At 72.1% G+C, this 230,686-nt stretch carries 162 protein-coding genes and 5 pseudogenes (1 of these 167 only partly in view); 89 read left to right on the forward strand and 78 right to left on the reverse strand.

Annotation, left to right across the window (positions count from 1 at the left end):
* Positions 1–48 precede the first annotated feature (48 nt).
* The 4 genes from DCW30_RS35220 to DCW30_RS35235 all read right to left on the reverse strand — a co-directional run bounded on the left by DCW30_RS35220 (position 49) and on the right by DCW30_RS35235 (position 4,445).
* A complete protein-coding gene (locus DCW30_RS35220; protein ID WP_237283488.1) occupies positions 49–564 on the reverse strand; it encodes an SMI1/KNR4 family protein in 516 nt (171 codons plus the stop codon).
* Positions 565–759: 195 nt separating this feature from the next.
* Complete coding sequence (locus DCW30_RS35225) at positions 760–1,185, reverse strand: VOC family protein (protein WP_076688037.1); 426 nt, start codon at positions 1,183–1,185, stop codon at positions 760–762.
* Positions 1,186–1,558: 373 nt separating this feature from the next.
* Positions 1,559–1,720 (reverse strand): hypothetical protein, encoded by a 162-nt coding sequence (locus DCW30_RS38150; RefSeq protein WP_309032423.1) that lies wholly within the window; start codon positions 1,718–1,720, stop codon positions 1,559–1,561.
* Between the two features lie 109 nt (positions 1,721–1,829).
* Positions 1,830–4,445, reverse strand: coding sequence for a SpoIIE family protein phosphatase (locus DCW30_RS35235; RefSeq protein WP_076688040.1), 2,616 nt, complete (start codon positions 4,443–4,445; stop codon positions 1,830–1,832).
* 441 nt (positions 4,446–4,886) lie between these two features.
* On the opposite strand from DCW30_RS35235, the gene DCW30_RS36955 reads away from it, so the two are divergent.
* Together DCW30_RS36955 and DCW30_RS35240 are read left to right on the forward strand one after the other, a co-directional pair.
* Entirely contained in the window at positions 4,887–5,060 is a 174-nt protein-coding gene (locus DCW30_RS36955; RefSeq protein ID WP_162933609.1) for a hypothetical protein, read from the forward strand.
* Positions 5,061–5,464: 404 nt separating this feature from the next.
* Positions 5,465–6,016, forward strand: a complete 552-nt coding sequence (locus DCW30_RS35240) for an EF-hand domain-containing protein (protein ID WP_076688042.1) — start codon at positions 5,465–5,467, stop codon at positions 6,014–6,016.
* An 8-nt stretch (positions 6,017–6,024) separates the two neighbouring features.
* Here the strand turns inward: DCW30_RS35240 and DCW30_RS35245 are convergent, their stop codons facing one another.
* Positions 6,025–6,936 carry a MerR family transcriptional regulator gene (locus tag DCW30_RS35245; RefSeq protein ID WP_076688045.1) on the reverse strand — a complete coding sequence of 304 codons (912 nt, stop codon included), beginning with the start codon at positions 6,934–6,936 and terminating at the stop codon, positions 6,025–6,027.
* Positions 6,937–7,318: 382 nt separating this feature from the next.
* Entirely contained in the window at positions 7,319–7,915 is a 597-nt protein-coding gene (locus tag DCW30_RS35250; protein WP_076689787.1) for a hypothetical protein, read from the reverse strand.
* A gap of 559 nt (positions 7,916–8,474) precedes the next feature.
* On the opposite strand from DCW30_RS35250, the gene DCW30_RS35255 reads away from it, so the two are divergent.
* Positions 8,475–9,146, forward strand: a complete 672-nt coding sequence (locus DCW30_RS35255) for a maleylpyruvate isomerase family mycothiol-dependent enzyme (RefSeq protein ID WP_076688048.1) — start codon at positions 8,475–8,477, stop codon at positions 9,144–9,146.
* Between the two features lie 227 nt (positions 9,147–9,373).
* Here DCW30_RS35255 and DCW30_RS35260 read toward each other — a convergent pair whose 3' ends face one another.
* On the reverse strand, positions 9,374–9,985 hold the full coding sequence (locus DCW30_RS35260; RefSeq protein ID WP_076688050.1) for a YdcF family protein: 612 nt from the start codon (positions 9,983–9,985) through the stop codon (positions 9,374–9,376).
* A gap of 282 nt (positions 9,986–10,267) precedes the next feature.
* Positions 10,268–11,758: an alpha/beta hydrolase family protein gene (locus DCW30_RS35265; RefSeq protein ID WP_076688053.1), complete on the reverse strand. Its 1,491-nt coding sequence runs from the start codon at positions 11,756–11,758 to the stop codon at positions 10,268–10,270.
* A gap of 357 nt (positions 11,759–12,115) precedes the next feature.
* On the opposite strand from DCW30_RS35265, the gene DCW30_RS35270 reads away from it, so the two are divergent.
* The 3 genes from DCW30_RS35270 to DCW30_RS35285 all read left to right on the forward strand — a co-directional run bounded on the left by DCW30_RS35270 (position 12,116) and on the right by DCW30_RS35285 (position 15,555).
* The gene (locus DCW30_RS35270; protein WP_079250275.1) at positions 12,116–13,384 is read left to right on the forward strand and encodes a sensor histidine kinase; all 1,269 of its coding nucleotides are present in this window, start codon (positions 12,116–12,118) and stop codon (positions 13,382–13,384) included.
* Positions 13,381–14,043, forward strand: a complete 663-nt coding sequence (locus tag DCW30_RS35275) for a response regulator transcription factor (RefSeq protein WP_076688055.1) — start codon at positions 13,381–13,383, stop codon at positions 14,041–14,043. Before DCW30_RS35270 ends, DCW30_RS35275 begins: the two co-directional genes overlap by 4 nt.
* A gap of 633 nt (positions 14,044–14,676) precedes the next feature.
* A complete protein-coding gene (locus tag DCW30_RS35285; protein ID WP_076688058.1) occupies positions 14,677–15,555 on the forward strand; it encodes a TIGR03620 family F420-dependent LLM class oxidoreductase in 879 nt (292 codons plus the stop codon).
* Between the two features lie 331 nt (positions 15,556–15,886).
* Here the strand turns inward: DCW30_RS35285 and DCW30_RS35290 are convergent, their stop codons facing one another.
* The 3 genes from DCW30_RS35290 to DCW30_RS35300 form a co-directional block, all read right to left on the reverse strand.
* The gene (locus DCW30_RS35290) at positions 15,887–16,678 is read right to left on the reverse strand and encodes an aminoglycoside adenylyltransferase family protein (protein WP_076688061.1); all 792 of its coding nucleotides are present in this window, start codon (positions 16,676–16,678) and stop codon (positions 15,887–15,889) included.
* A 77-nt stretch (positions 16,679–16,755) separates the two neighbouring features.
* The gene (locus DCW30_RS35295; protein WP_076688063.1) at positions 16,756–17,883 is read right to left on the reverse strand and encodes a fatty acid desaturase family protein; all 1,128 of its coding nucleotides are present in this window, start codon (positions 17,881–17,883) and stop codon (positions 16,756–16,758) included.
* Between the two features lie 7 nt (positions 17,884–17,890).
* Positions 17,891–18,946: a ferredoxin reductase gene (locus DCW30_RS35300; protein ID WP_076688065.1), complete on the reverse strand. Its 1,056-nt coding sequence runs from the start codon at positions 18,944–18,946 to the stop codon at positions 17,891–17,893.
* Between the two features lie 87 nt (positions 18,947–19,033).
* Between DCW30_RS35300 and DCW30_RS35305 the strand changes: the two genes are divergently transcribed.
* On the forward strand, positions 19,034–20,173 hold the full coding sequence (locus DCW30_RS35305) for a PucR-like N-terminal domain-containing protein (protein WP_076688067.1): 1,140 nt from the start codon (positions 19,034–19,036) through the stop codon (positions 20,171–20,173).
* Positions 20,174–20,337: 164 nt separating this feature from the next.
* On the opposite strand, the gene DCW30_RS35310 is transcribed toward DCW30_RS35305, so the two are convergent.
* Positions 20,338–20,868 carry a VOC family protein gene (locus DCW30_RS35310; protein ID WP_076689790.1) on the reverse strand — a complete coding sequence of 177 codons (531 nt, stop codon included), beginning with the start codon at positions 20,866–20,868 and terminating at the stop codon, positions 20,338–20,340.
* Positions 20,869–21,500: 632 nt separating this feature from the next.
* Here DCW30_RS35310 and DCW30_RS35315 point away from each other — a divergent pair.
* The 4 genes from DCW30_RS35315 to DCW30_RS35330 all read left to right on the forward strand — a co-directional run bounded on the left by DCW30_RS35315 (position 21,501) and on the right by DCW30_RS35330 (position 26,145).
* On the forward strand, positions 21,501–21,959 hold the full coding sequence (locus DCW30_RS35315; protein ID WP_076688070.1) for a hypothetical protein: 459 nt from the start codon (positions 21,501–21,503) through the stop codon (positions 21,957–21,959).
* A gap of 609 nt (positions 21,960–22,568) precedes the next feature.
* Entirely contained in the window at positions 22,569–23,165 is a 597-nt protein-coding gene (locus DCW30_RS35320; RefSeq protein ID WP_076688073.1) for a hypothetical protein, read from the forward strand.
* Positions 23,166–23,652: 487 nt separating this feature from the next.
* Positions 23,653–24,459 carry a GntR family transcriptional regulator gene (locus tag DCW30_RS35325; protein ID WP_076688075.1) on the forward strand — a complete coding sequence of 269 codons (807 nt, stop codon included), beginning with the start codon at positions 23,653–23,655 and terminating at the stop codon, positions 24,457–24,459.
* Positions 24,460–24,729: 270 nt separating this feature from the next.
* Complete coding sequence (locus DCW30_RS35330) at positions 24,730–26,145, forward strand: MFS transporter (protein WP_079250276.1); 1,416 nt, start codon at positions 24,730–24,732, stop codon at positions 26,143–26,145.
* Between the two features lie 28 nt (positions 26,146–26,173).
* Here the strand turns inward: DCW30_RS35330 and DCW30_RS35335 are convergent, their stop codons facing one another.
* The 4 genes from DCW30_RS35335 to DCW30_RS35350 all read right to left on the reverse strand — a co-directional run bounded on the left by DCW30_RS35335 (position 26,174) and on the right by DCW30_RS35350 (position 30,811).
* On the reverse strand, positions 26,174–27,493 hold the full coding sequence (locus tag DCW30_RS35335; RefSeq protein ID WP_076688078.1) for an amidohydrolase family protein: 1,320 nt from the start codon (positions 27,491–27,493) through the stop codon (positions 26,174–26,176).
* 597 nt (positions 27,494–28,090) lie between these two features.
* Positions 28,091–29,110, reverse strand: a complete 1,020-nt coding sequence (locus DCW30_RS35340; RefSeq protein WP_076688081.1) for an NAD(P)/FAD-dependent oxidoreductase — start codon at positions 29,108–29,110, stop codon at positions 28,091–28,093.
* A complete protein-coding gene (locus DCW30_RS35345) occupies positions 29,107–29,646 on the reverse strand; it encodes an isoprenylcysteine carboxyl methyltransferase family protein (RefSeq protein WP_076689796.1) in 540 nt (179 codons plus the stop codon). Before DCW30_RS35345 ends, DCW30_RS35340 begins: the two co-directional genes overlap by 4 nt.
* Before the next feature lie 106 nt (positions 29,647–29,752).
* Positions 29,753–30,811, reverse strand: a complete 1,059-nt coding sequence (locus tag DCW30_RS35350) for a type III polyketide synthase (protein ID WP_076688083.1) — start codon at positions 30,809–30,811, stop codon at positions 29,753–29,755.
* Positions 30,812–30,959: 148 nt separating this feature from the next.
* Here DCW30_RS35350 and DCW30_RS35355 point away from each other — a divergent pair, with 148 nt between their 5' ends.
* Positions 30,960–31,874 carry a UbiA family prenyltransferase gene (locus DCW30_RS35355; RefSeq protein ID WP_076688086.1) on the forward strand — a complete coding sequence of 305 codons (915 nt, stop codon included), beginning with the start codon at positions 30,960–30,962 and terminating at the stop codon, positions 31,872–31,874.
* A 90-nt stretch (positions 31,875–31,964) separates the two neighbouring features.
* On the opposite strand, the gene xdhC is transcribed toward DCW30_RS35355, so the two are convergent.
* Genes xdhC through DCW30_RS35370 form a run of 3 tightly spaced genes read right to left on the reverse strand, consistent with a single transcriptional unit; the run spans position 31,965 to position 36,701 of the window.
* The gene (xdhC, locus tag DCW30_RS35360) at positions 31,965–32,774 is read right to left on the reverse strand and encodes a xanthine dehydrogenase accessory protein XdhC (RefSeq protein WP_076688087.1); all 810 of its coding nucleotides are present in this window, start codon (positions 32,772–32,774) and stop codon (positions 31,965–31,967) included.
* Between the two features lies 1 nt (position 32,775).
* Complete coding sequence (xdhB, locus tag DCW30_RS35365) at positions 32,776–35,232, reverse strand: xanthine dehydrogenase molybdopterin binding subunit (protein ID WP_076688088.1); 2,457 nt, start codon at positions 35,230–35,232, stop codon at positions 32,776–32,778.
* Complete coding sequence (locus DCW30_RS35370) at positions 35,229–36,701, reverse strand: xanthine dehydrogenase small subunit (RefSeq protein ID WP_076688089.1); 1,473 nt, start codon at positions 36,699–36,701, stop codon at positions 35,229–35,231. The genes xdhB and DCW30_RS35370 overlap by 4 nt, the downstream gene beginning before the upstream one ends.
* Before the next feature lie 1,135 nt (positions 36,702–37,836).
* On the opposite strand from DCW30_RS35370, the gene DCW30_RS35375 reads away from it, so the two are divergent.
* A complete protein-coding gene (locus tag DCW30_RS35375; protein ID WP_076688090.1) occupies positions 37,837–38,745 on the forward strand; it encodes a zinc-binding dehydrogenase in 909 nt (302 codons plus the stop codon).
* Positions 38,746–38,823: 78 nt separating this feature from the next.
* Positions 38,824–39,741, forward strand: coding sequence for an AraC family transcriptional regulator (locus DCW30_RS35380; RefSeq protein WP_076688091.1), 918 nt, complete (start codon positions 38,824–38,826; stop codon positions 39,739–39,741).
* Between the two features lie 274 nt (positions 39,742–40,015).
* Here the strand turns inward: DCW30_RS35380 and DCW30_RS35385 are convergent, their stop codons facing one another.
* Positions 40,016–40,618, reverse strand: coding sequence for a CGNR zinc finger domain-containing protein (locus tag DCW30_RS35385; RefSeq protein WP_373569092.1), 603 nt, complete (start codon positions 40,616–40,618; stop codon positions 40,016–40,018).
* Positions 40,619–40,701: 83 nt separating this feature from the next.
* Here DCW30_RS35385 and DCW30_RS35390 point away from each other — a divergent pair, with 83 nt between their 5' ends.
* From DCW30_RS35390 to DCW30_RS35400, 3 genes are all read left to right on the forward strand, one after another.
* A complete protein-coding gene (locus DCW30_RS35390; RefSeq protein ID WP_079250277.1) occupies positions 40,702–41,496 on the forward strand; it encodes an MBL fold metallo-hydrolase in 795 nt (264 codons plus the stop codon).
* A gap of 148 nt (positions 41,497–41,644) precedes the next feature.
* Positions 41,645–42,730, forward strand: coding sequence for an LLM class flavin-dependent oxidoreductase (locus DCW30_RS35395; protein WP_076688093.1), 1,086 nt, complete (start codon positions 41,645–41,647; stop codon positions 42,728–42,730).
* Positions 42,731–43,020: 290 nt separating this feature from the next.
* Positions 43,021–44,283: an MFS transporter gene (locus DCW30_RS35400; RefSeq protein WP_076688094.1), complete on the forward strand. Its 1,263-nt coding sequence runs from the start codon at positions 43,021–43,023 to the stop codon at positions 44,281–44,283.
* Between the two features lie 75 nt (positions 44,284–44,358).
* Here the strand turns inward: DCW30_RS35400 and DCW30_RS35405 are convergent.
* A pseudogene (locus tag DCW30_RS35405) lies at positions 44,359–44,766 on the reverse strand (response regulator transcription factor); the annotation flags it as partial.
* Between the two features lie 24 nt (positions 44,767–44,790).
* Positions 44,791–47,652 carry a hypothetical protein gene (locus tag DCW30_RS35410; protein WP_123985643.1) on the reverse strand — a complete coding sequence of 954 codons (2,862 nt, stop codon included), beginning with the start codon at positions 47,650–47,652 and terminating at the stop codon, positions 44,791–44,793.
* 226 nt (positions 47,653–47,878) lie between these two features.
* Here DCW30_RS35410 and DCW30_RS35415 point away from each other — a divergent pair, with 226 nt between their 5' ends.
* Positions 47,879–48,283 carry a hypothetical protein gene (locus DCW30_RS35415; RefSeq protein ID WP_076688096.1) on the forward strand — a complete coding sequence of 135 codons (405 nt, stop codon included), beginning with the start codon at positions 47,879–47,881 and terminating at the stop codon, positions 48,281–48,283.
* 49 nt (positions 48,284–48,332) lie between these two features.
* Complete coding sequence (locus DCW30_RS35420) at positions 48,333–48,926, forward strand: GOLPH3/VPS74 family protein (RefSeq protein ID WP_076689801.1); 594 nt, start codon at positions 48,333–48,335, stop codon at positions 48,924–48,926.
* A gap of 160 nt (positions 48,927–49,086) precedes the next feature.
* On the opposite strand, the gene DCW30_RS35430 is transcribed toward DCW30_RS35420, so the two are convergent.
* Positions 49,087–49,977, reverse strand: a complete 891-nt coding sequence (locus DCW30_RS35430; protein WP_076688097.1) for an LLM class F420-dependent oxidoreductase — start codon at positions 49,975–49,977, stop codon at positions 49,087–49,089.
* A gap of 208 nt (positions 49,978–50,185) precedes the next feature.
* Between DCW30_RS35430 and DCW30_RS37815 the strand changes: the two are divergent.
* Positions 50,186–50,443, forward strand: a pseudogene (locus DCW30_RS37815) (cation transporter); the annotation flags it as partial.
* Between the two features lie 643 nt (positions 50,444–51,086).
* Here DCW30_RS37815 and DCW30_RS37825 read toward each other — a convergent pair.
* Positions 51,087–51,560, reverse strand: coding sequence for a hypothetical protein (locus DCW30_RS37825; protein ID WP_237283489.1), 474 nt, complete (start codon positions 51,558–51,560; stop codon positions 51,087–51,089).
* A gap of 208 nt (positions 51,561–51,768) precedes the next feature.
* Between DCW30_RS37825 and DCW30_RS35445 the strand changes: the two genes are divergently transcribed.
* Both DCW30_RS35445 and DCW30_RS35450 read left to right on the forward strand, forming a co-directional pair.
* A complete protein-coding gene (locus DCW30_RS35445; protein ID WP_076688099.1) occupies positions 51,769–52,575 on the forward strand; it encodes a MerR family transcriptional regulator in 807 nt (268 codons plus the stop codon).
* Positions 52,572–53,561: a BtrH N-terminal domain-containing protein gene (locus DCW30_RS35450; protein ID WP_076688100.1), complete on the forward strand. Its 990-nt coding sequence runs from the start codon at positions 52,572–52,574 to the stop codon at positions 53,559–53,561. The genes DCW30_RS35445 and DCW30_RS35450 overlap by 4 nt, the downstream gene beginning before the upstream one ends.
* 242 nt (positions 53,562–53,803) lie before the next feature.
* Here DCW30_RS35450 and DCW30_RS35455 read toward each other — a convergent pair whose 3' ends face one another.
* A complete protein-coding gene (locus DCW30_RS35455; protein ID WP_076688101.1) occupies positions 53,804–54,961 on the reverse strand; it encodes an FAD-dependent monooxygenase in 1,158 nt (385 codons plus the stop codon).
* A gap of 71 nt (positions 54,962–55,032) precedes the next feature.
* Between DCW30_RS35455 and DCW30_RS35460 the strand changes: the two genes are divergently transcribed.
* Positions 55,033–55,605 carry a TetR/AcrR family transcriptional regulator gene (locus DCW30_RS35460; protein WP_076688102.1) on the forward strand — a complete coding sequence of 191 codons (573 nt, stop codon included), beginning with the start codon at positions 55,033–55,035 and terminating at the stop codon, positions 55,603–55,605.
* Positions 55,606–55,772: 167 nt separating this feature from the next.
* On the opposite strand, the gene DCW30_RS35465 is transcribed toward DCW30_RS35460, so the two are convergent.
* Both DCW30_RS35465 and DCW30_RS35470 read right to left on the reverse strand, forming a co-directional pair.
* Complete coding sequence (locus DCW30_RS35465) at positions 55,773–56,330, reverse strand: C45 family peptidase (RefSeq protein WP_076688103.1); 558 nt, start codon at positions 56,328–56,330, stop codon at positions 55,773–55,775.
* Positions 56,279–57,601 (reverse strand): APC family permease, encoded by a 1,323-nt coding sequence (locus DCW30_RS35470; protein WP_198501510.1) that lies wholly within the window; start codon positions 57,599–57,601, stop codon positions 56,279–56,281. Before DCW30_RS35470 ends, DCW30_RS35465 begins: the two co-directional genes overlap by 52 nt.
* Positions 57,602–57,697: 96 nt before the next feature.
* On the opposite strand from DCW30_RS35470, the gene DCW30_RS35475 reads away from it, so the two are divergent.
* Positions 57,698–58,681 (forward strand): helix-turn-helix domain-containing protein, encoded by a 984-nt coding sequence (locus tag DCW30_RS35475; RefSeq protein WP_076688104.1) that lies wholly within the window; start codon positions 57,698–57,700, stop codon positions 58,679–58,681.
* A 159-nt stretch (positions 58,682–58,840) separates the two neighbouring features.
* On the opposite strand, the gene DCW30_RS35480 is transcribed toward DCW30_RS35475, so the two are convergent.
* Positions 58,841–59,473 carry a TetR/AcrR family transcriptional regulator gene (locus DCW30_RS35480; protein WP_076688105.1) on the reverse strand — a complete coding sequence of 211 codons (633 nt, stop codon included), beginning with the start codon at positions 59,471–59,473 and terminating at the stop codon, positions 58,841–58,843.
* Positions 59,474–59,620: 147 nt separating this feature from the next.
* Between DCW30_RS35480 and DCW30_RS35485 the strand changes: the two genes are divergently transcribed.
* Positions 59,621–60,355: an SDR family NAD(P)-dependent oxidoreductase gene (locus tag DCW30_RS35485; RefSeq protein WP_076688106.1), complete on the forward strand. Its 735-nt coding sequence runs from the start codon at positions 59,621–59,623 to the stop codon at positions 60,353–60,355.
* 849 nt (positions 60,356–61,204) lie between these two features.
* Here DCW30_RS35485 and DCW30_RS35490 read toward each other — a convergent pair.
* From DCW30_RS35490 to DCW30_RS35505, 4 genes are all read right to left on the reverse strand, one after another.
* Positions 61,205–61,756, reverse strand: coding sequence for a hypothetical protein (locus DCW30_RS35490; protein WP_076688108.1), 552 nt, complete (start codon positions 61,754–61,756; stop codon positions 61,205–61,207).
* Between the two features lie 231 nt (positions 61,757–61,987).
* Positions 61,988–63,376 (reverse strand): amidohydrolase family protein, encoded by a 1,389-nt coding sequence (locus DCW30_RS35495; protein WP_076688109.1) that lies wholly within the window; start codon positions 63,374–63,376, stop codon positions 61,988–61,990.
* Between the two features lie 103 nt (positions 63,377–63,479).
* On the reverse strand, positions 63,480–64,523 hold the full coding sequence (locus tag DCW30_RS35500) for a DMT family transporter (RefSeq protein ID WP_079250447.1): 1,044 nt from the start codon (positions 64,521–64,523) through the stop codon (positions 63,480–63,482).
* 187 nt (positions 64,524–64,710) lie between these two features.
* Positions 64,711–65,625: an NAD-dependent epimerase/dehydratase family protein gene (locus tag DCW30_RS35505; protein WP_237283490.1), complete on the reverse strand. Its 915-nt coding sequence runs from the start codon at positions 65,623–65,625 to the stop codon at positions 64,711–64,713.
* A 147-nt stretch (positions 65,626–65,772) separates the two neighbouring features.
* Between DCW30_RS35505 and DCW30_RS35510 the strand changes: the two genes are divergently transcribed.
* From DCW30_RS35510 to DCW30_RS35515, 3 genes are all read left to right on the forward strand, one after another.
* Entirely contained in the window at positions 65,773–66,672 is a 900-nt protein-coding gene (locus DCW30_RS35510; RefSeq protein WP_076688111.1) for a LysR family transcriptional regulator, read from the forward strand.
* Positions 66,656–66,829 carry a DUF6221 family protein gene (locus DCW30_RS36960; protein WP_162933523.1) on the forward strand — a complete coding sequence of 58 codons (174 nt, stop codon included), beginning with the start codon at positions 66,656–66,658 and terminating at the stop codon, positions 66,827–66,829. Before DCW30_RS35510 ends, DCW30_RS36960 begins: the two co-directional genes overlap by 17 nt.
* Positions 66,830–66,995: 166 nt before the next feature.
* Complete coding sequence (locus DCW30_RS35515) at positions 66,996–67,391, forward strand: GNAT family N-acetyltransferase (RefSeq protein ID WP_076688112.1); 396 nt, start codon at positions 66,996–66,998, stop codon at positions 67,389–67,391.
* Positions 67,392–68,010: 619 nt separating this feature from the next.
* On the opposite strand, the gene DCW30_RS35520 is transcribed toward DCW30_RS35515, so the two are convergent.
* Entirely contained in the window at positions 68,011–68,217 is a 207-nt protein-coding gene (locus tag DCW30_RS35520) for a hypothetical protein (protein WP_076688113.1), read from the reverse strand.
* A 211-nt stretch (positions 68,218–68,428) separates the two neighbouring features.
* Here DCW30_RS35520 and DCW30_RS35525 point away from each other — a divergent pair, with 211 nt between their 5' ends.
* From DCW30_RS35525 to DCW30_RS35535, 3 genes are all read left to right on the forward strand, one after another.
* Positions 68,429–70,009: a coiled-coil domain-containing protein gene (locus tag DCW30_RS35525; protein ID WP_123985644.1), complete on the forward strand. Its 1,581-nt coding sequence runs from the start codon at positions 68,429–68,431 to the stop codon at positions 70,007–70,009.
* Between the two features lie 468 nt (positions 70,010–70,477).
* Positions 70,478–71,164: an HNH endonuclease family protein gene (locus DCW30_RS35530; protein WP_076688115.1), complete on the forward strand. Its 687-nt coding sequence runs from the start codon at positions 70,478–70,480 to the stop codon at positions 71,162–71,164.
* Between the two features lie 95 nt (positions 71,165–71,259).
* Entirely contained in the window at positions 71,260–71,853 is a 594-nt protein-coding gene (locus DCW30_RS35535; RefSeq protein ID WP_076688116.1) for an isochorismatase family protein, read from the forward strand.
* Positions 71,854–72,022: 169 nt separating this feature from the next.
* Here DCW30_RS35535 and DCW30_RS35540 read toward each other — a convergent pair whose 3' ends face one another.
* The 6 genes from DCW30_RS35540 to DCW30_RS35565 all read right to left on the reverse strand — a co-directional run bounded on the left by DCW30_RS35540 (position 72,023) and on the right by DCW30_RS35565 (position 77,619).
* Positions 72,023–72,661, reverse strand: coding sequence for a hypothetical protein (locus tag DCW30_RS35540; RefSeq protein WP_237283491.1), 639 nt, complete (start codon positions 72,659–72,661; stop codon positions 72,023–72,025).
* 136 nt (positions 72,662–72,797) lie between these two features.
* Positions 72,798–74,321 (reverse strand): sensor histidine kinase, encoded by a 1,524-nt coding sequence (locus DCW30_RS35545; protein WP_076688117.1) that lies wholly within the window; start codon positions 74,319–74,321, stop codon positions 72,798–72,800.
* Positions 74,318–75,019 carry a response regulator transcription factor gene (locus tag DCW30_RS35550; protein ID WP_076688118.1) on the reverse strand — a complete coding sequence of 234 codons (702 nt, stop codon included), beginning with the start codon at positions 75,017–75,019 and terminating at the stop codon, positions 74,318–74,320. Before DCW30_RS35550 ends, DCW30_RS35545 begins: the two co-directional genes overlap by 4 nt.
* 51 nt (positions 75,020–75,070) lie before the next feature.
* Positions 75,071–75,952 (reverse strand): ABC transporter permease, encoded by an 882-nt coding sequence (locus tag DCW30_RS35555; RefSeq protein ID WP_237283492.1) that lies wholly within the window; start codon positions 75,950–75,952, stop codon positions 75,071–75,073.
* Entirely contained in the window at positions 75,952–76,863 is a 912-nt protein-coding gene (locus tag DCW30_RS35560; RefSeq protein ID WP_076688119.1) for an ATP-binding cassette domain-containing protein, read from the reverse strand. The genes DCW30_RS35555 and DCW30_RS35560 overlap by 1 nt, the downstream gene beginning before the upstream one ends.
* Before the next feature lie 321 nt (positions 76,864–77,184).
* Positions 77,185–77,619, reverse strand: a complete 435-nt coding sequence (locus tag DCW30_RS35565) for an Rrf2 family transcriptional regulator (RefSeq protein WP_076688120.1) — start codon at positions 77,617–77,619, stop codon at positions 77,185–77,187.
* Positions 77,620–77,747: 128 nt separating this feature from the next.
* On the opposite strand from DCW30_RS35565, the gene DCW30_RS35570 reads away from it, so the two are divergent.
* A complete protein-coding gene (locus DCW30_RS35570) occupies positions 77,748–78,497 on the forward strand; it encodes an SDR family NAD(P)-dependent oxidoreductase (protein WP_076688121.1) in 750 nt (249 codons plus the stop codon).
* 203 nt (positions 78,498–78,700) lie between these two features.
* Here the strand turns inward: DCW30_RS35570 and DCW30_RS35575 are convergent, their stop codons facing one another.
* Positions 78,701–79,918 (reverse strand): MFS transporter, encoded by a 1,218-nt coding sequence (locus DCW30_RS35575; RefSeq protein ID WP_076688122.1) that lies wholly within the window; start codon positions 79,916–79,918, stop codon positions 78,701–78,703.
* A complete protein-coding gene (locus DCW30_RS35580) occupies positions 79,915–80,280 on the reverse strand; it encodes an ArsR/SmtB family transcription factor (RefSeq protein WP_076688123.1) in 366 nt (121 codons plus the stop codon). Before DCW30_RS35580 ends, DCW30_RS35575 begins: the two co-directional genes overlap by 4 nt.
* 253 nt (positions 80,281–80,533) lie before the next feature.
* On the opposite strand from DCW30_RS35580, the gene DCW30_RS35585 reads away from it, so the two are divergent.
* Positions 80,534–81,610 carry a YwqG family protein gene (locus tag DCW30_RS35585; protein WP_076688124.1) on the forward strand — a complete coding sequence of 359 codons (1,077 nt, stop codon included), beginning with the start codon at positions 80,534–80,536 and terminating at the stop codon, positions 81,608–81,610.
* Between the two features lie 181 nt (positions 81,611–81,791).
* Here the strand turns inward: DCW30_RS35585 and DCW30_RS35590 are convergent.
* From DCW30_RS35590 to DCW30_RS35610, 5 genes and pseudogenes are all read right to left on the reverse strand, one after another.
* Positions 81,792–82,414: pseudogene (locus DCW30_RS35590) on the reverse strand (AAA family ATPase).
* A gap of 160 nt (positions 82,415–82,574) precedes the next feature.
* Entirely contained in the window at positions 82,575–83,234 is a 660-nt protein-coding gene (locus DCW30_RS35595) for a PhzF family phenazine biosynthesis protein (protein ID WP_079250449.1), read from the reverse strand.
* Positions 83,235–83,298: 64 nt separating this feature from the next.
* Positions 83,299–83,554: pseudogene (locus tag DCW30_RS35600) on the reverse strand (2-oxo acid dehydrogenase subunit E2); the annotation flags it as partial.
* 376 nt (positions 83,555–83,930) lie between these two features.
* The gene (locus DCW30_RS35605) at positions 83,931–84,419 is read right to left on the reverse strand and encodes a hypothetical protein (RefSeq protein ID WP_076688125.1); all 489 of its coding nucleotides are present in this window, start codon (positions 84,417–84,419) and stop codon (positions 83,931–83,933) included.
* Between the two features lie 145 nt (positions 84,420–84,564).
* Positions 84,565–85,548, reverse strand: a complete 984-nt coding sequence (locus tag DCW30_RS35610) for an ArsR/SmtB family transcription factor (protein ID WP_076688126.1) — start codon at positions 85,546–85,548, stop codon at positions 84,565–84,567.
* Positions 85,549–85,780: 232 nt separating this feature from the next.
* Here DCW30_RS35610 and DCW30_RS35615 point away from each other — a divergent pair, with 232 nt between their 5' ends.
* Positions 85,781–86,545 (forward strand): MerR family transcriptional regulator, encoded by a 765-nt coding sequence (locus DCW30_RS35615; protein ID WP_076688127.1) that lies wholly within the window; start codon positions 85,781–85,783, stop codon positions 86,543–86,545.
* Here the strand turns inward: DCW30_RS35615 and DCW30_RS35620 are convergent.
* Positions 86,497–86,898, reverse strand: a complete 402-nt coding sequence (locus DCW30_RS35620; protein ID WP_076688128.1) for a hypothetical protein — start codon at positions 86,896–86,898, stop codon at positions 86,497–86,499. The two genes, DCW30_RS35615 and DCW30_RS35620, sit on opposite strands and share 49 nt — an antisense overlap.
* 578 nt (positions 86,899–87,476) lie before the next feature.
* Here DCW30_RS35620 and DCW30_RS35625 point away from each other — a divergent pair.
* A complete protein-coding gene (locus DCW30_RS35625; protein WP_076688129.1) occupies positions 87,477–87,947 on the forward strand; it encodes a lamin tail domain-containing protein in 471 nt (156 codons plus the stop codon).
* Between the two features lie 194 nt (positions 87,948–88,141).
* Here the strand turns inward: DCW30_RS35625 and DCW30_RS35630 are convergent, their stop codons facing one another.
* Together DCW30_RS35630 and DCW30_RS35635 are read right to left on the reverse strand one after the other, a co-directional pair.
* Positions 88,142–88,408: a hypothetical protein gene (locus DCW30_RS35630; protein WP_062770136.1), complete on the reverse strand. Its 267-nt coding sequence runs from the start codon at positions 88,406–88,408 to the stop codon at positions 88,142–88,144.
* A gap of 436 nt (positions 88,409–88,844) precedes the next feature.
* Positions 88,845–89,357 (reverse strand): DUF6194 family protein, encoded by a 513-nt coding sequence (locus tag DCW30_RS35635; RefSeq protein ID WP_076689817.1) that lies wholly within the window; start codon positions 89,355–89,357, stop codon positions 88,845–88,847.
* A 46-nt stretch (positions 89,358–89,403) separates the two neighbouring features.
* Here DCW30_RS35635 and DCW30_RS35640 point away from each other — a divergent pair, with 46 nt between their 5' ends.
* Positions 89,404–90,156: a MerR family transcriptional regulator gene (locus DCW30_RS35640; protein ID WP_076688130.1), complete on the forward strand. Its 753-nt coding sequence runs from the start codon at positions 89,404–89,406 to the stop codon at positions 90,154–90,156.
* 266 nt (positions 90,157–90,422) lie between these two features.
* Here the strand turns inward: DCW30_RS35640 and DCW30_RS35645 are convergent, their stop codons facing one another.
* Entirely contained in the window at positions 90,423–91,064 is a 642-nt protein-coding gene (locus DCW30_RS35645; RefSeq protein ID WP_076688131.1) for a TetR/AcrR family transcriptional regulator, read from the reverse strand.
* Positions 91,065–91,936: 872 nt separating this feature from the next.
* Here DCW30_RS35645 and DCW30_RS35650 point away from each other — a divergent pair.
* From DCW30_RS35650 to DCW30_RS35665, 4 genes are all read left to right on the forward strand, one after another.
* Positions 91,937–92,683, forward strand: coding sequence for a hypothetical protein (locus DCW30_RS35650; protein WP_076688132.1), 747 nt, complete (start codon positions 91,937–91,939; stop codon positions 92,681–92,683).
* Positions 92,684–92,819: 136 nt separating this feature from the next.
* The gene (locus tag DCW30_RS35655; RefSeq protein WP_076688133.1) at positions 92,820–93,662 is read left to right on the forward strand and encodes a helix-turn-helix domain-containing protein; all 843 of its coding nucleotides are present in this window, start codon (positions 92,820–92,822) and stop codon (positions 93,660–93,662) included.
* A gap of 82 nt (positions 93,663–93,744) precedes the next feature.
* On the forward strand, positions 93,745–94,215 hold the full coding sequence (locus tag DCW30_RS35660; RefSeq protein WP_076688134.1) for a cupin domain-containing protein: 471 nt from the start codon (positions 93,745–93,747) through the stop codon (positions 94,213–94,215).
* A complete protein-coding gene (locus tag DCW30_RS35665; RefSeq protein ID WP_076688135.1) occupies positions 94,212–94,931 on the forward strand; it encodes an SGNH/GDSL hydrolase family protein in 720 nt (239 codons plus the stop codon). The genes DCW30_RS35660 and DCW30_RS35665 overlap by 4 nt, the downstream gene beginning before the upstream one ends.
* Positions 94,932–95,087: 156 nt before the next feature.
* On the opposite strand, the gene DCW30_RS35670 is transcribed toward DCW30_RS35665, so the two are convergent.
* Positions 95,088–96,452 carry a flavin monoamine oxidase family protein gene (locus DCW30_RS35670; RefSeq protein WP_076688136.1) on the reverse strand — a complete coding sequence of 455 codons (1,365 nt, stop codon included), beginning with the start codon at positions 96,450–96,452 and terminating at the stop codon, positions 95,088–95,090.
* A 61-nt stretch (positions 96,453–96,513) separates the two neighbouring features.
* Here DCW30_RS35670 and DCW30_RS35675 point away from each other — a divergent pair, with 61 nt between their 5' ends.
* From DCW30_RS35675 to DCW30_RS35695, 5 genes are all read left to right on the forward strand, one after another.
* Positions 96,514–97,125 (forward strand): TetR/AcrR family transcriptional regulator, encoded by a 612-nt coding sequence (locus DCW30_RS35675; protein ID WP_076688137.1) that lies wholly within the window; start codon positions 96,514–96,516, stop codon positions 97,123–97,125.
* Positions 97,126–97,721: 596 nt separating this feature from the next.
* Positions 97,722–98,000: a hypothetical protein gene (locus DCW30_RS35680; RefSeq protein WP_062770107.1), complete on the forward strand. Its 279-nt coding sequence runs from the start codon at positions 97,722–97,724 to the stop codon at positions 97,998–98,000.
* A complete protein-coding gene (locus DCW30_RS35685; protein WP_076688138.1) occupies positions 97,990–99,045 on the forward strand; it encodes a polyprenyl synthetase family protein in 1,056 nt (351 codons plus the stop codon). Before DCW30_RS35680 ends, DCW30_RS35685 begins: the two co-directional genes overlap by 11 nt.
* 91 nt (positions 99,046–99,136) lie before the next feature.
* On the forward strand, positions 99,137–100,300 hold the full coding sequence (locus tag DCW30_RS35690; protein WP_076688139.1) for an oxygenase MpaB family protein: 1,164 nt from the start codon (positions 99,137–99,139) through the stop codon (positions 100,298–100,300).
* Positions 100,301–100,487: 187 nt separating this feature from the next.
* Positions 100,488–101,492 (forward strand): RICIN domain-containing protein, encoded by a 1,005-nt coding sequence (locus tag DCW30_RS35695; RefSeq protein ID WP_079250279.1) that lies wholly within the window; start codon positions 100,488–100,490, stop codon positions 101,490–101,492.
* 148 nt (positions 101,493–101,640) lie between these two features.
* Here DCW30_RS35695 and DCW30_RS35700 read toward each other — a convergent pair whose 3' ends face one another.
* Both DCW30_RS35700 and DCW30_RS35705 read right to left on the reverse strand, forming a co-directional pair.
* Complete coding sequence (locus tag DCW30_RS35700) at positions 101,641–102,675, reverse strand: LacI family DNA-binding transcriptional regulator (RefSeq protein WP_062770093.1); 1,035 nt, start codon at positions 102,673–102,675, stop codon at positions 101,641–101,643.
* A gap of 89 nt (positions 102,676–102,764) precedes the next feature.
* Entirely contained in the window at positions 102,765–104,159 is a 1,395-nt protein-coding gene (locus tag DCW30_RS35705; RefSeq protein WP_079250280.1) for a glycoside hydrolase family 10 protein, read from the reverse strand.
* 396 nt (positions 104,160–104,555) lie between these two features.
* On the opposite strand from DCW30_RS35705, the gene DCW30_RS35710 reads away from it, so the two are divergent.
* From DCW30_RS35710 to DCW30_RS35770, 14 genes are all read left to right on the forward strand, one after another.
* Positions 104,556–106,184: an aminotransferase class V-fold PLP-dependent enzyme gene (locus DCW30_RS35710; protein WP_237283493.1), complete on the forward strand. Its 1,629-nt coding sequence runs from the start codon at positions 104,556–104,558 to the stop codon at positions 106,182–106,184.
* A gap of 64 nt (positions 106,185–106,248) precedes the next feature.
* Positions 106,249–107,616: a CoA transferase gene (locus tag DCW30_RS35715; RefSeq protein ID WP_079250281.1), complete on the forward strand. Its 1,368-nt coding sequence runs from the start codon at positions 106,249–106,251 to the stop codon at positions 107,614–107,616.
* Positions 107,617–108,114: 498 nt separating this feature from the next.
* On the forward strand, positions 108,115–109,428 hold the full coding sequence (locus tag DCW30_RS35720; RefSeq protein WP_237283494.1) for an MFS transporter: 1,314 nt from the start codon (positions 108,115–108,117) through the stop codon (positions 109,426–109,428).
* Between the two features lie 59 nt (positions 109,429–109,487).
* Complete coding sequence (locus DCW30_RS35725) at positions 109,488–111,227, forward strand: alpha/beta hydrolase family protein (protein WP_076689828.1); 1,740 nt, start codon at positions 109,488–109,490, stop codon at positions 111,225–111,227.
* Between the two features lie 19 nt (positions 111,228–111,246).
* Positions 111,247–111,375, forward strand: coding sequence for a hypothetical protein (locus DCW30_RS38010; protein ID WP_257788625.1), 129 nt, complete (start codon positions 111,247–111,249; stop codon positions 111,373–111,375).
* A gap of 67 nt (positions 111,376–111,442) precedes the next feature.
* Complete coding sequence (locus tag DCW30_RS35730; protein WP_076688142.1) at positions 111,443–113,350, forward strand: RiPP maturation radical SAM C-methyltransferase; 1,908 nt, start codon at positions 111,443–111,445, stop codon at positions 113,348–113,350.
* A gap of 28 nt (positions 113,351–113,378) precedes the next feature.
* A complete protein-coding gene (locus DCW30_RS35735) occupies positions 113,379–114,032 on the forward strand; it encodes a DUF5825 family protein (protein ID WP_062770081.1) in 654 nt (217 codons plus the stop codon).
* 303 nt (positions 114,033–114,335) lie between these two features.
* Complete coding sequence (locus DCW30_RS35740; RefSeq protein WP_076688143.1) at positions 114,336–116,012, forward strand: FAD-binding oxidoreductase; 1,677 nt, start codon at positions 114,336–114,338, stop codon at positions 116,010–116,012.
* A 972-nt stretch (positions 116,013–116,984) separates the two neighbouring features.
* Entirely contained in the window at positions 116,985–118,193 is a 1,209-nt protein-coding gene (locus tag DCW30_RS35745) for a cytochrome P450 (protein ID WP_076688144.1), read from the forward strand.
* A gap of 101 nt (positions 118,194–118,294) precedes the next feature.
* A complete protein-coding gene (locus DCW30_RS35750) occupies positions 118,295–119,647 on the forward strand; it encodes a serine hydrolase domain-containing protein (RefSeq protein ID WP_076688145.1) in 1,353 nt (450 codons plus the stop codon).
* 579 nt (positions 119,648–120,226) lie between these two features.
* Positions 120,227–138,922: a non-ribosomal peptide synthetase gene (locus DCW30_RS35755; RefSeq protein WP_076688146.1), complete on the forward strand. Its 18,696-nt coding sequence runs from the start codon at positions 120,227–120,229 to the stop codon at positions 138,920–138,922.
* Between the two features lie 13 nt (positions 138,923–138,935).
* A complete protein-coding gene (locus tag DCW30_RS35760; RefSeq protein WP_119271306.1) occupies positions 138,936–158,933 on the forward strand; it encodes a non-ribosomal peptide synthase/polyketide synthase in 19,998 nt (6,665 codons plus the stop codon).
* Positions 158,934–159,073: 140 nt separating this feature from the next.
* On the forward strand, positions 159,074–159,277 hold the full coding sequence (locus DCW30_RS35765; protein ID WP_062770062.1) for an MbtH family protein: 204 nt from the start codon (positions 159,074–159,076) through the stop codon (positions 159,275–159,277).
* Between the two features lie 132 nt (positions 159,278–159,409).
* On the forward strand, positions 159,410–159,973 hold the full coding sequence (locus DCW30_RS35770) for a GNAT family N-acetyltransferase (RefSeq protein WP_076688148.1): 564 nt from the start codon (positions 159,410–159,412) through the stop codon (positions 159,971–159,973).
* A 174-nt stretch (positions 159,974–160,147) separates the two neighbouring features.
* Here the strand turns inward: DCW30_RS35770 and DCW30_RS35775 are convergent, their stop codons facing one another.
* The 13 genes from DCW30_RS35775 to DCW30_RS36965 form a co-directional block, all read right to left on the reverse strand.
* Positions 160,148–161,254, reverse strand: coding sequence for a serine hydrolase domain-containing protein (locus tag DCW30_RS35775; RefSeq protein WP_232627078.1), 1,107 nt, complete (start codon positions 161,252–161,254; stop codon positions 160,148–160,150).
* A gap of 546 nt (positions 161,255–161,800) precedes the next feature.
* Complete coding sequence (locus DCW30_RS35780) at positions 161,801–162,754, reverse strand: YihY/virulence factor BrkB family protein (RefSeq protein WP_076688149.1); 954 nt, start codon at positions 162,752–162,754, stop codon at positions 161,801–161,803.
* A gap of 143 nt (positions 162,755–162,897) precedes the next feature.
* Complete coding sequence (locus DCW30_RS35785; protein ID WP_076688150.1) at positions 162,898–163,671, reverse strand: calcium-binding protein; 774 nt, start codon at positions 163,669–163,671, stop codon at positions 162,898–162,900.
* 267 nt (positions 163,672–163,938) lie between these two features.
* Positions 163,939–164,454, reverse strand: coding sequence for a lytic polysaccharide monooxygenase auxiliary activity family 9 protein (locus DCW30_RS35790; RefSeq protein WP_062770044.1), 516 nt, complete (start codon positions 164,452–164,454; stop codon positions 163,939–163,941).
* A 209-nt stretch (positions 164,455–164,663) separates the two neighbouring features.
* Complete coding sequence (locus tag DCW30_RS35795) at positions 164,664–165,677, reverse strand: TolB-like translocation protein (RefSeq protein ID WP_076688151.1); 1,014 nt, start codon at positions 165,675–165,677, stop codon at positions 164,664–164,666.
* Entirely contained in the window at positions 165,674–166,972 is a 1,299-nt protein-coding gene (locus DCW30_RS35800; RefSeq protein WP_076688152.1) for an MFS transporter, read from the reverse strand. Before DCW30_RS35800 ends, DCW30_RS35795 begins: the two co-directional genes overlap by 4 nt.
* 20 nt (positions 166,973–166,992) lie before the next feature.
* The gene (locus DCW30_RS35805; protein WP_076688153.1) at positions 166,993–167,958 is read right to left on the reverse strand and encodes a metallophosphoesterase family protein; all 966 of its coding nucleotides are present in this window, start codon (positions 167,956–167,958) and stop codon (positions 166,993–166,995) included.
* Between the two features lie 185 nt (positions 167,959–168,143).
* A complete protein-coding gene (locus DCW30_RS35810) occupies positions 168,144–169,430 on the reverse strand; it encodes a sensor histidine kinase (protein WP_076688154.1) in 1,287 nt (428 codons plus the stop codon).
* Between the two features lie 55 nt (positions 169,431–169,485).
* Complete coding sequence (gene cseB / locus DCW30_RS35815; RefSeq protein WP_062770029.1) at positions 169,486–170,172, reverse strand: two-component system response regulator CseB; 687 nt, start codon at positions 170,170–170,172, stop codon at positions 169,486–169,488.
* Positions 170,173–170,209: 37 nt separating this feature from the next.
* On the reverse strand, positions 170,210–171,169 hold the full coding sequence (locus DCW30_RS35820) for an endonuclease/exonuclease/phosphatase family protein (RefSeq protein ID WP_076689835.1): 960 nt from the start codon (positions 171,167–171,169) through the stop codon (positions 170,210–170,212).
* A gap of 149 nt (positions 171,170–171,318) precedes the next feature.
* Positions 171,319–172,272 (reverse strand): D-alanyl-D-alanine carboxypeptidase family protein, encoded by a 954-nt coding sequence (locus DCW30_RS35825; RefSeq protein ID WP_076689838.1) that lies wholly within the window; start codon positions 172,270–172,272, stop codon positions 171,319–171,321.
* A 494-nt stretch (positions 172,273–172,766) separates the two neighbouring features.
* Positions 172,767–173,480: an AAA family ATPase gene (locus DCW30_RS35830; protein ID WP_076688155.1), complete on the reverse strand. Its 714-nt coding sequence runs from the start codon at positions 173,478–173,480 to the stop codon at positions 172,767–172,769.
* A 294-nt stretch (positions 173,481–173,774) separates the two neighbouring features.
* Entirely contained in the window at positions 173,775–174,158 is a 384-nt protein-coding gene (locus tag DCW30_RS36965; protein WP_062770023.1) for a peptidase inhibitor family I36 protein, read from the reverse strand.
* A 317-nt stretch (positions 174,159–174,475) separates the two neighbouring features.
* On the opposite strand from DCW30_RS36965, the pseudogene DCW30_RS36970 reads away from it, so the two are divergent.
* A pseudogene (locus tag DCW30_RS36970) lies at positions 174,476–174,895 on the forward strand (glycoside hydrolase domain-containing protein); the annotation flags it as partial.
* Here DCW30_RS36970 and DCW30_RS35840 read toward each other — a convergent pair.
* A complete protein-coding gene (locus DCW30_RS35840; protein WP_129299920.1) occupies positions 174,815–175,903 on the reverse strand; it encodes a GlxA family transcriptional regulator in 1,089 nt (362 codons plus the stop codon). The pseudogene DCW30_RS36970 and the gene DCW30_RS35840 sit on opposite strands and share 81 nt — an antisense overlap.
* A gap of 175 nt (positions 175,904–176,078) precedes the next feature.
* Positions 176,079–177,527 carry an argininosuccinate synthase gene (gene argG / locus DCW30_RS35845; RefSeq protein WP_076682785.1) on the reverse strand — a complete coding sequence of 483 codons (1,449 nt, stop codon included), beginning with the start codon at positions 177,525–177,527 and terminating at the stop codon, positions 176,079–176,081.
* 175 nt (positions 177,528–177,702) lie between these two features.
* On the opposite strand from argG, the gene pstS reads away from it, so the two are divergent.
* Both pstS and DCW30_RS35855 read left to right on the forward strand, forming a co-directional pair.
* A complete protein-coding gene (gene pstS / locus DCW30_RS35850; protein WP_237283312.1) occupies positions 177,703–178,851 on the forward strand; it encodes a phosphate ABC transporter substrate-binding protein PstS in 1,149 nt (382 codons plus the stop codon).
* Positions 178,852–179,104: 253 nt separating this feature from the next.
* Positions 179,105–180,583, forward strand: coding sequence for a PepSY-associated TM helix domain-containing protein (locus DCW30_RS35855; protein WP_076682784.1), 1,479 nt, complete (start codon positions 179,105–179,107; stop codon positions 180,581–180,583).
* A 74-nt stretch (positions 180,584–180,657) separates the two neighbouring features.
* Here the strand turns inward: DCW30_RS35855 and DCW30_RS35860 are convergent, their stop codons facing one another.
* Positions 180,658–181,107 carry a VOC family protein gene (locus tag DCW30_RS35860; protein ID WP_062772810.1) on the reverse strand — a complete coding sequence of 150 codons (450 nt, stop codon included), beginning with the start codon at positions 181,105–181,107 and terminating at the stop codon, positions 180,658–180,660.
* 368 nt (positions 181,108–181,475) lie between these two features.
* Between DCW30_RS35860 and DCW30_RS35865 the strand changes: the two genes are divergently transcribed.
* From DCW30_RS35865 to DCW30_RS35900, 8 genes are all read left to right on the forward strand, one after another.
* A complete protein-coding gene (locus tag DCW30_RS35865) occupies positions 181,476–181,820 on the forward strand; it encodes a four-helix bundle copper-binding protein (protein WP_076682783.1) in 345 nt (114 codons plus the stop codon).
* 134 nt (positions 181,821–181,954) lie between these two features.
* Positions 181,955–183,142 (forward strand): acyl-CoA dehydrogenase family protein, encoded by a 1,188-nt coding sequence (locus tag DCW30_RS35870; protein WP_076682782.1) that lies wholly within the window; start codon positions 181,955–181,957, stop codon positions 183,140–183,142.
* Between the two features lie 72 nt (positions 183,143–183,214).
* Positions 183,215–184,174, forward strand: a complete 960-nt coding sequence (locus tag DCW30_RS35875; RefSeq protein ID WP_232627015.1) for an oxygenase MpaB family protein — start codon at positions 183,215–183,217, stop codon at positions 184,172–184,174.
* A complete protein-coding gene (locus DCW30_RS35880; protein ID WP_076682781.1) occupies positions 184,156–186,417 on the forward strand; it encodes a serine/threonine-protein kinase in 2,262 nt (753 codons plus the stop codon). Before DCW30_RS35875 ends, DCW30_RS35880 begins: the two co-directional genes overlap by 19 nt.
* A 75-nt stretch (positions 186,418–186,492) precedes the next feature.
* Positions 186,493–188,046: a phytoene desaturase family protein gene (locus DCW30_RS35885; protein WP_076682780.1), complete on the forward strand. Its 1,554-nt coding sequence runs from the start codon at positions 186,493–186,495 to the stop codon at positions 188,044–188,046.
* A gap of 68 nt (positions 188,047–188,114) precedes the next feature.
* Positions 188,115–189,116: a MerR family transcriptional regulator gene (locus tag DCW30_RS35890; RefSeq protein WP_076682779.1), complete on the forward strand. Its 1,002-nt coding sequence runs from the start codon at positions 188,115–188,117 to the stop codon at positions 189,114–189,116.
* 65 nt (positions 189,117–189,181) lie between these two features.
* A complete protein-coding gene (locus DCW30_RS35895; RefSeq protein ID WP_076682777.1) occupies positions 189,182–190,294 on the forward strand; it encodes an NAD(P)H-dependent flavin oxidoreductase in 1,113 nt (370 codons plus the stop codon).
* On the forward strand, positions 190,291–191,856 hold the full coding sequence (locus tag DCW30_RS35900) for an acyl-CoA synthetase (protein WP_076682775.1): 1,566 nt from the start codon (positions 190,291–190,293) through the stop codon (positions 191,854–191,856). The genes DCW30_RS35895 and DCW30_RS35900 overlap by 4 nt, the downstream gene beginning before the upstream one ends.
* 41 nt (positions 191,857–191,897) lie before the next feature.
* On the opposite strand, the gene DCW30_RS35905 is transcribed toward DCW30_RS35900, so the two are convergent.
* The gene (locus DCW30_RS35905; protein WP_076682773.1) at positions 191,898–194,342 is read right to left on the reverse strand and encodes a penicillin acylase family protein; all 2,445 of its coding nucleotides are present in this window, start codon (positions 194,340–194,342) and stop codon (positions 191,898–191,900) included.
* A 106-nt stretch (positions 194,343–194,448) separates the two neighbouring features.
* Between DCW30_RS35905 and DCW30_RS35910 the strand changes: the two genes are divergently transcribed.
* From DCW30_RS35910 to DCW30_RS35945, 8 genes are all read left to right on the forward strand, one after another.
* Positions 194,449–195,972, forward strand: coding sequence for an acyl-CoA synthetase (locus DCW30_RS35910; protein ID WP_076682771.1), 1,524 nt, complete (start codon positions 194,449–194,451; stop codon positions 195,970–195,972).
* A gap of 446 nt (positions 195,973–196,418) precedes the next feature.
* On the forward strand, positions 196,419–197,618 hold the full coding sequence (locus DCW30_RS35915; protein ID WP_079249878.1) for an ATP-binding protein: 1,200 nt from the start codon (positions 196,419–196,421) through the stop codon (positions 197,616–197,618).
* Complete coding sequence (locus DCW30_RS35920; RefSeq protein WP_062772777.1) at positions 197,615–198,013, forward strand: roadblock/LC7 domain-containing protein; 399 nt, start codon at positions 197,615–197,617, stop codon at positions 198,011–198,013. Before DCW30_RS35915 ends, DCW30_RS35920 begins: the two co-directional genes overlap by 4 nt.
* The gene (locus tag DCW30_RS35925; protein ID WP_062772773.1) at positions 198,010–198,399 is read left to right on the forward strand and encodes a DUF742 domain-containing protein; all 390 of its coding nucleotides are present in this window, start codon (positions 198,010–198,012) and stop codon (positions 198,397–198,399) included. The genes DCW30_RS35920 and DCW30_RS35925 overlap by 4 nt, the downstream gene beginning before the upstream one ends.
* The gene (locus tag DCW30_RS35930; RefSeq protein ID WP_062772770.1) at positions 198,374–198,979 is read left to right on the forward strand and encodes a GTP-binding protein; all 606 of its coding nucleotides are present in this window, start codon (positions 198,374–198,376) and stop codon (positions 198,977–198,979) included. Before DCW30_RS35925 ends, DCW30_RS35930 begins: the two co-directional genes overlap by 26 nt.
* A complete protein-coding gene (locus DCW30_RS35935; protein WP_076682769.1) occupies positions 198,976–200,325 on the forward strand; it encodes a cytochrome P450 in 1,350 nt (449 codons plus the stop codon). Before DCW30_RS35930 ends, DCW30_RS35935 begins: the two co-directional genes overlap by 4 nt.
* A gap of 351 nt (positions 200,326–200,676) precedes the next feature.
* A complete protein-coding gene (locus tag DCW30_RS35940) occupies positions 200,677–201,933 on the forward strand; it encodes a tryptophan dimethylallyltransferase family protein (RefSeq protein ID WP_076682767.1) in 1,257 nt (418 codons plus the stop codon).
* A complete protein-coding gene (locus DCW30_RS35945; protein ID WP_062772761.1) occupies positions 201,906–203,279 on the forward strand; it encodes a tryptophanase in 1,374 nt (457 codons plus the stop codon). Before DCW30_RS35940 ends, DCW30_RS35945 begins: the two co-directional genes overlap by 28 nt.
* Positions 203,280–203,359: 80 nt before the next feature.
* On the opposite strand, the gene paaK is transcribed toward DCW30_RS35945, so the two are convergent.
* Complete coding sequence (paaK, locus tag DCW30_RS35950) at positions 203,360–204,658, reverse strand: phenylacetate--CoA ligase PaaK (RefSeq protein WP_076682765.1); 1,299 nt, start codon at positions 204,656–204,658, stop codon at positions 203,360–203,362.
* Between the two features lie 186 nt (positions 204,659–204,844).
* Here paaK and DCW30_RS35955 point away from each other — a divergent pair, with 186 nt between their 5' ends.
* On the forward strand, positions 204,845–205,690 hold the full coding sequence (locus DCW30_RS35955; RefSeq protein WP_076688503.1) for an alpha/beta fold hydrolase: 846 nt from the start codon (positions 204,845–204,847) through the stop codon (positions 205,688–205,690).
* Positions 205,691–205,746: 56 nt separating this feature from the next.
* Positions 205,747–206,349 (forward strand): chorismate mutase, encoded by a 603-nt coding sequence (locus DCW30_RS35960; protein ID WP_076682763.1) that lies wholly within the window; start codon positions 205,747–205,749, stop codon positions 206,347–206,349.
* Here DCW30_RS35960 and DCW30_RS35965 read toward each other — a convergent pair.
* Entirely contained in the window at positions 206,332–207,969 is a 1,638-nt protein-coding gene (locus DCW30_RS35965) for an acyl-CoA synthetase (RefSeq protein ID WP_076682761.1), read from the reverse strand. The two genes, DCW30_RS35960 and DCW30_RS35965, sit on opposite strands and share 18 nt — an antisense overlap.
* Positions 207,970–208,180: 211 nt before the next feature.
* Here DCW30_RS35965 and DCW30_RS35970 point away from each other — a divergent pair, with 211 nt between their 5' ends.
* The 5 genes from DCW30_RS35970 to DCW30_RS35990 all read left to right on the forward strand — a co-directional run bounded on the left by DCW30_RS35970 (position 208,181) and on the right by DCW30_RS35990 (position 212,687).
* Positions 208,181–208,981: a crotonase/enoyl-CoA hydratase family protein gene (locus tag DCW30_RS35970; protein WP_076682759.1), complete on the forward strand. Its 801-nt coding sequence runs from the start codon at positions 208,181–208,183 to the stop codon at positions 208,979–208,981.
* 126 nt (positions 208,982–209,107) lie between these two features.
* Complete coding sequence (locus DCW30_RS35975) at positions 209,108–210,070, forward strand: Zn-ribbon domain-containing OB-fold protein (protein WP_076682757.1); 963 nt, start codon at positions 209,108–209,110, stop codon at positions 210,068–210,070.
* Positions 210,071–211,150 carry a thiolase domain-containing protein gene (locus DCW30_RS35980; protein WP_076682755.1) on the forward strand — a complete coding sequence of 360 codons (1,080 nt, stop codon included), beginning with the start codon at positions 210,071–210,073 and terminating at the stop codon, positions 211,148–211,150. It abuts the gene before it with no gap.
* An 8-nt stretch (positions 211,151–211,158) separates the two neighbouring features.
* Entirely contained in the window at positions 211,159–212,325 is a 1,167-nt protein-coding gene (locus DCW30_RS35985) for a thiolase domain-containing protein (RefSeq protein WP_076688501.1), read from the forward strand.
* A gap of 119 nt (positions 212,326–212,444) precedes the next feature.
* A complete protein-coding gene (locus tag DCW30_RS35990; protein WP_076682753.1) occupies positions 212,445–212,687 on the forward strand; it encodes a DUF397 domain-containing protein in 243 nt (80 codons plus the stop codon).
* A gap of 10 nt (positions 212,688–212,697) precedes the next feature.
* Here DCW30_RS35990 and DCW30_RS35995 read toward each other — a convergent pair whose 3' ends face one another.
* Positions 212,698–213,462, reverse strand: a complete 765-nt coding sequence (locus tag DCW30_RS35995) for a leucine-rich repeat domain-containing protein (RefSeq protein WP_079249877.1) — start codon at positions 213,460–213,462, stop codon at positions 212,698–212,700.
* A 219-nt stretch (positions 213,463–213,681) separates the two neighbouring features.
* Here DCW30_RS35995 and DCW30_RS36000 point away from each other — a divergent pair, with 219 nt between their 5' ends.
* Positions 213,682–214,182 (forward strand): hypothetical protein, encoded by a 501-nt coding sequence (locus tag DCW30_RS36000; protein ID WP_062772731.1) that lies wholly within the window; start codon positions 213,682–213,684, stop codon positions 214,180–214,182.
* A gap of 159 nt (positions 214,183–214,341) precedes the next feature.
* Positions 214,342–216,675: a glycoside hydrolase family 95 protein gene (locus tag DCW30_RS36005; protein WP_076682751.1), complete on the forward strand. Its 2,334-nt coding sequence runs from the start codon at positions 214,342–214,344 to the stop codon at positions 216,673–216,675.
* A gap of 100 nt (positions 216,676–216,775) precedes the next feature.
* Here the strand turns inward: DCW30_RS36005 and DCW30_RS36010 are convergent, their stop codons facing one another.
* The 3 genes from DCW30_RS36010 to DCW30_RS36020 form a co-directional block, all read right to left on the reverse strand.
* A complete protein-coding gene (locus DCW30_RS36010; RefSeq protein WP_076682750.1) occupies positions 216,776–218,767 on the reverse strand; it encodes an N-acetylmuramoyl-L-alanine amidase in 1,992 nt (663 codons plus the stop codon).
* A 300-nt stretch (positions 218,768–219,067) separates the two neighbouring features.
* The gene (locus DCW30_RS36015; protein ID WP_076682748.1) at positions 219,068–219,901 is read right to left on the reverse strand and encodes an alpha/beta hydrolase; all 834 of its coding nucleotides are present in this window, start codon (positions 219,899–219,901) and stop codon (positions 219,068–219,070) included.
* Positions 219,902–220,169: 268 nt separating this feature from the next.
* The gene (locus DCW30_RS36020; protein WP_076682746.1) at positions 220,170–221,357 is read right to left on the reverse strand and encodes an aminoglycoside phosphotransferase family protein; all 1,188 of its coding nucleotides are present in this window, start codon (positions 221,355–221,357) and stop codon (positions 220,170–220,172) included.
* Positions 221,358–221,593: 236 nt separating this feature from the next.
* Between DCW30_RS36020 and DCW30_RS36025 the strand changes: the two genes are divergently transcribed.
* Positions 221,594–223,087, forward strand: coding sequence for a DNA-binding protein NsdB (locus DCW30_RS36025; protein WP_076682744.1), 1,494 nt, complete (start codon positions 221,594–221,596; stop codon positions 223,085–223,087).
* A gap of 83 nt (positions 223,088–223,170) precedes the next feature.
* On the opposite strand, the gene DCW30_RS36030 is transcribed toward DCW30_RS36025, so the two are convergent.
* Both DCW30_RS36030 and DCW30_RS36035 read right to left on the reverse strand, forming a co-directional pair.
* Positions 223,171–224,580 carry a PP2C family protein-serine/threonine phosphatase gene (locus tag DCW30_RS36030; RefSeq protein ID WP_076682742.1) on the reverse strand — a complete coding sequence of 470 codons (1,410 nt, stop codon included), beginning with the start codon at positions 224,578–224,580 and terminating at the stop codon, positions 223,171–223,173.
* A gap of 386 nt (positions 224,581–224,966) precedes the next feature.
* Entirely contained in the window at positions 224,967–226,346 is a 1,380-nt protein-coding gene (locus tag DCW30_RS36035; RefSeq protein ID WP_232627017.1) for an MFS transporter, read from the reverse strand.
* A gap of 842 nt (positions 226,347–227,188) precedes the next feature.
* Here DCW30_RS36035 and DCW30_RS36040 point away from each other — a divergent pair.
* Positions 227,189–230,686 carry the 5' portion of a type I polyketide synthase gene (locus tag DCW30_RS36040; RefSeq protein WP_076682740.1) on the forward strand. Its footprint extends 2,538 nt past the window's final position, so only the first 3,498 of its 6,036 coding nucleotides appear in the window; its start codon is at positions 227,189–227,191; its stop codon lies beyond the right edge, outside the window.

Genomic DNA, 230,686 nt, shown 5'->3' on the forward strand with positions numbered 1-230,686 from the left:
GGATCTGCGGGACGTGCGGGGTGAGGGCGAACACTCACCCCGCACGCCTCACCCGGCCAACGGCTCCCACGCTGCTCGTTCGGCCGCATCCTGCGGCATCCCCCACACCAGGAACCCGTGCATCAGACCGACCCCCGCCTCTGCGGCGAGCAACGGAACTTCGAGGACGTCAGCCACCTCCTCCATGAAGTCCGTCAGCGACTCGAACTGCACGCTGCGCTCCGCATACTCACACCAGTACCTGATCCGGCCGGTCTCCGCGTCCACGCACAGCCTGGCCACAGCATCCGCACCGATCGAAGCAAAGGGGATCCACGAGGGACGCCACACCGTGATCTCCTCTGTGCCGCCCGTCCGACGCTGTGCCTCTTCGTCGCCCTGCCGCAGACGCATCTTCGACTCATACGTGCGGCGCACGACATCGAACGGCATCAGCACACACTCCCCCGGCATGAATCCAGGCATCGGATCCGGTCCCACACCCGCCCGTCGGCTCCACAACGCCCTCAGCCCGACGGGCAGCCGCACACCCAAAGACTCCTGCAGCCTCTCGATCTCCGCCAAGCCAGGACTCGCTACGCTGCCAGGCGTCGTCTATCTGCCGCGACTCGATGCTCTGCTGACGTGCCGTATGACCATCCATCCGAAACGCTACCCCCCAACTACTCACGTGCTCAGCCGTCTGCCCCTCACATCCGAGAGGTATGAAGGAACCGCCCGACAAGCAAGGGACCCCCCGGAGGATGGCCTGCCCCTCCGTCAGCCAATGTTCGGGGATGGTGACGGTGCGGTGCGAGGGCGATGGGCTCGCACATCCACAGGGCGTCCATCGGGATCACGGGCTGTTATCGTCCACTGCGTCGGCAGTGTCTCGATCTGTCCGACCGGCCACCCGGAAGCCAAGATCCGCTCGCGAACCTCACGCAGTTGCGCGTACGTTCCCACGCGGAGCCCCCATCCTGCTCGGCCCAGGGGGTCGAGGTCAGCGGCAGGGGCGGCAGCGGCTTCGACGATCATCAGGTGGTCGTTCCCACCGACATCGATGACGGCAATCCGTGGGTCAGAAGCGGTTGCCGCGCGCTCGAACGCGAGTGGCGCTCCGAGCACTTCCGTGTAGAAGGCGACGAGCCGGTCGAGGTCGGCCGTGGACAGAGTCAGATGGTTGATTCCGAGGAGATCGGGCATGGTGCGGCAACTGTATGCGGTCGCTGGACGGTGCCGGGGGTGGATTGCCCATCTGGTCGCAGCAACTGGCGAAGCACAGCAGGTTGATGGACGAGAGAGTCGGTGAGCTGGCGGGCACCGGCCGGGCCGGGTTGGGTACCGCCGCCAACCCGAGGCGGGCCTGCGCTGGGCGGCTGACGGTCGCCGCATGGGTCAGCTCTCGGCGCCGGCCTGGCTTTCGAAGTGGCGAAAGGCCACCTCCTGGCGCCACTGTGCCGACGCCTTCGGGCTGCTGTCCAGCAGGCGCTGGCGCGATGCGGCGGGTTTCGTGAGGCCCGGCTGTGCGGTGTCGCAGGTGTCGGTGAGGCGGTAGCCCTGCCGGGTGGGGGCCGTGTCAGAGGCTCTTGCCGGGGAGGAATGCGTACTCCAGGGAGGCACGGGCGAGGTTTTTCAGCTCGGGGTAGGACAGGTCGTAGGCTTCAGCGGCGTACTGATGCTCACGGCTGATGTCGGTGCGGCTGATACCAGGGCCATCGGTGGCCAGGACGACAGGCACCCGAAGCGGCGGCAGGCCACGACGAGGGCACCCGGCTCTGTTCAGAGGGCGCCGACTGGCAATGCAGGCATCCGCTCGCGCAGAACGGGCGGTCCGGCGTCGTCCGCCGTCATGTGCCCGGCGCGGTGGGACGCAGGGCGAGGAGGGCGATGTCGTCGGTGCTGCCGGCGCCGAGGCCGAGGATCAGTTCGTCACAGAAGACGTCGAGGGGGGCCCGGGCGAGGGCAGCGGTGTGCCGACGCAGGCGGGTCATGGCATCGCTGAGGGACTCTCCTGGGCGTTCGATCAGGCCGTCGGTGAACATGAGCAGGGTGGAATGGGCCGGCAGCGAGTCACGGGCTGTGGGTCTGGGAAAAGTGCTGTCCATGCCGATGAGGAGGCCGGAGGCGGTGTCCAGGTAATGGGTGTCGCCGTTGGGACAGGTCAGCAGCAGGGGGAGGTGTCCGGCGGAGGAGTGGTGCACTTCCCATGGGCCGCTGCGGGGGCCTTTCACGACGGCGTAGGCGCAGGTCGCGGTGGAATGCGGGTAAAGGGTGAGCGTCGCGAGGTCGAGGCGGCGCAGTACCTCCGAGGGCCGGTCCTGGCAGTCGACGGCGATGCCGCGAAGCATGTTGCGTAGTTGACTCATCGTCACGGCGGCGTTCAGATCGTGCCCGGACACGTCTCCGATGACCAGTGCCGTGTCGCCGTCGGGCAGGGTGAAGGCGTCGAACCAGTCGCCGCCGACCTGGGCGGTGGTACTGGACGGGGCGTAGCGGGCGGTGATCTCCATGGACGGGATGGACGGGAGACGGGGCAGCAGGGAGCGCTGAAGACGCTCTGCCGCGGTGCGGGTGTGCTGGTGCAGACGGGCGTTGTCGACACTCAGCGAGATGCCCTTCACGAGGTCGGCGACGAGGAGTGCGTCCTGTTCGGTGAAGGGGTCGTCGTGGCGGGTGCGTACGACGATCAGGGCACCCAGCACCTCGTGACGGGCTCGCAGCGGGGCCATGATCGTGCTGCCGGCGTTCAGTTGCTCGAACAGTTCCAGCTGCCGGGCGTCCAGAGCGCTCTCCGCCTGGTCCGGGGAGGGGATATCGGTGATCAGCAGAGGGCCCGCGCCGTGCAGGACCCGGGCCAGCGGTCCTCGCGCGTTCTCGGACAGGGGAGGCAGCCTGCCCAGGTCCACCCCCACGTTCAGGGCCCGAGGCTCGCGGTGGACGACGCAGACCCGTTCGGCATCCCCGTACTCGTCGAGCAGGTCGACCACGCACCAGTCGGCCATCTGCTGGGTGAGGACGTGGCACACCCGGCGCAGGCCCTCGCGCAAGTCGAGTGTGCTCGACAGCGCGCTGGTGGTGTCGGCCAGCAGACTCGACCGCTCCCGGTCCCGTCTCTCCTTCCCTCCGCCGGCCCGCGGCGCCGCTGCCGCGCCGGTCTGCAGCCGCACCGAGGGCCCGGGATCGGGACGTGATACCGGCCGATCCTCCCCGGGGGCCACCGCTCTGGGCATGAACTGGCCGATCCGCACCGTGCGGCCATCCACCGCCTCCTGACTTTGCACGTGCAGACGCACAGGGACCAGGCTGCCGTCGCGGTGCAAGGCCGGCAGAGGGATGGACCGGCCCATGATCCGGGACCGGCCGGTCAGCCGGAGCGCGGTGAACCCGGCCCGATGGCGCTCTCGCAGATGTTCGGGGATCAGCACGGTCAACGGTCGGCCGATCAGCTCGTCGGTCTGCCACCCCAGCAGGTCGGCCAGCGCGGTGTTGGTCGCGATGATCCGGCCGTCGTCGTCGGCCGCGACGGTCGGGATGCTGCTGTCCTCCACGTCACCGGCATCCCACGGCGTCAGTTCGGCGGAGGAAGCGTTCGGCGCGCCGGGCAGCAGCGTCCACGCGGTGGGCGGACCTCCGGAGAGTTGAGTGGCCAGTTGGTCGAGCACCCACTGGTAGTGGCTCCGCACGTGCGGCGGGGCCGGAAGGGTGAGCAGGGACCCCAGCTGCGCCGCCGCGTCGCCGTGCTCGAGCACGTGCCGCAACGTGTCCACGGCCGGCGCGGCTTCCAGGGGAAAGGCGATGTCCAGGGTCACCGTGGCGCCGCCGGTGACCGTCTCCTCGAGGGCGGATGTCATGCACGCGTTAATCACGTTGGTCACATCGTTGGCGACCATCACCTCGGAGTTCGACACCCCGGCACACTCCTCGACGGAAGTGGTCAGGATCAGCTCGCGCAACATCTCATCACCATGCTGCTGCGCCGCGCGGAACACGATGTCGTGCATGTCGATCAGTGTCACGGTCGCGGTTCGCCCGCACACCGGCACGGATTCCCACCCGGACGTCGGCGGCACCGGGGCCTTGGGCCACAGCTCGAACCAGGCGGTCTTGCGGCCCTCCGCGACGTGGGCCCCATGACTGGAAGCCAGCTTCTCGACCACAGCGAGGCCCCGTCCTGCACCGGCGTACGGCCTGGCCTCCCGCGGCACGAGCGGGCGCTCCGGCCGGCCGTCGCCGACTCGCACGCGCACTTTTCCCTCGTGTGACCAGACCCGCACCTCCACCTCGGTACGCGCGTGCAGCACCGCGTTGGTCACCAGCTCGCTGGCCAGCAGCTCGGCGGTGTCCACCACCTCTGGCGCAACACCACGCAACGCCGACCGCACGAACCGCCGGGCCAGCGGCACACTGCGTGCCTCCGGAGGAAAGCACTGAAAGGGAACTGCAGGTGGACTGTAGCTATCCATATCACCATCAATCCCTCTGAAACCGGAAAACTAACTCGCCGATGCGGCGTGAACCACCGATGCGGGGGTGTCTCCATCGGCCTCCACCGGTTGCGGAGCCTCCCGCGTCCCGGGCCGGGCAGGGGCACCCAGGCGCACCTCGGTTCGTCTCGCCGCCGCTCGGAGGGGGCAGCGGACGGGGCGCGGTGCCGGGGGATGATTCCCACGGGAGCCCGACGACGCGTTGCAGCGTGCGGAGCGCGCGCTGAAGGCTGCTGCCGACGACGGAACGGAACCCGACCTCCTCGACTCCGGCACCGCCTGCATCGGTTCGGGCCTGGACACGTCCTTCTCGGGGAACGGCGACAAGCCTTACCGGCTGGACATCACCTGCGACACGGACAGCGTCGAGGAGCTCACCCTGACCCTGTCCCGGGGGGGGAAGAGGAGCAGTCCTATGGTGTGGGCTGCGGGGACCGCGACGCGGACCAGTTCAACCTCCCGGCGGACAAGCCCTTCACAGCCCGCGTCGACCCCGACAGGCACGGCACTGGACTCATCGCATGGCACCTCAACGCGGTCGACCCGGGCGACGTGGAGGGGTGCGACGACGACATCGACGCGTGCGACGACTGAGACGTCCCGCTTCCACCGTACGAGGTGACCCATGCCTCGCACGGACTTCGAGACCAGGTCGGCGCCGGCTCAACTACTCCCCATTCGACAGGGGGCGTCAGACCAGCCCATGGACGACGAGCCGGCTCTGTTCTCGGTCGAAGGCGCCGACCAGGACGTTGGCCTCCGCCGATCCCCACTGGAGAGCCCCCTCTGGTCGATGTGCACGGTCAGAACGTCGTGGCTGCCGATCACCGCAAGCCACAGACGCACGGCCGACGCACCCGTAGCGCGATGCCCGGTGGCTGGGAAGTGATCACTGAATCGGGTGGTCACCCGCTGTCTCCGCACGTCTGCGGGGCACCGTGTCCCACGCTGGAGCGGACAGGGAAGGCAGACGAGGCAGACCACGAAAGGGGCCGACCATGACCGCTGCGGCACAGGACGTCATCACACTCAAGCTCGAGCGCACCTTCGACCAGATGGACGCCAACAAGGATGGCTGTCTCGACTGGTCGGACTACCAGAAGCTCGCCGACCGCTACATCCAGGGGTACGGGCTCTCCAAGGACGACCGAAGGGCCAGGGCGCTCCAGACCTTCTGCCAGATCTACTGGCTGGAGCTGCTTCGCCACGCAGGCGTGGACGGGGACAGGCTCACCAGAGACCAGTACGTCGTGGCCAACCGCCTCGCGGTCCTGGACAGCAGCCGCCTCAACGTGACCGAGATGGGTGGCCACGCGATCTTCGACATCATCGATGCCGACGGCGACAATGAGATCAGCAGGGATGAGTTCGCCCGCCTGATGCGGGACGTCTGGAAGGTCAACTCGCCGGGTGCGATGGACCTCTTCAGCAGGCTGGACATGGACGGGGACGGTGCGATCTCCCGCCACGAGTTCATCCGCGCGGTGCGTGAGCACTTCCTCTCCGTTGACCCGGACGCACCGGGCAGCATCTTCTCCGGGCACGTCTAGGCCGTGGGCTAGGTAGCGGGTGGCTCTTGGGCGGACAGCTCTTCGGCCAGTTCCATACAGCGCAGGCGGGCCGGGGAGAAGTCGTAGGGCATCTTGCCGATGGCTTCGAATACGCTCATGGAGTCAGCCTCCCGCCTGCGCGGGCTGAGGTCTGCCTCGCCCTCGCCGTCCTCGGTGGCAGCAGGGTGCAAAGCGTCCCAGGCGTCGAAGAGGGCGTCGTCGTCCTTCCCGAGCCTGGACTCCTCGATGACGGCCTGCAGGGCGCTTTCGAAGGCATGCCGCTCGCCGGCCACTTCAGCCACCCGCGGATCATCGACGGCGACGCTGTCATCGAGCGCCTCCTCGGCGTCATCGAGACGGTCGGATTCCTCCCGCAGAGTGGGATGTGTGGCCAGGACGACGAAGCGGGTGGCCTGGACGGCCGCGCCGAGGGGCCCGAGGATCCGCTCGGTGACCAACAGGCTGTCCCAGTCTGCTTGCCGCAAGAGCCCCTCGGGCAGGCTCTTGAGACGGTTGGTGACGAAGTCGGAGAGCAGGCCCATCCGGCTGCCTTCGGTGCGCATCCGCTGCACAGCGGTCCGCTGCCGCCGCAATTCCGCCTCCTGCTCGGCGAGGGATTCCTCCAACCGCTCCAGGATGCCCTCGATACCGTCTCCGCTGACCGCACTGGGCGCAGCCGTCCCGGTGGCAAAGGCGTCACGGATGTCATCCAGGGCGATTCCGGCGTCGGCCATCTTGCGAATCCAGAGCAGTCGGATCATGTCCTCGTACCCGTAGCGGCGGCGGCCGTCGCCGCCGCGCTCAGGCTCGGGGAGCAGGGCGATCTCGTGGTAGTGGCGAATCGCGCGCGGTGTGGTGCCGGCGAAGGCCGCCGCGTCACCGATCTTGACCTGGCGAGGCGGCATGAAGAACGCATGCATGAGTCGGGGGCCTTTCCTCAAGGGGTCGAGATGTAAGTCCACGGGACCACATGCCGCTACGGCAGGTGCAACTCCATACCCACCGCCCCGCGCCAATGCCAGGGAATGCGCGTTTCCTCCGTAATGTCCGCAGGCTCGTCCTGGCCTGCCGGGAACCCGCACGACGGCGGTCGGAAGGGGCGTAGTCACTTCGGAGGGGGCACAGTCACTGATGAATCACCCCGCGACGTGAGCCGTCGCCTCGAACTGCACCGCACCGCACGTTTGTCGAACCGGGCCGCCACGCCCCTGTGCTGCTTGAGGCGGCTGTCGAAGTACTGCAGTGAGTGCTCCACCAAGTGCGGAGGTATGCGCACCAGCAAGATCCCGCGATCAGCCGGCGTCATCCGGCGGGCGCGGCGGTGGCCGGGCGGTGAACCTCCCGGATGACTGCGGTGCCGGCCACGGATCGGTCCTCGTGCATGGAGATCAGCTGGCCGGGACGGACGTGCTTCCACTGCGAGGGGGTGAGGGGCAGGAGGCGAACCGTCGCTCGCTCGCCCGGCTCCAGAGAAGGCATGTCCTCAACCCAGATCCGGGCGACGTTGAGTGCGCGTTCACCGGCGGGTGAAAGGTGTCCGATGTCCCACATGGGCCGCATAACACCGTGACCAGCGATTGGCGTCGCACGTCGCGCCTCGCCGACGGGACGCAGCGTCAGGTCCGCCCGGACCATGCCGTTGCGGATCTCGGAGCACCGCCATTGGCACCAGGCCGAGCTTCGCTCAAGGCGGAGCTGTTCAGCCGCGTCGGCGATCTTTTCCCAGAAGGTGAGCGGAAGCGGATGACCAGCCCCGAGCTCCTCCAGCAGGCCCAAGGCGGTCTCCCACTCGTCGTGGACGAGGTAGTCCCAGATGTCTCCTACCGTGATGTCGTTCTCGGTTCCGGTCTCTTCCGGAACCAGCAGACCAGCCGATTCGAGCAGCCCAGCGACGTCCATGCGCTCATTGTCGGCCAGGCCGCCGTCGGGCTGCGTCGTCCTGGTCCCGCTCAACGGCAGCAAGTCGGTTCTTGACCCGGTCCGGGGCGGTAACCGCAGCCGTGTCGTCGGCCGGTCCCAGACGGACCACCACGTCCTGGATCTGCTTGCCATGCTCGCCGGACCGCCTGTGCTGCGACGACCACGGGCCGACGAGGACGGCCTCGCACATCACCGGCTGCCGGCGCACACAGCGCCGCGTCCTCAGCTCGGGCAGCTCATCACCACCTCCGGTCAGACACACGTTTGCCCCGCCCTGCCGGCGTGAGGCTTCGCCTGCCGCGGCTTCAGGCAGCAACCCCCCTTTCCACTGCCTTCGTCTCGTTCAGCGCACCTTGACCGGAGCGCATCGTCAGACGGATGTCGCCTGGACGGCAAGAGGATGGCCGAGTGAGCGGCGTAGTTTGAGGGGACTTTTCGGCACTGCGGAGTCGCATAGGTTCGTTGTGCCGGTGCAGCCGATGAGTTTGCGGGGTGTCAGGAGTCTGATCGGGGACACTTGATCTCTGGAGGCTGCCCTATGGCTAAATCACACGATTCGGATTCTCGGAAGGTTCTGGAACAGGCCATCCACGTCGAGCGGTTGGCGCTCGCTCAAGACCTCGCCGAGCTCAGCGAGGCCCAGTGGGCGGAAGCATCACTGTGTGAGCGCTGGACCGTGGAGGACGTCGTAGCCCATCTGACGGCAGGTGCCAGCACGAGAATGTGGCGCTGGTTGCTGAGCATGCTGGCCGCGAGGTTCAACCCCGATCTGCACAACGACCGGCGACTCGCAGAGCACCGTGGGGCTACATCTGAAGAGACCCTGCGGCGATTTCGCGAAGTCGTCGCCGGACCCGCCGGGCCGACAGGGCACACTGCGGCATGGCTGGGGGAAATAGTCGTCCACAGCGAGGACATCCGCCGGCCATTGGGTCTTGTGCGGACACCGCCAGTGGCCACGACGACCGCCGTGGCCCGGTTCTTCGCCGGCCGTGATTTCACCGTCGCTAGTAAGACTGCGATCGAGGGCTTGCGGATCGAGGCCACAGACGGACCGTTCGCCACGGGCGCGGGGGACCTGCTCCGAGGGCCGACCCTTTCACTGGTGATGGGGATGGCAGGCCGCGCAGCCGCCTGCGAGGATCTTGAGGGGGACGGTGCGGCAATCCTGCGCGCCCGACTGCGCTCAAATTCAAGAACTTCCCAATAGCGCTCGCCAGAGCAGCTGCGAGGTTGGGGACGCGGTTCATAGGCACTGTGTGTCCTGCGTCCATCGATCGTCTTCCCGGCGTCCAAGCCGTGGGCGTCCTTGGAGACGGTCCCGGCTCCCTTGGCGGACTGGATGTCGACGAGCGGTGTGACCGGCCAGGGGCATCGTCCCTGGCCGGTGGCGTCGGCTCAGAACCACCGGGCGTGAGGCCAATCAACAACGGCTGTCTACAGCGCTGTCCAGAGCGAGACCTTCCGCTCACCGGCTTTGACGCCGCGGAGTGTCCACAGTCCGTACAGAGCCAACAACGGTTTGACAGCCATCCACTCGCCAGGGCGGTAGTCATCCGCGCGTACCAGCCTCTCAGCAAGGTCGGGACGCTGCCGCCGCAAGTACGCACGGGCCTTGAGAGCATGGGCCGGTTGAGAGGCGATCTTGATGCGATCCACGTCTTCAAGCAGTGGGATCACGTGCATGATGTTCTCCCATGTCGTCGTGCTCTGGTCTTCGAGGAGCACCGTGCCGTTGAACGCAAGCACCGACTTCGCATAGTCAGCCATGAGTCGGGCCTCCGTGACGCCGCTGCTGGTCGCACCGCCGCTGAAGATCACACAGGTTTTCTGCGCACCGTCAGAGGTGATGGAACGGATGCCCGCACGGACTCGCCATCGGTTGATCAGATTCGCCGTCGATTGCGGATTCCGGTACCCCAGCACCACCACGGCCGTAGAGGAGCCGCCGCTACTGCTGACGAGCGCTCGAGACCAGCGCCAGTTCACCCACTCGCCCCAGGCCAGGGCCGCAGCCCCAGCGATCGCCAGTCCCGTCCTTCGCCGCATGCGGTGACTCTAGGACACCCCAGAGCAACTCGGGATCGGGCCGCCGAGGAACCGGCCGCGCTACAGGGGACGCATTCTGTTCGGAGTTCTCAGCGCGCGGAGGAGAATAGAGCGGGGAGCGTGAGGATCTCGTCGCGGCCGTCGCTTGCGACGAGTCGGAGGGTGCCTGACCACCGGTCGACTCCCTCCCAGCCGAGCTGCCCGCAGCAGTCCACCAGACCAACGTCGGTACTGGGGGTGCCATCGAGGGACGGGGGGCCGGTGGCGCTGTGGCAACAGTGATCAGCGGCTATGGCCCGAGCGGTAGACGCTGAGGTCGCCGTAGGCCGACAGGGCACCGGCCAGGTCACCGGGTTCGTGCCGCAGCGTGGTGTCCAGGAAGGCGCGAGTGGTCGCGGCGACGGCGCGTGGGCTCTCGGTGCGGCCGAGGGACCCGACCATCGAGGGCACAGGTGGCAGATAGAGGGGGGCGTCCATGAAGGTGAGGTGTGCGGCGCCGGGGATGGTGAGCCGGTAGCTCGTCGCGGTGCTGAGCTTGAGGACCTTGGTAAGACGAGGTATGTAGCGCGGGTCGGTTTCCGGGCTGATGGCTTGGGTGAGCGCGAGCACCGGCTGGTGGAAGGAGCGCGGTTCGGGGTCGCGGGGGTAGCCGTCCAGATTGATGACGGAGGTGAACCGGCGGTCCTGTCGGGCCGCTTGCAGTGCGGCGCCGCCACCCAGGGAGTGGCCGGTCACCGCGGCACGGCCGGTGTCCAGGCGTCCGGTCAGCGGGCCCGCGATCCGACCTCGGTCCAGACGGCCCAGCTGGGTGAGGACGAAGCTGAGGTCCGCGGCCCGGATCCCCGTTGTCTCGACGGCCCGTTCGTCGTCCTCGTCGTCATTCCCGGTGGGAAGCATCTTGGTGTGGATCGTTCGGCCGTGGGCGGGGACGACGGCGGCGGAGTCGTAGGGGTGGTCGAGGGCAGCGACCACATAGCCGTGGCTGGCCAATTCCTCGGCCCAAGCGGTGTTCTGGGTACGCACACCCCCCAGCCCTGGGGAGAACAGGACGACCGGGAAGCGTCCGCCCCCGTCGGCCACCGGGGCGTTGAAGACCGAACGCGTGCGGGCACTCGGGACGCCGTCGACCAGGAAGCCGGGCAGGCCGACGTGGCGCGCGAGAGCACCCGCCACGATGTGCGCCTCGTGTTTTGTGCGCCCGAGGTACTGGGCCCGCTGCGCGCCTGCGGGGCTCTTCCGCGCGGGATACCAGAGCTGAACCACGACCGTGCGCCGGTCGTGCGGGGCGGCGGTGGCGGTCTCGGGACGGTGCGGATCGGTCCACTGCACCACGCGGGTGCCGACCGCGAAGTCGCCTGACGGCTCGGGGAACACCGGCACGGGAAAGGCCCAGGCGGCCACCGGCCCCGCGGCTATCAGGCCGACGCAGGCCACCGACCCCGGCAACGCCACCCACCAGCGAGCCCGCCACGCCGGCCGACCGGAACGGCGTCGCAGCACAGGAGAGACGGCGAACGGCAACGCGAAGGCGGCGCCGGCCAGTATCGGCAGCACTTGCCAGCGGATCCCCGCCACACTCAGCACGATCGTGCAGAGCACGCAGACCGCTCCCGCCGCGGCCGCGACGCGTGGGCGGGCGGCCGGGGGAAGCCACCGCGCCGTCACCAGCGTGAGGGCACCCAGCAACGCAAGGATCTCCAGTGGGGACATGTGCAGTCCCGGGATGGTCTCGTTCACCCGGTCATCCTCGCTGCGAGTGCCCGGCTGCCGCATCGAACCCGGGTATCCATCGCGTGCAACCACCGTCGCAATCAGACACACCCCCTGTGCGACCGCAGTGGCATCCAAGCGCATCGCCTGTGCAACCCGGGTCGCAATCCGGAACGCCGGGACGGCGGCCGCTTTGCTACCACGGGATGTAGTGGGACTCCTACTGAGGTCGCATCGCGGCACGGTGCCATCAGACGGTGGTCTCATGTGCTCCGATGCAACTGCGGTCTACCGTGACAGGGCCACGGTACGTGCCGGGCGGCACGGTCCTGCGCTTTTCGTACACGACCCGGCTCCAGCTGACTGTGCGCGGTGGTGGCCCCGGGCCGGGGCCCTGACGCTGAACGACAGGAACGTGTGATGACGGATGCAGCCGCAGGGCCCCACCGTGCCCACCCGGTGCGCTACCAGGGCTTCGTATGGCTGATGCGGTACACCCACCCAGCCTTCATGCGTGTGGCGCGCCTGGTGAGTGCTGCCTGGCAGTGGGGCTCCCGGCTGCCGCCCTTGGTGTGTGACTCGCTGTTGCCGACACTGCTCCTCGTCAACGTCACGACCACACGCCCGCTCCACGAACTGCCCGTGGCCACCACCCTCACCGCCGCCCTTGTGCTGCCCCTGCTATGGCGGCGTAGGGCCCCGCTCATGGTGTTCGGCATGGTGACTGCCGCGGCCTTCGTCCAATGGCTGATGGACGTCCAACTGCTGGCGGACATCGCCTTGCTGATAGCGCTCTACACAGTGGCCGCGAGTTCTGGTCGGCGCGGCACACTTGCCGCCGGGGCCATCGTGGAGGCCGGAGTTCTGTTGGCCTGTTTGCGCTGGGCGGTGGAAGAAGCATTTCCGACCACCTTCGTCGCGGCCACCGCGATGGTGATCGCCTCCGCGGCCCTGGGTGTGAACGTACGGACCAAGGGCGTCTGCCTGGAGGCTCTGGAGGAACGGGCCGCGCGCCTGGAGCGGGAGCGGGACCAGCAGGCGCGGCTGGCCGTCGCCGAAGAGAGAACACGCATCACCCGGGAGATGCACGACATCGTCACACACAACCTATCCGTCATGGTCGCGCTCACCGACGCCGCCGTCTACGCGCAGCACCGGTCGCCCGACAAGGCGACCACCGCGATGCTCCAGATCTCCGAAACAGGCCGGCAGGCTCTGACCGACATGCGGCGTTCCCTGGGCATCCTGCGGACCGACGAACCGGACGCGGAGCGCCACCCGCTGCCCGGGATCGCCCAACTGGCAGCCCTCACCGAGCAGATGTGCGCCGCCGGACTGCCCACCCGACTCGAGGTCCACGGCGAGCACACCCACATCCCCGCCACCGCACAGCTGACCGTTTACCGCCTGGTGCAGGAAGCCTTGACCAACGCCCTCAAGCACACCCCCTCCGGGACGCATGCGCAGGTCCACGTGAGGTGTTCGACCGAGGCCGTGACGGTGCACGTCATCGACAACGGCCCCGGTACGACCCTCCCCGGCACCACGCCGTCCGGCCACGGCATTCCCGGCATGCGCGAGCGAGCGGTCGCCTACGGGGGAGAGTTGCGGGCCGGACCGCTCCCGGGCGGCGGCTGGGAAATCCATACCCGTCTCGACCTCGACAACGGGGGAGAGGTGACCACATGACGATCCGCATCCTGATCGCTGACGACGAAGCGCTGCTCCGGATGGCCTTCGGCACGGTCCTGGAGGCCCAGCCCGACATGGCACCCGTCGGCGAAGCGGCGGACGGCATGGAGGCCGTACGCCTCGCCCGGGAGTTGCGCCCCGACGTCGTCCTCATGGATGTCCGGATGCCCGGGACCGACGGGATCGAGGCGACCCGGCAGGTCATCCGGTTCTCCCCGCAGAGCAAGGTGCTGATCCTCACCACCTTCGACCTGGATGAATACGCCTTCGCCGGACTCAACGCCGGAGCCTCGGGCTTCCTGTTGAAGAACACCAGACCCGAGGAATTGCTCACCGCGATACGCAGCGTGGCCGTGGGCGACGCGGTGGTCTCCCCGCGGATCACCCGCCGCCTGCTGGACAACGTCTGTCCGAACCTCCCCGACGGTCGCAGCGCCGCCCGCGACGAGCGGCTGGGCCGACTCAGCGCCCGCGAGCGCGAGGTACTCGTCCAGGTGGGCTGCGGCCTGTCCAACGCCGAGATCGCGGCCGCCCTGCACCTCGCGGAGGCGACCGTGAAGTCCCACCTCGGGCGAATCCTGCAGAAACTCGAACTCCGCGACCGTATACAAGCCGTGGTCTTCGCCTACGAGAGCCGCCTCATCCACCCGGCATGACCGACCCGGACGTCCGGACCCAACGGTGGTGTCCTCAGCCAGAAGACGGCCGTCGAACTCGGCCCGGCCGACACGCTCTCGACCGCTCGTGCCGCCCGGCAGCCACACCGTCACCCTCGGGAAAGGTACTTGGCTGGGATTGCCGGAATTGAAGAATGTCGGACATGCAGATGCGACAGGCACGGCCTGATGACGCGTCAGCGGGTGGCGGTCTCCACGTGCGCTCCTGGCAGGCGGCCTTTGCCGGTCTTGTTCCCCTGCATTACCTCGACGCAATGGACCCAAGTCGCGAAGATCGGGCACAGGGACTGGAAATCAGTTGATTCTGGCCACGTTGGCGGCTCTCGGGCAGGCCGACTCGGCTCCCGGTTTTGCACGCCACGGAGCCCGGAAGCAGGGTGGTCACGCGTTCGAGTCGAACTTACGGGTCCGTCCCGATGTCGCCGTTCCCGCCTGCTGCTGCGGGCGGTGGTACTCCAGCGTCGCCTCGCGGATGCATTCGTGTGCGGTTTTCCGTCAGGGTCGGTGAACCAGACATTGGTGGTCGGCTTCCGGGCAGGGCAGAGTCTTCAGATATGCAGCTCGTGCCCGCGCCGTTACAACGGGAGTCCTACATCCAGGAGGACTTCCCTTATGCATCTCGGGACGACGGGTATCTGGAGTCTGGCGTTCACGCACGGAGACCGCACCGAAGCACGCGAGGCTGCGGCTGAACTCGAAGAGCTTGGCTACGGGACCATCTGGCTCGGCGGAAGCCCAGGCGGTAACCCTCGCGCAGACCTGGCCACGGCAGCCGAGATCCTGGCCGCGACCAGTCGGGGCACCGTCGCGACCGGGTGCGTGTCCATCTGGGACAGGGCCCCGGCCCAGCTCGCCGCCGCCTACCACGCACTGCCTCAACGGCAACGAGACCGGCTGCTGGTGGGGCTCGGTGTCAGCCACGCGGATTTCGTCGACCGTTACCACAAGCCGTACCGGGCACTGAGCTCCTACCTGGACGCATTGGACGCGGCGACTCCCGCACTGCCGCCGACCGCGCGCATCGTCGGTGCGCACGGGCCGCAGATGACTCGCCTGGCAGCGGCCAAATCCATGGGCGCACACCCCTATCTGGTCGCTCCGGCTCATACGGCCTGGGCCAGGTCAACGTTGGGTGAGGGCCCCCTGCTGGCGCTGGAGCAGACCGTCCTCCCGCACTGCGACGCCGACAGCGCCCGCGTCAAGGCCCGGACCATGCTCGCTCCCTACCTGAAGCTTGCCAACTACCGAGAGGCCTGGCTGCGCGCGGGCTTCACGGCCGAGGACCTGGCCGGTGGTGGCAGCACCAGGCTGATCGATGCGCTTTTCGCCTGGGGAAACCCGGACGAGATAGCCGCACGGCTCACCGAGCACCGGCTGGCCGGCGCTGACCACGTAGCCGTCCAGGTGGTCACTGACGACCCAGCCACCTTCACCCGCCGGGCATGGCGTGACCTCGCTCCAGCGCTCACGTTGTCCGGGGCCGGCTGCTGACCGTCGTCGCGCGGCAGAAGGGAAGGCGGGGAGGTGTGCGGCGTCGCGGACCCATGACACGACCGGTTCCTCGGCACCCGTAGCGCATTCGTCGCCCTCGCCCGACGGAGGTGGCGGGCAGGGGACCCTGCCCCGCCGAATGCTCCCGGTGCTCTGGAGAGCGGCAAAGTCGGCGTGCGCCCGGGGCTGGTCGCCGGGTATGCCGACCGCTTGTCGTGCACGGTGGGCGCCTGTAGATACTGGACGAGCTGGGGCCCTTGCGCCTGCTCGTTCTCCGCCTTCGCGGCACGGAACGAGTCGCTGTGACCAGTAGAGGAACGATTCTCGGTGTTCAGTGCCTCCGGAGCGGTTCTTGTGTCCGATGGCTCCGGGGGATCAGTCGGTCGATTTCGGCGAGCACGTGATCCACATGCGGACGGACCTGAGCCCGCAACGTCTCGCTCCAACTTTCCCGGCTGTAGTGGCAGGTGAGATAGAGCTGTCTGGCGTGCTCGAGCACGGGGCGGTGCTCGGGAGGGAGCCGGGCGAGGGCCCAGTCGGCGGCAACGTCCTTCGGTCTGATCCGTCCGGTGGCGAGCGTGGTCCAGATACGTGCGAAGGTCAGCAGGACGTTGCGGGTGTCGCCATCCAGGTCACCGAGCAAGTCGGGAACGCCCGCCACGCTTGCCCGGACCAGGTCGGAGTGCGGGACGGGGTCGAGGACCTGTGCCGGCCGCGGACCGATGAGAGGGGAGTCGCCAGCCAGCGTCATCGCGATCAGCAGGGCCAGATCGGACGACGGCTCCGGCCGGGGAACCGTCCCGGACTCGTACTCGGCGCGCAGCCACTCGCCGTACAGGAAGTCGCAGGCCGGAGGGTATCGCCATGGCCGCACCTCGGACTGGACGACCACTGTGAGCTCGACGGGGCGGGCCATGTCCCGGGAGCCGGAAAGAGCGAGCAGGCCATCAAGGAGCGCCCGTCGTTCCGGCTCGTCCATCGAACTCCGGGAGACGAGCAGTACGTCCACGTCGCTGGCTGGTCTCAGGCCTCCGAGCACGGAAGAGCCGTGAAGGTAGGCGCCCATGAGATTTTCGCCCAGAACACCACTGGTCAGTTCCACGATCTCCTGAAGCTGCTTCACCGCGCCAGTGTCTCCCGTCGTCCGGTCCGACCGCACGGCATTACGGGGAGCGGCTCACAGTGCGCCGTTACGCGGCGTCAGGCCGCGACGAGTTCCTGCTTGCGGTTCGGCACCTCGGGCGTATTGACCTTGGGCTTCCTGTTCGGCAGCGAGAGCCGGAAGACCTTGTGCCACGCGGAGGCCACCTGCTTGGGCAGCGGTCCGGTGACGTAGTCCAGCTGGTACTTCTCGAACAGCGCGCGCACCTTCACCGCGACCTCGGCGTACCGGTTGCTCGGCAGGTCCGGGAACAGGTGGTGCTCGATCTGGTGCGACAAATTGCCGGTCATGAAGTGCATCGCCTTGCTGCCGCTGATGTTCGCCGAGCCCATCATCTGGCGCAGGTACCACTGGCCGCGCGTCTCGCCCTTGATCGACCGGCGCTCGAAGACCTGTACGCCCTCGGGGAAGTGCCCGCACATGATCACCGAGTGGGACCAGACGTTGCGGACCAGGTTCGCGGTGAACGTGGCGGCGAGTGTGGGGAGGAACGACGGGCCCGACAGCAGCGGGTGGATCACGTAGTCCTTGAGCACCTGCTTGCGGATCTTGCGGCCCACGGCCTTGGCCCGCGCGCGGAACTCCGGGTTCTTGCGGCGACGCTTGTCCAGGTTCTTGCCGAGCTCCAGGTCGTACGCCGCGATGCCGTACTCGAAGAAGCACGCGTTGAGGAAGTTCCACAGCGGCTGGCCGAGGTGGAGCGGGTGCCACTTCTGGTCCTCGTCGACGCGCATGATGCCGTAACCGAGGTCGTTGTCCTTGCCGATCACGTTGGTGTACGTGTGGTGCAGCTCGTTGTGCGAGTGCTTCCACTGGTCGGCGGGCGAGACGTGATCCCATTCCCAGGTGGTGGAGTGGATCTTCGGGTCCCGCATCCAGTCCCACTGGCCGTGCAGGATGTTGTGGCCGATCTCCATGTTGTCCATGATCTTCGCCACGGACAGTCCGGCGGTGCCGAGCAGCCACGCGGGCGGAAAGCTCGAGAACAGCAGCACGCCCCTGCTGGCCAGCTCGAGCTTGCGCTGCGCCGAGATGACCTTACGGATGTAGGCGGCGTCCTTCTCGCCGCGGTCGGCGATCACCTCGTCGCGGATCGCGTCCAGCTCGCGGCCCAGCTCCTCGATCTGCTCCGCGGTGAGGTGGGCGGTGGGGTCGATGGCGGTCAAAATGCTCCTACCGTTCGATGTCACAGGGGCCCGCCGCGGCGGACACGCAGGTCTGGATGAGGACGCCCGGTTCGGCCTCGGTGATCTCGCCGGTACGCAGGTCGCGGACAGCGCCCGTCTTGAGCGGCGTGACGCAGCCGAAGCAGATGCCCATGCGGCACCCGGAGGGCATGAGCACGCCGGCCTCCTCCCCGATGTCCAGCAACGGGGTGGCGCCGTCCGCGTCGACGGTCTTGCCGGTGGCGCTGAACGTGACCTCGCCGCCGTCGCCGGCGACGACGATGCTGGGGCGGAAACGTTCGGTGTGCAGGCGCTCTCGGACGCCGTGCTCGCTCCAGTGCTCCTCGGCGGCGTCGAGCAGGCCCGCGGGCCCGCAGGCCCAGGTCTCGCGCTCGGCCCAGTCGGGTACGAGTTCGTCGAGACGGGCGATGTCGAGCATGCCGTCCGTGTCGGTGTGCACTTCGGTGAGCCGCAGCTTCTGGTCGGCGACCAGGTCGTGCAGTTCGTTGCGGAAGATCACGTCCTGCGGCTGTGGCGCGCAGTGGACCATGACGACGTCGTCGAACTCGACGTCACGCAGCATGCCCATCACGGGCGTGATGCCGCTGCCGGCCGTCAGATGGAGCACCTTGGCGGGCTTGGCCTGCGGCAGCACGAAGTCGCCGGTCGGCTGGTCGAGCTGGATCAGTGTGCCCGGCTTCGCCCGGCGGACCAGGTGGGTGCTGACCTTGCCGCCCGGGATCGCCTTCACGGTGATCGTGAAGCGGCCGTCCTGGCGGTTTGTCGGTGAGGTGATGGAGTAGGCACGCCACAGGCGCACCCCGTCGACGTCGACGCCGATCCGCACGTACTGACCGGCCGTGTGACCGCGCCAGCCCCGTCCCGGCCTGATCACGATGGTCGCGGCGTCACCCGTCTCGGGGTGCACGGCCTCGATGCGCCCACGCAGGTCGGCGCCCGCACGCAGCGGGCTGACCAGGTCGAGGTAGTCCGACGGCAGCAGCGGCGTCGTGACCATCTCCAGCAGTTTCCACGCCCTGCCGCGGAGGGCTGTACTCGTCATGACTCCAGCTTGCTGTGCCTCAAGGCGTAAAGTCCTGACCGCAGGACGTAAATCTGGTCGGCCGAATTGTTCGTGGGGAACAAAAACGTGAGCCATGCAATCCGGAGGGCCAGCGAACTGGCCCTTGATGAGACGACGGTCACCGCACTTCGGGCCGCGCTGAAGTCCACCGCCGACGAGGTCGTCCAGGCGATCATCGAGGAGGTCCCTCCTTACGCCAACGCCCTGTCGGGCAGCATGGGCGCCACCATCCGCCGAGCCGTCCATACCGCCCTGGGGCACTATCTGGACCTCGCGAGCGGGAACGCCACAGGCGGCGACGCCGGGGACGCGGCCTATGAGCTGGGCCGCGGCGAGGTGCGCGACGGGCGTTCGATGGACGCCCTGCTCAGCGCCTACCGCGTCGGCGCCCGCGTGGCCTGGCGATGCCTGGCAGCGGGTGCGGTACCCGCAGGTCTGCCCGCTGCCGAGGTGGCGAAATTCGCCGAGCTGACGTTCGCCTACATCGACGAGCTCTCCGCCGCGAGCGCCGCGGGCCACGCCGACGAACTGGCCGCCCGGGGCAGGGCCCACGAGCTCCATCTGGAACACCTGGCCCGCGACCTCCTCGCCGGCGCGAGCCCGGACGTGCTGCTGGTCTCCGCTCAACGAGCCGGGTGGCAGCCTCCGGTTTCACTGACCGCGGTCCTGCTGCCCGCCGCCCAGGCTCGGCCCGCCTACCGCACGCTCGACCCGAACACCCTCGTCCTCGACGATCTCCCGGATGCCACGGGTGTGCTGCTCGTCCCCGATGCCGACCGAACGCATCTCTTGCGGCAGCTGACCGAACGCACCGCCGTGGTCGGCCCGACCCGACCATGGGCTCGTGCGTCCGCCTCGTACGCACGAGCCGTACGCGCGCGCTCCCTCTCCTCCGACATCCGCGACACCGAGGACCACCTGCCGGAGCTGGTGCTGAGCGCCGACGCGGACGCGTTCGCGGACCTGCGTGCCCGAGCTCTCGCACCGTTGCGGACCTTGCCCGTCGCGACCGCGCGGCGGCTGGAGGAGACGTTGCGGGCGTGGCTGCTGCACCAGGGCAGGCGTGACGAGGTGGCGGCGGCGCTGTTCGTCCACCCCCAGACCGTCCGGTACCGGATGGCGCAGCTGCGGGAGCTGTTTCCGGATCTCGGATCGCCGCAGCGGGTCCTCGAACTGACGCTGGCGGTCGGGCTTCGGGGCGGCTGACATGGCCGAGGGCGCCAGGGGCCTCGGTCCACGCTGCGGGCTGCCGGCCTACACCGCGGACCCCGGCCGATGCCACGGGTGGCACGGACGTGGTCGCCCGCAGGCGACCGTTCTGGATGCTGGTGGCCGCCCTGATCCTGTCGGCGTTCGTTGCCGCGGCAGCGTCAGCGCCAGTGGTTGTTGCTGGTGTGGTCGCCGGCGAGCCAGCGGGCGAGATCGGCGTGCGCCGTCGCGCGCCGCTCGATCTCGGTCTTCTCCGCCTCGGGGTGATCGACGGTGAACTCAAGCATCAGCCCGTTCGGGTCCGTGATGTACAGGGAGAAACAGAATCCGTGATCTGTCACGAAGGTGTCCGGCTCCCTGTAGTCGGCCTCGCTGATGCGCTTCCGCATCGCCTTCTGGGTCTCTTGCCCGACCTTGAAGGCGATGTGACGAAAGGGAGTGAAATTGACGTCAGTCGCGAACTCCTTCTGGTCCGCGGGGTCGGCGAACTGGAAGAAGGCCAGCGCGCCTCCATCGGCCAGGCCGTAGAAGGTGTGGCAGTAGGCGCGCTCGGCGCCGGATATCACGGCGGTCTCAGTCCATGTGGCTGCCAGAGGCAGGCCGAGAACATCCTCGTAGAAGCGACGGGTGGCTTCCTGGTCGTCGGTCAGCCACGCGTGGTGGTGGAGGCGCAGGGGGAGGGCTTCGCTCATGTCGATCATCTCCTTTGATGAGACAGGGAATGGGGGGACATGGGGGGGGCGGTCAGCCGATTGCGGATTGCGGACTGCGGACTGCGGACTGCGGACTGCCGAATGCCCACTCCCTGACCAGGATGACCGATGCGGTTGAACATTGAACCACTTCGCGCCATTGCCTGGTACGCCCGGACCGGGCACCGGCCTTCCGTCGGTCGACCTGCGAGAACGGGTGCCGGCAGCGAGCATCGACTGAGGCCGCATCCCTTCGCTCCAGGGCCGCCCCAACCTCTGGCGGGCCACCTGAACTGGCGATACCCCAAGGGGGAAGAATTCACCGAAGGCGTGCCAATTCGTCCGCATCTGCAGGGTCGGCCTCGTGGCTACGGGAGTCGACGGCACTGCGCAACGCCTACAGGCACGGCGGTTGGGGCGAGCGAACCTCACGCCTGGCGGAGGCCTTGCCGGGGGGTCAGGCGAGGATGGTTGCGAGGGCGCTGGCCACGGTCGCGGTGAGGCGAACACATCACCACCCGGGGGCAAGCAGGTGCACGACGAACGGACCGGTCATACACCGACACCGGATTCGGCTCTGGAATTCGGCTCTGCCGGAACTGCGCAGGAGGCTGGAGTCCGGGCTGGCCAAGGTGCGGCTGAAGAAGACGGATCTGGTCGCCCGGACAGGCCTGAGCCGTACCGTCGTGCAGCAGGTATTCCAGGCCGACGGGCCGGTGCCGTCGGCACGGACGGCGACGGCGCTTGCCGGGGCGCTGAGGCTGCCGGTGGAGAATCTGCTGGATCTTCAGCGGGTCGCGGCCGGTGAGGGGAGCGTTGAGAAGCCGGGGCCGGGCTGGTCGATCGGGCAGTGGGACCCGCACGCCCTGGAGGTCCATCTCTCCAGTGCCGCCCAGGACGGTACCGGGCTGTCGGGACAGCGTCTGCTGCCCGGCGCCTTCTGTGGCGGCTGCAACTTTCTGCGCCCTCACCTTGAGAGGCTCTTCGCCCGGGAGGCTGAAGCCAACGGCGGACGCTTCACAGCAACCGCACCCCGGATCGGGCGGGTCGGTCACCCTCTTCCGGCCGGTCGGCGGCATGTTCGACGATAAGCCCCTCCCGAGCTCGGAGCGACGTCCCCCGAGCCGTTCGTCACGGTCGTCCCGGCCCGGTTCTCCGCCAACGCCTGGCAGCGCCTCGTTCCACTCGCCGGCCCCGTACGGAGGTGGAGCAGCCAACGGGGCGGCGTCCACGTCGTCCAGCCCGGGGACCGGTTCTATGGGGGCCGGTTCCCTGCCTGGCGGCTGGAGACGCTCCCGGCCGTGAACCCTCCCACCATGCCGACCGGAGCGCCCGACGCCGGCTGTGCCGAGGGCTATGCCGAGAACCCGGTGTCTGGTTCACGGTGCAGCCCTCAGAAGTCGGCCGGCACCAGGAAGAGCATGCGACGTGGCTGCGCCCGCCGTTCCTCACCGACCGAAGCCCTCTCGGCCCCGCCTGGCAGCGGCCTACAGGGCTTGGAGGGCCCTCTGCCCCGCGACCTCACCCCGGCCGAAGAGAGCACCCCACACAGCACAGCTCAGTGACCGCCGAGGCAGCCACCCGCAGGGGACTTTGCCGGACGAGCGGGCGGCGGGCCGCGGTACAAAGCTCAACTCTATGATCGTCACCGTAGAAGCAGGCAGGGCAACGTCCCGCCTGCCCGACACGAGGTGGGGACCGTGGGGCAGACCTGGGGTGCGCTGGCTGTGGCCGTCGTCGGTGTCATCGGCACTCTGGGCGCGGCCCTGCTGACACAGAGCCGGGCGGATCGGCTCAAACGCCATGAACTGGAAGCCATGGCTCGTCAGCAACGCGAAGAGCGCGCCCACGCCGAGCACGTCCGGCAGCAGGAAGCGCGCCTGGTGGCGCGACGGGAAATGATCGACCTGCGCCGTGCGTGCTACATCTCCCTCAACACCACGGCCCGGCAGTACCAGACCGCGCAGATCAACCTCATGCACGCCCTGCGGGCCCGGGACGACGCGGAGGCCTGTACGTGCGTCGAGCAGCTCGAAGAACGGCGCCTGGTCCTCCGCGACAGCTATGCCGAGGCGCAGATGATCCTGCCCCGCGCCGTGCTCGAAGACGCCCGGGCAGCGAACCAGCAGCTCAACAACACCTACGGCCTCTTGAAAAGAATGGTGGCAGGCGGGCATCCCAACGCGGGCGAACTGGATGCCCTCCATATCGAGACGGAGATGTCGTGGGCACTGCTGTCCGACTTGAGGGCCGCCATGCGCCACGATCTCGGAGTGGACGAGGCGTCCGAGGAATAGAGCTCAGCCGTCGGCAGGACGCCCCCGCCCTATGGCGCCAACGTCGTCCTCACCCAGGAACTCGCCCGCGGCTTGCTCGTAGTGCGCACCGCGCTGTGGCCGCTCCCGGACTCGGCCGTCACCGACCTGCAGCGCCACGCCTCCACCAGCCGGGCTGGGGACCCGGCTGTGGCGTGAGGGCGAACGGCTGACCGGCGTCACCTTTCCGGCCGCCCTGCAGACCTGATGTCGCCGTGAGCCAAGGCGGGGCCCCTCACCCTTCGGCGCCACCGGACCGGATGCGAGGACGACTGACCCCGCCCCGGTCGGGACCTTGTCCGCCGCGGGTGGCGTACCCGGCCGGCCGCCCCGCAGAACCCCAGGTCACCTCATCATTGCAGGTCACGCAGGGTGGCGTAACGTCGCGGCAACATAGCTCGCCTAGCGTCGGTGTCCGGCGCGGGGTGTTGCCCGCGTCGGACGTCCACGTGTCCACCGTGAGGGAGCCATGCGCGATCCGAAGCCGAGGAGCGGCGGGTCCGGCGTGTCGCTGACGCGGGCCGACCGGGCCCGTACTGTGGCCAGCGTGCTGCGCCGGCAGGTCATGCGCGGCGCCTTTCCCGGTGGAGTGCTGCCCGACGAGCGAGCCCTGATCGCCGAGTTCGACGCCTCCCGGAACACCGTCCGGGAAGCCCTGGGCCTCCTGCGCGACGAGGGGCTCGTCGAACGCCGCCGGGGCGTGGGCACGGTCGTGACCGGCCGCGCCTACGAGCATCCGCTCGGTGAACTGTCGGGGCTCGCCGAGGTGCTCCAGCGGCACGGCGTCGTCGTCAACGAAGTACGCGAGGCCCGCGTCCTGCGGCCACCGCTCACGGTCGCGCGCCGGCTGGGCCTCCCCGAAGGAGGCATGGCCGTCTACCTGGAGCGGCTGCGCCGGGTGGACGGCATCCCCCTGTCCCTGGACTGCACCTACCTCATCCCCGAGGTGGGAGAGCCTCTGCTGGCTCGAGCCGGGAAGACGCCGCGCACGCTGGAGAACCACGACGTCTTCGATCTGATCGAGACCGCGACGGGCATGCCGCTCGGCTCGGCCGAGGTGTCCGTCCACGCCACGGTCACCGATCCGGCGACCTGCGCGGTCCTGGAGATGCCCGCGGGCGGCGCGATCCTCGCCGTCGAACGCCTCACCCGCCTCGCGGACGGCCGCCCGGCCGACCTGGAGTTCCTGCACCTGCGCGGGGACCGGCTGACCCTGCACGCCACGCTCGACAGGGCGACCAGGTACACCGACCCCTCCGGCAGCTCCTCGTCGTAGCGGCTCCACGCGTCAACGCTCATGCGTAGGAGCCCGTCTGACGCAGCATCAACCCCGTACCGAGCGTGCGTCAGAACGCGACGCGATGTGGCGTGTCGCGCCGCGCGTGCCCGACTTTTCTCCCCTGTTTCCACGGAGGTCCCGTTGGAGCCCACCGAGCCCCGCGCCGTGCCCGCCGCCCGTCCCCCTCACGCAGCCCACCCACCTACCCGCCCGCCTGCCCCTCCGCATGTCCATCCCCACCGTCCGCCGGCGCTGACCACGCTGGCCATGTGCCTGTGTGTCACCTTGGTGATCGGCATGGTCTCCGCCGTCAATCTGGCCATCCCCGATCTGTCGGCCGACGCCCTGCGGCCGTCCGCCCAGGCCGTGGTGTGGGTCGTGGACGGTTACGTCGTCGTTTTCGCCTGCCTGTTGGTTCCCGCGGGCGCGCTCGCCGATCGCCGGGGCCGCAAGGGCACGCTCATGTGCGGCCTGGGGATCTTCACCCTCGGCGCGGTGATCTGCGCCGCCGCCCCGCACATCTCCGTACTGATCACCGGACGCATGATCAGCGGAGTCGGCGCGGCCGCCGTGCTGCCCACCACGCTCGCCCTGCTCGTCGAAGGCCTGCCCGACCAGGCACGGCGCAAGGCCGTCGCCGTATGGGCGTCCATGACGGGGCTCGCCGCCGTGCTGGGCAACGTGGGCGGCGGCGCCGCCATCGAGTACGGCAGTTGGCGCACGCTCTTCCTCTGCCTGCTCCCGCTCGCGCTGTGCGCCCTGCTCCTGGTGGTCGCGGTGGCACCCGTCACCGCCCGCCGCCCGAGTCCCGCCGCGCCACTCGCGGCCACTCTGCTCACCGCCGGTTTCCTGGCGCTGCTCTACGGGATCGTCTCCGGCCCGCAGTCCGGCTGGACCGCCCCGCCCGTCCTCGCCGCCTGCGCGGCCGCGGTGGCACTGCTGGCCGCCTGGGCCCGGCGTGAACTGCGGGCCAGGGAGCCGCTCCTGGACCCTCGGCTGTTCACGCTGCCCGCCGTCCGGGCGGGTGCGGTGGGCATGGCCGCGCTCTTCGCCGGGATGTTCGGTCTCTTCTACCTCAACGGCCAATACCTCCAGTACGCCAAGGGGTACGGGCCGCTCGAAGCCGGGCTGCGGCTGTTGCCGATGGCCGCGGCGCTCCTTGCCGGGCCGCGCATCGGCCTGCTGTTGGAGCGGGTGTGCGGCAGACGCGGCACCGTCCTCATCGGCATGCTGGTACTCGCCGCCGGGCTGTGCGTGGTGTCGGCCGCCGACGCCCGGACCCCGTACGTGCTCTACGCCGTGGGCGCCGGACTCACCGCCCTCGGCTGCGGCGCCGCCAGCCCCCTGCTCTCGCACGCCATGATGAGCGCGCTGCCCGCGGAGAGGGCCGGAACGGGCTCCGCCTTGCAGAGCCTCGTCAGGGAGTTGGGCAGTGCCGTCGGCATCGCCGTCACCGGCACCATCACCACCGCCGTCTTCACGGCCGACCTCCCCTCGCGGCTGTCCGGCCCCGATCGGCCGACGACGGTCGCGGAGGCCGTGTCCCGCACCTCCGATCCCCACCTGCACCGGGCGGCCGTCGACGGGTTCACCGCCGGCCTGCACACCGCTACATTGACTCTCGCCGCCGCGATCACCCTGCTCGCGTTCGCCGTCACCAGGTGGCTTCCAGCAGAGCGGTGACGTGGTGAAATGGTCACGAGAAGGGCGGTCAACGCGGCTCCACGCGTTGCAGATTCGCTCGGCGCACCACCTCGGGGCCCATCTTCGCCGCCCGTGCCACCAGCGCGCGGCCGTCCCAGTCCGGTGGCCAGCCCTCCCACAGCCGCAGCTTGCCGTCGACCACGACAGCGGTGATCTGGTCACGGCCGGCCAGGCGGACGAGTTCCCACTCCAGGTCGTAGGAGGGGGTGAGTTCAGGGACGTCGAGGTCCACGACGAGGAAGTCGGCCGCCTTCCCCGCCGCGATCTCCCCGGTCACCGCCGAGAGGCCGAGCGCGTCGGCGCTGAGCGACGTCGCGTGCTCCAGCCACATCCGCCCCGCGCCGCACGAGGAATCCCCGGAGGCTATGCCGTACGCCAGCCGCTGCGCCGTCTCCGCGGCGTCGACGAGGCGGAACCCGTCGCCGCGGGTTCCGTCCGTCCCCGTGCCGAAGCGCACATCCATCGCGGCCAGCATCGTGGCGTGTGCGACGGCGTTGCCCTTCCAGGCGCTGGCCACGGGGTTGTAGCTGATGGCCGCGCCGGAGTCGGCGAGCATCCGCATCTCGCCCGGCGTGAGCAGGGTGGCATGCGAACCCAGCGTCTGGGGGCCCAGCGCCCCGATATGCCGCAGGTACTCGACCGGGCGTCGACCGACGCTCTTCAACGACCGCTCCACCGAGGCCAGATGTTCATTGACGTGGATCTGGAAGACCGCGTCGGCCTCGCGGCACAGGTCCGCCGTCCGCTTGATGACCTCCGCCGTCGCATCCTCGGGCACGGGGATGGCCAGCGAGGGATGGACCAGCGGATGCGCGTCCCACCGGTCCAGGTGTTCCGGCCCGCCCTTCCCGTCGGAGACGACCTTGGACAGGACGCATCGGATGCCCGCTTCCTCCGTCGCCCTCGCGATCGCGGCCACGTCGACCGGCGCCCGCGTCCCTGCATCGGCGACCGTCGTGAAGCCACCGCGCAGGGCCTCGAGGGCGGCCAGCTTCGCCGACACGTAGGCGCTGTCCTTGTCGAGCGCGTGCTCCAGCGGCTCCCATATCGTCTTGAAGATCTCCGATGGCTGCCCGAACGACTGGGCCTTGCCGAAACTCTGCGTCAGGTGATGGTGCGCGTCGACGAAACCCGGCATGAGCAAGTGCCCGTCCAGCCGCACCGGTCGCAGGCCGGGGTGCGCGGCCATGAGCTCCTTCGCCGGCCCGACCGCCCGGAACTTCCTGCCGTCGACGAGCACGGCCTGCCCACGCTTCGGCCCTCCCGGCAGCATCAAAAGCTCCGGTACGAGCAGCTTCTTGGCCCCCTTGAACTGCTCCGCCCGCACCGCACCACCGGGTGAGCCGGCCCCGCCGTGCCCCTCCGGCCCGCCGGCCCCCGGCCGCCCGGCGCTGCTCCCGTCCGTGGCCGCGCCGGCGCTGCCGGCGGCCGGGGCGCCGATGAGCCCGGCGGCACCCGCCAGGCCCGTCCCGACGAGAAACGTCCTTCTGCCGGGCTGCTCCCGCTGACCTGACGTCGCCGGCCCTCGTTCTTCGCTCCGCTGCTGCTCCGCCGACCGCTGGTGCCGCTGTTCGTTCCGCCGCTCGCTCGCCAACTCACTCGCCCGCTCTCGTGCTTCCCGTACCTGCGCGGTTGCCACCCCGCGCACGCCGGACCCCGCGTGCGGGCGACAGCGGTGTGCCGTGCGTACGGCGAAGCCCGATGCCAGCCGTACGCCAGGTCGGTCGTGCGGGGTGGCCCGACCCTAGGACTCCACCGGGCGTGGAACAAGACTTCCGGCATGCGGCATCCGCGCAGCGAGAGGACGGGTGGCGCAACTGACGCCCACCGGCATCGAACCCCTGGTCAGACCGCATGTCCGGCTCGGCCGAAGTGGCGTAACCTCACCGAAACATGGCATGACCGAGGGCCTGAGACCGGGTCACTACTGCAAGGCGCGCACCGTGGCCGCGAACGCATAGGGCATCCGCGCGGCCGCGGGGACGATGAGGCGGGCCGTCCGCGGGCGGCGGCTCACGGCGAGGAGGGCCCCGGTCAGCAGCCGGTGGCGTCGGGTCAGCAGGGTCCAGGAGCGCTCGTACTCGGCGGGTCGTCCGGCGGTCAGAGCGCGCACGGCGGCGCCGGCCGTCGCGAGCCCGAGGGCGATGCCTTCGCCGGTGAGGGCGTCGAGGTAACCCGCGGCGTCGCCGACGAGCAGGACGCGGCCGGCGACCCGGCGCCGAACCCGCTGGCGCAGCGGTCCCGCTCCGCGGACGTCGGTCGCGGCCGGGCCGCCCAGCTTCGCCGCGAGGGCGGGGAAGTCGGCCAGGTGCCCGTCGAATCCCCGGCGGACGCGGCTGAGGACGGCGACGCCGACCAGGTCGTCACCGACCGGCGTCACATAGGCCTCGCCGTGCCGGGACCAGTGGACCTCGACGAAGTCCGTCCACGGCTCGACGCGGTAGTGCCTGCGCAGGCCGTAACGGCCGTACGGGCGCCCCGGCAGCTCCAGCCCCAGGCCCCGGCGCACGGGGGAGTGCAGGCCGTCCGCGGCGATCAGCCAGCGGGCCGTGATCCCGGCGGCGGTGACCGAGCCCGCGTCCTGGCGCACCTCGCCGACCTTCCCCCGCACCATGCGCACCCCGAGGCCGAGAGCGCGCCGGTGCAGCGCCGAGTGCAGCGTCGTACGGCGAATGCCCAGCCCGCCGGGTCCTGGACCGCGGAAGGGCGCTTCGGCTCGGGTGACGCCGTCCACGTAACGGATGCCACGCAGTTCGCGGCCGGTGACCTCGACGCCCAGTGCCCGCAGAGCGGCCACGCCGCCGGGCATGATCCCTTCCCCGCAAGCCTTGTCCACCGGACCGCCACGGGGCTCGACGACCACGGCTTCGAGGCCCGCGCGCGCGGCGTGGATGGCGGCGGCGAGGCCGGCCGGTCCGCCACCGGCCACCAGGACGTCGATCATGCCGGAACCGACGTGACGGGGGAGGCCTCGGCGGCCAGCGCCCGGTTCTCGCAGCGGATGCGCACGGTGAGCAGAACGGCGTTGAGGACCGTGAACGCGGTCGCGGTGACCCACGCGGTGTGCACCAGGGGCAGGGCCACGCCCTCGGCGACGACGGCCGCGTAGTTGGGGTGCCGGAGCCACCGCCAGCGGTAGGGTCCGCCCGCCACCAACGGCAGCCCGGGGACCACGATCACCCGGGTGTTCCAACGGGGACCCAGGGTATGGACGCACCACCACCGCAGCGCCTGGGACGCCGCGAGGACGGCCAGCATCGGCCAGGCCAGGGCGGGCAGCACGGGCCGGTCGGCCAGCCACACCTCGGCCGGGCAGGCGAGCAGCAGGGCGGTGTGGAGGGTCACCATCGCCGGATAGTGGCCCTGGCCGGACACGGTCGCGCCCCGGAGGGTGCTCCAGCGCGCGTTGCGGCGCGCGACGGCGAGTTCGCAGACGCGCTCGGCGGCGACGGCGGTCACCAGCAGTCCGTACCAGATCATGTGCTTCACTCCCCTCGGTCGTACTCCTGGGCCATGCTTCTCGGCCGGTCCTTCGCCGAGCCCGGCCCCGCACCCGCCACTGCACCCGACCTATCAGGCGCTCGAACTACCAGCTCAGCAGCACCAGTTCACAGGCGAACCCCGGCCCCATGGCCAGGAGCACCCCCGGCGTGCCCGGTGGCGGGCGGCGTTCGGCCAGGGTGTCGCGCAGTACGTGCAGCACCGATGACGAGGACAGGTTGCCCACGTCGGCCAGGTGACGCCAGGTCACGTCGAGTGCGCCGCCGGGCAGGTCGAGCGCCTCGGTGACGGCGTGCAGGACCTTGGGGCCGCCGGGGTGGCAGACCCAGGCGGTCACGTCCTTCGGCTTCAGGCCGTGGTCGCCGAGGAACCCCTCGACGTCGTCGGCGAGGTGTGCGCGCACCACCTCGGGGATTCGGGGGTCGAGGACGACGCGGAAGCCGGAGTCCCTGACATCCCAGCCCATGACGCGGTCCGTGTCCGGGTACAGGTGGCTGCGCGTGTCCACGACCGTCGGGCCGGCTCTCCCGCCCGAGCGGTCCGCGCCGCACGCGACGACGGCCGCCGCGCCGTCGCCGAACAACCCGGTGGCGACGAGGTTGGCCATGGAAGCGTCGTCGCGCTGGAAGGTGAGCGAGCACAGCTCGACCGACAGCAGGACCGCCACGTCGCCGGGCCTGCCCAGCAGGTAGTCGTGCATCCGCGCCAGACCGGCGGCGCCCCCGGCGCAGCCCAGGCCGAACAGGGGCAGTCGCTTGACGTCAGGGCGCAGCCCGAGCCGACCGACCAGCCGGGCGTCGACCGAGGGAGTGGCGACACCGGTCACGGAGGTGAAGATCAGCAGGTCCACATCGGCAGGGGCCAGTCCCGCCGCCCGCAGCGCGTCCCGGACGGCCGTGGCGCCCAGGGCGGGAGCGGTGTCGACGAAGACGTCGTTGGCGGTCCCGAAACCGTCGAGCTCCGCGTACCGTTCGAGCGGCAGCGTCATGTGGCGCCCGCGGACCTTCGCGCCGCGGTGCAGCCGGTCGAGCACCCGTCGGTCGGCCCCCTCCGGCAGGCAGGTGCGGGCCACTATGTCGGTGATCTCGGACTGGGTGTGACGGTGCGCTGCGAGGGCACCGCGAACGGCGGCGATCCGCGTCATATGTTTCCCGCCCGGTGGACCGGTGTACCGACTGGAGTGTGTTGCCCTGCCATCCGTTCCCCGGTCCGGTGCTCGCGCACCAGGGATCGCCCGTCCGGCCGCGTGGCCCGGGCGGTGGCTGGGCCGTGGCCCGCCTACGATCGGCCGGATGGACACTCCCGGCACTCCCGCCACTCCTGGCCTTCCCGGGACTCCACACACTGCCGAGCCGGCGACGGCCGGTGGTGCGGCCACAGGTCGGGCCGGCCGGGTGGGCGGCTTGGCCCGGTCGTGTCACCCGGGCCCCGTCGTGGCGGTCACCGCTCTGACTGCGGCGCTGGCCGTGGTCGCCGGCCAGGGCGTCGCGCGCTCTGCCCTGACCTCCGGCGCCGTCCTCGCCGGGCAGTTGTCCGTCGGCTGGTGCAACGACGCGTTCGACGCCCGCCGTGACATCGCGGCGGGCCGCCGAGGCAAACCGGTCGTCGACGGCGCGGTCGGCGTGCGTCAGGTGTGGGTGGCCGCGTACGCCTCGCTGGCTCTGTGCGTGCCGCTGTCGCTCGCCTGCGGCCTGTGGGCGGGCGGCGTTCACCTCGCCGGGGTCGCGGCGGCGTGGGCGTACGACCTGCGCCTCAAGGCGACGGCCTGGTCCTGGGCGCCGTACGCGCTGGGCTTCGCCGCGCTGCCCGCGTTCGTGGCCCTGGGCCTGCCGGGGCAGCCGTGGCCTGCCTGGTGGATCGTCACGGCCGGGGCGCTCCTCGGGGTCGGCGCCCATCTGGGGGACGTACTGCCCGACATCCGCGACGACCTGGCGACGGGCGTACGGGGCTGGCCGCACCGGCTGGGGGCCGACCACGCGCGACGGCTGCTGCCCCTGCCGCTGGTGACCGCGTCCGCCGTCCTGACCCTGGGGCCGCCGGGACCGCCCGGTGGGCGGGGAGTGGCGGTGCTCGTGGCCGCCGGGCTGATCGCGGGCGCCGGAGTGGTGCTTGGCCGCCGCCGGGAGCGGGCGGCGTTCGCGGCGGCCGTGGCGGTGGCGACCGTGGACGTGGCGCTGCTGCTGGTGAGCGGCGCCGGGATCGCCTGACCTCCCGGCGCCGGGCCACCCCGCCATCCGTGCGCTGTGCCATGCGCACGGACGCCGGGGCGTCCTGCCGACCCCTCCGTCGGGCAGGGGTCAACCCCTCTCGGACTCGAAGGTCCGCAGCAGATCGGCGGCCACGCTCACCGCGATCGTCGCGGGCTCCTTCCCGGTGATGCCGGCCAACCCGATCGGGGTCTTGATCCGGTCGATGGCCGCCTCGTCGTGACCACCCTCGGTGGCGAGGCGCTTGCGGAACCGCGCCCACTTGGCCGCCGACCCGATGAGGCCGATGGAGCCGAGATGGGGCGTGCGCAGGGCGGCGTCGCACAGCGCGGCGTCCTCGGCGTGGTCATGGGTCATGATCAGGACGTGGGTGCCGCGCGGCAGCTCCGCGAGCACCTCCTCGGGCAGCAGCGGCGTGTGATGCACGTGCACCCGCCCCACCGCGTCCGCCAGCACGCCGAGCCGCTCCTCGGTGAGGATGTCGGAGCGGGAGTCGACCAGATGGAGGTCGAGGTCCTGACGCGCCAGGACGCGCGCCAGCTCCAGCCCTACGTGGCCGACGCCGAAGACGGCCACCGCCCGTACCACCGCCAGTGGTTCGAGCAGCACCGTGACCGTGCCGCCGCAGCACTGCACGCCGTGCCGGTTGGCCACCTTGTCGTTCAGGGCGAATTCCATCAGCTCCGGCCCGGGCCCGGACGCGGCGATCATCTCCCGGGCCCGGTCGATCGCGACGGCCTCGACATTGCCGCCGCCGATCGAGCCCCACGTCCCGGTCTCTCCGACGACGAGTTTCGCGCCGGCGTCGCGCGGGGCGTGGCCGCGCACGGCCGCGACGGTCACCAGGACGCCGGGCTCCCGGCGCGCCCGCAACCGCGCGACCGCGGCGACCCACGTCATGTCAGGCACCGCTCAGCGTCTTCGCGTCGCTCCGGACCTGGCCATTGGCGGCATGGCCGTCGGCGGCAGAACCGCTGTCAGCGGCGCTGTCGGTGGCCGAGCCGTCGCGTGCCGACCCGTTGCCGGAGACACCACCCCGGCGAGCCGCCTGGATCGCCCAGTACACCGCCTCCGGCGTCGCCGGCGTTGCCAGCTCGACGCTCACCCCGCCCGGTCCGAACGCGGCGGCGGCCTGCCGCAGGGCCTCACGGACCGAGAACGCCAGCATCAGCGGAGGCTCACCCACCGCCTTGGAGCCGTACACCGCGCCCTCCTCGGTGGCGTTCTCCAGCAGCGTGACGTGGAACTCCTCGGGCATCTCCGAGAAGCTCGGCAGCTTGTAGGTGCTCGCCGCCTGGGTGAGGAGGCGACCGCGGTGCGGTCCGTCACTGGTGTCCCAGCGCAGATCCTCCAGCGTCAGCCAGCCCGCGCCCTGCACGAAGCCGCCCTCGACCTGCCCGATGTCGATCATCGGGGAGAGGCTGTCGCCGACGTCGTGCACGATGTCCACCCGCCGGATGCGGTAGGCGCCGGTGAACCCGTCGACCTCCACCTCGGCCGCGGCGGCTCCGTGGGAGAAGTACTTGAACGGTGAGCCCCTGAACGCCTTCGCGTCCCAGTGCAGGCCCTCGGTCCGGTAGTAACCGGCCGCCGACAGCTGGACCCGCTGGAAGTACGCGGTGCGCACCAGGTCGTCCCAGGCCAGCTCCCTGTCGCTGCCCAGCGAGCGCGCGACACCCTCGACGATGCGCACGTCCGAGGCGTTCGCGCCGAGCTGGGTCGCGGCCACCTGCAGCAGCCGCTCACGCAACTGCTCACAGGCGTTCTTCACCGCGCCACCGTTGAGGTCCGCTCCCGAACTCGCGGCGGTGGCGGAGGTGTTGGGCACCTTGTCGGTGCGCGTGGGGGCGAGGCGCACCTTGTGCGGGGGGATGCCCAGCGTGGTCGCGGCCACCTGGATCATCTTGGTGTGCAGTCCCTGGCCCATCTCGGTGCCGCCGTGGTTGATCAGGACCGAACCGTCCTTGTAGATCAGCACCAGCGCGCCGCCCTGGTTGAAGGCGGTGAGGTTGAACGAGATCCCGAACTTGACGCCGGTGACCGCGAGCGCCCGCTTGGTGTGCGGGTGCGCGGCGTTGAAGGCGGCGATCTCGCGCGTGCGATCGTCGATGCCGCCGTTCTCCTGGACCTTGTGCCAGACGGCGGAGATCCGTTCGTGCTGGGTGACCGGCTGGCCGTACGGCGTGGTCTGGCCGTGCCCGTAGAAGTTGCGTTCGCGCAACTCCGTCGGGTCCAGGCCGAGCAGCGGAGCGCACCGGCCCAAGATGTCCTCGATCACCAGCATGCCCTGCGGTCCGCCGAAGCCGCGGAACGCGGTGTTGGAGACCTTGTTGGTCCTGGCGATGCGACCGGCGATGCGCGCGTTGGGGATCCAGTACGTGTTGTCGATGTGGCACAGCGCACGGGCGAGGACGGGCTCGGAGAGGTCCAGGCTCCAGCCGCCGTCCGCGGTCAGAGTGGCGTCCAGGGCCCGGATGCGGCCGTCGGCGTCGAAGCCGATCCTCCAGGTGGCGTTGAATCCGTGCCGCTTTCCGGACATGGTCAGGTCCTGCGTCCGGTTGAGCCGCAGCCGAACCGGCCTGCCGGTCAGCCTGGCGCCGAGCGCGGCGATGGCCGCGAAGCCGTGCGGCTGCATCTCCTTGCCGCCGAAGCCGCCGCCCATCCGCAGACACTGCACGGTCACCTCGTGGCTATGCAGGCCGAGGACGTGCGCGACGATCTCCTGGGTCTCCGAGGGATGCTGGGTGCTGCTCTGGATGAACACCTGCTCGTTCTCGTCGACCAGGGCGAGCGCGGCGTGTGTCTCCAGATAGAAGTGTTCCTGATCGGAGAACTGGAACTCGCCGGTGAACACGTGCGCGGAGTCGGCGAAGCCCGCGTCGACGTCACCGGTCAGCATCACGGGCCGGGCCCCGTGGAAACTCTCGGCGGCGATCGCGTCTTCCAGCGTGATCACAGAGGGCAGTTCGTCGAGGTCCACCTCGACGGCCGCCGCACCGAGCCTGGCCGCCTCCAGGGTCTCGCCGAGCACCCAGGCGACCGCGTGGCCGTAGTACATGACCTCGTCGGGGAAGAGCGGCTCGTCGTGCTTCATGCCGGCGTCGTTGACGCCGGGTACGTCGGCGCCGGTCAGCACACGGACCACACCCGGCACGGCGAGCGCGGGCTCGGTGCGCAGCGCGGTGATCCTGCCGTGCGCCTTCATGACCTGGACGGGATGGGCGTGCAGGACGTCCTTGGTGCGCTGGACCAGGTCGTCGGTGTAGAGCGCGGCGCCGGTGACGTGCTGGGTCGCGCTCTCGTGCGGCATGGAGACGCCGACGACGGGCTTCTCGGGGCGATCGGACAGATGGCTCATGACGACACACCCTCGGTGGTTCGTGCGTACAGCTTCAGCAGGCTCTGGCCGAGCATCGCGGAGCGGTACCCGGCGCTGGCGCGGTGGTCGTTCATCGGTGTGCCTTGCGTCTGGAGGATTCGGGCCGCGGCCTCGACGGTCGCCGCCGCCCAGGGCTGACCCTCCAGGGCCGCCTCGACAGCGAGGGCGCGGATCGGGGTGGCGGCCACGCCGCCGAGGCCGATGCGCGCCTTGCGTACGATGCCGTCCTCGATGTCGAGCGCGAAGGCGACCGCGACGCTGGAGATGTCGTCGAAGCGACGTTTGGTGATCTTGTGGAAGGCCACGACCGGTGACAGCGGCAGCGGCACGCGCACCGCGCGGATCAACTCGTCGGGACGGCGCACGCTCTGCCGGTAGCCGGTGAAGTAGTCCGCCAGCGGAACCTCGCGCTCGCCGTCGGCGTCCGCGAGCACCACCGACGCGTCGAGGGCGAGCAGCGCGGGCGGGCTGTCCCCGATGGGAGAGCCGGTGCCCAGGTTGCCGCCGAGGGTCGCGCTGTTGCGGATGAGCCGGGACGCGAACTGCGGGAACAGCTCCGCCAGCAGCGGGACGCGGCCGTCGAGGCTGCGTTCGATCTCGGTGAGCGTCAGCGCCGCGCCGATCTCGACGTGGTCGGATTCGACGCGCAGCTCCCGCAGTTCGGGCAGCCGGTCGACGGCTATCACGCAATCCGCCCGACGAGAGCGGATGTTCACCTCGACGCCCCAGTCGGTGGAACCGGCGACCACCACCGCGTCGGGCCGTTCCCGCAGCAGCCGCAGCACTTCCGCCAGGGTGGCCGGACGCAGGAACACCTGGCCGCCCCGGGTGTACTCGGTGGCGACCGGCGCGGGCGGTGACTGCTCGCGGCGCTGGGCCAGGGGGTCCTCGTCGGTGGGCGCACCGACGGCGAACGCGGCGTCACGGATCGGGCGGTAGCCGGTGCAGCGGCACAGGTTTCCGCTCAGCGCGTGCAGGTCGAAGCCGTTGGGGCCGTGCTCGGCGTCGGCTGGTTCCGTGCCGCCGGCCGGGGCCGCGTGCGCACAGCGGTCGGGCCGGTAGTACTCGGACGCCATGCTGCAGATGAACCCCGGCGTGCAGTACCCGCATTGGGAACCGCCACGGGCCGCCATCTCCTCCTGCACCGGGTGCAGGGTGGCCGGTGTGCCGGGTTCGCCTACGGTGGCGAGTCCCTCGGAGGTGATGACCTCCTGGCCGTCGAGCGCCGCGGCGGGCAGCAGGCAGGCGTTGACGGCCACCCAGTCGGTGGGCTTGTTCACCCCGGGCCTGGCCACCAGGACGGAACAGGCGCCGCATTCACCCTCGGCGCACCCCTCCTTGGTGCCGGTGAGGCCACGTTCGCGCAGGAAGTCCAGCGCGGTGGTGTGGGGTGCGGCCGGTGCGATCGGTGTTTCCTTGCCGTTGACCGTGATCCGCGCCTCTGTCATGACAGGCCCTCGTTTCGGTGCACGGTCGTACGGCGCGCGGCCGGTCGAATCATCATGTTCGCCAATGTCGGGCAGCTTTCTGTGCTCAGGCGCGCCACCTGAAGCAGGCGGCACGAGACGGCACGCGGCAGTGGCGTGCCGGAAGAGGGTGCAACGAAGGGAAGGAAGCGAAGAGGGTGACGCGATGGAGCTGGCGCGATGGGGTGATGCGCCGGGGGAGTGTGACAGGAGAAGTGCGAAGGGGGTGGCGCAAGACCCGGCATGTGCGATGTGCCCCGCCCGACCGGCGTGAAGGCGCTGCGAACGGCGGGCACGACGTGCCGCGAACGGGCACATCGGAACGGCGTGCTCAGGCGCCGTGCGCGATCCGACCCGGAACCCAGACCGTGCGCTGGGCGAGGCGACCGAGATCAGAGTCGGTGTTCATCCGCTGGTCGCCCCTTTCTCCGGTGACAGGTCGACTCTCCGGGAACAAGTCGACGGCCACCGCAAACTAATGGCTGCGGTCACCGGGGTCAAGAGGCCGACGCGCCGGCACGCGTCACGAGGCGCGGCCGGCGCGGCGCCGCGGCGAGCGTGATGCTGTGACCGCGGCTTCAATCAGGGGTTCCGGCCGTTCCCAGCCGTAGCGGACCTTCTGCTCCCCGCCGAGGTTGATGACCACCGCCGCCCGGGCGGGCGTCGGCCCAGGCGTATCACGGCGAGGTGGCAGGTGCCGCGGCGTTCCCGTAGGACGTACGCGCTGCATGGCCGGAGGCGGTCAGCGCGCGGGGCAGGTCGTAGTCGCACTCGTGCGTGCGTTGCGCTTCACGGGGGATGACGGCGAGCACGGCCAGGGCCACGGCGCCGACCAGCGGCCCCCGCCGCCCTACGGAAGCGGAAGCACCGGTGGCTGGAGATCAGCATGTTGCCGAGCATGTCTGCCCGTCGTAGCGCCATCCACCGGGTGGGCGCAGAGCGCGACGCACCATGAGCCGCACTGACACAGATCGTCAACTGATTGATTCTCACGGGGCTGGTCGCCGTGCCGGTGCTGCGTAGGGTTTCAAGCACGCGGCGGTGCGGCACTTGCGCACTCGATCTGTTGCCGCGCCGAGTATTCGGCACATCCACGAGCGAAGGAAACACACCCCCTATGCGTGCCCTTGTGGTCGATCACGGTGAGGCCGGGCCCGTCCGGTTCGCCGATGTCGATGAGCCCGTGCCGTCCACCGGTGAGGTGCTGGTGGAGATACGGCACATCTGTCTCAACTTCGGAGAGTTGAATTACGTGCACCAGTGGCCGGCCGGGGCTGTGCACGGTCACGACGCGGCCGGCGTCGTGGTGCGCGCCGCGTCCGACGGCTCGGGACCGCCCGAAGGCACGCGCGTCGCCGTGGGAATGGCTCCCCACGCCTGGGCGGAGCGGGTGGCAGTCAGTCCCGCCTCGCTCGCCACCGTTCCCGAGGGCGTGGAGCTGGCCGACGCCGCCGCGCTGGGGATCGCCGGGGTCACCGCGTTGCGGGTGCTGCGCAAGCGTTCCCTCCTGGCGCGCGACGTGCTGATCACCGGCGCCAGCGGGGGCGTGGGGCACTTCGCCGTCCAGCTGGCCGCGCTGGCGGGCGCCCGGGTGACGGCACTCGTCGGTTCGCCGGAGCGGGCCGCCGGACTCCGTGAACTCGGCGCCGACAGGGTGCTGACCGACTTGGCCGACACCGGCGACCGGTTCGACCTCGTCCTGGACACCGTCGGCGGGCCGCTGGTGGCCCAGGCGTGGAGTTGCCTCGCCGAGGGCGGCGCCATCCACCTGGTCGGTTACTCCTCGGGGCAGGAGTCCACGTTCCCGCCAGGGACCTTGTTCGGCTTCGGTGAGCCCCGCAGCATCGCCACCTACGGCGATATGACGCCGACCGGCGGGGAGCTGACGGACCTGTTGGGCCTCATGGCCGCCGGGAGGCTCTCGGCGCCGGTCGGACTGCGAGGCGGCTGGCAGGACGTGGGCGACGCCGTCCAGGCGCTGTTCGCGCGGAAGGTACACGGAAAGGTCGTTCTCGACGTGGTCTGAGGCTGTGGACGAGGAGACATGCGTCGTCGGTCGGTCGGCCGTCGACGGCTGTGCGCGGCGGTGGACGAGAATGGACCCATGGATGTGCTGGCGGAGGTCTTGCGTGTCTCGGGTGCGCGTGGGGCGCTCGGAGTCATGCTGAAGGCCGGAGGAACCTGGGGCCTGCGGCTGGACTCCGCTCCGGGAGCGGCACTGCACGTGGTGTCCCGCGGCACTCTGTGGGTCCATGTCCCGGGCCAGGATCCTCTTCAGGCACAGGCCGGAGACGCCGTCCTGGTGTCGCCGGGCACCGCACACGGGATAGCCGGCGGCGTCGACGTGGCCATGGGCTCCTGCGACCGGGAGGAGGCGGCCCGGGCCTTCGGCGATGGCCGGGCCCTTCGGCTGGGCTCGGCGCCGGTGCAGACGGAAGCGATCGTCCTGCACTACGAGCAGGACCCGGAGGTGCGCACACCGGTGCTCACCTCCCTCGCTCGGCCGATGCACGTCACAGCCCGGGAGAACGCCCAGCTCAGAAGGACCGTCGAACTTCTCGCCGCTGAGCTCGCACAGCCGCAGATCGGCACCACCGCCGCCGTCAACAGCATCGTCGACCTTCTGCTCGTCCAGTTCGTACGCGCCTGGCTGGCCCGCCACCCGCAGGAGCAGTCCGGCTCTTGGCTGGGAGCGATGCGTGATCCGGTCGTGCGCGACGCTCTGGCGTGTGTCCACGCCCGGCCGGAACACCCCTGGACCACGGAGATCCTGGCCGCCGCGACGAGCGTCTCCCGGGCGACGCTGTCCAGGCGTTTCCGGTCCGCCCTCGGGCAGACGCCGGGCGCGTACGTGACGCAGTGGCGCATCGACCTGGCGTCCGTCCGGCTCCGCGACACCGACGAGCCGGTCGAGTCGATCTCCGCCGCGGTCGGATACGGCTCTCCGCACGCTTTCAGCCGTGCCTTCAGACGTGCCCGGGGCACGGCCCCGGGCGAGTATCGTTCCCGGCTTCGCAAGTGATCCGATCCCGCTGCTGAGCGAACATCTGTGTTGAGTAGCCGGTCGTCCAGGTGGGCAACTTTCCGCTCTTGATGTCAACAGCTGCCAGATTCGCGTTCAGCGGTCATGGAGGGCACTGCCGAGATGCCCGTTCGGCAGGCCGCCTGTTTGACGGCCGTGTCGGCCATGGGCTCGGTCCAGGCGAGGCAGCGGGGTCCGAGGCCACACTCCAGCCGCAAAGCAGGGACGTCGGGGGTGTGCGGCATGGCTGGGCCGGGCCGGTCGTCCGGCGGTGTCAGTCCGTCGTGGTGCGGCGGGCGTAGGCGCGGGCGGCGCGGGCGCGGTCGCCGCAGCGCGTGGAGCACCACTGGCGGCGTCCGTGTTTGACCAGGAAGCGGTTGCACGGTGGGGAGGCACAAGCGGTCAGGCGACCGGCGTCGGGGGAGGTGAGCAGGTCGGCGGCGTCGGCGGCGATGGCCGCGAGGGCGTGCTCGACGATCGCGGTGGTGGGGTGGGGCGTGGCGCGGTAGGGACCGGTCTTCTCGTCCCACACCAGCAGAGCTGTCGTCGGGACGCGGGTCATCGCCTCGTTGACCGCCGCGACGGCGGCAGGCAGGGCGGGCTGCCCCGCGACATGGGAGGCCAGGAGCGACCTGACCTGTTCGCGCAACGAGCGCAGTTGCGTGGCGCACACCTCCGCCAGGCCGGCGTCGGCCGGGGCGAGCTCGTGCCGCGCCAGCCACTGCTCAGCCCGCGCCGGGGTGCCCAGGAGATCGGCCGTGTGCCCGCCGGGCAGAGCGACGGCGCTGTTGGCCAGGGCCAGGGCGGGGTGCTCATCCTCACCCGGCGCCGACGGCAGGGCGGCTTCTTCCCTCACGAACTCTTCCATGCTCCTCATGGTACGGGTTGCTTTCATCCGTGAGGCATGCCTACAGTCGACTCACGGTTAACACGCACTCTATCCGTGAGGAAATTCGTCTCGTGTCTTCCCCCGCCCCGCAGAGAGCCCCCTTCCCCGTCCGCGTCTTCGGCGGCCCGACCGCCCTGTTCGAGTACGGTGGCCTGCGCTTTCTCACCGACCCCACCTTCGACGGCCCCGGTGACCACCCGGCACCGGCCGCCGTGCTGACCAAGACGGCGGCCGCCGCCGGCAGCCCGGCGGATCTCGGCCGCGTCGACGTGGTCCTGCTCTCGCACGACGAGCACGCCGACAACCTCGACACCTCCGGCCGGGCCCTGCTCGCCGACGTCCCGCTGACGCTCACCACCCCCGGCGGCGGTGAGCGTCTCGGCCGGGCGGCCACCGGCCTCGCCGACTGGCAGTCGGTCGAGCTCGAGCGCCGGGACGGCGGGCCCGGCACGGTCACCGTGACCGCCGTGCCCGCCATCCACGGCCCCGGCAAGCGCGAGGACGTCGAGCCGATCGCCGGCCAGGTCGTCGGGTTCGTCCTGACCGGCGAGGGCCTGCCCACCGTCTACGTCAGCGGTGACAACGCCTCCCTCGACGCGGTCAGGGACATCGCCGAACGCTTCGGCCCGGTCGGCACGGCCCTCCTCTTCGCCGGAGCGCCCCGCTTCGCCGAAGTCTTCGACAACGAGGTGATCGTCCTGGACAGCGCCCAGGCCGCCGAGGCGACGAAGATCCTCGACGCGGGCTGCGTCGTCCCCCTCCACTACGACAGCTGGGCCCACTTCACCGAGGGCCGCGACGAACTCGTCGCCGCCTTCACCGCCGCCGGTCTCATCGACCGCGTCGACTTCGGCGTCCGCGGCTGACCCTGTACTTCGGCGTCCGCGGCTGACTCCCTATACGTCGGACCCGTACGCCGGACACGGCCGGGCGCCGGCCGGCGCCCGGCCAGCCTCCCGCGCCACCGAGGGACCGCGCCACCGAAGGACCGCTTCACCAAAGGACCGCACCACCATGACCGACCCGATCCGTGGCGCCCGCCATGGCTCTGCCCCAGCCGCCCTGTCCGTGCTGGACTCCGCCATGACCGGCACCGGCCAGAGCGCCGCAGAGGCCCTGGCCTGCAGCATCGAACTCGCCCGGCTCGCCGACCGGCGCGGCTTCACCCGCTACTGGATGAACGAGCACCACGCCATGCCCGGCGTCTCCACGTCCAGCCCGCCCGTCCTGCTCTCCCGACTGACCGCCGAGACCAGCAGGCTGCGGCTCGGCGCGGGCGGGATCATGCTGCCCAACCACCCACCGCTGGTCGTCGCCGAACAGTTCGGCATGCTGGACGCCCTCGCCCCCGGCCGCATCGACCTGGGCCTGGGCCGCGCCCCGGGCACCGATCACGCCACGGCCGCGGCCCTGCGCCGTGGCGCCTCCGACGCCGAGGACTTCCCCCAGCAGGTCGTCGAGCTGCTGCACTTCCTCGGCGACGACTTCCCCGCCGAGCACCCCTATGCCGACCGCGTGTACGCCGTACCGGGGCCCGCCCAGGACCGGCTCAACGGCGTCGCCCCGGCCACGGGCCGCCTGCCGGTGTGGCTGCTCGGCTCCTCCGGCTACTCCGCGCAGCTCGCCGCCCGGCTCGGCCTGCCGTTCGCCTTCGCGGCACACTTTAACCCGCGTGACGTCGTGGCCGCCCTGCGTCTGTACCGCGAGCGGTTCACTCCGTCCGAGGCCCTGGCCGAGCCGTACGCGCTGGTCAGCTTCACCGTCGCGGCATCCGATGACGAGCGTGCGGCCCGCCGCCAGGCCGGCACCCTCGCGCACGCCATGCTCCGCATGTCCCAGCGCAAGTCCTACCTGCTGCCGTCTCCGGAGGAAGTGGACGCCTACCCGTACGACGCCCAGGAACGCCAGGCCGTCGACAGCTGGCTGAACCACGTCCCGCACGGCACCCCCGAGCAGGTCACCGCCCACCTGAACCAGGTCCAGCGGGACTCCGGCGCCGATGAGGTCATGATCGGCAGCGTCGGCCACTCCGCCCGGGCCCGGTTGCGCTCCACCGAGCTCATCGCGGACGCCTACGGCATGCCCGACAGCCCGCACTGACGCGAAGGCAGGGCGGCCCTCAGTCCCTCAGTGCTGATCACTGTTCATCTCCGATTCCCCCTGCTCCCGGGGGAGTTCTCGATGAGTTCCCGTGGCCCCGCTCTCACCCGCCCGGCACAACCCTCCCGTACGTCCAGCACTGCCCCGCGCCCAGGTCACCCAGGGCCGCTCCGCCCTGGCCCGGCACGTCACGACCGCCCCTGACCGCCGCCCGACGACCACCGGCCGCCCGCTGGTAGCCCCCCGCACCCCGGCCTCCGGCGTCCCGGCACAGCGAAAGCACGCACCTCATGGGCCACCTGCCCCTCACCTCCGCCCCGCCCATCGCCACCGACCCCGCCATATCCGCGGTGCAGAAGCGCACCCTGACCGTCCTGCTCGTCTCCCAGATCCTCAGTGGTGTCGGCCTCGCCGCCGGAGTCACCGTCGCCGGGTTGCTGGCCGGGCAGATGCTCCACGACACCTCGCTGTCCGGACTGCCCATCGCCCTGCTCACCGCGGGCTCCGCCGGCGCCGCCGTCGTCATCGGGCGCGTCTCCCCGTGCCTCGGCCGCCGCCCCGGACTGGCCGCCGGGTATCTCACCGGCGCCCTCGGCGGTGCCGGCGTCGTCGTCGCGGCCGCGCTCGACAGCCCCGCGCTGCTGTTCGCCTCCCTCTTCCTGTACGGCGCCGGAACCACGTCCAACCTCCAGGCCCGCTACGCCGGAGCCGACCTCGCCGCACCTCATCAACGTGCCCGTGCCACCTCCACCGTCATCGTCGCCACCACCGTCGGCGGCATCGCCGGACCACTGCTCGCCACCCCCGCCGGACACCTCGCGACCGCGCTCCACCTCCCCGGGCTGACCGGCCTGTTCCTCCTCTCCACGGCCGCGTTCGCCCTGGCCGCACTCACCCTCCTCGTATGGCTGCGACCCGACCCGCTGTTGCTCGCCCGCACCCTGACCGCGACCCCCGCTGAGAGCACGCCCGCGGCTTCCCCCTCCCGCGCCGGACCCGGACTGCTCATCGGCGTCGTGGTCCTGGTCCTCAGCCAGCTCGTCATGGTCGCCGTGATGACCATGACCCCCATCCACATGCACGCCCACGGATTCGGCACCACCGCGTCCGGCCTCGTCATCGCCCTGCACACGGGCTCCATGTATCTCCCGTCGCCCTTGGCCGGCCGTCTCGTCGACCGATTCGGCGCCACGGCGATGAGCGTGGTGACGGCTTGCACACTGCTCGCCGCGGGAGTGGCCGCCGCCCTCGCGCCCGGCCACTCCTTCCCCCTGATCACCCTCGCCCTCGTCCTGCTCGGCGTCGGCTGGAGCTTCGGCCTGGTCACCGGCACCGCGATCGTCACCAACAGCGCGCCCCTGGCCACCCGGGCCAGAGTCCAAGGACTGGTCGACGTCGCCGTCGCCCTCGCGGGCGCCGCCGGTGGCCTGGCCTCCGGCGTCGTCGTCGCCTACGCCGGTTACCCGGTCCTCGCCGTCCTGTGCGGCATCCTCGCCTCCGTGGCCGCGCCTGCCGCCGTCGTCGCGGCCCGCAAGAACTCCGCGCACGCCTGAGTGAACGTAGAAGCCGCTGTGGCGGTCGGCCGCCGCAGACCAGCAACTCCGCCGAGAACCAGGTCGGTCCCGGCGTCAGCCGCCTGCGGCCGGCCGGACGAGGCCGCTCTGGTGGGTGATCACGACCAGCTGCGCCCGGTCGCGTGCGTGGAGTTTGGTCGTCGCGCGGGAGATGTGCCTGTGCACGGTCAGGGGGCTGAGGACCAGTCGGTCGGCGATCTCGTGGTCCGACTTGCCCAGCGCGGCCAGCGCCATGACCTCGCGTTCGCGTTCGGTGAGCAGGGTGAGGCGCTCCGGCGCGGTGAGGGGCACGTGGTCGGCAGGGGTGGCCGGGAAGCGCGTGATCAGGGCACGGGTGGCCGTGGGGGAGAGCAGGGAATCGCCCGCGGCCACGGTGCGGATGCCTGCCAGCAGGACGTCGGGGCCGACGTCCTTGCCGAGGAATCCGCTCGCCCCGGACCGCAGGGCCACGGCGACGTTCTCGTAGGATGACCCCGCGGCCTCGGCTCAGCGGCGGCCACCCCCTCCGCCCGTGCCGGAACCGCTGTTCGGGGAGCTGACGCAGCCGTTGCAGGGGCCTGTGCCCTGCCGCAGATAGCGGCGCTGGTTCGCCAGGTCGATCGCGGGCGTCAGCGAAGTGGCCCCGGCGGGGATGCCGATGCCGAACCGGGCGTAGAAGGCGAGCAGGCCCGCGTCGGCACGTTCGACCGCCGCCCGGGTGCGGTCGTAGGCCACCGTCGTCAGGCGGCGGACGTCGAGACGCACGAGTCGGCCGCCGTCGGGCGGGGGTCCGCCGATCCCTTCGCCCCACCGGTGGAAGATCTTCTTCATCGGGCCGTCCTCCACCAGCCCGCCGAGGTATTCCTTGACGAGCTGCACGGCTTGGTTGTCGCCCAGGGGGAGGGCGTCGAAGGTGCGGGTGATCGCGAGGGAGGCGAGCTCGGCGAACCGGTCGGTCTGCTGTTCCCGGTCCGCGGCACGCCGTTGGCTCTCGTCGAGCTGGTCGAGCCGGCCGTCGAGGTCGTCGGCCGCCGGAGGCCGCGCGGGTTCGGGCGCCGGATCGTCGCCGGTGACCGCGGCGGCCTGGAAGCGGCCGACCTGCCGGGCGATGTCCAGCGCCGTCTGGTTCACGGGCTCGCCCGGCGAGGAAGGAGCGGCGCGGTGCACGGCGAGGACCACCGCCCTCAGACGGGAGGCGGACCGCGGATGCGCCGAGACCTGTCGGTGGATCTCCTTGTACGCGGCGGCGGCGCCTTCGGCGTACTGCCGACGCTGGACCTCAAGGGCGTATCGCTCGGCCACCGGCCGCTTCCACGTGCCCTCGGACACCGGGGCGAGGACGACGAGGAACAACAGGGCGACCATGATGCCGACGTTGACCCCTGAGAAGGACCGCCGTGCGAAATCGGCGGTGATGCCGAGCGGCAGCCGGGCTCCGCTGAACCGCGCCGGGCGAAGCCGCCGTCTGACCCGCTCGACGCGGTCCGGCCAGCGCAGTACGAGGTAACTGCCGACAGCGAGGACCGTGTAGACCGCGAGCCAGTACGACCAGTGCACCTCGGTCAGTGCTTGGACCTTCTCCACGAAGCCGCGCACGGCGGTGACTTGGGGCGGGGTGAATGACAGGACGTTGGCCAGCCACACGATGAGCACGGTCAGCACCAGACCGAGTGCCACGGACAGGGCGATGTCCGCCACCGCCCGCACCGTTGGCCGCGTCGAGTCCTGCAGCGTCCGCCAGCCGCGCCAGGAGAGCCAGACGGCGAGCGGGAAGAAGAGCCCGGCGGCCGGTGCGACGGTCAGCACGTCACCAGAGACGAGTTGCTCGACGGCGAGGACGACCAGGAACACACCGGGGAGATCGGGAAGGTGGCGCATCAGCACGCGTTCGGACGCACCGCACCGCCTCACCGCGAGCAGCACCGTCCAGCCGCCGAAGAAGAGCAGTACCACCAACGGCACCAGGCGGGAGGGGAAGGCGCGGAACAGGAGGAAGAGCAGTATCACCGGCGGAACGACCGTGCACAGCGCGAGGGTGGCCGCGGCGACGTACCGGCGATGCCGGAACCAGCGGATCACGGATTCGACGAGCAGCTCGCCCACCAGCTTCGGCACGGCCATGAGGGCTGCCGACAGACCCAGACCGAAGACTGCCCCCACCAGGCCGCCGAGGGCGCCTCTGAGGACGGCCAACAGTGCGGACACCGGGCCGTCGATGTCCTGCCGGCCTCCGAGACGCCAGGCCGCCCACACGCCTGCCCCGAAGGTGACGTACAGGGCCAGACGTTCCGGGACATCGTCCGGTGTCTCGTCATCATCACCACGGACGGCGGACGCGGACCCGGACGACGCGGACCCGGGCGACGCGGCCCCGGGCGACGCGGCCCCGGTGGAGTCCGGTGCGGTCGAATCTGGTGCGGTCGAAGCCGATGTGGTCGCGTCGGTTGCCGGCGAATCCGGTGCGGTCGCGTCGGATGTGGCCGAATCCGGTGAAATCGGAGCGCACGCGGTCCGGGAGGCGCGCGCGTGCAGCTCACGGGCGACGCCGACGAGAATCTCCAGATTGGGTATCTGGTAGCCGGGCCTGATGAAATGGGTCGGGAAGTCGCTGCCACGCGAGGTGATCAGGAGGTCGTCCTGGTCCGTGAGGGAGAACGAGTCGACGTCCTCCCAGGCGGTGAAGTCGTCCTGGCCGCGCCTTTGCCGTACGGTCAACCCCGCCTGGCTCAGCAGGATGCCGCCGAAGAGGACCTCGCCGCCACGCAGAGCCGCTTCGGTGGCCAGGCCCAGCTGCGCGTCCAGGACACCCCGCCGGATCGCGGGACCCCACTCCTCCTCCCGCGGGAGCTGGGCTCCCCTGATCACCGTACGAGTACGCGTGCCGGGGACCTTCTCCCCGCCGAGTGCGGGGCCGCAGTGCGCTGCCCCGAGTGTGGCGACGCTGCCCTCGGGATTGGACAGCTTGTAGCGGTTCGAACCGTTCGTGAAAACAGAGGCCGACCGCCAGGGATACACCGCTTCCGTGCCGTCCGCCGCAGTCGCGACAAGGCCCTTCTCGTACAGCCGGAACTCCACTCTGGTGTGCCGCCGGTACCACAGTGCCCGTACGGCGAAAGGCCCCAGCAGCGCCAGCCCGCCGAGCACTCCGGCCGCGACGTTCCCCTCCCGGGCGAAGAACGCACCGACGAGAATCGTCAGGAGGTAGGTCAGGGCCGCGAAGGGAAGCAGGGCCAGCAGAAGCAGCGCGTACGCGGAGGGCCTTCTGCGCTGCGGGCGGTAGGTGCCGCGATGACTTCCCAGCTCCGGGTGGTCCGTGCCCCCCTCCGCGCCGTCCTCCGCATCGCCCTCCGCGCCCATGAGTCCATCCATCCGGGAGACGTTCCCACACAACGACTCTTGTACGACGGCCGGTTGATGTCGCGCGGCACGGTAGCACCCCCATGGAGCGGGTGGGGCCGGTTGTGTGAGGTGCGCGAAGGGATCTCGGATCGGTTCGGTGATTCACGTGATCGAACCGAGGAACATGTGCGTTAATGTGCCCGGCAAATCTTGCTGGGTTCGACAGAACGCGCATCGCGTGACACGGGGGTAGAGAATGAAGTCGATTGACCGGTTCAGTCTGAAACTGCGTGCTTCCACCGCATCGGTGGCCGTCGGAGCCGCCCTGGCTGCTTCGCTGCTGACAGCGTCCCCCGCCGTGGCCATGTGGATCGACGACAACCCCGGACCCGCCGTCGACAGCTGCCCGCCCGGCAATGTGTGCGTCTACGACGCCTTGATTCCTGTCGGTATGACGCCCGAACACCGGTACTACTACTACGGCTCGTACAACTTCGTGAACGAGACCAACGACCACACCGTGTGGAACAACCAGACCGGCGGAGCGCGCGCCCTGCTCTGCCTCGGTTACAACGGCACGAACTGCACCGTGACGATCCCCGCCGGGCAGGCGTTCCACGGATCGCTCACGCCGTACAACTCGATCAAGCTGGTCCCCTGACCGCGCCCGGGAGCCCGCCCGTGTCCGGCCACCTGACGTGGAGCTGCTCATGACCACCGCACGAGACCTCGCGATCATCGCCCAGGAGCCGGCCGCCGACGGACCGGTGGAGCCGGGCACCCTGTCGCTCCTGCTCGCGGGCGCCGAAGTCCTCGACCTCATCGCGGCTCAGGCCGTTGTCCTGGACGGCGACCGCATCGTGCCGGGCGGCCAGTCACCCACGGGGGACCGCCTGCTGGACGAGGCGGCCTCGGCGCTCGTGGCGCAGGAGCCGTACGAGACGGTCGAGGACTGGCTGTGGCGCCGTGGCCGCGGGCTGTCCTCCGCCTACGCCGAGGAACTGGAACGAACCGGCCTCACGACCCGGCCGCGGGGCCGCCGGATTCCCCTGCGGACCGGGCGGACGGAACTGGTGGACTCGGCCGCCCGGCGGGAGGCGGGCGAGCGCTGGGCGACGGGCGAACCCACCCTCGCCGCACTGGCTGCCGCCGCCGGGCTCCGTGAGGAACCAGCCGTAGGCCTCACCGACGACGTGGTCACCGTGCTGGCCACCGTCGGGAACGCCGTGCAGGAACTGGAGGCCGTACGGCAGCGGAAAGTGATCGAGGACGCCGCTTTCGACAACATCTGGCGCGGCTACTGAGCACGGGCTGCCGACGATCGCTTCCCGGTGGTTGACGGCAGCGTGACCCGGGTGGCGACCGGGCCCGATACGGCATTTGGGCCCGATCCGGCCGGGCCCGATATGGCGTCCGGGCCCGATATGGCCGAAGGCGCCGTATCAGGCCCGGCGGAGGAAGGTCCTACAGCGCGCCGCCGAATGCCTCGGCCAGCCGACGCCATTCGGTGCGCGGCAACGTCGCACCGCCCCCTTCGGCGGTGAGCACCTGGAGCGCGACGTGGTCGGCCCCGGCGTCGAGGTACTCCTGGGTCCGGGTCTTGACTCGCTCGGTGTCGCCGAGGGCGAAGAGAGCGTCGAGGAGACGGTCGCTGCCGCCGTCGTCGAAGTCGTTCTCCTCGAATCCCAGACGCAGCAGGTTGTCGGTGTAGTTGGGCAGCTGGAGGTACATCTCCAGCATCTTCCGCGCGGTGGTACGAGCCCGGTCGAGGTCGGTGTCGGGCACGACGGTCAGTTCCGGTGCGAGCAGGGCGTCGGGTCCGAGCGCCTCGCGCGCCTCGGCGGTGTGCTCGGCGGTGACGAGGTAGGGGTGCGCGCCCAGCGCGCGATCAGCCGAGAGCCTCAGCATCTTCGGTCCGAGCGCCGCGAGGACGCGATGGCCGGAGCTCACGGGCGGCTTGGCCGCGTCCAGCGCGTCGAGGTAGGCCACCATGGAGCTGTACGGCTTCGTGTACTGCGGCACCATCGGCCCGTGGCTGACGCCCAGGCCGAGGACGAAGCGTCCGCGTGCGCTCGCCTCGACGGCCGCGATGCGCGCTGCCACGTCCTCCGCGGTGTGATCCCAGATGCTGAGGATGCCGGTGGCCACGGTGACCGTACGGGTCGCGGCGACGACGGCCGCGGCGTCGTCGGGGGAGGGGCTGCCCCCGATCCAGAGAGTGCCGTAGCCCAGCTCCTCCAGCTCGGCGACGGCTTCCGCGATCTCTTTCCTGCCCGCCTCGTCCACCCGGGACCCGTGCAGGGCACCGCTCCAGATACCGATGCGGCCGAATGCGCTGTGTGTTTCAGAGGTCATGCTGGGCTCAACCGCGATCCGCGCCGCCTATTCCCGGCTCGAACGAACCTTCACCCGTTCGCCGCATGCGGGTCTGACGGCCCGTCGGTCCTGGGCGATCCCGCGTGTGCCGCCCGGCGGAAGCGGTCCGGGGACGGACGGCCGGCCTTCCGACGGGCAGGTGAGGGAGCCCTTGAGCGGTTCGGCAAGGAGCGCCGCACCTGCTGACCGTATCGCCGCTCTCTCGTTGGCGATCATGCCGTTCCCGTCGGCCGCCCAGCGCAAGGCCGGACGCGAACTCGGCTCCGCGACCGCCGTCGCCGACTCCGAGCAGACCCTCCTCTGCACCTACCTGTCCGCCGTCCTTCTGGTCGGCCTCATCGCCAACAGCCTCCTGGGCTGGTCCCGGACCGATCCTCTCGCCGCCTTCGTCATCGCCGAATCCCGGGCGTGCAGCGCTGCCTCGGTGGTCGCCGGATGGCCGTAGCCGTCGGTGGTCGGCGCCATCGACCGCGGACCGTCCACTTTCCGCAGTGGCTTCCCCGACTCCGCGTCCCGGAACCAGACGGTGCCGGACATGTGTACGTGGACCATCTTCCGGCCCCCGGGCAGATACCGCCCCAGCACCGACGGATCGGACAGCCGCAGTGGATTCGGTACCGCGGGCCAGGTGCCGGCCGGTCGCCAGGCCTTGCCCCGTGCGAGGCCCTGCGCGCTGCCGTCCGGCGCCAGCACGGTCAGCCGCTTGCTGTCCGGCCGCCACACCAGCGCCGAGAACCCGGTGATCCGCATCGGGCCTTCTCGGCCCCGCGGCTTCGTGCCGGGCGGGCCGAGCCGCCGCAGGACCAGCTTGCTGGCCAGGCCGTCGAGGATCGCCGCGTCCTTCCCGTCCGGGGCCACCGCCACCTGCGGCGCTGCGCAACTCAGGCAGGAGCCGGGGATGTCGGCCCCGCTCTCCCAGGCGATCCGGGTGTGCTGCCGCAGGTCCCACAGGCTCAGCGAGTCCGAGGAGGCCGACAGGAGCCGGTCGCCGCCGGAGCCGACGACGGCGAGAGTGTCCGGCGACACCGGCCCGGCACCCGGCAGCGCCAGCGGCCCGGAGCCCTTCTTCACCCGCCCGTGCGTCCGGCTCACTCGCAGCGTCGAGCCGATCGCCACCGCCGTGTGCGTGCCGCCCCGGCTGACCGCGAGCGCAGGCCGTAGAACACGCCGCGCAGCCAGGCCGTGCTGGGCCGCCGCCGCTGCGGGTACCGCAGGAGTTCCGCCAGGCCCAGCGCGAAGGCGGCGCCCGGTGAGGGGCCTTCGATACGGGTGGGCGTACGGTCGGTGACCATCAGCCGCCACAGCACGCAGCGCGCCCCGCGGTCGAGGCCGGCCACCGTCCACGCCCGGCCCAGCGCGGTCGCGAACTGGCTGTCCGAGCTGCGCAGTCCGGTCATGTGCCGCGGATCGGGGTAGAGACCGGGCGGTCCGGCGGGGAACGCGCGGAGTTCCAGGACGCCGGTGGCGCCTGCCTCGCCGGGGCGCTCCGTTTCGCCGAACACCACGGCGATCTGCACCCGCCGGCTCACCTCGCAGCCCGCCATCAGCAGCGTGGCGGCCACCAGCATGCTGTCGGGCGCGGGGGCCGGCCGCCCCGGGCAGGTGCGGGACGCGTTCCCGTACGGCGTCGAGGCGCGCGGCGGCTGATTCCGGCACGGCGTTCAGGCCGCGGCCCGACGGTTGCACGGGCGCCCTGCCCCGGTCTCGACGATCCGGGCAGGGTGACGCCGTACTGGACTCTCCCACCGTGGGAGAGTCCACCATGATGGCGTGCAAGACGAACTTCTCACCATCGGGCGCTTCGCCCGCATGTGCCGCCTCAGCATCAAGCAGCTACGGCACTACGACGAAACGGGGCTGTTGGCCCCGGCCCGTGTGGACGCCGGCTCGGGCTACCGCTATTACGCACCCGAACAGGCGCGTGACGCCCTGACGATCGCGCTGCTGCGCGACATGGATCTCCCCTTGGCCGTGATCGCCCGGGCGCTGGCTGCCGGGCCTGAGAGCAGGACCCTGATCCTGCGTGCTGAGCGGGACCGGCTGGCCGAGCGGATCAGCAGGGACCGGGCCCGGCTGGAGATGCTGGAGCGGCTGGCGGAGGGCGGCCTGCCCGGCTACGAGGTGACGATGGGCCGGGAGCCGGAACGACGGCTGGCAGTGGTGCGAGCGGTCTGCGCCCCTGCGGAGATCGGCGACACGGTCGAGGAGTGCGTGGGGCGGCTGCTTCCCGGACTCGGCCAGGCGGGGGTCGTATGGGAACCGCCGCTGTGGGGGCTGTACCCGCTGGATCTGGAGGCGAGCATGGAGATCGCCGTCGGAGTGCGGACCCCGCGGGAGGAAGGCCTGCCCGGACTGGAAGCCGAGGTGCTGCCCGCCGGCCTCGTTGCCGAGACCATGCACATCGGGCCCTACGCCCAACTGCCCTTGGCCTACCACGCGCTCTTCGCCACCCTCCACGAACGCGGCCTGCGCCCGCGAGCACCCGTACGCGAGGCCTATCTCGTCGGGCCGGCAGAGGCGCCACAAGAAGAACTGATGACCCGACTGATCATCCCCGTCCAGGAGAGCACGGCATGACCATGGTGGCAGGCGTCGACGCCCGCGGCACGAAGCACTGCGAGACGACAGCCCTGGGGGTGTTGCTGCGGCACCAAGGAGTCGATCTGTCCGAGCCCATGCTCTTCGGCCTCGGCTCCGGTCTGTCCTTCATCTACTGGGACAGCAAGCACATGGGCTTCCCCTTCCTCGGGGGACGGAGCAAGCCTTTCGAGCTCACCAGAAACCTGGCCGACAGGCTTGAGCTGGAGCTCCTGGTCCAAGAGACCACATCCCCGCGCAAGGCATGGCACAACGTCTCGGCCTCCCTCGACGCCGGCCACCCCGTCGGACTGCAGCTCGACAGCCACTACCTGGACTACTTCGGTTCGAAGGTCCACTTCGGCGGCCACATCGTGGCCATGTACGGCTACGACGACCACCAGGCCCACCTGGTGGACACCGACCAGCAAGGCGGAGCGGTATCCACCAGCCTGACCAGCCTCGCCCGGGCCAGAGCCGCACGCGGCCCGATGGCCGCCAAGCACCGCTCCTTCACCCTCACCGCACCGACGGACCTGCCCTCCCCGCAGGACCAGATCATCCCCGCCATCACCGCCTGCGCCGACGCCTTCCTCCATCCGCCCATCGCCAACCTCGGCCACCGAGGCATCGAAAAGGCCGGCAGGCTCGTGCGCACATGGCTCCAGCGGGCCGACGTACCGCAGCGCGACCTGCCCCAGGCCGCGCTGCTGATGGAGAAGGGCGGCACCGGCGGCGCCCTGTTCCGCAACCGCTACCGTGATTTCCTCGGCGAATGCGCCGACCTGCTCGACAGCCGCCACCTGCGCACCGGCCACACGCTGTACACCGAGGCGGCCACCCTGTGGACGGAAGCAGCAGAACTGATCAGGCAGGCGGGCGAATCGGGCGAGACGCGGTTTCTCATGCAGGCCGGCACGGTCCTCGGCGATCTTTCACGCATGGAGCGCGCGGCCATGCAGGCGCTGAGCTGCATCGAGGCGTGAGGCGCCACGTGGCGGCGCGCATCCGTGAGCCGGACTGCCCAACGCCGCCCGGGGGTGCCAGCGCGTCGCGAGGCCGGCGAGGGCGTTCAGGCCCCGGGGAGCCTGATAGGCCGCGGGGAAGGTCGCCTCGAAGCAGTGCCCGGGAAGGCCGACCGAGGCCGATCCATGTGCGGCTGGTCGCGCCGAAGACTGTGCATCGGAAGCGGCCTGGTGGTGAGTTGGCGGGAGAGGGCCGCATCGGATCACTCCAGTTGTGGCGGAACCCAGGCGTGGTGACGGAGGACCATGTGCGTTGCGGCGCGGGAGGGTGCCAGCCGCATCGCCGTGTTCCGCAGGGCGACGGCCAGTGGGTGGGTCAGCTGCTGGCCCATCCGTCCGGCCTGGCGGGCGGCCCGCGCCACGGCCTGACTGCGCGGTCGGCGCTCGGCGTCGTAGCGAGCGAGCGCGGCCTCCACGGTGGGCTCGGCGGTCAGCGCGGCGGCCAGGGTGACCGCGTCCTCCAGGGCCTGGCAGGCACCCTGCCCCAGGTGGGGGGTCATCGCGTGTGCCGCGTCGCCGAGCAGCACGGTCCGGCCGACGGTGTACGAGGGGAGCGGTGTGCGGAGCTCGTTGACGTCGTGGTGCAGCACGGCGGCGGGCCGGGTCGCGTCGAGGAGGGCGGGGATCGGGTCGTGCCAGGTCTGGAAGCGGCTGCGCAGTTCATCCAGTGGGTCGGCGAAGCGCGTCCCGGCGGGGAGGTTGAGGACGGCGTGCCACTCGGCCCGCCCGTCGTGGAAGGCGATGTGCCCGAACTCGGCCCCGCGCCCCCAGGTCAGCTCGAAGTCGGTGGGCAGGTCGACCGCCTGCTCGGTGATGGCGCGCAGCACCGTCGAGCCGCTGTAGACCGGACCGGGGTGGTCCGGGAAGAGACGGCCGCGCACTGCGCTGCCGATGCCGTCGGCCGCCACCACCAGATCGGCGTCCAGGACCGTGTCGCCGCAGCCGACTCGAACCGTGCCGGGGCCGGACTGCTCGACCGAGTCCGCCTCGGAGCCGATCGACAGCGACTCGGCGGGCAGGGAATCGCGCAGCAGCCGGTGCAAGGCGGAGCGGGGGATGCCCATGATCGGCGTGCCCACCGCCTCTTCCAGCGCCGAGCCGTCCATCCGGGTCAGCCAACGGCCCTGTGGTGTGCGAGTGCCGCCGTTGTACTGGCCTCGCGAGGCGTCCCGTACCGCCTCGCCGACACCGAGTTCATCCAGTGCCCGCAGGCCGTTGGCGGCCAGTGAGATGCCCGCGCCCGCGTCGTCGAGCGTCCGGGCACGCTCGACGACCGTTACTTCCCATCCGATGCGGAGCAGTCCAATGGCGGCGGCCAGCCCGCCGATGCCCCCTCCGACCACCACTGCCGTGTCGCCCATGCCGAAGACCTCCCCTTCTACACCTGTAGAAAGGGACTCTATCTGAGGCTCTACAGGTGTAGAAAGGAGTCATGGTTTCGGATCGGCGCACCCTCCTCGCAGACGCGGCTCTCGACGTACTCGCCGACGAAGGGATCCGCGGCCTGACCCACCGTGCGGTCGACCGCAGAGCGGCCATGCCGCTCGGCACCACGTCGGCCTACTTCCGCACCCGAGCCGCGCTGCTCACCGGACTGGTCACCCGCCTCGTCCAACTCGACCAGGCGGAGCTGCAGACGGTGGCCGAGGAGCTTCCGCCTCTGCGCACCGCCGGGGAGCTGGTGGACGGCATGGCGCTGCTCGCCCGAAAGCGACTCACCGGTAAGGGCCGCCGCCGCTCGCTCGCTCGTTACGCCTGCGCCGCCGAGAGCGTGCGTGACCGTGAGCTGCGGGAGATCCTCGTACCCCGCGAGAACGCCGGCCGCGAAGCGGTCCGGCTGTTCCTCTCCGAGCACGGTGTGACGGACCTCGACGATCGCACTCACACCCTGCTGACCTGTGTCGACGGACTGGTCTTCGACCGGCTGGTGAGCGGGGGCGAAGTGCCGCGCGAGGCCCTCGAAGGCCTGGTCGCCGCCGCCCTGCGCCAGGACGGGGGCGCCTAGGCCGATGACGAAGAGTGGGGGCGCGCCCTGACCGGCTCCCTGACGGCGCGGCAGGTTCAGGCCCGGGGTCGGAGCGTGTTTCCGGCGATGGGCGGCCTCCGTGCCGGAGGCGTTGCACGTGTGTGACCGTCGCGGCCTGGCCACTTCCGGCCGGCGTCGTTCGCTGGTCAGTCGGCCGTGAGGATGCGCCAGTCACGGGTGCCGATGTCGGCGGGGGTGCCATCGAGGATCGAGGCGGTACGGGTCGCGGGTTCGAGGGTGATCGTCGCGAGGCTGGCCCAGCGCTGGCCCAGGGGTTGGTCCGGGTCGGGCAGGCAGGTCACCGGCGGCTCGCCGGGACCGGTCACGAGAAGTTCCGGCAGGTCGTCGACGGTCGCCGGCCGCCTCCGGGTGAGGCGGTCGAGGACGAACGCGCGGCGTGCGCCCGAGTCGGGCTGGTAGAGCCAGCTCTTCTCCCCGGCGGCCGGGACCGGCGTGAGGAAGTGGTTGGTGCGTACGAAGGTGTCGTGCTCGGACGGCGCCTCGAAGACCCCGACGGGGCTGATGTCCAGCAGGACGGCATCCGTCTCGTCGAACAGCGCGAACGATCCGGAGGAGGCGAGGGGAGCGGTGACGACGGTCGCACGTCCGGCCCGTTGGGCATGCCGCCGCGGTGTCCGCTGCGGGAGCGGAGCTATTCGGTCGTCTCCGACGCGTTCTCGCGTCCGGTCCGGACCGTCGCCCACCGGTAGATCAGCGCCACAACGGCGACGATCACCGGTACGAAGATGTAGGCGGAGGCGAAGGGGGCCACCAGGGCGGTGAGCGTGAGCGCGGTCACCGCATGGACGCGGGCCCGCCCTTTCAACAGCCGTGTGCCGGCGGCCGTGCCGATGAGGTAGGTGACCAGGACCAGGGATGACGGGATACCCACGATGTCCTCGGTGCCCCAGTCGCCGAGGTGGCCGAGGAGCAGGCCGGCCGCCCCGATACCACCCACGATCAGCACGCCGGCCACGGGCACACCGCGTGCGTTGACCCGCCCCACCGGGGCCGGGAGCCAGCCGTCACGGCCGAGCGCGTATCCGAGCCGGGAGACGGAGGCGATGAAGGCGTTGGTCGTGCCCAGGCTGATCAGTGTCGCGAGGACCGCGGCGGTGACGGTCGCGCTGAAGCCCAGCCCCGCGCCCAACACCCGGCCGACGGCGATGCGGTCGAGTTCGGGATCGCCGTAGGTGCCGGTGCTGACGACGGCGAAGGACACACCCAGGTACAGGACGACGACCACGACGACCGTGGTCACGGTGGCACGGGTCAGGTCTCGTCGGACGTCCCGGAACTCACCCGAGAGATGAGCGACGGCTTCCCAGCCGGCGAATGCGAAGAACAGGGCGACGGCCGCCTGCCCGACCCCGGTCATGCCATGGGGCGCGAAGTCGGTGAACTCGGAGGCCTCGGCATGCGGCAACGCCGTGAGCACGGCGGCGAGCAGGAGCAGGGCGACTCCGCCGGCCAGGCCGAGTTGCACCCTGCCGCTGAGCCGCAGCCCGGCCAGGTTGGCTCCGATCGCCAGCGCCAGGATGACCGCCGCCACGAGGAACGCGTACGACTGATCGACGTGCAGGGCGGTGGCGACGTAGTAGCCACCGGTCAGCGGCACGATCGTCTGACCGATGGAGCCGGCGACGAAGTACCACCACCCGGCCAGCCCGCCCGCGGTTCTGCCGAACGCCCGCGTCGCATAGGTGGCGACCCCGCCGGCGTCCGGGTACCGAGTGGCCAGGGCGGCGAACGTCATCGCCAGGGGCAGGCCGAGCAGCCCCATGAACAGCCAGGACAGCAACGACGCCGGGCCCGCCATGGAAGCCGCCTGACCAGGCAGGACCAGCACACCCGCGCCGAGCACGGCGCCGACGTACAGCGCCACCGCCTGACCGAAGCCGATGCTGCCGCGCACCGGCGGGCCGTCCGCCGGCTCTTCCTGCTTCGCGCTCCGCGTCTGCCTGGTGGGGCTCACCTGCGCTCCTTCGGTGTCGGTCGGGCCGCCCGAGGTGCCGCCCTCCGAGCATGATGAGACTTCCGAAGCACGGCAGCCAGTGGCAAACTTGCCGCCATGCGCACTGATTTTGCCGCCCATCGCGTGGCCGTCGCGGTCACCGAAGGAGCGCCCATCTTCGAGCTGGCGGTGCCGTGCGAGATCTTCGGCATCGACCGGCCCGACCTGGCCGACCCCTGGTACGAGCTGCGCATCTGCGGCACCGAGCCCTCGACCCGTGTCGCGGGCGGATTCACCGCCCACGCGACGGGCGACATGGCCGACCTCGTACGCGCCGACACCGTGGTGGTCCCGAGCTGCGCCAGCGTGCACGAGTCCCCGCCGACGGCACTGGTCGCGGCCGTCCGCGAGGCCCATGCCGCGGGCGCCCGGATCGTCGGGATCTGCTCCGGCGCCTTCGTCCTGGCGGCGGCGGGCATCCTGGACGGCCGCCACGCCACCACCCACTGGATGCACGCGCAGGAACTCACCCACCGCTACCCGAAGGTGCACATCGACCCGAAGGTGCTCTACGTCGAAGACGGCGGCGTCTACACCTCGGCAGGGACCGCCGCGGGCATCGACCTGTGCCTGGAACTCGTCCGTGCCGACCACGGAGCCGGCGTCGTCAACGCCCTGGCCCGCCGCCTCGTGACACCACCGCACCGCGAGGGCGGCCAGGCCCAGTACCTCGAACTGCCCGCGGTGGCCCGCGACGACACACGCCTGGCGCCCCTGCTGGAGTGGGCGCGCTCCCGGCTCGACCAGCCCCTCACGCTCGACGACCTCGCCCGGCGGGCCAGCCTCAGCCGCCGTACGCTGGCCCGTCGCTTCGAGGAGACCGTCGAGATGTCACCCCTGCGCTGGCTGCTGCACGAACGCATCCACCACGCGCAACGCCTGCTCGAAACCACCGCGCTGCCCATCGAGCATGTCGCGGCCAACAGCGGGCTCGGCACGGCCTCCAACCTGCGGCGGCACTTCATCCGGCAGGTCGGCGTCTCCCCGCAGAGTTACCGACGCGCCTTTCAGGGCAGACAGGCTCGCCGCCCAGGTCACTGAGCAGCACGACAGGATGAGGGCGGCCCTCCCTCGTCGTAGATGATCGGCGCCGCACACTGCCGGCCGACAGGGGCGACTGGGCCGATGCCCCCTCGGGCAGGGCGGATGCAGGACGTCCGCCCGGGTCGGGGTTGCGTCCTGGTGAGGCGTCCGCGCTCGCTACGGCGTGCCGGCGAGCCTGCTCATCACGTCCGGAATCTGCTGCGGGGCCGGCGGGGCGAAAGGAAGCGGCCCGTGCGCTGCCTCCGTTCTCACCCCGTCGAGCAGGAAGGCGACTTGGCGGCGCCACGCGTCGGGCGCCGTGTCCGCGACCGCGCGAGCGAGCAGCGCGCTGGTGCCGAAGAAGAGCAGGAGGTCCTCGCCGGTGAAGTCCGGGCGGATGGCGCCGGCCAGTCGGGCTCGCTCGATGATCCGTGTGGCGGCGTCCTGTGCCTGGCCGCAGATGGCCATCAGGCACTCGGCAGCCGGAAAGCGTCCGCTGACGACGTCGGCGACCGCGGGGTCGGTGGCCTGCAGTTCACAGACCCTCTGGACGTAGTAAGCGAATCCCTTCCCGGCGTCCTCGAAGGACAGGGCGTGCTCGGCGGCTGCGCCGAGACGGTCCGCGGCCAGGCCGGCCACCACGTCGTCGATGAGCGCCTCGCGCGTGCCGAAGAGGTTGTAGAGAGTGCCGTGACTGACACCGGCCCGGCGCGCGATCTCTTTCAGGGGCACCTTGAGGCCGCGCTCCTGGAAGAGCTCGGCGGCGGCTGCCCGTAGTTTCTCCGCGTTCCGTTGCGCGTCGGCCCGCATCAGGTCGTTCCTCCTGGCTCTGAAGTCGCGGCCTCCATGGTCGCATCCTCCGACAGATTAACTTGACCCCCGGGTCAACTCTCATGCTACCGTCCGGGAGTAAGTTGACCCAGGGGTCAAGAAACTGCCATGGCAAGGGGTAGTCCTGTGTCCAAAGTGATCGCTGTTTTCGGCGCCGGTACCGGTCTGGGTGTGTCCGTGGCCCGCCGCTTCGGGCGCGAAGGCTTCCGGGTCGCGCTCGTGGCCCGCCGCAAGGACCGGCTGGACGCCCTCGTCGAGGTGCTCACCGGAGAAGGCATCGAGGCCGTCGCGTTCACCGCCGATCTCTCCCGGCCCGCCGAGGTCCCCGCTCTCGTCGAGGCGATCCGGGACCGCTTCGGCCGCATCGACGTGGTCGAATACGGGCCGATCAGCGGCGACCAGGGCTTCACCCCGGCCGCCGAGCTGGACGCGGCCACCCTTGAGGGCTTGACCCCGCTGCTGCTGTTCACCCCGGTCGAGGTGGTCCAGGCTGTGCTGCCGGAGTGGACCGAGCGGGGTGAGGGCGCCTTCCTGCTGGCTCTGGGATATTCGGCCGCGCAGCCCATGCCCCACCTCAGCGGCCTGGGCCCGGTGATGGCCGCCACCCGCAACTACCTGTACTCCCTCAACGCCGAGCTGGCTGACAGGGGTATCTACGTCGGCGCCCTGACCATCGCGTCCCTGATCGCCCGCAGTGAGGTGTCCGCCGCGGCCCAGGCCGCCTTCGAGTCGGCGGACGGTCCGCACTTCCCGGTCACCGACCCGGACGACCTCGCGGAGGACTACTGGAACATGTACACCAGGCGCGACCGCGTCGAGCGGTTCCACCCCGAGTCGTTGACTCCGCAGGCCGCCGCGTAGCGCACGTGACCACCTCGCAGCGCCCGTGATGTCCAGGGGCGGGCGCGTGGGGGCGAAGTGTGGCCCGGCCGGGCCGCGAACGCGACGTACGCCCGAATCCCGTCTGAAACACCAGGTCACCGACGTCCTTTGCGCGAACGGGACGCCACGGCGGTTCCTGCGCGGGGTGTTTGGTCCGGCCGGTTCGGCGCTTCTGATCTCCGCCGCCCGTTGCCATCGGGAGATGGGCGACAACCAAGCCGGGCTGCCCCTGGCGGCGGAGGGGGCGGGCAGGCGCCGGGAGCTCGCCGTGGACGAGTGCAGTGCGGTCGCCCTCGCGGACGCGTTGACCGCCGCTCCGTGGGAGCTGGTTGTCGGCCACGATACGGAGGACGACAGTCCCGCGGCCGACACCGCGGCCGCCGAGGAAATCGGCTTCTTCCGGACCTGGAGGCCCCTCAGAGCGCCGAGGCCACCGAGGCGATCCTTCACTGGGCCGACCTGCTGACCTACCACGCCGCATTCCCCGCCGGGGCGGCCGTGATCTTGAGGCACTGCCCTTCGGCGTCGAGGCGACCTGGATCCTCCGAAAACGGGCCGGGCCGGCCTGGATCCGGACGCCTTCCTGCCGGCCTGCCTCAACTCCCTTACCCTCCAGGCGAAGCTGCCCCGAAGCCTGGGGCGAACTCACCGCAGCCGACGCGACCGAGCAGGCATACGCCCGCTGGGCCGCGAACTGACCGCGCCGCGGAGAGCCGGTGGCGTACACGCTGTCGGAGAGCCAGAGGCGGTCATTGCTCCATGCCGCATGCGCCATGGCGCGACCGAAGGGAATCGGGACCGATTCGTATCGGTTCATATCGACGTGCGTCAGGTTCTTACCGGTCCTGATCGGTTCCTCGCGATGTTCCGTATCTTCTTGCTGCTGCCTGATTCGGCGAGCAGGGCGAGCACAGCCGTCGCCGTCGACTTCTCGGCGAGGAGACGCTGCATCCAGTCCGTGACCTCTCCCAACTCGGCCGGTGTCGGCACGTGTCCGGCCTCGATGGACAGGTAGAACAGCCAGTCGTGGATGCGGCGGCGGATGAACTCGCGATACCTCTCCGCCTCCAGCCGGTCGATCTCCGGCAATAGTTCGGCCGACCACTGCCGAAACCCGGCAGGACCCGCCACCGTCATCGCGACCCTGTCCACGAAGGCGACCACCGCCGTCTTGGACGTGATCTCGTTGGGGTCGCGCAGGATCGCGGCCACGATCGCGCGGTCCCGGTCCCGGTCACCGCTCGCCGAGGAAGCGGTGAGCGAGACGACGCGTTGGTACGCGGACGACCGGATGTGCTCGTCCGCGACGGCATCGTCCACGTCCACGTCGACGATGCCGGCCCCCGCCAGCAACTCGGCCACATCGGAGCGCAATGTCATCGCTTCGTCCCTCGTCGAAAGGTCGACCCTCGGCGGCCCCGCGCCGCTCCCGTTCAGCGTGCTTCTCGGCGGTAAGCGCCAGATGCGGTGTCAGGGAGCACGGTGGCACGGGCGCCTGTGACGCGCGGGCGTGCACCGGAGCTGGGACGGGCGGCAGCCATGGACTCCATTCTCGCCGCAGTGTCGACCTGCCGGTGCCCGCATGCGCGTTCGCGCGTACGGCCGGTCGGCTCAGGCGGGGAGCGGCAGGCCGGCGGCGTGGAAGAGCCGGTCACGGGAGGCCGCGGCCTCGTGGAAGACGGCGTCCCCTGCCTTCAGCACACCGTTCTCCTTGAGGACGGCCCCGGCCACCACGACCAGGTCGACGTTGCCGGCGTGGCCACCCGCGACGATGGTGGCGGCGACGTCCGTGGCGGGCAGCGTGTTGGCGTGGTCGAGGCGGATCATGATCAGGTCGGCCTCCTTGCCGGGGGTCAGGCTGCCCGTACGGTCGTCGATCCCCGCGGCCCGTGCGCCCTCGACGGTCGCGAAGGACAGCAGGTCGGCGGCGTCGAAGGTCGGCAGGTCGGGGGCCCGGTCCATGGGCCCGGCCGCGCCGGCGAGGATCAGCTGCTGGTAGGCGAGCGTTGTCCGCATCACGCCGAACATGTCACCGCTCACGATCGTCTCGGTGTCCACGCTGAGGCTCGGACGGACACCGGCGGCCAGCAGCCGGTTGGTGGCCGGCTGACCGAGACCCGGCATGAAGACCTCCAGAGCGCCGGCCACGGACGCGGTGGCCCCGTGCGCGGCCAGCATCCTCAGCTCCTCGTCGGTCGACGTGCAGCAGTGGATGAACGTCATGTCGGAGGCCAGCAGCCCCGTCTCGGCGAGCTGCCGGATGGCCTGCTGCTCCGCCCCCCACTCGCCGAGGCCCACGTGCATGCTGATCCGCAGACCCAGCTCCCGGGCGAGCCGGATGTCCTGCGCGGACACGTCGGCGGTGGACAGCTCCGGCCCGCGGAGCATGGCGTTCAGCGTGACCCGCGCCGAGTCGTCGAAGAGCACCTTGTCGCGGATGCGCCGGATGTCGGCGGGATGCGTGCGGCCGCTGCCGAACTGCCACTGCTCGGCTTCCGTCGACGGCCAGCCGTGGTCGAAGACGGCTCGGATGCCCGACTCCCAGTGCGCGGCGATGGCCGCGTCCGAGTGCTCGGGGCTGTTGCTGATGTGGGACTCGTCCCGCACGGTCGTCACTCCGGCGTCGAGGGACAGCAGGTCGGCCGCCAGGTTGCCGATGTGAACGTCCTGGGGGTCGAAGTGCTGACCGAGGCCGATCTGCACTTGGCTGCGGTACTCCTGATAGGTCCAGGCCGGGCCCAGGTTCCGCAGAGCGCCCTGCCAGTTGTGCCGGTGGGTGTCGATGAAGCCGGGCAGCACGGCGCTCCCCGTGCCGTCGATGACCCGGGCCCGGTCATCGTGCAGGTTCCGGCCGACTTCGACGATCCGGCCGTCGGCGACGAGGACGTCACCCACCACGTTGCCGAGCTTGTCGTCCTGCGTCATCAGGTACGCGCCCTTGATCAGGAGGCGTTCCTTGTTCTGCGGCTGGTCGTGGTTCTGCGGCTGGTCGTGGGGCATCTGTGGTTCCTTTCGTGCCGCGAGCGGCACTGTGTCGCTTGTCTACGGGGTGAGGAGAGGGACGGTGGGTCAGGTCCGCTCGCGCTCCGGGAGCGGACGCGGATCACTGCCCGGGATCACTGCTCGGACGTGCCCGCGGGCGCCGGGAGGCGATCCAGACGGCGGCGAAGGTGAGCAACGCGCCGATGACGGTGAGGACGGAGGGGGACCGGCCGCCGGAGGGGACCAGGAAGTCCAGGGCGATCGAACTGGCGAGCTGTCCCGCGATCGAGGCCATGCTCAGCAGCAGGACACCGATCCGGCGTACGAGGAATGCCGAGGCGCCGATGAACACCATGCCGCACAGTCCGCCGAGGTAGACCCACCAGTTGGTGGGCAGGGGGTGCCCCGACGTTCCTTGGACGAGTGTCTTCACGCCCCAGGCGGCGGTGAGGAACACCGCTCCGACGCAGAAATTGAGCCAGGTCGCGGCGAGCGGCGAGCCCGAAGCGGCGGTCGAGGCCCCGTTCAGGGCCTGCTGCATGCCGAGCAAGAAGCCGGCGGCGAGCGCGGCGAGGGCGGGCAGGACGATGGTGGCGGGCGCGGAGGTGTCGGCGAGGCGGGGCAGCGCGGACACGACGGCGGCCACCAGGATGACGGCCGCTCCCGTGAGCCGGGCGGTGCCCGGGCGCTGCCTCAAACCGCCGCCGATACCCCGGGCGTCCACGATCAGACCACTGAGGGTCTGCCCGGCGATGGCCGACACGGTGAACATGGCGATGCCGGTGATCAGCGCGCCGGTGGACTGGGCAAGCGCGAACGTTCCGCCCAGTACCCCGGCCAGCAGGTACCGGCGGGGGAGCTGTCCGTCCCGGGCGGCCCCGGTCAGTCGGCGCATGGCATCACGCAGTCCGGAGGAGAAGACCGCGAGGAGGGACAGCAGGACGAATCCGCCCGAGAAACTGATCGCCGCCGCGGCGATGCCGTCGTCGAGACGATGACTCAGTTCGCCGTTGAGCCGGGCCTGGACCGGGACCACGGTTCCGGCGGCGATCGCCGCCGCGACGGCCAGGGAAACGCCGCGGGGCCCGGCCGGGCGGGAGTGCCCCCGTGACTGCGCACCGGGCCCGGCAGGACGGCGGTCCGAGTCGGGCGGTGCAGTGGGCATGGTCATGTCGTAGCCCTTCGGGAAGGCAGGTCGTAGCTGTTGAGCAGGACAGCAGGCGGTGTGGCCGAACAGGCCCGCCCGGTCCCGGCCGCCGGCGGCTGGTCGATCCCCGCCTGCGGCGAAAGGAGGGACGGCGCGGAGCCAGGAGTGGCGTGAAACGAGGGGTGGCGCGAATCTCGTTCCTCGTTCAGAAGTCCGCAACCGCATCCGTATCGGTATGCGCGCCGAAGTCCATATGCGCGATGTCGTCGAGGATCGACGGCCCCTGCGGCAACCAGCCGAGTACGCGCCGGGCAGTGTCGCCCGAGGCCTGCTGGTCGAGCAGGAGGGCCTCGCCGAGCAGGCCGAGACGGTCGAGTGTCTGCACGACGGGCTCGGGCTCGACCCGTCCGGCCAGACCGACGGCACGGCTCACCGCTTCGGTGATCTCCCGCACGGTCGGATTCACGCCGCCGGCGCCGAGGAAGTACGAACCGGGTGGGGCCTTCTCCAGCGCGAGCACGTACAGCTCGGCCAGGTCGTCCACGTGCACGGTGCTCCAGTGCTGGTCACCGGGCCCGACCATGGTGAGGGCCGGGAGGTTCCCCGCCGTTCGCGGACCGGCGGCGACGAGGTGCAGCAGGCCGCCGCCGCGCCCGTACACCACCGCGGGCGCGATGACCGAGGTCCGGACGCCCCGCGCGTCGCGTACGAGCTTGGCAAGCGGCACCCGCCAGGCGGTCAGGCGTGGAGCGTTCATGGCGGTCGACTCGGTGATCGCCGAACCGCTGCCGTGCAGCCAGAGGCCGGTGGTGTGCACGAAGGGCCGGTCCGTGCCTCCGAGTGCGCGCAGAAAGCAGCCGACGGCTGCCTCGTCGACGCTCGCGCTGGTCTCGTCACCCGGTGATGCCACGTGGATCACGCCGTCGCTCGCGGCTGCGAGCTCGTGGAGGGCGTCAACGTCGGACAGGTCGGCGATCGCCGGTTCCGTGCCCCTGGCCCGCACCACGTGGGCCTTCTCGGCGGAGCGGACCACGGCGGTCACTTGGTGGCCGCCGGAGATCAGCCGGTCGAGCACCGCGGCTCCGATGTAGCCGGTGCCGCCGGTGAGCAGTACTCGCATGACCATCCTCAATTCACTGACGTCTTCTGGGACCGGGCGATCGGCCCGTACGACAACGGTCGCTGCGACTGGCTATCGTGTCCAACGAATGTTTCCGAACGTCCAATCGGAAATGCCGATCAATGAGGCGTCGAGGGCGAGGGACCGGTGGACCAGAAAAAGCTGGAGTACTTCATCACGGTCGCCGAGGAGCTGAACTTCACGCGGGCGGCCCAGCAGCTGCACGTCACACAGTCCACGCTCTCGGCCGGCATCAAGGCCCTGGAGCAGGATCTGAGGACCGAACTACTCGTCCGCTCCACACGATCGGTCAGGCTGACGGAGGCGGGTTCGGCGTTCCTGCCCGAGGCGCGCACCGCGATCGAGGCACTCGACCGGGCCAGGGCCGCGGTGGAGCCGCTCGCCACGGGGCTGCGCGGCAGCCTCACCGTGGGCGTTCTCAGCGGGCTGACCGTCATCGACGTGCCCGCGCTGGCGGGTGACTTCCATCGGCGTCACCCGGAGGTCCGGTTGCGTACCGCGACCTCCCAGCGGGGGACCTCCGGGCTGATCGAAAGGGTGAAGGAAGGTCATCTCGACGTGGCTTTCGTGGGAGCCGACATCACGGACGCGCTCCTCCGGGTGAGGGTGATCAAGAAGTACCAGGTCCAGTTGCTGGTTCCCGCCGGTCACCGACTGGCTCTCCGGAAGAGCGTGCGGCTGAGTGACGTTGCCGGGGAGCCCTTCGTCGACATGCCCACGGGGTTCGGGCAGCGCCGGCTCGTGGACGACGCGTTCACGAGGGCGGAGCTGTCCCGGCGTGTCCTGATCGAGGTGTCGGACATCACCACGATCGCGGAGTACGTGTCGCATGGGCTGGGCGTGGCGCTGTTGCCCCCCGACTTCGCGGAGGCGGCCGGAGACGCGGTGCGTTCCGTCCCCCTGGCGGACGCACGCCTGTCCTGGACTCTCAGCGTGATCGCCTCGGCGACGAGGTCACCGACACGGGCGCAGCACGCCTTCCTCGACCTCATCCCGCACCACATCCGGCGTGACCGGGTGTTCTGAGCGGACACACGGGACCGACCCGGCCCGCGTCCCGCGCGAGGTCGAGGCCAAGCGGCGCATCCTGGCCCGTCACGCCCGCGACTCCTGGCCGCGCCACGACCTGCGTGACCTTGCTTCGCCCTCCACCAACCACCCCGACTTCCCCATAGCGGCCTGAAACGGCGCAGCATATGAGTGGACGGCGCTTGTGGTGATCGATTTGCCCATGTCCGGGCCGCCGGCCGGCCAAGGTTCGGCCACGCAGGATTCGAACCCTGCGCAAGCGAGTTGTCCTCGCTTCGTAATCTCATTGCTGGCCCTGCCCCGGACTCTACGATCGAGGAGTGACGATCGAGTACGAGTGGCGGGGTGGCTTCGACAACGCCGCCCTCAACGCGCTGCATGCTGACGGTTTCGGCCACCCGGTCGCTCGGACTGACTGGCGGGAACGACTTGAACGCCACAGCCTCGGCTGGGTCTGCGCCTGGGAGGACGGCTCGCTGATCGGCTTCGTCAACGTGGTCTGGGACGGTGGGGTCCACGCCTTCATCCTGGACACCGTGGTCGCCCAGCGCCGCAAGCGGAGCGGTGTTGGCAGCGCGCTGGTCGCAACTGCGGCTCAAGAAGCTCGTGCCGCGAAGTGCGAATGGCTCCACGTCGATTTCGAGGAGCGCCTGCGTTCGTTCTACTTCGACACCTGCGGCTTCAAGGAGACGACAGCCGGGTTGATCGCCCTGTAGCGCAGTGGAGACTTCTGCCCCGGTCTCAGAACAACCTGTGCTGTAACGGTGCCACCGCGCAAGGGCAGCCCCCGCTTGGCTCGACATGCGGCGCTTTTCCACCCCCGTTGAGGAGCCGACGGCCCGGTGTGTCCCTCGGAGCAATCCGAAGCCGGGAAGCCAGTGCCCCGGGAAGCCCATGCCCCGGGAAGCCCACGCCCCGGGAACCCCATGCCTTCGGCCGCCGCGAGGGAGTGGTCCAGTGGCTGGATCACCGGGGGAGTGACGTCAGATGGGCACGTGGCCGCTGCCCGTACCGCGGCTCCTGCCCCGTAGACCCTGATGACGCCGTTTCCGGACCGGCCACCGCGGGCGCCCCGGACGGTGCGAGCCCGTCCGGCCCCGCCAAGGCCGGGACCGTGAGGCGCTGAGAGCGGCGTGCAGCGCCTCACGCCCTCGGGGCCGACCGTGGCGGGGGCGGGGTCCGCCACCGCCGGGTCAGCTCGACGGATCTCTCCGGGTACCGCCACCTCTCGGCGGCAGCCGCAGACGAGGTGTCGGCCACCGCGCCAACACCCCCCACAGCGGCACCGCTGACCACGACAATCCCCGGCGACGCCCGCTGCACACTGGTCGCGGCTCACCCGTCGTTCCCGATCACCTGGTTGAACAGGAGCAGTGCCCCCCCCAGCGCACCTCCTCCCGCAAGAACCGCTTCGGCCAGTGTCTGCCCCGCTGCAACGGTCAGGGTGCCCACGCCGAGCGCCGTGAGCACCGCGAACAGGATCACCAGCGCGGCGCGAGGGGTCAGCAGGTGCCGGTGCTCGGGGGGAGGATTCTGGTTCACTTCGCTTCCTTCTGTCTCGCTGAGGGCCACAGCACAAAGCGCTCGTTTCCCGGACAACCGCAGCGCGGATACGCCAAGCTGACAGGGGGACGAAGCTCGCCCGGCGTGGCCGGGTTTCCTCCGATCGCCATTCACTCTGCGGATTTCCCGCAGGTTGCCTGAAGCCCCGCAAAGCGGGTTGTCAGGCCCCTGCAAGCGAAAATGGGGGTAGTTGGTGGACATACAGTCATCGCGGGAGCCTGCCGAAGACGACGAGGGTTCGCAGAAACTGAAGCCGCTGTCCGACGAGATACAAGGAGCCCATCGGGAACTCCTTCTGATCGTGCGCGACCTGTACAGGCGCAGCGGTCTGACCCTGGAAGTGATGGCTCACACGCTGCAGAAGTCGGGCAGCCACGTGTCGCACATGCTGGCCGGTCGCAGGAGGCTGCAGCGCGAGGCGATCATGCAGGTCCAGCAGTACTACGCCGCGAAGGCAGACCGGCCGGGCAGCCGGCTGGCTCCCCTGAGCCGAGAACAGACCGAGACGATCGAGGCACTGTGGCAGTCCCTCGAGGGTGAGAAGAGGCTGCTGGTCCGAGCCGGGGAGCTGCGCGAGACCAGGAAGCAGCTGCAAGAAGCGGAGGAGCAGGCCGCCAGAGCCCTGGGCCTCGCCCAGAGCAGCGACGAGAGGCTGCGGGAGAACATCGTTGAGCTCACCAGAGCCACGATCGACCTCAAGCAGCTCAGTGAAGAGGTCGAGCGAGCCTCCTCCCAGGTGCACACCTTGCAGGAGCAGCTCATCGACAAAGAGCAGTACGTCGCCGACTTGCGGGACGAACTGGCCGAGGAGCGCGGTACCTGGGCCGCGGAGGCGAGCAAGACCAGAGCGAAACTGCGGGAGCACCACGCCGCTGTGCAGCGCCTGCAGGCCGACATCACCGCACTGACCGACCAGGTCGAAACGCTGAAGATGGAGAAGGCGACCGCCGAACGCGTGCTGCGCGCCTCCGAGCTGGAGCACGAGCACCACCAGCAGCAGTGGATGGCGGCAGCCGAAGGGCTGCGTCAGCAGACGGTCCGCGAGAGGGAGACGCTGGCTCGGCAGGTCGACCAGCACAAGGAAGAACTCGCCTCCGAGCGGGACAGGCGCCTCATGGCCGAGGCCGAGATGGCCCGCCTCCAGGAACGCCTGCAGGAAACCGTGGAACGGCTGGAACACGTCGAAAGCCCTGTCGTGGCGGACAGCGGTCAAAGCACGCCCACGGGCGGAGCACCGACCGCTCCGGGCGATCCGTCACTCGAGGGCTACGAAGTGGCGGCCCCGCCGGCCGGCGTCGCCCTCGTCGATCAGCTGAAGGCAGCCCACGACACCGGGGACGCCTCATGGGTCGACCGCCTGCTGGCCGTGGGCGGGGAGTTCGCGGCGGATGAGATTCCGGCCCTGGTCGCCTACCTTCGCCAGGAAGGCATGGCCAAGGAAGCTCACACCGTGCTCGTCGGGGCCGGGCAACGCCGAAGTGCCTCCGAAGTCGCCTCCGTGGTGGACGCCTTCCGCCAGACCCGAGGGATGGCTCGCGTCGACGGGGACAGCGACGCCCGAGCGGTGATCCGGGCTTGCGCACTGCGTATGACGAGTGACCTGATCATCGTGCTCAGGCAGCTGAGCAGCGCCCGCAGTGACCTCTCGGACGCGGTGCTGTACGCAGCCGCCGAGCACCGTTTCCCCGGAACGATCCCCGATCTGATCTCAGAGCTCGAACTCGCCGGACGGCACGAGGACGCCGAAGGCGTGCGGCGCTACCGGCATTAGCGCACCAGCCCTTGCGTCCCTGGCTGCCCAGGGGCGAGGCTCCCCGGTTTCCGTGTCCCACGCTCCCTCGACCACCACGCGGTCGAGGGAGCGGTCAGGGGCGAAGGCCTCCCAGGGGGGCCAGCAGGCAGCGGCAGGCGATGGTCAAGTCGGCACAGAGTCCGTCTCCTCGGACGCGGTGATGCCATGCGTCAGGGCGTGTCGCTGGGAGCTTCGAGATGACATCCGCCGCTCGCCCTGCGGCAGGGCAAGCTGGTCAGTGCTTCGACCAGGCGGCAGCCGACCCCCGTGTCCGTTCGGCTTTCCACCGCCGGGGCAGCACCGCGAAGCCTTTCGCCCCGCGCGGCCGGAGACAGTCCTGAAACTGGTGCCTCGGCGAATCGTTCCTGCGGTGAACGTTGACACTCGTGCGGGTGAGGGACGGCTGACAGGGGCCCGTGGGGGACCGCTGGCCGGTAGAACGCGGGGGTGATCAAGAACCTGCTGCGCGGTTTCGGCGCACTCTCGCTCGCTGTCGTCCCGCTCATCGCTTCCACCCCGGCACAGGCCGCCGAGCTCCCCGAGAGCCTGCGGGCTGCTCGGGTGGCCACGCTAGCCGACGCCGTCGGCCTGGTTCCGGTCGAGGACGAGAACCGCACCGGCTACGCCCCCGCCGCCTTCAAGCACTGGAACTCCGGGGACCTGGCCGATGGCTGCAACACCCGTAACGAGGTGCTGCTCGCCGAAGCGACCACCGCCCCGGCGGTGGCCTCCGGGTGCAAGCTGAGCGGCGGCTCGTGGCTGTCGTACTACGACGGCCAGGAGGTCACCGACCCCGGCGCACTGACCATCGACCACATGGTGCCCCTGGCCGAAGCCTGGCATTCAGGCGCCTCGGCCTGGACGGCCGCCCGGCGCGAGGCATACGCCAACGACCAGGGTTCGGCGGTGTCGCTGGCCGCGGTGACCGCTCGTACCGTCCGGCAGAAGGCCGACCAGGACCCGGCCCAGTGGCTCCCGCCGGCCCCGGAGGCGCACTGCCGGTACGTGGGGGAGTGGGTGACCACCAAGCTGCGCTGGCAGCTGACCGCCGACACCACGGAGATGGACGCGCTGAAGGTGCTCGCCGAGGGCCCCTGCGAGGACAGCGTCGTCTCCTACACCCCGGCCCCGTAACCGTGCCCGTTGCGGGGCACGGGGGCCCGACAGCTCCCACGCCCCGGAACGAACGTTCACCCTGTCCGCTCCGTGTCACGTGAGAGGTGTGTGTGATGAGTCGAGGCTTGATCGTCGTGGATGTGCAGAACGACTTCTGCGAAGGAGGAAGCGTCCCCGTCGCGGGAGGCGCGAGGATCGCGGCCGCGATCGCCGGGCTGGTGGAGCAGACCGCTGGCGACGAGTACCAGTACGTCGCCGCGACGAGGGATCACCACATCGACCCCGGAAGCCACTTCTCCGACAACCCCGACTACAAGAACAGCTTCCCCGTCCACTGCGTGGCAGGGAACGAGGGCGGCGAATTCCACCCCCACTTCGCCCCCACCGCCACCGGCGGCAAGATCGACGCCGTCTTCTTCAAGGGCGCCCACAGCGCCTCCAAGAGCGGCTTCGAAGGCGCCGACGAGAACGGCACACCGCTGGCGGACTGGCTGCGCGCCCGCGGGGTGGAGGACGTCGATGTGGTCGGCATCGCCACCGACCACTGCGTGCGCGCGACGGCGCTGGACGCCGTCAAGGCCGGCTTCCGCGCCCGCGTTCTCCTGGACTACTCGGTCGGCGTCGCGCCGGACACGACCGCGGCGACCCTGGAGGACTTCCGCCAGGCAGGCGTCGCTGTATCCGGCGAGAGCCCCGCATCGCGATAGCACCCGGCCCATCGCGTTGCCGCTTCTCCGGCCCGCCCCCAGGCGGGCACATCAGCGCTACGACATTCCCCCGCCGCCCTCAGTCACCGGCTGAGGGCGGCGGTGTCCATGAACCTCTGGAGCGTGGGCGACAGCCCGGCAGCGGGGGACCGAGGGTGAGGGTGTTGCCCTAGGGAGCGGCGGTTCGGGCAGACGCCATGGTGTTGGCAGAGGCGTCCTCCACCGCCTCGGCGACACGGTCGGCCAGGTCGTCCCACGGACGCGGACTGATGACCGGGACACCCACCGCCCGCGCCCGCGCGGTGAGCCACCGGCCGTACAGCACGCTGACGCGTGCGCGATGGCGCTGCGGTCCGGCCTCCGGCTCCCGGCGCAGGTAGTTGGCCGTCACCTGCTCCTCGTCGTCCTCGTGGAGGAAGACGGCACGGACCGGACCGTCGGGCGTCGCCGGTCCGGGCAGGACGTAGTCCCCTTCCAGGATCACCGGGGTGTCGGTGTCCACATGGTTGGCCACGACCGCCTCGATCGCCGGCTCCAGCGCCCTGGCGATCGCGATCTGCCGCTCGACCACCGACTCGGGCGACTGGTGGGCGGCCTCCGGGTGAGTGCGCCAGAAGTGGACCTCCGGCAGGTGCTCGGGCAGGGTCACCGCGAGGAGGGACTCCACGATGTCGTCGACCTCCACGACGGGGACGTCGTACCGTCGTGCCAGGGCCCGCCCGACACCGGTCTTCCCCATCCCCGACGCGCCCCCGACGACGAGCACCCGCCAGTCGGGAAGCCTCTTCACCTCATCCGTACCGTCCACGCGGACAGCGTACGGCAGCCACTTCTTTCACCGGGGCCCACCCGAGCCGCAGTGGTTCCCGTTCAAGGAACGGCCGCGGTAGCCCTTCCTCAAGCCACTCGACCGTACGGCTCATCAGGCTCACTCATGGATCCGCTCAGTCGCCGAGTGGATCGGTGTGTACGGGAAGCAGGATACGGAACGTGGCGCCCTGACCGGGGGAGGTGTCGACTTCTATCCGGCCGTGATGGGCGGCGACCAGGGAGTGGGCGATGGACAGGCCCAGGCCGGCGCCGCCGGTCCGCGTCCGGCCTCGGGCCGTGTCGGCGCGGTAGAAGCGATCGAAGATACGGGCGGCCTGTTCGGCTGTCATCCCCGGGCCCTCGTCGCTCAGTTCGAGGATCGCCAACGTGCTGTGTGTGCCCACGCCGATCCGGACCGAACTGCCGGCCGGGGTGTGGGCGATGGCGTTCCCGATCAGATTGGACATGACCTGGCGTAGCCTCGCCTCGTCTCCCCGTACGGGGGCGGCTCTTGGCGGGCCGCCGCCCGGCCCGGTCAGGGTGACCGCCCGGTCGGGGGCCAAGGCTCTCAGGTCGTGCAGGGCGTCAGCCGCCAGCGTGCGCAGGTCCATCGGGGTCAGCTTCAGGGACGGCTGGGTGCGCGCGGCGGGGTCCTCGTCCAGCCGTGCCAGCAGCAGTAGGTCCTCGACGATGTGCACCAGGCGGGCTGATTCGCGCTCGATGCGGTTCATCGCGGTGTCGACGTCCGTCCGCTCGGGCATGCCTCCCATGCGGTACAGCTCGGTGAAGCCCTTGATCCCGAACAGGGGTGTGCGCAGTTCGTGGCTGGCGTCCGCGATGAAGGCGCGCATCCGGTCGTTGGTGGCCGCCCGTGCAGCGTCACCGGCTTCGATCCGGTCCAACATGCCGTTGAGGGCGGCGGCCAGGCGCCCCAGCTCCGTACGCGTAGAGGCCAGGTCGGGGACCCGCCTGGAAAGGTCACCGCCGGCGATGGCGGCCGCGGTCGTCTCGACGCGCCGCAGGGGACGCAGCCCGGCGCGGACGGCGAACCAGCCGATGACACCCAGCAGGACGAGGACCAGGGAGTCGATCACCAGCATCCGCAGTCCCAGGCTCCGGATCGTGCCGCTCACTCCCTCCAGTGAGCCGGCCACAACGATGCTTCCCGTGGCAGACGTGCCCCCGTCTCCGTCGCTGCCCTGGCGAGCCAAGGGGCGCTCCGGTCGGGCGATCACTCGCCAGTCGCTGCCGCCGCCCGACGTCTGAAAAGGTTCACCGCCGCGGGCCGCGACCGCCGCTGTGTCCACACGCGGCAGCTCGGGTGCGTCGCCCGCCGCGGGGCGCAGGATCTGCGCCACACCACCGTCGGCGTTCAGCCGGACCATATAGACGTCGCCGGTCAGCCGGCGCTCCACCGCATCGCGCACCTGCGGCACGGTGGCGTCGGGACCCTTGCCGAGATCGGGGAGCTGTGCCGCCGCCGCTGCGGCCGTGCGCAACCGCTCGTCCAGCTGCTCCACCAACTGCTGCTGGAGGAGCGTGATCAGCAGGGCGTTGCTGGCGAGCAGGGCGGCCACCACCAGCAGCAGGCAGATGATCACCAGGCGGGTCCGCAGCGACAGACGTGCGGCGCCGCGGCGCAGGGACGGCGTGGTCATTTCCTGGGCCTGCGCAGGACGTAGCCCGTGCCGCGCACGGTGTGGATCAGCTTGGTCTCTCCGGTGTCGACCTTCCGGCGGAGGTAGCTCACGTAGGAGGCCACGATGGAGTCGTCGCCGCCGAAGTCGTAGTGCCAGACCTGGTCCAGCAGTTGCTCCCGGGACAGGACCTGCCCGGCGTTCTCCATCAGCACGCGCAGCAGATTGAACTCGGTCGGAGACAGAGGGACCGGCACGCCGCCCCGGGTCACCTGGTGGCTGTCGAGGTCCAGTTCCAGATCGCCCACCGTGACGCGGTTCTCGGGGTGGTGGCCGCTGGTGCGGCGTAGCACGGCTTGGATGCGCAGGACCAGCTCCTCCAGGTTGAACGGCTTGGTGACGTAGTCGTCCCCGCCCACCCGTAGCCCGCTGATCCGGTCCTCGGCCGCGTCCCGTGCGGTGAGGAAGAGGATCGGCGTATGCCCTGTCCGCACGTCCGGGCCCGCGCGCAGGCGGCGGGCGACCTCGAAGCCGTCGATGTCGGGCAGCATCACATCCAGCACGATCAGATCCGCAGCGTGCTCGCGCACCGCTTCCAGCGCCTGTGCGCCGGTCTCGGCCGTGTCCACGTGGAAACCGGCCAGCCGCAGGCTCGCCGAGAGCAGCTCGCGCAAGGTGGGCTCGTCCTCCACGAGGAGCAGGCGTTGTCTCGTTGTCATGGCATCTGTCCCCGACCGGTGATCTACGGCATGTCCAGTGTCCCCGTCGAATCAGGCGTCGCGCCCACGGAACACGACGAACGCCACCGCGAGGAGTGCGGCCACGCACCCGGCCATGACGCCGAGCCCGGCCCAGGGGCCCAGGGCTTCCGGGTCTCGGACAGCGGTGATGATCTGTCCACCGGCGATGGGCGGCCAGAACTTGGAGACCCAGTCGCCGAGCGCGCCGGGCAGTGCGGGCGCGAATGCCTGGACGATGAGCATCACGCCGAACAGCGTCGTCACCGTGGCGGTCGTCGAACGGATCACCGCGCCCAGGGCCAATCCGAGGAGAGCGGCCAATGCCAGATAGAGGCCACCGCCGAAGATGCCGCGCAGTGCCACACCGTCCGACAGCGCCAGGTGCGGAGCGCCCGCCCCGGACAGCGAGGCCTGGCCCATGGAAAACGCGCCGAGCGTCACCACGATCCCGACCGGCAGTGCCACTCCCACCAGCGCCAGGGCCTTCGATCCCAGGACCCGGGCCCGCTGCGGCACGGAGGTGAGGGTGGGCACGATCGTGCGCGCCCCGTATTCGGAGGTCATCACCAGGCCGCCCAGCAGGCCGAACGCGATCTGCGCCACCAGATAGCCCATCAGACTGGTCGCCAGCGGATCGAACGCGGCCTGGTCGGCGGGCGACAGGTCCGCGTACTCGCCGCCTGCCGACGAACCGTTCAGCGCGGCCAGGCCCACGGCGAAGGCCAGCGCGCCCAGGATCACCGACAGCGTCGACCGCATCGTCCGGATCTTGATCCACTCGGCGTGCAGGCTGTGCCAGAAGGTTGCCCGGCCCGATCCCGCGTTCTTCGACGCGGGCCGCCTCCTGCCCGCCCGAGCCGGCAGCTTCACCAGAACCGGCGTCGGCTCGGGGCGTGTGTGAGGGTGGCGCATCAGTTCGTCCTCTTCTCGGCCTGGTACTCCACCGCGTCGCGGGTCAGGTCCATGAACGCCTTCTCCAGTGACACCTGGCGCGGCGACAACTCGTGCAGCTCCACTCCGCCCGCCGCGGCCAGGGCTCCTATCGTGGCGGCTTCCAGGCCGGTGACCACGAGCGTGTCGCTGTCCTCGGCCCGCACGTCGGCGGCGCCGGCCAGCAGCGGCCGGAGCGTCTCGGCCCGCGGCGTGCGCACCAGGACCTCGCGCTCGGAGTGCGCTTCGATGAAGTCCTTCATCGTGGTGTCCGCGATCAGCTTGCCGCGCCCGACGACGATGAGATGGTCCGCGGTCAGCTCCATCTCACTCATCAGATGACTGGACATCAACACCACACGTCCCTCAGCGGCCATCCTGCGCATGAGCGAGCGGATCCACACGATGCCCTCCGGGTCGAGACCGTTGAGGGGCTCGTCGAAGACCAGGGCCGGAGGGTCGCCCAGCAGCGCGGCGGCAATCCCCAGGCGCTGGCGCATCCCGAGGGAGAAGGCCCCGGCCCTGCGCCGCGCGACGTTCTCCAGCCCCACTTCGGCCAGCACGTGGTCCACACGGCTGCGCGGGATCCCGTTGCCGGCCGCGAGGGCCAGCAGGTGGTGGAAGGCGGTGCGGCTGGGCAGCACCGCGCCGGGATCCAACAGCGCCCCGACCGCTTTGAGCGGGGCGGGCTGGGCGCTGTACGGTCGTCCCTGGACGGTCGCGGTGCCTGAACTGGCGGCGTCCAGACCCAGAATCATCCGGAGGGTCGTCGACTTGCCCGCGCCATTGGGCCCCAGGAAGCCGGTGACCTCTCCCGCGCGGACGCCGAAGGTCAGATCGTCCACGGCGAGGACCTCACCGTAGCGCTTGGTCAGTCCACGTACTTCGATCATCGAGTCTCCCCACGCCGACGTCGGCAGAAGTGCCCGCGATGACCACGAGCACCGCACCAGCGTCACCCGCGGACATGGGAGCGCATCGGAGAACATGAACGCCGTATGGCAGCTCAAAAGCCTGTGACCTGCACCGATCGGATCGTCCGCTGCTGCGAGGCGGCGTCCTCACATGAAACTCACACGAAGGCCCGCTGCCGCGCCCGCGCCGCCACCCTCATCGGCCGCACCGGCACCGTCTACGGCCTGACCGGCTGCCGGGCTGTTCACCGGCCTGGGGAGCAATGGGGATCCTGGTGAAGTCAGGGCGCAACAGGAGGGCTAGCGAGGGGCCGCGAGTACGTCCCGGAGCACGTTCTCGAGCGTGACGCGGGCCAGCTCCTGTCGCAGGGTCTCCTCGATGCCCTCGTAGATGCCCTGCATCGCCGGCTGGATGCCGTGACCCACCACGCATCCCTGGTCCGGGGTGGTGCGGTGCATCGCGAACAGCGGGCCGGGTTCCACCGCCTCGTACACGTCGAGCAGGGTCATCGACTCCAGCTCGCGCGCCAGCGACCAGCCCGCGCCCACGCCCCGCCGAGACTGCACGAGCCCGGCCTTGCGCAGCTCGCCGAGCAGTCGTCTGATCACCACGGGGTTGGTGTTCGCGCTGGTCGCGATCTGCTCGGAGGTGGCGACCTCATGGCCCTGGCGCTGGTAGAGACCGATCCAGGCCAGCGCGTGGGCGGCGATGGTCAGCCTGCTGTTGGCACTCATGAAGCCCTCCTCCCGGCCGCGACGCCCCATGTTACGACAACGCTGTCGTAACAATGATGGTTGCAACAAGCCGTCGTAACAATTAATGTTGCGACAGCCGGTAAAGGCCAATCAACGAGGTGAGAAGAATGAGCAAGCCACTCATGGGCAAGGTCGCCCTGGTCACTGGGGGGTCGCGCGGGCTGGGAGCCGCGACCGTACGGCTACTGGCCGAGCAGGGCGCCGACGTCGCCTTCACCTACGTCAGCTCCGAGAAGCAGGCGCAGGCCGTCGTCGACGAGGTGCAAGGCAAGGGGGCCAAGGCCGTCGCCTTCCAGTCCGACCAGGCGGACACGGGCCGGGCGCCGGCGCTGATGGACGACGTGGTCGCGCACTTCGGCGGCCTGGACATCCTCGTCAACAACGCGGCGATCTCCGTGGCCGGCATGGTGGACGACCCGGATGCCGACACCGCCGCACTGGACCGGATGCACGCCACCAACTACCTCGGCGTGATCGCCGTCATCCGGGCCGCCTCCCGAGTGCTGCGCACGGGCGGCCGCATCATCACGGTGAGTTCCGGACTCGGCTCCCGGGTCGGCGCCCCCGGCCTTGCCGACTACTCGGCGACCAAGTCAGGAATCGAGAGATACACCATGGGCGCCGCACGCGACCTCGGGCCCCGGAACATCACGGCCAACGTCGTGGAGGCCGGACTGATGGAGGGCGGCATGCGACCGCCGGACCCCGAGACCCTCAAGACCCTGGTCAGCTCCCTGTCCCTGCAGCGCATGGGGCACCCCGACGAAATCGCCGCGGCCATCGCCTTCCTGGCCGGCCCGGACGCGTCGTACATCACGGGCGCTGTGCTGGACGCCCACGGCGGCTACAACGCCTGAACCCGAACGCCTGCCGCGCGCCCCGAAGGTCATCGCGCCTCCAGGGCGCGCACCGCCGACTCCCGCGAAAGGCGTACGACGCGATGGCCCTGCGCGGTGAGCCGCGACGGCGCGTGACGTGGTCGGGCCGCACGGAAGATCTTCATGCGCGCACATCGGCCGGGGCCAGGGGCGACGGGCCGGATTCCTCGTCGCCCGGGCTGTTACGGGCACGGTGAATCGGCCGGTGTGCGCTGTGGCGTCGATGTCCGTGTGGCGGGGGCGTCAGGCGCGGTGGTGGGTGCGTAGCGGGGCGTGAGCCGGGTGATCAGCACCGCGAGCGCCAGGCCCCCGGCGGCGACGAGTGCGGCCCATCCCGGCAGGGCGTCGGCTGTGACGCCTCCGGAGAGAAGGGCGCTGCCGAGGGCTGATCCGGCGGCGGAGCCGAGGTACATCGCGGCCATCTGGAAGGCGACGACGGTCATGGCCTGCTGCGTGTGGTCACGGATGAGTGCCTGTTGCAGGACCGGCACGCTGATCCAGCCGCTCGCACCCCACACCGCGGTGGCGATCACCCAGGCCGCGGGATGGTCGAAGAGCCAGACGGCAAGGAATGAGGCGAGGAGGAACGCCGGCACGACGGGCATCAGCCGTCGGGGGCCCAGTGCGTCCAGCGGTCGGCCGATCAGCCCGGACCCGAGCACGCCGCCGACGCCCCAGGCCCAGACGAGCGCGAAGCCCCAGCCGTGCAGGCCGTTCTCGTCGGCCATCGGCAGCAGGTAGGTGTAGAGGCCGAGACTGGCCAGTCCCAGGATGAAGGAGAGCGCGATGCCCCCTGCGACGCGGGGGTTTCTGAGGACGGCGCTGCCGTCGGAGCGGCGGGAAGCGGGAAGTTGCGGCAGCGTGCCGGAGCGCAGGGCGAGGGCGAGCATGCTCAGCACGCCGATGAGCACGACGAAGCCCATCGTCCCGCGCCAGCCCACCAGGTCGCCGATCAGCATGCCCAGCGGCACACCGGCGACGGTTCCGGTCGACAGGCCGAAGGGCACCAGCGCCATCGCGCGCCCGCGCTCGTGGTCGGCCACCAGGGCTCCGGCCGTCGCCGTGGCGACAGCGGTGAGCACGCCGGCCCCGGCGCCCGCCACGACGCGGGAGGCCAGGAAGACGCCCAGCGTGGGCGCCAGCGCGGTGGCGAGATTGCCGAGGTTGAACGCCCCGAGCGCGACGAGCAGTGCGGTCCGGGTCGATCGGCCGGCCAGTCGGCGGGAGAGGAATGGGCCGGCGACCGCGTAGGCGGCGGTGAACGCGGTGACACCCATGCCGATCGCCCCCGCCGTGGTGGACAGGGAGTCGGCCATGTCCGGCAGGACACCGGCCAGTACGTAGGCGTCGATCCCCAGGGAGACCGCGGCGATGACCAGCGGCCAGACCTTCCCGATCACGAGGCATCCCCCTCGTCCCCGGCCACGCCCCTGCCCTCGTCCACGCCCTCGTCCCTGTAACCGGCCAGGATCGTCCGCACCAGGCCGGGGAACCGGGCCTCGAGGTCCTGGTCGCGCAGCCGGATCATGCACTTGCGCCCCTCGGCTCGGACGAAGACGACGCCGGATTCGCGCAGCAGGCTCGTGTGGTGGGTCAGCGTCGAACGCGGCAGGTCGGGGCCGAGCTCCAGGCTGTCGACCTCCCCGCGCTCGGCGAGGATGCGCACCATCGTCAGACGCAGGGGCTCGCTGAGGGCGAACAGCACGCGCGGGAGCGCGATCTCGGCCGCCTCGGGATGGTGGTACGTGCGGGCCGCGGCCATCGCGCCACTCCAATCGTTCGGGAAATATCGCACGATCATAGTGCGGGAATTCTCGAACGATCAACTTCCGGTGGCGCGACGCCGCACCGCCGGTTCGGCGGATGCCGGCTCCGCCGTCCGATCGGCGGGCAGCGCGGACTCCGTGTCACCGGCGGACGGAGTCAACGACTGTGGCCGGCGTGACCGTTGGGCCGAGACGTGGTCGTCGCCGCGTAGACGGGCATTGTCAGTGGCTGGTGGCAGGATCACCGGCATGGATTTCGTACGTACTACTCCGCCGCGACCCGTCCAGGTGGCTGCGGTCTTTCCCGAGCTGGCCCCGTTGGCGCGCCCTGCCATCCGGCTGCATCCACGTCCGGGGTCGCCTTCGGTCAGGGACAGTTCGGTCGGCGGACCGTTGCTGTGGCCGGCAGGGGAGCCGTGGCCGCACTGCGAGGACGTGCACCTGCACATGGACACCGGATTCCGTGAGTCACTGACCGACGTGCGGCTCCAGAGACGCTTGCAGTCGCGGTGGCGCCCTGACGACCGGCCTCCCGCGCACACGCCCGAGGAGGAAGCGCTCAAGGAGCGGGATGCCGCACGGCTCGCTGAGCGGCTCGACGCCGGCCCACCCTTTCCCGCCGACTGCCCGGTCCCGCTGTTGCCAGTGGCCCAACTGTTCCTGTGTGACATACCCCTGTTGCGGCCGCCCGGGCAGGCCGATCTGCTCCAGGTTCTCTGGTGCCCGTACGAACACGAACCGGACTGCAAGCCGGCGACCGCGCTGTTCTGGCGGTCGGCCGCGGAGGTCGACGACATCCTCGCGACACCGCCGGAACCGTACGAGGCGGACTATCCGGGGTATGTGCCAGAGCCGTGCGTGCTGGCGCCGGAAGCGATCACCGAGTACCCCAACAGCCTGGATCTGAGCCCGGAGCTGCAGCGACTGCTGGAGGACTGGAACAGGTGGCAGGCGGCCGGCGCCGACGTGGACAGCTTCTACGCGCAGTATCCGCGGGAGTTCTACTCCATTCATCTGGGCAACGCACCCGGCTGGAAGGTCGGTGGCTGGCCCCCTTGGGGCCGCACCGACCCGTACCGCCGGCACTGCGCTGTGTGCGAGGCGCAGATGGTCCCGCTGCTGACGATCGCTTCCTGGGAGTGGAGCGGCGGTGAGGGCCGCAGCTGGGCGCCGCAGGAAGACCAGGCTGCCGCCCACGCCGACGCACGCGGCCCGGGCCGGTATCCCTCGCAGCCGACGAGGGTGGAGGTAGGCAGCACGGACAACATGCAGATCTATGTGTGCCCGAGGTCCCCCGAGCATCCACACACAGACCTGATCCAATGAGCTGTCGGCCTGGCGCGCACCCTGCCGTACGGGGACGGGAGCGCTGCCGAGTAAGGGCGAGGCGGTAGGAAAGGACCGCCCGCCCGGCCGTCGGCTGGACCCCCACGGTGCCTGTGGTGGGTCTTCATGGGGCAAAGCGATGATGGTGGCTGTTGACGGCCACCATCATTCAAACGAGTGGTCACCAGCCGCTGGTTGACCGTCCCGCCGCGGTCTGCGCGTCGACTGCCGCGAGCACGGTGTCAGCCAGTTCTGTGGCGGACTGTCCGCTGCCCGCGTCGATGCGATCCAGGCCCAGTCTGTCGATGGCATCGATCATGAGCGTCTGATAGCGCTCAGTGCGGGCCAGGAACTTGTCCATCAGGAGTTGTTCCTCGTCTGTGGCTGCTTCATAGCAGCCTGCCGCGTGAATGCGGGCGCGTACTACGGAGTCGTCGGTGGTGAGCCACACGGCGGCCGTGCGCGGGATGCGCATCCCCGCGACGCGGACGGGCCAGAGTGCCGAGCCCTCCAGGACCAGGCCCTTCCTGCCGTGGGCTTGGTCGCATGGGCCGTGATGAGGTCTTCGATGCGGGGCCACAGTCGCTCGTAGTGGGAGAGAACAGACGTGATCAGTTCGTCAACCGTGAGTGATCTGTAGTGTTCGACGACGTGCGTCGGCACCGCCCACTCCGGGGTTTTCCAAGGTCGCCCAGGGTGCTGGGCCAGCCCGTCGGTGCTCAGGAACTCGAACCCGAGCTTCTCCGCCACCGATCGGGCAACGGTCGACTTCCCGACGTTCGACGTCCCGCCGATCAGGATCACCCGTGGATCACGCACGCCAACGACCCTACTGATCCTTGCGGGGCGATGCGTGCAGTCGGCGGCGACAAGTGACGCAGCATGCGGCTGGACCCGGCACAGCCGGGCCACTCGCCGCCGGGTCGCGATGAAGTCCAGGCGCCCGGGGGCCCTGACCTGCAGCTCAGTGCGCGGGATTGTCTACGGTGCAGACTCGTCCGCCGATATGAGTCGTCCCGTCAGGGCCGGGGGCCGCCATGATCTGCGACCCGTTGCCCTGGGTGACCGCTACAGCCCGCCCCAGCCGGTCGGCGAGCAGGAGCGCTGCCGCTCCGGTGGCTTCGTCCTCGTCGATGCCGTCGCCACGGCCCGGGAAGCCTCGGGCTCGGATTCGGCCCGCGGCCTCGTCCTGCCAGGCCCAGGCATACACCCACTCTCCCGGTTCCGGCACCGCCAACGCGTCGACCTCCCGCGGGCCGGCGTACTGTCGCAGCGTGCGCGGCGGCACCCACTCCGCTCGCGCACTGATCCACGTCAAGCTGTCGGCACGGCGGACAGGGATGCTCCCCACAGGAAGCTCCAGCCTGTCCAGACCGAGGAGCCAGGCCACGCCGACGAGCGGGTATCCGGCGAACGGGAGCCGCACCCCGGGCGTATAGATGTCCACGATGCCCCGGTGGGCGTCGTCGACGAACACCGTTTCGCTGAGCCCCAGTCCTCGGGCCAGGGCCTGTCTGGCCTCCTCGTCGGGGAAGGCGCGGCCGTCGCGCACTACGCCCAGGACGTTGCCGTGGTTGCCGTTCGCGTCGCAGAAGACGCGGAGAAAGTGGATGTCATGGCTCACCCGGGCATTGAAGCAGCTCACCAGGCCATTGGTCCTCGCCTCCCGGCTCACGGAGCCAGGCCTCTCAGCGGTGGCCGGCCTCCGGTATCGCCTTGACGGCGGTCAGGTAAGGGGCGACGTCGGCGCTGCCCACCAGGCGGTGGTCGTAGGAGAGCGACAGGTAGATCGTGTCACGCACCGCGTTGGTCTCGCCGAGGTCGGGGTGGTTGATGACGACCGGGCGCTTGACGGTGGCGCCGATGCCGAGGATGGCGGCCTGTTCGGCGGCACGATGACCGTGTCGAACAGGAGCCGCGCGAACCGGTGTCGGAGATCGTGACCGCGCCAGGTTCAAACCCCTTTGAAGCGAGCCCTGTCACAGCCGGTAGGAGCGCGGTGAGCGCCGCGTCCGCATCGCGTGCGCCGCGCTCGTGGCTCTCGGAGACGGCGAACGACGTCGGACGCTGGCTCTCCTGGCATTGGCACACCATCGTCCTGGACGCCCTGGAACGCCTCCACGCCCAAGCCGTCACCGCACAACCCTGACGTCGTGCGGGGCTGTGTCCGGCGTTTCCCGGTGACCCGGGAAACGCCGGACACAGAGACGCAGAGACGCAGAGACACAGAGACGACACGCCCGTGACCGGTCGGCGCGCCCGCGCGCCCGCGCGCCCGCGGCGCTGAAACCGCTGGGACTCAGCGGTCTGTACCGGGCTGTCAGCAGGGCCTCACGCTGTTGATGGGGGTCCACCCCCTGGTGTACTTCGCGTACGAGTAGGGAGCATTGGTCACATCGTATGAGCCGGTGCCGTTGGCGCCCGTGTAGAACTTCCCCTTGGGGCCGCTGGGACCACGGGGCGTCTGGTTGTTCTCCCAGTAGCCTTCGCCTTCCCAGTTCGCGATGTTGTAGACGCGGCAGTTGACGAACGAGAACACCTTCCACTGATTGCGGCTGTAGTCCCACACGCTGAGGCAGAGCGCGCCCTGTGCGCAGTTGGTCGGGGTGCCGTCGTTGGTGTACCGGTAGGCGACGCCGCCCCCGACGACGCCGGGGGATACGGCGCTGGTCTCCGGGAGGGTCATGGTGCTGGAGCGCTGTGCGGGCTCGGCCTGGGCGGCCGAGGCCGGTGCGGTCGACAGTGCCAGTCCGGTGCCGGCAAGGACGACGGAGGCGAGTGCTGCTGTGAGGCGCTTCAGCTGCTTCATGCGGAATCTCCCTGGTGTGGTGGGCGGTGTGGTGCTTCGCGCAGCAGCATGCGACGGCCGCGGGGACAGGCGCGTGTGGTTTTGGCCCCAGCCAAAATGTCAGCACCCCAGGAGCGTTCGCCTGCGGAAAGCGGCGGGTGGGCTCTCAGCAACCGTCGAGGAGCCGAAGCCCCAAAGGCGTTGCCGTGTGCAGGACGCGCTTGCCATCACGCTGTGAGGCAACGAGTCCGCCGTCTCGCAGTACGGCCAACTGCTGGCTGGCGCTCGGCAGGGACAATCCCGTCGCGTCGGCGAGTTCGGAGGTGGTGGCGCAGGTGAGGGCGGCGGCCTCGGACAGGAGCGCGGCGCGGGCGGAGCCCAGCATGCGCGACAGTGACGCCGAGGGGGCGGCTGCCGATGAGGGACTCTTGTCGACCGGATAGATCAGGACCGGCCGCAGTTGGTCGTCGGCGAGGCTGATCGGGCGCTGCCAGCAGAAGTACGAGGGGACCAGCAACAGGCCTCGCCCGTTCAGGTGCAGATCACGCTCGACCGGATAGTCGACCGTCAGCACCGGTGGCTCCCACACCGCCATCGGCCGCAGGCTGTTCAGCAGGGCCCGCGTCCCGCCATCGGCCAGGACACGGGTGCGCCAGGCCACGTCGGCTGCCGTGGCCGTGCCGATACGGTTTCCCAGAGGAGCGATGAACTCCTGGTAGTACGTACGCAGCTTTCCGCCCAGCGCGTTCACCGTCGTGACGTCACCGCGTGCCAGCTCTGCCCCCGCCCACGGCTGTCCACCGCCTGCCGACAGCAGAGCCAGCTCATGACGCAGACGGCGCCGCGGTGTGGCGAGCACCCGGTCGATACCCGATTGCAGATCATTGCGACCGTCCTCGACATGCGGGGTGAGGAAGTCCGGAAAGTAGGCGGCACGCGGCACCAGGGTGCGCAGCGCCGACGCCGCCTCTCTGGCCGCCCCGCCCTGGCGGACCAGCCCGCCGACCCATAGGCGCCAGGGACCGAAGGCCATGGCGCCCTCGCGGGTCTGCAGGCGGCACAGGCTGCACACGATCTCCCACAGCGGGTCGGGGCCTCGTGCCAACCCGACGCTCTCCAGGTCTGTGCCGGTGAAATGGATGCGCAGCACGGTTACCCCCGTTGACCCCATTGGCCGCCGTTGACCAGCGATGCCCCAAGGCAGCTTTGTTGCACGCCGCATCCCGGACAAGGGCGAAGCGGGCCAACCACGGCCCCTGCATCGGGCCACCGAAAACCGTGAGACCACGGGACGGGGTTTCAGGGTTGCGCCTTCCGTTGCGGCAACTTCTACGGTCATGTGTGTGGCCGGAGAGACCGGCCCGGCGAGGGAGGCACCGACAATGGCCTGGTCGATCGCGGAGGTGGCGCGGATGTCCAAGGTGACGTCGCGGACGCTGCGGCATTACGACGAGATCGGCCTGCTGCCGCCCGCATGGATCGGAAGCAACGGGCACCGCTACTACGAGGAGGCCGATCTGTTGCGCTTGCAGCAGATCCTGCTGATGCGGGAGCTGGACCTGGGGCTGCGCGAGATCCAGGCGGTCCTGGACAGCCAGCTCGACCAGGTGGTCGCGCTCCGTGCGCACCACCAACGGCTGCTCGCGGAACGGGACCGGCTGGAGACGCTCGCCCGTACGGTCGGCCGCACCATCGCCGAACTGGAAGAAGGCAAGGGCAAGGACAATATGACGAAGATCAACAAGCCGGAGAACCTGTTCGAGGGGTTCCAGGCCCCCTCCGAGGCCGAGGCCGAGGTCCGGGAGCGGTGGCCGCAGGCATGGGAGCAGTCCCGGCAGGCCGTCGACGCGATGACCTCCGAGGACATGGAGCGCTGGCAGCGTGAGGTGACGGCGCAGATGATCCGCATGGCGGAGTTCATGGTGGCCGGCACGCCGGTGTCCGACCCTGCGGTACAGGCCGAGGTGGAGGCCAACTACCAGGGCATCTGCCGGTTCTGGACCCCGAGCGCGGCCGCGTACAAGGGAGTGGGCCAGACCTATGTCGACGACCCGCAGATGCGGGCCAACTTCGACAAGATCGCCGACGGACTCGCCGTCTACCAGCGCGATGCGATGACCGTGTACGCCGACGCCCGGCTGAGCTGACCGTCCGCCCCCAGGGGCTCCCGTGTGTGCGGCGGGTCATCAGGGGTGGCCGATGAGCTTCTCCTGGGTTTCGAGGGAGGCAGTCCACCCCGCACGGCCCGGGACGCCGACCGCCACTCGAAGGGGTCCAGCAGGTCCCGCAGCTCACCGCGCACCCGGGAGTACGACTCCCAGGCGGCGTGGTCCGTCTCGAAGCCGCCCTCACGGTCCCCGCCGGGTGCGTGGATCGGCTCGTCGGGGCCCGGCCCGTCGAGGAAGACGGTCGGCACCGAGGCCCACCCCGACCAGCGGGCCGGGGCGCGCGCCTCATCCCCGGTGGTGCCGCGGTTCTCGCGCTCCAGCGTCCGCGGCACCTTGATGGCTGCGAGGTTCGCCTCAGACCGGGCCAGCGGGCCGCGCGGCAGGTCCGCCGGATCAGGACGGAACCGCCGAGTAGCCCCGCCGCGCCTCGCATGGCGGGGTGTTCCGTTCCCGAGCCGGGTCGGACCCGCTGCCCGGGCGCGTGGCGAGCCGGCGTGAATGCCGACGTTTGTCGGTCCGCGCTGTTCGTCTTTCTGTGCGAACAGGGGCGGCGTGTGCGAGGAAGGGCGCAGAACGGTTGTTACCAAGGCGTGTGGGGCCGTTCGGGTGATGCGCTGGATGGCGTCACCGGAGGTGCGCCGGATTGGGCAAGCGCTTGCCGTTGATCGTTCAGCGGGTCGGTGTAGTGCTCACGGGGTGTCAGGTGCACGCCCGCAAGAGGTGCGTGGTGAGTGCAGGCAAGGGTCACGGAATTGTCCGTAATCGGTAACTGGTGGTCGCCGGTCCGCCACAACGGTCACGGCAGCTTCACAGTGTGGGTTCTCGGCCCGCACCGGGTCGGGGAGACGTGCCAACGTGCCCGCCGGCCGTTGTCGGCTGCCCGGGCCCAGCCTCTGAGGGGACATCACTCATGTCTGCTTCATCGACCGCCCACCGTTTCGCTGCCGTGGCCCTCGCCGCCGGCGCCGTGGTCTGTGCCGCGGCGCTGCCGGCCACCGCGGCCGACCGGGACCATCACCGGCATCCGCGGGTGGAGATCAGCGCCGTGCAGGCCGACAGCCCCGGACGTGACAACCACACCAACCGGTCGCTGAACGCCGAATGGGTGGACATCACCAACAACACCCGCCACACGGTCAACCTCAAGGGCTGGACGCTGCGGGACGGTGACGGCAACCGCTACCGCTTCCGCAACGTACGCCTGGCCGGCGGGGATACGCTCCGCGTCCACACCGGCACCGGCCGCGACACCCACGACCACCTCTACCAGGACCGCCGCGACTACATGTGGGACAACCACGCCGACAAGGCCGTCCTGCGCAACGACCGCCACCACACCGTGGACACCAAGTCCTGGAATCGCGGCGGGCACCACCGTTAACCGTCCCCCTGGAGGAGCCGGGCCCCGGCCATAGAAGGGGCTCCGGCGAGACTGACGGGGAGGAGGGGCATCACGACATCTGCCCTCCTCCCCGTGTCCGTATCTCTGTATCTTCGTATGTTCGTCGGAGGGCGGACGGGACGAAGCCCAGGGCCTCCCGGGGCAGGTATAGCCGAACAGGGGGTTGGATTCCGCTAGCTGGCGACGATGGCGCCGAGGACCATGCCGCCGATCAGTCCGACGGCGCTGACGATCAGGGCGATGGTGGAGAGCCGTTCGTGTCGAGCGAACTTGGCGATGAGGGCCAGGACCAGCCCACCGAGGCCGAACACGATCGGCAGGAAGAGAAGGCCGATCGCTCCCAGCACGATCGCGATGATGCTGAGGACGTTCTCGCTGGCACCGCTCTTGGCCGGGGGGTGGTGCTGCCCGGTCGGCTGGTTGCCGTACTGCGTGGTCATCTCTCGCTCCTTCGGATCGGTCGCTTCAGGATCTGGTCTCAAGGCAGCCGGTCTCCTACCGTCCGCATGCCCCCAACTCCCGTCTTCAGACGCACAATTGCATGCGGCCCAGCCGTTGAGCGTGGCGGCGGGTGACCAGAGGGACGGTCGTACAGCAGGTCGGTGCCATCGAGCCGGCCTTCCAGAAGCCGAACCAGGGCCCAGAGGAAGTCGTCGACGGACCGGTTGGTCCAGCCTCGTGCTGCGGGCGCGTGGGGATCGTGCCGGTGGCAAGCCGCCTCGCAGTCCGCGCACAGCAGGTGAAGGTAGGCGGCGAAGTCCTGGAGGGATTTCACCTGCTGCCCGGATGCAAGGTTTTCGGGTGCAAACACATGGCGAGGGCGCGAGCCCTGTTCGGCCGCGTCGACCAGCCGGTGAACGACACCCAGCCAGGGAACTACGGAGCCGAGCTGCGGTGGCCAACCTCGTCGTCACCAACTGCCCCGTCGGCCGCAGGCCCGTGTCGCCGCGTGTGCCTGGTCCGAGCGGCGTCGTGGGCGCTGCGCAGAAGCCGCACGAGCGTGTCCGCTGTCCTCTCGCCAGGGTTGACGACACAGATCCAGCCGATCGCCCCGTACACCGGGTGTGGCAACAGACTGTCGGCGGCTGCGTAATCACGAGGCCGGGTGAGGCTCTGCGGTTCTTCCCCCGTGAGTGCCCGGAACGTCACACGGTCGACGCGGATGTTCACGCGCCAGCGGCCCGGAGGGTCAAGGTCACAAGTGGTGTCGTCAGGGTAGTTCTTGGTGGTGATCGTTCCGTAAGGCTGGACGTTCTGAGGCATCTGGCCGTCGGGGGCGTAGTAGAAGAACGCATCTCCCCACGCCATCTCGGGGAAGTCGCCGCCCGGCTCCGGGATGACCACGAGCGCCCCGTCGAAGCCTCGCACCGCCGCGATGATCTGTTCCATACTCATGGTTAAAGCATCACCTTCAAGTGCTTATGTGGGGTTGCCGATGGATGAGACGGCGAGCCGTTCACGACGGGTGCCGCTTCGCACCGCTCAGATCGCCGAGGAGTCGGGGTACTCGGTGCAACAGGTTCGCGACCTGGAGCGGCTGGGAGTCATTCCCCCGGCCGCTCGGTCGAGCAACGGCTACCGGTCCTATACGTCGTCGCACGTGCACGCCCTGCGCGCCTACCGAGGAGTCGCAGGTGCGGTGGGGCCCGCCACGGCCCGGCAGATGCTCGCGGAACTGCGAACCCAGACGATCACGGAGGCGGCCTCGGCGATCAACGCGGTCCACGTCCGGCTGGCGCGGGAACGCGAGGAGGCCCTGCGTGCTCAACGAGCGTTGCGTGCGATCCAGGCCGAAGCGAACACACCCGACGTCGAGCAGGAGAGCGACGCGATGACCATCACGGAGCTCGCCAAGGCGCTTGATGTGCGGCCCTCGACCCTGCGGTACTGGGAGCAGGAAGGGCTTGTCGCCCCCGACCGGGTGACGTCACTGCGAGCGCGCCGATTTGATCTGCCAGCCATCAGGGCGGCACGCATCGTCGCGGCCCTGCGCAGCGCGGGCTACGGCATTCCCGCAGTGCGCGAGACCATGGGCTCCCTGCGGCAGTTCGAGGGCCTGGGAGAGACGCGACGCATCCTGCAACAGCGTCTTGACCAGATCGCCATGCGGACCGTGGCACTCCTCCGGGCGGGCGCAGACCTGGCGGTTGTCGTCACGGCCGCCGAGGAGCCGATGACCACCGAGTAGGACTCCGGAAGGTCTTGACGTCCGTGCTGGTCTCCGCACCCGTGCTTGTCCAGAGCGTGTTGGAGGCGTGGACAGGCGTGGACGTACGCGAAGCGGGGTGCATGCGGGCGGCATGGCCACGGAGGCATGGCTGTAGTCGCTCCGGGGTCGCCGCCGATCGCCTTGGCCAGTCGTCGCCCGGCGTGGCTGTCGCGTGAGGTTCGCCGAAGAGCCGACCAGGGCTTTCGCACTGCGGTGCAGGGCCGCGTACGGGCCTGGAACCGGGACTAGTCCGTGGCGATGTAGCCGAGTGCGCGGTGGGCCAGGGTGCTGAGAGTGATACGCAGTTGTTCTTCCTCGGCGTCGCTGTGGTCGCGGGTGAAGAGCAGGTAGCAGGTTCGCTCACCCATCCAGGCGATGGCATCGAGCTGGGCGCGATCCTGCTCGGGATCGCCGTGGACCAATCCGCGTGCCCGGTCGTGAGCGACCGCCTGGCATGCCAGGTCGATGCCGTGTTCCATGAGGGAGACCCACACCTGCCTGTACTGAGACCGGGTCGACAGTTCGACACCCACGCGGAAGATGTGACCGTGCCGGCGCCAGTTGTCGACCTGGACATCGATGGCACGTTGCAATCCGGTGCTGTCACTGGCTTTGGCGGAGGCCTCGATACCGGTATAGATGTATCGGGTGGCGCGCTCGATGACGGCGTGCACCAAGTCCTCTTTGGAGGCGAAGTAGAAGTAGGCGGCGGATCGGGTGATCCCTGCCTCCTTCGCGACAGCCTCCATCGTCATCTCGGCGACCGTGGACCGCCGAAGCAGCTCCTCGGTCGCATCCAACAGCGCCTGCTCCCGCAGGTCACCCTTGCTCATCTTGGTGCGGCGCCGACCCTCAGACACCGAACGCCCGTCGGCCTGCTTGCTCATGCCAGCAGAGGTTACGCCCCCGTGCCGACCGCACGAGAGGCGGTTCGGCACGAGTGTCCGTGTGCTCGACGCCAGGGGCCGCGCTGGTGAAGACGGCTTCCGTCTCAACGTGTTGCCCGGTGCTCCGGTCAGGCCGGCGAACAGAATCGACGCAGCGTTGACAATAATCTGCGGTGCGTTGATTATGGGATCGGGTGCTCACGGCCGCGGCCCCGGCCTTCGGTGCGAGTCGCAGAACGGTGGGCGGAGAAGGCGAAGGCGGGTAGGCAGCGACAATTCACGCGCGTACGGCCGAGCGGTTTGGGGAGAGCATGAAGACAACGTCGTTTCGCAGGTGCTGTGCGGTGACAGCCATGGCGGTTGCCGCGGGCCTCGGGCTGGTCGCCGCCCCCGGAACAAGTGAGGCCGCAACGGGTGACTGCACGGCCTACCTGACGAGTAAGGGATACGATGTCGGCCCGAAAAGCACTGCGATATGCACCCGGAAACAGGCTGGGGGGAGCCAACCGCAGTGCGTGAATGGGTTGGTGGCACTCAGAGTGGCCAGGAGCCACGCTGACATCGCCTGTACCAGGGCCTCCTGGTAGATCTGGTCACTCCGTTCCGCCGGACGGAAAGCGTTGCGTGGCGCTGTCCTGATAACGGAGCGTTGTTGCGCCACCAGTTCGGAAAGTGTCCGCGCGGGATTCGACCTCGGAACGTATCCGCAAAACGACCCGCAGTCTTGATGTGACAGGGGGGCCATGGAACGCGACGCACAGTTCAGCGGGCCCGACGCGAGCCCGGAGCGCATTCCGCCGCCCCCGGCGTATCCACCGTTCGTCCCTCCGCCGACAGGCATTCCGGGATGGTGGCAGCGACGGTCGGCCGGCGTGAAAACCACGATCCTGACGGTGGCCGGCGGTCTCATTCTGGCAAGCCTGACCAGCCCGCTGGCGCCCACTTTCACCGATATCGGCCAGCGGCTCAACCCTTTCCAGGACGCCGCGCACGAGCTGAAGGTCGTGGCACTCGGCCCTTACACCTACACGACCGCCGGCTGGATCCTCCCCGACAAGGAAGTGGCGGACGTCGATCCACTTCCTGGCGCCTCCACAGACGGTCACGCTTCATTGTCCCAGTGGGCCGACTGGCAAAAGCGGGTCGGCGCCGTATCAGCCGGTCAGCAGGTACTCAAGCTCAATCTCCAGGGAGGCTCGCCCAAAGCTGTCACACTCCACGGGATGGACGTGACCGCCGACTGCCAGGACCCCGTCCCGGGTACCCACGTCTTTGAGCGCGGAGCCGGAGGGCTGCCCTCGCGCCACTTCCGGGTGATTCTGGACGCTCCCGGCGGCCCTACCGTCACGCCGTACGGCAAGACCGGCGAAGAACGACCGGACCCCGAGCCGGCGGAGTTCCCCTTCTACGTCTCCGAGAGCGAACTCGAGCACTTCGTTCTCGACGTGCAGGCCCGCTCCCGTTCTTGCTCTTGGCGAGCCACACTGCGCTGGAGCGTCAACGGCCAGCAGGGAACCACGCAGATCGGCAACAGCGCCGCGTTTCGCCTCACGGCTGCCACCGCGGCGACCGGTCAGTATCCCCTGGGCGGCTCTCCGCCCCCTGCTCCGGCGGATTGAATGCGCGGCGTTCTTCAGGAGTTGTTCACCTGCGTCCGCAAGCCGTGACCGCTCCGGCGCTCAGCCGCGCAAGCCGCCGTTGAGCAGTCATTGGATGGTGATCTCCCGGGGGAGGGCGGCTCGTACACTGGCGAGAATGGAGGACCACACGGCCACCGGAGTCGAGATCGGTGCGCGGCCGGCGCCCGCCCTGCGGGAGTACGTCGACTCGTATGTCGGCTTCGACCTCCGCGGGCTCCCGACGGGGGTGCACTGCGGCCCGCCGAGCCGCGCGCTCACCGCGGTGATAAGCCTGTCAGATCCTCTGGAGGTGGCGGCGGGCGTTGACGACGGGGCACCGGTCAGCCGATTCGGCAGTGTGGCCGGCGGTCTGATGCGCCGATCCGTCGCGATTCACCACGACGGACGCCAGCAAGGCGTTCAGGTGTCGCTGACACCGCTGGGGGCCCGGGCCGTCTACGGCATGCCCGCCGCCGAGCTCGCCCACCGGCTGGTCCCACTGGACGAGCTTCTCGGAGCCCTTGCCGTCGAGCTGGTCGGCCGGCTCCGATCGGCGACGACGTGGGCGGCGCGGTTCACGGCGTTGGACGAACTGCTTCTGCGAGCCGTCGACCGTGGCGTCCGCGGCGGCCATGTGCGCCGGGTGCGCCCCGAGGTGACCGAGGCGTGGCGTCGCCTCGTCGCCGCCCGGGGGCGCGTCCCGATCGGTGCGGTCGCCGCCGAACTCGGCTGGAGCCGTCGGTATTTCACCGAGCGGTTTCAAGGGGAGGTGGGCCTGTCGCCGAAGACCGCCGCCCGGGTCCTGCGCTTCGAGCACGCGCACGAGCTGGCGGCGGCGCAGGACCCGCTCCCGTGGATCGACGTGGCGACTATCACCGGCTACGCCGACCAGGCCCATCTCGTCCGGGACTGGCGCGAGTTCACGGGCCGGTCGCCGACGGCATGGCGGCGCGGCGAAGTCCTCCTCGGAGCCGGGTAGCCGCCAACTGCCCGCCCTTCGCGTCGGCTTCTCTTCCCATTTCTTCAAGACCGCCCGACCGCCGGGGTGGACGATCGTCGGCATGAGAATCAGTGACCACGAACGCGATGCCATGGACCTGCGGACCACCCCCGTACACCTCGGGCTGGGGTCGAGAGCCAATCCCGTCGAGGGTTTCACCTGGGATCCGGAGGTGCTCCAGGCCTACAGCGCCGCGGTCGTGGCAGACGGCGCCGAGGGCCGGATGGTGATGATGTTCGACGGCGACGGACCCGGCGATCACTGGGAGAACCACCCCGCGGGCGACGAACTCGTCGTCTGCCTCAGCGGGTCCGTGACGGTCACCCGCGACATCGACGGGGTACGCGACCGCGTTCTGCTCGGGCCGGGCGAGGCCACCATCAACCCGGCCGGGGTATGGCACGCCGTCGACATGGAGGGGCCGACGTCCCTCCTGTCCATCACCGCGACCCTCGGCACCGAGCACCGCCCCCGGACCGGCCCCCGCCCGACCGAACGCGTCGGCACGCCCGGCCCGCAGGAAGCGCCGTGACGACACGTATCGCGTGCCTCGGCGACAGCCTCACCCGCGCGCAGTTCAGCGTCGACTACCTGGGTCTTCTCGGACAGCGCCACCCTGCCGGCGACGTGCGGCTCGCCCGTTTCTGCGCCAACGGCGACTTCGCCTACAACCTCTTGCAGCGCGTCGACGCAGTCGTCACGGACCCACCCGATGTGATCACCGTGTTGATCGGGACCAACGACGCCCGATCGAGCCTCGCCGGATACCCGGTCGAGCAGGCCATGAAGCGCAAACAGCTCCCCGACCGCCCGTCGACCGGCTGGTTCCAACAGTGCCTGGGAACCGTCGTCGCACGGCTGCGAGCGGAGACCGACGCGACGATCGGTCTGCTGTCGCTACCAGTACTCGGCCAACAACTCGACGGAGCAGCGGCACAGGCATCGCGGGCGTACAGCCGGATGATCGCCGAGGTCGCCGCCACCAACGGCGTGGCCTACCTTCCGCTCCACGAACGTCAGACCGAGGAACTGCGCCGAGCGGACCCGCCGCCGACCCCCTACCGGGAGGTGACGCCCGCAGCGGCCGTCGGCGTCCTCGTCCAGCACGCGGTGCTGCGCCGCAGCCTCGACACGATCTCGCGGCGGCGCGGTCTCCTGCTCACGACCGACCACATCCACCAGAACAGCCGCGGCGCCACCCTCATCGCTGAGGTCATCAACGCCGGTCTGCTGACCCAGAGGGCGTAGGGCGAGAGTTCTGGCCACGGGCGCAGGTTGCGGCTCCGTCCCGCGTGGCGACGGAGCCGTCACCGCGGCCTGGGGCCCGCCGATCCGGCCGCGGTGACGAGGTGCACCACGACGCCGGTGTGCTCGCGAGTGCCGGCCTCGCCCGCGTGCCGGGGGTCAGGAGAGCTCGGGGAGGATCTCCTCGGCGACGCGATGGCCGGATTCGGCGGCTCCGTCGATGTAGCCGGTCCAGCGCCTGGCGGTCTCGGTGCCCGCCCAGTGCAGGGGGCCGACCGGGCGGCGCAGGGCGGGGCCGAAGCGGGTGAGGGCGCCGGGTACGGCGAAGGCCCCATAGCAGCCGCGGCTGTATTCCTCCTCCGCCCAGTCGCGTTCGATGTAGGCGATGGGGTCGCGGGCCTCGGGGCCGAAGTAGCCGGCGAGGTCGTTGATGACCTGAGTGCGGCGCTCGTCGGGGTCCATGCGTGAGCCGGTGTCGGCGTGGCGTCCTTCGAGGAATCCGACGAGGACGCCGCACGAGCCGTCGTGAGGAGTGTTGTCGAGGACGGTGCCGAAGGGGCGGTGGGTGCTGTTGGCCTGCCCGCTGAGGCCGGCGTGACGCCAGAACGGTTCCTCGTAGGCGATGTTGACCTTTATGACCCGGCCCATCGGCATCCGCTGGACGAGTTGGTCGCGGTCGCCGGGCAGGCCGGGGGTGTAGCGGATGCGGGCGGTGAGCGGCGGCGGGACGGCGACGACGGCGCGCTGGGCGCGGACGGTCGGGCCGCTGCGGGTGGTGACGCGCACGCCGGAGGCCGCCGTGGGCCGCCAGTCGATGTCGGTGACCGGCGCGTCGAGGACGATCCGGTCGCCGAGTTCTTCGGCCAGTTCGAGCGCGATGCGTTGCGTTCCGCCGAGGACGCGGTCCTGCTGGGCTCCGCCGACGACGTTGATCAGCTGGTCGAGGCCGCCGGCGGCGCCGACGTAGTGGGCGGCCCAGAGCGCGGACATGTCCTCCGGTCCGTTGGAGAAGACCGCTTCGGTGATCAGCCGGAAGAAGGCCCGGCCGCCCGGGGTGCGTGCTGTCCGGTGCAGCCAGGTGCCGAAGGTCTGGCGGTCCAGTTCCTCGGCCCGGGGCGCTCGCCAGGGCTCGGCGGCGGCGACCTGGCGGGCGATGCGGTCCAGCCGGTACTGGGTCTGTCCGATGTCGGCGAGGACGAGCGGGCTGAGCTGGGGGATCCGGCCCGTGTACTGGACGCGGGTGCTGCGGAACTCGCCGATGTGCTCACCGTCGGCGTAGGTGGGGTAGGTCCGCAGTCCCAGTTCCCTGATCAGATCCCTGGCGTGACGCTGGGTCGGGCCGACCCATTGCCCGCCGACCTCGATGGGCGCGCCGCCGGGCAGTTCGGCGTTCAGGAGCCGGCCTCCGACGCGGTCCCGTGCTTCCAGGACCAGGACGTCCGCTCCACTGCGCGCGAGATCCCGGGCGGCTACGAGGCCCGCCACACCGGCTCCGACGACCGCGACGTCCACTGCCTTCTCCATCGCCGCCACCATTCATTCAGAGTGAATCTGACATACGCAGCGTATGTGATATCCATGGTGTATGGAAACGCTGCGCGAGAGATACGCGGAGAACACGCGCCGCACCTTGCTCGACACAGGGCTCTGCCTCTTCACCGAACGGGACTACGCGGACGTCTCCGCGGAAGAACTGGTGCGCACCGCCGGGCTGACGCGGGGCGCGCTGTACCACCACTTCAACGGCAAACCCGGACTCTTCGAGGCCGTCTTCGAGGAGCTGGAGCGCCAGGCCACCCGGGACATCCGGGCGGCGATCGCCCCCGTGGCCGATCTCCGCGAGCGTGCCTACCGGGCGGTCGACGCGTTCCTCGACATCTGTGCCGGACACGTCTACCGGCACATCGTGCTCCAGCAGGGGCCGATCGCGCTGGGCTGGCAGCGGTGGCGCGAACTGGACCAGCTCCACCTCGGCGGCATAGTCCTCGACATCGTGGACGCCGCACTCGACGCCGGCCGTATGCGGCCCCACCCCGCCGCTCTGGTCGCCCGCGCCTTCTACGGCGCGCTCACGGAGCTCTCCATCACGATCACGGAGGCCGACGAGCCTGAGAAGGCCCGCGCCCAGGCGGCGGAACTCGTCCGCGACCTCATCGCCGGAGTGGTGAGCGACGGCGGCCCGCCCTCGGTGAGGTAATTACTGAGGCCGTACGAGAGCCTGCGTCTCCCCTGGGGGCACGCCCCGTCTGTGGCCGGGACGGGGCTCCCTCGGTCAGAAGTCCCGCTCGCCGGGGGCTGCCCCACAGGACCATGTTCTCGTACACCACCCGTGCGTAGAGGAACTGGCGACGCCGCTCTGGTGGCAGGGGTGCCCCGAGGTCGGCATCGCCGAGGAACACGGTCTCTGCGGAGTCCGGGGACGTTCATGGCCCTGGACAGCAGTTCCACGCGGCGCTGACCAGCCGCGATCAAGGCCTCCTGCCTGCGGGTCTCCCGCCGTTCGTCTCCCTCCCTGCGCCGCCGGAGCGGCGACCACGGGCACTCCCGGAGCGGGGCGTCGCGGTGGGCGGTTGCTCGACGGCCAGGAGGCGGTTCCGCTTCGGACCGGCGGGCCGACACCGTCCTGCTCACCTGCGTGCCGCCCGGACCGGCGGTAGGCGGGCGACCCGTACGTTCGAGCGATGTGATCACTCGATGGTGATTTCCTCCGCTTCTATGCCCAGGTTGTCGCGATGCTGGGAAGAACGGCGTACGACCGGCGCCGTCCGCGGGTTCTGGCGTGGGGGTGGCGTGATGCGAGGGGCAGCAGGAGAACGTGGGGGCCTGGACGAACAGGCGGTCCTGGTGGTGACCGGGCTGGCCGATCTGGCGTTCGGCTTGGTGGGTTCGGCCGTGGGGACGATGCGGGGCCTGCTGCGCCGCGCGGATGCCGCGGAGCTGGCGACGGAGGCCCAGGACGACCTGATGGCGCGCGGGCGACTGGTCCTTGACCGGTACGCGGCCGCGCCTCCCGCCCATCTGGAGGTCCTCGCCCGGCACGCCCTCGCTCGGCGGGCCGCCGATGATGCCTGACCGGTGGGAGCAGGACGCGTTCAAGACCCGCGTCGACGAGGTGCTGCGTCTGTTCATCGCCCAGGAGGCCGAGCAGTTCACGGCGATCGACCCGGCCCTGGGGCCGGTGGCCGAGCAACTGGAGGCCGCGGTCGCGGACGGCAAACGGCTGCGGGCGGCCTTCTGCTACTGGGGCTGGCGCGCGGTGGGACAGCCGGACAGCGACGCGCTGGTGCGGGCCGCGGCCTCCATGGAGCTGGTGCACGCCGCCGCGGTCGTGCACGACGACCTCATCGACGACAGCGCGTTGCGGCACGGCCGGCCCACCACGCACATCGCGTTGCGCGGCGCCGTACGCCATCGACCGCGAGCCGCCACGGCCGCCAGGTCACTGGCGATACTGGTGGGCGATCTGCTGACGGGACTGGCCGGGCAGCTGTTCACCACCAGCGGTCTGCCCGCCGCGTATCTGTCTCGCGCCCGCCCGCTGTGGTCGGTGCTGGCCCGTGAGCTCATCGCCGGCGAGTGCCTGGAGATCCTCCGTACCGGAGCCGAGCCGGACACCACCGCGTCACTGAAGGTGATCCGGTACAAGACCGCCAAGTACACCGTCGAGCAGCCCCTGCTGATCGGCGGCGCCCTCGCCGGGGCCGGCAGGCGGTTGAGTGAGGGCTACTCCGCCTACGGGCTGCCCCTGGGCGAGGCATTCCAGCTGCGGGACGACCTGCTCGGCCTGTTCGGAGACCCGGAACGCACCGGGAAGGACAACGCCGATGACGTACGCGGCCACCGGCCCACGGCCTTGTTGGCGGAGACATGGCGTCTGGCCGGTGACGGCGACCGGGAGCGGCTGCGTGCCCTGCTGGGCCGGGGGGACCTGGACGAGGACGGCCTGCGCGCGGTACGCGAGGTGATGCGTCGGCTGAAGGCACCCCACCGCGTCGAAAGCATGATCACCGAGCGGGTCGAGGAAGCCCTCGACGCCCTTCACGAGCTGAACGTACCCGCCCACGCCGCCGCTGCCCTGGCCGCTCTGGCGCACTCGGCGGCGGTCCGCCTGTCCTGACCCTCGCGCACGAACGGCGCGATCCCGCGCCGCCGGCCAGACCCTCCCGCCCGTCGTACGCCACCACGCGTGGATGACAAGGAGCTTTGCCATGACCTACACCGAGGCCTCGATGGACACCCTGCGGCGGACCGGCGACGAACTCGCCGACGCCACCGTCGCCACGCTCTTCGAACGCGGAGAGGTGGGCAAGTTCAACACCCTGATGCGCTACGTCTCCACCGCGGGCGCCCCGCTGCCGGACGGGCTGCCCGACGTGGCGAAGGAGTATCTTCAGGCCACCAGCGTCCCGCCGGCCTGGGTGGACTGGGGGGAGATGGAGAAGGCGCGCCTCTTCTTCATCGACAACAACGTGCACATCTCCACCGCGTTGTCCTTCGCCTCCATGCCCGCCTGCTACGTCGTCCCGCACGTGGCCAAGCTCTTGTCGGCCACCCATGGGCTGAAGTACCCCTCGAAACGGATGGCCGAGACCGGCCAGTTCACCGTCTACCTGATGCAGCCCGACGCCTTCGAGGCCGGCGGCCGCTTCGTCCCCGCCGCGCAGAAGGTCCGGCTCCTGCACGCCTCCATCCGCCACCACCTCGAACGCGAGAACCAGTGGGACACCGAAGAACTCGGCACGCCGATCTGTCAGGAGGACATGATCGGCGGGCAGATGTTCTTCTCCATGCTGGTACTGGACAGCCTGCACCGCCTCGGCATCCACATGTCGACGGAAGGCGCGGAGGCCTACTACTACGCCTGGCGCGTCGTCGGCGCCATGCTCGGCGTCGACCAGGAAGCCGTTCCCAAGACGCTCGACGAGGCCCGCGAGTTCCTCGACCTGTACATGATCCGGCACATGGGGCCTTCCGACGAAGGAACGCACCTGACCCGGCAGCTCATCGACCTCTACGAGGAAGTCGTGCCCGGCACCTTCTTCGACCCGATCATCTCCGCACTCATCCGTCACCTGGTCGGCGACACCTGCGCCGACTGGCTCCAGGTGCCCAGCACCCCGTGGGACACCGTCGTCAAGGCCGTCCCGCACCTCCTCGGCGTCCTGGAGACCATCGAGGACCGCTCGCCCTTCGGCACCTGGGCCCTGGACCGCCTGGGACACCTCACCACCATCTTCGAACTTTCCTCTCTCACGCGAGGACGCGTGATGCACTACGCCATCCCCGAACACCTCAAGAAGGACTACGGCGTCTCCAACGCGGTGCCCCCCACCCGTCGTTGGACGCCGCCTGCCGCCACCGTCTCCCCCTGACCCGCGAGCGCACATCGCCGGCCTGCGGCAGATCCGCGAGGCGCGCGCCTCGTCAGCCCGGCATCAGCGCCCGCGGGCAGCATGTGGCGGCATCACGCCGGCCCGCCCCCGTGTCTGCTCGGCCGAACCTCACGGCCCGGCGGGCGCGGCAGCGGGCGGGCCCGGACCCGCCGTGAGGGAGAGTGCGATGCCGAGATTGCCCAGACCGTGTCCGCATGCGGTCGCCCCGGTCCTTGCCCTCGTCCTGGTGCTGGTCTCGGCACTGCTGGCGGTCGGTGGTCCGACGGCCCGTGCCGCGGACGCCGCCTCGGGCCGGCAGATCAACATCGCCGCCACCCACACCGGCATGTGCCTGGAGGTCGCCACGCATGACGTCGGTGAGCCGGTCAGACAGCGCCGCTGCGCCGGACGCGAGGGGGCACTGTGGCACTTGAAGGTGTCCTCGGCCGCCGGCGGGGCGGTGCACATCGTCAGTGTCCTCAGCGGCAAGTGCATGGCGGTGCGGGACTCCAGCGCCGATGACGGAGCCGCCGTCGTGCAGACCGAGTGCGACAACCGGCCCGGTACGAGTTTCCAGTTCGGGGAAGACGGCGACGCCGCGTCGATCCAGCCGATGACGGCGAACCCGCGCAAGTGTCTCGAGGTCACCTCATCCGCCACCGCCGACGGCGCCTCGCTCCGGCAATGGACCTGCGACGGACAGGCCGGCGCGCGGTTCACCCAGGGGAGCTTCCGGGGTCTCCAGGAGGGCTGGGTCAAGCTCCGTCCGGGCAGTGCGCCAGGGCTGTGCCTGACCGAGGGACGGGCGGGGCTCCTGAACGTGCCGGTCGTCGTGCAGCGTCCGTGTGCGCAGGCCACGTCCCCCCGTACCTACCTGCTGCCGCAGGGCAACGGCCTGTTCAAGATCCAGTGGCACAGCGCCCAGGCCGGTGTGCGCTGCCTCATGGTGTTCCCCGTCAGCACGGTCCCCGACCTGCTGGAGACCTCGACCGACTGCGCGACGGCCAACTCCTTCTACATCGCGGCGGTCGACACTCCCGTGGCCAACACCTACCGGGTCCATACGCTGCACACACCCGACCAGAAGTACTGCGTCGGCATCACCGGCGGCTCGACGGCCGAGGGTGCCACGGCCAGACAGGAACCCTGTGCCGAGCGCACCGACCAGGTGTTCTTCATCGACTCCGAGTGACGCGGAATCCGGCCACCGGGTCGACGATGTCCCCACGCCACCAGGCCGCCCGCCCCGCCGCGGTCGTGCCCGCACACCTGAGTTCTCCTGCTGCCGGGCGCCCACTAGCCTTGCAGCGCCGGCCCGCCGGCCCGCCGGACCGCCGCGGTCACTTCCCGGGAGGCGGCGGCGCCGTGCTCTTGCGTACGACCAGGCTCGTGGCCAGCTCAAGCCGCGTGGACACCGGTTCCCGGGCCCGCAGCCGCATCAGCATCTGTGTGGCCTCCTCCGCCATCCGGCGCAGCGGCTGGTGGACCGTGGTCAGTGCCGGGCTGGCCCAGCGGGCGATCGACACGTCGTCGTAGCCGACCACCGAAAGGTCGTGGGGGACCCGCAGGCCGTGCACCCGGGCGGCTTCCAGTACGCCGAGCGCCTGGAGGTCGCTGCCGGCGAAGATCGCGGTGGGCGGCCGGGGCAGGGACAGCATGTCGGCGGCGCGGTCGTATCCGCCCTCGACGTGGAAGTCACCGAACAGGACCAGCCCGGGGTCCACCTCCAGCCCTGCCATGCTCATCGCCGACCGGTAGCCGTCGAGCCGGGCGCGGGAGCAGAGCATGTCCTCGGGGCCGGTGATGATCCCGATGCGCCGGTGTCCGCATTCGATGAGGTGGCGGGTGGCGGCCAGTCCGCCGTTCCAGTTGGCGGAGCCGACCGAGGGGACGTCGGGGTTGGGGTCTCCCGCCGGGTCGATGATGACGAACGGGATCGAACGCGCCTGGAGTTGCTGTTTCACTTCGCCGGGAAGGGCGGAGAAGACCAGGACGACACCGAGCGGTCGGCGTTGCAGCATCGCCTCCAGCCAGTCGGGGCTGGGGGCGTGACGGGTTCCGCTCTCGGTGAGGACGACCCCGGCGCCGTGGGCCTTGGCCACGTTCTCCACGCCCCGTATCAGCTCCATCGCCCAGATGCTCTCCAGCTCATGGAACACGATCTCGATGAGCGGCGCCTCGTGGGCCGACCGTGTGGTGCGCCGGTAGGCATGGGCCTCCAGCAGGCGCTCCACCTTGACTCTCGTGGGGGGCGCCACGTCCTGCCGCCCGTTGAGGACCTTCGAGACCGTCGAAATGGAGACGCCGGCACGCTGGGCCACCTGGGCCAGGGTGACGCGGCCCGTCTCCTCGTCATCGCGCATGGCGAGGAGCATAGAACACCGGTGCGTACCGGCCGGAGGACTCTCGAGGGCGGGAGACCCGCCCGCGAAGGCCCTCGTGTCCCTCCGGCCGGACGCTCCGGTCAGGACGCGGTGCAGGCGCTGATGGCGGGTGGCGCCGTGTCGCCGTTCGTCATGACGGTGAATCCGAAGCTCGTGCTGCCACCGGCCGCCAGGCTGCCGTTGCCGCTCGGCGTCATGGTCATCACCTTCCCGGAGCTGTCCCAGCTGGGTGTGCCGTTCCAGGTGGCCGAGATCCGCTGCGCCGAGGCGACGGTCACCCGTACGTTCCAGCCGCTGATGGGGGAACTCCCCGCCGTCACGGTCACCTTGCCGTTGTAGCGGTCACCCCACGTCTCCTGTTTCGCGTACGAGACGGTGCAGGTGCCGGTGCCGTTCCCTCCGTCGCCACCGCCCAGGGCGGCCAGCGTGGACGCGTAGGCCGGCTTCTTGTTGTAGTCGCCGTCGAAGAGGAGCGGGGTCCCGCTCGCGCGCCAGGAGTACTTGTCGGTCACGCCCCAGACGGTGATGCCCGTGCAACGCGTCACCGCGAGGCACGCCTGCACCACGTTGGCGTAACTCGAGGCCTGCGCGGCCCCGGACCCCTCGATGTCCAGCTCCGTGATCTGCACGTCGACGCCGAGATCGGCGAAGCGCTGCAGATTCTGCCGGTAGTCGGCGGGAACGGGGGACTGGCTGTTGAAGTGGCTCTGGAAGCCCACGCAGTCGATGGGCACGCCGCGCTGCTTGAAGTCCTTCACCATGGCGTACACGGCGTTGGACTTCGCGTTCACGCCGTCGGTGTTGTAGTCGTTGTAACAGAGCTTGGCGGCCGGGTCGGCGGCCCGCGCGGTGCGGAACGCCTCCTCGATGAAGCCGTTGCCGAGCTTGTCCTGGAAGGGCGAACTGCGGCGTGCCCCGCTGCTCCCGTCCTGGAACGCCTCGTTGACGACGTCCCAGGAGTGGATCTTGCCCTGGTAGTGCCGCATGACCTGGGTGATGTGGTTGTTCATCGCCGTACGGAGATCGCCCGCACCCAGTGACCCCACCCAGCCGGGCAGTTGGGAGTGCCAGACCAGGGTGTGTCCACGCACCTTCATGCCGCGGCTCTGGGCGTGGCTGACGATACGGTCGGCCGTGCCGTAGGTGAACGATCCCCGGGACGCTTCCAGCGCGTCCCACTTCATCTCGTTCTCGGGGGTCACCGAGTTGAACTCGGTGTTCAGCGTGGCGGCGTAGGGCGCCTCGCCGAGGTGGTTCGCGGCGACCGCCGTGCCGAAGTAGCGGCCCTTGGCGCTCGCCGACTCGCCGAGGGTGCTCGCCGCGTGGGCGGTGCCGGACAGGGCGGCGACACCGGTGGCCGTGAGCAGCCCTGTGACGGTGAGGGCCAGGGCTCTGCGTGCGTAGGCGCGTATGGGGGTGCGGCCTTTTCCGGCACCTTCCTCGGTGGCCTTGCGGGTTGCTGCAGTCGTGATCATGACAACCTTTCGTCGGGGGCGGGCCGTGTCGGGGAAGTGGTCGAGACGGCTCCTGATGAGGGTGGATGCGGGCCGAAGAGGGCCGGTTCACCCCGAAACTTTCAGGAGGCGGTCGGCCGCTCGTGTCCCGTGCCCACCCGGAGGCGGGTTGCCAGAGCGATCCTGGATGATGCGCGCCTCCGAAACAATGGCGCGTCACGACCGAAACTTTTTCGGTGGAGCGAGGCGGCCCAGGGGTGCGCGGGTGAAGTGGCGTCCGTGCGCCGTTCCGTTGAACCACCGCAGCGGAGCGAGCGTCGTATGAATATGGACATAAACGCCGTAAGAACCGCTGCTCCCGCGCCATATCCGGCCGCTCCCACCGCTGACGTCCTTCATCGCATCCGCGAGGGTCTGGTGGGGGAGGGCGACCTCGTGCACGGCCCCTTCGGCTTACGGAGGAACACGTACGCGGACTGGACCGCTTCGGGTCGCCCGCTGGACTTCATCGAGGACCATCTGCGGGAGGCCGTTCTCCCGCGGTACGCGAACACGCACACGCAGAGTTCGGGAAACGGCCGTTCGACGAACCGGCTCAGAGAAGAGGCCCGCGCCATCATCGCGGCCGGCGTCGGTGCGGACCCCGACCACCACGTCATCTTCTGCGGCTCCGGCGCCACCGGCGCCATCGACAAACTGGTCGGCATCCTCGGGCTCCGGAACCCCGCCCACGCGGGCGCCGCCACGCTCGCCGCACCGGACCGGCCCGTCGTCTTCGTCGGCCCTTATGAACACCATTCCAACGAACTCGCGTGGCGCGAGTCCCAGGCGGACGTCGTCGTCATACGGGAGGACGCTTCCGGCGGCATCGACCTGGGGGACCTGCGTGACCGGCTGCGGGAGTACGCTCACCGGCCGCTGCGCATCGGAAGCATGTCCGCCGCCTCGAACGTCACCGGCATACTGACCGACACCGACGCCGTCTCCGCGCTCCTGCACAGCCATGGCGCCCTGTCCCTGTGGGACTACGCGACCGCCGGCCCCTATCTGCCCATCCGCGTCGGTGAGTCGGAGCCCGGACGCCGGGATCACAAGGACGCCGTCTTCCTGTCCCCGCACAAGTTCGTGGGCGGCCCTCAGACCCCCGGCGTACTCGTCGTCCGCCGCGACCTGGTGAGAAACGCCGTGCCCGTGGTCCCCGGCGGGGGCACGGTCGCCTACGTCGGGCCGGACGGGCACCGGTACGTACCCGACCCGGTCTCGCGCGAGGAGGGCGGCACCCCCGCGATCATCGAGTCCATCCGGGCGGGCCTCGTCTTCGCGCTCAAGGATTCCGTCGGCCCCGAGCTGATCCGGGCACGCGAGGAGCGGGCGTGGCGACACGTGCGCGCCCGGTGGCTGCGCCATCCCCGGATCGAAGTGCTGGGCAACACCGATGCGCCCCGGCTGCCCGTCGTCTCGTTCCTGATCCGCCACCGCGACGGCCACCTGCACCACAACTTCGTCACAGCGCTCCTGAACGACCTGTTCGGCATCCAGGCGCGGGGCGGCTGCTCCTGTGCGGGTCCCTACGGGCATCGCCTCCTGGCGATCGGCGCCGCGCGGTCCCACGCCTTCCGTGACATCGTCGCCGACGGCGGCCTCGAAGGCATGAAGCCGGGCTGGACCCGCGTCAGCTTCCCGTACTTCATGTCGGACGCGGTCCGCGACCATGTCATCGAGGCGGTGGAGATCATCGCCGATTCGGGTCACCGGCTTCTCGCCGACTACACCTTTGACGCCCGCACCGGTGTCTGGCGTCATCGCGCCGCCCCGCTGGAACCGGACGCCGACAGTCTGCGCAGCGCCATCGGGGCCGGGGCGCCACGGCCCGCGCGTCGTCGGGCGGGGGAGGACGTGCTGACGGCCCACAGGCAGGAGGGTCGCCGCATCCTCCGCACGCACCCGTCCCATGCGGGCGGCGAGACCACCGCACTGCCTCCGGAGGCCGAGGCCCTGCGCTGGTTCCCGCTGCCGCGTGACGCGGCCGACGCGGGCATCGCGTGAAGGCCGGCTCCGCCCTCGCGCCGGCCCGTGACAGCGCCGCCCGGGGGCGTCGCACAATGAGCGGATGACGTACACCGAGGACGCGGCCACCGCGTTCGCCTGGGCGGCCCTGGAGGGCCGGGGCCAACTGGTCGAGAGGGTCTCCTACCAGGGGGCGGGCGCGGTCCTGCCGTCGCGGCTGCCGGTGAGGGAACTGGCGCGGGCCTGCGTGGGAGTCTGCTCGCTGGCGGCGGCGGAACTGCTGTCGCTGCGCAACCGCGTGCCGGTGCCCGCGGTACGGGTGAACGAGGCGGCGGTGGCCACGGCGTTCGTCAGCGAGCGCCACCTGCGGATCGACGGCCGGACCCCGACATCCTTCGCCCCGCTGTCCGGGTTCTGGCGGGCGGCCGACGGCTGGGTGCGCACCCACGCCAACTACCCGCACCACCGCGCCCGGCTGCTCGACGCCCTGGGGATCACCGATACGGGCCAGGACGACGAGCTGGTCGACGTGCTCGCCGAGGAGCTGGCGTCACGTCCGGCCCAGGAGGTGCAGGAGACCGTCTACGCGGCGGGGGGCCTGGCCGTCGCCGTGGCTTCCGCACCCGCCGGGGCCGGACCCGGTCTGGTCGAGACACGGCACGTGGGCCGGGGCGGCCGCCGGCTGCTGGCGCATGCGTCCGTGCCCGTCCAAGGAGTACGTGTCCTGGACCTGACCCGCGTCATCGCGGGCCCCGTCGCCACCCGCACCCTGGCCCTGCTCGGCGCCGACGTGCTGCGCGTGGACGCCCCGCGGCTCGCCGAGGACGCGGATGCCCACGCCGACACCGGCATGGGCAAACGTTCCACGCTGCTGGATCTCGCCCACCCCGGCGACCGGCACGACTTCGAGTCTCTTCTCGGCCGGGCGGACGTCGTGGTGACCGGCTACCGCCCCGGCGCCCTGGACCGGCACGGGCTGGCCGCCGACGCGCTCCTCGCCCGGCGCCCCGGCCTGATCGTCGCCCAGTTGTGCGCCTGGGACTGGTCCGGCCCCTGGGCGGAGCGCCGTGGTTTCGACAGCTTGGTGCAAGCCGGTACCGGTATCGCCGCGATCGAGGCCATGGACGACGGCCGCCCCGGTGTCCTTCCCGCGCAGGCGCTGGACCACGGAACCGGGTACCTGCTCGCCGCCGCCGTGCTGCGTGCGCTGAGCGACCGCCAGGCCACCGGCGGCGGGCGGCATGTCCGCCTCTCCCTTGCAGGCACGGCCTCCTGGCTGCTGCACGGCATCAGCCCCGCCCCGGCACATGGTGAGAGCGACGTCTATGACGCCGGTTTTTGGCTCACCGAGACCGATTCGCCCTACGGTCGCCTCAGCTATGCCCGGCCCCCGGTGCGCTACGAGGGCGCACCCGCGAACTGGGGCCACGGACCGACCCGGTGGGGCACCGATCAGCCGCACTGGGCGTGAATGGGCCGGAGCGACCGGTTCAGCCGGGCCGTCGACCGGCTCGACAGCTCGGCAGCTCGACAGCTCGGCGACGACGAGGACAGGCGCCCTCGCCCGGCGACCGGAGGTCGGAGGTCGGAGGTCGGAGACAGTGGACTGCGGACCGACATGAACCGGCCATCCTCCCCATGGGTGGGAACCACAACTCCCGCGCCGGGGGAGGGAGGTGACGGCCCGTCGGCTCGCTGACGCCCCCCATGACTCGTCAAGAAGCAGGCCCTTACCGACGCCCCTCCCTTCGCGTCAGACACCTGAGTCCCACCAGCCCCACGGATGGCACCGGAACCCACTCTTCCCCTTGATGCCGACATCAGGCCACCCGCCTCGTGCCCGCCGCACCGCGCTTTTCGGCCAGTGGCCATGCCACCTTGTAGCCCGTTGAAAGCCCTGGCTACGATCCCGCTCGTTTCGCTTTCTGCACATCTCTGCACGGTTACTTCATCTTTGTGAGGGAAGTGCGTGGAGTCATTTACGCAGGCGGAGACGCCGGGCCACCGCGGTGCGTCACGGCGGCCCCGGCTGCGCCGGAAGGGCCGCACCGCCTCCGGTTTCCCTTCTCCAGAAGGCGTTCCCGCTCCACCGCAAGGTGTCTCCGCCCGCGATTTTCGCCTCTTCTGGTGGGCCAACGCCGCCGACGCGCTCGGCACCCAGGCGTCCGGCGCCGTCCTGCCCTTGCTGCTCCTGGCCCTTGGTCACTCCGCGCAGACCGCCGGCCTCGTGGCCGGGCTCTCCCTCGCCGCCGGGCTCCTGCTCGGGCCGCTCGCCGCCATCCCCGCCGACCGCGGCGCCCGTAAGACGATCATGATCTGGTCCGCCGCCGTCGCCGCGCTCGCCATGGGCTCGATCGCCCTGGCGCTCGCCCTCGGCCACCTCACCCTCGCCCACCTCCTCGGCGCCGTCCTCGTCGAGCGGTTCGCCACCGCCTGCCACGAGGCGGCATCGCGCGGCACGGTCGCCCTGCTCTGCCCGCCCGGCGACCAGCCCCGCGCCGTCTCGGGGCTCGCCGCCGCCGATCAGGGCGCGCTCATCCTGGGCCCCGCCCTCGGAGGCGCCGCCTACCAGCTCTCCCGGGCCCTGCCCTTCGTGGCCGACGCCGTCTCCTATGCCGTCGCCGCCCTCTGCGTACGAGCGATGCGCACCGACCTGAAGGCCCCGGCGGAGCCCTCCGGCGACGGACTGCTGCGCGAGGCCGCGGCCGGGCTCCGGCTGGTGCGGCGGGAGCCGCTGCTCCGCCTCGTGCTGGTCTGGGTCGCCGTGGTCAACGGCGTGGCCGTGGCTTTGTACTACGCCACGGTGTTCGCGCTGGGACGTTCCGGCAGCGGTGCGCTGTCGCTCGGCGTCGTCCTGGCCGTCTCCGGCGCCGCGGGGCTCGCCGGGTCGCTCGCCGCGCCCAGGGTCGCGGCACGGTTCGGCCCCGCCCGGGTGCTCATGGCCGTCACCTGGCTGCTCGTCCCGCTCACCGCGGGCATCGCGGGCGCCGGCGGGCCATGGACGCACGGTGCGCTGCTCGGGGCGGTCTGCCTCCTCGTCCCGCTGCCCGCGGTCGTCCTCCAGGCACGCGCCCTGCTCGTGACGGAACCCGCGCTGCAGGCGCGGGTCGGCGCGGTCCTCGCGACGGCCTCCGGCGCCACCGCCGCCCTCGCCCCCGTCCTGGCCGGGCTCTTCGCCGACCAGGTGGACACCGCCGCCCCCGCACTGGGCTGCGCCGCCCTGCTCACCCTGCTCGCCGTGCACACCACGCGGCGGGCCGCACTCGCGGAGGCCGCCGCGTGAGCCGCTTCCAGGTCTACCGCGCCTCGCTGCCCGAGGTGTGCGCCGCCCAGCCGCACCGGATGGTGTTCACCGCCGACGCCGACGGCCGCTGCGAGGTCTTCACCTGGGACGCCGGGACCCGCCGCGCCCGACGCGTCACCGACCGTCCTGGCGGCACCCTGCACGGCGCGATCGACGCGGACGCGCACGTGTGGTGGTTCGCCGAGGACGCCCGGGGCGTGGGCCACTGGCGCTTCCAGCCCTTCACCGGCGGATCCGACCTGCCCGGCCTCACCGGCGTCCCCGACGGCACTGCCCGCGGCCTCGCCGTCACCGGCGGCGCCACCGCAGCCGTCGGCATCGGCCTGGACGACAGCACCACCGTCCGCGTCGGTCCGCGCGGCGGCCCCGGCCGGGAGGTGACACGGGTCGACGGCGCCGTCTCCCTGACCGGACTCACCCCGGCCGGCGACCTGCTCGTCCTCTCCCGCGCCGCCGACTCGCCCCGCGCCGTCACCCTGCTCACCACCACCGGCGCCGAGGTCGCGGTCCTGCCCGGCGACGGCCCGCACGGCAGGCTGTGGGCCCTCGGTTTCACACCCGCCGGAGTGCACACCACCCTGCTCCTCGTCCGCGAGCACGAGGACCGCTACCTGCTCGCCACCTGGACCGCCGCCACCGGCGCCCTCACCCACGCCTGGTGCGCCCTCGACACCCAGTTCACCGCCCGCTGGTACCCCGACGGGCGCTCCGCGCTGATCCGCCAGGACCGCCACGGCCGCTCCCTGCTGCACCGCGCCGACTTCGCGCGCCGCACCCTGGAGCCCGTGCCCGCGCCACCCGGCACCCTCCTGGACGCGGCCCCGCATCCCGGCGGTGACCTGCACACCCTCTGGACCGACAGCAGCCACCCGCCCCGGATGACCTCCACCGTGGGCACACCGCTGCCACCGCTCGGCACCGTCGAAGGACGCGTCCCCGGCACCCTGCGCGACCTCCGCACACCGGGCCCGGACGGCCCCGTGCACACCCTGCTCAGTCTCCCCGAGAGCGGGCGGGCCCCGTACCCCGCGGTGTTCCTCGTGCACGGCGGCCCCGCCGACCACGACCGCGACGCCTACGACGGCACCGTGCACTCCCTGGTCGCCTCCGGCTTCGCCGTGGCCCGGGTCAACTACCGCGGCTCCACCGGCTACGGCCCCCGCTGGCAGCGCGCCCACCGGGACGGCGTCGGCCACACCCAGGTCGCCGACCTCGCCGCCGTACACGCCGACCTCACCGCGCGCCGCCTGATCCGCCCCGACGCGACCGGACTGTGGGGCTCGTCCTGGGGCGGTTACCTCGTCCTGCTCGCCCTCGGCACCCGGCCGGGGCTCTGGCGGGCCGGTGTCGCCGTCAAACCCGTCGCCGACTACGCCGCCGCCCACGCCGTCGCCGCCCCCGCCCTGCGCGCCCTGGACGAGCGGCTCTTCGGCGGCACCCCCGAGCAGGTGCCCGACGCCTACGCGCACAGCTCACCGATCCGGTACGCCGACCGCGTACGCGACCCGCTCCTCGTGGTCGCCGCCACCCACGACACCAAGTGCCCGGCTGCACAGGTCCGTTCCTACCTCGCGGCCCTCGACGAGGCCGGCGCACGGCACGAGTCCCTGTGGCTGGACACCGGGCACGACGGCTACGACGGCGCGGACCACGTGAACGTGCTGCGCCGCGCGGTGCTCTTCCTCGACCAGCGGCTCCGCGGCACCACCCGCACCACCCCACCCAGACGCCCCGCGCCATCCGGAGCGGGGTCAGCGCACCACACCGTCAAGCACTGAATCCGAGAGGAGAGAGCCCATGCAGAAGGACGTCATCCACAACGACCCGCTCGCGGAGGACGAGGCGAACCGGAGGCCGAGCGTCGGCGTCACGGTCACCGTCCCGTTCCGCAACGCCGAGGACGGCGACGAGACCGTCGAGGACTGATCCCCACCGGTCGGCCCCGGGGCGCCCCGGGGCCGACCGGCCCTCACCACGTCAGGAGAGAGCGCCCATGCGCGTACTGCTGGTCAACATGCCCTGGTCGCCCATCGACCTGCCGTCGCTGGCGCTGGGCATCCTCAAACGGAGCGTGGACGAACGCGTCCCCGGAGCCGACGCCGAAGTGCTGCACGCCAACCTCATGTTCACCGACTGGATCACCGAGCGCACCGAGTTCACCGGCCACGACTACGAGTACTACGCGCTCTCCTCGTACTTCATGGGCTGCGGCGACTGGGTCTTCTCCTCGGCGCTGTACGGCGACCCCGCCTGGCGCGAGGAGGAGTTCACGAGGACGATGTCCGGCAAGCTCAAGCCAGCGCGCATGGCCATGACCCTCGAACTGCACCGTGTCGTCCCCGAGTTCGTCGAGATGATCGCCCGGCACATCGTCGCGGACGCACCCGACGTCGTCGGCTTCACCTCCACCTTCCAGCAGAACGCCGCCGCGCTCGCCGCCGCCCGGCGCGTCAAGGAACTCGCCCCGCACATCGTGACCGTCATGGGCGGCGCCAACTGCGACGGCGAGCAGGGCGCCACCGTGCACCGGAACTTCCCCTTCGTCGACCACGTCGTGCGCGGCGAGGGTGAGGCCGCCTTCCCCGCGCTCCTGACCGCGCTCACCGACAAGACCCCGCTGGACGACATCCCCGGCCTGTGCCACCGCGACGCCAACGGCACCAGCGTCGCCAACCCCATGGCCACCCGGCCGCTGCCGCCCGCGGCGATCCTGCCGCCCGACTACAGCGGCTACTTCGAACGCCTGGCCGCTTCCGTGGCCCGCAACTGGGTGGAGCCCAAACTCGTGGTCGAAGGAGCGCGCGGCTGCTGGTGGGGCGAGAAGCACCACTGCACCTTCTGCGGACTCAACGGCTCGTTCATGGAGTTCCGCTCCAAGAGCCCGGACACCTTCTACGAGGAGATCATCGAACTGGCGCGCCGCCACCGGGTCCTCGACATGTACGTCGTGGACAACATCCTCGACATGCGCTACCTCACCACCGTGCTGCCCCGCATCATCGACAGCGGCTACGACCTGCGCCTGCACATCGAGATCAAGGCCAACATGAAGCGCAGCCAGCTGCGCACCCTCGCCGACGCCGGGCTGATCTACGTCCAGCCGGGCATCGAGAGCCTCAACAGCCGCGTCCTGGACCTGATGGACAAGGGGGTGAGCGGCTGCCAGAACGTGCGGATGCTGCGCGACGGCGCCGAGACCGGCCTCTCCGTCGCCTGGAACTACCTGCACGGCTTCCCCGGCGAGAGCGCCGAGGACTACGACCCGGTCATCGCCCAGATACCCGCCCTCGAACACCTCGACCCGCCGGTCGACCTCTCCGCCCGGATCGCCATCGAGCGCTTCAGCCCCTACTTCGAGCGCCCCGAGCTGGGCTTCACCGACCTGCGGCCCGAGGCCCACTACCGCTTCACCTACGATCTGCCCGAAGAGGAACTGCACGGCATGGCGTACGTCTTCGAGGCGCCCGCACGCGGTGTCGGCGAACCCACCGTCGGCGCCCTCAACGCGGCCCTCGGCGACTGGAAGAAGCACCACACCGACGCCCGTCTCACCCAGGACGACCAGGGCGACCGCATCGTCCTCGTCAGCCGCCGCCGCGCCTTCGCCTGGCGCGCGATGGAGCTGACCGACCCCTTCGAGCTGGCCGTCTTCCGCCTCCTCGACCAGCCGCACGGCGTCCGGGCCCTCCAGCGCAAGGCCGCCGCACGGGCCGCGGTCCCGATCCGCACCGAGGCGGAGGTGCAACGGCTCCTCGACACCTGGCTCGCCCTCGGCATCGTCTTCACCGACGCCGGCCAGTACGTGCACATCGCCCCGGCCGCGGTCAACGAGGACCTGCTCCGCCTGGACTTCATGCGGCACGCCCACGCGCAGGACGGTGCCGTCCCTGCACCCGCCTGAGCCCGAACAGCCCCCCAGAAGGAGCACGATGACCGCCACCATCACCGCGCCCACGCTCCTGGCCTGGCGCGACTACGACCCCGCCGCCTGCGCGCTGCCCGGCATGTCCCTGGGCGAGGTGCCCCTGACCGGTCCGGCACGCGGCCAGGCCGCACGCCTGTGGGATCTGGGCGCTCGCCGGGTGCGCCTGCCCGCCCCCGTCGACCTCACCGCTTCCGCCGACCCGGGCGCCGCCCTGTACGGCCTCTCCCTCGTACGGGATCTGACCGCGCGGGCGGTCATGGTGGAGTGGGAACTGCGTCTGGCTCCCGGCGCGGGGGAGAGCTGGCGAGCGCTCAGCCACCTCCAGCCGCCCGCCGCCCTGCAGGGCCCCGCCGACGCCGAGGAGTCGCTGCGCACCTGGCGGCGCGGCCACTACCTGTGCAAATGCCTGTGGCGCAAGGGCCCCGGCTTCATCCAGATCCGCGATCGCCGCTGGGGCGAACTGCGCCGCTTCACCGCCGACGAACCCGAGTACGAGGAGGCCATCGGGCTTCTCGACCACGGCGCACCGGCCGACACCGTCCCGCGGGCCGTCCTGGACGACTTCCGCGGCGAGCAGCTGATCCTGGAGTTGGGTCCCTACGCGTGGTGGCTCCCCTACCGGGTCAGCCGCTGGCTCCAGCAGTCGATCGCGATCTGAGCGGGGGGCTGATGCGATCGGCTCCCCGTTTCGCCGCCCGTCCTGCCCCCGCGCACGGGAGCTCAGGCGCCATGCCGGGGCGCGACGGCGCACGCGTGGCCCGGCAGGCGCACAAAAGGCAGCTCCGGGCCCGGGGTGCGTCGTCGACGCGCCCGCGCTCCCGAAGGCTGACGTCGCTGCCCGGCCACGCGGAAAGCCTTCCCGGAGCGGAGCCGTTCGTTCCCCTACGTTGTCTGCCGTACGCGTCGCGTGCGTCGGCCGCCGCCCACCGGCCGACCAGTCCGAGCAGACCCGAGAGGCGCCATGACGACACAACCGATCGAGGTCACGGCGGACGACGCGCGGTACGACGCACTGCGACGCGGCTTCAACCAGCGCTGGATCGCCGAACCCGACTACATCGTGGTCGCCACGTCCGCCGACGACGTGGTTGCGGCCCTCGACAAGTTCCTGGCCGACCCGGCGCATGTCTCGCGACGCCTCACCGTGCGCTCCGGGGGCCACTGCTACGAGAACTTCGTCTCCTCCGCCGACGTCGCCGTCACCATCGACGTCAGCCAGATGAACCGCGCCTACTTCGACCCCTCGATGAACGCCTACTGCGTCGAGGCGGGCGCGACGAACTGGCACAGCACCACCCAGCTGTACCGCAAGGCCGGCCGGGCCCTGCCGGGCGGCTCCTGTTACTCCGTGGGCAGCGGCGGCCACATCTCCGGCGGCGGATACGGCCTGCTGTCCAGGCTGTTCGGCCTGACGGTCGACTACCTGTACGCCGTCGAGGTGGTCACCGTCGCCGACGGCAAGAAGGCGAAGGTCACCCTGGCCCCCAAGGACTCCCGGGACGCGGCGCTGCGGGATCTGTGGTGGGCGCACACCGGTGGCGGCGGAGGCAACTTCGGCGTCATCACCCGCTACTGGTTCCGCGACCTGCCGAGCCCGCCCGCCCAGGTGCTGCTGCGCTCGGTCGCCTGGGAGTGGAAGGACCTGCTCAAGCGGCCCGATCTGTTCAAGTCCCTGGTGCGCCGCTACGGCCAGTTCTTCGAGCACGAGCAGGCCGGCACGGGCCCGGACTTCGTCCGCCGCGGCTACCGCGACATGTTCACCCTGCTCAAGCTCACGCACGTGTCCAACGGCAAGGTCGGCCTGATCGTCCAGATGGACGGCACGAAGAAGGACTCGCCCGACCGCCTGAAGGCCTTCCTGGACCACCTCACCGAGGGATTCGCCGCCGGTCCGGGGCCGCACGTGGCCCAGACGGTCCTGGACCGGCAGATGGGCGAGCACTCCGCGCAGCGGGAGCTGTTCATCCCCACCCTGTTGCCGTGGCTGACCGCCACCCAGAGCCTGAACGAGTCCGGCCCGAACCGCTGCGGCAAGTACAAGTCGGCGTACCACACCAAGGCGTTCACCGAGCAGCAGATCGACGCCATCCACCACCACCTCACCGACTCGGGTTACAGCAACCCCGACGCCCTGCTGCAGATCGACTCCTACGGCGGAAAGGTCAACGACGTCGGACCGGGCGCGACGGCCGTGCCGCAGCGCTCCTCGGTCATGAAGCTGCAGTACCAGACGTACTGGACGTGGAACGCCGATGCCGACCACAACGGCGTCTACGACTACCGGGACGCGGAGAAGGACGCCCGCATCGCCGAGCCCCACCTGAAGTGGATCCGCGCGATCTACGCGGGCGTCTACAAGGAGACCAAGGGAGTGCCGGCCGTCGCCGATCCCGCCTGGCCGGCTTCCCGGTCCGCGGGCACCGACGGTTGCTACGTCAACTACCCCGACGTCGATCTCGACGACACGGCACTCAACACCTCCGGCCAGCGGTCCCGCCGGCTGTACTACAAGGCCAACTACGCCCGTCTGCAGCAGACCAAGCAGCGGTGGGACCCCCACAACGTGTTCCGCCACGCCCAGTCCGTCGAGCTGCCCCGCCCACCCGAGGGAACCGCGTCGCCGCCCCCGGGTCGGTGAGTTCAGCGCCAATTGGCCGAATTCTTTTGACGGGAGAGGGGCCGGGGGCCGCCGGGGCGCGCGGAGGGGGAGCGGCGCCGGGGTGGTGGGGAGCCGACCGGAGTATGGCCGCCGTGGCCCGGTTACGCTTGCGGCGGATCTGGCCACCGGCTCCGCGGCGGGGCCCCGAGCGGTGGGCGGCTCAATCATCACCCCAGATCGAGGGGGGAATCGGGCCATCCGCCCACGGCGGCGTCGAGCGTTCTCGCGACCCGCACGGGCGGTTCTCGGTGGACCCGCGCCGCCACTGGCCGCGTTCTTTTGTGCACAGGCCGGTTTGCAGACGCGTCTCAGGGGCACACGCGGCGGTGCGACGTCCAGCGGCCGGCCTTGCTGTGCAGTTGGACGGGCGAAGCGGCCGAGACGTGACGGAAAAGCACCGATCCGACACTCTCCGTTCAAGCTTGGGGGATTGCTTGGACGTGACTCGCCGTGAAGACTGTGGCCGAGTTCCATCGAAACGAAGGTGTTTTGGGGGCGCAAGATGTCATTCGTGGCACGACACGCGCTGTGGCTGCGTACTCTCAAATCCGTTTCGAACGGCCGGGCCGGGGAGGGCCGGCCGTGCAGGAACCGGGAGGGTTCCGCGCATCCGGTGCGCGGGAGGTATCGCCGAGGGGGATGGGTTATGCCGGGTTGGCGCGCCGCGCGATGTGGTCGGCTGCGAGGGGTGGTCGGCCGTGTGACCGCCGTGGCGTCCCGCACCGCATGTACTGAGGGCCGGGAGTCCGTCCAGGTGTCCCGCTGACGCCGATCGACCGCCCCGCCACACCCAGGACCCGCCCGGGACCCGTGCGGTCCTCGTCCGAGTCCAGAAGCCAGTGACACCGCCGCGCCCGGGGCCGTCCCGCCCCGGCCGGTCCGCTCCACCGCACCCCCGTGGGCGTGACTGCAACGTGCCCGCACGCGCCAGCCGCTAGCAAGGGAGACAAGGTGACAAGCAAGCAACCGACGGGCGAGCGACCCCTCTTGGAGGAGTTACCCGGCCGCTGGCGGCGCTTACGCGAGGCCGGACCGGTGCGGTACGACGAGACCCAGCGCGTCTGGCAGGTTCTCGACCACGAGAGCGTCTCCGCCGTGCTCGCCGACCCGGCGACGTACTCCTCTGAGCTCTCCGCCCTCGCTCCCACCCAGTCCGACTTCGAGACCTTCACCCAAGGCAACTTCGTCGGCATGGACCCTCCCGCGCACCGCAAGCTGCGCACGCTGGTGAGCCAGGCGTTCACCCCGCGCGTCGTACAAGGACTCGAACCCCGCATCGAGGCCATCTGCTCCCGGCTCCTCGACGCCGTGTCCGACCGCGACCGCTTCGATCTGGTCGACGCGCTGGCCTATCCGCTGCCGATCATCGTCATCGCCGAACTCCTCGGCATACCCGCCGACGAGCACCGGCTCTTCCAGGAGTGGGCGAGCGTGCTGTTCGGCGGTGACCAGCTCGGCGAGGCCCCCGACATGGCCGACCTGGAGCGGGCGCTGGAAGCCATCGCCCCCACCGTGCGCGAGATGAACAGCTACATGCTGGAGCACATCCGCGCTCGCCGCGCCCACCCCGGTGACGACCTCACCAGCAGGCTCATCGCCGCCGACGTGGACGGCGTCCGCCTCAGCGACCAGGAGATGGTCGGCTTCGTGGCCCTGCTGCTGGTGGCCGGGCACATCACCACGACCGCGCTCCTGGGCAACGCGATCGTCACCTTCGACGGGCACCCCGAGGTGGATGCCGCGCTGCGCGCCGACCCCACGCGCGTCCCGGCCGCCGTCGAGGAGGTGCTGCGCTGGCTGCCGCCCTTCCCCGAACTGGGCCGCAGGGTCACCCGCCCCGTGGTCCTCGGCGGTCACGAGATCCCCGCGGACACGATGCTGATGGCCCACCTCGGCGCCGCCAACCGCGACCCCGCCCGCTTCACCGCCCCCGACGTCCTCGACGTGACCCGGAGCCCCAATCCCCACTTGACCTTCGGGCACGGCATCCACTTCTGCTTCGGCGCACCGCTGGCCCGGCTGGAAGCGCGGATCGCTCTTCACATGTTGCACGAACGATTCCGCAAAATGGTGATCCCCTCCTACGAGGACATCGTCTACCAGAACCCGGCCGTCATCATCGGCGTACGACATCTGCCCGTAGAGGTCGGCAGACCGTAGCCAGGGCGCAAACAGCGCCCACCGGCCGGCCCGCACCGCTCATATCCGGGCCGGATCGGCACACCCGCTCATGAGACCCACCCAACGGGAGTCCCCTTCTCATGCCGTACACCATCCCCGCCGCTCCGGTCGCCTTACGGACGCCGTCCCTGCCCCACCGTGAGCTGCAAGACCGCCTCGACGAACTGGCCCGGGCCCACCGGGTGCCCGGCGCCCAACTGGCCCTGAACACCGGCGCCGACGTCCTCGCCGTGCACACCGGCACCACCGACGTCACCACCGGCAGACTCTTCACCGAGGACACCGCTGTCCCCCTGGGATCGCTGACCAAGCCGTTCACCGCCGCGCTCGTCATGCTCCTCGCCGACGACGGCGACCTCGACCTGGACGAACCGGCCGCCGGACAGCTGGCCGAACTGGCCGGAACCCCCGAGGTGACGGTGCGCCAACTCCTCGGTCACACCAGTGGTCTGCCCACCGGGCCCGACTCCGACACCGCCGCCGCGACCACCTCCGCGCGCTACCTGGCGGCCGTCTGCACCGCCCGCGATCTGCTGTTCCGGCCGGGGACCGACTTCTCCTACTCCAACGCCGGATACGTCGCCGCCGGACGCCTGGTGGAGGCGGTCACCGGCATGCCGTGGCCCGAGGCCGTGCGGACGCTGCTGCTCGAACCCCTCGGGGTCCGGCCCGCCTTCCTCGGGGACACCGCGCCCGGGCGTCCGGTGGCCGTGGGTCACGCCGTCAACACCGCCACGGGGCAGACCGTCGCCACCCGGCAGAACCTGGCACCGCTGGAGGCGCCGGCCGGTGCGCTGCTCGCGAGCGCCCTGGACCTGGTCGCGTTCGGCAACGCGCTCACCGGCCGCTCGGACCTGCTGCCGCCCGCCGTCGCCAAGGAGATGCGCCGGGCCGAACCCGCCGCCCACCCGGGCACGCTCGCCGACGGCTGGGGCGCCGGGCTCGCCCTCTACCAGCGCGACGGCCGGGTCTGGTGCGGCCATGACGGCAACGCCCAGGGCACGTCCTGCCATCTGCGGGCCGATCCCGAGAGCGGGGTCGTGGTGGCCTTCACCGGCAACGCCGGGGGCGCCACCGCTCTCTGGCGCGACCTCGCCGACGAACTGGCCCGGCTCACCGGCATACGGGTGCCCGCCGAGACGCCCACCGCCGACCGGGGCGGTCCCGTCGACCTGCCCGGCTGCGCGGGCACCTACCGCAACGGGAGCATGGTCTACCGCGTCGCGCCCGGGCCGGACGGCATGCCGGCGCTCTCCGTCGACGGGGATCTGGCCCTTCCGCTGGTCTGCTACGCCGACTTGTCCTGCGATCTGCGCGATCCGGCCACCGGGCTTGTCGAGCCCGGTGGCCGGTTCCACCGCGACCCGGCCACCGGCGTGATCGACCGGGTCCAGATATCCGGGCGCACCGCGCGCCGCACCGACGACGGCTGAGCCGCGGCCCTCGCCGCCGTGGGGCCGGGCCACGGACACGGCTGCCGACCGGGGACCGGTCAGGGCTGCCGTGTGTGGCACCGGTTCCGGGCGGTCCGACGTGGGCGGCACGGACCGGCCGGGCACCGTGGCCGGGCCACTGCCGCGGCGGGCCCCCGGGAACCAGCCGGACCGAGGTGGTGGCGCCCCGCGCCGCCCATGGTCCGTCGGCTCCCGTGGCGACGGCCGCGGGCCCGCAGGCGGGGGCTGGGGTGGTCCGGTCGACGGGAGCCGGTGGTGGCCCGCCGCCGGGGCCGGTGCGCCGATCAGCGGTGGCCGGTCCATGGACCCGCCGACCGCCCACGGGCACCGGCCCACCGCACCACCTCGCCGCACCCGTCCGCTCCTGGCAGGGATCACCAGGCTGTCCAGACTCGCAAGGCTCGAAAGGCCCGCAACGCCCGCAACAAGGTCACCGACCCGCACCGCCGCGCACGTCCGGTGTGTCACGTCCGGTCCGGCGCACCGCCCACGGGGCGGGGCCGGGACCGCCCGCGTGGCCCGCGCCGCATCGCCCCGCTCTCCAGAAGGACTTCACCCATGACGGACCTGCACGACAAGCCCGCACCGGCGTCCTCCCTGCCGCAGGGCGGCCCCGCCGCCGACGCGCGGGAGAGCGCGGTGGCTCCGGCGTATCCGACGCTCGGCGAGCTGTTCACCGCCTGGGTGAACCGGACCCCGGACGCACCGGCCCTCACCGACGGCCGACGGACCTGGACCTACCGCCAACTGGCGGCCCGTGTCGACAGGTTGGCCGCGCACCTGGCGGCCGGGGGAGCGGGACCGGACCGGGTGGTGGCCCTGGTCCTGCCGCGCTCCATGGAGCTGATCGCGGCGGAGCTGGCCGTCGCCCGGGCGGGTGCCGCCTTCCTGCCCGTGGACCCGGCCTATCCCGCCGAGCGCCGTGCGCTGATGCTCGCCGACGCCGCGCCCGCCCTCACCCTGGACGATCCCCGCCAGGTGCGCGAACTGCTGGAGACCGAAGCGGCAGCGGGACACACGGACGTCCCCGGCGTCGACGCCGACCACGCGGCCTACGTCATCTACACCTCCGGCTCCACCGGCCGGCCCAAGGGCGTGACGGTGACCCACCGCGGCATCGGCGGCTTCACCGAGGCCGCCGCGGAGCGGTACGCGGTGGGGCCCGGCGACCGGGTGCTCCAGTTCTCCTCGCCGAGCTTCGACGCCTCCGTCCTGGAGCTGTTCATCTCCGTCCTGTCCGGCGCCACGCTCGTCGTGCCGCCGCACGGGCCGTGGCTGGGGGACGAACTCGCCGCGGTCCTGGACGAACACCGCATCACCCACGCCCTCATCCCGCCCGCCGCGCTGGCCTCGCTGCCCGACCCCGAGCGGGGCGCCGCCCGCCACCTGCGCACACTGATCGTGGGCGCGGAGGCCTGCCCGGCCGGGCTCGTGGACCGCTGGGCCCCCGGCCGCCGGATGATCAACTCCTACGGTCCGACCGAGACCACCATCGTCGCCACCTGGACGGGGCCGCTCAGCGCGGGCAGGGGTACACCGACGATCGGCGGCGCCCTGCCGCACACCCGGGTGCACGTCCTCGACGCCGCGATGCGGCCCGTGCCGCCGGGCGTCGACGGCGAACTGTTCGTCGGCGGTGACGCGGTCGCCCGCGGCTACCTGGGCCGGCCCGGCCTCACGGCGGCGCGCTTCGTCGCCGACCCCTTCGGCACGCCCGGAGCGCGTCTGTACCGCACCGGTGACCGCGTGCGGTGGACGGCCGGGGGAGAGCTGGAGTTCCTTGGCCGGCTCGACCGGCAGGTGAAGATCCGCGGCTTCCGGATCGAGCCGGGAGAGATCGAGGCGGCGCTGCGCCGGGCCTGCGACGGTGCCGTCGGCGAGGCCGTCGCCGTCGTACGCGAGGACGTGCCGGGCCACCAGCGCCTCGTCGCCTACGTCACCGCGGTCACCCCGACTCCGCCCACCGGCTCGGCCGATCCCGCCGACCCCACTCCTGCGCCCACCTCCCGGCCTCTCGACGCGGCCGCCCTGCGGGCCGCCGTCGCGGCCGTGCTGCCCGGGCACATGGTGCCGTCCGCCGTCGTGGTGCTCGACCGGATGCCGCTCACCCCGCAGCACAAGATCGACCGGCGGGCCCTGCCCGCGCCCGAGCGGTCGGCCGCGGCCGGGCACGTGCCGCCACGCTCGGCCGAGGAGCGGGCCCTCGCCGGGATCTGGGCGGACGTCCTGGGCGTGGACGCGGTCGGGGCCACCGACGACTTCTTCGACCTGGGCGGTGAGTCGATCCTCGCCGCCCGTGTGCTGGCCCGCGTCCGGGACGACCTGGGCGTCCGGCTCACCGTGCGGGACGTCTTCACCGCCCGGACGATCGCCGCCCTCGCGCCCCTGCTCGCCGCCCCGTCGGCCGCCGCGCCCCCGGAGCCGATACCCCCGGCCCCCCGCGAGGGAAGGCTGCCGCTGTCCAGCGCGCAGCGGCGGCTGTGGTACCTGGACGACCTGACCGAGGGCGGCACCGAGTACAACACCGGTGTCCCGCTGCGCCTGCGGGGCGCCCTGGACACGGACGCGCTGCGCCGCTCCCTGCTCCGGCTCGCGGCCCGGCACGACTCCCTGCGCACCACGTTCCCCACGGTCGACGGCCAGGGCGTCCAGCGTGTCGCACCGGACCCTGACGTGCCCCTGCGGGCCGCCGATCTCACCGGCGTGCCCGAGGCCCACCGCGCCGAGGCCGCCGAGGAACTGCTCACCCAGGAACTGGGCCGCCCGTTCGACCTCGCGGCCGGACCACTCACCCGGGCGCTGCTCGTCCGGCTCGCCGCCGACGACCACCTGCTGCTCCTGGCCCAGCACCACATCGTCACCGACGGCTGGTCGGTCGGCATCCTCACCCGTGAACTCGCCGCCCTGTACCACGCGGAGACCACCGGCGAACCGGACGGGCTGACTCCGCCCGCCGTGCAGTACCCGGACTTCGCGGTCTGGGAGCGCCGGCAACGGGAAGGCGACACGGACACCGCCGACCTGGCCTACTGGAAGCGGCACTTGGCGGACCTCCCGCACCTGGAGCTGCCCACGGACCGGCCGCGGCCCGCCGTGCGCACCACCGCCGGAGCGGCCCACCGGCACATGCTGCCCGCGGAGCTGACGTCCCGGCTGCGGCAACTGGCGGCGGGGCGCGGCACCACGATGTTCACCCTGTTCGCCGGCGCCTCCGCGCTCCTGTTCTCCCGCTACTCCGGGCAGCGGGACGTCGCGTTCGGCACCGTCACCAACGGACGGGGCCGCCGGGACCTGGAGGACGTGCCGGGGTTCTTCGCCAACACGGTGGTGCTCCGCGAGGAGGTGGACGAGCGGGCCACCGTGGACCGGTTCGTGGAGACGATGCGGACCACGCTGCTCGACGCCTTCGCCCACGACGGGGCGCCGTTCGACCGGGTGGTGGAGGAACTGGCCCCGCCCCGCGACCCGAGCCGCACCCCGCTGGTGCAGGTGCTCGTCGTACAGCAGTCCGCGCCTTCCGTGCCACCGCTCACCGGCGGCCTGCGCGTCACCGGGCACCCGCTGCCCCGCCCCGCGGCCCGCTTCGACCTCGTCCTGGAGTTCACGCCGGACGCGGACGGCGGCTGCGTGCTGACCGCGGAGTTCAACACGGACCTGTTCGACGCGGCGACCGTGGCCCGGATGACCGCCCACCTGCATCGGCTCCTCGACGGCATGGCGGAAGGACCGGGCCGCACACTGGCCGAACTGCCCATGCTCGCGGCCGGGGAGCAGCGCACACTGGTGGAGTCCTGGAATCCGCCCGCCCGCGCGGTGCGCGACAACGAGTACGGCACCCTGCCCGCGCTGCTGCACGCCCGGGCGGCCCGCGTCCCGGACCGGACGGCCGTCGTCTGCGGATCGGTCCGGCTCGACTACGCCGAGGTTTCCCGGCGCGCGTCCCGGCTGGCCCGGCTGCTCGTCGCGCGCGGCGCGGGACCCGAGACCCTGGTCGCGCTCTGCCTGCCGCGCTCCGCCGACCTCGTGCCCGTGCTGTGGGCGGTGCTGGCGTCGGGCGCCGGGTATCTCCCGCTCGACCCGGCCTATCCCGCCGAGCGGGTCCGTTTCATACTCGACGACGCCCGGCCCGCCCTCGTCCTCGCCACCCGGGAGACCGCCTCAGCGCTGCCCCCGGAGTGCGAACCGCTGCTCCTGGAGGACTGCGCCGCGCCGGACGCCCCCGACACCGAGCTGACCGACGCCGACCGGCTCCGGCCCCTGCTGCCCGACCATCCCGCGTACGTCATCTACACCTCGGGCTCCACGGGCCGCCCCAAGGGGGTGGTCGTCCCCCACCGCAGCGCCGCGGCGCTCGCCGAGTGGGCGGGGGAGCGGTTCGGGCCCGAAGGCCTGGCCCATGTGATCGCCTCCACCTCCCTCAACTTCGACGTCTCGGTGTTCGAACTGATCTGCCCCCTGGCGGCCGGCGGCACCGTCGAGGTGGTCGACGACCTGCCGGCGCTCGCCGACGGCGCGGGGCCGCGGAGCGCCACCCTGCTCAGCGGCGTCCCGTCCGTCGTCGCCCGGCTCGTCGCGGGCGGCACGGCGCCCCTGAGCGCCGACACCGTCGTCCTCGCGGGCGAGGCCCTGCCCGCGCAGACCGTGCAGGACCTGCGGGCCGCCATGCCCGACTGCCGGGTCGCCAACGTCTACGGCCCCACCGAGGCCACCGTGTACGCCACCGCCTGGTTCGCCGGCGAGGAGCTGCCGGAGCAGGCCCCGCCCATCGGCGACCCGGTGGCGCTCACCCGTGCCTACGTCCTGGACACCGCCCTGCGGCCACAGCCCGTCGGCGTCCCCGGTGAGCTGTACCTCGGGGGCGGCAGCCTGGCCCGCGGCTACCTGAAACGGCCCGGACTGACCGCCGCCCGGTTCGTCGCCGATCCGTTCGGCGTGCCGGGGGAGCGCATGTACCGCACCGGCGACCTGGTGCGCCGGCGTCCCGACGGCGGCCTGGAATACCTGGGCCGCACCGACCAGCAGGTCAAGGTGCGCGGCTTCCGCATCGAACTGGGCGAGGTGGAGGAGGCGCTGCGCGGGTGCGCGGGCGTGGCCGAGGCGGCGGCCGTCGCCGCTGCCGACGCCGACGGCAACCGGCGCCTGGTCGGCTACGTCGTCCCGGCCGCCGGGCGGTCCACCGACCCCGAGGCGGTGCGCCGCGACCTCGGCCGCACGCTGCCCGACTACATGGTCCCCACCACCGTCGTCGTCCTCGACGCCCTGCCGCTCAACCCCAACGGCAAGCTCGACCGGGGCCGGCTCCCCAGCCCGGGGCCCGCCGTGCGCGCGGTGCGCCATGTCGCGCCCCGCACGCCCACCGAGGGCGCCCTCGCCACGATCTGGGCCGAGGTGCTGCGCGAGGAACGCGTCGGCGTCGACGACAACTTCTTCGAACTCGGCGGCGACTCGATCCTCAGCATCCAGGTGGTGGCCCGCGCCCGGCAGGAGGGCCTGCCGATCACCTCCCGCGACCTCTACCGCCACCAGACCGTGGCCGCCCTCGCCCACTGCGCGGACGCGGCGGCCGGCCCGCGCGAAGCCCCGCCCGCACCGGAGGAGCCCGCGGGCCCGGCCCCCCTGACCCCCATCCAGCACTGGCTGTTCGAAGCCGCAGGCGACCGTGCGGGCCACTTCTCCCAGGCGCTGTCCCTGCGGATGCCCGCCGACCTGGACCCGGCGGCGCTGGAGGAGGCGCTGAACGACCTGGTCGCCCACCACGACGCCTTGCGCTCCCGCTTCACCGCCGGCGATCCCGCGGGCTGGCACATCGACGAACGGGCACCCCGCCTCCTCCTGGCCCGCCACACCGGTCCGGCGACGGACACCCCGCACTTCGGCCCGTTCGACCTCGCAGGGGGGCCGCTGCTGAGGGCCGTGTTGCACGACACCGGGACCGACGAGGCCCCCGTACTGCACCTCGCGGTGCACCACCTGGTGGTCGACGGAGTCTCCTGGCGGCTGCTGCTCGAAGACCTGGACCGCGCCTACCGGGCCCGCCGCGCGGGCGAGGACGGCACCGCGGCGCTGCCCGCGAAGTCCTCGCCGCTGCGGCAGTGGGCCCGCAGACTGCGCGGCCACGCGGCGGACGGCGGCTTCGACGACGAGCGCGCCTACTGGACCGAGGCGCTCCCCGCCGCCGAGGACGCCCTGCCCGCCGAGCTGACGGGCCGCCCCGGCGCCTACGCCGAACAGAGGGCGCTCACCGTGCGCCTCGGCGCCGAGGCCACATCGGCCCTGCTGCGCACGCTGCCCGACACCTACCGCACCCAGGCCAACGACGTCCTGCTCGGCGCGCTCGGCCGCGCGCTGTGCGGCTGGAGCGGCCGGGAGCGGGTGGTGGTCGACGTCGAGGGGCACGGCCGCGAAGAGCTCTTCGGCGAGCTGGACATCAGCCGCACGGTGGGCTGGTTCACCACCCGCTACCCCGTCGCGCTCGCCGTTCCCCGGGACGCCGACTGGGACACCGTACTGAAACAGGTGAAGGAGCAGTTGCGCGCCGTGCCCCGCAACGGCATCGGCCATGACGCGCTGCTGCGCCTCGCCGGTGACGGGGCGGCCCCGCGCACCGCGGGCGCGCGGATCAGCTTCAACTACCTGGGCCGCATGGACACGCCCGAGGACTCCGGCGGTCTCTACCGGGGCACGGTACGCCCGCTGGAACTGGACGCCGACCCGGCGACGGAGCGCCCGCACGCCCTTGAGGTCGTCGGCCGACTCGTCGGCGACGAGCTGGAGTTCACCTGGTTCCACGCCGGCCCGCAGGACCGTGAGGACACCGTCGCGGACCTCGCGGGACGCTTCACCGACGCGCTCACCGACCTGGCCCGGCACGCGACCCGGCCGGGCGCCGCGGGGCGCACCCCGTCCGACTTCCCGCTGGCCCGGCTCGACCAGACCGCCGTGGACCGGATCACCGGCGCGGACCCGGCGGCCGTGGCCGACGTCCTGCCGCTGACGCCCACCCAGGCGGGCATGCTCTTCCACGGCTTGTCGCAGGACGACCGCGGCGTCTACGTCCAGCAGCTGACGTTCGTCCTGGACGGCGTGCCCGATCCGGCGGCGCTCGCCGCGGCCTGGCAGCACGTCACCGACCGCACCGAGGTGCTGCGCGGCCGGGTCGTCTGGCAGGACGTGCCCGAACCGCTGCTGGTCGTCGAGCGCCACGCGGCCGTGCCCGTCACCCACCTGGACTGGCGCGAGCTGACGGAGGACGAGCGCCGCGCCCGCCTCGACGACCTGCTGGTCCGGGACCGCGCGGAGGGCATCGACCTCGGGCGGGCCCCGCTCCAGCGCCTCCTGCTCGCCCGTGTCTCCGCCACCGCCGTACGCGTGGTGTGGTCCTTCCACCACCTGCTGCTCGACGGCTGGAGCATGTTCCAGGTGCTCTCGGACGTCTTCGCCCGTCACGCGGGCCCCGGCGCCGCCCTCCCGCACCGTCCGCCCTACCGCGAGTACGTGTCCTGGCTGGGGCGGCGCGAACGGGAGGCGGCGGAACAGCACTGGCGGCGTCGTCTCTCCGGCCTGGGCGAGGCCACGCCGCTGCCCTACGACCGTGAGCCGCGCGAGGCGCACCGCGCCGAGTCCACGCACGCGGTCCACGGCACGCTGCCCGCGGCCGGCACGCGGAAGCTGGAAGAGCTGGCCCGCGCCTCGGGCCTCACCCTGAACACCCTGGTGCAGGGCGCCTGGGCGCTGCTGCTCGCCCGGCAGGCGGGCCGCGACGAGGTGGTGTTCGGCACCACCGTCTCCGGCCGTCCCGACGAACTGCCCGGCGCCGGGGCCATGACCGGCCTGTTCATCACCACCCTGCCCACCCGGGTCACCGTCCCCGGCCACGGCACCCTCCTCGACTGGCTGCGCGCGCTCCAGCACGACCAGAGCGAGGACCGGCGCTTCGACCACCTGCCGCTCACCCGGATGAAGACGTTCACCGGCCTGCCCGAGCGCGTCGGGCTCTTCGACAGCATCGTCGTCTTCGAGAACTATCCCGTGGACGACGACCTCGCCGCCGCCCACGGACTGCGCCTGAGCGGCCTCGAAGGCGTCGAGACCACCAACTACCCACTGAGCCTGACCGCCTACCCGGGCGAGGAACTGGCCCTCCGCCTCGGCTACGACCCCGAGCTGTTCGACGCCGGCACGGCCGGACGCATGGCCGAGTACCTCGTCGTCCTGCTCACCGCCATGACCGCGGGCCCGTCGCGCCCGCCCGCCCGGCTGCCGCTGCTCGGCCCCGAGCGGCGCGAACAGGTCCTGCACGCCTGGAACGACACCGCCACCGACCTGCCCGAGAGCACCGTCGCCGACCTCTTCGCCGCCCAGGTGCGCCGCACCCCCGACGCCGTGGCCCTGGAAGCGGGGGACGACCACCTCACCTACCGTGAACTGGACGCCCGCGCCGCCGCTCTGGCCGCACGCCTGGCCGGGGCGGGCATACGTCCGGAACACCCGGTCGGCGTCCTCATGGACCGCTCCGTCGCACTGATCGTCACCCAGCTCGCGCTGGTGCGCACCGGCGGCGTGTACGTGCCGCTGGACGGCAGGGCCCCGGCCGAGCGGCTGCGCCGGACCCTGGCCGAGGCCGGGGCGGACCTGCTGCTCACCGACGCCGCCCGGGAGACGACGGCCCGCGAGGTGCTGCCCGACGACCGCGTCCTGCGCGCCGACACCGCCTGCGAGCCCACCGGCCCCGCGCCCGACCGCGCCCTGCACCCCGACAACGTCCAGTACCTGATGTTCACCTCGGGCTCCACCGGCACGCCCAAGGGCGTCGCCGTACGCCAGCGGGACGTCGCCGCGCTCGCCCTCGACCGTGCCTTCACCGGACACGACCGGGTCCTCGTGCACTCGCCGCACGCCTTCGACGCCGCCACCTACGAGGTCTGGGTGCCGCTGCTGCGCGGCGGCACGGCCGTCCTCGCCCCGCCCGACGAACTGGACGCCGCCCAGGTCCGGCACCTCGTCACGGCACGCCGGGTGAGCTGCTTGTGGCTGACCGCGGGCCTGTTCCGCCTGCTCGCCCAGGAGGACCCCGGCTGCCTGCGCGGTGCCCGCGAGGTGTGGACGGGCGGCGAGGCCGTGCCCGGCGCGGTGGTGGGCCGCGTCCTCGACGCCTGCCCCGGCCTGACCGTCGTCGACGGTTACGGACCCACCGAGACCACCACCTTCGTCACCCGCCGCGCCTTCCGTTCCGGCGACCCGCTGCCCGCGGTGCTGCCCATCGGGCGTCCGCTCGACAACACCCGCGCGTACGTCCTGGACAGCGCCCTCCAGCCGCAGCCCCCGGGCATCCCCGGTGAGCTGTACATCGCCGGCGCCGGCCTGGCCCGGGGCTACGTGGGACGGCCGGGGGCGACCGCCGCCCGCTACCTCGCCGACCCCTACGGGCCGCCCGGTACCCGTATGTACCGCACCGGCGACATCGTGAGCTGGAGCGCCGACGGCGAACTGCGCTTCGTCGGCCGCGCGGACGACCAGATCAAGATCCGCGGCTTCCGCGTCGAACCCGCCGAGATCGAGGCCCGCCTCACCGCCCACCCGGCCGTCGCCGAGGCCGTCGTCTCCCTGTACGAGGACGGCGGACGCAAGCGGCTCGCCGCCCACCTCGTGCCGGCCGGCGTGGCCGAACCGCCCTCCGCCGCGGCGCTGCGCGCCCACCTGGCGGCCGACCTGCCCGACTACATGCTGCCCGCCGCGTTCGTCACCGTGCCCGAACTGCCCCTGACGGCCAACGGCAAGGTCGACCGGCGGCGGCTGCCCGCACCCGACTGGGCGGCGGGCGGCGAACGGGCCCACCGCGCCCCGCGCACCGAGGCCGAACGCGTCCTCGCCGGGATCTGGGCCGAACTGCTCGGCGTGACACGGGTCGGTGTGGACGACAACTTCTTCATGCTGGGCGGCGACTCCATCCTCAGCATCCAGGTGGTCTCCAGGGCCCGCGCCGCGGGGCTCGCGATCAGCCCCCGCGACCTCTTCCGCCACCCCACGGTGGGTGAACTGGCCGCCGCCACCGCCGGTGCCGCGCGCGCCGTCGCCGGCACCTCACCCGTCACCGGGGCGGCCGAACTCCTCCCCATCCAGCACTGGTTCCTCGACCCGCGGCCCGCGCACCCCGCCTTCTTCAACCAGTCCGTCGTCATCGAGACACCCGGAGCCGTCGACCAGGACGCCCTGCGCACCGCCCTCAGCGCCCTGTGGACGCACCACGACGCCCTGCGCGCCCGGTTCAGCCTCGACGGCGAAGGCGCCTGGCGGCAGGACATCGCCCCTGCCGACGGTCCGGCGCCCGAGCTGCTCCAGGTGCACGACCCGGCCGACGAGGAACGCGCCACCACCGCGGCGCACACCGGACTGTGCCTGGAGACGGGCCCACTGTTCACCGCCCGGTTGTTCACCGCCGGCGGCATCCGACCCGCCCGCCTCCTGCTCGTCGCCCACCACCTGGTGGTCGACGGTGTCTCCTGGCGGATCCTCACCGAGGACGTGGAGACCGCCTACCGGCAGGCCGCTTCCGGCGCACCCGTGCGGCTGCCCGCCCGCACCACCTCCGTACGGGAGTGGGCCGGCCGGCTCCGCGAAGACGACCGCTTCACCGCGCAACTCGGCCACTGGCAGCACACGGCCCTGGCCTGCGCCGACCAGCTGCCCGTGGACCTCGGCGGCGGCAACACCACGGCCGACGTCCGCGAGGTCACCGTCCGCCTCGACCGCGAACGCACCGACGGTCTCCTGCGCCACGTCCCCGGCGTCTACCGCACCCGTGTCGACGACGTGCTGCTCACCGCGCTCGGCCGCGTCCTCGGCGAATGGACCGGACGCGACACCGTCGCCGTCGGCCTGGAGGGGCACGGCCGCGAGGACCAGCTGTTCGAGGACGTCGACCTCTCCCGCACGGTCGGCTGGTTCACCTCGCTCTTCCCCCTCGCGCTCTCCGTCCCCGCGGGTCCCTGGGGCACCGCGCTGAAATCGGTCAAGGAGCAGCTGCGGGCCGTACCCGACCGCGGCATCGGCTACGGCGTGCTGCGCCACCTCGTACGCGACGACGAGCTCACCGGCGCGCCCGGGCCCGGCATCAGCTTCAACTACCTGGGCCGCTTCGACTGGTCGGCCGACGAAGGCGCCCTCGTCGCGGCCGTGCCCGGCGGCCTGGGCGGCGCCGAGGCCCCGGACACCGAACGGCCGCACCTCCTCGACGTCGTGGCCCGGGTCGAGGACGACCGCCTGGAGATCACCTGGTACTACAGCGCGGGAAGGCACCGCGAGGAGACCGTCACCTCGCTTGCCGATGCCATGCTGCGGGCGCTCGGCGACATCGTCGCGCACTGCGCCCTGCCGGACGCGGGCGGACGTACCCCGTCGGACTTCCCGCTGGCCCGTCTCGACCAGGCCGCCGTGGACCGCATCGTCGGGGACGGCCGGGACGTCGCGGACATCTACCCGCTGACGCCGATGCAGGCGGGCATGCTCTTCCACAGCCTGCTCGACGCCGACAGCGGCACGTACGTCAACCAGGTGCAGTTCGTGCTCTCCGGGGTCACCGATCCGCACGCGCTCGCCGAGGCGTGGCAGCACACCGCCGACGCCAACCCCGTGCTCCGCACCCACCTGGTGTGGCAGGAGGCCGCGGAGCCACTCCAGGTGGTCCGGCACCGGGCCACCGTGCCCGTCACCCACCACGACTGGACAGGATGGCCCGCCGAGCGCGGCGCACGCGAGCTGGACCGCCTGCTCGCCGAGGACCGCGAAGCCGGGGTCGACCTCGGCGACGCACCCCTGATGCGCCTGACCCTGATCCGGCTCACGGCGGACCGGGTCCGCGTGGTGTGGACCTTCCACCACGTCCTGCTCGACGGCTGGAGCGCGGCCCAGGTCTTCGAAGAGGTGTGTGAGCGGTACGCCGCCCTGACGGCGGGGCGCCGCGCGCGGCTGCCCGAGCGGCGGCCCTTCGCCGACTACCTGCGCCGGCTGGCCGAGCAGGACACCGAGGGCGCCGAGCGGTACTGGCGCGCCACCCTCGCGGGTTTCCAGGCTCCCACCGAGCTGCCCCGCGACCGGCGGCCCGCCGAGGCCCACAGGGCCTCCTCCTCCGGGTCCGTGCGGATGGCCCTCGGCACGGACGTCTCGGCCCAGCTGCGGGAGATGGCGCAACGAGCCGGACTGACCCTCAACACGGTCGTCCAGGGCGCCTGGGCCCTGCTCCTTTCCCGTTACGGCGGCGGCGGTGACGTGGTGTTCGGCACGACCGTCTCCGGGCGGCCCGCCGACATGCCCGGCGTCACCTCGATGGTCGGCCTGTTCATCAACACCCTGCCCACCCGCGTCCGCGTCGACGGACGGCGCGCGCTGGCGGGCTGGCTGCGCGAACTCCAGGACGCCCAAGTGGAGGCCCGGCGCCACGACTTCGTCTCGCTGGCGCAGGTGCAGTCGTGGAGCGACGTGCCCGGCGGCACCGGCCTGTTCGACTCCATCGTGGTGTTCGAGAACTATCCCTTCGACGAAGGGGCCATGGCCCGGCACGGTCTCGCCATGGAGCAGGAGCGGGACCTGGAACCGACGAACTACCCGCTCAGCGTGGTCGTCGCGCCCGGCGAGGCCCTGGCCGTCAACCTCGACTACGACCCGGCCGCCTTCGACGCCGCCACGGTGGAGGGGCTCGGCGCGAGCCTGCGCGCCCTGCTGACCGGGATGGCCCAGGCGCCGGAGTGCCGCCTCACCGACCTGCCCCTCCTCGCCCCGGCCGAGGGACGCGACCTGGTGGCCCGGTTCGGCGGACAGGTCGCCGAGGCACCGCACGACACCCTGCCCGCGGCGTTCCGGCGCCGGGCCGAGCGCACTCCCGGCGCCCCGGCCGTCCGCCACGCCGACACCTGCCTCAGCTACCGCGAACTCGACGCCCGCTCCAACAGGCTGGCCCGGCTGCTCATCGCCGCGGGCGCCGGACCCGAGCGCTTCGTCGCCCTGTGCCTGCCCCGCACCGCCGACCTGGTCGTCGCGCTCCTCGCGGTCCTGAAGAGCGGCGCGGCCTACCTGCCGGTCGACCCGCAGTACCCCGCCGAACGCGTCGCGTTCCTCTTCGAGGACGTACGACCGGACGCCGTGATCACGGCCGCCGAGACCGCGGGCCGCCTGCCCGAGGGGCCGTGGGCCCGCATCCTGCTCGACGAGGAGCCCGCCACCGGCCTCTCGGACGCCCCCGTCGGCGACGCCGAGCGCCACACCGCTCTGCTGCCCGCACACCCGGCCTACGTCATCCACACCTCCGGCTCGACCGGCCGCCCCAAGGGAGTGGTCGTCAGCCACGCGTCCGTGCGCGCCCTGACCGACTGGGCGGAGACCGAGTTCACCGGGCGCGGCCTCGAACACGCGGTGGCGTCCACCTCGCTCAACTTCGACGTGTCGGTGTTCGAGATCTTCGCGCCGCTCCTGGCCGGCGGCTGCGTGGAGATCGTCCGCGACCTGCTGGCCCTCGCCGAACGTCCCGCACCCTGGCGGGCCGGACTGCTCAGCGCGGTGCCCTCGGCCCTCGACCGGCTGCTCGCCGAGGACGCCGTCCACGTCACCGCGGACACCGTCGTCCTCGCGGGGGAGGGGCTGCCCGCCCGGACCGTCGGCCGGGTCCGCGCGGCCGTGGCCGGCGGCCAGGTGCGCAACATCTACGGCCCCACCGAGGCCACCGTCTACGCCACCGCGTTCACCTGCGACCCCGCCGACCCCGACCGCGACCCGCCGATCGGCCGGCCGCTCGGCGGCGCCCGCGCCTACGTCCTGGACGAGCGGATGCGCCCGGTGCCCGCGGGCGCGCCCGGCGAACTGTTCCTCGCGGGGACCGGTGTCGCCCGCGGCTATCTGCGCCGCCCCGGCCTGACCGCCGCCCGCTTCCTGCCCGACCCGTTCGGCCCGCCGGGCAGCCGCATGTACCGCACCGGCGACCTGGTCCGCTGGACGGCCGACGGCGACCTCGTCTACCTCGGCCGCGGCGACGACCAGGTGAAGGTACGGGGCTTCCGCATCGAACTCGGCGAGGTGGAAGCGGCCCTGGCCCGCCACCCCGCGGTGGCCGAGGCGGCGGCCCGCGTCGTCGAACACGAGGGGCACCGCCGCCTGATCGGGTACGTGGTGCCCCGCGCGAAAGCCCTGCCCGGCGCCGAGGACACGCGCCCCGACGCCCCGCGCAGCCACCCGGCGCCCGCCGCCCGCACGGAGCAGCACCCGGTCACCCCGCCCGACACCGGAGAACTCCGCGCTTTCCTCGCCCGGAGCCTTCCGGACCACCTGCTGCCGGCCCTCGTCGTCCCGCTGGAGCGGCTGCCGCTCGGGGCCACCGGCAAGCTCGACCGCCGGGCGCTGCCCGTGCCCGAGTGGGCGCCGACCGCGGGCGCGGCCGGCCGGCCGCCGCGCACCGAGGCCGAGCAGACCCTCGCCGCCATCTGGTGCGAGGTGCTCGGCGTCCCCGAGATCAGCGCTGACGACAACTACTTCACGGTCGGCGGCGACTCCGTGCTCGGCATCCAGATCGTCTCCGCCGCCCGCCGCGCCGGCCTCGCCCTGACGCCCCGGCACCTGTTCACCCACCAGACGCTCGCCGAACTCGCCGCCGTGGCCGAGCGGGTGACCGACACCGCCACGGCCGCCGCCGAGCAGGGCCCGGTGACCGGTGACGCCCCGCTCACCCCCGTACAGCACTGGCTCCTCGACACCCTCACGGGCGACCCCGCCCACTTCAGCCAGACGGTCGCCCACGAACTGGCCGCCGACCCGGACGAGACGCTGCTGCGCGCCGCCCTGGCCGCCGTACTGGAACACCACGACGCGCTGCGGATGCGCTTCGAACCGCTCGGCGACGGACGGTGGCGTCAGCACGGAACCCCGCCCGGCGGACAGGACGTCCACCTGGAGGTGCACGACCGGACGGCCCCCGACGAGGTGGCCGCCGCCCTGGGCGCCGGCTTCGACCTGGCCGGCGGACCGCTGCTGCGGGCCGCGCTGTGCCGTCCCGGCGATGGCGGACGGCCGGTACTGCTGCTCGCCGCCCACCATCTGGTCGTGGACGCGGTGTCGTGGCGTGTGGTCCTGGAGGACCTGGACGCCGCCTACACCGCGCTGCGGGACGGCGGACGGCCCGCTCTCGCCCCGAAGAGCACGTCGTTCCGCACGTGGGCCCGCCGGCTCGCCGAGCACACCGAAGCGGGCGGTTTCGACGGCGAACTCGCCCACTGGCGCGGCATCGACGGCACCGCCGCGCTGCCCGCCGACCACCCTGACGGCGCGAACGGCGTCGCCGACGAGGAGAGCCTGACGGCGGGGCTCGACGCCGACGAGACCCGCAGGCTGCTCCAGGACGTGCCGGACGTGTACCGCACCCGCGTCAACGACGTCCTGCTGTGCGCCCTCGGCCGGGTCCTGGCCCGCTGGACCGGACAGGACCGGGTGGCGGTGACCCTGGAAGGACACGGCCGCGAGGAACTGTTCGAGGACACCGACCTCGCCCGGACCGCCGGCTGGTTCACCGCCCTGTACCCCGTCGCCCTGGACGTGCCCAGGGAAGCGGACACCGCCACCGTGCTCAAGGCCGTCAAGGAGAACCTCCGGGCCGTGCCGCGGGGCGGACTCGGCTACGGCGCGCTGCGCTTCCTGCACCCCGGCGCGGGCCGCGAGCTGCCCGCCCTGCCGCAGGTCTGCTTCAACTACCTGGGCCGACAGGACCGCACCGGCCCGCGGGGCGGCCTGCTGCGCACGCCCTACGGGGGTCTGACCGGCGGCATGGACCGCTCGGCGCGACGCCCCCACCTCCTCGACGTCCTCGGTCAGGTGAGCGACGACCGGCTGGAGTTCACCTGGTCGTACTCCCGCGAGGTGCACCACCGGGAGACCGTCGCCCGGCTCGCGGACGAGCTGACCGGCGAACTGCGCGCCATCCTCCGGCACTGCGCCGGACCCGGCGCGGGCGGCCGCACCCCCGCCGACTTCCCGCTCGCCCCGCTGGACCAGGCGGGCGTCGACCGGCTCGTCGGCGACGGAAGGGGCGTCACGGACGTCTACCCGCTCACGCCCACCCAGACGGGCATGGTGATGCACGGTCTCGACGAGGCGGAACACGGCCTGTACGTCGAGCAGATCACCTTCGTCGCGGACGGCGCCCCCGATCCGCGGACCCTGGCCGCCGCCTGGCAGCACGTCGTCGACCGCACCCCCGTACTGCGCACCTCCATCGCGCTGAGCGGCGTACCCGTACCGCTCCAAGTGGTCCACAAGAACGCCGCGCTGCCGGTCACCGAGTGCGACTGGAGCGCGGTCCCGGCCGACCGGCACGACGCGGAGCTGGAGCGGCTGCTCGCCGACGAGCGGGCCCGGGGCATCGCCCTGGACAGCGCGCCGCTGACGCGGCTCGCCCTGGTCAGGCTCGGCCCCGACGCGGTCCGTGTGGTGTGGACCTTCCACCACGTCCTGCTGGACGGCTGGAGCGTCTTCCACGTCCTGTCCGACGTCACGGCCGCGCACGCCGCCCTCACCCGCGGCGACCGGCCCCACCTGCCCGAACGCAGGCCGTTCGCCGACTATGCCGCCTGGCTCGCCGCCCACGACACCCAGCAGGCGGAGGAACACTGGCGCACCGCCCTGGCGGGCCTGCGCGGCCCGACCCCGCTGCCGTACGACCGGCGGCCCGCCCCGGACGCCACGGCCCGCTCCGGCACCTGGCTGTCCCAGCGGCTCGACGCCCGAAGGACCGGCCGCCTCCAGGAGTTCGCCCGCCGGCACCGCCTCACCCTCAACACGCTGGTGCAGGGCGCCTGGGCGCTGCTGCTGGCACGGTGGAGCGGGGAGCAGGAGGTCTGCTTCGGCACCACCGTCTCCGGACGCCCCGCCGATCTGCCCGGCGCCGACACCATCACCGGCCTGTTCATCACGACCCTGCCCGCCCGCGCCGAGGTCGACGGCGCCGCCGGCTGCGGCGCCTGGCTGCGCGCCTTCCAGGAGGCCCGCGCCGAGGACCGACGCCACGACCACCTGCCCCTGACCGCCCTGCACGCCCTCGGTGAACTGCCCTCGGGCACCGCCCTCTTCGACAGCCTGGTGGTCTTCGAGAACTACCCCGTCGGCGACGCGACCGCGGGGGCGCAAGGGCTCGCCCTGCGGGACCTCGACGCCCGGGAGGCCACCAACTACCCGCTCACCGTCGTCGTCTCGCCCGGCGAGCGGCTGACCGTCGAACTCGGTTACGACCCGCGGCACTTCGACGAGCCCAGCGCCGAATCGATGGCCGGGCAACTGCTGCACACCATGGACGCCCTGGCCGCCTCGGACGGCGCCGCCCGCCTGGACGACATCGACGTCCTGCCGCCGGCGCGGCGCGAGAAGCTGCTGCACGGCCCGTCCCGCCCCGCGACCGGGCCGACGCCCGCCGCCACCCTGCCCGCCCTCGTCGAGGCCGCCGCCGACCGGTGGCCGGACGCACCCGCGCTCGAAGCGCTCGGCACGGGCGGCGTGGGCGGGACGGCGATGAGCTTCGCGGAGGCGGAGGACCGGGCCAACCGCCTGGCGCACCGGCTCATCGCCCGGGGCGCCGGGCCCGGCGGCCTCGTCGCGCTGCTCCTTCCCCGCTCGACGGAGATGGTGCTCGCCCAACTGGCGGTGACGAAAGCCGGCGCCGCCTTCCTGCCCGTCGACCCGGCCTATCCGAAGGAGCGGATCGCGCTGATGCTGGGCGACGCCGCCCCCGCCCTCACCCTCGACGCCCAGGAGGTCGCCGAGCTGCTCGCCGCCGCGCCGGACGGCGTCCCCGGACACCGGCCCACCGACGCCGACCGGACGCGCCCGCTCGACCTCGACGACCCGGCGTACGTCATCTACACCTCCGGTTCCACCGGCACGCCCAAGGGTGTCGTCGTCACCCACCGCGGGCTCGCCGCGTTCGGCGCCGCCGAGGCGGCCCACTACCGGATCGCCCCGGGGGACCGGGTCCTCGCCTTCGCCACGCCCAGCTTCGACGCCAGCGTCCTGGAGCTGTGCGCGTCCCTGCCGCACGGCGCCCGGCTCGTCGTGCCCCCGCCGGGACCGTTGCTCGGCGCAGGACTCGCCGACACCCTGCGGGCCGGGCGCATCACGCACACCCTGCTCCCGCCCGCCGCGCTCGCCACACTGCCGCCCGAGACCCCCGGCACGCTGCCGGACCTGAAGACGCTGATCGTCGGCGCCGACGCGTGCGGTCCCGAACTCGTCGCCCGCTGGGCGCCGCACCACCGCATGGTCAACTCCTACGGACCCACCGAGGCCACCGTCGTCGCCACCTGGTCCGCGCCGCTCACGGCGGACGGCGGCGCACCGCCCATCGGCCGCCCGCTGCCCGCCACCGGCGCCTACGTCCTCGACGCCCGGCTGCGGCCGGTCCCCGACGGCGTCATCGGCGAACTGTGGCTCAGCGGACCGGCACTGGCGCGCGGTTACCTCGGCAGGCCCGGCCTGACGGCGTCCCGCTTCACCGCCGATCCGTTCGGGCCGCCCGGCACCCGCATGTACCGCACGGGCGACCTGGTGCGCCGCGACAGCGCCGGCGAACTGCACTACCTGGGCCGTACGGACCACCAGCTCAAGCTGCGCGGCCACCGCATCGAGGCGGGCGAGGTCGAGACGACCCTGGTCCGCCACCCGGGGGTGCTGGACGCCGTGGTGACCGTACGCGAGGACGAACCGGGACTGCCGCGCCTGGTCGCCCACCTGCTCACGGCCCCCGACGCGCAGCCGCCCGCCCCGGCGGAACTGCGGGACCTGGCCGCCCGCTCGCTGCCGGGGTACATGGTGCCGTCCGCGTTCGTGGTCCTGGACCGCTTCCCGCTCACCGAGAACGGCAAGACCGACCGGGCCGCCCTGCCCGCCCCGGCGCCGGCAGACGAGCAGGAGGGGGAGCGGGCCGGGCACGTGGCACCCCGCACCCCCACCGAGGAGGCGGTGGCGGCCATCTGGGAGGAGACCCTCCAGACGGCCGTGGGCGCCGAGGACGACTACTTCCTGCTCGGCGGCGACTCGCTGCGCGCCCTGCTCATCGCCTCCCGCGCCAACGACGCGTTCGCCGTCACGCTCACCCCCCGTGACGTCCTGGTCTCCCGCACCGTCGCCGCCCTGGCGGAGCTGGTGGAGGAACAGATCCTGAGCGAACTCGAACAGACCGCGTACCCCGAAGACGCCGCGTCCGGCGGCCCCGACCACGACCACGAACGGTGAGGAACCGACGACCATGACGTCTTCGACCCCTTCGAACCCCTCTCCCGACTCCTCCTCGGGCGCCACCGGCTCCGCACGTCCCTCCCAGACCGCCCGCCCTTCGCGCCGCGACCGTGCCGAAGCCCTGCCCGAGGAGATGCGGGAGGCGCTGCGGCGGCGGCTCGCGGGGCGGGCCGGCGGCACCGCCACGGCCGCCCGGCAGGGCATCCCGCGCGCCGACCGGGACCGCCCGCTGCCGCTGTCCTTCGCGCAGCAGCGCCTGTGGTTCCTCGACCGGCTGCGGCCCGGCGACGCCCGCTACAACAGCGCGGTCGCCCTCCGCCTCACCGGCGCGCCGGACCTGGAGGCGCTGGGCGAGGCGCTGAGGACCGTCGTGGCCCGGCACGAGGCGCTGCGCACCACCTTCGAGGAGACCGACGGCCGTCCGGCGCAGCGCGTCCACCCCGCGGGCCCGGTGCCGCTGCCGGTCCGCGACGCGGGCGACCTCGACAAGGAGCTCCTCGCGGAGTACTCCCGGCCCTTCGACCTGCGCAACGGCCCACTCCTCCGCGCCCTGCTGCTGCGTGAGTCCGCCACCTCCCACGTCCTGCTCCTCACGGCCCATCACATCGTCACCGACGGCTGGTCCATGGGCGTCGTCCTGGACGAGCTGTGCACCGCCTACGACGCCCTCGCGCGCGGCGCGGCGCCCGCCCTGCCGCCCGTCGCCACGCAGTACCCGGACTTCGCGGTGTGGCAGCGCGCCCGCCTCTCGGGCACGCGCCTCGAAGGCGAACTCGCCCACTGGAAGCAGCGCCTGGCCGGGGCGGCGGCGCCCGAGCTGCCCCTGGACCGGCCGCGGCGCGGCGAGGAGGCGGGCGAGGGCGCCGTGTGCTCCTTCACCCTCCCGGCTCGGCTGACCGCGCGCCTGCGCGACCTGGCCAGAGAGCAGCACACCACCCTGCACACCGCCCTCGTCGCCGCCGCCCAGGCGCTCCTCGCCCGCTGGTCCGGGCAGGACGACATCACCGTCGGCTCCCTCACGCCCGGCCGCTCCCGCACCGACCTGGAACGGGCCGTCGGATTCTTCGTGAACACCGTGGTCCTGCGCACCCGCGTGGAGGCGGCCGGGTCCTTCCGCGAACTGCTCGGACAGGCGGCCGAGACGGTGGGCGACGCCTTCGCCCACGGCGACACCCCGTTCGAACGGATCGTGGAGGCGGTGGGCGCGCCCCGCGAAGCCGGCCGCAACCCGCTGTTCGACGTGCTGGTCCTGCTGCACCCCGACCCGCCCGCCGCGACCTCCCCGCGCGGCCTCGCCACGACCCCGGTCAACGTGCCCCGGCACGCGGCCACCTTCGACCTGAGCGTCGAGTTCGTGCCGGACGGCGACGCCCTGACCGGACTGCTCGAATACCGCACCGACCTGTTCGACGCGGCCACGGCCGAGCGGATGGCCGGACAACTGACACGCCTCGTCGAGGGCGCCTGCGCCGAGCCGGACCGGGCGCTGGACAGCCTGCCCCTGCTCTCCGAGGAGGAGACCCGGCGCCTCGTCCACGACTGGAACCCCGCCCCGCTCCCCGCCACGGACACCACCTGCCCCGAGCTGTACGAACGCCGGGCGGCCGCGGCCCCCGACACCCTCGCGCTCGTCGCGGGCGGCGAACGGCTCGACCACGCCACGCTCAACGCCCGCGCCAACCGGCTCGCCCACCACCTCATCGCCCGCGGCGCGGGACCCGAACGGCTGGTCGCCCTGCGGCTCCCGCGCACCGCCGACATGATCGTCGCGATCCTCGCCGTCTGGAAGTCCGGCGCCGGTTACCTCCCGCTGGACCCGGCCCTGCCGGAGGACCGCATACGGTTCCTCCTCGACGACGCCCGCCCGGCCCTGGTCCTCGACGAACCGGCCCTGCGCGCCGTACCCGAGGACAGCCCGGACACCGACCCCACCGACGCCGAACGGCGCGCCCCCCTCCTGGCGGATCACACCGCGTACGTCATCTACACCTCCGGTTCCACCGGCCGCCCCAAGGGCGTCGCCGTCACCCACCGTGCGGCGGCGCACCTGCTGGCCGCCCACCGGGCCGGGTTCGTCGCCGAGGCGGGCGGTGGCCCGCTGCGGACCGCGCTCACCGCGTCCTTCTCCTTCGACACCTCCCTCGAAGGCGTGCTCCTGATGGCCGACGGCCACCCGCTGCACCTGGTCGACGAGACCACCCGCATGGACCCGGCCGCACTGGTCGCGTACGTCGTCGAACACCGCGTCGACTTCCTCGACGTCACCCCGTCCTACCTGCGGCAGCTGCTGCCCGCCGGACTGCTCACCGATCCCCGGCACCACCCGCGGGTCCTCATGCTCGGCGGCGAGGCCGTCGGCCCCGCGCTCTGGCGCGAACTGGCCGCCCACCCCGACGTGGTCGCCCACAACTTCTACGGCCCGACCGAGTGCACGGTCGACGCGCTGTCCTGCCGCATCGACGGCGGGGACCGCCCGCTGGTGGGCCGCCCCCTGCCCGGGGTGCGGGCCTATGTGCTGGACGGCCGGCTCCGTCCGGTGCCGCCCGGGGTCGGCGGCGAGCTGTACCTCGCGGGCGGCCAGCTCGCCCGGGGCTACACGGGACGGCCGGGGCTGACCGCGGCCCGCTTCCTGCCCGACCCGTTCGGCGGGCCCGGGGAGCGGATGTACCGCACCGGCGACCTGGCCCGCTGGACCGCCGACGGCCGCCTGGACTACCTCGGACGCGCCGACGACCAGGTCAAGGTGCGCGGCCACCGCATCGAGCCCGGCGAGATCGAGGCCGCCCTCCTCGCGCTGCCCGCCGTCTCCGCCGCCGCGGTCGTCGCCCTGCCCGACCCGCACGGCCACGCCCGTCTCGCCGCCTACGTCGTCCCCGCGCCCGGCGCGCCCCGGCCCGTCCCCGCCGACCTGCGGACGGCGCTGCGCGAGGTGCTGCCCGACGCACTGGTCCCTTCCTCCTTCACCTGCCTCGACGCGCTGCCGCTGACCACCAGCGGCAAACTGGACCGCCGCGCCCTGCCCGCGCCGGAAAGCACCCCGGAGGAACGGGAGTTCGTCGCACCGCGCACCCCCGGCGAAGAAGCTCTGGCCGGTATCTGGGCCGAGGTGCTCGGGACGGCCCGGGTGGGCGTCACCGACAACTTCTTCGAGCTGGGCGGCGACTCGATCCTGAGCATGCAGGCCGTCTCCCGTGCCCGCGCCGCAGGCCTGCGCATCAACTCGCAGGACGTCTTCCGCCACCAGACGGTCGCCGACCTGGCCGCCGCCGCGTCCCGCCGCACCGCCTCCGCACCCGCGCCCCGCCGCCCGCACGAGGACGGGCCCGCCCCGCTCACCCCCGTCCAGGAGTGGTTCCTCGCCACACACGGGCCGCTACGGCACTTCGCCATGTCGATGCTGCTCGACCTGCCGTACGACCTCGACGCACAGGCCCTCGACCGGGCCCTGCACGCCGTGGTGGCCCGCCACCCGGCTCTGCGCACCCGCTTCACCCGCACCGACGACACCTGGCGGCAGCACCCCGGCACCGGCCCGGCGACCGGGCTGCTCACCCGCCACGACTCCGCAACGGCACCCGCCGAGGCGGCGGAAGCGGCCCGCGCGGCCCTTGACCCGGCGACCGGTGCCCTGCTGCGCGCGGCCCTGCTGCCCGGCGGGGAACGGCCGCGGCTGTTCCTCACCGCCCACCACCTGGCCGTCGACAGCGTCTCCTGGCGCGTACTCCTCGCCGACCTCGCACACGCCTACCGGCGGGCGGCGGCCGGCGAGGACCCCCTGCCGGAGGCCGAGCACACCCCGTTCGCCGACTGGGCGCGGACCCTCGCCGAACGGGTCCGGGCCGGTGACCTCGACGACGACCTGGCCCACTGGACGCGGGAGGCGGCGCAGCCGCGCACCCCGCTCCCCGTCGACCTGCCCGGCGCCCCGCTCGCCGGATCGGTGCGCACCGTCCGCACGCGCGTGGACCGGGACACCACCGAGGCACTGCTGCGGCGGGTGCCGAGCGCGTACCGGACCCAGGTCAACGACGTGCTGCTGAGCGCCCTCGGCCGGGTGCTCGCCGACTGGACGGACGCCGACCGGGTGACCGTGGCCCTGGAGGGCCACGGCCGCGAGGAGGAACTCGACGAGGGCGCCGACCTGTCCCGCACGGTCGGCTGGTTCACCACCCAGTACCCGGTCACCCTGACCCCGGCCGGAGGCGACGACTGGGGCGCCACCCTCAAGTCCGTCAAGGAGCAGCTGCGCGCCGTACCCCGCCGGGGCCTCGGCTACCAGGCGCTCGGCCACCTCGGCTCGCCCCGGCCCGAGGCCCGCGCCCTCGGGGAACTGCCGCTGCCCGACGTGTGCTTCACCTACCACGGGCAGTGGGAGGCGTCCGCCGGAGGGGACTTCGCGCCCGTCGCCGACGTGCCCGGCAGGGACATGGACCCCGACGCGCCGCTGGACCACCTCCTCGACGTGTCCGCCCTGGTGACCGACGGCGAACTGGAGATCACCTGGCACTACAGCGACCAGGTGCACCGCGAGGACACCGTCCAGGAGCTGGCATCGGGCCTGGCACGGGCGCTCACCGCGATCGCCGAGCACTGCGCCCGCCCCGGCACGGGCGGACGCACACCCTCCGACTTCCCCCTGGCCCGCCTGGACCAGGCCGGTGTGGACCGGCTCGCCGGCGACGGCCGCGACGTCGAGGACCTGCTGCCGCTCACCCCGCTCCAGGAAGGCATGCTCTTCCACCGGCTGGTCGGCGGGGACGACGACGTGTACGTGGACCAGGCCGCGCTGCTCCTTGAGGGCGTGAGCGACCCGGACGCGCTCGCCCTCGCCTGGCAGCGGGTGACCGACCGCACCCCCGCCCTGCGCACCTCGGTGGTGTGGGAGGGCGTCCCGGTGCCGCTCCAGGTCGTGCACCGCCGCGTCGAGGTGCCCGTCGTCCAGCTGGACTGGCGTGAACTGGACGCGGCAGAGCGGGCCGAGCGCCTTGAGCGGCTCCGCGCCGACGACCTCGCCCGCGGCCTCGACCTCGGCGCCGCACCCCTGATGCGGCTCACCCTCGTCCGGCTCCCCGACGCCCGGCTGCACCTGCTGTGGACCTCCCACCACCTGATCCTGGACGGCTGGAGCCTCGCCCAGGTGCTCACCGAGGTGTCCGACGAGTACGCGGCGCTCACCACCGGCGCCGAGCCGCGGCCGCCGGCGCGCCGCCCGTTCGGCGACTACGTGCGCTGGCTCGCCGGCCAGGACACCGGGGCGGCGCACGCGCACTGGCGTGCCGTCCTCGACGGGTTCACCACCCCCACGCCGCTGCCCGTCGACCGCGCCCGGCGCCCCGGGCACGAGACCCGGTCCGCCGACGTGCACACGGCCGCGCTGTCCGACGAGGTCTCCGCCCGCCTCGCCCGCACCGCGCGGACGGCCGGACTCACCCTCGGCACCGTGGTGCAGGGCGCCTGGGCGCTGCTCCTGTCGCGCTACAGCGCCGAATCGGACGTCCTGTTCGGGACCACCGTCTCGGGACGGCCCGACGACCTGCCCGGCGCCGATGCGATGGTGGGCATGTTCATCAACACGCTGCCCACCCGCGTCCGCGTGGACGGCGACCGCACCTCCACCGACTGGCTCCGGGAACTCCAGGAGGAACAGGCGCAGGCACGGCGGTTCTCGGCGGTGTCCCTCGCCGAGCTGACCTCGCTGAGCGGCGTGCCGGCCGGCAGCCCCCTCTTCGACAGCATGGTGGCCTTCGAGAACTACCCCTTCGACGAGGCGCGTTCGGCCACGACCGGAATCCGCCTCACCGACGTCTCCTCCCGGGACGCCACCAACTTCCCGCTGGTCCTCCGGGCCTACCAGGGGGAGCGGTTCGGCTTCGACCTCGCCTACGACCCGGAGCTGTTCGACGCCACGACTGTACGCGGCCTCGCCGACCGGTTCTGCCTGCTGCTCACGGAACTGGCCGACGACCCCGACCGGCCCGTGCGCGCCCTCGCCTGGACCACCGCCGAGGAGCGGCGGCGGATGCTCACCGACTGGAACGGCGCCGCGTCGGGCCGCCCCGCCGACACGCTGGACGCGCTGTTCGCCGCCCAGGCCGCCCGCACCCCCGACGCCGAGGCGCTCACCTGCGGTGACGAACGGCTCGACTACGCCACCCTGGACACCCGGGCGAGCCGTCTCGCCCACCGGCTCGCCGAACTCGGCGCCGGGCCCGAGACGTTCGTGGCCCTCACGCTGCCCCGCTCCGCCGACCTCGTCGTGGCCGTCCTCGCCGTGCTCAAGACCGGCGCCGCGTACCTGCCCGTCGACCCCCGGCTGCCCGCGGAGCGCGTGCGGCACATGCTCGCCGACGCCGGCCCCGTGGCGCTGGTCACCACCCGACAGGACGAGACCGGCACGGACGTACCGCGTCTGCTGCTCGACGACCCGCAGGTGCGTGCCGACCTGGCCCGCCGCCCGGCCGCGGGGCCGGCCAGGCGCGCGCTGCCCGAGAGCCCCGCCTACGCCATCTACACCTCCGGCTCCACCGGCCGCCCCAAGGGCGTGGTCGTCCCGCACGCCAACGTGGTCCGCCTGTTCACCCGCACCCGGCACTGGTTCGACTTCGGGACCGACGACGTGTGGACGCTGTTCCACTCCTACGCCTTCGACTTCTCGGTGTGGGAGCTGTGGGGACCGCTGCTGCACGGCGGGCGGCTCGTGGTCGTCCCCGAGGACACCGCGCGCTCCCCGGAGGACTTCCTGCGCCTGCTCGCCGACGAGCGGGTCACCGTCCTCAACCAGACGCCGTCCGCGTTCTACCCGCTCATCCGGGCCGACGCCGAACTCCCCGACGCCGGCGACCGCCTCGCACTGCGCACGGTGATCTTCGGCGGCGAGGCACTGGACGTCGGCAGGCTCGCCGACTGGTACGCCCGTCACCCGGACACCGCGCCCCGCCTGGTCAACATGTACGGCATCACCGAGACCACCGTGCACGTCACCCACGCCCCCCTCGACCGCGCGGCAGCCCGCCCCGGCGCCGCGAGCCCCATCGGGACCGGCATCCCCGACCTGCGGCTCTACGTCCTCGACGGCACGCTCCAACCGGTGCCGCCGGGCGCGGTGGGCGAACTGTTCGTGGCCGGGGAGGGCCTGGCGCGCGGCTACCTGAACCGGCCGGGGCTGACAGCGGCCCGCTTCCTCGCCGACCCCTTCGGCCGGCCGGGCACCCGCATGTACCGCACCGGGGACCGGGCCCGCTGGCGGGCCGACGGCACCCTGGAGTACCTGGGCCGCGCCGACCAGCAGGTCAAGATCCGCGGCTACCGCATCGAGCCGGGCGAGATCGAGGCCGCCCTGCACGGTCACCCCGGCGTCGGCGCGGCCGCCGTCGGCGTGTACGAGGACACCGCCGGGACGCGACGCCTCGTCGCCCACGTCGTCGGCACCGGCACGGGCGCCGGGGAGGGCGGGGAGTGCGCCGCGCCGCCGTCCGCCGCCGAACTCCGCGCGCACCTCGAAGGGCTGCTACCCGCGCACATGGTGCCCGCCGCCTATGTGCCGCTGGACGCGCTGCCGCTCACCGCCAACGGCAAGCTCGACCGGCGCGCCCTGCCCGCGCCGGGACCCGACGGCTTCGCCGCCGACGGCACGCGGACCCCGCCGCGCACCCCGGCCGAACGGCTCGTCGCCAGCGCCTGGACCGACGTGCTCGACACCGGCGAAGTCGGAGCCGACGACGACTTCTTCGCCCTCGGCGGTGACTCCATCCTCGCCGTCCGCGTCACCTCCCGGCTGCGCGCCGCCTTCGGCGCGGAGGTGTCGCCCCGGCTGCTGTTCACCCACCCCGTGCTCCGCGACCTCGCGGCCGCCCTGGGCGAACCAGGTGGCGCAGACACCGCCGACGCCATCCCGGCCACCGCCCCCGGCGCCCCGGCGCCCCTGTCGTACGCCCAGCAGCGCCTGTGGTTCCTCGACCAGTTCGAGCCGGGCGGCACGGAGTTCACCACCCTGTCCGTGCTGCGGCTGCGCGGCCCGCTGGACCAGGACGCCCTGCGCGCCGCCCTGGACGGCGTGGTCGCCCGGCACGAGGCGCTGCGCACCACGTTCACCGAGCACGAGGGACAGGCCCGGCAGATCGTCCACCCGCCACGCCCCGTCGACCTGCCGGTGACGGACCTCGCGGACGCCACCGCCCTGGACGCCCTGGTGGACCTGGCCGCCGCCACACCCTTCGACCTGGCCACCGGCCCCCTGCTGCGGGCCCGGCTCGCCCGGTCGGCCCCCGACGAGCACGTCCTCGTCCTGGCCGTGCACCACATCGTCACCGACGGCTGGTCCGTCGGCGTACTGGCCCGGGACCTGGGCGAGCTGTACGCGGCCGCCCTGGAGGACCGCCGCCCGGACCTGCCCGACCTGCCCGTCCGCTACAGCGACTACGCCGCCTGGCAGCGCTCGCGCGCCGACCGCGCGGAGACCGAACTCGCCCACTGGCGCCGGGCCCTGGACGGCGTGAGCCCGCTGGAGCTGCCCACCGACCGGCCCCGCCCGGCCGTCCGCACCCGCGACGGCGCCCTGGTGACCTTCACCCTGCCCGCCGCGCTCACCGAGCGGCTGCGCGAACGGGCACGGGAGGCGGACGCCACCCTCTACATGACGCTGGTGACGGCCTGCCAGACCCTCCTCGCCCGCTGGGCGGGCCAGGAGGACGTCACCGTCGGCACCGTCACCGCGGGCCGTGACCGGGCCGAACTGCACGACGTCGTCGGTATGTTCGTCAACACGCTCGTGCTGCGCGCCAGGGTGCGTCCCGGCGTTCCCTTCCTGAACCTGCTCGCCGAGGTGCGCGACACCGTCCTGGCGGCGTTCGCCCACCAGGAGGTGCCCTTCGAACGCGTGGTGGACGCCCTCCAGCCCGAGCGGGACACCAGCCGCACCCCGCTGTTCCAGGTCATGGTCGCCCTGCACAACCTCGGCGCCGAGCCGCTCCGGCTGCCCGGCCTGACGGCGGAGCCGGTGACCCCGCCGGTGCGGACCGCCACCTACGACCTCGCCTTCGACTTCGTGGAGGGCGACGGAGGACTCACCGGCCACCTGGAGTACAACACCGGCCTGTTCGACACCGGCACCGCCGAACGCCTCGCCGCCCGGCTGCGCGTCCTCCTGGAGGCCGTCGCCGCCGACCCCGGGCAGAGCGTGGACACGCTGCCGCTGATGACCGACGACGAGCGGCAGCAGGTGCTGCGCCACGGAGAGGGCGTCCGGCTGCCGGAGCCCGACACCACCTTCCCCGCCCTGTTCGAGGCCCAGGCCGCCCGCACCCCCGCGCACACCGCGCTGGCCGCCCGCGACACCACCCTCGACTTCGCCGCGCTGAACCAGCGCGCCAACCGGCTCGCCCACCACCTCATCGCCCGGGGCGCGGGACCCGAGGACGTGGTCGCCGTCCGGCTGCCCCGCACCTCCGACCTGATGGCAGCCGTGCTCGCCGTCCTCAAGGCAGGCGCCACCCTGCTCTTCCTGGACCCCGAACTCCCCGCCGAACGGCAGGACGTCCTCCTCGGCGACGCCCGCCCGCACACCGTGCTGACCGGCCTCGACGCGGTGCCCTGGGACGGGCTGCCCGCCCACGACCCGACCGACGCCGACCGTGTCCGGCCCCTGCTGCCGCGGCACCCCGCCTACATCATCTACACCTCCGGCTCCACCGGCCGCCCCAAGGGCGTCGTCGTCGAGCACCGCAACCTGGTCAACCTCTGCCACGATCACCGCGCCGGCCTGCTCGCCCCGCACACCGCCGGCGGACAGCGGCTGCGCGCCGCGCTCAGCGCCTCCTTCTCCTTCGACACCTCCTGGGAAGGCCCCCTCCTCCTCGCCCTGGGCCACGAGGTCCACCTGATCGACGAGGACGTACGCCTGGACCCGCGAGCCTTCTGCGCCCACGTTGTCGAACACCGGCTCGACTGGGTCAACGTCACCCCGACCTACCTGCGCGAACTCACCGCCGCCGATCTCCTGGCCGCCGACCGCCACCGCCCGCGCCTGCTGCTCGTCGGCGGCGAGGCCCTCACCCCGGCCGACTGGCGCGACCTCGTCCGCGCCGAACAGGACCTGGGCGTGGCGGTGTACAACATGTACGGGCCGACCGAGACCACCGTCGACGCCGTCTACGGCCGCTGCGCCGGCCAGCCGCACCGCCCGCTCATCGGCCGCCCCGGCGCCAACCTGCGCGCCCACGTCCTGGACGCCGCCCTGCGCCCGGTGCCTCCGGGCACGCCCGGTGAGCTGTACCTGGCCGGGGCGCAGGTGGCCCGCGGCTACCTGAACCGGCCCGGCCTGACCGCGGCCCGCTTCACGGCAGACCCGTTCGGGGCGCCCGGCGAGCGGATGTACCGCACCGGGGACCGGGTCCGCTGGGACCGGGACGGACGCCTGGAGTTCCTGGGCCGCACCGACGAACAGGTCAAGATCCGCGGGTTCCGCATCGAGCCCGGCGAGATCGAGGCCGCTCTCCTCACCCACCCCGACATCGCCGACGCCGCGGTCGCCGTCCGCGAGAACGCCGGGCGCCCCATGCTCGTCGGCTATGTCGTGCCCGCCACCGGCCGCGTCCCGTCCCCGGACGCGCTGCGCCTGGCGCTGCGCCGCACGCTGCCCGACCACATGGTGCCCGCGGCGTTCGTCCCGCTGGCCCGCGTCCCGCGCACCACCAGCGGCAAGACGGACCGCCGCGCCCTGCCCGCCCCGCCCGCACAGCCCGAGAGCGGCACACCCCACGTCGCCCCCCGGGCCGGCACCGAGGAGATCCTGGCCGGGATATGGGCGCAGGTGCTGGGTGTCGCACGCGTCGGCGCCCGTGACAACTTCTTCGCGCTCGGCGGCGATTCCATCCTGAGCATCCAGATCGTCTCCCGTGCCCGCCAGGCCGGCCTCGTCCTGGCCACCAAGGACGTCTTCCGCCACCAGACGGTCGCCGAACTCGCCCTGCGGGTACAGGAGTCGGCCCCGCCGCCGGACACCGAGGAGGAACCGGCCGAGGCGCCGCTCACCCCGATCCAGCACTGGTACCTGGAGGGCCGCGCCCCCGGACAGCGGCTGCGGTTCACCATGACCCAGCGCCTCGAACTCGCCCCGGACACCGCCGCCGCGACGCTGCGGACCGCCGTCGACGCCCTCGTGGGCCACCATGCCGCCCTGCGCACCCGATTCCGCCGTACCGCCGATGGCTGGCGCCAGGACGTCCTGCCCGAGGCGCCGGACGGCGTCTTCACCCGGCATGACGTGTCCGGCCTCGACGACACGGCACTGGAGGACGAGGTCCAGCGGCTGACGGGCGAGGCGCAGGCCGCCCTCGACCCCACCGCCGGGCGGGTGACGCGCGTGCTGTTCTTCGACCGCGGCCCCGGCCGGCCGGGACAACTGGTCGTCACCGCCCACCACTTGGTCATCGACGGTGTCTCCTGGCGCATCCTGCTCGCGGACCTGGAGACCGCGCAACGGGCGGCGGCGCTCGGCCGCCCCGTGGAACTGCCCCCCACGGGCACCTCCTACGGCCGCTGGGCGGCCCGCCTGGAGCGGCACGCCCGCTCCGGCGCGCTCGACACCGACCTGCCGTACTGGACGGACACCGCCACGGCGCCGGCCGCGCTGCCCGCGGGCCGGCCCGGTCCGAACACCCACGCCACCGCCGCCACCCGCACCGTCACCCTGGACGCGGAGACCACCGGGGCCCTGCTGCGCGAGGTCCCGCGGGCCTACCGCACGCAGGTCAACGACGTCCTGCTCAGCGCCCTCGGCCGCACCCTTGCCCGCTGGTGCGGACGTGACAGCGTCCTGCTCGGCGTCGAGGGCCACGGCCGGGAGGAGCTGTTCGCCGACGTGGACCTGTCGCGGACCGTCGGCTGGTTCACCGCCGAGTTCCCACTCGCCCTGCGCGTCGCCCCGGACGCCGGCTGGCACGACACCCTGCGCGCGGTCAAGGAACAACTGCGCGCCGTGCCGCTGCACGGCCTGAGCCACGGCGCCCTGCGCCATCTCGTGCCCGGCAGCCCGCTCGCCTCCGGCCCCGCCCCGCAGGTCGGCTTCAACTACCACGGCCAGTGGGACACCGACACCACCGATGGCCTGTTCCGCCGCGCCCTGCCCCCGGCCGGCCTCGACACCGACCCGGACGAACCCCGCCCCTACCTCCTGGACATCACCGGCGTGGTCCAGCGGGGCCGCCTCGAACTCGGCTTCACCTACCCGGCCGCCGTCTACGACCAGGCAACCGTCGACCGGCTCGCCCAGGACACCCTCACGGCCCTGCGGGAGATCGTGGCGCACTGCGCACACCCCGATGCCGGCGGCCGCACCCCCTCCGACTTCCCCCTCGCCGGTCTCGGCCAGGAGCAGCTCGACCGGCTCCTGGGCACCGGCAGGGACGCCGAGGACGTCCTGCCGCTCACCCCGCTCCAGTCCGGCATGCTCTTCCACGGCCTCGTGGACACCGAGCACGCCTACTTCGACCGCACGGCCGTACGGCTGTCCGGCGTGGCCGACCCGCAGGTCTTCGCCGCCGCCTGGCAGCAGGTCGCCGACCGCACCCCGGCGCTGCGCACCAGCGTCCACTGGCAGGGCCTGCCCCACCCGGTCCAGGTCGTCCACCGCCGCGCGGAACTGCCCGTGCGCCACCTCGACTGGCGTGCGCTCGCGCCCGCCGAGCGCGCCGCGGCCACCGAGCGGCTGCTCGCCGAGGACCGCGCCGCGGGCCTGGACCTGGCCAAGGCTCCGCTCACCCGGCTGACCCTGGCCGCCCTGCCCGGCGACGAAGTGCTCCTGGTGTGGTCCACCCACCACATCGTCCTCGACGGCTGGAGCACCGGGCAGCTCCTCACCGAGGTGTGCGAACGCTACGCCGCGCTCACCGGCGGCCCCGACCAGGCGCCGCCGGTGCGGCGGCCCTTCGCCGACTTCCTGCACTGGCTGCGGGAGCAGGACGAGACGGCGGCGGAAGGGTTCTGGGCCGATGCCCTCGCCGGGTTCACCGCCCGCACCCCGCTGCCGTACGACAGCAACCCGGCCGAGGCCCACCGCGCCCGGTCCACGCAGGCCGTCCACCACGAGCTGGACGCCGACGTCTCCCGGCGGCTGCGAGAGACGGCCGCCCGCGCCGGAGTGACCGTGAACACGGTGGTGGAGGGCGCCTGGGCGCTGCTCCTCGCCCGCTCCGGCGGACGCGACGACGTGGTCTTCGGCACCACCGTCTCCGGCCGCCCGGCCGAACTGCCCGGCGTCGAAGGCATGATCGGCATGTTCATCAACACGGTGCCGACCCGGGCCCGCGTACCCGCTGCCGGGCCGGTCTCGACGTGGCTGCGCGAGCTCCAGGAACGCCAGAGCGAGGCCCGCCGCTTCGACTTCCTCGCCCTGCCCCGCATCCAGGCCGTCAGCGAGGTGCCGTCCGGACAGGCGCTGTTCGACAGCATGGTGGTCTTCGAGAACTACCCCGTGGACGAGTCGGCGACGGCCCGCACCGGAGTGCGGGTCGAGGAGGTGCGCGCCGACGACGCCACCACCTTCCCCTGGTGCCTCCGCGCCCACCTCGCCGAACACCTCGGCTACGACCTGGCCTACGACCCCGAGCTGTTCGACGCCGCCACCGCCGAGCGCGCCGCCCACCGCCTCGCCGGGCTGCTCACCGCCCTCGCCGACGGGTTCGACACCGACCTCGCCGAGCTGGACGTGCTCGCCCCGGCCGACCGCGCGCTCCTGGCCGCATGGAACACCACCGCCCGCCCGGCCGCGCCGCGCAGCCCCGTGGACCTGTTCACCGAGCAGACGACGCGCACCCCGGACGCGATCGCCGTCGACGACGGCGAGAACCGGCTGACCTACCGGGAGCTGCACGACTGGGCCCGCGCACTCGCGGACCGGCTGCGGGCCGCCGGCCTGGCCTCCGAGGACCGGGTGGCGCTGCGGCTCGACCGTTCCGCCGAACTGGTCGTCGCCCAGCTCGCGGTCCTCATGGCCGGCGGCGCCTACGTCCCCGTCGACGCCCGCGCCCCCGAGGAACGGCGCCGGACCCTGCTCGCCCAGGCGGGCGCCACCCTCCGGCTCACCGCCACGGAGGTGACAGCGGCCCGCACCGGGACCACGGAGACGTCCGCACGCCCCGCCGCCGATCCCGACCAGCTGGCGTACGTGATGTTCACCTCCGGATCCACCGGACTGCCCAAGGCGGTCGCGGTGCGGCACCGGGACGTGGCGGCGCTGGCCACCGACAGCCGGTTCACCGGCGGGGTCTGCGACCGCGTACTGCTGCACTCGCCGGTCGCGTTCGACGCCGCCACCTTCGAGGTGTGGGCCCCGCTCCTGAACGGCGGCCGCGTCGTCGTGGCCCCGGACGGCGACCTCGACGGGGCCGCGCTGCGCCGGCTCGCCGCCGACGGCGGACTGACCGCGATGTGGCTGACCGCCGGGCTCTTCCGGCTCCTGGCCCAGGACGCGCCCGACTGCTTCCGCGGCCTCACGCAGGTGTGGACCGGCGGTGACGTCGTCCCGGCACAGGCCGTGCGCCGGGTCCTCGACGCCTGCCCCGGCCTGACCGTCGTGGACGGCTACGGCCCGACCGAGACCACCACCTTCGCGACCTCCTTCGCCCTCACCGACCCGGCGGCGGTGCCCGCCACGATCCCCGTCGGACGGCCGCTGGACGACATGCGGGCGCTCATCCTCGACACCCGGCTGCGGCCCGTCCCGCCGGGCTGCCCGGGTGAGCTGTATCTGGCCGGCGAGGGCGTCGCCCGGGGCTACCTGGGCCGCCCGGGCGAGACCGCCGCCCGCTTCCCCGCCGACCCGCTCGGTCCTGCCGGGGCCCGCATGTACCGCACGGGCGACCTGGCGCGGCGGCGCCCGGACGGCGCCGTCGAGTTCCTCGGCCGGGCCGACGACCAGGTGAAGATCCGCGGCTTCAGGGTGGAGCCCGGCGAAGTCGAGGCCGCGATCGCCGCCCACCCGGACGTCGTCGACGTGGCGGTCCTGGCCCGCGAGGACCGCCCCGGCGCCAGACGGCTCGTCGCCTACGTCGTCGGACCGGCCGGCCGGAACGGCGAGGCACTGCGATCGTTCGCCGCCCGCACCCTGCCCGACTACCTGGTGCCCACGACCGTCGTCCCGCTCGCCGCGCTGCCCCTCAGCCGCAACGGCAAGGTCGACCGGGCCGCGCTGCCCGTGCCGGAGGCCGCGCCGGGCCGCGGGCGGACCGAGCCGCGCACCGAGGCGGAGCGCCGCACGGCCGACGTCTTCGCCGAGGTCCTCGCCGGCGAAACACCCGGCGTGGAGGACGATTTCTTCCAGCTCGGCGGCGACTCCATCCTCAGCATCCGGCTGGCCTCCCGCCTGGCCGAGGCCTTCGGCACCGACGTCTCACCGCGCGCCGTGTTCACCCACTCCACACCGGCCGCCCTGGCCCGCCTCATCGGCGAGCGGCGCGGTTCCGGCCGTCCGGCACTCGTCCCCCGCGCCCGCGACGCGGTCGCGCCGATGTCCCATGCCCAGCAGCGCCTGTACTTCCTGCACGAGTTCGAGCCCGGCGGCGCCGAGTACGTCACCGCCCTCGCCCTGCGGCTGTGCGGCACCCTGGACACCGACGCGCTGCGCGCCGCCCTCGGCGCCGTGGTGGCCCGGCACGAGTCGCTGCGCACCACCTTCGACAGCGTCGACGGACACGGCATCCAGCGCGTCCACCCGCCCCGCGACGTGCCGCTGCCCGTGCACGACCTGTCCGGGCTCGGCGCGGGGGAGCGGGAACCGGCCGTGCGCCGCCTGCTCGCCGAGGAACGCCTACGCCCCTTCGACCTGCGCGAGGGCCCGCTGCTGCGCGCCGGACTGCTCCGGCTCGCCGACGACGAGCACATCCTCACCCTCGCCCTGCACCACATCGTCACCGACGGCTGGTCCACCGCCGTCCTGCTCGGCGACCTCGCACACTTCTACCGCGCCGAACGCGGAGTTCCGCAGGCCGAGCTGGCGCCGCTGCCGGTGCAGTACGCCGACTACGCCCACTGGCAGCGCACCACCGGCGACACCGAGGCCGACGAGCACCTCGCCTACTGGAAGGAACACCTGGCCGACACGCCACCGCTGGAGCTGCCCACCGACCGGCCCCGCCCCCCGGTGCGCACCAGCGCCGGCGCGACGACCCGCCTGGTGGTGCCCGCCACGACCGCCGGGCGGCTCACCCGGCTCGCCCGGGACCACGGCACCACCTTGTTCACCGCCCTCGTGGCCGCCGCCCAGAGCTACCTCGCCCGGCTCTCCGGTGGCGGGGACATAGCCGTCGGCACGGTCAACGCCGGCCGCGACCGGCCCGAGACCCAGGCCCTCGTCGGGTTCTTCGTCAACACCCTGGTGCTGCGCTCCCGTGCCGAGGCCGGTCAACCCTTCACCGAGTTCCTCGGTGACGTGCGAAGGACCGTCCTGGACGCCTTCGCCCACCAGGACGTGCCGTTCGAACGGGTCGTGGACGAGGTGCAGCCCGTCCGCGACACCAGCCGCAGCCCGCTCTTCCAGGTCATGGTCGTCCTCCAGAACACCCCCACCGTCGACCTCGACCTGCCCGGCCTGGACGTCACCGACGTCGAACCGGAATCGGAGCAGGCCGCGTTCGACCTCACCCTGGAGTTCGCCGAGACCGGCTCCGGCGAGCTGCACGCCCTGCTCACCTACAACACCGACCTGTTCGAGGCGGCCACGGCCGAGCGGATGGCGGGACAGCTCGGCGCCTGGCTGCACGCCATCGCGGAGGACCCCCGCCGCCCCCTCGGCGCCCTGCCGCTGACCACGGCCGGCGAGACGGCGAGCCTGCTCGAACAGGGCCGGGGCGCCTTCCGCCCCATACCCGAGTCCACCCTGCCCGCCCTGTTCGAACAGCAGGCGGCCCGCACCCCGGACGCCGTGGCACTGATCGACGGGGAACGGGAACTGACCTACGCCGAGACGGACCGGGCCGCCAACCGGCTGGCCCACCGGCTCCTGCGCGACGGCGTCGGACCCGAGCGCGTGGTCGCCCTGGCGCTGCCGCGCTCGGCGGCCGCCGTGGTGGCGCAGCTCGCCGTCGCCAAGGCCGGCGGAGCCTTCCTGCCCGTGGACCCCGACTACCCTCCGCAGCGCAGGGAGTTCATGCTCGCGGACGCCGGCGCCGAGCTGATCCTCGACGACCCGGCCCAGGTATGGGCCGCCGAAGGGCCGACGACCGCGCCCACGGACGCCGACCGCACCAGCACGCTCACCCCCGCCCACCCCGCCTACGTCATCTACACCTCCGGCTCCACCGGCACGCCCAAGGGCGTCGTCGTCACCCACCGGGGCCTGGCCTCCTTCGCGGCGGCGGCCGCCGAGCAGTACGCGGCGGGCCCCGGCGACCGGGTCCTGCAGTTCGCCTCCCCGAGCTTCGACGCCTCCATCCTGGAGCTGTGCGTCTCCCTGCTCAGCGGAGCCACGCTGGTGACGGGCGAGGAAGGGCCGCTGGTGGGGGAGCGGCTGGCGGAGGTACTCGCCGAACGCCGCGTCAGCCACACGCTGATCCCGCCGGCCGCGCTGGCCACCCTGCCGGCGCGGACCGCCGCCGACCTGCCCCACCTGCGCACCCTCATCGTCGGCGCCGAGGCATGCCCGGCCGACCTCGTCGACACCTGGGCCCCGGGACGCAGGATGGTCAACTCCTACGGCCCCACCGAGGCCACCGTCGTCGCCACCTGGACAGGACCGCTGACCCCGGGCGCCGGAGCCCCGCCCATCGGCCGCCCGTCCGGCGGCACCCGCGTGTACGTGCTCGACACCGCCCTGCGCCCCGTGCCGCCCGGCGTGACCGGCGAGCTGCACATCGCGGGGCCCGGCCTGGCCCGCGGCTACCTGGGCCGGCCGGGCCTCACCGCCCAGCGCTTCCTGCCCGACCCGTTCGGCGCACCCGGGGAGCGGATGTACCGCACCGGGGACCTGGTCCGCTGGAGCGCCGACGGACAACTGCGGTACGCGGGCCGCGCCGACGACCAGGTCAAACTGCGCGGCTTCCGGATCGAACCGGGGGAGATCGAGAGCGCGCTGCGACGCAGCCCGCTGGTGCGGGACGCGGCCGTGGCCGTCCGGGCAGGAGACGGGCCCGGCACCCCGTCCCGGCTCGTCGCCTACGTCGTACCGGAGCCGCCCGCCGCCACGCACACCCGCCCCGAACCGTCCGGGACAGGCTCCCCGGGCACCGACTCCTCCGCGACCGCGCTGTCCACCGGGGAACTGCGCCTGCACCTCGCCGAGACGCTGCCGCCGCACATGGTGCCCTCGGTCTTCGTGCCCCTCGACCGGTTGCCGCTCTCCCCGAACGGCAAGATCGACCGGCGTGCGCTGCCCGCACCCGGCCCGGCCCGGGCCATGGACGGCCCGCAGACCGCGCCGCGCACCGACACGGAACGCCGCATCGCCCGCATCTGGGCCGACGTGCTGGGCCTCGCGGAGGTCGGCGCGGAGGGCAACTTCTTCGCCCTGGGCGGCGACTCCATCCTGAGCATGCAGGTCGTCTCCCGGATGCGCCGCGACGGGCTGCACGTGGCCACCCGGGACCTGTTCACGCACCAGACCGTCGCCGAACTCGCCACCGTGGTCCGTACCGCGCCCCGGCGCTCCGCCGAGGGTCCGGTGACCGGCGAGGTACCGCTCACCCCGATCCAGGAGTGGTTCCTGACCACGCCCCGCGCGGCCCACCACCACTTCAACCAGTCGGCCCTGTTCGAACTCGACGGCCGCCCCGACCCACGGGCGCTGCACACCGCGCTCGACGCTCTGATCGAGCACCACGACGCGCTGCGCATGCGCTTCACCCGCGACGAACACGGCTGGCAGCAGTACAACCCGCCGCCCGCCGACGGCGACGACGCCCCCGACATCCTCGTACGACACGACCTGAGCGGTCTGTCCCCCGAGGACGCCGACGCGGCGATGGCGAAGGCCGCCGACGCACTCCACGTGAGCTTCGATCTGGCCCGCGGCCCGCACCTGCGGGCGGCCCTGTTCACCGGCGACCCCGACCGGCCCGCATACCTCCTCCTCATCGCCCACCATCTGGTGGTGGACGCCGTCTCCTGGCGCGTCCTGCGCGATGACCTGGAGACCGCCTACCGCCAGGCCCTCCAGGGTGAACCGGTCGCGCTGGGCGAGCGCGGCACCAGCTTCCGCGACTGGTCCCGGCGGCTGGCCGCGCACGTCGCCGAGGGCGGCCTCGACCACGAACTGCCGCACTGGGAGCAGACGGTGGGAGCCGAGCCCACCCCGGCGGACCCGGCAGCGGCGACCGGCGACGGACCGGCCGCCACGGTGAGCGTGGAACTCGACGAGGAGGACACCACGGCCCTGCTGCGCTCCGCGCCCACCGCCTACCGCACCCGCGTCAACGACGTGCTGCTCACCGCGCTCGCCCTGGCACTGGCCCGCTGGACCGGCCACGACCGCGTCCGCCTGGACCTGGAGGGCCACGGCCGCGAAGACCTGCTCGACGGCGTCGACCTCTCGCGCACCGTCGGCTGGTTCACCACCGTCCATCCGGTGGCCCTGCACGTTCCGGACCCCGGCGGCCTCGGCCCGGACCGCGACTGGAGGTCCCTGGTGAAGTCGGTCCGCCGCCAGATGCGCGCCGTGCCCGGCAACGGCATCGGCTACGGCGCCCTGCGCACCTTCGGCCCGCCCGAGGTCCGCGAACGCCTCGGCGCCCAGGCCCACAGCCAGGTCGTGTTCAACTACCTCGGCCAGTGGGACGCGCGCCCCGAGACGGCGGACGGCGGCCTGGTCCGCGCCGAACACGGTTCCTTCGGCCAGGACCACGATCTGCGGGACCCCGGTTCCCATCCGGTGGAGGTGGTGGGCGCGGTGCAGCACGGACGCCTCGCCTTTACCTGGCACCACCGGCCGGGCCTGCACGACACGGCGGCCGTACGCCGGGCGGCGGAGGACTTCGCCGAGGCCCTGCGCCTCCTCGCCCGGGACGCCCGGGGAGGCCGGTGACGACACCACGGCCCCGCGCGGCGCCTTTCCGGCGAACCTCCCGGCACGGGCCGCACACCCCCCGGGCCCCGACCGCACCCTCGCCCCCCCGACCCACCTCTCCCCGAACCGAACCGAACCGGATGACGAAAGAAGGCGACATGGACGAGAACACCCGCTTCCAGGTGCTGCGCAACGACGAGGAGCAGTACTCGCTCTGGCCCACCGAGACCGAGGTGCCCGCGGGCTGGCAGCCCGTCGGCAAGGAGGGCACCGAGGCCGAGTGCTCCGCCTACGTCGACGAGGTCTGGACCGACATGCGGCCCAAGAGCCTGCGCGAGCGCATGGAGAGCGCCGGGGCCTGACAGGACCCGCCCGCACCGGCACGCCGGGCCGACCGCATCCGCGACGGCCCGGCGCCCCCGGCACGTCACCGTTTCCGGCGCCCCACCGCCCTCGGCCCCCCATCGGACGGCACCACTCCCGAGGAGCCCGACATGACCCCCGTCCTGCGCACCGAACGCCTGGACTTCCTGCCCTACCGACCCGAACACGAGGACCACTTCGTCGCCCTGCTGCGGGACGCGGAGGTGTGCCGCTGGATGGGCCAGGACCTCGTGCCCGAGCCTCAACTGCGCGAGGTGTTCCGCGCGATCCTCACCGACGTCTACCCCCGGCACCGGTTCGACGTGTGGGGCCTGTGGACGGACGGCGCCTACGCGGGCCACGCCGAGGTGAAGCCCACCGGCAACGTCGACGGCCATGAACTCATCACCGCGCTCGCCCCCGCGTACTGGGGGAAGGGCCTGGGCGGCGAGGCCGTACACGGCCTGCTCCGGTACGGCGCCGACACGCTCGGCCTCAGCGAGGCGTACGGCATGGTCGGCGCGGAGAACACCGCGAGCCTCGCCCTCTGCCGCCGCCTGGGTTTCCGCCACGTCAAGGACGTCGTCGGCGACGACGGCGCCGTCACGAAGATGATGGTCATCCAGAGCCCGGCCCCGAGCCGGGCGGCCGGCGCGGACGGCCTCGCCCGTGAGGGTGACGGACCGCGCGCGTGACGGCGACGGCGTCGTGAGGACCCCTCGGTGAGGAAGAAGGGCGGCCCGGCACTCGGCGCACGTACGCCGGGGGGCCGGCCGGTCCCGTCCACGTGAACGGGACCGGCCGGTCGCCTCGGGCTGCCGCGCGGTCGTCGGGCCCTGGAGCGTCAGGCCCTCGGCGCGCGGCCGGCCTCAGCGGTTTTCGCGCAGGTCGGCTTCGGCCGGCTGGGCGGAGAAGGTGCGCGGGGCCTTGGCCGACTTGGCGGCGGGGGCCTTCTTACCGCAGAAGGCCGCCTCCAGCGTGCCGCCGAGCGCGGTGTTGACCGCGCCGCGGTTCGAGGCGTTGGCCATGGCGGAGAGTGAGCGGCGGCCGTCGCGGGTGGCGAAGGCGTAGGTGTAGAAGCCCTGCACGGTGCCGGTGTGCCCGTAGACCTGGGTGCCGCACGAGAGGTCGTAGCGGCGCAGCCCCAGTCCGTAGAAGCGGGTCTGGGTGGTGTCCGTCGGGGTGACCGTGGTCATGGCGTCCAGCATGTGGGGCGAGAGCAGTCTGCCCCGCATGAGCGCGGTCGTGAAGGTGTTGAGGTCGGCGGGGTTGGAGATGACCGCGCCTGCGGTCTGGGCCCAGGAACCGGTCTGCTCGGTGGAGTCGACCAGCGGCGCCCCCGCTTCGTCGGGGTGCAGGTAACCGCGTACGTGCAGCCCCTTGATCTCGGTCCGCGGGTGCACGTACGAGGTGTTGCGCAGCTTCAGCGGCTTGATGATGCGCTGCTCGTACTGTTCGGCGGCCGAGGTTCCGGTGATCTTCTCGATCAGCATGCCGACGACGACGAAGTTGGCGTTGGAGTACCTGTAGTTCGCGCCGGGCTCCGTGGTGCGGGGCTCGGCCAGGGACAGGTCGACCAGCTCCTGGTAGGTGAAGACGCGGTTGCGCACCGCTTCGAAGCCGGGCACGGTCTTGGCGAACATGGCGTCGGAGTAGTCGGCCAGGCCGCTGCGGTGGGTGAGGAGGTGCCGGACCGTGATGCGGTCGTCGGGCAGCAGCCCGGGCAGGTACCGGTTGACCGGCGCGTCGAGTTCCACCTTCCCCTGGTCGGCCAGCTGGAGCAGCACGACGCTGGAGAAGGTCTTGCTGACACTGCCGATACGGAAGCGGGCGCGGGTGTCCATGGCCTCGCCGGAGACCCGGTCGCGGACGCCGGCGGTGCGGGTGCGAACCCCGTCGGGACCGGTGAAGCGGGCCATCGCGCCCGGAGCGCCGTTGGCCATGGCGGCCTTCAGGGCCGCGCTCACGCCGTCCATGTCGGGGGCGGGGACGGTCGGGGCGGTGGGGGCCGCCGGTGCCGCGGAGGCGGCGGTGGCGGGGGTGAGGACGCCGGCGAGGGCGGCGATCAGGGTGGCGCTCGTGGCCAGGCGTCTACGGGTCAGCGGGGACACGTGGGTTCCTCGTTCTCGACTCAGCGGAATGTCGGCACACGCGGCGGTGCCGCGTGCGGGCGGGCGGGGAAGGGGCGTTCACTGCGTGCTGTTCCCGGCCCTCATGGAGCATGAGTGCCAACGCGCCAGATCGGTTCCTGTCACGGGTGCCGTTCTTGGCCGGGGTGCGCGGACTGCTCCGAGGCGGCCGGAACTTCACTTGGCGGAGGGGCGCCGGACGCCTGCCGGAGGTGCGCCGTTGTGAGCAAGGGAGGAAGGCGCTGCGGAACAGCCGCACACGCCGCCAGAACTCTCCCCTGTGCGCACACGCCGCATCTGATCCAGGGGCAAGGTAGTCATGGGCACGCCATGTCGTAACGGCGAGATTCAGACAAGCTGCGACGAAGGGACGCGCGGGCGGCCGAGCCGGTGTCACACCCCCGGGTCGGGCTTGACGGGGCCGGGCCGCAGGGCGCGGGCCGCTTCCAGTTGTGCCGCGAAGGCCAGTCCGAGGAACAGCGCGAGCGAGGTGAGATAGGCCCACAGCAGCAAGGACATGAAGGCGCTGAGCGGACCGTAGACCGTGTCGAAAGAGCCGCTGACCGAGAGGTAGAGGCTCAAGAGGCCGGTCAGCCCCGTCCACAGCAGGAGGTACACGGCCGCGCCGAAAGCCAGCCACGTATAGCCGGGCTGGCGCCGCCGCGGCGAGCGCCGGAAGATGACGCTCGCCGAGACGAGTGCCAGCACGAAGCCCAACGGCCAGCGCACCACGCCGAACACGGCGTTCACCTGGTGCCCGACACCGAAGACCGTCACCGCCGCGGCCGCCAGATCGGCGCCGGCCACCATCACCACGAAACCAAGGCCCAGGGGCAGGCCCGCGACGACGGCCATGGCCAGGCCGCGCAGGTACTTCCGGTGGAAGGGCCGGTCCCGCTCGTTACCGTAGATCCGATTGGCTCCGCGCTCGATCTGACACATCGCCGTCGTGACGTTGGCCAGGGAGAACACGAGCCCGAACCAGAGAGCGACCTGCGTGCCACCGTCCGCGGTGCGGCGGCTACGGGCCAGCGCCTCTTCGACGACGTCGGCGCTCGGCCCCTGTGCCATACGGTGGATGACCACCTCCGCGAACCTGCCGATGTCCTGGCTGTGCAGCACGCTCGACAGGCCGACGAACACGATCGCGAGGGGCACGACCGCGAGGACCGTCTGCAGCGCCAGTGCCCGGGAGTGGCTGAAGCCGTCGGCGTAGCGGAACCGGACGAACGCGTCGCGCAGCAGCCGCCAGCCGCCGTAGTGGCGCAGTGCCAAGAAGGCCTCGTCGCCCGAGAGTTCCTCGCCCTCCATGTCCCGCGTCTCGGGGACCGCCGTCGCCGTACCCATGCCTTGCCCCCCGAATCGTCCCGTCGTGCACCCGGTCGTACACCGGCCGAAAACGCGGGCGTACGTGTGCCCCGGTGCCCCGGCACCGCCGACGCAATCCGCCTTCCCGGGGATGACGAGGTGTCACGCGGCCCCTCCCGGGGCTACCGGAGGACGATGTCGCGTCCCGGGCCGCCCTCCAGGGTGTCCCGGCCGGGTCCGCCGTCGACCAGGTCGTCACCGCCCTCGCCGTTCAGGGTGTCGTCGCCGGCGCCGCCGAGGAGGACGTCGCGGCCGTCACCGCCCAGGACGTGGTCGTCGTCCGGTCCGGCGGACACGAGGTCCGCGCCGCCGTACGCCTCGATCATGTCCTCGCCCCGGCCGCCCCGCAGCCGCTGGTCGCCGTCGTCACCCATCAGGTGGTCCATCCCGTCACCACCGTCCAGGACCGAGAGCCCCATGACCATGTCGTTCCCCGCGTCGCCCCGCACCGTGCGCGCGGTATGGGCGTGCAGTTCGTCGTCACCGGCGCCGCCCCGTACGGTGTCGACCGCGGGGTCGCTGGTGACGATCGTGTCGTCGCGGTCGCCGAGGAAGACATCGATCCGGTCCCGGGCGGTGCGGCCGGTGGGCAGCTCGCAGACGACGAAGGTGTGGTCCCCCGGGTCGAGGTACGCGCAGTGGTCCCCGGGTGTGATCGGGACGGCGTCCCGGAAGCCGATCTGCCGGACGCCCGAGCCGACCTCCATGGGGATCACGTGGAGGTCGTTGGCCTGTCCTGCCGCGGCGGTGAAGACGATGGACTGGGCCGCCCAGTCGGCGCCGACGCGGGCCTGCGCGCCGGTGGCGGCCGGGGCGGCGGACACCGGGACGACGGCGAGTCCGGTGGCGAGCAGAGCCACGGCGGCAGCGCGGGTGGTGGCTGCGTGTCGATTCATGGGATCTCATCTCGATATGGCGACCGGTGGGCCGGCCGGAGGCGGAGAGCCGCCGCGTCACGGTGCCGTGCCGTCCTCCGGGCGGGCGGGACGGGCTCCTTACGTCGGCGGCCACGACGAGACAGGCCGCGGGCTCCCGGCCGCTGGACGGCTCGGATGAGGCGCCCGGTGTCCGGAGCAGCGGGCACGCCCGCCGCTCCGGACACCGGGACACCGGTCGGCCGCGCGGGCCGACGCGACCCGGCAGGGCCGGGCGGTGGTGTTCCGTCAGCTCACGTTCACATCGACGCAGGCGTAGAACGCGTTGCTGGTGTCGGCGATGTTCCACACGGCCAGCACCTTCTGCTTGCCGGTCAGGCTGCCGAAGTTGACCTGGTGCGTGACGGTCTCGCCCGGCCGGGCGCCCCCGTCGTTGAACTCCGCGATCTTCCGGCCACCCACGTAGTACTGCCAGGTGGAGGTGGCGTGCCGGGCCGTCAGCCGCCAGTTGAAGCTGGTGGTCCGGCTGACCGGGGTCACTTTCCAGCCCTTGCTGTCGTTGTCGAGCTCGGCGAAGGCGGCGTTGCCTCCGCTGCAGCTCTTCAGACCCTTGGGGCCCTCGACGCTCTGCGGCTCGTACTTGATGGAACCGCAGGGGACCACGCCGGCGGCACACTGCGCCTGCCGGCTGGGCGGCGAGGAGATGTATCCGTGCGCGCTCGCGCTGCCGGCCGGGAGGCTCACGGCCAGCAGCGGGGCGATCCCCGCGCCGATGACCGCGGCCAGTGTCTTCTTGCTCTTCATGACGACTCCTCTGTGGGGGTACGTGTCCGCCCACGCGAAGACAGGCGAACATGAGCATGTCAAGCGAATCGCCATGGTTGTGGGGCTGGTCATGGCGACGAGGTGAACTGTACCCCTCTTGGTCTAGACCAAACTAGTGCCTGGTCCCACTCAGGCGTGTGGGAGGTCGTCGCCGTGGGCGTATCCGATGGTCGCGGCTGCTGAGCGGCTCACCGCACCGCTGCCGGTGAACTTCCGCCGCGTATGCGCAGAGCGGGGCTTCCTGAGCCGTCCGCCCGGGCCGTCCAGATGTCCTGTTTGCGACCATCCGTTCCCGGGAGGGCGTACGCGAGCGTGTCGTCGTCCAGCCAGGCCGCCTGGTCGTCGACGCTGCGCCGTTCGGCGAGCGGGTGTTCGCGCATCGTGCGCAGGTCGAGGACGTACAGCCGCCACGGGTCCCGCGTCCCCTCGCGCACCCGCTTCTTGAAGGCGACGCGCGTGTTGTCGGGGGAGAGCGACGGGCACTCGACGTTCGCACGCAGGGCGGTCGCCGACCACTTCGCCATGTCGCCGCGCACCAGGTGCGTCTTGCCCTTCGTGGACACCGTCGCGTAGAAGGTGTTGTCGTCCTTCGCGAAGGTCACACCCCAGTAGTTGACGTCGGGGGAGTGGTAGCGGCGGCCGCCGAGGGTGAGGGGGATCTCCTCCATGTTCTTGATGAGGTAACCCGTACGGGTGTCCAGGATCGACGTGCGGGTGGAGAACGACGAGCCCGCGTACGAGTCGCCCGTCGCGAACATCGTCCAGGACAGCATCCGCCCCGACGTCGAGACGCGCGCCCGGTTGGGGATGCCGGTCAGGGCGATCCGGCGCTTCTCGCGGAGCCGGTCGTCCAGGACGACCGCGTACGACTTGGGCGGGATGCCTGACCTGCGCTGCAGGCAGAGCCCCGTGCCCGCGGCGGCGTAGAAGCGCTCGCAGGAGGGGCCGCCGGTGGTGCGGGCCCCGCCGCCCCCGCCGGCGGCCGGGACACGTGCGACCCGGCCCGCCGACTCCGTCGTGCTGCGGAAGTAGAGCGTGCCCCGGTCCAGGCCGAACTCCGGGGTCGCGTCGGCCGATTCGGCACGCTCCGCAGCCTGCAGCGTGTACGTGACGGCGACGCCCGCGAGGACCGCGGCCGCCGCGGCCACGGCGACGACGCGCGAGCGGAGGGACGGGAGCGGGGAAGGGGTCTGCTGCTTCACGGGGGGCCTCCGGAAGATGTGTCCGATTGCGGGAGCAGCGCCGCCGCCCCGGCGACCGCCACCGTCAGCGCGACGACCGCGCAGGTCAGGGCGGTCTCGACGCCCCACAGCGTCCACGCCGCACCGAACCCGGCCGCGGCGACGAGCCGGGCGAGGGCCTGTCCGGTCTGGAGGACGGCCATCCCGCTCGCCCGGCGCTCCCGCGCGACCACGGGGGCGACCAGCGCCATCAGCACGCCGTCGGTGGCCGCGTAGAAGACCCCGAGCAGCAGCAGTACGCCGACGAGGAGCGGCCAGCCGTCGGTGGGCGCGAGCAGGAGGACGTAACCACCGAGCAGCGCGATGTGCCCGGCGAGGAACGGCATGCGGCGCCCGACGCGGTCGGCGAGCCGCCCGGCCGGGACGGCGAGCAGCAGGTAGACCGCGGCGGCGCCCAGCGGCAGCAACGGGAACCACGAGATGGCGAAGTCCAGCCGCCGCTGGAGCAGGAGGTAGAGGAACGCGTCGCCGATGGTGGCGGCGCCGAGCAGCGCCGCCGCGAGGAGGACGCGCCGGAAGGCGGGGACGCGGAGCAGGCCGAGGGCGCGGGGGCGCGGGGCGGCCGGCGCGTGTCGTTCGGTGGCGACGCCCGGTGGCCGTGGTGGTCGCGGTGCGGGTTGCGACAAGTGCCCCGGCACGAACGCGGCCAGCATCAGCACCCCGAGCAGCCCGAAGCAGAAACTGACGACGAACACGGCGTCGTACGCGTCCGCCGTCGCCCACAGCAGCGCGAACGCGGCGAGCGGCCCGAGCAGCGCGCCCGTCGTGTCCATCGCCCGGTGCACACCGAAGGCGCGGCCCAGCACGTCGGGCGGGCTGCTCAGGGAGATGAGGGCGTCGCGCGGCGCGGTGCGCACGCCCTTGCCGATGCGGTCGGCGGCGAGCGCCGCGCCGATCCCCGCGGTGGCGCCGCCCGCGAGGAGCAGCCCGAGGCGGGAGAGCGCCGAGAGGGCGTAGCCGCCGCCCGCGACGAGTTTGTGCCGGCCGCCGCGGTCGGCGGCGTATCCGCCGGCCAGCCGCACCAGGGCCGTGACTCCGTTGTAGAGCCCGTCGAGGAAGCCGAACTGGAGGGGCGAGAGACCGAGTTGGAGGACGAAGTAGAGCGGCAGGACGGCGGTGACCATCTCGGAGGAGATGTCCGTGACCAGGCTGACCGCGCCGAGCGCGAGGACGGGTCCCGCGACGCGGCCGCGCCGGGCCCCGGACTGTTCCTGCTCCGAGGCCTTGGCGACCGCGTCGGTGGTGGCCAGATACATGGCGTTCGCGTTCGTCCGGCTCAGCGGCAGCTGTAGGACGGGCTGGTGTCCTTCGTGGAGCCGTCCGTGCCGACGAGGTTCCAGGAGAAACCGGTGTCGGTGAAGTTCAGCTTCACGACACCGAAGGTGTCGGTGAGCCGCTTCTGGCTGTTGGGCTGGACCTCCTCGATGTCGTACGGGTTGGCGCCACCCATGCCGCCGAGCACCTCGACGATGCCGTCGGCGTCGGCCTTGCCGTCCGCGTTCTGCGGGGCGAACCGCTCGTAGTGGTGGTCGTGTCCGTTGAGCACCAGCTCGGCCTTGTGGGCCTGGAGCAGCTTCCAGACCGGGCGGCCGACCGGGTCGTTGCCGTGCTCGCCGGAGGAGAAGAGCGGATGGTGCCAGTAGGCCGCCACGCACTTCTTGGTGTTGGCGGCGAGGTTGTCCTTGAGCCAGTCGATCTGCTCGTCGTCGTCGAATTTGTTGGAGTCGAGGGCGATGAAGTGCCAGTTCCCCTGGTCGAAGCTGTAGTAGCTCTCCCCGTCGGGGTAGGCGACGGACCCGAAGTAGGACTTGTAGCCCTTGAACGCGCCCGCCGGGTCGTAGCTCTCGTGGTTGCCGGGGACGGGCCTGGTCTTGCTCTTGAAGGCGCCCCAGGTCTTGTCGTAGTACTTCTGGAAGTCCTTCAGGCGAGCGTCGTCGTACTGGTTGTCGCCCATGGTCATCACGAAGGACGGGTTGATCTGCTTGACCAGCGCGGCGGTCTTGGGGTGCTTGCAGCTGCTGCTGCTCGCCGTGCACTGCTCGGCGATGTCACCCGCGGCGACCGCCGTGAACCCGGCGCGGGCCGCGGCGGCGGGGGAGGCGTCGGCCTCCTTGGCGGGGGACCACAGCAGGACGCCGCCGACGAGGGCGAGCGAGGCGCCGGCGGCGATGGGGACGCCGAGGCGGGCCTTGCGGCTGCGGGAGTTCTTGCGGGAATTTGTGGCGCGAGGGATGAGCGGCATGTCCGTCTCCTCTGGAGGCGTGGGGGGTGCCGAACCGTCGTCCCGGAATCCTGGCGATGTTGCATGTGCGCGTCAATAACGTGGGATGAACATTTGTTAGGAAAGTTTCCTGTCAGGGCTTCCGTGAGGCGTGTGAGGTGTGTGAGACGCGTGGGGCATTCGGGTGGCGACCGGTCGGCATCCGCTCAGGGACCGGGGTTCGCCGAGGACGCCGGCAGCTCGAGAACGGCCCGTGCGCCGCGGGGGGCGGTGTTCGTGAGGGTCAGGCGGGCGCCGAGGACCTCGGCCTGGGCCTGGGCGATGGTCAGCCCGAGGCCGTGGCCGCGGCCCCGCTCCGGTGTCGCGGTGCGGAAGCGCTGCGGTCCATGGGCGAGCAGGTCCGGCGGGAAACCGGGGCCGTGATCACGTACGGCGAGGGTGGCGCCGCGGACCTCGACCTCGACGGGGGGCTCGCCGTGCCGCTGTGCGTTGAGGAGCAGATTGGTCAGGATGCGGTCCAGTCGGCGGGGGTCGGTCCGCACCACGGGCCGGCCGACGACCGTGAGCCGTACGTCGCCGCCAGTGCGGGCCACGCACTCCCGCACGAGGTCGGCCAGCGGCAGCGGCTGGATGTCCGCGCGTTCCGTGCCGGCGTCGAGACGGGAGACCTCCAGCAGGTCGTCCACCAGTCCGTGCAGGACGCGGACACGGTCCCGTACGAGATCGGTGGCCTCGCTCTCGGGCAGCAGGGAGGCGGCCGTGACCAGACCCGCGACCGGCGTGCGCAGCTCGTGGGCGACGTCGGCGGTGAAGCGCTGCTCGCTGTGCAGGCGTTCCTGGAGGACGTCGGCCATGTGGTCCACGGCGGAGGAGATCTGGCCGATCTCGTCGCGGCGCCGGGTACGGGTGCGGGCGTCGAGGTCGCCCTCGCGGATGCGGTGGGCGGTGCCGGCGATCCGGCGCAGCCGCCGGAGCACCAGCTCGGCCGCGAGGGCGGAGAGCGGCACGACGACGGCGAGCGTGGCGAGCGCCGCATAGCGCATGTGCCGGTCGAGGGCCCGACGGTTCAACAGGTCGCTGATCATGTCGTGGCGGACGGCGACCACCGTGCCGTCGATCCTGGTGCCCGCCCACATGGCGGCCTGATCGGCGGTGCCCCTCACCTCGTACCAGGTGACCGGCCCCGCGGCGCCGCCGAGCCGCCGATGGACCTCGTCGGGCACCTTGTCGCCCACCACGAGGCCCGATTCGCTGTCGGCGCCGTCCGGCTGTCGGTCGCGCTCCGCCTGCGCGTCCTCCTCTTCGTCGAGCTGGTGGAGGGCGTCGGCGCGGGCGAGCGCGAGGGAGCGGCTCTCGGTGGTGCGGTGGACCAGGACGCCGATGCCCAGGGCCATCAGGAAGGCGGCGACGGTGACACCGGCGGCGACCTGCCAGCGCAGGGAGCGCGGATCGGTCAGACGCCGCAGGCGGGAGGGGGAGTGGGGCACGGTCATGGGTGGCGGTGTCCGTCTCGGGCCGGTGGGTGGGGTGAACGCGGGCAAGGGCGGTTCAGCGCCGGAAGCGGTAGCCGAATCCCCGCACGGTGTCGATGTGTTCGGCCCCGATCTTCCTGCGCAGCCGCTGCACGGCCAGATCGACGACCCGGGTGTCGCCTTCCCAGCCGTAGTCCCACACGGTGCGCAGCAGGCTCTGGCGCTGCAGGACGACGCCGGGCGCCGCGACGAACTCCAGCAGCAGACGCAGCTCGGTGGGGGTGAGCGCGACAGGTTCACCGCCCTTGCGGACCTCCAGCCCGCGGAGGTCGACGCTCAGGTCGCGGAAGACCAGCCTGCCCTGCTCGTCGGGGGCCTTACTGGCGGCGGTGGCCGGGTAGCTGGCGCGACGCAGCAGGGTACGGATGCGGGCCAGCAGCTCGGCGGTGTCGACGGGTTTGACGACATAGTCGTCGGCTCCCGCCTCAAGACCCGCGACGACGTCGGTCGCCTCCCCGCGGGCGGAGAGGATCAGAAGGGGGACCTGGCTGCTCTCGCGGATCCTGCGGCACAGCCCGATGCCGTCGAGGTGCGGCAGCATCACATCCACCATCAGCAGATCGTGTGTGCCGGCCCGGAACATCTCCAGACCGGTCAGCCCGTCGCCCGCGGCCGAGGTCCGGTAGCCGTACCGCTCCAGGACCAGGGTGAGGGACCGGCGGATCGTCGCGTCGTCCTCGACGAGGAGGATGTGCACGCTCACGGCTCTCCTGTTCGCTCTTCCACGCCCACGGCACTTCTCACAGGCGCAAGGAGGCCGCGGCGGGCAGGTGGTCGCTCATGGTACGAGGCAGTGTCCACGACGAGACCGGGGTGACGCCCCTGACCAGTATCTGATCGATGCGCACCAGCGGGAATTCCGCCGGCCAGGTCAGACCGAGTCCCGCACCCGCCTCCTCCTGCGCCGAGTGCAACTGCTCCGTCAGCGGACGCAGCGCCGTGTCTCGGGTGGAGCCGTTCATGTCACCGGCCACCACCACCCGGGAGGCGCGCTCGGAGCGCACGGCCGCGGCGAGCCGGCCGATGGCCTCGTTACGGCGCCGGGCGGCGAACCCGTCGGGAGCGACGCGTACGGAGGCGAGGTGAGCGACATAGACGGCCAGCGGACCCTTGGGCGTGTCGACCGTGGCGCGCAGGGCACGCGGCCACGGCATGACCGGTACGGTCCGGCCGCCGTGCAGGGGCAGCGAGCTCCACAGCCCGACGCCGCCGCGCACCACATGGTAGGGGTGGGTCTTCGCCAGGGCCCGCTGGTAGCGGGGGACCGCCTCGGGGGACATCTCCTGGAGGGCGATCAGATCGGCGCCGGAGGAGATGAGCTGCCGGGCGGTCTGCCCGGGGGACCGGTTGGATTCGCTGACGTTGTGGCTGAGCACGCTGAGGTCGCCGCCGGTTCCGCGTTTGTCGGTCATCGACGTCCCGAACAGTGAGGCCCACACCACGGCGGGTACGAGGACGGCCGCGGCCGCGGGCCAGGAGCGCCGGACGGCGGCCATCAGGAGCAGGAGGGGCACGGCCAGCCCGAGCCACGGCAGGAAGGTCTGCAACAGGCTGCCCGCGTTCCGGGGGCCGGTGGGCAACTGGGGAATGACGAGGAGCGAGCAGCCGGTGAGCACCGCGGCCGCCGCGATCAGCCCACCGCGGCGCCGTGCCCAGGAGCGGTGCGGCACCGGAGCGGACGCGGTGTCTTCGGTGGGCATGGTGTCTTCGGTGGACGCCGTCTCGTGAGTGGGCGTGGTGTCTTCGGTGGGTGCGGTGCCGTGAACGGATTCCTGTCCTCGGGGAGCGTTCTCGCGGTCCGCAGGGGCATCGACGGTGGCCTGCGCCGTGCGCGGCCTGTACGGCAGCGTCATGACCGGGCCCGCCCCCCACCGGCCAGAGCTGCGGGCAACCGCTCCCGCAAGGCGTCGAGCAGGGCCTCGCTGTGTGAGAACGCCGCGTCAAGGCCCTGGGCGGGCGACGTTCCGGCGCGCTGGCCGAGGACGACGCCGATGGCGAGGGGGGAGGTCTTGGCGGGGCCGACGTGAGCGGCCCACATCAGATTGCCGCCCGCCGGTGTGCTCGACCCGGTCTTCAGCCCCACCACACCCGGCTGCTCCAGCAGCCGGTTGGTGTTGCGCACCGTGCCCGGCACGCCGGGCACCCTGGTGTGCCGGGTGGCGACCACCGCCCGCAGCACCGGGTGGCGCATCGCATGCCGGGCCAGCTTCATCTGGTCGTCGGCGGTGCTGGTCGTGGTGGGTTCGAAACCGCTGGCCCCGGTGTAGGTGGTGCGTGTCATGCCGAGCGTCTTCGCCACGCGGTTCATCTTGCGCACGAACGCCTGCTGGCTTCCGGCGTCCCAGCGAGCGAGCAGGCGCGCCACGTTGTTCGCCGACGGCAGCAGCATCAGTTCCAGCATCCGTCGCAGGGGCAGCCTCTGGCCCTCCCGCACCGGTGCGGTGGATTCGTCCGACGAGCCGGCCTCGGCCTCCGCCCGCCGGTCCACCGTGACACTCGGCCCGGCCTCACCGGCCCCGATCGGGTGGCTCCGCAGGAGGACGGTGGCGGTCATGACCTTGGTCAGGCTGGCGATCGGGACGGGCCGCTGCCCTCCGGTGGTGCCCACGTGCCCCGTGCCCTCCACGACGAGACTGCTCTGCCCCTCGGACGGCCAGGGCAGCCGCTGACCGGATCGCTGCGACCCGGGCCCCAGGTCCGCGAGTACGGTTGCGGCGCCGGCCCGGCGGTCGTCACCCGCCGGCGCATTGAGGCAGCCCTTGGTCGTGAGCAGCAGCGGCAGCAGCAGTGCGACAGCGGCCACGGTCACCTTGTGGGCGCGTCGCGCACGGAGCTGTTCTCCACGGCGGCGGCAGGGGTCGGGTCCGGTTGTGGACGGGTCTTGCACCAGCACGACAACGCCTCTCCCATCGGGGCACGTGCGGGGTTCGCCGTGCACTGGGAAGAAGAGTCGGCCGCAGGGACGTCAGCGCTGTTGTGATGACCCGGCCAGAAGCGCTCAGGAATGTATCGTCCGTGTATCAGCGCGCCGAGGCGACTGCCACACGCTCAGCGCGCGGCCCCGGCCACACCTCACGCGCCGCCGCCCTCGCCGGCTGAGGCCAAGGTGGCAGCGGGGAGCGGAACCCCGGATGACGGCACACATCCCCGCGTCACCGCGTCCCACACTCACCGCGCCCTGTCGCGACGCGTCGCGGGGGCGGACCGGGGCCGTGCCCGTCGGCAATCGTCCCGGGCGGCCGTGGCCCAGGGGCAGCCGGGTCTCTCTGCAAGGCCGGCTCGGTGGCGGTCGTCCCCCTACGGCTCGACGATGTGCCGCAGATAGGCGTGGGGGTCGTCGAGATAGCGGCGCCAGTGGTCCACGACGCCGAGATCCCGCCAGGTCGCCCTGCGCATGCCGTGCTCACCGACCTCGACGATGTCCGCGCCCGGCAGGGCGGTCAGCAGCGGGGAGTGCGTGGCGCAGATGACCTGGCCGCCCTCCTTGGCCAACCGGTGGATGTGCCCGATCAGTTCGAGGCACGACGAGAAGGAGAGCGCCGCCTCCGGCTCGTCCAGGACGTAGAGCCCGGCGTGCAGGAACTTGCCGCGGAACGCCGCGAGGAAGCCCTCTCCGTGGCTGACGTGGTCCGGTGCGAACCCCTCCCTGCCCAGGGCGTCGAGTGCGGTCTCGGCCCGCAGGAAGAAGCCCTTGCGGGCCGACCAACTGGTCGCCATACGGCGTCCGCGCCCCGGAGCGGCGTCGAATCTCATCCGCTCGCCGAGGACCGACTTTCCGCGCGGGGAGGCGTAGCGCCAGTCGTGGGAGCCGCCGTAGGGGTCCAGACCGAACCCCTCGGCCAGCGCCTCGACCAGGGTCGACTTCCCCGAGCCGTTCTCACCGACCAGAAAGGTCACGGGCGCGGTGAAGCGCAGCCCTTCGTCGAGGAACTGCCGGACACAAGGCACCGCCCACGGCCAGGCTTCCTCCTCGGGGGAGGAGAGATGGGCATACGCGCGTTCGATTATCACGCGGCCAGTGTCTCCCGAAGCCGAAGCCGAAGCCGAAGCCGAAGCCGAAGCCGCCGACGACTGGCTTCCGGAGGCCGCCCCGGGTGATCACGCCGATGTCCAGGGCCGAGGCTGGAGTACGGCGACCGGATCGAGACGCGGGTATCTCCCGCGCCCGACGACCGGGGCACGGAGGTGGCCGTGCGTCTCAAGGAGCCGGAGCCGGACGCCGCCCACTCCCTGCCCGCCCGCCCCGCGCACCGGTGCTGATCCGCGCCGGAATCTGCGCCGCGCCCTGCGCGAGGCCTGACGCCCTCAGCGGCAGCCGGTCTGCAGGTTGCCTGCCCGCGTGGAGCTGGCGAGATCGTTGATCTCACCGAAGTTCCCGCGCAAGCGGGGCAGCGCTCCGTGTGAGATGTGCGCCTGGCCGTAGCGGTAGTCGTCGAAGACGCACCACATCACGCCGCTGTTGTTGGCGAAGGACGAGGCCTTGTTGTCCATGTTCTGCCGGCGCAAGTCCGGGCTCCCGCCACGGAAGGCGACCATGTGCCCGTTGCCGTCCGCGTCTTCGAACAGGCAGTAGCTGCCGGCGGGGCATCGTTCGAACCCGGCCAGGGCCGGCCGCGCAGACGCCGTCGCGGGCAGGGCGGCCGAGATCGCCGCGAGGAAGAACGCGAGTGAGAGGATTCGAGTGCGCATGATGCTCCTGGTGAAGGCACGGGGAGGTCGGTACGAGCCTTCTTGAATTTCCTCGAGTGGCGCCACCCTCCGTGGCTTCCGTAGCTGAAGATCACTCGTGTGGGTCCGGCGTGTGGGAGTGAGCCGAGCGGCGAGGCGTGCGCGGGGGTGTGTGCCGGGTGGCGGGTCTGCTGATGCCGCGCTCGTTCGGGTGTCTTCCCGCCGCACAGGGGCTTTCGTCGTTTCCGATCTTCCAGACCAAGGGGGCGAGGCGAGCTGCTTCAGTCGCGTAACCGGCATCGCGGACGCACTGCACGCCGTCGAACGCCCCCCACTACGGCTACGAGCCGGGAACCCGCATCTGCTTCGCCGTCGATTTCGAGGCCCTCGGCCACCAGGTGACGGAGCGCATGCCGCCGCACTTCCGCGCCGTCGGGGACACCATGGCCGAGCACGGCCCCGCATACCAGGTGGGCGTGCACGGTCCGCGCGACGTATGCGGCCACGTCCACGCGGCCGGTTTCACTCCGGCGGGTTTCGTCAGTGGCATGTCCACCGGATTCTCCGGAAACCCGGGGTATCCGCTGCCCGCGGAACGGGCCTTCGACAACGACCCGGTCTACGACATCACCACCATTCCCTTGGTCCCCATCGAGGGCGCCCACGAGCTCGGCGTGTCACGTCCTGGCCTTGGCGCCGGCGAAGGGAACAGCCAGCAGCGTTGCGCCGCCTGTCCCGGTCGCGGGCGTTGTCCGTAGCGCGACGGGCCCTTGGCGGGTGGGCCGTTCCCCGAGGAACCGGCGCTGGCTCTCCAGGAACCCGTCCGCGAAGAGCGAACGGGGAGAGAAGAGCGCCATGAGGGTGAGTTTCAGGTCCGACTGCTCCAAGGACCGTTTGACCAGCGAGTGGGCCGCATCCGGGTAACGCTCGACCGTCAGCGCGCCTCCCGCGTCCAGCACCTTGCGGTAGACGCGCTCCGTGTCCGCTTTGAAGACCCGTGCGAAGTGCCGCTCGCTGAGACACATCCGGGCCGCGAGCGCCGCCGCGGACAGGTCGTCCGTGAGGTGGTCGGCGATGTACGCCCGGAGCTCGTCGATGTCCCTGCGGGCCGACGCCGGGCGGCTGAGCGGCACGGAGAACTGGCTCTGGCCGCCCTGCCGCTTGAGGTACATGACGAGCTGCCGGGCCACCGCGAGGGCGACCTCCTCGCCCTGGTCCTCGGCCACCAGGGCGAGCGCCAGGTCCAGGCAGGCGCTGATCCCGGCCCCGGTCCACAGCCGTCCGCGGTCCGTCCGTACGAAGATCGGGTCCGGGTCGACCGTGACGGCCGGGTGGTCGGCCGCCAGCTGGGCAGCGGTCGACCAGTGCGTCGTCGCCGTGTGGCCGTCCAGGAGCCCGGCCGCCGCGAGCAGGTGGGCGCCCACGCACACCGAGGCCACCCGCCGGGCCTGCGGCGCGGTCGCCGCCAGCCACGCCACGACCTCGGCGTCGATGCGGGCGACGGGCCCCTGGCCGGTCATGTCGACCGCGCCGGGCACCAGCAGGGTGTCCACCCGGCCGGTGTCGGCGAACGCCAGGTCCGTGAGCAGCCGCACGCCCGCCGACGTGCGCACCGCACCGGCCTCCGGCCCCGCGAGCAGGACCTCGTAGCCGGGGCGGCCCCCGGTCTCCCGGTCGGCCAGCGCGAAGACCTCGGCGGGGCCTGTGACGTCGAGCAGGTCGACGTCGGGGAAGACCGCGATGACGACGCGGTGTGTGGTGGGCATGCGGCCATCCTCACGGCCGCCGGGGGCGACCGCAATGACGATTCCCTGTCACATCCGGACATGAGCGCGGAGAGGCGCTGGGCCGGACGCCGGGGCATGCGGAAGCGGGCCCCGGCGGTGGGGGGAGTACCGCCGGGGCCCGCTGGCCTCAGTGCGCACGGCCGATGGGCCGGGGTCAGTCGGTGCCGGACTCCATCGCCGCGCGGTCGAGCGCCGACTCCTCGTCCGTCACCTCGCCGCGCGAGGCGATCGCCTGCGCGCCGCCCGCGTCCATGGCGCCGATCAGACCGGTCGACGCCGCCTGCGCGGCGCCGATCGGCGCCGGGTGGCCGGTTCCGACCAGGCCCATGCCCGCGTACTGCTCGAGGCGCGCACGGGAGTCCGCGATGTCGAGGTTGCGCATCGTGAGCTGGCCGATGCGGTCCACCGGGCCGAAGGCCGAGTCCTCGGTCCGCTCCATGGAGAGCTTGTCCGGGTGGTAGCTGAAGGCGGGGCCCGTGGTGTCGAGGATCGTGTAGTCCTCGCCGCGCCGCAGCCGCAGCGTCACCTCACCGGTGACCGCGGCGCCGACCCAGCGCTGCAGCGACTCCCGGATCATCAGCGCCTGCGGGTCCAGCCAGCGGCCCTCGTACATGAGCCGGCCGAGCCGCCGGCCCTCGTTGTGGTACGCGGCGAGGGTGTCCTCGTTGTGGATCGCGTTGACCAGGCGTTCGTAGGCGATGTGCAGCAGGGCCATGCCGGGCGCCTCGTAGATGCCGCGGCTCTTGGCCTCGATGATGCGGTTCTCGATCTGGTCGGACATGCCGAGGCCGTGCCGCCCGCCGACCGCGTTGGCCTCCATGACGAGGTCGACGGGGGTGGCGAACTCCTTGCCGTTGATCGTCACGGGGCGGCCCTGCTCGAAGCCGACCGTCACGTCCTCCGTGGGGATCTCCACGGAGGGGTCCCAGAACCGCACGCCCATGATCGGGTCGACGGTCTCGATGCCCGTGTCGAGGTGCTCCAGGGTCTTGGCCTCGTGCGTGGCGCCCCAGATGTTGGCGTCCGTGGAGTACGCCTTCTCCGTCGAGTCCCGGTAGGGCAGCTCGTGGGCGAGCAGCCACTCCGACATCTCCTTGCGGCCGCCGAGCTCCGTGACGAAGTCCGCGTCCAGCCAGGGCTTGTAGATCCGCAGGTGCGGGTTGGCGAGCAGGCCGTAGCGGTAGAACCGCTCGATGTCGTTGCCCTTGAACGTGGAGCCGTCGCCCCAGATCTGCACCCCGTCCTCCAGCATCGCCCGCACCAGGAGCGTGCCGGTGACGGCGCGGCCGAGCGGCGTGGTGTTGAAGTAGGGGCGGCCACCCGACCTGATGTGGAAGGCGCCGCAGGCCAGCGCCGCGAGGCCTTCCTCGACCAGCGCGGCACGGCAGTCGACGAGACGGGTGATCTCGGCGCCGTACGCGGAGGCGCGGCCGGGCACGGAGGCGATGTCGGGCTCGTCGTACTGGCCGATGTCGGCGGTGTACGTGCACGGCACGGCGCCCTTGTCGCGCATCCAGGCGACGGCGACCGAGGTGTCGAGACCGCCGGAGAAGGCAATGCCGACGCGCTCGCCGGTGGGCAGGGAGGTGAGGACCTTGGACATAGGAAGAGTATGCATCAGGATGCATGGTCATGCAAACCCCGTGCTTCCGTACGGCGACGCGTCGCCCTGTGTTCGCCCAGGTGTCATCTTCCGTCGCCGTGGGTGGGCGAGGATGCGAGGCCCGACAGCGGTGACCGGGCGGCGGTGTGCCGGCCGGCCTCTCGAAAGGACGACGTTGCTGCGCCCACGGCCACGACGTACACAGCACAGCGGCAGGACACTCGGGGCGGGCTCGGCGGCGGTCGTGCTGTCGCTGGCCCTGGCGGGCTGCGGGCTCCTGGGGGAGGGGGCGGAGGACGGCGACGGAAGCGCTTCGTCCGTCGGGTCCCAAGCCGCCGACATCGACTGCGCTAAGTCGGGCAAGGTCCCCGGGACGGGTTCGAGCGCCCAGCAGAACGCCATGAAGCACTGGATCAAGGAGTACGAAGCGGCCTGCCCCGGGGTGCGGATCGCCTACAACCCGCTCGGATCGGGAGCCGGGGGAGCGCAGTTCCTGCGCGGCGCGACCGCGTTCGGCGGCTCCGACAGCCCCCTGCGCGCCGACGAGGTCGAGCTGTCGAAGCGGGTCTGCGAAGGCGGGCGCGCCATCGACCTGCCCATGGTGGGCGGTCCCATCGCGATCGGCTACGACCTGCCGGGCGTGCGGGACCTGGTGCTCGACGCCACGACCCTCGCCAAGATCTTCGACCGGCGGATCACGGCCTGGGACGACCCGGAGATCCGGCGGCTCAACCCCGGCGTCGAGCTGCCCTCCCTCCCCGTCCGCCCGGTGCACCGGTCCGACGACTCGGGCACCACGCAGAACTTCCAGGCCTATCTCGCGGGCGCCGCCCCCGACGTCTGGCGGCACCCGCCGGGCAAGGCCTGGCAGGGCAAGGGCGGCGCGTCGGCGAGCGGTTCGAGCGGTGTCGCCTCCGAAGTGACGTCCGGCTTCGGCGCGATCGGCTACTTCGAGCTGTCCTTCGCGCGGGCCCGCCACATCAAGACCGTCAGCATCGACACGGGCGCGCCCGCGCCGGTCGCGCCGACACCGAGGACGGCGTCGGCGGGGATCGCGGCGGCCCGGGTCGCCGGGAACGGCAAAGACCTGACGCTGAAGTTCCGCCACGACTCCTCGGCGCCCGGCGCGTATCCGATCGTCCAGATCACGTACGAGATCGTGTGCGACAAGGGCAATCAGAAGGCGACGCTGCCCGCCCTGAAGTCCTTCCTGGCCCACACGTCGAGCGAGGCGGGCCAGAAGCGGCTGTCCCGGCTGCACTACGCGCCGCTGCCGGAGTCCTTGGCGGAGCGGGTGCGGGAGGTCGTGAGCGGGCTGTCCTGATCCGGCTGCGGGGTGCGCCGACGGGCTTCGGGCCGCGGGTGGCCACGGCGGACGGCTGAGCCCGTGGCGTGGCGGCGGCAGGGGCGGACGGCTGAGCCTCTTGCGTGGTGGTGGCAAGGGCGTGGCGGCAGTGTGCCCACCCGCCAGTGGCGCAGGTCACGCCGGGGCGGGGGAACTCGGCCATGCCCCGGCCCGACTCCTGGATCGGCTCGGGCCCAGCCGGGCCATGGCCCGTCTATCCAGGGAGCGCCCTATGCCCGCCGAATCCACCGTCGTCGCCGAAGGCGAGGGGCGACCACCCGGCGAGCCCGCGGAGGCGTCGCGCGAGACGCGGGCCGAGGGCGCGCCCAAGCGGTCCGGCTGGGCGACCTTGCGGCCGCTCGTGCTGCGGCTCCATTTCTACGCCGGGCTGCTGATCGCGCCGTTCCTGCTCGTCGCCGCCACGACGGGCCTGCTCTACGCGTGTTCGTACCAGGCCGAGAAGATCGTGTACGCCGACGAGCTGCGCGTCCCGGTGCCGCCGGGGAAGGGCGAACTGCCCCTGACGCGGCAGATGGCCGCCGCCCGCGCCGCACACCCCGAGGGCTCGATCAGCGCGGTCAGGCCCTCGCCGGAGGAGGGGGCCACCACGCGCGTCCTGCTGTCCGGCGTGCCGGGCGTCGACCCCGACCACACCCTCGCCGTCTTCGTGGACCCGTACACGGCCGAGGTGCGCGGCGACCTGGAGCAGTACGGCTCGACGGGGGCCCTCCCGCTGCGCACCTGGATCGACGAGCTCCACCGCGATCTGCACCTCGGGGAGGCCGGCCGCCTCTACAGCGAACTCGCGGCGAGCTGGCTGTGGGTGATCGCGGGCGGCGGCCTCGTGCTCTGGCTGGGACGCCGCAGGTCGCAGCGGAAGGCGCGCGGCACGACGGGCCGCCGCCGCACCCTGGCGCTGCACGGCTCGGTCGGCGTCTGGGCGGCCCTCGGCCTGGTCTTCCTGTCGGCCACGGGGCTGACCTGGTCGGCGTACGCGGGCCAGAGCGTCAGCGACCTCCGCGAGGCCATCGGCCAGACCACGCCCGCGGTGTCGTCGACCGTCACGCCCGGCGCGGAGCCGGCGGCGGAGCCCGCGGGTGAGCACTCCGGCCACGGCGGGAGCGGCGGCTCCGGGGCCGCGGACGGCGAGGGGGCGGCCCGCGCGGACGTCGGGCTCGACGCCGTCCTGAAGGCCGCCCGCGGCCAGGGGCTCTCCAACCCCGTGGAGATCGTGCCGCCCGCCGACGCCTCGTCCGCGTACGTGGTCCGGCAGATCCAGCGAAGCTGGCCGGAGAAGCAGGACTCCATCGCCGTGGACCCCGCGAACGGCGAGGTCACCGACGTCCTGCGGTTCGACGACTACCCGGTGCTCGCCAAGCTGACGCGCTGGGGCATCGACGCGCACTCCGGTTCGCTGTTCGGCCTCGTCAACCAGTTCGCCCTCATCGCGCTCGCCCTCTGCCTGATCCTCCTGATCGTCTGGGGCTACCGCATGTGGTGGCAGCGCGGCCGGGGCTCCGCCTTCGGCCGGCCCGTGGCGCGCGGGGCGTGGCAGAACGTCCCGGCCCACGTCCTCGTCCCGCTGCTCGCGGCGGTCGCCGTCGTCGGCTACTTCGTCCCGCTGCTCGGCATCCCGCTCGCGGCGTTCCTCGCGGTGGACATCGCGCTGGGCGAGCTCGCCTACCGGCGGGGGAGGCGCACATACGCCTGAACCCTCCGATCCGCCGACGACGTGACCCCTCCGATCCGCCGAGGACCTGGAACCCCACCGACCCGCCGACGGGGCTAGGACGATGCGGTCGGGGCCGGCCCCGCGGCGACGCAGAACTCGTTGCCCTCCGGGTCGGCCATCACTATGTGGTGACCGGTGATCTCGGCGAGCACGCCGCCGCCCGCCGCGACGAGCCGCTCGGACTCCGCCTTGACCCTGGCCCAGCGCTCGCCCGCCGAGCCGTGCCCCGGCACGCGGACGTCGATGTGAAGGCGGTTCTTCGCGGTCTTCGGCTCGGGCACCTTGAGCAGCGACAGGCGGGGACCGCGCCCCTCGGGGTCGCAGAGCCAGGCCCCGTCGTCCACGGATTCGTCCGCGGGCGGGCCGAAGCTCGCGAACCACTCCTCGCGGGTGGTGAACGGCGCGGGCGGCGGCTCGTCGACATAGCCGAGGGCCGTTTTCCAGAAGGCGCCGAGGAGTTGGGCGTCGGCGCAGTCGAGGGTCAGGTCGATCATATAAGCCATGTGCGGACCGTAGCGCGCGGCACTGACAACGGGCCCGGGATGTACAGGCCGTCGCGGTCCCGTCGAAAACGAGTGCGGCTCGGGTGTGTGAGGCCCGTCAGAGCGGGCAATCGATGGGTGGGCCCCGCCGTGTCTCCCCCGTCGCGGCGGGGCTCCTTCGCGCCCGGCACGCCGTGCCCCTCCTCCGGCAGGTCCCCGTGCCGCTCCTCCGCCAGGTTTGAGCCTCACCAGGGCGGAAACCCGTGCCCGGCCGAAGGGCGAGGTCCCGTGACCGCCACGACACCCTTGCCGTCCGGCCCCCGGGCGGTGCGACCCGCGCCCGTCCCGACGGAGGAGCCGCAGCAGGGGGACCGGCCGGAGCCCGTCAGGTGCTGGAAGCGCGTTTCGCCTGCGCACGGGTCTGTGACGAGTGCGTCCGGGTCTGCGCCCGGCGCCGCCCGGCCGACGGGCCGAGCCATGCGCTCCGTCTCACCGCCGCCTGCGCCGACGTCTGCGACGCGACCTTCCGCGTCCTCGCCGGGCGGGGCGCGTACGGCGAGGAGGACGAGCAGCGCGTACGCGTGCAGGTCGAGTGGTGCCGCGCCGTCCGCCGCCAGTGCGCGGCCCTCTGCGCCACGTGCCCCGCGTCGGCCGGCTGCGCGAAGGCCTGCCGCCGCTGCGAACGGGCCTGCGACGACCTCACGAAGGCGCTGACGGGACCCGCGACGGCCTAGTGAAGGCGCCGGGCCGAGGCGACGGGCCCCGCGGCACTCGCTCCCGCACCGCCATTCCCTATTTCTGCAACGCGTTCTACTGTGTGCGCCGTCAGGTCCGGGAGCGAGTGAGCCAGCCAGAGCCTGGAGGGGCCGTGCACCTCGAATACACGCCGGAGCAGCAGCGGTTGCGCACCGAACTGCGCGCGTACTTCGCCGGCCTCGTGCCGGACGACGTGCACGTCCGCCATGCCGAACCCGCCGCCCGGAAGCGGTTCTACCGGGAGACCATCCGCCGCCTGGGCGCGGACGGCTGGCTGGGGGTCGGGTGGCCCGAGGAGTACGGCGGCCGCGGGCTCACGCCCATGGAGCAGTTCATCTTCTTCGACGAGGCCGCACAGGCGGGCGTGCCGCTGCCGCTGATGGCACTCAACACCGTGGGCCCCACGCTCATGCGGTTCGGGACCGAGGAGCAGAAGAGCTACTTCCTGCCGAGGATCCTCTCCGGCGAACTCGACTTCGCCATCGGCTACAGCGAGCCCGCCGCCGGCACGGACCTCGCGGCGCTGCGGACGAAGGCGGTGAGGGACGGCGACGAGTACGTCGTCAACGGGCAGAAGATCTGGACGACCAACGGCGACACCGCCGACTGGGTCTGGCTCGCCGTGCGCACGGCGGCGCCCGAGGAGGGCGTCCCGCTCCACAAGGGCATCACCATGCTCCTGGTCCCGACGACCGCCCCGGGCTACTCCTGCACCCTCATCAACACCCTCGCCTCGCACGACACCACGGCCGGCTACTACGAGAACGTCCGCGTCCCCGTCACCCACCGCGTCGGCGAGGAGAACAAGGGCTGGCGCCTCATCACCAACCAGCTCAACCACGAGCGCGTCACCCTCGCCGCCCACGGCACGATGGCCATCCGCGCCCTCCACGACGTACAGCGCTGGGCCATGGACACCAAGCTCGCCGACGGCCGCCGGGTCATCGACCTCGGCTGGGTCCGCCGGCGCCTGGCCATGACCCACACCAGGCTCGACGCGATGAAGCTCCTCAACTGGCGGATGGTCAACGCCGTCCAGGAGGGCACCCTCACCCCGCAGGACGCCTCCGCCGTCAAGGTCTACGGCTCCGAGGCGCGCCGCGACGCGTACGCCTGGCTCATGGAGGTCATCGGCGCGGCGGGCGCCCTCAAGGAGGGCTCGGCGGGCACGGTCCTGCGCGGCGATCTCGAACGCGGCTACCGCTCGGCGGTCATCTTCACCTTCGGCGGCGGCAACAACGAGATCCAGCGGGAGATCATCTCCTGGATCGGCCTGGGGATGCCGCGCGTACGGCGATGACCCGGGCGCCGGACACCCGTCACGGGACGGCGTCACACTGGAGGACATGACCGGCCCCCGGAGGTGGACCCCGTGACCGACCCCGCTGTGACCGACCCCGCGCACGCGCCCTCGCCCGACCCCGGACTCTTCGGGCCGGGTTCGGTGACCTGGCAGGTGCACTCCGACCCCATGATGTGGGTCGCGGGGATACGCGCCCTCTACCTTCAGGCCCTGCATCCCCGAGCGGTGCGCGGCGTCATGCAGAACAGCGACTTCCGCGCCGACGCCTGGGGGCGGCTGATGCGCACCGCCGGGTTCGTCGGGACCACCACCTACGGCACCACCGAGGCCGCCGAGCGCGCCGGCGCGCGGGTGCGCAAGATCCACGCGACGCTCACGGCCACCGACCCGGCGACGGGGGAGCGGTACCGGGTCGACGAGCCGGAGCTGCTGCTCTGGGTGCACTGCGCGGAGATCGACTCCTACCTCCACGTCGCACGCCGGTCGGGGCTGCGGATGCCGGACGCCCTCGCCGACCGGTATGTGCGCGAGCACCGCGAGAGCGCCCGGCTGGTGGGGCTCGATCCGGCCGATGTGCCGGGGTCCACGGCCGAGCTGCGGGCGTACTTCCGTGACGTGCGGGGCGAGTTGGCCGCCGGTCCAGGCGCCCGCGCCGTGGACGACTTCCTGCGGTGTCCGCCGACGCCGCCCCTGCTGGTCCCGGCGCGCTTCCTGCTGTGGCGGCAGGTGGCCCGCCTCGCGTACGCCTCGCTGCCCGCGTACGCGCACGAGCTGTACGGCAGGGCCGCCCCGCCGCCCGCCGTGGTGACGCGCCGCCTTGTCCTCACCGGCGCCGTCCTGCGCACCGTCCCCAGCCGTCTGCGCTGGCAACTTCCGCCCAAGCACATCCTGCGCGCCATGGCCAGGCTCGGCCCCGGCAGCCGCCCTGCCCCGTACAAACTTCACAGACCAGAAGCCATACTGGACGGGCCGGGGAGGGCGCAGCGAGGCGACGGGGGCGACGGCGCGAGATGGCGGACACCAGGCTGATCCAGAGCCGCTACCGACTCCTGGATCTGATCGGGCGCGGCGGCATGGGCGAGGTGTGGCGGGCGCGCGACGAGTCGCTCGGCCGCCAGGTCGCCGTCAAGTGCCTCAAGCCGATGGGGCCGCAGCACGACCACGCCTTCACCCGCGTCCTGCGCGAGCGCTTCCGCCGCGAGGCCCGCGTCGCCGCCGCGCTCCAGCACCGCGGCGTGACCGTCGTCCACGACTTCGGCGAGTACGAGGGCGTGCTCTATCTGGTGATGGAGCTCCTCGAAGGGCGCAACCTCAGCCAGATCCTGGAGGACAACAAGCAGCACCCGCTGCCCGTCGCCGACGTCGTGGAGATCGCCGCCCAGGTCTCCGCCGCCCTCGCGTACACCCATGACCAGGGCATCGTGCACCGCGACCTGAAGCCCGCGAACATCATGCTGCTCACCGACGGCACGGTGAAGATCTGCGACTTCGGCATCGCGCGGCTCGGCGCCGACATCGGCTTCACCTCGCGCCTGACCGGCACGGGCATCGCGATGGGCACCCCGCACTACATGTCGCCCGAGCAGATCAGCGGCGACCCGGTCGACCAGCGCAGTGACCTGTACTCCCTGGGGTGCGTGCTGTACGAGATCGCCACCGGGGCCCCGCCCTTCGACTTGGAGGACGCCTGGGCCGTGCTCGTCGGGCACCGCGACACGGCGCCCGCGCCGCCCCGCCGCCACCGCGGCGAACTGCCCGCGTTCCTCGACGACCTCGTCCTCGACCTCCTCGCCAAGGACGCGGCCGACCGGCCGCAGGACGCCCGCGACCTGAGCCGCCGCATCGCCGAAGGCCGCGCCACCCCCGCGTACGTCCCGACCGTCGTCACGCCCCACCCGCGCAACCACCACCCGCACGGCGCCGCGACCGTCCGCGAGGAGCGGCTGCCCTCCTGGACGCGGGGCATGACCACCGGGGTCAAGGCGGGCGGCGGCTCCGGGCCGCGACCCACCCCGCCCGACACGGCGGCGGGCCTGACCGGCGAGTGGATACCGCGGCCCGACGCCCGCCGCGCCGCCGCGCCCCGCGAACCCGAGCGGCCCGCGCCGCCGCCGGAACTGCTCGCCACACTGGCGGGACGCCACAACGCGGGCCTCAGCCTGGGCCGGCTCGGGCGGTGGGCGGAGGCGGGCGAGGTGCACCGCGCGGTCGCCGCCGAGCGTGAGCACGCCCTCGGCCCCGACCACCCCGACACGCTCGCCAGCCGGTACGAGATCGGCTTCACGCTCAGCCGCACCGGGCGGGCCGCCGACGCCCTGCGCGAGTACACCCGCGTGGCGCGGGGGCGGGAGCGCTCCCTCGGCGCCGAGCATCCGGACACGCTCGCCGCCCGCCAGGAGATGGCCTACGTGCTCGGGCAGCTCGGGCGGCACTTCGAGGCCCACCAGACGTACACCTCGGTGCTCGCGGTGCGGGAGCGGGTGGCGGGGCCCGACCACCCGGACACGCTGCGCTGCCGCCACAACCTCGCCTACAACCTCAGCCGCCTCGGCCGCCTGGAGGACTCCTACCGTCTGGCCGACGAGGTGGCACAGGCCCGCGCGCGCGTCCTGGGGGCCACGCACCCCGACACACTCGTCACGCGGTACGAGGTCGCGTACGCGCTCGGACAGCTGGGGCGCTGGCCCGAGGCGCTGCAGACCTACCGCGAGGTCGCCGACGCGCGGGTGCGGGCGCTCGGGCCCGACCACCCCGACACGCTCGCCGCCCGCTACGAGGTCGGCATCAGCCTCGGCAGACTCGGCCGCAGCGGTGAGGCGCTCGACCTGTACCGCGTCCTGGTCGAGGACCGGACGCGCGTCAACGGCCCCGCCGATCCCGAGACGCTCCGGGCCCGCCACGGCCTCGGCGTGAACCTCGGACGGCTCGGCCGCTGGGAGGAGGCCCTCGCCGAGGCGCGGGACGTGTGCGCGATCCGGGAGCGGGTCCTCGGCCCCGACCACCCGGACACGCTGGTCAGCCGGCGCGAGGTCGCGGTCGGCCTCGGCTGGCTGGGGCGCTGGCCCGACGCCCTCACCGAATACCGCGGGGTGGCCGCCGCCAGGGAGCGGGTCCTCGGCACGGGCCACCCCGACGCCCTGGCCAGCCGCAACGACGAGGCGCACTGCCTGGAACAGCTCGGCCGCGGCGCCGAGGCCGTGGAGCTCTACCGCAGGGTGGCGGCGCTGCGGCAGCGGAGCGCCGCGGGCGGGCTCCGAGACGTCCCCGGGTGACCCGATGCGGGACCGGTGTGCCGGGGCGCGGTCGCGCGGGGTCCTCGGCGGTGGTCCTTCGTGTTAGGAAGAGCCATGTCTGATCGCGATGTGTACGACGCCGTCATCGTCGGCGGTGGCCACAACGGTCTCGTCGCCGCCGCCTACCTCGCCCGCGCCGGACGCTCCGTGCTGCTCCTCGAAAGGCTCGGCGCCACCGGGGGCGCGGCCGTCTCCGGTCGGCCCTTCCCCGGGGTCGACGCACGGCTCTCGCGCTACTCGTACCTCGTCAGCCTCCTGCCGAAGAAGGTCGTGCGCGACCTCGACCTGGACTTCCGGGTGCGCACGCGCACCGTCTCGTCCTACACCCCCACCGAGCGCGGCGGCCGCCCCGCCGGGCTGCTCGTCGGCGGCGGCGAGGCCCGTACCCGGCGGGCCTTCACCCGGTTGACCGGTGACAGCGGGGAGTACGAGGCCTGGCGGGAGTTCCACGCGATGACCGGACGCCTCGCGGCCCGCGTCTTCCCCACGCTCACCGAACCGCTGCCGACCCGGGCGGAGCTGCGCACCCGCATCGACGACGCCACCGCCTGGCGCACGCTCTTCGAGGAACCCATCGGCACGGCGATCGAGCAGCGCTTCTCCGACGACCTGGTGCGCGGCGTCGTCCTCACCGACGCCCTGATCGGCACGTTCGCCGACGCGGGCGACCCCTCCCTGAAGCAGAACCGCTGCTTCCTCTACCACGTCATCGGCGGCGGGACCGGCGACTGGAACGTCCCCGTCGGCGGCATGGGCGCCCTCACCGACGCCCTCGCCGACTCCGCGCGCAACGCGGGGGCCACGCTGCGCACGGGCTGTGAGGCCACGCGGATCGCCACCGACGGGCGGCGCGCCGAGGTCACGTACCGCCAGGGCGACGAGGGCGAGCGCACGGCCGCCGCCCGGCACGTCCTGGTCAACGCCTCCCCGCAGGCCCTCGCCGGGCTCCTCGGCGACGAGCCGCCCGCGCCCGCCGAAGGCGCGCAGCTGAAGGTCAACATGCTGCTCAAGCGGCTGCCGAGGCTCCGCGACACCGCCGTCGACCCGGCCGAGGCCTTCGCGGGCACCTTCCACATCGCCGAGGGGTACGGGGAGCTGGCGACCGCCTACGCGCAGGCCGCCTCCGGCACGCCGCCCACCGCGCCGCCCTCCGAGATCTACTGCCACTCCCTCACCGACCCGACGATCCTCGCCCCCGACCTCGCCGAGCGCGGCTACCAGACCCTCACCCTGTTCGGCCTGCACACCCCCGCCCGGCTCTTCGCCGAGGACAACGACGCCGTACGGGCCGAGCTGCTGGAGTCGACGCTCGCCCAGCTCGACGCGCACCTGGCCGAGCCGATCGCCGACTGCCTCGCGCTCGACGCCGAGGGACGCCCCTGCGTCGAGGCCAAGACCCCGCTGGACCTGGAGCGCGACCTGCGGCTGCCCGGCGGCCACATCTTCCACGGAGACCTCGCCTTCCCCTACGCCCAGGAGGGCGCCGGGCGTTGGGGCGCGGAGACCCGGCACGCGAATGTGTTCCTCTGCGGGGCCGGCGCGGTGCGCGGTGGCGGCGTCAGCGGGGTGCCGGGGCACAACGCCGCGATGGCCGCGCTGGGGGAGTGACCGGCGAGGGACGAGGGTGAGCGGGCCCCGCTTGCGTCTCCCGTAGGGGGAGACGTGAGGGTGGAGCCATGAACGGCGACACCGAAACGCTTCCGGGGCCCGCCGCCCCCCTCTACTCCATCGGCGAACTCGCCCGCCGCACCGGGCTCACCGTCAAGACCATCCGGTTCTGGTCCGACTCCGGGATCGTCACGCCGACGGAGCGCACCCCGGCGGGCTACCGGCGTTACGGCGTCGACGCCGTGGCCCGCCTCGACCTCGTGCGGACCCTGCGCGAGATCGGGCTCGACCTGCCGACCATCCGCAAGGTCGTGGACCGGGAGGTCCCGCTGGCCGACGTGGCGGCGGCGCACGCCGAGGCCCTGGACGTGCAGATCCGCACGCTGCGCCTGCGCAGGGCCGTCCTGACCGCCGTGGCCAAACGCGGCGCCGACCCCGAGGAGCTGGCCCTCATGCACCGTCTCGCGAAGCTGTCCGAGGACGAACGCCGCCGCATGGTCGACGACTTCCTCGGCATGGTCTTCGAAGGCCTCCACAGCCACCCGGCGTTCGGCGCGGTCATCCGCTCCATGACCCCGGAGCTCCCGGACGACCCCACGGCGGAGCAGGTCGCGGCGTGGGTGGAGCTGGCCGAGCTGCTCCAGGACCCCGGCTTTCGCGCGAGCGTGCAGGGCATGGCGCGTGACCTCGCCGAGGACCGGTCACCCGACGACGCCATGGGCCTGCCCCGCGTCCTCGCCGAAGCCGTCCGCTCCCTGGCCGAACCGGCGCTGGCCGAGGGCATCGGCCCGCACACGCCCCGGGCCGCCCGCATCGCCGCGGCGCTCACGGCGCACTACGCCCGCATCACCGGCCACCCCGACGACGAAGCCCTCCGCGTCCGCCTCGCCGCCCGCTTCCGGACCATGAACGACCCCCGCAGGGACCGCTACCTCCGCCTCCTGGCGGTCCTGAACGACTGGCCACCCCCGACCGACCTGGCCCCCGCCCTCACCTGGACCGTCCAGGCACTGCACGCCCCGGACCACGGCCGCCGTGGGCGCGGCCAGAAGCCGGGCACCGCCCCCTGAACCGGATCTGACGCTGCATCAGTAAACCCCTTCCCCCTTGACGGGCCCTGCGGCATCCTGCGCCCATGCAGACGGAGTTGAGCAGGAGACTGGGAATCGAGCACGCCATCTTCGGGTTCACGCCGTTCCCCGCCGTGGCCGCCGCCATCAGCAGGGCGGGTGGGTTCGGGGTGCTCGGCGCGGTTCGCTACTCGGCGCCCGACGAACTGGCCAGGGACCTCGACTGGATGCAGGAGCACGTCGACGGCCGGCCGTACGGGCTCGACGTCGTCATGCCCGCCAAGAAGGTCGAGGGGGTCAGCGAGGCCGACGTGGAGGCCATGATCCCCGAAGGCCACCGGCAGTTCGTCAGGGACGTCCTCGCCAAGCACGGCGTCCCCGAGCCGGCCGAGGGCGAGGCGTCGGGGTGGCGGATCACGGGCTGGATGGAGCAGGTCGCCCGCAGCCAGCTCGACGTCGCCTTCGACTACCCGATCAAGCTCCTCGCCAACGCCCTCGGCTCACCCCCGGCCGATGTGATCCGGCGCGCCCACGACCGGGACGTCCTCGTCGCCGCCCTCGCGGGCAGCGCCCGGCACGCCCGCAAGCACGCCGAGGCGGGCATCGACATCGTGGTCGCGCAGGGGTACGAGGCGGGCGGCCACACCGGCGAGATCGCCTCCATGGTCCTCACCCCCGAGGCCGTCGACGCGGTCACGCCCCTGCCCGTCCTCGCCGCGGGCGGCATCGGCAGCGGGCGGCAGATCGCCGCCGCGCTCGCACTCGGCGCCCAGGGAGTCTGGCTCGGCTCCCTCTGGCTCACCACCACCGAGGCCGACCTGCACTCGCCCGCCCTCACCCGCAAGCTGCTCGCCGCGGGGTCCGGCGACACGGTCCGCTCCCGCGCCCTGACCGGCAAACCCGCCCGCCAGCTCCGCACGGAGTGGACCGAGGCGTGGGACGACCCGCAGGGCCCCGGCGCCCTGCCCATGCCGCTCCAGGGCCTGCTCGTCGCCGACGCCGTCTCACGCATCCAGAAGTACGAGGTGCAGGAGCTGCTCGGCACGCCCGTGGGGCAGATCGTCGGCCGGATGACCAGCGAACGGGCCGTCCAGGACGTCTTCGACGACCTGACCCGCGGCTTCGAACGGGCCGTGGACCGCGTCAACCGCATCGCGGGAAGGGGACGTCACGCATGAGCACACCGCCCTCCAACACACCCCCCAACGGCTTCTGGGCGCAGGCCGCCGCCGACCCCGGACGCCCCGTCCTCGTCACCCCCGGCGGCGAGCAGTGGACGGCGGGCCGTCTGCACGCCGCCGTCAACCAGCTGGTCCACGGCCTGCGGGCGGCGGGCCTGCAGCGCGGCGACGCCTTCGCCGTGGTCCTGCCCAACGGAGTCGAGTTCCTCACCGCCTACCTCGCCGCCTCCCAGGCCGGGTTCTACCTCGTCCCCGTCAACCACCACCTGGTCGGCCCGGAGATCGCCTGGATCGTCACCGACTCCGGCGCCAAGGCACTCATCGCGCACGAGCGGTTCGCCGGCGCGGCTGCGGCGGCGGCCGACGAGGCCGCGCTCCCCGCGACCCACCGCTACGCCGTCGGCGACGTCCCCGGCTTCCGCCCCTACGCGCGACTCCTCGAAGGGCAGCCCGACTCGGCGCCCGCGGACCGCACCCTCGGCTGGGTCATGAACTACACCTCGGGCACCACGGGCCGCCCCCGCGGCATCCGCCGCCCGCTGCCCGGCAAGGCCCCCGAGGAGTCCTACCTCGGCGGCTTCCTCGGCATCTTCGGCATCAGGCCCTTCGACGGCAACGTCCACCTGGTCTGCTCGCCGCTCTACCACACCGCCGTGCTCCAGTTCGCGGGCGCGGCCCTGCACATCGGCCACCCGCTGGTCCTGATGGACCGGTGGACGCCCGAGGAGATGCTGCGCCTCATCGACGCGCACCGCTGCACGCACACCCATATGGTGCCGACCCAGTTCCACCGCCTGCTCGCCCTGCCGGACGCGACGAAGGCGGCGTACGACGTGTCCTCGATGCGGCACGCCATCCACGGCGCCGCGCCCTGCCCCGACCACGTGAAGCGGGCGATGATCGAGTGGTGGGGCGAGTGCGTCGAGGAGTACTACGCGGCCAGCGAGGGCGGCGGCGCCTTCGCCACCGCCCAGGAGTGGCTGAAGAGACCGGGGACGGTCGGCAGGGCCTGGCCCATCAGCGAGCTGGCCGTCTTCGACGACGAGGGGAACCGCCTCCCGCCCGGTGAACTGGGCACCGTCTACATGAAGATGTCCACCGGCGGATTCTCCTACCACAAGGACGAGGCGAAGACGGCGAAGAACCGCATCGGTGACTTCTTCACCGTCGGCGACCTCGGCCTCCTCGACGAGGACGGCTATCTCTTCCTGCGCGACCGCAAGATCGACATGATCATCTCGGGCGGTGTGAACATCTACCCCGCCGAGATCGAGTCGGCGCTGCTCACCCACCCCGCCGTCGCCGACGCCGCCGCCTTCGGCATCCCGCACGACGACTGGGGCGAGGAGGTCAAGGCCGTCGTCGAGGTCGCCGAGGGCAGGGAGGCGGGCGACGCGCTCGCCGCCGACATCCTCGCCCACTGCGAACGGCGTCTGGCCGGCTACAAGCGGCCCAAGAGCGTCGACTTCATCGCGGCCATGCCTCGCGACCCCAACGGCAAGCTGTACAAGCGGCGGCTGCGCGAGCCGTACTGGGAGGGCCGCCGGCGCACGATGTGAGGAGGCGGGGGCGGACCGCAGCCCGGGCCCGCCCCTCATGCTCAGCGGCGCTCGCGCACCTTCACCACCTTCAGCGCGGGATCGCCGAGGATGTCCTTCTCGCAGAAGCGGGACGTCACCCAGCGCTCCTTCGCGTACAGCCGCGTCTGGTCGCTGTGGTGCGGGGAGTCCGGGTTCGACGACTGGGAGTACGTCAGGAGCGTACGGGCCTTCGGGCAGCGCCCGTCGTCCCAGCCGACCGCCTGGACGTGGCTCGAACCGTGCGCGACCTCGGTGTAGCCGCGCCCGGCTTCCCAGACGGCCTCGATCTTGTTCCAGACGCCGAGCGACTCCGTGCCGCCGTGGACCGGGATGCGGTGCTTGCCGCGTACGACGTACTGGTGCTCGCCCAGCGGCGCGTCCAGGGCGATGCCCGCGGTGTCCAACTCGCGCACGGTGTCCGCGAGCGCGGTGGCGAAGCCGGGCGCCGAGGTGTTCAGGGTGTGCGGGGTGCGCACCGGGTCGGCCGCCGAGAACGGCGCCTTCCACAGCCGGTCGCCCGGCACGGCCGCCGTCAGCTTGCGCCAGAAGCGGTCGAAGAGCAGGGCGCCACGGCTGCCGGTGTCCATCCGGTGGTCCCAGCGCCCGAGGACCCGGCAGGCCTCGCCCACGTCGACGCGGCTGCCGTCACTGCCGGTCGCCGTCCCGCCCGGCAGCGCCGCACACGCCTTCGCCGCGTCGCCGGCGGCGAGATCGGCCGCGGGCACACGGTTGGCGAACTGCTGGCGCTGGAGGTCCCGCACCGTCAGATCGCCCTTCTCCGCCAGCGCCGCCACGTCCTCGATGCCGCCACGGGTGCGCATCGACCGCTGGGTGCCGATGGTGCCGAAGATCCGTTCGTAGCCGGTGATAGGCCGGTCGGCGTTGGTCAGCCAGGCGCTGTCGTTGGAGTTCACCGCGTACGGGGCGTCCTTGAGGGTCGGCGCTTTCGCGGGGCCGAAGACGCCCGGCTGCACGGCGTCCTTGTCGGAGCCGAGCGCGCAGTCGCCCCGCGAGCCGTCGAGCACCGCGACGCCCGCGGCCGGGTACGTCACCTTGCCGAGGGCCGTGCCGCACCGCCGCGCCAGGTCGTCGGTGATCCGGGGGAGCACCTGGGACTGGCTGAGCAGCGAGTGGCCCCGCCGGTCGGCGGCGACGGTGTTCACCCACGGCAGCCCCTGCGTCTCGCGCAGGGACTTCAGGATGCCCGCGGTGGAACGGGCCTCGGCGAACCCGAGGCCGGTGTCGGCGCCGCGCAGGTTGACCGCGTTCGGGTCGTTGAGCGCGTACGCGGTGGTCGAGGTCCAGGGCAGCGGGAGCTGGGCGCCGAGCCCGGTGACCACCGGGCCGTAGCGGGTCCACCACTGGGTGCGGGTGACCGGGGCGCCGCCCTTGACGGCGACCGTGACCGTCCGCTTCATCATTGTGTGCCGCTCGCCGTCCACGAGGTAGACGGTCGGGTCGGCCGGGTCCAGCGTGAGCTGGTGCACGTTGAAGGGGACGCCGGTGGCGACGGTGTGGCTCCACGCCACGTCGGCGTTGAAGCCGATGTTGACCTGGCTGGTGCCGAGCAGTGAACCGCCGGAGACGTTGAACTCGCCGGGGATGGTCTGCTGCGACTGCCAGAAGCGGCGCCCGCCCTGCCAGGGGTAGTGCGGGTTGCCGAGCAGCAGCCCCTTCCCGTCGGCGGTGGTGCGGCCGCTGAAGGCGACGGCGTTGGAGCCCATGTCGGCGCCCTGCGGATCGAGCAGCTCGCGGGCGGCGTCCGCGGCCCGCCGCGGATCGGGCGCCGCCGGGTCGGGCGCGCCGGCGGCCGGCGGCCGGGCGCCCGTGATCCCGTCCACGGCCCGGCCCTGGCCGCCGAGCACCTGGACGGCGAAGCCGTGCCGCGCCACGTCCAGGGTGGTGATCGGCTTGACCCAGGACGCCTTCGCGCAGGCGGGGTCGGTGACGCGGTTCTGCTTCAGCCAGGCGTTGTAGCCCGCGGCGAAGCCGCGCATCAGGTCCTTGGCGTCGCGGCTCGCCCCCGCGGGCGCGGGCAGCTTCAGGAGCTTCTCGACCGTGCCGCTCTCGCGCACGCCGCGGAAGAACAGGTCGCTGCTCAGGTTGGTGGACGCCGAGGACAGCGCGGAGCCGGGCGCGGCCCCGGGCCCGAAGTGGCGCGAGCGCTCGCCGCGCACGGTCACATAGCCGTCGGCGAGCGTGCACACCTGGTCGGCGGCCTGCGCCCAGCCGGTGCCGAAGCCGAGATCGGCGTGGTCATCGGCGACGATGTGCGGTATGCCGTACTGCGTGTAGCGGATGGTGGCGTGCAGCCCGCCGTCCGAGGGGCGCGCGTCGCGGGTCGCGGCCCCCGCACCGGCCGGCAGCAGGGCCACGGCGGTCAGCAGGGTGACCCCGACGGCGGACAGACGTCTCGTACGGGTGCGTGGGGGGCGTACGCCGCCCGTGGTGCGCGTGGTGCTCATGGTGCCTCCCAACATCGTTGAGGGAAGGAGCGGTTGAGCGTACCAAGCGGTATGTCATCTGTGCCCTCCCTTGACCGGGGCGGCGCGCGCCGCCCAGGATCGCGCCATGACGGGTGCACGCGACAACACGGTCGACGGAGTCCTCAGCCGCAGCGCGCGCCGCGCGCCACAGAGCCCGGCGCTCCACTACGGCGAGCGGTCCTGGACGTACGGGGAACTCGACGCGGCCGTGTCGCGCGCGGCCCACGTGCTGCGCGAGCTCGGCCTCGCCGACGGCGACCGGGTCGGCGCGTACGCCCACAACTCCGACGCCTATCTGATCGGCTTCCTCGCCTGCGCGCGGGCGGGCCTGATCCATGTGCCGGTCAACCAGAACCTGACCGGCGACGACCTCGCGTACATCGTGGAGCAGTCGGGCAGCTCGCTCGTCCTCGTCGATCCGGACCTGGCGGAGCGGCTCCCGGCCGGGACGCGGACGCTGGCCCTGCGCGACACGGACGACTCCCTGCTCGCACGGCTCCCCGCGTCACCCGCGTACGTGGGGGAGGGGCCCCGCGGCGACGACCTGGCGCAGCTCCTCTACACCTCGGGCACGACGGCCCTGCCGAAGGGCGCCATGCTCACGCACGGGGCACTGGTCCACGAGTACGCCAGCGCCATCGCGGCCCTCGACCTGAAGCCCGGCGACAAGCCCGTCCACTCCCTCCCGCTCTACCACTCGGCGCAGATGCACGTGTTCCTCCTGCCCTACCTCGCGGTCGGCGCCGAGAACACCGTCCTGGACGGTCCCGACCCCGAGCGCGTCTTCGACCTCGTCGAGGCGGGCCGCGCCGACAGCCTCTTCGCGCCGCCCACGGTGTGGATCGGCCTCTCCCGCCACCCCGGCTTCACCACCCGCGACCTCGGCGCCCTGCGCAAGGCCTACTACGGCGCGTCGATCATGCCGGTGCCGGTCCTTCAGCGGCTGCGGTCCAGGCTTCCCGGGCTCGCCTTCTACAACTGCTTCGGGCAGAGCGAGATCGGCCCGCTCGCCACCGTCCTCGGCCCCGACGAGCACGAGGGGCGCATGGACTCCTGCGGGCGGCCCGTCCTGTTCGTCGAGGCGCGCGTCGTCGACGAGGAGGGCCGGGAGGCGCCGGACGGCACACCGGGCGAGGTCGTCTACCGCTCACCGCAACTGTGCGAGGGCTACTGGGAGAAGCCCGAGGAGACCGCGGAGGCCTTCCGCGACGGCTGGTTCCACTCCGGCGACCTCGCCGTACGCGACGCCGACGGCTATTTCACCGTCGTCGACCGCGTCAAGGACGTCATCAACTCCGGGGGCGTCCTCGTCGCCTCGCGCCAGGTCGAGGACGCGCTGTACGAGCACGAGGGCGTCGCGGAGGCGGCGGTGATCGGGCTGCCGGACGAGCGCTGGATCGAGGCGGTCACGGCGGTCGTCGTGCGCAAGGACTCCGCCGGCGAGGGCGAGGAGCCCACGGAGGCGGAGCTCATCGCCCACGCGCGCGACAGGCTCGCCCCCTTCAAGGCGCCCAAGCGGATCCTCTTCGTGGATGAACTTCCGCGCAACGCCAGTGGAAAGATCCTCAAACGGGAGCTGCGGGACCGCTTCGCCGCCGACGACGGCTGACGAGGGGGCGGCGGTTCTCCGTCACGGGCGCGCTCGAATCAGCCATCTTGCGCCGGGCGCACGCCTGCCGGCGGGGCCTCGCCTTGACGGTCCGCGTTCTCTCACGGTCAGTCAATTGCCGGGCGGGAGCGGCGGTGGACTGCGGAAATCCAGTCGGCGCACCGCCGATCGGTTCAGTGGGCGGACAGATGTCGAGAGCCTCCACGCCGCTCCCACATCTTCTCCACTGGCCGGAACATGGGTTTCTCGCCAACGTTGCAACGGCGTGTTGTACTTGACAGAGCCTCATGATCGTTCGGTGTTACGATCTCGGGCACATGCCACGTGGGCTTTCTCCTCGGCATGGCTACAGCCAGGGGGCCCTCCGGGGTGGTGAAGACTGCCCACGCCGAGGGTCCGCATGGACAGATCCGAGAGCTGGACTCCAGCCGCTCAAAGAGAGTCACATGACAATTTTGCAGGATCCGACAGTCTGGGCGCTTGCTGCCGGCGTCCCTGTCGCCACCACGGTTGTCGTTCGCCAGCGAAAAACGATCAAGTCGTTGCGCCGTCAGAAGCAGGGCGTCGAGAACGACCTGACCGAAGCGCAGGGCAGCCACGCCGTCCTCCAGTCCACCGTCGAAGAGCTCCGCAGGGGCTATGACGAGGTGGTCCGGCAGGCCAAGGAGGAGGCGGAGAACGCGACCAACACCGTGCTGAAGTCCGCGATGCAGACCCTCCAGGGTCTCGCGGCCGAGCAGCAGCGGGCCATCTCCGGGCTGCAGAAGAAGTACGGCGATTCGGCCGTGCTGCGGGACCTGTTGGACGTCGACCACATGAACTCGCAGTTCAACCGACGTGCCCAGTCCATCGCCGTGCTGTGCGGCGGGTGGCTCGGCCGGCAGCGGGACGCGGCGTCCATCTACGACGTGATCCGCGGGGCCCAGGGCCGGATCCGGCACTACCAGCGCATCGACATCGCCTCGCGGGTGGACATCGCGGTGACCAGCCGCGCCGTCGAGCCGGTCGCGCTGACGGTGGCCGAACTGCTCGACAACGCCACCAGCTACTCGGCGCCGACCTCCATGGTGGACGTCGAAGTGCGCACGGTCCCCAAGGGCATCTGCATCGTGATCGACGATGCGGGCGTCGGGATGAGCGAGGAGGAGAAGACGGCCGCCACGGCGCTGCTGGCCGGCGGGTCCGCGGTGAGCGTCTCCGAACTCGGCAATCCTCCCGCGTTCGGTTTCGCGGTGATCGGCGCGCTGTGCGCGCGATTCGGATTCACGGTCACCATCGACAGCACTTCTCCCTACGGCGGCGTCCGAGCGGTGGTGATGGTGCCGAAGGAGCTGCTGACGGACATGCCGGAACCCGTGAGGCCGACCGCGATACGAGGAACCGACCCGGGTTCGCGGGGCAGCGGTTCGGCCCCCTCCACGACCGTGGAGGGGCTGCCCCGGCGACAGAACAAGCGCCGCGCCATGGCACTCGTGCCGGACAGCCAGCCCGACGAAGCCACCGCGCCGCCGGCCCGGTCGGCGGAGGCACGGGTGGCGGCCATGGACGCGTTTCAGCGCGGCACTCTCAGCGGCCGAAGTGCGGGGGTACCGGCCGCCGAACGCGACACTCCTGCCGATTCACACGAAGGATTCGATGCCCCGTGAGCGACGACCTGTCCTGGATGCTTGAGGACGCGCTGGCGATCCCCCATGCCCTCCACGCGGTCCTGATCTCCGCCGACGGCCTGCAGATGTCCCGCACGGCGGAGATCGGCCGGGACGACGCCGACAAGGTGGCCGCCGCCGTGAGCGGACTGCAGTCGCTCAGCCGGTCCGTCGGGTTCTTCTGTGGCGACGACGGCACGTCCTGGCGCCAGACGCTCATCGAGTTCGACGGCGGCTGGGTGTTCCTGAACGCCGCGGGAGGCGGCTCCTACCTCGCCGTGGCGGCGTCCGCCGAGGTCGACATGGGCGACATCACGTATCGGATGCAGCAGCTGGTCAGCCGACTGGGCAAGGCCATGTCGAGCGCCCGCCGCACCGACACGGTCACCTCATGACGGACCCGGACCGTACCGATCTGGAACCCGTGTCAGAGGCCGGCGCGTTAGTCCGTCCCTACGTCATCACCCGTGGGCGCGACCTGCCCGATGAGGGCACGTTCGCCCTCATCACCCTCGTCACGACGTCCACCGACGAGCAGCAGCGCCCCCAACGGCTCTCGCCCGAGGAGCAGCAGATCCTGGAGATGTGCTCCAGCGGCTATCTCTCGGTCGCCGAGATCGCCGCCCACACCCAGCAGCCTCTGGGCGTCGTCAAGGTGCTGCTCAGTTCCCTCGCCGAGGGGGGCTATCTGGTCACCCGTGCGCCGGTGCCCTCGGCTCGTCTCGCCAACAAGACCTTGCTTCAGGAGGTGCTCGATGGCCTCAAGGCTCTCTCTGTCTGAGGACGCCTACGTGCGCAGCGGCGCACAGCAGACGGCGGTGAAGATCCTGGTCGTCGGGCACTTCGCCGTCGGCAAGACCACGCTGATCGGCTCGCTCTCCGAGATCGCCCCGCTGTCCACCGAGGAGCAGATGACGAGCCTCTCGGAGAACGTCGACGACCTCAAGGGAGTACAGGGGAAGACCACGACCACCGTGGCCCTGGACTTCGGTCGCCTGACCCTCAGCGAGCGCATCGTGCTGTACCTCTTCGGATCACCGGGCCAGCAGCGGTTCGTCAACCTGTGGGACGACATGGCCCGCGGGGCGCTGGGCGCGCTGGTCCTGGTGGACCCCGAGCGGCTGGCCGACAGTTTCGAGGTCATGGACCTGGTCGAGAGCTACGGACTCGACTTCGCCGTGGCCATCAACCAGTTCGACGGCGGCACGGTGCACACCCCGGAGGCTGTCCGGGAGGCGCTCGACCTGCTGCCCGACACCCCGGTCGTCACCATCGACGCGCGCGACAAAGCGTCGTCCGTCAACGCCCTGATCACCATGGTCCGCTATCTGCAGAAGCGCGCCGCCCTGGAGCACGCATGACAACCCCTCCCGTACCTCCGCCCGGCTGCCCCGCACACGGCAGCGGGCAGCGCATACCCCTCGACACCCCGGAGTTCGCGGCCAACCCGCACGCGTACTACCGCTACATGCACCAGCTCGGCCCCACGGCGCCGGTCACGATCGCGCCCGGCGTGGAGGCGACCCTGGTGACCGACTACAGCGCGGCCCTGGAGCTGTTGCAGGACCCGACGACCTTCCGCAAGGACTCACGCCGCTGGCGTGCGCTGAACGAGGGCCTCATCCGCGCCGACAGCCCGGTCCTGCCGCTGCTGTCCTACCGGCCGAACTGCATGTTCACCGACGGCGCCGAGCACGTGCGGCTGCGGCAGGCCATCACCGAGAGCCTGGCCCGCGTCAGCAACAGCCGGCTGAGCCGCATCGTCAACCAGGCCGCCCAGTTCCTCATCAACCAGTTCAGCGCCCGCGGCAGCGCCGACCTGCTCAGGGACTACGCCCAGCAGCTCCCCCTGTACGTCTTCAACGAACTCTTCGGCTGCCCGGCGGAGATCGGCGACCGCGTCCTGTTCGGCATCTCCGGCATGTTCGACGGCGTCAACGCCGAGCAGGCCAGCCAGGTCCTGCTGGAGGCGGTCGGCGAGCTGGTGGCGCTCAAGCGCGCCCACCCCGGGGAGGACATCACGTCCTACCTGATGCAGCACCCGGCCCAGCTGACCGACGAGGAACTGGCGCACACGCTGGTGCTGCTCCTCGGCGCGGGCGGCGAGCCGGAGGGCAACCTCATCGGCAACGCCTTCTACACGATGCTGACCGTCGAGGAGTACGCGCGCAACGGGCAGTTCGACAAGGCCCTCGACGACACCCTGTGGCGCAACGCGCCCATGGCCAACTACGCGCCGCACTACCCGGTCGCCGACACGGACGTGGCCGGCGACAAGGTCCGCGCCGGTGAACTGCTCCTGGTGTCCTTCGGCGCGGCCAACACGGCGCTCGCGGACCAGGGGGCCGACACGCGCGGCCACCTCGCCTGGAGCGCGGGACCGCACGCCTGCCCGTCCAAGGAACCGGCCAGGCTCATCGCCCTGACCGGCCTCGAAGCTCTGTTCAACGCGCTGCCGGACGTGGAACTCGCCGTCCCCGCCAACAGCCTCGCCTGGCGGCCCGGCCCCTTCAACCGGGCCCTGGCCAGCCTGCCCGTCCGCTTCGGCGCGGTCACCCCGCGCCCCGCGCCCGCCCCTGAGCCGTCGGAGCGCCATCGCGACCAGGCGCACCCGCCCGTCGCCCCCGCGCCCGTGGCGCCGCAGGCCCCCGGCGCCGGCAAGCCGGGCCGCTGGAGCAGCTTCATGCGGTGGCTGACCGGTCAGTGACCGGCGCACCCCCTGTGACGCAGGCGACACAGGCAGTTGTTGTAGCCTGCATGGAAAGATCATTTATGGGGTAGGACAGCGCGGAGTGTCTGGAGTGACACGAGATGAAGGAGAGACAGTGGATCTCGCAACCTCCGCGCCCCGTTCTGCAGGCAACCGACCGGGCCAGCGGCGCACCACGTCCAGCAGGAAGAACCCGTGCGGGTGCGGCGACCCCGACAAGGCGCAGGGCCGAATAACCGCCGCTCACGGCGGATCGGCCCGTGTCTCCTCCCTCGTCGGCGGAGCACGCCGCCGTACCTGCGCACCACCGTGCGCACGCTTCCCGCGCCACGACGTGCGAGGAACGCGATGAGCTCCCTGCCCGAGGCCGCGACACCGGCGGCCGAACCCGGTGAGACGACACTCGGCGAGCACGTGCTCGGCCAACTGCGGCGGCTCGGCGCCACGGTGGGCCTGAGCGAGGCGGACACCGCGCTGTACGGGCAGGTCCTGCTCGACTCCCTCGCGGGCTCCGCCCGGCGGCCGCTGTCCTTGCCCCCGGCGTCGCCCAGCTTCCTCTCCGACGACCACACCCCCGTCGAGTTCTCCCTCGCCTCCACGGCAAACGCCGCCCCGGCCCTGCGGGTGCTCGTGGAGCCCGGATGGGCCCACGGCGACATGGGCGACAGCGGGCGCGCCGGACTTGAGGCCATCCGCGCGATGGCCGCCCGATGGGACTTCTCCACCGAGCAACTCGACGCCCTGGAGGACCTGTTCCTCCCCGCTGCGGCCGAGGGACCGCTCTCCCTGTGGTACGCGCTCGACCTGCGCGCGGGAGGAGTCCCCGGCGTCAAGGTCTATCTGAACCCCTCCGCCGCCGGGCCCGAGCACGCCGCACGCACCGTGCGAGAAGCCTTGCGTCGGCTCGGCTACGACAAGGCCTTCGCGCAGCTTCCGCCCGCGGCGGGCTATCCGTTCCTCGCACTGGACCTGGGCGACTGGAAGTCACCTCGCGTCAAGGTCTACGTGAAGCACGCGGGCATGTCGGCCGACGACGCCTGCGCGCTCAGCCACTCCTCCGGGGCATCGGCGGCGGACATCCGCTCCTTCTTCCACACGGCCGCCGGCTCCCTCGCGCCGTCCGGGCGGGAGGCAGACGGCACGCGGAGGCTCCTGCGGCGGTCCGCGCTCACCTGCCATTCCTTCACCGAGGGCGACAGCGAGCCCAGCGGCTTCACGCTCCACATCCCCGTCCGTGACTACGTGCGCGACGACGAGGAGGCCCTCGCCCGGGCGACCGCCCTGCTGACCCGGTTCGGCATGGACCCCACGGCCCTGAGCCGGAGCCTGGGCGCGCTCACGCGGCGACGGCTCAGCGACGGCGTCGGGCTCATCGCCTACCTCGCCCTCGTGTACGAGCGGAACCGGCAGCCCCGCATCACCGCCTATCTGTCCTCCGAGGCCTACCTGACCCGGCCGCCCCAGGAGCAGGACGCGCAAGCCGGCCTGCTGCCCGCGCAACGGACCAAGAACACTTCGAACCCCGGGCGCGAAGCCGCCGATCACGCCAGTCCGCACACCGCACAGAAGGAAGTCACGTGGAGCCGTACCGCATCAAAGTTGTAGAGCCGATCGCGTTCACCACCCGGGCGGAGCGCGAGGCCGCGCTGGAGCGGGTCGCCTACAACCCCTTCGATCTGCGTGCCGACGAGGTCACCATCGACCTGCTGAGCGACTCGGGGACCGGTGCGATCTCCGCGGACCAGCTCGCCGCGGGCATGCACGGCGACGAGTCCTACGCCGGCAGCCGCAGCTACTACCGGTGGCACGAGGTCGTCTCCGAACTCACCGGTTACCCCCACATCCTGCCGGCACACCAGGGCCGCGCCGCCGAGCGCATCCTGTTCTCCGCGCTGCTCGAACCGGGCACGAGCGTGCTGTCCAACACCCACTTCGACACCACCCGCGCCAACGTCGAACTGACCGGCTGCCAGGCCTACGACCTGCCCTGCGCCGAGGCGAAGGACCTCGACAGCGACTACCCGTTCAAGGGCAACATCGACCTGATCGCCCTGGAGCAGGCGCTGGAGAACGCGCACCAGGCGCCCGTGGCGGCCGTGCTGATGACCATCACCAACAACGGTGGCGGCGGTCAGCCGGTCAGCATGGAGAACCTGCGGCAGACCGCCGAACTGTGCCGACGGCACAACGTGCCCCTGATCCTGGATGCCGCGCGCTTCGCGGAGAACGCCTGGCTGGTGACCCAGCGCGAGCCTGGCTACGCCGGCCGCACGCCCCGCCAGGTCGCCGAGGAGGCCTTCCGCCTCGCGGACGGCTGCGTCATGAGCGCGAAGAAGGACGGCATCGTCCACATCGGCGGCTTCATCGGTCTGAAGGACCCCGAGCTCGCCGAGAAGTGCGCAGGCCTGCTCATCGCCACCGAGGGCTTCACCACCTACGGCGGGCTGGCGGGCCGCGACCTCGAGATGATGGCCCGCGGCCTCCTGGAAGTCACCGAACCGGCCTACCTCGCCGAACGCGCCGACATAGCCGCCTACCTCGCGGCGCGCATCCGCGAGGCCGGGGTGGACATCCTGGAGCCCTCGGGTCTGCACGCCCTCTACGTCAACGCCGGGCGGCTGCTGCCCCACATCCCCCCGCACCAGTACCCGGGCACCGCGCTCGTCTGTGAGCTCTACCGCCGCGGCGGCATCCGCTCGGCGGAGCTGGGCAGCCTGTACCTCGGGGAAGAGGACGAGCACGGCAACTCCATCAAGACCGCGCCTTTCGAGCTGGTGCGGCTGGCGCTTCCCCGACGGGTCTACACCCGGAGCCACTACGACCACGTCGCCGCCACCCTGGCGGACATAGCCAAGAACCCCGAGTCGGTGCGGGGCTACCGCATCGTGGGCCAGTCGCCGATCCTCCGCCACTTCAGCATCAAGCTGGAGCCCGTGCGGTCCGACGGCTGATCTCCGCTCGGCCCCGCGCCACCGCGGGGCCGGCGGCCCCGGTCCACATCTCCCGGGAGGCCGGCGCCATGGTCCGGCCGTCAGCCCTCGCCGCGCAGATCGACGATCCGCTTGAACTTCCCCACCGACCGTTCCAGCGTCTCCGGGTCGACGACCTCCACGCCCACCGAGACGCCGATGCCGTCCTTCACCGCGGCGGCGATCTCGCGGGCCGCCGCCGCGCGCCGCTCGGGGGTCGTGTCGGCGCGGGCCTCGGCGCGCACGGTCAGGGCGTCCATGCGGCCCTCGCGGGTCAGCCGGAGCTGGAAGTGCGGGGCCACGCCCGCCGTGCGCAGCACGATCTCCTCGATCTGCGTGGGGAAGAGGTTGACCCCCCGCAGGATCACCATGTCGTCGCAGCGCCCCGTCACCTTCTCCATCCGCCGGAAGACGCGTGCCGTGCCGGGGAGCAGCCGCGTCAGGTCACGCGTGCGGTAGCGGATGACGGGCATGGCCTCCTTGGTGAGGGAGGTGAAGACCAGCTCGCCGCGCTCGCCGTCCGGCAGCACCTCGCCCGTGACCGGGTCGACGACCTCGGGGTAGAAGTGGTCCTCCCAGATGTGCAGGCCGTCCTTGGTCTCCACGCACTCCTGCGCGACGCCGGGGCCGATCACCTCGGAGAGGCCGTATATGTCGACGGCGTCGATGGCGAAGCGCTCCTCGATCTCGCGCCGCATCTCCTCGGTCCACGGTTCCGCGCCGAAGACGCCGACCCGCAGGGAGGTCGTCCGGGGATCGACGCCCTGCCGCTCGAACTCCTCCAGGAGGGTGAGCATGTACGAGGGCGTCACCATGATGATCTCGGGCCGGAAGTCCTGGATCAGCCGCACCTGGCGCGCGGTCATGCCGCCGGACGCGGGAATGACCGTACAGCCGAGCCGCTCGGCTCCGTAGTGCGCGCCGAGACCGCCGGTGAACAGGCCGTAGCCGTACGCCACATGCACCTTGTCGCCCGGTCTGCCGCCCGCGGCGCGGATCGAGCGGGCCACGACGTCCGCCCACATGGACAGATCCCGCTCGGTGTACCCGACGACTGTCGGCAGCCCCGTCGTCCCGCTGGAGGCGTGCAGGCGCCGCACCTCCGACTGCTCGACGGCGAACATGCCGAAGGGGTAGTTGGCCCGCAGGTCGTCCTTGGTCGTGAAGGGGAAGCGCGCCAGGTCGGCCGGCGAACGGCAGTCGTCGGGGCGCAGCCCCGCCTTGTCGAACGCCGCCCGGTAGAACGGGACGTTCTCGTACGCGTGCAGCAAGGTGGCCTGGAGGCGTTCCAGCTGCAGGGCCCGGAGCTCCCGGGGGCCGAGCCGTTCCGCCGCGTCCAGCTGAAGCGCCCTGCGCGTCATGTGGTTCTCCCGTCCCGAACGGGCGACCGATCATTCGGTCGTCGATCTTCCGTCGAGGTCAGTAATCCAGCCCCGGCCCCGGGCGTCAAGGGATGGCGCGCCACGCCTTCGAGCTGCGAGGCGTCGCCCGGCCCGCCGGCCGGCAGGCGTTGCCCGGACCCGACGCGGGATGTGATGATCCCCCTCATGCCGACTTTCAGCGCGTACGACGGGACGGAGCTCGCCTACCACGAGAAGGGGGAGGGCGAGCCACTGCTCTGCCTGCCGGGCGGCCCCATGCGCGCCTCCGTCTACCTGGGCGACCTCGGCGGTCTCACCGCGCACCGCCGGCTGATCCTGCTCGACCTGCGCGGCACGGGTGACTCCGCGGAGCCGGAGGACCCGGCGACCTACCGCTGCGACCGGCTCGTCGACGACGTCGAGGCGCTGCGGGAACATCTGGGGCTCGACCGGGTCGACCTGCTCGGCCACTCGGCGGGCGGCGACCTGGCGACGCTGTACGCGGCCCGCTGCCCCAAGCGGATCCGCACACTCGTGCTCGTCACCCCGGCCACGCTGGCCGTCGGCGGCGCCATGACCGTCGAGGACCGCGCCGAGGCCGCAGCCCTGCGCAAGGACGAGCCCTGGTACCCGGCGGCCGCGACCGCGCTGCGGGAGATCGCCGAGAGCGGGGCGCCGAGCGCGGGCTGGGACGCCATCGCCCCGCTGACGTACGGGCGTTGGGACGCCGCGGCCCAGGAGCACCGGGCCCGCAGCGCCGACCAGAAGAACGCGCGGGCCGCCGAGGCCTACTACGGCGAGGCCGCCTTCGACCCCCCGGCCACCCGCACCGCCCTCGCGTCCCTCAAGGCGCCCGTCCTCGTCCTGGCGGGCGCCTACGACGGCGGCCCCACCCCGGCCCGCGCCGCCGAACTCGCCGAGCTGTTCCCCGCGGGCGTCCGCCAAGTGCAGCCGGGCGGCGGCCACTTCCCGTGGCTGGACGACCCGGAGTGGTTCGTGCGGCGGGTGGCGGGGTTCCTGGCGCAGGACTGACGCGTCGGGGCCGGCCGCCGCCCGGACATCCGCCCTTCGACCCCAGAGGAACCGTCATGCGCCCCGCTTCGTCCGCCGGCCGCCTCCTGGCCGCCGGAGTCCTCGCCGCCGCCCTGCTCACGGGGGCGGGCCCGGCCGCCGCGGCGTCCGCTGCCGCCGCCCGGCCCTCCGGAGCGCACGAACGCCTGCGCCCGCTCGCCGATCTCTCCGCCCAGCGGCTCGCCACGGCCGATCTCGTCGCCGCCGCCAAGTACGGCGCCGGCGGCCCGATCGACGATCCCGCCCGTGAGAAGGTCGTCCTGGACACGGCGGCCCGGCAGGCGCGGGAGGCAGGCGCCGACCCCGCGGCGACCGTACGGATCTTCCGGGACCAGATCGAGGCCGGCAAGCTCGTCCAGCGGGAGCTGTTCCGCCGCTGGGACGCCGACCCGGGGCAGGCCCCGGACGAGCGGCCCGACCTCGCCGAGGCGCGCGAGGAGATCAACCGGGTCAACGGTGAACTGGTGCGGGGCATCGCGGCCTCCGAGCGCGCCCGGACGTCACCGCGCTGCGGGGGCGCGCTGACCGTGGCGGCCGTACGGGTCCGCCACGGCGCGCGGCTCGACGCCCTGCACAGCGTGGGGCTCGGGCGCGCGCTGCGGTCAGTCTGCTCGGGCTGAGGGGCCGGGGGCGCCCGCCGCCACCGCCTTCGCCCACCGGTAGTCCGCCTTGCCGCTGGGGGAGCGCTGGATGCGGTCCGTGAAGACCACCGAGCGGGGGATCTTGTAGCCGGCCAGCAGGGCGCGGCAGTGGGTCTGCACGGCTGCCAGGTCCAAGCCGGCCGCCGACCGGCGGAGTTGGACGACCGCCGCGACCCTGTTGCCCCAGCGGTCGTCGGGGACCCCGGCGACCAGGGCGTCGTAGATGTCCGGGTGCGACTTCAGGGCCTGTTCGACCTCTTCGGGGTACACCTTCTCGCCGCCGGTGTTGATGCACTGCGAGCCGCGGCCGAGGACGGTGACGATGCCGTCGTCGCCGACCGTGGCCATGTCGCCCAGCAGCACCCACCGCTCCTCGCCCCTGCGGAAGAAGACCTCGGCGGTCTTCGCCGGGTCGTTGTAGTAGCCGAGCGGCACGTGGCCGCGCTGGGCGATGCGGCCGATCTCGCCGACCGGCACGGGGTCGTGCGTGGCCGGGTCCACCACCCGGGTGCGGTCGTTGACCTCCAGGCGGAAGCCCTTCTCCGGGCCCGAGTCGTCCGTGGCCCTGCCGTTGGAGCCGGACTCGGACGAGCCGAAGTTGTTCAGGAGCAGCGCGTTCGGCACCAGCAGCTGGAACTGGGCGCGCACCGTCTCCGACATGATCGCCCCGGAGGAGGAGACGCTGAACAGGGAGGAGAGGTCGGCGTTCTTCAGGGGGCCGGTCAGCGCGTCGATGAGCGGCCTGAGCATCGCGTCGCCCACCAGCGACACGCTGGAGACCTTCTCCTTCTCGATGGTGCGGATCACCTCCTCGGGCACGTACCTGCGGTGCAGGGCCACCCGCTGGCCGTAGTTGAGCGCGATGAACGACGTCAGCGTGGAGGTGCCGTGCATCAGCGGGGGAGTGGGGAAGAAGGTGATGCCGGGGCCGCCCGCCGCGACGCGCTCGGCCAGTTCCTCCGGCCGCTTCACCGGCTCGCCCGCGGGGTCGCCGCCGAAGAGCCCGGCGAAGAACAGGTCCTCCTGGCGCCACATGACGCCCTTGGGCATGCCGGTGGTGCCGCCGGTGTAGATGATGAACAGGTCGTCCGCCGAACGCGGCCCGAAGCCGCGCTCCGGTGACCCCGACGCCTCCGCCGCGGTGAACGCCGTGGCGTCCAGGCCGGGCGCGCCCGCGGCCGGTGTGCCCACCCGTATCAGGTGCCGCAGCTTCTCCGTGCGCGGCAGCGCCGCCGCGACCCGCTCCGTGAACTCGGCGTCGAAAACGAGCGCCGCGAGGTCCGCGTCCCGGTAGAGGTAGACCAGTTCCTCCTCCACGTAGCGGTAGTTGACGTTGACCGGCACCAGGCGGGCCTTCAGGCAGGCGAGGACCGTCTGGAGGTACTCGACGCCGTTGTAGAGGTGCAGGCCCAGGTGTTCGCCGTGGCGCAGGCCGCTGCCGATGAGGTGGTGCGCGACGCGGTTGGCGGCCGCGTCCAGCTCGGCGTAGGTCAGGCGGCGTTCCGCGCCCGTGCCGGGGTGGTCGACGTAGACGATGGCCTCGCGGTCGGGGACCACGTCGACGACCGATTCGAACAGGTCGGCAAGGTTGTACTCCACCACGCTCCTCCTGACCCCGGCGTCCGCTTCCGTCGTCGCGCTCGGCCGTCATCAGAGCAGAGGCGCCGGTAAGGGGGAAGGGCCGCCGCGAGAAAAACTGACTGACTGTCAGAAAGGTATTGAACTGACAACCCGCCTCCTGCAACCTGTTCCAGGTCCGGAAGCGACAGGCCGGCCGCGCGGCGGGCCGTCGAGGGAGGGAGCACCGCACATGGGCGGGACGGAACACCTCTCCGTGCGGCGTGAGGGCGCCACACTGGTACTCACGCTGAACAGGCCCGAGGCGAAGAACGCCCTCTCGCTGCCGATGCTCGTCGGCCTGTACGACCGGTGGGTGGCGGCCGACGCGGACGACGAGATCCGCTCGATCGTGCTCACCGGGGCGGGCGGCGACTTCTGCGCGGGCATGGACCTCAAGGCCCTCGCGGGCAAGGGCATGGCCGGGGACCACTACAGGGACCGGCTGCGGGACGACCCCGACCTGCACTGGAAGGCGATGCTCAGACACCACAGGCCCCGCAAGCCCGTCATCGCCGCCGTCGAGGGGTACTGCGTGGCCGGCGGCACGGAGATCCTCCAGGGCGCCGACATCCGCGTGGCGGGGGAGTCGGCGACCTTCGGGCTCTTCGAGGTGCGCAGGGGTCTCTTCCCCATCGGTGGGTCGACCGTGCGGCTGCCCCGGCAGATACCGCGTACGCACGCCCTGGAGATGCTGCTCACCGGGCGGCCCTACCCGGCCGCCGAGGCCGCGGCCATCGGGCTCGTCGGGCACGTCGTGCCCGACGGGACCGCGCTGGACGAGGCCCTCGCCATCGCCGAGCAGATCAACGCGTGCGGGCCGCTGGCCGTGGAGGCGGTCAAGGCCTCCGTGTACGAGGCCGCGGAGCTCTCCGAGGCGGAGGGGCTGGCGGCCGAGCTCAAGCGGGGGTGGCCGATCTTCGACACCTCCGACGCGGCGGAGGGCTCCCGAGCCTTCGAGGAGAAGCGAACCCCTGTGTTTCGGCGGGCCTAGGCCCCGCGGGCCGGGGCGTCTCTCTTCGGCCGCGGGTCCGGCGCGGCTGGTCGCGCCCCCGCGGCCGAGCCGCACATGTCACAGCCCCGCGCCCCCGAAGGGGCCCGTCCAGAGAAACGGAGTGTCATGTCAGGTGTCGGTTCGTCCGCAGTGCTTCGGGCTCCTCTCGTCGTCGAGTTTCCCTTCACCCGGTCGCTCGGGGCCGTGCAGAGCGCCTTTCTCACCGGGCTGCGTGAGCGCACCCTGCTCGGGGTCCGGGCCGGGGACGGGCGGGTGCTCGTGCCACCCGTCGAGTACGACCCCGTGACCGCCGAGGAGATACGCGACCTCGTCGAGGTCGGCGCCACCGGGACCGTCACCACCTGGGCGTGGAACCACGAGCCCCGGCGCGGGCAGCCGCTCGGCGCCCCGTTCGCCTGGGTCCTTGTGCGGCTCGACGGGGCCGACACCGCGCTGCTGCACGCGCTCGACGTGCCGGGGCCCGACGCCGTGCGGACCGGGATGCGCGTGCGGGTGCGGTGGGCCGGCGAACGGGTCGGCGCCATCACCGACATCGCCTGCTTCGAGCCGGCGGACGGGGACGCGCCGGTGCGGGCCGCCGTGCCGCACAGCGGGGTCTTCGACGAGCCCGTCACCGGGATCGTCGCCGCCGCGCGGCTCGACTACACCTACTCGCCGGGCCGCGCCCAGACCGCCTACATCACCGCCCTGTCCGAACGCCGCACCGTGGGCGAGCGCTGCCCGTCCTGCCGCAAGGTGTACGTCCCGCCCCGGGGCGCCTGCCCCACCTGCGGCGTCGCCACGGCCGAGCGGGTGGAGGTCGGACCGCGCGGCACCGTCACCACGTACTGCGTCGTCAACATCAAGGCAAAGAACCTCGACATCGAGGTCCCTTACGTCTACGCGCACATCGCGCTGGACGGGGCGGACCTCGCCCTGCACGCGCGCATCGCCGGGATCCCGTACGACCAGGTCCGCATGGGGCTGCGGGTCGAGCCGGTGTGGACCGAGGGCGGGCGCCACCCCGACCACTACCGGCCCACGGGCGAGCCCGACGCCGACTACGACACGTACAAGGAGCTGGTGTAGATGGCGTCCCGCGAGCCGTCCGTGCTGCGGCCCGTCCGTGACGTGGCCGTCGTCGCCTTCGGGCAGACCGCCACCGCGCGCTCCACCGACGAGCTGTCCGAGGTGGAGATGCTCATGCCGGTGCTGCACGAGGTCCTCGCGGCGACCGGGCTGCGGACCAGCGACATCGGGTTCACCTGCTCCGGGTCCTCCGACTACCTCGCGGGGCGCGCCTTCTCCTTCACCATGGCGCTCGACGGCGTCGGCGCCTGGCCGCCGATCTCCGAGTCGCACGTGGAGATGGACGGGGCCTGGGCGCTGTACGAGGCGTGGACGAAGCTGCAGACCGGCGAGGCCGACACCGCCCTCGTCTACTCCTACGGGAAGTCCTCGCCGGGCTCCCTGCGCGACGTGCTGACCCGGCAGCTCGACCCCTACTACGTCGCTCCCCTCTGGCCCGACTCCGTGGCCCTCGCCGCGCTCCAGGCGCAGGCGCTCATCGACGCCGGGGAGACCGATGAGCCCGCGCTCGCCGGGGTGGCCCTGCGCAGCCGCGCCGACGCCGCCGCCAACCCGCACGCGCAGCTCGGCGGGGACGTCGCGCAGGGGGAGTACGTCGTGCGCCCGCTGCGTACCGGTGACTGCCCGCCGGTCGGCGACGGGGCCGCCGCCGTGATCCTCGCGGCGGGGGAGCGGGCCCGTGAGCTGTGCGGGCGGCCCGCGTGGATCCGCGGCATCGACCACCGGATCGAGGCGCACGGCCTCGGGGTGCGCGACCTCACCGACTCGCCCTCGACCCGGCTGGCCGCCGAACGCGCCGGCGTCTTCGAACACCCGGTGGACACGGCCGAGTTGCACGCTCCCTTCACCTCTCAGGAGGTCGTCCTGCGCAAGGCCCTGCGGCTCGGCGACGACGTCGTGGTCAACCCCTCGGGGGGCGCGCTCGCCGCCAACCCGATGATGGCCGCGGGGCTGATCCGGCTCGGTGAGGCCGCCGCCCGCATCCACCGGGGCGCGTCGGACCGGGCCGTCGCGCACGCCACGTCGGGGCCCTGCCTCCAGCAGAACCTGGTCGCCCTTCTGGAAGGAGACGCGCGATGAGCCGTTCGGTGGGCAAGGAGCCCGTCGCCGTCGTCGGGATCGGGCAGACCCGGCACGTGGCCGCCCGGCGCGACGTGTCGATCGCCGGGCTCGTCCGGGAGGCCGCCGCGCGCGCCCTGGCCGACGCCGAACTGACCTGGGCCGACATCGACGCCGTGGTCATCGGCAAGGCGCCCGACTTCTTCGAGGGCGTCATGATGCCGGAGCTGTACCTCGCCGACGCCCTCGGCGCGGTCGGCAAGCCCCTGCTGCGCGTGCACACGGCCGGGTCCGTCGGCGGGTCCACGGCGCTGGTGGCCGCGGACCTCGTCGCGGGCCGCGTCCACGGCACGGTGCTGACCCTCGCCTTCGAAAAGCAGTCGGAATCCAACGCGATGTGGGGCCTCTCGCTGCCCATCCCCTTCCAGCAGCCGCTGCTCGCCGGGGCGGGCGGCTTCTTCGCCCCGCACGTGCGCGCGTACATGCGGCGGAGCGGCGCCCCGGACACGGTCGGCTCGCTCGTCGCGTACAAGGACCGCCGCAACGCCCTGAAGAACCCCTTCGCGCACCTCCACGAGCACGACATCACCCTGGAGAAGGTCCAGGCCTCGCCCATGCTCTGGGACCCGATCCGCTACTCGGAGACCTGCCCCTCCTCCGACGGCGCCTGCGCGATGGTCCTCACCGACCGGGCGGGCGCGGCCCGTTCGCCCCGACCGCCGGCGTGGATGCACGGCGGCGCGATGCGCAGCGAGCCGACGCTCTTCGCGGGCAAGGACTTCGTCTCGCCCCGGGCGGGCAAGGACTGCGCGGCCGACGTCTACCGGCAGGCGGGCGTCACGGACCCGCGCCGGGAGATCGACGCGGTCGAGATGTACGTGCCGTTCTCCTGGTACGAGCCGATGTGGCTGGAGAACCTCGGCTTCGCGGGCGAGGGCGAGGGCTGGAAGCTCACCGAGGCCGGTGTGACGGAACTGGAGGGCGATCTCCCGGTGAACATGTCCGGCGGCGTCCTGTCCGCCAACCCCATCGGCGCCTCCGGCATGATCCGCTTCGCCGAGGCCGCGCTCCAGGTGCGCGGCCAGGCGGGCGAGCACCAGGTGGCAGGGGCCCGCAGGGCCCTCGGCCACGCCTACGGAGGCGGCTCGCAGTTCTTCTCGATGTGGCTCGTCGGGGCGGAGCCGCCCGCCTCCTGAGCGCCCCCGGGGACGGACATCGCGCGGCGGCGGGTCACGGCCCTCTCCCGCGGCCTGTCCGGCACCCGGGGTGAAAGCTAGGCTGACGCCGGACCGACGCATTCGGGAGGAGCACGGACGTGGCCGAAGGCACCATTCAGCAGCATCCACTCGCGGGCTGGGACAAGCCGGAGCTCGACCTCAGCGGGGCCGACTGGCGATCGAGCAGCGAGGGGCGCGGCGACGTGCAGATCGCCTTCGTCGAAGGCTTCATCGCGATGCGCAACGCGGGCCGTCCCGAGAGCCCGTCGCTGATCTTCACCCCGGCGGAGTGGGGGGCGTTCGTCCACGGGGCGCGCGAGGGCGAGTTCGACCTGACGTAGCGGGCGGGCCCTAGCGGAGCACGACGCAGCCCTTCTCCGTGAGCGCGCGCAGCAGCCCCTCGTGGATCCGGACGTCGTTCCAGCGCAGGTCCAGCTTCTCCAGGGCGGGCAACTCCGCCAGCCAGTCGGGGAGTCGGCGTACGCCGTTGCCGCGCAGGTCCAGGCGGCGCAGCAGCGGCAGGCCGCGCAGGGCCTCCGGGACGGCCGTGAAGGCGTTGTCCCGCAGCTCCACCTCGCGCAGCTCGCGCAGGCGGCGCACGGACGTGGGCAGGTCCCCGAGCCGGTTGCCGCGCAGCCACAGCTCGCGGAGCGCGGCGAGCGACCCGATGGTGTCCGGCAGGCGGGTCAACTCGTTCTTCTGGGCCCGCAGTTCGACCAGGCCGGTCATCGCGCCGAGCGTGTCGGGCAGTGCGGTCAGGCGGTTCTCGCCGACGTTCAGGTAGGCGAGCCGGGTGAGGCGGCCGAGGGACGCGGGCAGCTCGGTGAGTTTGTTGTCGTGGAGGTAGAGGAAGCGGCTGAGCCGGGTGAGGCCGCCGAGCTCGGCGGGGACGGCGCGCAGCTTGTTGTGACCGAGGTCCAGGGTGTGCAGGTCCGTGAGCGTGCCGATGCGGGGCGGCAGGTGCGTGAGCGCGTTGTCGGGCAGGAGCAGCACCTCCAGACGCGGGTGGCGCCAGACCTCGTCCGGCACCGCGTCGAGGCCGCCGTGCCAGTAGTCGAGTACGGTGCTCGCGTCGTCCATGCCCTTGGGTCCCTCCGTCTTCTCCGGGTGCGTCATTCTTCCCCCGCGGGTGACGGCCGCCGACGCCGGGCCCGCGCCGGCAGGCGTACGGCCTCATCGCCGGCGTACGCCCGTGTGGGCGTCGCGCGAGCTTCAGCGCTGGTCGGGCGGGGCCCTCGGGCCGTGCGGACGCGTTCCGGCGAAGCGCGCGCGGACGGCGCGACGGGGCGCCTGCCCCCGCGCCGGTAAACCTCGCGGGCCACGTACCATGGGCGCATGTCCTTCCTCCGCCGCCGCAGCTCCGCCACTCCCGCGGGCCCGGACTTCGACGTCCTGGCCATGGATCCCGGTGACTGGCCCGGCAATCTCGGCGCGGGCCTGCTGCCCGCGCCCGACGGCAGCTGCCAGGGCGTCTTCCTGCGCTACGACCTCTTCGGCGGGCGTGGCCCCGCGATGATCATCGGCAATCTGCCCGAAGGCTCGCCCGCGCGGGAGACCGAGGAGGGCGAGATCCCCTTCGAGGTGGCGCAGCTCCTCCTGGCCCTGGAGAACGACGAGGACATCACGGTCGTCTCCACGGAGGACATGCCGGTGATGCAGGGGGACAATCTCCTCATCGTGCGCCGTCTGAAGCTTTCGGAGAGCCGCATCTCGTGCGTGCAGTTCGACCGGAGCGACCATGTCCTGGTGACCATCGCCGCCTGGGACCGCCCGATCACCGACGATCTGTACGCGCTCCTGAAGCCGCTGCCCGCGGAGCTCTTCCAGCAGGGCTGACCTGCACCCCCTGACCACGGGGACCCACATCCGTCCAAGTGCCGCCCCGTTCTGTCCATGGAGCGGGGCTGTTTCCTGTCTTGCCACCCAGTCATCGGACCTTTAGCGTGGCCGGTCATGACTCAGGGGACCTCTCAGGGGATCACGCGAAGAGCCACGATGACGTCGGCGCTGGGCCCCGCCGCCATGCTGGTGGCCGGGAGCGGAGCGCTCACCGACGCCGGGGCCGCCGAGGGGGCGGCGGGTGACACCTCCGATGACTTGCGGCTCTGGTACGCCACTCCCGCCGCCGACTGGGAGCGCGAGGCCCTGCCCATCGGCAACGGCGCCCTCGGCGCCATGGTCTTCGGAACCCTCGCCTCCGAACGGCTCCAGTTCAACGAGAAGACACTGTGGACCGGCGGCCCGGGATCGAAGGGCGGCTACGACTTCGGCAACTGGCGCGCCCCGAGACCCGGCGCCCTCGACGGGGTCCGCGCGGAACTCGACGCCGAGGGGCGGCTCGCCCCCGACGCGGTCGCGGACCGGCTCGGCCAGGCCAGACGCGGCTACGGCGCCCACCAGACCTTCGGCGACCTGCACATCGACGTGCCCGGGGCCCCGGCCGAGCCCGGCGCCGGCTACCGCCGTGCGCTCGATCTCGCACAAGGGCTCGCGACCGTCACGTACGAGCACCAACAGGTGCGCCACCAGCGGGAGTTCTTCGCCTCGTACCCGCACGGGGTGATCGTCGGGCTGCTCTTCGCCGACCGTGCCGGCGAGGTCACCTGCACCCTGCGGTACTCCTCGCCCCGCGCCGACTCCACCGCGACGGCGGACGGCGACCGGATCACGGTGCGCGGCGCGCTCGCCGACAACGGCCTGGCCTTCGAGGCACAGCTGCGCGTCGGACACCGGGGCGGCACCCGCGTCGCCGACGCCGACGGCAGCGTCACGGTCACCGGCGCCGACAGCGTCTGGTTCGTCCTCGCCGCCGGCACCGACTACGCCGACACCTACCCCCGCTACCGGGGCGACGACCCGCACGCCGACGTCACGCGGACCGTGGACAAGGCCGTCGCGGCGGGCCACGCGGCACTTCGCGCCCGGCACCTGCGCGACCACCGCGCCCTGTTCGGCCGCGTCGCCCTCGACATCGGGCAGGCCATGCCCGCGGACGTGCCCACCGACCGGCTGCTCAAGGAGTACGGGGGCGGCGCGAGCCCCGCCGACCGCGCGCTCGAAGCGCTGTTCTTCCAGTACGGGCGCTACCTCCTCATCGCCTCCTCGCGCGCGGGCTCCCTGCCCGCCAACCTCCAGGGCGTCTGGAACAACAGCACCACCCCGCCCTGGTCGGCGGACCACCACACCAACATCAACCTCCAGATGAACTACTGGCCCGCCGAGGCCGCCAACCTCGCGGAGACCGCCGCCCCCTACGACCGCTTCGTCGAGGCGCTGCGCGCGCCGGGCCGCCGCACCGCCGAGGAGATGTTCGGAAGCCGCGGCTGGGTCGTGCACAACGAGACCAACCCCTACGGGTTCACCGGAGCGCACGACTGGTCGACCGCCTTCTGGTTCCCCGAAGCCGCGGCCTGGCTCACCGCCCAGCTCTACGAGCACTACCGCTTCAGCGGCTCCACGGATTACCTGCGCACCACGGCCTACCCGGTGCTGAAGGAGGCCGCGGAGTTCTGGCTGGACAACCTGCGCACCGACCCGCGCGACGGCAAGCTGGTCGTCACGCCCAGCTACTCGCCCGAGCACGGGGACTTCACCGCGGGCGGCGCCATGGCCCAGCAGATCGTCCACGACCTGTTCACCAACACCCTTCAGGCGGCCCGGGTCCTCGGTGACTCACGCGCGTTCCGCACCGAGCTCGAACGGACCCTGGCCGACCTCGACCCGGGGCTGCGGATCGGCTCGTGGGGCCAGCTCCAGGAGTGGAAGGCCGACCTCGACGACAGGACCGACGAGCACCGGCACGTCTCCCACCTCTACGCCCTGCACCCCGGACGGCAGATCGAGGCGGGCAGCGCGTACGCCGACGCGGCGAAGGTCTCGCTCATGGCGCGCGGCGACGGCGGCACCGGCTGGTCCAAGGCCTGGAAGATCAACTTCTGGGCGCGGCTGCGCGACGGCGACCACGCCCACAGGATGCTCGGCGAACAGCTCACGTCCTCCACGCTGCCCAACCTCTGGGACACCCACCCGCCGTTCCAGATCGACGGCAACTTCGGGGCGACCTCCGGCATCGTGGAGATGCTGCTGCAGAGCCAGCACGGCGTGCTCGACATCCTGCCCGCACTGCCCGCGAGCTGGCCGGACGGCTCGGTCAGCGGCCTGCGCGCACGCGGCGGCGCCACGCTCGACCTCACCTGGGCGGCGGGCCGCGCCACCCGCGTCGCCGTCAGGGCGTCGCGCACCCGTGAACTCACCCTGCGCTCCACCCTGTTCCCAGGCGGGACGAAGACCTTCCGGGCCCGCGCCGGACAGCGCCACGTCTTCGGCTGAGCCGCCCGCAGCCGACACAGCCGCACAGCCACGCAGACGCACGGAAGCCGGGCCCCGGCCCGCCCCCACGCGGACCCGGACCCGGCCGGTCGTGCCACCGTCACTTCGACGAGGGAGCCACCCGCACATCGGCCGCCCGCACGTACCCGATCCGGTGCCCGTACTGGATCACGTAGTACATGTCCTTGCCGCGCACCACCTTGTGCGGCGCGGTGTCGAACGTCGGCGCGTAGAAGTACTCACCGGGGACCTTGTCGCCGACCACGTACTTCTGGCCCGCGAGGATCTTGTACGGCAGCGGCGAGACGGCCTGGACGGGCACGCCCGCAGGGTAGGCCTCCTTCTCCGGGTAGGCCCGGCCGTAGACCGGCACCTCCGTGGCGCCCTCCTTCGGCGTCACCACCAGGCCCTTGGCGTCGACCGCCGTGGGCTGCTTCTTCGGGTTCTTGAACCAGGCCTTCTGGCCGAGGTACCAGACGGCCGTCCAGTCGCCCCTGCGCTCGGCGACCGCGTACTGCTGGCCGGTCGAGAGCCGGGCGCCGACGTCGTTCACGTCGATCGTGGAGTCCTGGCCGCCGGGCCGCTTGCCGATGTCCTTGATCAGCGGGGCGTCGTCGCGCGGCTCGGTGTGCACGCGCACCGCCGCCGAACCGTGCGGCACGCACTTCTGGCCCGGCTTCTCGCAGCCCGTGTACTCCGGCCTGTTCCGGGCGTACTCCGGAGCCACCGTCACCACGCCGCCCTTCGCGCCCGCCGTGCGCTTGAACGGCTTGCCGAGCAGCGTGAAGTAGTGCTGCCAGTCCCAGTAGGGGCCCGGGTCGGTGTGCATGCCCGGGATGCCGGCGCTCGTCGTGCCCTGGACGTTGTCGTGGCCCAGGATGTGCTGCCGGTCCAGCGGGATGTCGTACCGCTTGGCGAGGTACTTCACCAGACGGGCCGACGTCCGGTACATGGCCTCGGTGTACCAGGTGTCGGGGGCGACGAGGAAGCCCTCGTGCTCCAGCCCGATCGACGTGGAGTTCACGTACCAGTTGCCCGCGTGCCAGGCGACGTCCTTGGCCTTCACGTGCTGGGCGATGTGGCCGTCGGTGGAGCGCAGGGAGTACTGCCACGACACGTAGGTCGGGTCCTGCACCATCTTCAGGACACCCTCCCACCGGCCCTCGGTGTCATGGATGACGATCGAGTCGATGCTCTGACTCTTGGGCCGGTCCCCGAGGTCGTGGTTGCCGTAGTCGGGGTTTCCGTTGGGGTCCTTGAACTCCTCGTACGGCGCGGGGATCCACTCGCACGCGACGGTCTTGGGGCACTCCGTGCCGCCCGTCGGCGCCTTGCGCAGACCCATGCGCTCGACCTGCGCGGCGTCGGGCCTGAGCCCCGGGACCGGCGCGAGCGTCACGCGCTGTCCCGCGTCCGTGGTGCGCCGCTCGCCGTCGCGGATGACGGCGAACACGTCATTGGCGTACGTCGCCGCCGTCGCCTCGTCGTCCGCCATGGAGAAGCGGGCGACCGCGCCGTACCAGTCGGCGGGATCACCGCCCAGCGGCTTGCCGAGCTTCTTCTGGGCCGCTGCGAGCAGCGCCGCGCCGCCCTCCACGTTCGCGGCCACGTCGGTACGCAGCTTCTCGGCGGGCAGGCCGGTCAGCTCCGCCGCGCGCGGCAGCGTCATGAGCCGCGCGGGGACCTCGCTCTCCGCGGGCACGTGCGCCTTCGGCGGCTTCGCGGGACGCGAGGTGTCGCCGCGCGGGTCCTCCGTGCCCTCGCTGTGGTGCGAGGCGGCGGCCAGGGCGGTGCGCGCGTCGGTCAGGTGCATGGGGCCGTAGCCGCCGGTGACGCTGGCCGCGCCACCGTGCGCGTCCCAGCGTGACTGGAGGTAGGAGACGCCGAGCAGCACGCTCTGCGGCACGCGGTACTCCGCGGACGCGGCGGCGAAGGCGCCCTGGAGGTCGGTGTCGGACGACGGTCGGTCGGCGCCGGGTGACGGGGCCGCGCCGAGCAGCGGCACCAGCAGCCCGGCCGACGCGAGGGCGCCCGCCGTCCTGATGGTGCGTCTGCGCGCGGACGACGTACGGGCGCGGGCGGATGCTCGCAATGCAGCCTCCTGGGACGTCTGGGCCGGTGAAGCGTGACGGGACGTGCGGGCCGGGCGTGCGTCAGTGGTACCGGCTGACCGACGATCCGTCAATCATGCTCAGGACAAGCGGTTTCCCGAGTCAGCGCTGGTCCGGCCCGGTCAGGGAGAGTTTTTCGCCAGGGAGGCCATACCGCCTGCGGTGCGTCAGTGGCGTGGACCAATGAGCGGAGTGAAGACCACCTGTTCGGATGAGCACGACACCTGTGCGCGCCCGCCGTGCACGCCCGCGTCGGCGGCCCGGACGCGGCGGCGTGCCGCTCAGACGAAGCGGCGCACGAACGCGAGGGCGGTGTCGGCGACCTCCCCCCACCGGCTGTCCAGGGTCAGCGCGTGGTCCCGCCCGTGCAGCTCGACGATCTCCGTGACGGAGGCGTTGCCCTTCTGCCGCTTGTACGCGCCGTTCGCCATCGCCCAGGGCACCGCGTTGTCCTTCCCCCCGGAGATGATCAGCAGCGGGCCGCGCCGCACGGTCCGGCAGTCCGCCCTGGCCTCGGTGCGCGGATTGAGGTTGGCCATCGCCGCCTGCGCGGGCACGACGCAGGGCGCCGGCACGGCGTAGCGGTCGTAGATGGCCCTGGCCTCCTCCTCGCTGACGGCGTTGGCGTACGCGTAGCGGAACTGGGGGAAGGTCAGGAGCTTGGCGCGCTTGCGGTCGGCCGGGTTGGCGATCACGGGGCGCAGCGAGCGCATCGTCGACAGGGGCAGCGCCAGGACGCCGCGGAACGGCGCCGGGTCGATCGCCACGGAGACCGCGGACAGGCCGCGCCCCGCGAGGATCTGCGTGAGCAGCCCGCCCACGGAGTGCCCGATGACGGCGGGCCTGCGCTCCAGCGTGCCGATCAGGCCCGCCAGGTGGTCGGCGACGATCTTGACGGTCTTGCCCGCGATGGCCTCGGGGCGCTCGCGGGCCTCGGCCACCGTCGCCGGTTCACCGGGCCAGGTCAGCGCGACCGGCGCGTACCCGGCGGCCTCGAAGTGCGGGAGCCAGTGGTCCCAGCTGCTTGCCAGCATCCACAGGCCGTGCACGAACACGACCGGGGTGCGACCGGAGGCGTTGGCCCGGTCGATCTGCTCTGCGTCAGTGACGGACATACCCTGACGCTACGGTCACAAGTCCGCAGCCGTAGAGGGAACGTGACAGCATGGCCGATACTCCCGCCCTCACGCCCAAAGCGGCGCGCGCACGCGACCAAAGCGGGCGCGACCCGAGCGGCGCGCGCACGCGACCCGAGCGGCGGGCCATCGCGGCATAGGCCGCCGGGCGGTTCCCGCCGGCATGGCCGCAGGCGCAGACCAGGGGCATACGAAGGTCCGCGGTGCGCCCGGGCCCCCCTTGGCGCGCCGCGGGCCTCCGTCCCCGTCAGCGAGTGCCGACCGCCGCTCGCACGGCCCGGCGGGCCAGCTGGCAGTCGTCGTGCAGCCGCCTCAGCAGCAGCCGCTGTTCCTCGCCGGACGGCACAGCACCGGGATGGGCCGCGCCCGGCGCCGCCGGGGTCGTACCGTGCATCGAGCGCTGCACGGCCATCTCGTACGTACGGATCTCGCGGGTCAGCACCAGCATCAGGTTCACCAGGAAGGCGTCGCGCGCCGCCGGACCCGCCGACTGCGCCAGCTGGCTGATCTCGCGCCGCGCCACCGGGGCGTCACCGAGGACCGCCCACAGCGTCGCCAGGTCGTATCCCGGCAGGTACCAGCCCGCGTGCTCCCAGTCGACGAGGACGGGTCCCGGCGGCGAGAGCAGGATGTTCGAGAGCAGGGCGTCGCCGTGGCAGAACTGCCACATCGCGTACGGCCCGCCGCCCTGGTGGACGGCCGAGTGCGCGATCCCGTGCAGCAGTTTCTGCAGGTCGCCCATGTCCCGGTCGGTCAGCAGGCCCAGCTCGTGGAAGCGGGCGATCCGCCTGCCGTAGTCCATCGGCCTGCCGAACATCTCCATCGGCGGCTGCCAGCGGTTGAGGCGGACGACGGAACCGAGCGCCGCGCGGATGTCCGCCCGCGGCGGGGTTTCGATCGGATGCCGCTGCAACGCCGCCACACGTCCCGGCATCCGCTCGATGACCAGCGTGCAGTCGTCGGGGTCCGCGGCGATGAGCCGCGGCGCCCTGACCGGCGGGCGGTGGCGGACGAAGGAACGGTAAGCGGCTATTTCGTGCCGCAGCCGCTCCGACCAGGCGGGCGAGTGGTCGAGCAGGCACTTGGCGACGGCGGCGCCGCGCCCGACGGTGCCGATGAGCAGGGCGGTGCGGCCGTTGCGGCGGAGCACCTGTACGGGGTTGAACTCCGGGCAGATGCGGTGCACCGAAGCGATCGCGCCGCGCAGTTGCGCCCCGTGGGGGCCGGACAAGTCGAGTCTCCCGCTGAGCGGTTGTGTGCCGGCCCCGGGCGGACGGTGCGCACGGCCGACGCCGAGCTGCGCGGCGGAGGACCGCACCGGCTCCAGATAAGGGCCGCTTCCCGGTGAGGGGGGCATCTCGCGGCTCCGCTGGGCGGGAGGACGCGGGTGCGGCGGCCGGGGCGGGGCGGACACGGAGGACGATGCTGTGTGCATGGGCGATACAGATCCCTTCGTGTGCCTGTTGCATTGCGTGCACCTCCCGGCCCGGCCGCTTTCGGGTGCACCCTGGGGAGTGCCTTGCGGCGACCGGGTCGGGGTGGCGCACTCCTACCTGACACCCGGGGCCCCCTGGCACACCATCTGGCGCACCCTGGCGAACCCTGGCGAATAGTCGCTCAGCAACTGACAGGCGGTTACTGTCAACTCAGCCGAGAACCTGGGGGCTTGACGTGAACGGACAACCCAACACCCGCCTTTCGGACCTGTTCGCCCTGGCCGGCTGGTCCAAGGGTGAGCTCGCGAGGCTGGTGAACCGGCAGGCGGCGGCCATGGGCCATCCCCAGCTGGCCACCGACACCTCGCGGGTGCGGCGGTGGATCGACACGGGGGAGATCCCCCGCGATCCGGTGCCGCGGGTGCTGGCGGTCCTGTTCACCGAGCGTCTCGGCCGTGTCGTGACCACTGAGGATCTCGGTCTGGTCCGGCAGGGACGCCCAGGGAAGCGGCAGGGCGACGGGAGTGTGGAGCACCCCGACGGCGTGCCGTGGGCGCCCGAGCGGACGGCCGCGGTCCTCACCGAATTCACGGGAATGGACCTCATGCTCAACCGACGCGGCTTGGTGGGCGCGGGCGCTGCGCTTGCCGCAGGCTCCGCGCTCAGCAGCGCCATGCATGACTGGCTGCACGCCGACCCGGCCCTCGCGGCCGACGCCCCCCGTACCCACGACCCCCTGCACGTCGACCCCGCAGCCGCCGACCGCTACGAGGCCGCTCCCATCGGCTCCCAGGAGATCGAGGAGCTGGAGCGCTCGGTCGAGGTGTTCCGCGCCTGGGACGCGTCCCGCGGCGGCGGACTCCAGCGCAAGGCCGTGGTGGGCCAGCTCAACGAGGTGGGCGGCATGCTCGCCTACCGCCACCCCGACCACCTCCAGCGACGCCTGTGGGGCGTCGCCGCCAACCTCGCCGTCCTCGCCGGCTGGATGTCGCACGACGTCGGCCTCGAACCCACGGCGCAGAAGTACTTCGTCATCGCGGCGCACGCGGCGCGGGAGGGCGGGGACCGGCCGCGTGCCGGGGAGGCCCTGTCGCGGGCCGCGCGCCAGATGGTGCACCTCGGCAAGCCGGACGACGCCCTGGACCTGATGAAGCTGGCCAAGTCCGGCGGCGGTGAGGAGGCCCTGCCGCGCACCAAGGCCATGCTGTACACCATCGAGGCCTGGGCGCAGGCGTCGATGGGGCGCGGCCAGGCCATGCGGCGCACGCTCGGCCTCGCCGAGGACCTCTTCGTCTCCGACAAGGGGGACGTGGAGCCGCCGAGCTGGATGCAGATGTTCGACGAGGCGGACCTGCACGGCATGCAGGCCCTGGCCTACCGCACGCTCGCCGAACACGACCCGGCGGCGGCGAGCGTCGCGCAGCGGCACGCCAAACTCGCCATCGAGCTGCGGGCCAAGGGCCGCGACCGCTCGCAGATCTTCGACTACATCTCGCTGGCCTCCGCCTGCTTCATCGCCGACGACCCGGAGCAGGCCGACCGCTACGCACGCCTGGCCCTGGTGTCGATAAACTCCAACTCCTCCCACCGCACCTGGGACCGGCTGCGCGAGATGTTCCGGCTGACCGCGCAGTACTCCGACTACCCGAAGATCCAGGACCTGCGCGAGGAGATCAAGCTCGCGCTGCCGAAGGGGGTCAAGGCGGGGGGCAGGACGGCGAGGGCGTGACGCGCCCGTCCTGAACACCGGCCCGAGCCCGTCCTCACCACCGAACCGAGGGCGACCGGCCGGACCGTGTCGTCAGGCGCGGGTCACACCCGTGCCATCAGCAGACAGGCGTCGGCCTCACGCGGCACCTCGTCGAACGCCTCCATGACGGCGCGCACGCAGTCCTGCGCGCTGAGCGCCCCGGTGAAGCGGGGTGCCATCGAGAGAAGTTCGGTCGTGGCCGCGTCCCGGTCGCACCGGGGGACCAGACCGTCGGTGCGGAGCAACAGGAGGTCACCCGGGCGCAGTTGTACGTCGGCCTGCGCGTACGAGGCTCCGGAGGGGGACCCGAGGGGTGCGCCGACCGGTGGCGTCAGCGCGCGGCCCGCCCCTTCGCGGAACAGCAGCGGGGCGGGGTGCCCGGCCTGCGCCCAGGTGAGGCGGTGGGCCGCCGGGTCGTAGCGGCAGCAGACGGCGCTGCCGGTGGCGGGCCGCGCGGTGGCCTCCATGAGCTGGTTCAGCCAGCCGAGGAGGTGGGCGGGGCCCGCTCCGGTGACCGCCGTGCCGCGCAGGGCGCCGAGCAGCATCGCCATGCCGGAGGCGCCGGTGACGCCGGGCCCTGTGAGGTCGCCGACGCTCAACAGGGCGTCGCCGTTCGGCAGTTGGAGGGCGTCGTGCCAGTCGCCGCCGATCGGTGCGCCGGTGGAGGAGGGGAGGTGGTCGGCGGCCAGGTCCAGGCCGCCGGCGGTGAAGCGCAGGGTGTCGCGCCAGGGCGGCAGGACCGCTTCCTGGAGGGCGGCCGCGAGGCGGGGATCGGTCTCCGCGCCGTGGCGCGGACGCCGCAGCGAGTCCTGGCTCTCGTGGACGGCGACCCTGCTGCGGCGCAGCTCGCTCACGTCCCGCAGGACCGCCCACATGGAGGCGGTGGAGCCGTCGGGGGCGAGGACCGGCTCGCCCATCATGTGCACCTGGCGGACGCCGCCGCCCCGCCGCAGGACGCGGAACTCGCCGTCGATCGGCTTTCCGTCGACGAGGCAGTCCGTGACCATCGCGGTGAGCCGGGGCTGGTCCTCGGCGTGTACGAGGGAGGGGAGTTCGTCCAGGGAGAGGGGTGGGGCGGCCGTGTCGCGGCCCAGGATCTCGTAGAGCTCGCCGGACCAGGTGGCCTCGTCGGTGAGGAGATCCCACTCGGCGCTGCCGACCCGGCTCAGGAGCGAGCCCCGCCGCGGGTCCCGCTCCGCGGTCCCGGCCGGCGCCGCGGGTTCCCCCACGACGCACGGCGGGCCGTCCCGCAGCTGGGCGAGATGGGCGTCGAGGTCGTTGAGCTGGTGCACCGCCAGGTCGCACAGCGCCCGCTGCCAGCGTCCCGCCGGGTCGCCCCCGTCGGGCGCGGTCTCGCGCCGCATGGCGTCCACCTCGCCGCGCAGGCGGCGTGCCTGCGAGATCAGCGCGTCGACCGCGCCGCGCTCGGGCGGCTGGGCGGCGGTGTGATCCGCGAAGACGTGGGACGGCATGGGGTGCTCCGGTGGAGAGGCGGCGCGAACCGGCTCGGCGGTAGGGACCGCTCATGACTTTGGCACAGCGGGTGGGGGCCTGTAAGGGATTTGGCAACAGTCGATGCAGTGATGCTTACGGCATATGCCTTTGTCCTGCGGGTATGTGCTTACTGGGGCGTAAGTCCATGGATTTGTGGTGAAGAACGCGTAGGTGTTTCGGGTCGGAATGCGGGGTTCCCGCCTGGTGCCGGAGAGCGGGAAGGATCGGTTCGTCTGCGTCGCTCCGGTCCGTCCCGTTCCGTACCCGGACAGGTTCCAGGGCGTGTTCGACGGTCGAGCGCGTGTGCCGACCCGCGCTCGGGCCGGCCGGGCAGGACGCCGCCCCGTGCCCGGCCGAGCGTGCTCTACTGCCCGAGCGGGCCCTCCCCGGCGGGCTCCTTCCCGCGGCCCGTCGTGGCGATGACCACCGCTCCGACCAGACACGCGGCGCCGCCCACCAGATACGCGATGTGGTAGCCGCCGAGTGTGTCGTCGCTGGTCGCCGCGGCGAGGACCATGACCGCCACGCCGACGCTCGCGCCGATCTGCTGGGCCACCACGTTCACCGCGCCCGCGACCGCGTGGCCCTCCGGCGGGACGCCGGTGAGGGCGGCGGACGTCATCGAGGGGAAGTTCAGACCCTGGCCGATGCCGCTGATCAGCAGGCCGGGCAGCACGTGCAGCAGGTAGTCGCCGTCGTGCGGTGTGCTCATCCACAGCGCCGTGCCCGCGCCGATCAGGACGAGCCCGACGACCATCAGCGTGCGCGGCGTGTACCTGGCCAGCAGGCGGCCGGTGGCGAAGTTGGCGGTGAGGAAGACGCCCGCCGACATCGGCACCAGGGCGAGGCCGGACTCCAGCGGGGAGTAGTCCAGCATGTCCTGCAGATACAGCGGCGCGAAGAAGAGCTGCCCGACCGAGCCCATGTACTGGAGGAACGCCGCGAGGCTCGCGGAGCGCACCGAGGAGACGCGGAAGAGGCCGAGCGGGAGGACCGGGTCGGGGGTGCGGTGCTCGCGTACGACGAAGAGCAGGAGGAACGCCACCGCGGCGGCGAGCGAGATCCAGGCCAGAGCCCCGTGACTGCTCGCGCCGACGACCAGCAGGGTGAGGCCGAGGGTGCCCGATATCGCGCCCGGCAGGTCGAGCCCGCCGCCGCGCCCGGCCCCGTCGGGCAGCCCGGCGCGCGTCGCCGCCAGCACGGCGAGGCCGAGGAGCACCGAGAACCACAGCACGGAGCGCCAGCCGAAGAACTGGGTCAGCACACCGCCGAGGAGCACCCCGCCGCTGAAGCTCGCGGCGCCGACCGCCGCGTACACGCTCAGGGCCCGGTTCCGCGCGGGACCGGCCGGGAACACCTCGGTCAGCAGCGCCAGCGCGGCAGGCCCCGACAGGGCTGCGCCGATGCCCTGGACCGCCCGCGCGCCGAGCAGCACCCCGGTGTCCGGGGCCAGCGCCCCGGCCAGCGCGGCCACCGTGAACAGCGCGACACCGGCCTCGAACACCCTGCGGCGGCCGAACACATCGGCCAGGCGGCCGCCCACCAGCAGGAAGCCGGCGAACGTGACGGCGTAGGCGATCATGACCCACTGGAGCGTGGAGTCGGCCATGTCGAACCGGTCGCCCACGGAGGGCAGCGCGGCGTTGAGCACCGCGAGACCGCTCACGTCCAGGGCGAGCGCCCCGGCGAGCACCCCCAGCGCGAGGCCCGGCCGCTGCCGGGACATCACCTCGGTACCGGTCACGCGGGCCCCCCGGTGAACTCGCTTCGGCCGGGCCCTGATCGGGTGCTCATTCCTCCAGCGGTGCGGGCCTCGGCCGGCGCCTGACCGTGGTTCAAGATTTTCATGGCGAGAGCTTGCAACGCCGTTCGACCCGCTGTCCAGACGGGCCCTTCCGCCCCTTGCGCACCATGACGGCCATACCGCATCAAAGCCATTGCGCGGCAAGAGGGCGAACCGGTCACCGGGGGTTCATTTCACGCCAGTGCATCATCCGGCCCACGGGGCACTCTTGTTCCACCATTCACAGAGTGGCAGTGTGCAGTCCGTCGGTCGGGCGAGTACCCGGTGCTACGTTCCACGTCGGACCACGTAATTCCCGACCGGCACAGTGAATCGCCCAGGAAAACGCACGATGTACGCCGGCGGCCGGACCGCCGGGAGTGATCCTGAATCGGATTGCGTGTCCGATTCAGCCAGGACGACTTAACGGGGGTCGGACCGCGGTGCGGGTACCAGTTTCTCTTCAGACATGCCTTCCCGTCCGGGACGGCACGCTCCGCCCAGCACGTCACGGGTCCCTCCGCCTCTGACCCGGGGTGCCCCTCGGGCCATCGCCATCGCCGCACTCGACGCGTAGAAGCGAAGCTTCCGTGTCCTGAGCCATTCCGAACGTCGGCCGCCTGTGCGCCGGCCCGTACCCATTGCCGTCACCGGCCCCGGCCAGCACGCCTCCAGCACGGCCGCCGGTGCGCCGCATTCACCCGATCCGCCGCTCCCGAACAGGGCGGCGGATTCCCCGAGCCATAAAGCAGCCGGCCACGCACCGCACCGGCCCATTCGATCCGCCCTGCCGAGGAGCCGAAATGCCCCCAGCGCGCGCAGTACGAGATTCGCATGCCATAACGGAGTTCCTGCTTTCCCGTGTCGCCGACTTGATGGACCTGTCCGGATACGCCGTGGACCGCTCGACACCGATGCAGCGGTATGGCCTGGATTCGCTGAAGTTGTCGACTCTCGCCGCCTCGTTGACCGAATTCCTCGGCTGGAAAGTTCCGGTCACCTGGATGTGGCAGTACCCCACCGTCGACGCGCTCGCCCGCGCGCTCGCCGACGGCCCGCGGGCCGAGCAGGCCGCCGCCCCGAGCGGACCCCGCCGTACGGCGTCGCACGAACCCGTGGCGGTCGTGGGCATCGGCTGCCGCTTCCCCGGCGGCCCCGACCCCGCCGCGTTCTGGCGGCTGCTGTCCGAGGGACGCGACGCCGTCGGACCGGTGCCCGCCGTGCGCCGCGAGCTCCTGAACGACCGGGTGCGCTGGGGCGGGTTCATCGACGGCATCGACCAGTTCGATCCGCTCTTCTTCGGCATCTCACCGCGCGAGGCCGTCCAGATGGACCCGCAGCAGCGCCTGATCCTCGAACTGGCCTGGGAGGCACTCGAAGACGCGGGGGTCGCGCCGCACAGCCTCGTCGGCAGCGACACCGGCGTGTTCATGGCCTCCTGCTGGGGCGACTACGCCGCCCTCGCGCACTACCGCGGCCCGGACAGCCAGATCACCCCGCACACCGCCACCGGGATGCACGACGGCATCATCGCCAACCGCGTCTCCTACATCCTCGGACTGCAGGGCCCGAGCATGGCCATCGACGCCGCCTGCGCCGGATCACTGGTCTCCGTACACGTGGGGTGCCAGTCGATCTGGCTCGGCGAGAGCGACCTGGTCCTCGCCGGCGGCGTCAATCTGAGCTTCGTCTCCGACTACTACACCGCCATGGACGCCATGGGCGCGCTCGCCCCCGACGGCCGCTGCAAGTCCTTCGACGCCCGCGCCGACGGCTACGTGCGCGGTGAGGGCGCCGGCGTCGTCGTGCTCGCCCCGCTGAGTGTCGCCCTCGAACGCGACCTGCCGGTGTACTGCCTGATCAAGGGCAGCTCCTCCCACAACGACGGCCTGAGCAACGGCATGACCGCGCCGAATCCCCAGGCGCAGGAGAAGATGCTGCGCACCGCCTACCAGCGGGCCGGCATCGACCCGCACCTGGTGGACTACATCGAGTGCCACGGCTCCGCCACCCCCCTCGGCGACCCCATCGAGGCCAACGCCATCGGGGCGGTCCTCGGCGGCGACCGCGCGGAACCGCTGCGCCTCGGCTCCGTCAAGTCCAACGTCGGGCACCTGGAGGCGGCGGCCGGCATCGTCGGCCTGGTCAAGCTCGCCCTCTCGATGCGCAACGGCGTGCTGCCGCCGAGCCTGCACTACACCGCCCCGAACCCGCAGATCATGTTCGACGAGTACCGCCTCACCGTCCAGGACCGGCTGACGCCGTGGCCGCGCCGGTCCGACGCGCGCCGCGGCGGCGTCAGCTCCTTCGGCTTCGGCGGCGCGATCTGCCACGTCGCCGTCGAGGAGCTGCCGCGCCCCGAGAGCTCGCTGCTGCTCCTCGCCGCGGACTCCCGCGAGGCGCTCGCCGAGCGGGCCGCGGCGCTGCGTGACGAGAGCGACCTGCGGGCGCTCTGCCGCCGCTCGCCCGGTGACGGCGCGTTCCGGCTCGCCGCCGCCGCGTCCGGCATGACCGAACTCAGGGCGCAGCTCGACGCGTTCGGCAGCGGTGCGAGCGCCGCCGGGCTGAGCGTGGGGGAGCGGGGCGCGCGCAAGCCGCGGGTGGCGTTCCTGTTCTCGGGCAACGGCTCGCAGTGGGCGGGCATGGGCCGGCGCCTGCTCGCCGGAATGCCCGTGTTCCGCCGCTCCCTGATGCGCTCCGACCGGCGGATGCGGGAGCTGCTCGGCTTCTCGCTCGTCGAGCAGCTGCTGGCGCCCGATGGGCGCATCGACGACATGGACGTCTTCCAGCCGCTGCTGTTCTCCCTCCAGGTGGCGCTGGCCGACACCTGGCGCGCGCTGGGGGTCGAACCGGACGTCGTCGTGGGGCAGAGCGTCGGCGAGTTCGCCGCGTCCCACATCGCGGGAGCCCTCGACTTCGACGACGCCTCGCGTCTCGCCGCCCACCACGGCCGGCTCCTCCAGCAGCTCGCCGTGGGGCGCGGCGAGGGCATCGTCGTCATGACCGGCGCGGACGAGGCCGAGCGGCACCTGACAGGACAGCTCACCGTCTCCGGCCGCAACGGCCTGCACTCCACCCTGGTGACCGGCACACCGCAGGAGATCGACGACCTCGTCCAGCGGCTGACCGACGAGGGCGTCACCCACCACCGGGTGCGCATGGGCCACGCCCCGCACTCACCCCTGGTCGACCACGTCCTCGCCCCGCTCAAGGCCGAACTGGCGGACATCGCGCCCCGCACCACGCGCATCCCGATGATCTCGACGGTCACCGGCGAGCGCGTCGACGGCGCGGAGCTGGGCCCCGACTACTGGGCGGACAACCTGCGCCGGGAGATCCGGATGGTCGACGCCCTGACCACCCTGCGGGACCACGACATCGACGCGGTGATCGAGGTCAGCCCCCACCCCGTCCTGCTCAAGTCGGTCTCGGAGATCCTGCCCGCTGCGGCCACCCTGCCCTCGCTGCGGCGCGGCGCCGACGAGGCCGCGGTCCTGCTCGGCTCGCTCGGCGCCCTGTACACCGCGGGCCACCCCGTCGCACCCCACCCCTTCCTCGCGGGCGACCGGGGACGCCACGCCGCCCCGAGCGGGGCCGAGGCCGCCGCCGACGAGCGGACGCAGCTCGTGACCGTCTCGGCGCGTACACCGGGCGCGCTGGCCGACACCTGCCGTGAGCTGTCCAACCACGTCGAGCGCGACGCGGGACTGCGCGTCTCCGACCTCGCCTACACCCTCGCGACCAGGCGCACCCACCACAACCACCGGGTGGCGCTGTTCGCCCGTACCCGGCAGGACGTCCTCGACGGACTCGCCCGGGTCGCCGCGGGCCGGCCGCACCCCGACGTCATGACCGGCGCCGTCGCGGGCAACGGCGACCGGCGGGTGGCGCTGGTGTTCTCCGGCGGCGGCACGCAGTGGGTCGGCATGGGCCGGGAGCTGCTGCGCGTCCACGCCGGGTTCCGCACGTGGATGACCGCCTGCGACGACGCCGTGCGCGCGGCGGGCGGCGGCTCGGTGCTCGACCGGCTCGCCGCCCCCGCCGAAGAGGCGCGCTACGAGGAAATGGACCTCCAGCAGCCCGTCCTGTTCGCCCTCCAGGTCTCCCTGGCGAAGGTCTGGCTCGGGCTCGGCGTCGAGCCGGTCGCCGTCGTCGGGCACAGCCTCGGCGAGGTCGCGGCGGCCTGTGTCGCCGGATCGCTCTCGCTCGGGGACGCGGCCCGCGTGGTGGTCGCCCGGTCGCACCTGCTCGAAAGGAAGGCGGCGGCCGGCGCCATGATCTCCGTCGACCTGCCGGAGGCG

This window comes from Streptomyces alfalfae (genome assembly GCF_004127445.1).
Lineage (GTDB): Bacteria > Actinomycetota > Actinomycetes > Streptomycetales > Streptomycetaceae > Streptomyces > Streptomyces alfalfae.

Coding starts and splice junctions, on each gene's coding strand:
- DCW30_RS35225 (WP_076688037.1), bottom strand. CDS start 1,185: ATGCCCGATCTCCTCGGAATCAACCATCTGACTCTGTCCACGGCCGAC.
- DCW30_RS35235 (WP_076688040.1), bottom strand. CDS start 4,445: ATGGATAGCTACAGTCCACCTGCAGTTCCCTTTCAGTGCTTTCCTCCG.
- DCW30_RS35240 (WP_076688042.1), top strand. CDS start 5,465: ATGACCGCTGCGGCACAGGACGTCATCACACTCAAGCTCGAGCGCACC.
- DCW30_RS35245 (WP_076688045.1), bottom strand. CDS start 6,936: ATGCATGCGTTCTTCATGCCGCCTCGCCAGGTCAAGATCGGTGACGCG.
- DCW30_RS35250 (WP_076689787.1), bottom strand. CDS start 7,915: ATGGACGTCGCTGGGCTGCTCGAATCGGCTGGTCTGCTGGTTCCGGAA.
- DCW30_RS35255 (WP_076688048.1), top strand. CDS start 8,475: ATGGCTAAATCACACGATTCGGATTCTCGGAAGGTTCTGGAACAGGCC.
- DCW30_RS35260 (WP_076688050.1), bottom strand. CDS start 9,985: ATGCGGCGAAGGACGGGACTGGCGATCGCTGGGGCTGCGGCCCTGGCC.
- DCW30_RS35265 (WP_076688053.1), bottom strand. CDS start 11,758: ATGCGGCAGCCGGGCACTCGCAGCGAGGATGACCGGGTGAACGAGACC.
- DCW30_RS35270 (WP_079250275.1), top strand. CDS start 12,116: ATGACGGATGCAGCCGCAGGGCCCCACCGTGCCCACCCGGTGCGCTAC.
- DCW30_RS35275 (WP_076688055.1), top strand. CDS start 13,381: ATGACGATCCGCATCCTGATCGCTGACGACGAAGCGCTGCTCCGGATG.
- DCW30_RS35285 (WP_076688058.1), top strand. CDS start 14,677: ATGCATCTCGGGACGACGGGTATCTGGAGTCTGGCGTTCACGCACGGA.
- DCW30_RS35300 (WP_076688065.1), bottom strand. CDS start 18,946: ATGACGAGTACAGCCCTCCGCGGCAGGGCGTGGAAACTGCTGGAGATG.
- DCW30_RS35310 (WP_076689790.1), bottom strand. CDS start 20,868: ATGAGCGAAGCCCTCCCCCTGCGCCTCCACCACCACGCGTGGCTGACC.
- DCW30_RS35325 (WP_076688075.1), top strand. CDS start 23,653: ATGCGCGATCCGAAGCCGAGGAGCGGCGGGTCCGGCGTGTCGCTGACG.
- DCW30_RS35330 (WP_079250276.1), top strand. CDS start 24,730: ATGTGCCTGTGTGTCACCTTGGTGATCGGCATGGTCTCCGCCGTCAAT.
- DCW30_RS35340 (WP_076688081.1), bottom strand. CDS start 29,110: ATGATCGACGTCCTGGTGGCCGGTGGCGGACCGGCCGGCCTCGCCGCC.
- DCW30_RS35345 (WP_076689796.1), bottom strand. CDS start 29,646: ATGATCTGGTACGGACTGCTGGTGACCGCCGTCGCCGCCGAGCGCGTC.
- DCW30_RS35350 (WP_076688083.1), bottom strand. CDS start 30,811: ATGACGCGGATCGCCGCCGTTCGCGGTGCCCTCGCAGCGCACCGTCAC.
- DCW30_RS35355 (WP_076688086.1), top strand. CDS start 30,960: ATGGACACTCCCGGCACTCCCGCCACTCCTGGCCTTCCCGGGACTCCA.
- xdhC (WP_076688087.1), bottom strand. CDS start 32,774: ATGACGTGGGTCGCCGCGGTCGCGCGGTTGCGGGCGCGCCGGGAGCCC.
- xdhB (WP_076688088.1), bottom strand. CDS start 35,232: ATGAGCCATCTGTCCGATCGCCCCGAGAAGCCCGTCGTCGGCGTCTCC.
- DCW30_RS35370 (WP_076688089.1), bottom strand. CDS start 36,701: ATGACAGAGGCGCGGATCACGGTCAACGGCAAGGAAACACCGATCGCA.
- DCW30_RS35375 (WP_076688090.1), top strand. CDS start 37,837: ATGCGTGCCCTTGTGGTCGATCACGGTGAGGCCGGGCCCGTCCGGTTC.
- DCW30_RS35380 (WP_076688091.1), top strand. CDS start 38,824: ATGGATGTGCTGGCGGAGGTCTTGCGTGTCTCGGGTGCGCGTGGGGCG.
- DCW30_RS35385 (WP_373569092.1), bottom strand. CDS start 40,618: ATGAGGAGCATGGAAGAGTTCGTGAGGGAAGAAGCCGCCCTGCCGTCG.
- DCW30_RS35395 (WP_076688093.1), top strand. CDS start 41,645: ATGACCGACCCGATCCGTGGCGCCCGCCATGGCTCTGCCCCAGCCGCC.
- DCW30_RS35400 (WP_076688094.1), top strand. CDS start 43,021: ATGGGCCACCTGCCCCTCACCTCCGCCCCGCCCATCGCCACCGACCCC.
- DCW30_RS35410 (WP_123985643.1), bottom strand. CDS start 47,652: ATGGATGGACTCATGGGCGCGGAGGGCGATGCGGAGGACGGCGCGGAG.
- DCW30_RS35415 (WP_076688096.1), top strand. CDS start 47,879: ATGAAGTCGATTGACCGGTTCAGTCTGAAACTGCGTGCTTCCACCGCA.
- DCW30_RS35420 (WP_076689801.1), top strand. CDS start 48,333: ATGACCACCGCACGAGACCTCGCGATCATCGCCCAGGAGCCGGCCGCC.
- DCW30_RS35430 (WP_076688097.1), bottom strand. CDS start 49,977: ATGACCTCTGAAACACACAGCGCATTCGGCCGCATCGGTATCTGGAGC.
- DCW30_RS35450 (WP_076688100.1), top strand. CDS start 52,572: ATGACCATGGTGGCAGGCGTCGACGCCCGCGGCACGAAGCACTGCGAG.
- DCW30_RS35455 (WP_076688101.1), bottom strand. CDS start 54,961: ATGGGCGACACGGCAGTGGTGGTCGGAGGGGGCATCGGCGGGCTGGCC.
- DCW30_RS35460 (WP_076688102.1), top strand. CDS start 55,033: ATGGTTTCGGATCGGCGCACCCTCCTCGCAGACGCGGCTCTCGACGTA.
- DCW30_RS35475 (WP_076688104.1), top strand. CDS start 57,698: ATGCGCACTGATTTTGCCGCCCATCGCGTGGCCGTCGCGGTCACCGAA.
- DCW30_RS35480 (WP_076688105.1), bottom strand. CDS start 59,473: ATGCGGGCCGACGCGCAACGGAACGCGGAGAAACTACGGGCAGCCGCC.
- DCW30_RS35490 (WP_076688108.1), bottom strand. CDS start 61,756: ATGACATTGCGCTCCGATGTGGCCGAGTTGCTGGCGGGGGCCGGCATC.
- DCW30_RS35495 (WP_076688109.1), bottom strand. CDS start 63,376: ATGCCCCACGACCAGCCGCAGAACCACGACCAGCCGCAGAACAAGGAA.
- DCW30_RS35500 (WP_079250447.1), bottom strand. CDS start 64,523: ATGCCCACTGCACCGCCCGACTCGGACCGCCGTCCTGCCGGGCCCGGT.
- DCW30_RS35505 (WP_237283490.1), bottom strand. CDS start 65,625: ATGCGAGTACTGCTCACCGGCGGCACCGGCTACATCGGAGCCGCGGTG.
- DCW30_RS35535 (WP_076688116.1), top strand. CDS start 71,260: ATGAGTCGAGGCTTGATCGTCGTGGATGTGCAGAACGACTTCTGCGAA.
- DCW30_RS35545 (WP_076688117.1), bottom strand. CDS start 74,321: ATGACCACGCCGTCCCTGCGCCGCGGCGCCGCACGTCTGTCGCTGCGG.
- DCW30_RS35550 (WP_076688118.1), bottom strand. CDS start 75,019: ATGACAACGAGACAACGCCTGCTCCTCGTGGAGGACGAGCCCACCTTG.
- DCW30_RS35555 (WP_237283492.1), bottom strand. CDS start 75,952: ATGCGCCACCCTCACACACGCCCCGAGCCGACGCCGGTTCTGGTGAAG.
- DCW30_RS35560 (WP_076688119.1), bottom strand. CDS start 76,863: ATGATCGAAGTACGTGGACTGACCAAGCGCTACGGTGAGGTCCTCGCC.
- DCW30_RS35565 (WP_076688120.1), bottom strand. CDS start 77,619: ATGAGTGCCAACAGCAGGCTGACCATCGCCGCCCACGCGCTGGCCTGG.
- DCW30_RS35570 (WP_076688121.1), top strand. CDS start 77,748: ATGAGCAAGCCACTCATGGGCAAGGTCGCCCTGGTCACTGGGGGGTCG.
- DCW30_RS35580 (WP_076688123.1), bottom strand. CDS start 80,280: ATGGCCGCGGCCCGCACGTACCACCATCCCGAGGCGGCCGAGATCGCG.
- DCW30_RS35585 (WP_076688124.1), top strand. CDS start 80,534: ATGGATTTCGTACGTACTACTCCGCCGCGACCCGTCCAGGTGGCTGCG.
- DCW30_RS35605 (WP_076688125.1), bottom strand. CDS start 84,419: ATGAAGCAGCTGAAGCGCCTCACAGCAGCACTCGCCTCCGTCGTCCTT.
- DCW30_RS35615 (WP_076688127.1), top strand. CDS start 85,781: ATGGCCTGGTCGATCGCGGAGGTGGCGCGGATGTCCAAGGTGACGTCG.
- DCW30_RS35625 (WP_076688129.1), top strand. CDS start 87,477: ATGTCTGCTTCATCGACCGCCCACCGTTTCGCTGCCGTGGCCCTCGCC.
- DCW30_RS35630 (WP_062770136.1), bottom strand. CDS start 88,408: ATGACCACGCAGTACGGCAACCAGCCGACCGGGCAGCACCACCCCCCG.
- DCW30_RS35635 (WP_076689817.1), bottom strand. CDS start 89,357: ATGGAACAGATCATCGCGGCGGTGCGAGGCTTCGACGGGGCGCTCGTG.
- DCW30_RS35640 (WP_076688130.1), top strand. CDS start 89,404: ATGGATGAGACGGCGAGCCGTTCACGACGGGTGCCGCTTCGCACCGCT.
- DCW30_RS35645 (WP_076688131.1), bottom strand. CDS start 91,064: ATGAGCAAGCAGGCCGACGGGCGTTCGGTGTCTGAGGGTCGGCGCCGC.
- DCW30_RS35655 (WP_076688133.1), top strand. CDS start 92,820: ATGGAGGACCACACGGCCACCGGAGTCGAGATCGGTGCGCGGCCGGCG.
- DCW30_RS35660 (WP_076688134.1), top strand. CDS start 93,745: ATGAGAATCAGTGACCACGAACGCGATGCCATGGACCTGCGGACCACC.
- DCW30_RS35670 (WP_076688136.1), bottom strand. CDS start 96,452: ATGGAGAAGGCAGTGGACGTCGCGGTCGTCGGAGCCGGTGTGGCGGGC.
- DCW30_RS35675 (WP_076688137.1), top strand. CDS start 96,514: ATGGAAACGCTGCGCGAGAGATACGCGGAGAACACGCGCCGCACCTTG.
- DCW30_RS35680 (WP_062770107.1), top strand. CDS start 97,722: ATGCGAGGGGCAGCAGGAGAACGTGGGGGCCTGGACGAACAGGCGGTC.
- DCW30_RS35685 (WP_076688138.1), top strand. CDS start 97,990: ATGATGCCTGACCGGTGGGAGCAGGACGCGTTCAAGACCCGCGTCGAC.
- DCW30_RS35690 (WP_076688139.1), top strand. CDS start 99,137: ATGACCTACACCGAGGCCTCGATGGACACCCTGCGGCGGACCGGCGAC.
- DCW30_RS35695 (WP_079250279.1), top strand. CDS start 100,488: ATGCCGAGATTGCCCAGACCGTGTCCGCATGCGGTCGCCCCGGTCCTT.
- DCW30_RS35700 (WP_062770093.1), bottom strand. CDS start 102,675: ATGCTCCTCGCCATGCGCGATGACGAGGAGACGGGCCGCGTCACCCTG.
- DCW30_RS35705 (WP_079250280.1), bottom strand. CDS start 104,159: ATGATCACGACTGCAGCAACCCGCAAGGCCACCGAGGAAGGTGCCGGA.
- DCW30_RS35715 (WP_079250281.1), top strand. CDS start 106,249: ATGACGTACACCGAGGACGCGGCCACCGCGTTCGCCTGGGCGGCCCTG.
- DCW30_RS35725 (WP_076689828.1), top strand. CDS start 109,488: ATGGTGTTCACCGCCGACGCCGACGGCCGCTGCGAGGTCTTCACCTGG.
- DCW30_RS38010 (WP_257788625.1), top strand. CDS start 111,247: ATGCAGAAGGACGTCATCCACAACGACCCGCTCGCGGAGGACGAGGCG.
- DCW30_RS35730 (WP_076688142.1), top strand. CDS start 111,443: ATGCGCGTACTGCTGGTCAACATGCCCTGGTCGCCCATCGACCTGCCG.
- DCW30_RS35735 (WP_062770081.1), top strand. CDS start 113,379: ATGACCGCCACCATCACCGCGCCCACGCTCCTGGCCTGGCGCGACTAC.
- DCW30_RS35740 (WP_076688143.1), top strand. CDS start 114,336: ATGACGACACAACCGATCGAGGTCACGGCGGACGACGCGCGGTACGAC.
- DCW30_RS35750 (WP_076688145.1), top strand. CDS start 118,295: ATGCCGTACACCATCCCCGCCGCTCCGGTCGCCTTACGGACGCCGTCC.
- DCW30_RS35755 (WP_076688146.1), top strand. CDS start 120,227: ATGACGGACCTGCACGACAAGCCCGCACCGGCGTCCTCCCTGCCGCAG.
- DCW30_RS35760 (WP_119271306.1), top strand. CDS start 138,936: ATGACGTCTTCGACCCCTTCGAACCCCTCTCCCGACTCCTCCTCGGGC.
- DCW30_RS35765 (WP_062770062.1), top strand. CDS start 159,074: ATGGACGAGAACACCCGCTTCCAGGTGCTGCGCAACGACGAGGAGCAG.
- DCW30_RS35770 (WP_076688148.1), top strand. CDS start 159,410: ATGACCCCCGTCCTGCGCACCGAACGCCTGGACTTCCTGCCCTACCGA.
- DCW30_RS35775 (WP_232627078.1), bottom strand. CDS start 161,254: ATGGACGGCGTGAGCGCGGCCCTGAAGGCCGCCATGGCCAACGGCGCT.
- DCW30_RS35780 (WP_076688149.1), bottom strand. CDS start 162,754: ATGGGTACGGCGACGGCGGTCCCCGAGACGCGGGACATGGAGGGCGAG.
- DCW30_RS35785 (WP_076688150.1), bottom strand. CDS start 163,671: ATGAATCGACACGCAGCCACCACCCGCGCTGCCGCCGTGGCTCTGCTC.
- DCW30_RS35790 (WP_062770044.1), bottom strand. CDS start 164,454: ATGAAGAGCAAGAAGACACTGGCCGCGGTCATCGGCGCGGGGATCGCC.
- DCW30_RS35800 (WP_076688152.1), bottom strand. CDS start 166,972: ATGTATCTGGCCACCACCGACGCGGTCGCCAAGGCCTCGGAGCAGGAA.
- DCW30_RS35805 (WP_076688153.1), bottom strand. CDS start 167,958: ATGCCGCTCATCCCTCGCGCCACAAATTCCCGCAAGAACTCCCGCAGC.
- DCW30_RS35810 (WP_076688154.1), bottom strand. CDS start 169,430: ATGACCGTGCCCCACTCCCCCTCCCGCCTGCGGCGTCTGACCGATCCG.
- DCW30_RS35820 (WP_076689835.1), bottom strand. CDS start 171,169: ATGCCCACCGAAGACACCGCGTCCGCTCCGGTGCCGCACCGCTCCTGG.
- DCW30_RS36965 (WP_062770023.1), bottom strand. CDS start 174,158: ATGCGCACTCGAATCCTCTCACTCGCGTTCTTCCTCGCGGCGATCTCG.
- DCW30_RS35840 (WP_129299920.1), bottom strand. CDS start 175,903: ATGCCCACCACACACCGCGTCGTCATCGCGGTCTTCCCCGACGTCGAC.
- argG (WP_076682785.1), bottom strand. CDS start 177,527: ATGTCCAAGGTCCTCACCTCCCTGCCCACCGGCGAGCGCGTCGGCATT.
- DCW30_RS35855 (WP_076682784.1), top strand. CDS start 179,105: ATGCCCGCCGAATCCACCGTCGTCGCCGAAGGCGAGGGGCGACCACCC.
- DCW30_RS35860 (WP_062772810.1), bottom strand. CDS start 181,107: ATGGCTTATATGATCGACCTGACCCTCGACTGCGCCGACGCCCAACTC.
- DCW30_RS35880 (WP_076682781.1), top strand. CDS start 184,156: ATGGCGGACACCAGGCTGATCCAGAGCCGCTACCGACTCCTGGATCTG.
- DCW30_RS35885 (WP_076682780.1), top strand. CDS start 186,493: ATGTCTGATCGCGATGTGTACGACGCCGTCATCGTCGGCGGTGGCCAC.
- DCW30_RS35890 (WP_076682779.1), top strand. CDS start 188,115: ATGAACGGCGACACCGAAACGCTTCCGGGGCCCGCCGCCCCCCTCTAC.
- DCW30_RS35895 (WP_076682777.1), top strand. CDS start 189,182: ATGCAGACGGAGTTGAGCAGGAGACTGGGAATCGAGCACGCCATCTTC.
- DCW30_RS35900 (WP_076682775.1), top strand. CDS start 190,291: ATGAGCACACCGCCCTCCAACACACCCCCCAACGGCTTCTGGGCGCAG.
- DCW30_RS35905 (WP_076682773.1), bottom strand. CDS start 194,342: ATGAGCACCACGCGCACCACGGGCGGCGTACGCCCCCCACGCACCCGT.
- DCW30_RS35910 (WP_076682771.1), top strand. CDS start 194,449: ATGACGGGTGCACGCGACAACACGGTCGACGGAGTCCTCAGCCGCAGC.
- DCW30_RS35915 (WP_079249878.1), top strand. CDS start 196,419: ATGACAATTTTGCAGGATCCGACAGTCTGGGCGCTTGCTGCCGGCGTC.
- DCW30_RS35925 (WP_062772773.1), top strand. CDS start 198,010: ATGACGGACCCGGACCGTACCGATCTGGAACCCGTGTCAGAGGCCGGC.
- DCW30_RS35930 (WP_062772770.1), top strand. CDS start 198,374: ATGGCCTCAAGGCTCTCTCTGTCTGAGGACGCCTACGTGCGCAGCGGC.
- DCW30_RS35935 (WP_076682769.1), top strand. CDS start 198,976: ATGACAACCCCTCCCGTACCTCCGCCCGGCTGCCCCGCACACGGCAGC.
- DCW30_RS35940 (WP_076682767.1), top strand. CDS start 200,677: ATGAGCTCCCTGCCCGAGGCCGCGACACCGGCGGCCGAACCCGGTGAG.
- paaK (WP_076682765.1), bottom strand. CDS start 204,658: ATGACGCGCAGGGCGCTTCAGCTGGACGCGGCGGAACGGCTCGGCCCC.
- DCW30_RS35955 (WP_076688503.1), top strand. CDS start 204,845: ATGCCGACTTTCAGCGCGTACGACGGGACGGAGCTCGCCTACCACGAG.
- DCW30_RS35960 (WP_076682763.1), top strand. CDS start 205,747: ATGCGCCCCGCTTCGTCCGCCGGCCGCCTCCTGGCCGCCGGAGTCCTC.
- DCW30_RS35970 (WP_076682759.1), top strand. CDS start 208,181: ATGGGCGGGACGGAACACCTCTCCGTGCGGCGTGAGGGCGCCACACTG.
- DCW30_RS35975 (WP_076682757.1), top strand. CDS start 209,108: ATGTCAGGTGTCGGTTCGTCCGCAGTGCTTCGGGCTCCTCTCGTCGTC.
- DCW30_RS35980 (WP_076682755.1), top strand. CDS start 210,071: ATGGCGTCCCGCGAGCCGTCCGTGCTGCGGCCCGTCCGTGACGTGGCC.
- DCW30_RS35995 (WP_079249877.1), bottom strand. CDS start 213,462: ATGACGCACCCGGAGAAGACGGAGGGACCCAAGGGCATGGACGACGCG.
- DCW30_RS36000 (WP_062772731.1), top strand. CDS start 213,682: ATGTCCTTCCTCCGCCGCCGCAGCTCCGCCACTCCCGCGGGCCCGGAC.
- DCW30_RS36005 (WP_076682751.1), top strand. CDS start 214,342: ATGACGTCGGCGCTGGGCCCCGCCGCCATGCTGGTGGCCGGGAGCGGA.
- DCW30_RS36015 (WP_076682748.1), bottom strand. CDS start 219,901: ATGTCCGTCACTGACGCAGAGCAGATCGACCGGGCCAACGCCTCCGGT.
- DCW30_RS36020 (WP_076682746.1), bottom strand. CDS start 221,357: ATGCACACAGCATCGTCCTCCGTGTCCGCCCCGCCCCGGCCGCCGCAC.
- DCW30_RS36030 (WP_076682742.1), bottom strand. CDS start 224,580: ATGCCGTCCCACGTCTTCGCGGATCACACCGCCGCCCAGCCGCCCGAG.